This window comes from Pseudomonas sp. BIGb0381 (genome assembly GCF_024809815.1).
GTDB lineage: Bacteria > Pseudomonadota > Gammaproteobacteria > Pseudomonadales > Pseudomonadaceae > Aquipseudomonas.
Genome location: NZ_JANUEN010000001.1, coordinates 904,909 through 1,130,892 on the forward strand (window position 1 = coordinate 904,909; position 225,984 = coordinate 1,130,892).

At 59.5% G+C, this 225,984-nt stretch carries 208 protein-coding genes, 1 tRNA gene and 6 pseudogenes (2 of these 215 cut by a window edge); 122 read left to right on the top strand and 93 right to left on the bottom strand.

Features of this window, described 5'->3' with window-relative positions; genetic code table 11:
- A protein-coding gene (locus M2397_RS04255; RefSeq protein ID WP_131697117.1) for a response regulator crosses the window boundary here: on the top strand, positions 1 to 396 show its 3' portion. The gene continues 276 nt to the left of window position 1, outside the view; only the last 396 of its 672 coding nucleotides appear in the window; its start codon lies off the left edge, out of view; the stop codon is at positions 394 to 396.
- Positions 389 to 1,774 carry a sensor histidine kinase gene (locus M2397_RS04260; protein ID WP_131697116.1) on the top strand — a complete coding sequence of 462 codons (1,386 nt, stop codon included), beginning with the start codon at positions 389 to 391 and terminating at the stop codon, positions 1,772 to 1,774. Before M2397_RS04255 ends, M2397_RS04260 begins: the two co-directional genes overlap by 8 nt.
- Here the strand turns inward: M2397_RS04260 and M2397_RS04265 are convergent, their stop codons facing one another.
- Together M2397_RS04265 and M2397_RS04270 are read right to left on the bottom strand one after the other, a co-directional pair.
- Positions 1,775 to 2,596 (bottom strand): HDOD domain-containing protein, encoded by an 822-nt coding sequence (locus M2397_RS04265; protein WP_259242346.1) that lies wholly within the window; start codon positions 2,594 to 2,596, stop codon positions 1,775 to 1,777.
- A 36-nt stretch (positions 2,597 to 2,632) separates the two neighbouring features.
- Entirely contained in the window at positions 2,633 to 3,574 is a 942-nt protein-coding gene (locus M2397_RS04270; RefSeq protein ID WP_131697114.1) for a folate-binding protein YgfZ, read from the bottom strand.
- Between the two features lie 140 nt (positions 3,575 to 3,714).
- Between M2397_RS04270 and M2397_RS04275 the strand changes: the two genes are divergently transcribed.
- On the top strand, positions 3,715 to 3,969 hold the full coding sequence (locus tag M2397_RS04275; protein WP_027604321.1) for a succinate dehydrogenase assembly factor 2: 255 nt from the start codon (positions 3,715 to 3,717) through the stop codon (positions 3,967 to 3,969).
- Positions 3,953 to 4,399, top strand: coding sequence for a protein YgfX (locus M2397_RS04280; protein ID WP_131697113.1), 447 nt, complete (start codon positions 3,953 to 3,955; stop codon positions 4,397 to 4,399). Before M2397_RS04275 ends, M2397_RS04280 begins: the two co-directional genes overlap by 17 nt.
- Here the strand turns inward: M2397_RS04280 and nadB are convergent.
- The gene (gene nadB / locus M2397_RS04285; protein ID WP_259242347.1) at positions 4,368 to 5,984 is read right to left on the bottom strand and encodes an L-aspartate oxidase; all 1,617 of its coding nucleotides are present in this window, start codon (positions 5,982 to 5,984) and stop codon (positions 4,368 to 4,370) included. The genes M2397_RS04280 and nadB overlap by 32 nt on opposite strands.
- Positions 5,985 to 6,447: 463 nt before the next feature.
- On the opposite strand from nadB, the gene rpoE reads away from it, so the two are divergent.
- From rpoE to M2397_RS04305, 4 genes are all read left to right on the top strand, one after another.
- Positions 6,448 to 7,029: an RNA polymerase sigma factor RpoE gene (gene rpoE, locus M2397_RS04290; RefSeq protein ID WP_003172477.1), complete on the top strand. Its 582-nt coding sequence runs from the start codon at positions 6,448 to 6,450 to the stop codon at positions 7,027 to 7,029.
- Between the two features lie 32 nt (positions 7,030 to 7,061).
- Positions 7,062 to 7,649, top strand: coding sequence for a sigma-E factor negative regulatory protein (locus tag M2397_RS04295; protein ID WP_012722767.1), 588 nt, complete (start codon positions 7,062 to 7,064; stop codon positions 7,647 to 7,649).
- 16 nt (positions 7,650 to 7,665) lie between these two features.
- Entirely contained in the window at positions 7,666 to 8,628 is a 963-nt protein-coding gene (locus M2397_RS04300; protein ID WP_131697111.1) for a MucB/RseB C-terminal domain-containing protein, read from the top strand.
- 234 nt (positions 8,629 to 8,862) lie between these two features.
- Positions 8,863 to 10,302 (top strand): DegQ family serine endoprotease, encoded by a 1,440-nt coding sequence (locus M2397_RS04305; RefSeq protein WP_131697110.1) that lies wholly within the window; start codon positions 8,863 to 8,865, stop codon positions 10,300 to 10,302.
- A 67-nt stretch (positions 10,303 to 10,369) separates the two neighbouring features.
- On the opposite strand, the gene M2397_RS04310 is transcribed toward M2397_RS04305, so the two are convergent.
- A complete protein-coding gene (locus tag M2397_RS04310) occupies positions 10,370 to 11,803 on the bottom strand; it encodes a M48 family metalloprotease (RefSeq protein WP_131697109.1) in 1,434 nt (477 codons plus the stop codon).
- Positions 11,804 to 11,898: 95 nt separating this feature from the next.
- Here M2397_RS04310 and M2397_RS04315 point away from each other — a divergent pair, with 95 nt between their 5' ends.
- The gene (locus M2397_RS04315) at positions 11,899 to 12,138 is read left to right on the top strand and encodes a sulfurtransferase TusA family protein (protein WP_010212198.1); all 240 of its coding nucleotides are present in this window, start codon (positions 11,899 to 11,901) and stop codon (positions 12,136 to 12,138) included.
- A 31-nt stretch (positions 12,139 to 12,169) separates the two neighbouring features.
- Positions 12,170 to 13,240, top strand: a complete 1,071-nt coding sequence (locus tag M2397_RS04320; RefSeq protein WP_053136801.1) for an AI-2E family transporter — start codon at positions 12,170 to 12,172, stop codon at positions 13,238 to 13,240.
- Positions 13,241 to 13,300: 60 nt separating this feature from the next.
- On the opposite strand, the gene M2397_RS04325 is transcribed toward M2397_RS04320, so the two are convergent.
- Both M2397_RS04325 and M2397_RS04330 read right to left on the bottom strand, forming a co-directional pair.
- Positions 13,301 to 13,774: a peroxiredoxin gene (locus M2397_RS04325; protein WP_116628224.1), complete on the bottom strand. Its 474-nt coding sequence runs from the start codon at positions 13,772 to 13,774 to the stop codon at positions 13,301 to 13,303.
- Between the two features lie 10 nt (positions 13,775 to 13,784).
- A complete protein-coding gene (locus M2397_RS04330) occupies positions 13,785 to 14,345 on the bottom strand; it encodes a glycine cleavage system protein R (protein ID WP_003172487.1) in 561 nt (186 codons plus the stop codon).
- Between the two features lie 273 nt (positions 14,346 to 14,618).
- Between M2397_RS04330 and dapA the strand changes: the two genes are divergently transcribed.
- From dapA to M2397_RS30350, 7 genes and pseudogenes are all read left to right on the top strand, one after another.
- On the top strand, positions 14,619 to 15,497 hold the full coding sequence (dapA, locus tag M2397_RS04335; RefSeq protein WP_131697108.1) for a 4-hydroxy-tetrahydrodipicolinate synthase: 879 nt from the start codon (positions 14,619 to 14,621) through the stop codon (positions 15,495 to 15,497).
- Between the two features lie 17 nt (positions 15,498 to 15,514).
- The gene (bamC, locus tag M2397_RS04340; RefSeq protein ID WP_027604311.1) at positions 15,515 to 16,630 is read left to right on the top strand and encodes an outer membrane protein assembly factor BamC; all 1,116 of its coding nucleotides are present in this window, start codon (positions 15,515 to 15,517) and stop codon (positions 16,628 to 16,630) included.
- Positions 16,631 to 16,634: 4 nt separating this feature from the next.
- Positions 16,635 to 17,393: an MBL fold metallo-hydrolase gene (locus M2397_RS04345; RefSeq protein WP_027604310.1), complete on the top strand. Its 759-nt coding sequence runs from the start codon at positions 16,635 to 16,637 to the stop codon at positions 17,391 to 17,393.
- Positions 17,394 to 17,420: 27 nt separating this feature from the next.
- Positions 17,421 to 18,134, top strand: a complete 714-nt coding sequence (gene purC / locus M2397_RS04350) for a phosphoribosylaminoimidazolesuccinocarboxamide synthase (RefSeq protein ID WP_027604309.1) — start codon at positions 17,421 to 17,423, stop codon at positions 18,132 to 18,134.
- A gap of 83 nt (positions 18,135 to 18,217) precedes the next feature.
- Positions 18,218 to 18,307 (top strand) — tRNA-Ser (locus tag M2397_RS04355).
- A 266-nt stretch (positions 18,308 to 18,573) separates the two neighbouring features.
- Positions 18,574 to 19,341: pseudogene (locus tag M2397_RS30345) on the top strand (MCP four helix bundle domain-containing protein); the annotation flags it as partial.
- A 48-nt stretch (positions 19,342 to 19,389) separates the two neighbouring features.
- Positions 19,390 to 20,199: a methyl-accepting chemotaxis protein gene (locus M2397_RS30350; protein WP_405046405.1), complete on the top strand. Its 810-nt coding sequence runs from the start codon at positions 19,390 to 19,392 to the stop codon at positions 20,197 to 20,199.
- On the opposite strand, the gene M2397_RS04365 is transcribed toward M2397_RS30350, so the two are convergent.
- The 6 genes from M2397_RS04365 to M2397_RS04390 are packed head-to-tail and all read right to left on the bottom strand — an operon-like array spanning position 20,190 to position 25,594.
- Positions 20,190 to 22,133 carry a response regulator gene (locus M2397_RS04365; RefSeq protein WP_131697057.1) on the bottom strand — a complete coding sequence of 648 codons (1,944 nt, stop codon included), beginning with the start codon at positions 22,131 to 22,133 and terminating at the stop codon, positions 20,190 to 20,192. The genes M2397_RS30350 and M2397_RS04365 overlap by 10 nt on opposite strands.
- A complete protein-coding gene (locus tag M2397_RS04370; RefSeq protein ID WP_259242348.1) occupies positions 22,123 to 22,986 on the bottom strand; it encodes a sensor histidine kinase KdpD in 864 nt (287 codons plus the stop codon). The genes M2397_RS04365 and M2397_RS04370 overlap by 11 nt, the downstream gene beginning before the upstream one ends.
- Positions 22,979 to 23,986: an ATP-binding protein gene (locus tag M2397_RS04375; RefSeq protein ID WP_259242349.1), complete on the bottom strand. Its 1,008-nt coding sequence runs from the start codon at positions 23,984 to 23,986 to the stop codon at positions 22,979 to 22,981. The genes M2397_RS04370 and M2397_RS04375 overlap by 8 nt, the downstream gene beginning before the upstream one ends.
- The gene (locus M2397_RS04380) at positions 23,977 to 24,381 is read right to left on the bottom strand and encodes an ATP-binding protein (protein WP_065899382.1); all 405 of its coding nucleotides are present in this window, start codon (positions 24,379 to 24,381) and stop codon (positions 23,977 to 23,979) included. Before M2397_RS04380 ends, M2397_RS04375 begins: the two co-directional genes overlap by 10 nt.
- Positions 24,378 to 24,740, bottom strand: coding sequence for an STAS domain-containing protein (locus M2397_RS04385; RefSeq protein ID WP_027604299.1), 363 nt, complete (start codon positions 24,738 to 24,740; stop codon positions 24,378 to 24,380). The genes M2397_RS04380 and M2397_RS04385 overlap by 4 nt, the downstream gene beginning before the upstream one ends.
- Positions 24,741 to 24,742: 2 nt before the next feature.
- A complete protein-coding gene (locus M2397_RS04390; RefSeq protein ID WP_131697054.1) occupies positions 24,743 to 25,594 on the bottom strand; it encodes an STAS domain-containing protein in 852 nt (283 codons plus the stop codon).
- A gap of 162 nt (positions 25,595 to 25,756) precedes the next feature.
- Here M2397_RS04390 and M2397_RS04395 point away from each other — a divergent pair.
- Positions 25,757 to 25,858 (top strand): annotated as a pseudogene (locus M2397_RS04395) (LysR family transcriptional regulator); the annotation flags it as partial.
- 148 nt (positions 25,859 to 26,006) lie between these two features.
- Here the strand turns inward: M2397_RS04395 and M2397_RS04405 are convergent.
- Positions 26,007 to 26,765, bottom strand: coding sequence for a substrate-binding domain-containing protein (locus M2397_RS04405; RefSeq protein ID WP_131697053.1), 759 nt, complete (start codon positions 26,763 to 26,765; stop codon positions 26,007 to 26,009).
- Positions 26,765 to 28,069 carry an MFS transporter gene (locus tag M2397_RS04410; protein ID WP_259242350.1) on the bottom strand — a complete coding sequence of 435 codons (1,305 nt, stop codon included), beginning with the start codon at positions 28,067 to 28,069 and terminating at the stop codon, positions 26,765 to 26,767. Before M2397_RS04410 ends, M2397_RS04405 begins: the two co-directional genes overlap by 1 nt.
- A 195-nt stretch (positions 28,070 to 28,264) precedes the next feature.
- Here M2397_RS04410 and M2397_RS04415 point away from each other — a divergent pair, with 195 nt between their 5' ends.
- The 3 genes from M2397_RS04415 (at position 28,265) to M2397_RS04425 (ending at position 29,843) form a co-directional block, all read left to right on the top strand.
- Positions 28,265 to 28,411, top strand: a complete 147-nt coding sequence (locus M2397_RS04415) for a hypothetical protein (RefSeq protein ID WP_167656487.1) — start codon at positions 28,265 to 28,267, stop codon at positions 28,409 to 28,411.
- A 90-nt stretch (positions 28,412 to 28,501) separates the two neighbouring features.
- On the top strand, positions 28,502 to 29,425 hold the full coding sequence (locus M2397_RS04420) for a LysR substrate-binding domain-containing protein (protein ID WP_131698896.1): 924 nt from the start codon (positions 28,502 to 28,504) through the stop codon (positions 29,423 to 29,425).
- A gap of 55 nt (positions 29,426 to 29,480) precedes the next feature.
- Positions 29,481 to 29,843 (top strand): 5-carboxymethyl-2-hydroxymuconate Delta-isomerase, encoded by a 363-nt coding sequence (locus M2397_RS04425; RefSeq protein WP_131698897.1) that lies wholly within the window; start codon positions 29,481 to 29,483, stop codon positions 29,841 to 29,843.
- A gap of 46 nt (positions 29,844 to 29,889) precedes the next feature.
- Here M2397_RS04425 and M2397_RS04430 read toward each other — a convergent pair whose 3' ends face one another.
- The 4 genes from M2397_RS04430 to M2397_RS04445 all read right to left on the bottom strand — a co-directional run bounded on the left by M2397_RS04430 (position 29,890) and on the right by M2397_RS04445 (position 35,451).
- Positions 29,890 to 30,825, bottom strand: a complete 936-nt coding sequence (locus tag M2397_RS04430; RefSeq protein ID WP_259242351.1) for a LysR family transcriptional regulator — start codon at positions 30,823 to 30,825, stop codon at positions 29,890 to 29,892.
- Positions 30,826 to 30,962: 137 nt separating this feature from the next.
- Positions 30,963 to 32,150, bottom strand: coding sequence for a cyanate transporter (locus M2397_RS04435; RefSeq protein WP_259242352.1), 1,188 nt, complete (start codon positions 32,148 to 32,150; stop codon positions 30,963 to 30,965).
- 236 nt (positions 32,151 to 32,386) lie between these two features.
- Positions 32,387 to 33,829 (bottom strand): aldehyde dehydrogenase family protein, encoded by a 1,443-nt coding sequence (locus M2397_RS04440; RefSeq protein ID WP_259242353.1) that lies wholly within the window; start codon positions 33,827 to 33,829, stop codon positions 32,387 to 32,389.
- Entirely contained in the window at positions 33,826 to 35,451 is a 1,626-nt protein-coding gene (locus M2397_RS04445) for a 5-guanidino-2-oxopentanoate decarboxylase (RefSeq protein WP_259242354.1), read from the bottom strand. Before M2397_RS04445 ends, M2397_RS04440 begins: the two co-directional genes overlap by 4 nt.
- Positions 35,452 to 35,562: 111 nt before the next feature.
- On the opposite strand from M2397_RS04445, the gene M2397_RS04450 reads away from it, so the two are divergent.
- On the top strand, positions 35,563 to 36,435 hold the full coding sequence (locus M2397_RS04450) for a LysR substrate-binding domain-containing protein (RefSeq protein WP_131698902.1): 873 nt from the start codon (positions 35,563 to 35,565) through the stop codon (positions 36,433 to 36,435).
- 123 nt (positions 36,436 to 36,558) lie between these two features.
- Here the strand turns inward: M2397_RS04450 and M2397_RS04455 are convergent, their stop codons facing one another.
- Positions 36,559 to 37,173 (bottom strand): NAD(P)-dependent oxidoreductase, encoded by a 615-nt coding sequence (locus M2397_RS04455; RefSeq protein WP_145334884.1) that lies wholly within the window; start codon positions 37,171 to 37,173, stop codon positions 36,559 to 36,561.
- 34 nt (positions 37,174 to 37,207) lie between these two features.
- Positions 37,208 to 38,071, bottom strand: coding sequence for an MBL fold metallo-hydrolase (locus M2397_RS04460; RefSeq protein WP_259242355.1), 864 nt, complete (start codon positions 38,069 to 38,071; stop codon positions 37,208 to 37,210).
- A gap of 107 nt (positions 38,072 to 38,178) precedes the next feature.
- On the opposite strand from M2397_RS04460, the gene M2397_RS04465 reads away from it, so the two are divergent.
- Positions 38,179 to 39,084: a LysR family transcriptional regulator gene (locus M2397_RS04465; protein ID WP_167656096.1), complete on the top strand. Its 906-nt coding sequence runs from the start codon at positions 38,179 to 38,181 to the stop codon at positions 39,082 to 39,084.
- Between the two features lie 100 nt (positions 39,085 to 39,184).
- The gene (locus M2397_RS04470; protein WP_167656097.1) at positions 39,185 to 39,361 is read left to right on the top strand and encodes a hypothetical protein; all 177 of its coding nucleotides are present in this window, start codon (positions 39,185 to 39,187) and stop codon (positions 39,359 to 39,361) included.
- Here M2397_RS04470 and M2397_RS04475 read toward each other — a convergent pair.
- Complete coding sequence (locus M2397_RS04475; protein WP_131698906.1) at positions 39,354 to 40,232, bottom strand: helix-turn-helix domain-containing protein; 879 nt, start codon at positions 40,230 to 40,232, stop codon at positions 39,354 to 39,356. The two genes, M2397_RS04470 and M2397_RS04475, sit on opposite strands and share 8 nt — an antisense overlap.
- A 189-nt stretch (positions 40,233 to 40,421) precedes the next feature.
- Between M2397_RS04475 and pobA the strand changes: the two genes are divergently transcribed.
- Both pobA and M2397_RS04485 read left to right on the top strand, forming a co-directional pair.
- Complete coding sequence (pobA, locus tag M2397_RS04480; protein WP_178116724.1) at positions 40,422 to 41,606, top strand: 4-hydroxybenzoate 3-monooxygenase; 1,185 nt, start codon at positions 40,422 to 40,424, stop codon at positions 41,604 to 41,606.
- Between the two features lie 66 nt (positions 41,607 to 41,672).
- A pseudogene (locus M2397_RS04485) lies at positions 41,673 to 43,189 on the top strand (MDR family MFS transporter).
- Positions 43,190 to 43,259: 70 nt separating this feature from the next.
- On the opposite strand, the gene M2397_RS04490 reads toward M2397_RS04485, so the two are convergent.
- Positions 43,260 to 44,096, bottom strand: coding sequence for a cache domain-containing protein (locus M2397_RS04490; RefSeq protein WP_145334877.1), 837 nt, complete (start codon positions 44,094 to 44,096; stop codon positions 43,260 to 43,262).
- Between the two features lie 50 nt (positions 44,097 to 44,146).
- Complete coding sequence (locus tag M2397_RS04495; protein ID WP_145334875.1) at positions 44,147 to 44,920, bottom strand: transporter substrate-binding domain-containing protein; 774 nt, start codon at positions 44,918 to 44,920, stop codon at positions 44,147 to 44,149.
- 346 nt (positions 44,921 to 45,266) lie between these two features.
- Between M2397_RS04495 and M2397_RS04500 the strand changes: the two genes are divergently transcribed.
- The 5 genes from M2397_RS04500 (at position 45,267) to M2397_RS04520 (ending at position 49,924) form a co-directional block, all read left to right on the top strand.
- Positions 45,267 to 46,637: a glutamine synthetase family protein gene (locus M2397_RS04500; RefSeq protein ID WP_259242356.1), complete on the top strand. Its 1,371-nt coding sequence runs from the start codon at positions 45,267 to 45,269 to the stop codon at positions 46,635 to 46,637.
- A gap of 101 nt (positions 46,638 to 46,738) precedes the next feature.
- The gene (locus tag M2397_RS04505) at positions 46,739 to 47,338 is read left to right on the top strand and encodes a class I SAM-dependent methyltransferase (protein ID WP_131698912.1); all 600 of its coding nucleotides are present in this window, start codon (positions 46,739 to 46,741) and stop codon (positions 47,336 to 47,338) included.
- A 122-nt stretch (positions 47,339 to 47,460) separates the two neighbouring features.
- Entirely contained in the window at positions 47,461 to 48,594 is a 1,134-nt protein-coding gene (rnd, locus tag M2397_RS04510) for a ribonuclease D (RefSeq protein ID WP_131698913.1), read from the top strand.
- Entirely contained in the window at positions 48,591 to 48,884 is a 294-nt protein-coding gene (locus tag M2397_RS04515) for a YcgL domain-containing protein (RefSeq protein ID WP_065938924.1), read from the top strand. Before rnd ends, M2397_RS04515 begins: the two co-directional genes overlap by 4 nt.
- Before the next feature lie 107 nt (positions 48,885 to 48,991).
- The gene (locus M2397_RS04520) at positions 48,992 to 49,924 is read left to right on the top strand and encodes a D-2-hydroxyacid dehydrogenase (RefSeq protein WP_145334871.1); all 933 of its coding nucleotides are present in this window, start codon (positions 48,992 to 48,994) and stop codon (positions 49,922 to 49,924) included.
- A gap of 61 nt (positions 49,925 to 49,985) precedes the next feature.
- On the opposite strand, the gene M2397_RS04525 is transcribed toward M2397_RS04520, so the two are convergent.
- On the bottom strand, positions 49,986 to 50,570 hold the full coding sequence (locus M2397_RS04525; RefSeq protein WP_259242357.1) for a nitroreductase family protein: 585 nt from the start codon (positions 50,568 to 50,570) through the stop codon (positions 49,986 to 49,988).
- A 153-nt stretch (positions 50,571 to 50,723) separates the two neighbouring features.
- Here M2397_RS04525 and M2397_RS04530 point away from each other — a divergent pair, with 153 nt between their 5' ends.
- Positions 50,724 to 51,173, top strand: coding sequence for a YcgN family cysteine cluster protein (locus tag M2397_RS04530; RefSeq protein WP_003172524.1), 450 nt, complete (start codon positions 50,724 to 50,726; stop codon positions 51,171 to 51,173).
- Between the two features lie 13 nt (positions 51,174 to 51,186).
- Entirely contained in the window at positions 51,187 to 52,407 is a 1,221-nt protein-coding gene (locus M2397_RS04535) for a hypothetical protein (RefSeq protein WP_145334869.1), read from the top strand.
- 58 nt (positions 52,408 to 52,465) lie between these two features.
- Here M2397_RS04535 and M2397_RS04540 read toward each other — a convergent pair whose 3' ends face one another.
- The 3 genes from M2397_RS04540 to M2397_RS04550 all read right to left on the bottom strand — a co-directional run bounded on the left by M2397_RS04540 (position 52,466) and on the right by M2397_RS04550 (position 53,909).
- A complete protein-coding gene (locus M2397_RS04540; RefSeq protein ID WP_259242358.1) occupies positions 52,466 to 52,831 on the bottom strand; it encodes a DUF2892 domain-containing protein in 366 nt (121 codons plus the stop codon).
- Between the two features lie 67 nt (positions 52,832 to 52,898).
- Entirely contained in the window at positions 52,899 to 53,366 is a 468-nt protein-coding gene (locus tag M2397_RS04545; protein WP_010563721.1) for an RNA methyltransferase, read from the bottom strand.
- Between the two features lie 168 nt (positions 53,367 to 53,534).
- Positions 53,535 to 53,909 (bottom strand): YajD family HNH nuclease, encoded by a 375-nt coding sequence (locus M2397_RS04550; protein WP_003210675.1) that lies wholly within the window; start codon positions 53,907 to 53,909, stop codon positions 53,535 to 53,537.
- A gap of 106 nt (positions 53,910 to 54,015) precedes the next feature.
- Here M2397_RS04550 and M2397_RS04555 point away from each other — a divergent pair, with 106 nt between their 5' ends.
- Positions 54,016 to 54,936 carry a ParB/Srx family N-terminal domain-containing protein gene (locus M2397_RS04555; protein ID WP_259242359.1) on the top strand — a complete coding sequence of 307 codons (921 nt, stop codon included), beginning with the start codon at positions 54,016 to 54,018 and terminating at the stop codon, positions 54,934 to 54,936.
- Positions 54,937 to 54,976: 40 nt separating this feature from the next.
- Here the strand turns inward: M2397_RS04555 and M2397_RS04560 are convergent, their stop codons facing one another.
- Positions 54,977 to 55,663: a spermidine synthase gene (locus M2397_RS04560; RefSeq protein ID WP_058411058.1), complete on the bottom strand. Its 687-nt coding sequence runs from the start codon at positions 55,661 to 55,663 to the stop codon at positions 54,977 to 54,979.
- A gap of 78 nt (positions 55,664 to 55,741) precedes the next feature.
- Here M2397_RS04560 and M2397_RS04565 point away from each other — a divergent pair, with 78 nt between their 5' ends.
- Positions 55,742 to 56,020 (top strand): hypothetical protein, encoded by a 279-nt coding sequence (locus M2397_RS04565; RefSeq protein WP_090407826.1) that lies wholly within the window; start codon positions 55,742 to 55,744, stop codon positions 56,018 to 56,020.
- Here M2397_RS04565 and M2397_RS04570 read toward each other — a convergent pair.
- Together M2397_RS04570 and M2397_RS04575 are read right to left on the bottom strand one after the other, a co-directional pair.
- Positions 56,017 to 56,490 carry a cyclic nucleotide-binding domain-containing protein gene (locus tag M2397_RS04570; RefSeq protein ID WP_131698919.1) on the bottom strand — a complete coding sequence of 158 codons (474 nt, stop codon included), beginning with the start codon at positions 56,488 to 56,490 and terminating at the stop codon, positions 56,017 to 56,019. The genes M2397_RS04565 and M2397_RS04570 overlap by 4 nt on opposite strands.
- A gap of 68 nt (positions 56,491 to 56,558) precedes the next feature.
- Positions 56,559 to 58,601: a S9 family peptidase gene (locus tag M2397_RS04575; RefSeq protein WP_259242360.1), complete on the bottom strand. Its 2,043-nt coding sequence runs from the start codon at positions 58,599 to 58,601 to the stop codon at positions 56,559 to 56,561.
- A 24-nt stretch (positions 58,602 to 58,625) separates the two neighbouring features.
- Here M2397_RS04575 and M2397_RS04580 point away from each other — a divergent pair, with 24 nt between their 5' ends.
- From M2397_RS04580 to M2397_RS04590, 3 genes are read left to right on the top strand one after another with little or no spacing between them, the layout of a single operon-like run.
- Positions 58,626 to 59,159 (top strand): MFS transporter, encoded by a 534-nt coding sequence (locus M2397_RS04580; protein ID WP_131698921.1) that lies wholly within the window; start codon positions 58,626 to 58,628, stop codon positions 59,157 to 59,159.
- 30 nt (positions 59,160 to 59,189) lie between these two features.
- Complete coding sequence (locus M2397_RS04585; RefSeq protein WP_053136626.1) at positions 59,190 to 59,966, top strand: class II glutamine amidotransferase; 777 nt, start codon at positions 59,190 to 59,192, stop codon at positions 59,964 to 59,966.
- Between the two features lie 11 nt (positions 59,967 to 59,977).
- On the top strand, positions 59,978 to 60,520 hold the full coding sequence (locus tag M2397_RS04590) for a DUF2937 family protein (RefSeq protein ID WP_027604263.1): 543 nt from the start codon (positions 59,978 to 59,980) through the stop codon (positions 60,518 to 60,520).
- A 34-nt stretch (positions 60,521 to 60,554) separates the two neighbouring features.
- On the opposite strand, the gene M2397_RS04595 is transcribed toward M2397_RS04590, so the two are convergent.
- Complete coding sequence (locus M2397_RS04595) at positions 60,555 to 61,469, bottom strand: LysR family transcriptional regulator (protein ID WP_259242361.1); 915 nt, start codon at positions 61,467 to 61,469, stop codon at positions 60,555 to 60,557.
- 175 nt (positions 61,470 to 61,644) lie between these two features.
- Between M2397_RS04595 and M2397_RS04600 the strand changes: the two genes are divergently transcribed.
- From M2397_RS04600 to M2397_RS04610, 3 genes are read left to right on the top strand one after another with little or no spacing between them, the layout of a single operon-like run.
- Positions 61,645 to 62,385 (top strand): 5-oxoprolinase subunit PxpA, encoded by a 741-nt coding sequence (locus M2397_RS04600; protein WP_131698924.1) that lies wholly within the window; start codon positions 61,645 to 61,647, stop codon positions 62,383 to 62,385.
- Positions 62,382 to 63,086, top strand: a complete 705-nt coding sequence (locus tag M2397_RS04605) for an allophanate hydrolase subunit 1 (protein ID WP_259242362.1) — start codon at positions 62,382 to 62,384, stop codon at positions 63,084 to 63,086. Before M2397_RS04600 ends, M2397_RS04605 begins: the two co-directional genes overlap by 4 nt.
- Positions 63,083 to 63,991, top strand: coding sequence for a biotin-dependent carboxyltransferase family protein (locus M2397_RS04610; protein WP_131698926.1), 909 nt, complete (start codon positions 63,083 to 63,085; stop codon positions 63,989 to 63,991). The genes M2397_RS04605 and M2397_RS04610 overlap by 4 nt, the downstream gene beginning before the upstream one ends.
- A gap of 46 nt (positions 63,992 to 64,037) precedes the next feature.
- On the opposite strand, the gene M2397_RS04615 is transcribed toward M2397_RS04610, so the two are convergent.
- The 3 genes from M2397_RS04615 to M2397_RS04625 form a co-directional block, all read right to left on the bottom strand.
- A complete protein-coding gene (locus M2397_RS04615; RefSeq protein WP_259242363.1) occupies positions 64,038 to 65,216 on the bottom strand; it encodes a VWA domain-containing protein in 1,179 nt (392 codons plus the stop codon).
- Entirely contained in the window at positions 65,216 to 66,061 is an 846-nt protein-coding gene (locus tag M2397_RS04620) for a MoxR family ATPase (protein ID WP_003210690.1), read from the bottom strand. Before M2397_RS04620 ends, M2397_RS04615 begins: the two co-directional genes overlap by 1 nt.
- A 99-nt stretch (positions 66,062 to 66,160) precedes the next feature.
- Positions 66,161 to 67,237: a DUF748 domain-containing protein gene (locus M2397_RS04625; protein WP_145334857.1), complete on the bottom strand. Its 1,077-nt coding sequence runs from the start codon at positions 67,235 to 67,237 to the stop codon at positions 66,161 to 66,163.
- Between the two features lie 128 nt (positions 67,238 to 67,365).
- Here M2397_RS04625 and cysK point away from each other — a divergent pair, with 128 nt between their 5' ends.
- The gene (cysK, locus tag M2397_RS04630) at positions 67,366 to 68,340 is read left to right on the top strand and encodes a cysteine synthase A (protein WP_108574007.1); all 975 of its coding nucleotides are present in this window, start codon (positions 67,366 to 67,368) and stop codon (positions 68,338 to 68,340) included.
- Positions 68,341 to 68,467: 127 nt separating this feature from the next.
- Positions 68,468 to 69,406: an aspartyl/asparaginyl beta-hydroxylase domain-containing protein gene (locus M2397_RS04635; RefSeq protein ID WP_131698929.1), complete on the top strand. Its 939-nt coding sequence runs from the start codon at positions 68,468 to 68,470 to the stop codon at positions 69,404 to 69,406.
- A gap of 131 nt (positions 69,407 to 69,537) precedes the next feature.
- Here M2397_RS04635 and acnA read toward each other — a convergent pair whose 3' ends face one another.
- Positions 69,538 to 72,279: an aconitate hydratase AcnA gene (gene acnA / locus M2397_RS04640; protein WP_131698930.1), complete on the bottom strand. Its 2,742-nt coding sequence runs from the start codon at positions 72,277 to 72,279 to the stop codon at positions 69,538 to 69,540.
- Between the two features lie 196 nt (positions 72,280 to 72,475).
- On the opposite strand from acnA, the gene rlmM reads away from it, so the two are divergent.
- Both rlmM and tusA read left to right on the top strand, forming a co-directional pair.
- On the top strand, positions 72,476 to 73,552 hold the full coding sequence (rlmM, locus tag M2397_RS04645) for a 23S rRNA (cytidine(2498)-2'-O)-methyltransferase RlmM (protein WP_046490414.1): 1,077 nt from the start codon (positions 72,476 to 72,478) through the stop codon (positions 73,550 to 73,552).
- Positions 73,553 to 73,579: 27 nt separating this feature from the next.
- On the top strand, positions 73,580 to 73,831 hold the full coding sequence (tusA, locus tag M2397_RS04650) for a sulfurtransferase TusA (protein WP_131698931.1): 252 nt from the start codon (positions 73,580 to 73,582) through the stop codon (positions 73,829 to 73,831).
- Here the strand turns inward: tusA and M2397_RS04655 are convergent.
- Positions 73,828 to 75,222: an MATE family efflux transporter gene (locus M2397_RS04655; RefSeq protein WP_090407797.1), complete on the bottom strand. Its 1,395-nt coding sequence runs from the start codon at positions 75,220 to 75,222 to the stop codon at positions 73,828 to 73,830. The two genes, tusA and M2397_RS04655, sit on opposite strands and share 4 nt — an antisense overlap.
- Positions 75,223 to 75,390: 168 nt before the next feature.
- On the opposite strand from M2397_RS04655, the gene pdxB reads away from it, so the two are divergent.
- The gene (gene pdxB, locus M2397_RS04660) at positions 75,391 to 76,536 is read left to right on the top strand and encodes a 4-phosphoerythronate dehydrogenase PdxB (RefSeq protein WP_259242365.1); all 1,146 of its coding nucleotides are present in this window, start codon (positions 75,391 to 75,393) and stop codon (positions 76,534 to 76,536) included.
- Positions 76,537 to 76,590: 54 nt separating this feature from the next.
- Here pdxB and M2397_RS04665 read toward each other — a convergent pair whose 3' ends face one another.
- The gene (locus M2397_RS04665) at positions 76,591 to 76,764 is read right to left on the bottom strand and encodes a PA1571 family protein (protein ID WP_053136589.1); all 174 of its coding nucleotides are present in this window, start codon (positions 76,762 to 76,764) and stop codon (positions 76,591 to 76,593) included.
- Positions 76,765 to 77,010: 246 nt separating this feature from the next.
- Between M2397_RS04665 and M2397_RS04670 the strand changes: the two genes are divergently transcribed.
- The gene (locus M2397_RS04670; protein WP_184744247.1) at positions 77,011 to 78,795 is read left to right on the top strand and encodes an ABC transporter transmembrane domain-containing protein; all 1,785 of its coding nucleotides are present in this window, start codon (positions 77,011 to 77,013) and stop codon (positions 78,793 to 78,795) included.
- A 65-nt stretch (positions 78,796 to 78,860) separates the two neighbouring features.
- Here the strand turns inward: M2397_RS04670 and M2397_RS04675 are convergent, their stop codons facing one another.
- The gene (locus M2397_RS04675) at positions 78,861 to 80,789 is read right to left on the bottom strand and encodes a transglycosylase SLT domain-containing protein (RefSeq protein ID WP_131698934.1); all 1,929 of its coding nucleotides are present in this window, start codon (positions 80,787 to 80,789) and stop codon (positions 78,861 to 78,863) included.
- A gap of 213 nt (positions 80,790 to 81,002) precedes the next feature.
- Here M2397_RS04675 and M2397_RS04680 point away from each other — a divergent pair, with 213 nt between their 5' ends.
- Positions 81,003 to 82,922 carry an ATP-binding cassette domain-containing protein gene (locus M2397_RS04680; RefSeq protein WP_131698935.1) on the top strand — a complete coding sequence of 640 codons (1,920 nt, stop codon included), beginning with the start codon at positions 81,003 to 81,005 and terminating at the stop codon, positions 82,920 to 82,922.
- 135 nt (positions 82,923 to 83,057) lie between these two features.
- On the opposite strand, the gene M2397_RS04685 is transcribed toward M2397_RS04680, so the two are convergent.
- Positions 83,058 to 83,498, bottom strand: a complete 441-nt coding sequence (locus M2397_RS04685) for a universal stress protein (protein ID WP_131698936.1) — start codon at positions 83,496 to 83,498, stop codon at positions 83,058 to 83,060.
- 105 nt (positions 83,499 to 83,603) lie between these two features.
- On the opposite strand from M2397_RS04685, the gene M2397_RS04690 reads away from it, so the two are divergent.
- The 7 genes from M2397_RS04690 (at position 83,604) to M2397_RS04720 (ending at position 92,080) form a co-directional block, all read left to right on the top strand.
- Entirely contained in the window at positions 83,604 to 84,041 is a 438-nt protein-coding gene (locus M2397_RS04690) for a hypothetical protein (protein ID WP_131698937.1), read from the top strand.
- Between the two features lie 496 nt (positions 84,042 to 84,537).
- Positions 84,538 to 86,685 carry a fatty acid oxidation complex subunit alpha FadB gene (gene fadB / locus M2397_RS04695; protein WP_131698938.1) on the top strand — a complete coding sequence of 716 codons (2,148 nt, stop codon included), beginning with the start codon at positions 84,538 to 84,540 and terminating at the stop codon, positions 86,683 to 86,685.
- A 29-nt stretch (positions 86,686 to 86,714) separates the two neighbouring features.
- Positions 86,715 to 87,890 (top strand): acetyl-CoA C-acyltransferase FadA, encoded by a 1,176-nt coding sequence (gene fadA / locus M2397_RS04700; RefSeq protein ID WP_026136849.1) that lies wholly within the window; start codon positions 86,715 to 86,717, stop codon positions 87,888 to 87,890.
- A gap of 97 nt (positions 87,891 to 87,987) precedes the next feature.
- Positions 87,988 to 88,224, top strand: a complete 237-nt coding sequence (locus tag M2397_RS04705) for a DUF1653 domain-containing protein (RefSeq protein ID WP_184744245.1) — start codon at positions 87,988 to 87,990, stop codon at positions 88,222 to 88,224.
- 114 nt (positions 88,225 to 88,338) lie between these two features.
- Positions 88,339 to 90,960: a type I DNA topoisomerase gene (gene topA / locus M2397_RS04710; RefSeq protein WP_027604240.1), complete on the top strand. Its 2,622-nt coding sequence runs from the start codon at positions 88,339 to 88,341 to the stop codon at positions 90,958 to 90,960.
- 248 nt (positions 90,961 to 91,208) lie between these two features.
- Positions 91,209 to 91,730 (top strand): DUF6586 family protein, encoded by a 522-nt coding sequence (locus M2397_RS04715; protein WP_131698940.1) that lies wholly within the window; start codon positions 91,209 to 91,211, stop codon positions 91,728 to 91,730.
- Between the two features lie 116 nt (positions 91,731 to 91,846).
- The gene (locus M2397_RS04720; protein WP_010212068.1) at positions 91,847 to 92,080 is read left to right on the top strand and encodes a hypothetical protein; all 234 of its coding nucleotides are present in this window, start codon (positions 91,847 to 91,849) and stop codon (positions 92,078 to 92,080) included.
- An 83-nt stretch (positions 92,081 to 92,163) separates the two neighbouring features.
- On the opposite strand, the gene sulA is transcribed toward M2397_RS04720, so the two are convergent.
- Complete coding sequence (gene sulA, locus M2397_RS04725; protein ID WP_131698941.1) at positions 92,164 to 92,637, bottom strand: SOS-induced cell division inhibitor SulA; 474 nt, start codon at positions 92,635 to 92,637, stop codon at positions 92,164 to 92,166.
- Between the two features lie 10 nt (positions 92,638 to 92,647).
- Positions 92,648 to 93,256, bottom strand: coding sequence for a transcriptional repressor LexA (gene lexA / locus M2397_RS04730; RefSeq protein ID WP_003172575.1), 609 nt, complete (start codon positions 93,254 to 93,256; stop codon positions 92,648 to 92,650).
- Between the two features lie 263 nt (positions 93,257 to 93,519).
- Here lexA and M2397_RS04735 point away from each other — a divergent pair, with 263 nt between their 5' ends.
- Both M2397_RS04735 and nagZ read left to right on the top strand, forming a co-directional pair.
- Complete coding sequence (locus tag M2397_RS04735) at positions 93,520 to 94,227, top strand: TetR/AcrR family transcriptional regulator (RefSeq protein WP_131698942.1); 708 nt, start codon at positions 93,520 to 93,522, stop codon at positions 94,225 to 94,227.
- A gap of 136 nt (positions 94,228 to 94,363) precedes the next feature.
- A complete protein-coding gene (nagZ, locus tag M2397_RS04740) occupies positions 94,364 to 95,374 on the top strand; it encodes a beta-N-acetylhexosaminidase (protein WP_259242367.1) in 1,011 nt (336 codons plus the stop codon).
- A gap of 62 nt (positions 95,375 to 95,436) precedes the next feature.
- Here the strand turns inward: nagZ and M2397_RS04745 are convergent, their stop codons facing one another.
- From M2397_RS04745 to mfd, 3 genes are read right to left on the bottom strand one after another with little or no spacing between them, the layout of a single operon-like run.
- A complete protein-coding gene (locus tag M2397_RS04745) occupies positions 95,437 to 98,130 on the bottom strand; it encodes a DEAD/DEAH box helicase (protein ID WP_259242368.1) in 2,694 nt (897 codons plus the stop codon).
- Between the two features lie 9 nt (positions 98,131 to 98,139).
- Positions 98,140 to 98,706, bottom strand: coding sequence for a CsiV family protein (locus tag M2397_RS04750; protein ID WP_145334843.1), 567 nt, complete (start codon positions 98,704 to 98,706; stop codon positions 98,140 to 98,142).
- A gap of 11 nt (positions 98,707 to 98,717) precedes the next feature.
- Positions 98,718 to 102,167: a transcription-repair coupling factor gene (gene mfd, locus M2397_RS04755; RefSeq protein WP_145334841.1), complete on the bottom strand. Its 3,450-nt coding sequence runs from the start codon at positions 102,165 to 102,167 to the stop codon at positions 98,718 to 98,720.
- 340 nt (positions 102,168 to 102,507) lie between these two features.
- Between mfd and M2397_RS04760 the strand changes: the two genes are divergently transcribed.
- Complete coding sequence (locus M2397_RS04760) at positions 102,508 to 103,971, top strand: glyceraldehyde-3-phosphate dehydrogenase (RefSeq protein WP_131698946.1); 1,464 nt, start codon at positions 102,508 to 102,510, stop codon at positions 103,969 to 103,971.
- A 194-nt stretch (positions 103,972 to 104,165) separates the two neighbouring features.
- Here the strand turns inward: M2397_RS04760 and M2397_RS04765 are convergent, their stop codons facing one another.
- Positions 104,166 to 104,699, bottom strand: coding sequence for a chalcone isomerase family protein (locus tag M2397_RS04765; protein ID WP_259242369.1), 534 nt, complete (start codon positions 104,697 to 104,699; stop codon positions 104,166 to 104,168).
- Positions 104,700 to 104,913: 214 nt separating this feature from the next.
- On the opposite strand from M2397_RS04765, the gene sthA reads away from it, so the two are divergent.
- Entirely contained in the window at positions 104,914 to 106,308 is a 1,395-nt protein-coding gene (gene sthA, locus M2397_RS04770) for a Si-specific NAD(P)(+) transhydrogenase (protein ID WP_090407744.1), read from the top strand.
- 42 nt (positions 106,309 to 106,350) lie between these two features.
- Here sthA and M2397_RS04775 read toward each other — a convergent pair whose 3' ends face one another.
- On the bottom strand, positions 106,351 to 107,073 hold the full coding sequence (locus M2397_RS04775; protein ID WP_131698948.1) for a glycerophosphodiester phosphodiesterase: 723 nt from the start codon (positions 107,071 to 107,073) through the stop codon (positions 106,351 to 106,353).
- Between the two features lie 44 nt (positions 107,074 to 107,117).
- Positions 107,118 to 107,702: a PilZ domain-containing protein gene (locus M2397_RS04780; protein ID WP_131698949.1), complete on the bottom strand. Its 585-nt coding sequence runs from the start codon at positions 107,700 to 107,702 to the stop codon at positions 107,118 to 107,120.
- A gap of 94 nt (positions 107,703 to 107,796) precedes the next feature.
- Between M2397_RS04780 and M2397_RS04785 the strand changes: the two genes are divergently transcribed.
- The 3 genes from M2397_RS04785 to M2397_RS04795 are packed head-to-tail and all read left to right on the top strand — an operon-like array spanning position 107,797 to position 111,041.
- Positions 107,797 to 109,047 (top strand): lipoprotein-releasing ABC transporter permease subunit, encoded by a 1,251-nt coding sequence (locus M2397_RS04785; RefSeq protein WP_027604228.1) that lies wholly within the window; start codon positions 107,797 to 107,799, stop codon positions 109,045 to 109,047.
- Positions 109,048 to 109,054: 7 nt separating this feature from the next.
- Entirely contained in the window at positions 109,055 to 109,738 is a 684-nt protein-coding gene (lolD, locus tag M2397_RS04790) for a lipoprotein-releasing ABC transporter ATP-binding protein LolD (protein ID WP_024074097.1), read from the top strand.
- A 58-nt stretch (positions 109,739 to 109,796) separates the two neighbouring features.
- On the top strand, positions 109,797 to 111,041 hold the full coding sequence (locus tag M2397_RS04795; RefSeq protein ID WP_259242370.1) for a lipoprotein-releasing ABC transporter permease subunit: 1,245 nt from the start codon (positions 109,797 to 109,799) through the stop codon (positions 111,039 to 111,041).
- Positions 111,042 to 111,145: 104 nt separating this feature from the next.
- Here M2397_RS04795 and M2397_RS04800 read toward each other — a convergent pair whose 3' ends face one another.
- Together M2397_RS04800 and M2397_RS04805 are read right to left on the bottom strand one after the other, a co-directional pair.
- Positions 111,146 to 112,501 carry a heavy metal sensor histidine kinase gene (locus M2397_RS04800; RefSeq protein ID WP_259242371.1) on the bottom strand — a complete coding sequence of 452 codons (1,356 nt, stop codon included), beginning with the start codon at positions 112,499 to 112,501 and terminating at the stop codon, positions 111,146 to 111,148.
- Complete coding sequence (locus M2397_RS04805) at positions 112,498 to 113,178, bottom strand: heavy metal response regulator transcription factor (RefSeq protein WP_131698952.1); 681 nt, start codon at positions 113,176 to 113,178, stop codon at positions 112,498 to 112,500. Before M2397_RS04805 ends, M2397_RS04800 begins: the two co-directional genes overlap by 4 nt.
- Before the next feature lie 157 nt (positions 113,179 to 113,335).
- On the opposite strand from M2397_RS04805, the gene M2397_RS04810 reads away from it, so the two are divergent.
- Together M2397_RS04810 and queF are read left to right on the top strand one after the other, a co-directional pair.
- Complete coding sequence (locus M2397_RS04810) at positions 113,336 to 113,857, top strand: plastocyanin/azurin family copper-binding protein (protein ID WP_131698953.1); 522 nt, start codon at positions 113,336 to 113,338, stop codon at positions 113,855 to 113,857.
- Between the two features lie 66 nt (positions 113,858 to 113,923).
- Positions 113,924 to 114,754 (top strand): NADPH-dependent 7-cyano-7-deazaguanine reductase QueF, encoded by an 831-nt coding sequence (gene queF / locus M2397_RS04815; RefSeq protein WP_131698954.1) that lies wholly within the window; start codon positions 113,924 to 113,926, stop codon positions 114,752 to 114,754.
- A gap of 63 nt (positions 114,755 to 114,817) precedes the next feature.
- Here the strand turns inward: queF and M2397_RS04820 are convergent, their stop codons facing one another.
- Complete coding sequence (locus tag M2397_RS04820) at positions 114,818 to 115,084, bottom strand: DUF4404 family protein (protein ID WP_065928147.1); 267 nt, start codon at positions 115,082 to 115,084, stop codon at positions 114,818 to 114,820.
- Between the two features lie 110 nt (positions 115,085 to 115,194).
- Positions 115,195 to 115,803, bottom strand: a complete 609-nt coding sequence (locus M2397_RS04825) for an HAD family phosphatase (protein ID WP_131698955.1) — start codon at positions 115,801 to 115,803, stop codon at positions 115,195 to 115,197.
- Between the two features lie 195 nt (positions 115,804 to 115,998).
- On the opposite strand from M2397_RS04825, the gene M2397_RS04830 reads away from it, so the two are divergent.
- A complete protein-coding gene (locus M2397_RS04830) occupies positions 115,999 to 116,688 on the top strand; it encodes a VacJ family lipoprotein (protein ID WP_259242372.1) in 690 nt (229 codons plus the stop codon).
- A gap of 61 nt (positions 116,689 to 116,749) precedes the next feature.
- Here the strand turns inward: M2397_RS04830 and M2397_RS04835 are convergent, their stop codons facing one another.
- Complete coding sequence (locus tag M2397_RS04835; protein WP_259242373.1) at positions 116,750 to 117,046, bottom strand: PilZ domain-containing protein; 297 nt, start codon at positions 117,044 to 117,046, stop codon at positions 116,750 to 116,752.
- Between the two features lie 276 nt (positions 117,047 to 117,322).
- On the opposite strand from M2397_RS04835, the gene rssB reads away from it, so the two are divergent.
- Both rssB and rssC read left to right on the top strand, forming a co-directional pair.
- Positions 117,323 to 118,504, top strand: coding sequence for a two-component system response regulator RssB (gene rssB, locus M2397_RS04840; protein WP_131698958.1), 1,182 nt, complete (start codon positions 117,323 to 117,325; stop codon positions 118,502 to 118,504).
- Entirely contained in the window at positions 118,504 to 118,986 is a 483-nt protein-coding gene (gene rssC / locus M2397_RS04845; RefSeq protein WP_003172602.1) for an anti-sigma factor antagonist RssC, read from the top strand. Before rssB ends, rssC begins: the two co-directional genes overlap by 1 nt.
- Positions 118,987 to 119,174: 188 nt before the next feature.
- Here the strand turns inward: rssC and tal are convergent, their stop codons facing one another.
- Together tal and dusA are read right to left on the bottom strand one after the other, a co-directional pair.
- Entirely contained in the window at positions 119,175 to 120,101 is a 927-nt protein-coding gene (gene tal / locus M2397_RS04850) for a transaldolase (RefSeq protein WP_053136503.1), read from the bottom strand.
- 308 nt (positions 120,102 to 120,409) lie between these two features.
- A complete protein-coding gene (gene dusA / locus M2397_RS04855) occupies positions 120,410 to 121,396 on the bottom strand; it encodes a tRNA dihydrouridine(20/20a) synthase DusA (protein WP_145334833.1) in 987 nt (328 codons plus the stop codon).
- 270 nt (positions 121,397 to 121,666) lie between these two features.
- On the opposite strand from dusA, the pseudogene M2397_RS30355 reads away from it, so the two are divergent.
- A pseudogene (locus tag M2397_RS30355) lies at positions 121,667 to 121,777 on the top strand (DUF6124 family protein); the annotation flags it as partial.
- 55 nt (positions 121,778 to 121,832) lie between these two features.
- On the opposite strand, the gene M2397_RS04860 reads toward M2397_RS30355, so the two are convergent.
- Positions 121,833 to 121,973 (bottom strand): DUF2256 domain-containing protein, encoded by a 141-nt coding sequence (locus M2397_RS04860; RefSeq protein WP_131698960.1) that lies wholly within the window; start codon positions 121,971 to 121,973, stop codon positions 121,833 to 121,835.
- 305 nt (positions 121,974 to 122,278) lie between these two features.
- Here M2397_RS04860 and M2397_RS30360 point away from each other — a divergent pair.
- The 3 genes and pseudogenes from M2397_RS30360 to M2397_RS04870 all read left to right on the top strand — a co-directional run.
- Positions 122,279 to 122,788: pseudogene (locus M2397_RS30360) on the top strand (MCP four helix bundle domain-containing protein); the annotation flags it as partial.
- 609 nt (positions 122,789 to 123,397) lie between these two features.
- A pseudogene (locus M2397_RS30365) lies at positions 123,398 to 123,919 on the top strand (methyl-accepting chemotaxis protein); the annotation flags it as partial.
- A 336-nt stretch (positions 123,920 to 124,255) separates the two neighbouring features.
- Entirely contained in the window at positions 124,256 to 124,504 is a 249-nt protein-coding gene (locus M2397_RS04870) for a CsbD family protein (RefSeq protein WP_167656119.1), read from the top strand.
- Positions 124,505 to 124,752: 248 nt separating this feature from the next.
- Here the strand turns inward: M2397_RS04870 and M2397_RS04875 are convergent, their stop codons facing one another.
- Positions 124,753 to 125,505: a metallophosphoesterase gene (locus M2397_RS04875; protein ID WP_167656120.1), complete on the bottom strand. Its 753-nt coding sequence runs from the start codon at positions 125,503 to 125,505 to the stop codon at positions 124,753 to 124,755.
- 196 nt (positions 125,506 to 125,701) lie between these two features.
- Between M2397_RS04875 and M2397_RS04880 the strand changes: the two genes are divergently transcribed.
- Positions 125,702 to 125,923 carry a hypothetical protein gene (locus tag M2397_RS04880; protein ID WP_167656121.1) on the top strand — a complete coding sequence of 74 codons (222 nt, stop codon included), beginning with the start codon at positions 125,702 to 125,704 and terminating at the stop codon, positions 125,921 to 125,923.
- Between the two features lie 56 nt (positions 125,924 to 125,979).
- Here M2397_RS04880 and M2397_RS04885 read toward each other — a convergent pair whose 3' ends face one another.
- Positions 125,980 to 126,819: a lipopolysaccharide kinase InaA family protein gene (locus tag M2397_RS04885; protein ID WP_131698964.1), complete on the bottom strand. Its 840-nt coding sequence runs from the start codon at positions 126,817 to 126,819 to the stop codon at positions 125,980 to 125,982.
- 159 nt (positions 126,820 to 126,978) lie between these two features.
- Complete coding sequence (locus M2397_RS04890) at positions 126,979 to 128,166, bottom strand: MFS transporter (protein ID WP_167656122.1); 1,188 nt, start codon at positions 128,164 to 128,166, stop codon at positions 126,979 to 126,981.
- Between the two features lie 493 nt (positions 128,167 to 128,659).
- Here M2397_RS04890 and mqo point away from each other — a divergent pair, with 493 nt between their 5' ends.
- Positions 128,660 to 130,306 carry a malate dehydrogenase (quinone) gene (gene mqo / locus M2397_RS04895; RefSeq protein ID WP_259242374.1) on the top strand — a complete coding sequence of 549 codons (1,647 nt, stop codon included), beginning with the start codon at positions 128,660 to 128,662 and terminating at the stop codon, positions 130,304 to 130,306.
- 85 nt (positions 130,307 to 130,391) lie between these two features.
- Here the strand turns inward: mqo and M2397_RS04900 are convergent, their stop codons facing one another.
- On the bottom strand, positions 130,392 to 131,105 hold the full coding sequence (locus M2397_RS04900) for an NADPH-dependent F420 reductase (RefSeq protein WP_259242375.1): 714 nt from the start codon (positions 131,103 to 131,105) through the stop codon (positions 130,392 to 130,394).
- Between the two features lie 50 nt (positions 131,106 to 131,155).
- On the opposite strand from M2397_RS04900, the gene M2397_RS04905 reads away from it, so the two are divergent.
- Positions 131,156 to 132,052, top strand: a complete 897-nt coding sequence (locus M2397_RS04905) for a LysR family transcriptional regulator (RefSeq protein ID WP_184744229.1) — start codon at positions 131,156 to 131,158, stop codon at positions 132,050 to 132,052.
- 131 nt (positions 132,053 to 132,183) lie between these two features.
- A complete protein-coding gene (locus tag M2397_RS04910; protein WP_131698969.1) occupies positions 132,184 to 132,513 on the top strand; it encodes a YXWGXW repeat-containing protein in 330 nt (109 codons plus the stop codon).
- Between the two features lie 7 nt (positions 132,514 to 132,520).
- Here M2397_RS04910 and M2397_RS04915 read toward each other — a convergent pair whose 3' ends face one another.
- The 5 genes from M2397_RS04915 to M2397_RS04935 all read right to left on the bottom strand — a co-directional run bounded on the left by M2397_RS04915 (position 132,521) and on the right by M2397_RS04935 (position 136,172).
- Positions 132,521 to 132,892, bottom strand: a complete 372-nt coding sequence (locus tag M2397_RS04915) for a hypothetical protein (RefSeq protein ID WP_131698970.1) — start codon at positions 132,890 to 132,892, stop codon at positions 132,521 to 132,523.
- Between the two features lie 71 nt (positions 132,893 to 132,963).
- The gene (locus M2397_RS04920) at positions 132,964 to 133,359 is read right to left on the bottom strand and encodes a PIN domain-containing protein (RefSeq protein ID WP_131698971.1); all 396 of its coding nucleotides are present in this window, start codon (positions 133,357 to 133,359) and stop codon (positions 132,964 to 132,966) included.
- Positions 133,356 to 133,613 carry an AbrB/MazE/SpoVT family DNA-binding domain-containing protein gene (locus tag M2397_RS04925; protein WP_131699039.1) on the bottom strand — a complete coding sequence of 86 codons (258 nt, stop codon included), beginning with the start codon at positions 133,611 to 133,613 and terminating at the stop codon, positions 133,356 to 133,358. Before M2397_RS04925 ends, M2397_RS04920 begins: the two co-directional genes overlap by 4 nt.
- Before the next feature lie 213 nt (positions 133,614 to 133,826).
- Positions 133,827 to 135,200 (bottom strand): nucleotide 5'-monophosphate nucleosidase PpnN, encoded by a 1,374-nt coding sequence (gene ppnN, locus M2397_RS04930; protein ID WP_131698972.1) that lies wholly within the window; start codon positions 135,198 to 135,200, stop codon positions 133,827 to 133,829.
- A gap of 147 nt (positions 135,201 to 135,347) precedes the next feature.
- Positions 135,348 to 136,172, bottom strand: a complete 825-nt coding sequence (locus M2397_RS04935) for an aspartyl/asparaginyl beta-hydroxylase domain-containing protein (RefSeq protein WP_145334823.1) — start codon at positions 136,170 to 136,172, stop codon at positions 135,348 to 135,350.
- A gap of 309 nt (positions 136,173 to 136,481) precedes the next feature.
- Here M2397_RS04935 and fabV point away from each other — a divergent pair, with 309 nt between their 5' ends.
- Positions 136,482 to 137,678 (top strand): enoyl-ACP reductase FabV, encoded by a 1,197-nt coding sequence (fabV, locus tag M2397_RS04940; RefSeq protein WP_167656127.1) that lies wholly within the window; start codon positions 136,482 to 136,484, stop codon positions 137,676 to 137,678.
- 61 nt (positions 137,679 to 137,739) lie between these two features.
- Here the strand turns inward: fabV and M2397_RS04945 are convergent, their stop codons facing one another.
- A complete protein-coding gene (locus tag M2397_RS04945) occupies positions 137,740 to 138,909 on the bottom strand; it encodes a CyaA/EF/ExoY family adenylyl cyclase toxin (protein ID WP_259242376.1) in 1,170 nt (389 codons plus the stop codon).
- A gap of 304 nt (positions 138,910 to 139,213) precedes the next feature.
- Between M2397_RS04945 and M2397_RS04950 the strand changes: the two genes are divergently transcribed.
- Positions 139,214 to 139,837: an HAD family phosphatase gene (locus tag M2397_RS04950; protein ID WP_259242377.1), complete on the top strand. Its 624-nt coding sequence runs from the start codon at positions 139,214 to 139,216 to the stop codon at positions 139,835 to 139,837.
- On the opposite strand, the gene M2397_RS04955 is transcribed toward M2397_RS04950, so the two are convergent.
- Complete coding sequence (locus M2397_RS04955) at positions 139,834 to 140,739, bottom strand: LysR family transcriptional regulator (protein WP_259242378.1); 906 nt, start codon at positions 140,737 to 140,739, stop codon at positions 139,834 to 139,836. The two genes, M2397_RS04950 and M2397_RS04955, sit on opposite strands and share 4 nt — an antisense overlap.
- A gap of 104 nt (positions 140,740 to 140,843) precedes the next feature.
- On the opposite strand from M2397_RS04955, the gene M2397_RS04960 reads away from it, so the two are divergent.
- Positions 140,844 to 142,013 (top strand): aspartate aminotransferase family protein, encoded by a 1,170-nt coding sequence (locus M2397_RS04960; RefSeq protein ID WP_259242379.1) that lies wholly within the window; start codon positions 140,844 to 140,846, stop codon positions 142,011 to 142,013.
- Here M2397_RS04960 and punR read toward each other — a convergent pair.
- A complete protein-coding gene (gene punR / locus M2397_RS04965; RefSeq protein WP_131698979.1) occupies positions 142,002 to 142,922 on the bottom strand; it encodes a DNA-binding transcriptional activator PunR in 921 nt (306 codons plus the stop codon). The genes M2397_RS04960 and punR overlap by 12 nt on opposite strands.
- A gap of 122 nt (positions 142,923 to 143,044) precedes the next feature.
- Between punR and punC the strand changes: the two genes are divergently transcribed.
- On the top strand, positions 143,045 to 144,229 hold the full coding sequence (gene punC / locus M2397_RS04970; RefSeq protein ID WP_131698980.1) for a purine nucleoside transporter PunC: 1,185 nt from the start codon (positions 143,045 to 143,047) through the stop codon (positions 144,227 to 144,229).
- On the opposite strand, the gene M2397_RS04975 is transcribed toward punC, so the two are convergent.
- Positions 144,226 to 145,059, bottom strand: a complete 834-nt coding sequence (locus tag M2397_RS04975; RefSeq protein ID WP_259242380.1) for a nucleoside-binding protein — start codon at positions 145,057 to 145,059, stop codon at positions 144,226 to 144,228. The two genes, punC and M2397_RS04975, sit on opposite strands and share 4 nt — an antisense overlap.
- A gap of 159 nt (positions 145,060 to 145,218) precedes the next feature.
- Here M2397_RS04975 and M2397_RS04980 point away from each other — a divergent pair, with 159 nt between their 5' ends.
- Complete coding sequence (locus tag M2397_RS04980; protein ID WP_131698982.1) at positions 145,219 to 146,721, top strand: nucleobase:cation symporter-2 family protein; 1,503 nt, start codon at positions 145,219 to 145,221, stop codon at positions 146,719 to 146,721.
- Between the two features lie 38 nt (positions 146,722 to 146,759).
- On the opposite strand, the gene M2397_RS04985 is transcribed toward M2397_RS04980, so the two are convergent.
- Entirely contained in the window at positions 146,760 to 147,692 is a 933-nt protein-coding gene (locus M2397_RS04985) for a proline iminopeptidase-family hydrolase (RefSeq protein WP_131698983.1), read from the bottom strand.
- Positions 147,693 to 147,786: 94 nt separating this feature from the next.
- Entirely contained in the window at positions 147,787 to 148,551 is a 765-nt protein-coding gene (locus M2397_RS04990; protein WP_131698984.1) for a LuxR family transcriptional regulator, read from the bottom strand.
- 183 nt (positions 148,552 to 148,734) lie between these two features.
- Here M2397_RS04990 and M2397_RS04995 point away from each other — a divergent pair, with 183 nt between their 5' ends.
- From M2397_RS04995 to M2397_RS05020, 6 genes are read left to right on the top strand one after another with little or no spacing between them, the layout of a single operon-like run.
- Entirely contained in the window at positions 148,735 to 149,622 is an 888-nt protein-coding gene (locus tag M2397_RS04995; protein WP_131698985.1) for a proline iminopeptidase-family hydrolase, read from the top strand.
- A gap of 3 nt (positions 149,623 to 149,625) precedes the next feature.
- The gene (locus M2397_RS05000; RefSeq protein WP_131698986.1) at positions 149,626 to 150,573 is read left to right on the top strand and encodes an ABC transporter permease; all 948 of its coding nucleotides are present in this window, start codon (positions 149,626 to 149,628) and stop codon (positions 150,571 to 150,573) included.
- Positions 150,570 to 151,427 (top strand): ABC transporter permease, encoded by an 858-nt coding sequence (locus M2397_RS05005; RefSeq protein WP_131698987.1) that lies wholly within the window; start codon positions 150,570 to 150,572, stop codon positions 151,425 to 151,427. The genes M2397_RS05000 and M2397_RS05005 overlap by 4 nt, the downstream gene beginning before the upstream one ends.
- A complete protein-coding gene (locus M2397_RS05010; RefSeq protein ID WP_259242381.1) occupies positions 151,424 to 152,380 on the top strand; it encodes an ABC transporter ATP-binding protein in 957 nt (318 codons plus the stop codon). Before M2397_RS05005 ends, M2397_RS05010 begins: the two co-directional genes overlap by 4 nt.
- The gene (locus M2397_RS05015) at positions 152,377 to 153,396 is read left to right on the top strand and encodes an ABC transporter ATP-binding protein (RefSeq protein WP_167656134.1); all 1,020 of its coding nucleotides are present in this window, start codon (positions 152,377 to 152,379) and stop codon (positions 153,394 to 153,396) included. Before M2397_RS05010 ends, M2397_RS05015 begins: the two co-directional genes overlap by 4 nt.
- On the top strand, positions 153,378 to 154,892 hold the full coding sequence (locus M2397_RS05020; protein ID WP_259242382.1) for an ABC transporter substrate-binding protein: 1,515 nt from the start codon (positions 153,378 to 153,380) through the stop codon (positions 154,890 to 154,892). The genes M2397_RS05015 and M2397_RS05020 overlap by 19 nt, the downstream gene beginning before the upstream one ends.
- Positions 154,893 to 154,983: 91 nt before the next feature.
- Here the strand turns inward: M2397_RS05020 and M2397_RS05025 are convergent, their stop codons facing one another.
- From M2397_RS05025 to M2397_RS05040, 4 genes are all read right to left on the bottom strand, one after another.
- The gene (locus M2397_RS05025) at positions 154,984 to 155,724 is read right to left on the bottom strand and encodes a YciK family oxidoreductase (RefSeq protein ID WP_131698991.1); all 741 of its coding nucleotides are present in this window, start codon (positions 155,722 to 155,724) and stop codon (positions 154,984 to 154,986) included.
- Positions 155,725 to 155,849: 125 nt separating this feature from the next.
- Complete coding sequence (mupP, locus tag M2397_RS05030) at positions 155,850 to 156,521, bottom strand: N-acetylmuramic acid 6-phosphate phosphatase MupP (RefSeq protein ID WP_131698992.1); 672 nt, start codon at positions 156,519 to 156,521, stop codon at positions 155,850 to 155,852.
- Between the two features lie 4 nt (positions 156,522 to 156,525).
- Positions 156,526 to 157,224, bottom strand: coding sequence for a bifunctional 2-polyprenyl-6-hydroxyphenol methylase/3-demethylubiquinol 3-O-methyltransferase UbiG (gene ubiG / locus M2397_RS05035; RefSeq protein WP_003172645.1), 699 nt, complete (start codon positions 157,222 to 157,224; stop codon positions 156,526 to 156,528).
- Positions 157,225 to 157,288: 64 nt separating this feature from the next.
- Positions 157,289 to 158,620 carry a TRZ/ATZ family hydrolase gene (locus M2397_RS05040; RefSeq protein ID WP_259242383.1) on the bottom strand — a complete coding sequence of 444 codons (1,332 nt, stop codon included), beginning with the start codon at positions 158,618 to 158,620 and terminating at the stop codon, positions 157,289 to 157,291.
- A 109-nt stretch (positions 158,621 to 158,729) separates the two neighbouring features.
- On the opposite strand from M2397_RS05040, the gene mtnA reads away from it, so the two are divergent.
- The 22 genes from mtnA to M2397_RS05150 all read left to right on the top strand — a co-directional run bounded on the left by mtnA (position 158,730) and on the right by M2397_RS05150 (position 188,251).
- Entirely contained in the window at positions 158,730 to 159,800 is a 1,071-nt protein-coding gene (mtnA, locus tag M2397_RS05045) for an S-methyl-5-thioribose-1-phosphate isomerase (RefSeq protein WP_259242384.1), read from the top strand.
- Positions 159,801 to 160,225: 425 nt separating this feature from the next.
- Entirely contained in the window at positions 160,226 to 162,880 is a 2,655-nt protein-coding gene (gene gyrA, locus M2397_RS05050) for a DNA gyrase subunit A (protein ID WP_090407433.1), read from the top strand.
- 212 nt (positions 162,881 to 163,092) lie between these two features.
- A complete protein-coding gene (serC, locus tag M2397_RS05055) occupies positions 163,093 to 164,178 on the top strand; it encodes a 3-phosphoserine/phosphohydroxythreonine transaminase (protein WP_053132455.1) in 1,086 nt (361 codons plus the stop codon).
- Positions 164,178 to 165,272 carry a prephenate dehydratase gene (pheA, locus tag M2397_RS05060; RefSeq protein WP_003172650.1) on the top strand — a complete coding sequence of 365 codons (1,095 nt, stop codon included), beginning with the start codon at positions 164,178 to 164,180 and terminating at the stop codon, positions 165,270 to 165,272. Before serC ends, pheA begins: the two co-directional genes overlap by 1 nt.
- A gap of 9 nt (positions 165,273 to 165,281) precedes the next feature.
- Positions 165,282 to 166,394: a histidinol-phosphate transaminase gene (gene hisC / locus M2397_RS05065; protein ID WP_259242386.1), complete on the top strand. Its 1,113-nt coding sequence runs from the start codon at positions 165,282 to 165,284 to the stop codon at positions 166,392 to 166,394.
- Between the two features lie 28 nt (positions 166,395 to 166,422).
- Entirely contained in the window at positions 166,423 to 168,633 is a 2,211-nt protein-coding gene (locus M2397_RS05070) for a bifunctional prephenate dehydrogenase/3-phosphoshikimate 1-carboxyvinyltransferase (RefSeq protein ID WP_259242453.1), read from the top strand.
- Positions 168,630 to 169,319, top strand: coding sequence for a (d)CMP kinase (gene cmk / locus M2397_RS05075; protein ID WP_003172653.1), 690 nt, complete (start codon positions 168,630 to 168,632; stop codon positions 169,317 to 169,319). Before M2397_RS05070 ends, cmk begins: the two co-directional genes overlap by 4 nt.
- A 120-nt stretch (positions 169,320 to 169,439) precedes the next feature.
- Positions 169,440 to 171,125 carry a 30S ribosomal protein S1 gene (gene rpsA / locus M2397_RS05080; RefSeq protein WP_027604177.1) on the top strand — a complete coding sequence of 562 codons (1,686 nt, stop codon included), beginning with the start codon at positions 169,440 to 169,442 and terminating at the stop codon, positions 171,123 to 171,125.
- A 150-nt stretch (positions 171,126 to 171,275) separates the two neighbouring features.
- Positions 171,276 to 171,560 carry a hypothetical protein gene (locus tag M2397_RS05085; RefSeq protein WP_145334801.1) on the top strand — a complete coding sequence of 95 codons (285 nt, stop codon included), beginning with the start codon at positions 171,276 to 171,278 and terminating at the stop codon, positions 171,558 to 171,560.
- Positions 171,561 to 171,692: 132 nt separating this feature from the next.
- A complete protein-coding gene (ihfB, locus tag M2397_RS05090; RefSeq protein ID WP_003189779.1) occupies positions 171,693 to 171,989 on the top strand; it encodes an integration host factor subunit beta in 297 nt (98 codons plus the stop codon).
- 24 nt (positions 171,990 to 172,013) lie between these two features.
- Positions 172,014 to 172,256 (top strand): lipopolysaccharide assembly protein LapA domain-containing protein, encoded by a 243-nt coding sequence (locus M2397_RS05095; protein WP_145334798.1) that lies wholly within the window; start codon positions 172,014 to 172,016, stop codon positions 172,254 to 172,256.
- A 415-nt stretch (positions 172,257 to 172,671) separates the two neighbouring features.
- The gene (locus M2397_RS05100; protein WP_145334796.1) at positions 172,672 to 174,030 is read left to right on the top strand and encodes a Wzz/FepE/Etk N-terminal domain-containing protein; all 1,359 of its coding nucleotides are present in this window, start codon (positions 172,672 to 172,674) and stop codon (positions 174,028 to 174,030) included.
- A 909-nt stretch (positions 174,031 to 174,939) separates the two neighbouring features.
- Complete coding sequence (gene tviB, locus M2397_RS05105; RefSeq protein ID WP_145334794.1) at positions 174,940 to 176,217, top strand: Vi polysaccharide biosynthesis UDP-N-acetylglucosamine C-6 dehydrogenase TviB; 1,278 nt, start codon at positions 174,940 to 174,942, stop codon at positions 176,215 to 176,217.
- A gap of 44 nt (positions 176,218 to 176,261) precedes the next feature.
- Positions 176,262 to 177,287, top strand: a complete 1,026-nt coding sequence (locus tag M2397_RS05110) for an NAD-dependent epimerase/dehydratase family protein (protein WP_145334792.1) — start codon at positions 176,262 to 176,264, stop codon at positions 177,285 to 177,287.
- Between the two features lie 286 nt (positions 177,288 to 177,573).
- The gene (gene asnB, locus M2397_RS05115) at positions 177,574 to 179,460 is read left to right on the top strand and encodes an asparagine synthase (glutamine-hydrolyzing) (protein WP_145334790.1); all 1,887 of its coding nucleotides are present in this window, start codon (positions 177,574 to 177,576) and stop codon (positions 179,458 to 179,460) included.
- A complete protein-coding gene (locus tag M2397_RS05120; protein ID WP_145334788.1) occupies positions 179,457 to 180,596 on the top strand; it encodes a glycosyltransferase in 1,140 nt (379 codons plus the stop codon). The genes asnB (M2397_RS05115) and M2397_RS05120 overlap by 4 nt, the downstream gene beginning before the upstream one ends.
- A gap of 2 nt (positions 180,597 to 180,598) precedes the next feature.
- Positions 180,599 to 182,554: an asparagine synthase (glutamine-hydrolyzing) gene (asnB, locus tag M2397_RS05125; RefSeq protein ID WP_145334786.1), complete on the top strand. Its 1,956-nt coding sequence runs from the start codon at positions 180,599 to 180,601 to the stop codon at positions 182,552 to 182,554.
- On the top strand, positions 182,554 to 183,684 hold the full coding sequence (locus tag M2397_RS05130) for a glycosyltransferase family 4 protein (RefSeq protein WP_259242388.1): 1,131 nt from the start codon (positions 182,554 to 182,556) through the stop codon (positions 183,682 to 183,684). The genes asnB (M2397_RS05125) and M2397_RS05130 overlap by 1 nt, the downstream gene beginning before the upstream one ends.
- Positions 183,681 to 184,643 carry an SDR family oxidoreductase gene (locus tag M2397_RS05135; RefSeq protein WP_145334781.1) on the top strand — a complete coding sequence of 321 codons (963 nt, stop codon included), beginning with the start codon at positions 183,681 to 183,683 and terminating at the stop codon, positions 184,641 to 184,643. Before M2397_RS05130 ends, M2397_RS05135 begins: the two co-directional genes overlap by 4 nt.
- A gap of 45 nt (positions 184,644 to 184,688) precedes the next feature.
- Complete coding sequence (locus M2397_RS05140) at positions 184,689 to 185,723, top strand: glycosyltransferase family 4 protein (RefSeq protein ID WP_145334778.1); 1,035 nt, start codon at positions 184,689 to 184,691, stop codon at positions 185,721 to 185,723.
- A gap of 86 nt (positions 185,724 to 185,809) precedes the next feature.
- Entirely contained in the window at positions 185,810 to 187,804 is a 1,995-nt protein-coding gene (locus M2397_RS05145) for a nucleoside-diphosphate sugar epimerase/dehydratase (RefSeq protein WP_145334775.1), read from the top strand.
- Between the two features lie 108 nt (positions 187,805 to 187,912).
- A complete protein-coding gene (locus M2397_RS05150; RefSeq protein WP_145334772.1) occupies positions 187,913 to 188,251 on the top strand; it encodes a ComEA family DNA-binding protein in 339 nt (112 codons plus the stop codon).
- Positions 188,252 to 188,291: 40 nt separating this feature from the next.
- Here the strand turns inward: M2397_RS05150 and M2397_RS05155 are convergent, their stop codons facing one another.
- The 8 genes from M2397_RS05155 to M2397_RS05190 are packed head-to-tail and all read right to left on the bottom strand — an operon-like array spanning position 188,292 to position 195,673.
- Positions 188,292 to 189,479 carry a hypothetical protein gene (locus M2397_RS05155; RefSeq protein WP_145334769.1) on the bottom strand — a complete coding sequence of 396 codons (1,188 nt, stop codon included), beginning with the start codon at positions 189,477 to 189,479 and terminating at the stop codon, positions 188,292 to 188,294.
- On the bottom strand, positions 189,476 to 190,402 hold the full coding sequence (locus M2397_RS05160; RefSeq protein WP_145334766.1) for a glycosyltransferase: 927 nt from the start codon (positions 190,400 to 190,402) through the stop codon (positions 189,476 to 189,478). The genes M2397_RS05155 and M2397_RS05160 overlap by 4 nt, the downstream gene beginning before the upstream one ends.
- The gene (locus M2397_RS05165; RefSeq protein WP_145334763.1) at positions 190,399 to 191,643 is read right to left on the bottom strand and encodes an O-antigen translocase; all 1,245 of its coding nucleotides are present in this window, start codon (positions 191,641 to 191,643) and stop codon (positions 190,399 to 190,401) included. The genes M2397_RS05160 and M2397_RS05165 overlap by 4 nt, the downstream gene beginning before the upstream one ends.
- Positions 191,640 to 192,746 carry a DegT/DnrJ/EryC1/StrS aminotransferase family protein gene (locus M2397_RS05170; RefSeq protein WP_145334760.1) on the bottom strand — a complete coding sequence of 369 codons (1,107 nt, stop codon included), beginning with the start codon at positions 192,744 to 192,746 and terminating at the stop codon, positions 191,640 to 191,642. The genes M2397_RS05165 and M2397_RS05170 overlap by 4 nt, the downstream gene beginning before the upstream one ends.
- Positions 192,739 to 193,680, bottom strand: a complete 942-nt coding sequence (locus tag M2397_RS05175; protein WP_145334757.1) for a GNAT family N-acetyltransferase — start codon at positions 193,678 to 193,680, stop codon at positions 192,739 to 192,741. The genes M2397_RS05170 and M2397_RS05175 overlap by 8 nt, the downstream gene beginning before the upstream one ends.
- A complete protein-coding gene (locus tag M2397_RS05180; RefSeq protein ID WP_145334754.1) occupies positions 193,674 to 194,594 on the bottom strand; it encodes a hypothetical protein in 921 nt (306 codons plus the stop codon). Before M2397_RS05180 ends, M2397_RS05175 begins: the two co-directional genes overlap by 7 nt.
- 9 nt (positions 194,595 to 194,603) lie before the next feature.
- Positions 194,604 to 195,272: an acetyltransferase gene (locus M2397_RS05185; protein ID WP_145334751.1), complete on the bottom strand. Its 669-nt coding sequence runs from the start codon at positions 195,270 to 195,272 to the stop codon at positions 194,604 to 194,606.
- Positions 195,257 to 195,673, bottom strand: a complete 417-nt coding sequence (locus M2397_RS05190) for an FdtA/QdtA family cupin domain-containing protein (protein WP_145334748.1) — start codon at positions 195,671 to 195,673, stop codon at positions 195,257 to 195,259. The genes M2397_RS05185 and M2397_RS05190 overlap by 16 nt, the downstream gene beginning before the upstream one ends.
- A 438-nt stretch (positions 195,674 to 196,111) precedes the next feature.
- Between M2397_RS05190 and M2397_RS05195 the strand changes: the two genes are divergently transcribed.
- Positions 196,112 to 196,960, top strand: a complete 849-nt coding sequence (locus M2397_RS05195) for a DUF1989 domain-containing protein (protein ID WP_259242390.1) — start codon at positions 196,112 to 196,114, stop codon at positions 196,958 to 196,960.
- Positions 196,961 to 196,966: 6 nt separating this feature from the next.
- Here the strand turns inward: M2397_RS05195 and M2397_RS05200 are convergent, their stop codons facing one another.
- Entirely contained in the window at positions 196,967 to 197,134 is a 168-nt protein-coding gene (locus M2397_RS05200; protein WP_003172675.1) for a DUF2897 family protein, read from the bottom strand.
- Between the two features lie 110 nt (positions 197,135 to 197,244).
- Complete coding sequence (eat, locus tag M2397_RS05205; protein ID WP_131699030.1) at positions 197,245 to 198,609, bottom strand: ethanolamine permease; 1,365 nt, start codon at positions 198,607 to 198,609, stop codon at positions 197,245 to 197,247.
- 413 nt (positions 198,610 to 199,022) lie between these two features.
- Here eat and kdpF point away from each other — a divergent pair, with 413 nt between their 5' ends.
- From kdpF to M2397_RS05235, 6 genes are all read left to right on the top strand, one after another.
- Positions 199,023 to 199,112 carry a K(+)-transporting ATPase subunit F gene (gene kdpF / locus M2397_RS05210; RefSeq protein ID WP_003218754.1) on the top strand — a complete coding sequence of 30 codons (90 nt, stop codon included), beginning with the start codon at positions 199,023 to 199,025 and terminating at the stop codon, positions 199,110 to 199,112.
- 9 nt (positions 199,113 to 199,121) lie between these two features.
- Positions 199,122 to 200,816: a potassium-transporting ATPase subunit KdpA gene (kdpA, locus tag M2397_RS05215; RefSeq protein ID WP_259242391.1), complete on the top strand. Its 1,695-nt coding sequence runs from the start codon at positions 199,122 to 199,124 to the stop codon at positions 200,814 to 200,816.
- 15 nt (positions 200,817 to 200,831) lie between these two features.
- Positions 200,832 to 202,889, top strand: coding sequence for a potassium-transporting ATPase subunit KdpB (gene kdpB / locus M2397_RS05220; protein ID WP_178116788.1), 2,058 nt, complete (start codon positions 200,832 to 200,834; stop codon positions 202,887 to 202,889).
- A 63-nt stretch (positions 202,890 to 202,952) separates the two neighbouring features.
- The gene (gene kdpC, locus M2397_RS05225; RefSeq protein WP_259242392.1) at positions 202,953 to 203,498 is read left to right on the top strand and encodes a potassium-transporting ATPase subunit KdpC; all 546 of its coding nucleotides are present in this window, start codon (positions 202,953 to 202,955) and stop codon (positions 203,496 to 203,498) included.
- A gap of 135 nt (positions 203,499 to 203,633) precedes the next feature.
- Complete coding sequence (locus tag M2397_RS05230) at positions 203,634 to 206,285, top strand: sensor histidine kinase KdpD (RefSeq protein ID WP_259242393.1); 2,652 nt, start codon at positions 203,634 to 203,636, stop codon at positions 206,283 to 206,285.
- A gap of 37 nt (positions 206,286 to 206,322) precedes the next feature.
- Positions 206,323 to 207,012 carry a response regulator gene (locus M2397_RS05235; RefSeq protein WP_145338873.1) on the top strand — a complete coding sequence of 230 codons (690 nt, stop codon included), beginning with the start codon at positions 206,323 to 206,325 and terminating at the stop codon, positions 207,010 to 207,012.
- A 6-nt stretch (positions 207,013 to 207,018) separates the two neighbouring features.
- On the opposite strand, the gene M2397_RS05240 is transcribed toward M2397_RS05235, so the two are convergent.
- On the bottom strand, positions 207,019 to 208,056 hold the full coding sequence (locus tag M2397_RS05240; protein WP_003172684.1) for a patatin-like phospholipase family protein: 1,038 nt from the start codon (positions 208,054 to 208,056) through the stop codon (positions 207,019 to 207,021).
- 216 nt (positions 208,057 to 208,272) lie between these two features.
- Between M2397_RS05240 and M2397_RS05245 the strand changes: the two genes are divergently transcribed.
- From M2397_RS05245 to M2397_RS05255, 3 genes are all read left to right on the top strand, one after another.
- On the top strand, positions 208,273 to 208,551 hold the full coding sequence (locus M2397_RS05245; RefSeq protein WP_003172685.1) for a hypothetical protein: 279 nt from the start codon (positions 208,273 to 208,275) through the stop codon (positions 208,549 to 208,551).
- 44 nt (positions 208,552 to 208,595) lie between these two features.
- The gene (locus tag M2397_RS05250; RefSeq protein WP_131699036.1) at positions 208,596 to 209,357 is read left to right on the top strand and encodes a CHAD domain-containing protein; all 762 of its coding nucleotides are present in this window, start codon (positions 208,596 to 208,598) and stop codon (positions 209,355 to 209,357) included.
- Between the two features lie 90 nt (positions 209,358 to 209,447).
- Entirely contained in the window at positions 209,448 to 210,245 is a 798-nt protein-coding gene (locus M2397_RS05255) for an acyl-CoA thioesterase II (RefSeq protein WP_131699037.1), read from the top strand.
- Between the two features lie 3 nt (positions 210,246 to 210,248).
- On the opposite strand, the gene M2397_RS05260 is transcribed toward M2397_RS05255, so the two are convergent.
- The 5 genes from M2397_RS05260 to M2397_RS05280 form a co-directional block, all read right to left on the bottom strand.
- On the bottom strand, positions 210,249 to 210,605 hold the full coding sequence (locus M2397_RS05260; protein ID WP_131699038.1) for an Mpo1-like protein: 357 nt from the start codon (positions 210,603 to 210,605) through the stop codon (positions 210,249 to 210,251).
- A 197-nt stretch (positions 210,606 to 210,802) separates the two neighbouring features.
- Positions 210,803 to 211,435, bottom strand: a complete 633-nt coding sequence (locus M2397_RS05265; protein ID WP_259242394.1) for a hypothetical protein — start codon at positions 211,433 to 211,435, stop codon at positions 210,803 to 210,805.
- Positions 211,436 to 211,438: 3 nt separating this feature from the next.
- A complete protein-coding gene (locus tag M2397_RS05270) occupies positions 211,439 to 216,109 on the bottom strand; it encodes an RHS repeat-associated core domain-containing protein (RefSeq protein WP_259242395.1) in 4,671 nt (1,556 codons plus the stop codon).
- Between the two features lie 198 nt (positions 216,110 to 216,307).
- Entirely contained in the window at positions 216,308 to 217,789 is a 1,482-nt protein-coding gene (locus tag M2397_RS05275) for a methyl-accepting chemotaxis protein (protein WP_259242396.1), read from the bottom strand.
- A 96-nt stretch (positions 217,790 to 217,885) separates the two neighbouring features.
- A complete protein-coding gene (locus tag M2397_RS05280) occupies positions 217,886 to 218,692 on the bottom strand; it encodes a TatD family hydrolase (protein WP_131699541.1) in 807 nt (268 codons plus the stop codon).
- Positions 218,693 to 218,928: 236 nt separating this feature from the next.
- Between M2397_RS05280 and M2397_RS05285 the strand changes: the two genes are divergently transcribed.
- The 3 genes from M2397_RS05285 to M2397_RS05295 all read left to right on the top strand — a co-directional run bounded on the left by M2397_RS05285 (position 218,929) and on the right by M2397_RS05295 (position 221,458).
- Positions 218,929 to 220,350 (top strand): transglycosylase SLT domain-containing protein, encoded by a 1,422-nt coding sequence (locus M2397_RS05285; protein ID WP_167656218.1) that lies wholly within the window; start codon positions 218,929 to 218,931, stop codon positions 220,348 to 220,350.
- 103 nt (positions 220,351 to 220,453) lie between these two features.
- The gene (locus tag M2397_RS05290) at positions 220,454 to 220,888 is read left to right on the top strand and encodes a DoxX family protein (protein ID WP_131699539.1); all 435 of its coding nucleotides are present in this window, start codon (positions 220,454 to 220,456) and stop codon (positions 220,886 to 220,888) included.
- A 261-nt stretch (positions 220,889 to 221,149) separates the two neighbouring features.
- Entirely contained in the window at positions 221,150 to 221,458 is a 309-nt protein-coding gene (locus tag M2397_RS05295; RefSeq protein ID WP_090407344.1) for a hypothetical protein, read from the top strand.
- A 4-nt stretch (positions 221,459 to 221,462) separates the two neighbouring features.
- Here the strand turns inward: M2397_RS05295 and M2397_RS05300 are convergent, their stop codons facing one another.
- From M2397_RS05300 to M2397_RS05310, 3 genes are read right to left on the bottom strand one after another with little or no spacing between them, the layout of a single operon-like run.
- Positions 221,463 to 223,208, bottom strand: coding sequence for a Gldg family protein (locus M2397_RS05300; RefSeq protein WP_259242397.1), 1,746 nt, complete (start codon positions 223,206 to 223,208; stop codon positions 221,463 to 221,465).
- Between the two features lie 15 nt (positions 223,209 to 223,223).
- Complete coding sequence (locus M2397_RS05305) at positions 223,224 to 223,949, bottom strand: ABC transporter permease (RefSeq protein WP_259242398.1); 726 nt, start codon at positions 223,947 to 223,949, stop codon at positions 223,224 to 223,226.
- A complete protein-coding gene (locus tag M2397_RS05310; RefSeq protein ID WP_167656216.1) occupies positions 223,946 to 224,872 on the bottom strand; it encodes an ABC transporter ATP-binding protein in 927 nt (308 codons plus the stop codon). Before M2397_RS05310 ends, M2397_RS05305 begins: the two co-directional genes overlap by 4 nt.
- 212 nt (positions 224,873 to 225,084) lie before the next feature.
- Between M2397_RS05310 and M2397_RS05315 the strand changes: the two genes are divergently transcribed.
- A protein-coding gene (locus tag M2397_RS05315; protein ID WP_131699535.1) for a hypothetical protein crosses the window boundary here: on the top strand, positions 225,085 to 225,984 show its 5' portion. It continues 72 nt past the right edge of the window; 900 of the gene's 972 nt are visible here — the first part of the coding sequence; the start codon lies at positions 225,085 to 225,087; the stop codon falls past the right edge of the window.

A 225,984-nucleotide genomic window follows, 5' to 3' on the forward strand; every position in this document is an offset into this window, starting at 1 on the left:
CTCGGCGCTGATGACTACCTGGCCAAACCGTTCGAACTGACCGAACTGGAAGCGCGGGTCAAGGCGCTGCTGCGCCGCAGTGTGTTGGGCGGCGAGCGCCAGCAGGCCTGCGGTGTGCTGGTCTATGACCTCGACACCCGCCGTTTCACCGTGGGCGGCGAGCTGATGACGTTGACCTCCCGCGAGCAAGCCGTGCTCGAAGCGCTGATCGCCCGACCAGGCCGGGTGATGAGCAAGGAGCAACTGGCTTCCCAGGTGTTCGGCCTGGACGAAGAGGCCAGCCCCGACGCCATCGAAATCTACGTGCACCGTCTGCGCAAGAAGCTCGATGGCCACCCCATCGCCATCGTGACGTTCCGCGGTCTCGGCTACCTGCTGGAAGCCCGCGATGCATAAGCCCAGCAGCCTGCGCTGGCGCCTGTTGTGGAACCTGGCGCTGCTGCTGGTGCTGTTGATGCTCGCCAGTGGCATGAGTGCCTACTGGAACGGCCGCGAGGCGGCCGACACCGCCTATGACCGCACGTTGCTGGCCTCGGCGCGTACCATCGCCGCCGGCCTGACCCAAGTGGACGGGACTCTCAGCGCCAACGTGCCCTATGTCGCCCTGGACACCTTTGCCTACGACAGCGCCGGGCGCATTTATTACCAGGTCAATGACATTGATCAGAAGCTGATTTCCGGCTACGAAAACCTCCCCGGCCCGCCCCCAGGCACGCCGCGCACCGACGATTACCCGGCGCTGGCGCGTTTCTACAACGCCAAGTACCAAGGCCAGGAAGTGCGGGTGGTCAGCCTGCTCAAGGCGGTCTCCGAACCGAACATGAACGGCATGGCGGAAATCCGCGTGGCCGAAACCGATGAAGCACGCGTGAGCATGGCCCGCAGCCTGATGGCCGACACCTTGCTGCGCCTGGGCATGCTCGCCATCGGCGCCTTGTTGCTGGTGTGGTTCGCCGTCAGCGCCGCCTTGCGCCCGCTGGAGCGCCTGCGCACGGCGGTGGAAGAGCGCCAGCCCGACGACTTGCGGCCGTTGCCGCTGGTGGAGGTGCAGCATGAGTTCGGCCCGCTGGTGCGTTCCCTCAACCACTTTACCGAACGCCTGCGCGGCCAGTTCGAGCGTCAGGCGCAGTTTATTGCCGATGCATCCCATGAACTGCGTACCCCGTTGGCGGCGCTCAAGGCGCGCCTGGAACTGGGCCTGCGCGCCGAAGACCCCGCGACCTGGCGCAGTACCCTGGAAACCGCGGCCCAAGGCACCGATCGGTTGACCCACCTGGCCAATCAGTTGCTATCCCTGGCGCGCATCGAAAACGGTGCCCGGGCGATTGCCGAAGGTGGCGCGCAGTTGCTCGACCTCAGCCAATTGGCCCGTGAACTGGGCATGGCCATGGCGCCGTTGGCCCATGCGCGCGGCGTGGCACTGGCGCTGGAGGCGGATGAACCGGTGTGGTTGCGCGGCGAGCCGACGCTGCTCAACGAGCTGTTGAGCAACCTGGTGGACAACGCCCTGGCGCACACGCCGCCGGGTGGCAACGTGATCCTGCGGGTGACGGCGCCGGCGGTACTGGAAGTCGAGGATGACGGCCCCGGTATTCCGCTGGATGAGCGCGACCGGGTGTTCGAGCGCTTCTACCGCCGCAGCCAGCAAGGCATGGGCTCAGGCCTGGGGCTGGCGATCGTCGGCGAAATCTGTCGCGCGCATCTGGCGCAAATCAGCCTGCATGACGGCGAGCAGGCGGGGTTGAAGGTACGGGTGAGTTTTATCGCGGGTTGATCAATCGAACATCGCGCGCGCTTCATCCAGCTCTGCGCGCAGCTTCTCGCTGTAAGGGTCAACGCGCAGTTTCTTCATGGCGGGCACGCTGGACACGTCCACCTTTGCCAGGGGGTGGTCGGTGCCTTGATGGCAATACAGCACGGCAATCTGCACCACGTCGATGTAGTCGAGGCTGGCTGAGTCGCGTTCCAGGTTCAGGTACTGGCCCGGCAGTTTCGCCAGCATTTCCGGGAAGTCCCAGCCACTCAGCAACTTGTCGCCCAGCACCGGGTGGATGCTGTCGATCACGTGGTTGAGGCTGACCGGGTCTGACAGCAGCTCATAGTGGTCTTCGGCGTAGGTCAGGATCGGCAGCACGCCGATCTGATGCACCAGGCCGCCCAGCGCTGCCTGGTCCGGCTTGAGCTGGCTGTGGTTGCGGCACAGGGCGTAGCTGACGCCCGCCACTTCCAGGCTGCGGCGCCACACATCGCGCATTTTCTGTTCGACCACCTCGGAACGGGCGTGGAAGATCTGCTCCATCACCAGGCCGATGGCCAGGTTGCTGCTGTAGTTGGTGCCCAGCCGGGTGATGGCGGTGTGCAGGTCGGTGACTTCCTGGGTGGCGCGCAACAGCGGGCTGTTGACCACTTTGATCAGGCGCGCCGACAACGCAGTGTCGCGGCCGATCACTTTACTCAAGTGGCTGATGCTGATTTCCGGGTCTTCAGCGGCCTGACGGATGTTTAGGGCCACTTCCGGCAATGTCGGCAGAACCAGGTCATCGTTGTCGATGGCCTTAACCAACGCCTGTTGGATTTTTTCCGCCAGTTTGCTCATTCATGCTCTCTAGGGTGTTGCAGAAAAATACGGCGACTAACGCTGGATCTCACGATCGCGGTCAAGCGTGTAAGGCAGGTCAAGCAACTGCAAACCGGGGCCTTCCAGCGTGCCTAAGTGCACATCGCCACTATCGGCAGCTTCGGCTTGCAATACCGCCAGAAGTTCAATCGCCTGGTCAGCTTTTGCTGCAATCACCACTTCGCCGATCGCACTGTTGTGGCTGGGGGAAAACAGCGGGGTGCCTGGCTCGGGCATTTCAGCCGCGTTCAGGCTCAAGCGGTACAGGCGACGCTTGAGTTTGCCCAGGTACTGCATGCGCGCGACGATTTCCTGGCCGGTGTAGCAGCCTTTCTTGAAGCTGACGCCGCCCACGGCCTGCAGGTTGAGCATCTGCGGGATGAACAGTTCGCGGGTCTGGGGCATGACCTGGCCGATACCGGCGCGGATCTGGCCCAGCAGCCAGTTATTCAAATCGGTTTGTGTCAGCTGTGCGGCCAATTGGCTGCGTACGCTGTCGGCTTGCCCGGCAGGTACCCAGAGTTCGGCGCGGGCGGGGGAGACGCGGATGGCGATCAGGTGTTCGGTACGGGCGACGCTGTCCGTCTCGGCAGGCAGCTCAAGGCCAAGGCCGGTCAGCGCCTGATCGCCATCGATCACACCGAAACGCACCCAGGCGGCGCTTTCGTCGGTGAGCTTGGACTTGGAGAACACCGCGTATTTCTTCAGGTCCGCCAGTTGCGGTTCGAGCAGCTCGGTGGCCATGGCCAGGAGTACGCCGTCGCCCTGCAACAGGATACGGAAGCTCGACTGCATGCGGCCTTTTTGTGTGCAGCGCGCACCGAGGCTGGCCTGGGTGTCGCTCAGGTAATTGAGGTTGCAGGTGAGTTGTCCCTGCAGGAACTTGGCAGCGTCGGAGCCGCGGACGGCGAGAACGCCTTCGTGGGATAGGGGGCAGAAGAAAGCAGAGTCAGCCATGGGTCATCGCAGGTCAAAAAGTCATGGGTGCATCATAGAGGGGCGCTCGGCAAATGGATAGTTTACGTATGGGGCGACCAAAGCCGACTGTTCCGGTGCCGTCGGGCCTGTATACTTGCGCTCTATTTGAGGAGCGCTCCATGGTCGAAGATGTAGAAATCAATCGCCTCTACTGGCACAGCCGTCGTGGCATGCTTGAGCTTGATGTGTTGCTGGTGCCTTTTACCAAAGAGGTATACGCGACGCTCAATAAGGAAGATCGCGATCTCTACGTCAGGCTGCTGACTTGCGAAGATCAGGACATGTTCGGTTGGTTCATGGAGCGCGCAGAGTCCGAAGACCCTGAGCTGCAGCGCATGGTCCGGATGATCCTGGATCGTGTCCAGCCCAAGTAATCGTTTCGAATGCCGCTGGCAGGCCTCACGGCTGTTGCTGGCGGCGTATCTCCTTGCCCAGCTGTTCGCGCTGGGTGCGCTGTTGTTTCTCGATCTGCACTATTCAAGCCTCGGCATGCTGTTGTGCCTGGCTCACGCCGGGTGGGTGTTGCCGCGTCATATCCTGCTGACTCACCGTTCATCGATTCGTGGCCTGCGTCGCGATGAAGATGGCTGGCAGTTATTCAGCAGGGAGCGCGGTTGGCATAGCGTGCAACTGCGCCCCGACAGCGTGGCGTTGCCGCTGATTGTCGTGTTGCGCTATCGCGTGCAGGGCGAGTGGTGGGTGCGTTCGGTCTGCGTGCCGACGGATTCGCAGGCCGCCGATGTACACCGGCGCCTGCGGGTTCGCTTGAAGTTCAGCCGCCGTAGGTGGTTGGCACCAGAATAGTGTCGCGGGCCTCGGGCAGCATCTGCGGGTAGTCGAGGGTGTAATGCAGGCCCCGGCTCTCTTTGCGTTCCATGGCCGAGCGGATCATCAACTCCGCGACTTGGGCCAGGTTGCGCAGTTCGATCAGGTCACGGCTGACCTTGTAGTTGCTGTAGAACTCATCAATCTCATCCAGCAGCAATCGCACCCGGTGTTGCGCCCGTTGCAGGCGCTTGTTGGTGCGCACGATCCCCACGTAGTCCCACATGAAGCGCCGCAGCTCGTCCCAGTTGTGGGCGATGATCACGTCTTCGTCCGAATCGGTAACCTGGCTGGCATCCCAGCGGGGCAGGGCGGCCGGTACGGGAATGCGTGGCAGTTGTTCGAGAATGTCCGCCGCCGCCGAGCGGGCGTACACGAAGCATTCGAGCAGCGAGTTGCTGGCCATGCGGTTGGCGCCGTGCAGCCCGGTGAAGCTGGTTTCGCCAATCGCGTACAGGCCGGGTACATCGGTACGGCCATGCTGGTCGACCATCACGCCGCCGCAGGTGTAGTGCGCAGCCGGCACCACCGGGATCGGGCCTTTGGTGATGTCGATGTTGAACGCCAGGCAGCGCTCGTAGACGGTCGGGAAGTGGGTCTTGATGAACGCTTCGGGCTTGTGGCTGATGTCCAGGTAGACGCAGTCGATACCCAGGCGCTTCATCTCATGGTCGATGGCGCGGGCGACGATATCTCGCGGTGCCAGCTCGGCGCGCGGGTCGAAGCGCTGCATGAAGCGCTCACCGTTCGGCAGCTTGAGGTGTGCACCTTCGCCGCGCAGGGCTTCGGTGATCAGGAAACTCTTGGCCTGCGGGTGATACAGGCAGGTGGGGTGGAACTGGTTGAATTCCAGGTTGGCCACCCGGCAGCCCGAGCGCCAGGCCATGGCAATGCCGTCGCCGCATGCGCCGTCGGGGTTGCTGGTGTAGAGGTAGACCTTGGCGGCGCCACCCGAGGCAAGAATGGTGAACCGCGCGCCGTAGGTGTCGACTTCGCCGCTGGTGCGGTTGAGCACGTAGGCGCCGAGGCAGCGCTCGCCATCCAGGCCCAGGCGTTTTTCGGTGATCAGGTCGACGGCGACGCGTTGCTCCAGCAGTTCGATGTTGGGGCGTTGGCGGGCCTGGTCGAGCAAGGTCTTGAAGATCGCGGCGCCGGTAGCGTCGGCGGCGTGGATGATACGGCGATGGCTGTGGCCGCCTTCGCGTGTCAGGTGGAATTCGAAGCCGCTGTCGTCGCTGCCGGCGTGGTCGTCGCGGGTGAAGGGCACGCCCTGGTCGATCAGCCATTGGATCGCCTCGCGGCTATGCTCGACGGTGAAGCGCACCGCGTCCTCGTTGCAGAGGCCGCCGCCGGCGTTGAGGGTGTCTTCAACATGGGATTGCACCGTGTCGGTGTCGTCCAGCACGGCGGCGACGCCGCCCTGGGCCCAGAATGTCGAACCGTTGGCCAGGTCGCCTTTGCTCAGGACGGCAATGCGCAAGTGGCTGGGAAGGGTCAGCGCAAGGCTCAAGCCGGCCGCGCCGCTACCGATCACCAGGACATCGTGTTGAAACTGTTGGCTCATTTGAAGGATTCCGCAAAAAGCGATCCACAGGGCTGGCGCAAACAGGACGCCTGGATCGGCGAATCAAAGGGTCACACGGGCCACTAGTATATAGAGGGGGGGACCGGCACAATAGCCGGGCATTCGTGGCAATGTGAGATTACGGTGCGCGGCGCGGGTAAAATCACCCGGTTATTGAGGCGGGAACTTTTTGCATAGGCCTCTACTCAATAGCAGGTTGCCCGAAAGCTGGGAAAACGTTGAGTTTATTGGCCCGTCGGGAGCATTGGACGCGTCAGAAAACCGACGACAAGATTATTCGCGCAGCCGGCGTTACCCGCGCTGCGTTTTTCGTGTGTGCCAAATCAGTGCATGCCGGAAACTTGCTTGGAGGGGGAGAACTTTTGCGAAAAGTCCGAGTCTATGTTTGCAAGCCTGATCGTTTAGTTATGCAAGCCTCCTTCAAGTACAACGAGGAGTGTTCATGCTAACCCAGGAAGAGGATCAGCAGCTGGTCGAGCGCGTTCAACGCGGCGACAAGCGAGCATTTGATCTGCTAGTGCTGAAATACCAGCACAAAATTCTCGGGTTGATCGTGCGGTTTGTGCACGACACCCATGAAGCGCAGGACGTTGCACAGGAAGCCTTTATCAAGGCATACCGTGCACTGGGCAATTTTCGCGGTGATAGTGCGTTTTACACGTGGCTTTACCGCATCGCCATCAACACGGCGAAGAACTATCTGGTGTCTCGCGGACGCCGCCCACCGGATAGCGATGTAAGTTCAGAAGATGCAGAATTTTACGATGGTGATCACGGCCTCAAAGATCTCGAGTCGCCGGAGCGTGCATTGCTGCGCGACGAGATTGAAGGCACCGTTCATCGCACAATTCAGCAACTGCCAGAAGATTTACGTACGGCGTTAACTTTACGTGAATTCGATGGTCTGAGTTACGAAGACATTGCGAGCGTCATGCAGTGTCCGGTGGGGACTGTAAGGTCACGGATTTTCCGGGCCCGGGAAGCCATCGATAAAGCCTTGCAACCGTTGTTGCAGGAAAACTAAAGACAGCGGCGACAGCCAAGAGAGGAACCGCCATGAGTCGTGATGCCCTGCAGGAATCGCTGTCCGCAGTGATGGATAACGAAGCGGATGAACTGGAACTTCGTCGGGTGCTTAATGCATTTGATGATGCCGAAACCCGTGATACCTGGTCTCGTTACCAAGTCGCTCGGGCGGTGATGCACAAGGATCTTCTAATCCCTCGTCTGGATATTGCTGCGGCCGTTTCTGCCGCGCTGGCTGATGAAGCCGTTCCGGCAAAAGCTACTCGTGGCCCTTGGCGCAGCCTGGGTCGCCTGGCAGTTGCTGCCTCGGTAACTGTTGCAGTGCTGGCCGGTGTTCGCCTGTATAACCAGGACGAAATCGCCGGTGCCGAACTGGCCCAGCAGACTCAGCAACCGGTCATGGCCGGTCCGCAAGTCAAAGGCCCAGCGGTTCTGGCCGGTTACAAGGAAAGCTCTGATACCACCGGCCCTATGGCTAACGGTGTGTTGCAAGGGCAATCCGGCTGGCAGGACCAGCGTCTTCCAGGCTACTTGCGCCAACACGCACAGGAATCCGCTTTGAAAGGCACTGAAAGCGCTCTGCCATACGCTCGCGCTGCAAGCCTGGAAAACCGCTGATACGTTAAGGAGCCCTATGCGCGCCATACCGCTCCTTACGCTATTGCTCAGTGGTTGGTTTGCACTCCCCGCCCATGCCGATGAAGCCCAAGACTGGCTAACTCGACTTGGGCGTGCAGAGCAGCAGCAAAGTTTTCAAGGTACGTTTGTCTACGAACGTAATGGCAGTTTTTCTACCCATGACATCTGGCATCGCGTCCAGAATGGCCAGGTCCGTGAGCGGCTCTTGCAGCTTGATGGTTCTGCCCAGGAAGTCGTCCGTGTAGATGGTCGTACTCAATGCGTCAGCGGCACTCTTGTCGTCGGCCTTGGCAATTCGCGTGATGCACCTTCGCGCGCACTTGATCCCGAAAAACTCAATCAATTCTACGAACTGGCCGTTATCGGAAAATCCCGCGTGGCCGGTCGTAATGCGGTAATTGTGTCGATCACTCCGCGTGATCAATACCGCTACGGCTTTGAGCTGCACCTTGATCGTGAAACCGCACTGCCGCTTAAATCCTTGTTGCTGAACGATCAAGGACAGTTGCTGGAGCGCTTTCAGTTCACTCGATTAGACACCTCCACCACGCCCAATGATCGTGACTTGCAGCCCAGCAGCGAATGCACGTCTATAGCCGTCGGCGACACCAAGGCAGCGGCCGTAGAAGCCGTCGAGGCTTGGCACTTGGAGTGGTTGCCGCCAGGCTTTCAGCTGACCAATAGCAGCGCCCGCAAGGACCCCCATACCAAAACCAGGGTCGACAGCCTGATGTATGAAGATGGACTGGCGCGCTTCTCAGTGTTTCTTGAACCCATCAGCGATGTGAGCGTGACCGAGACTCGCACCCAATTAGGCCCTACGGTCGCTGTATCTCGTCGCTTGAACACGGTGGATGGCGAAATGATGGTGACGGTCGTGGGCGAAATACCTATTGGGACCGCCGAACGCATCGCACTGTCGGTGCGCGGTGAAAAAAAGGTCACCCCCAAGCCGTGAGTCGTTAATCCTATGTTCATCCAGATATTTCACAGTACGTCCATGCCAGGTTGGCTGCCGAGAGCATGAAATGTCTGGATCAGCATTTTCACTTGCAAAAATCTCCCATGTTTTTTATAGGTCAGGGCTTGTCGGCTCTGGCCTTGTTTTGTTCGCGGAACAAAAATGTCGGTCGCAGTTTTCGGCGTTTATTGAACCCTGTCGCTCAACCCTGCTCGTCGTAACGGGAGCTGTATGTCGATACCACGTTTGAAGTCCTACCTATCCATAGTCGCCACGGTATTGGTGCTGGGTCAGGCCGTATCCGCGCAAGCGGTCGAGTTGCCTGACTTCACCCAATTGGTTGAGCAAGCCTCGCCTGCCGTGGTGAACATCAGTACCACCCAGAAGCTGCCGGATCGCAAAGTCTCCAACCAGCAAATGCCTGACCTGGAAGGCCTGCCGCCTATGCTGCGCGAGTTCTTCGAGCGTGGCATGCCACAACCGCGTACGCCTCGTGGCGGCGGTGGTGGCCAGCGTGAAGCGCAGTCCCTGGGGTCTGGCTTCATTATTTCGCCAGATGGCTACATCCTCACCAATAACCATGTGATTGCCGACGCCGACGAGATCCTCGTGCGCCTGGCCGATCGCAGTGAACTGAAAGCCAAATTGGTAGGCACAGACCCGCGTTCCGACGTGGCCTTGCTGAAGATCGAAGGCAAAGACCTGCCGGTGCTGAAACTGGGCAAGTCCCAGGACCTGAAGGCTGGGCAGTGGGTGGTAGCTATCGGCTCGCCGTTTGGTTTTGACCATACCGTCACCCAGGGCATCGTCAGTGCCATTGGTCGCAGCCTGCCGAACGAGAACTATGTGCCGTTCATCCAGACCGACGTGCCGATCAACCCGGGTAACTCCGGTGGCCCGTTGTTCAACCTGGCGGGCGAAGTGGTGGGGATCAACTCGCAGATCTACACCCGTTCCGGTGGCTTCATGGGGGTATCGTTCGCCATTCCTATCGACGTGGCCATGGATGTTTCCAATCAGCTGAAAAGCGGTGGCAAGGTCAGTCGCGGCTGGTTGGGCGTGGTCATCCAGGAAGTAAACAAGGACCTGGCTGAATCCTTCGGCCTCGACAAACCGGCTGGCGCCCTGGTCGCGCAAATCCAGGACGATGGCCCGGCTGCCAAAGGCGGCCTGCAAGTCGGCGACGTGATCCTGAGCATGAACGGTCAACCGATCGTTATGTCGGCCGACCTGCCCCACCTGGTTGGCGCACTCAAGGCCGGCAGCAAGGCCAAGCTGGAAGTGATTCGTGACGGCAAGCGCCAGAATGTTGAGCTGACCGTGGGTGCGATCCCTGAAGAGGGCGCGACCCTGGATGCTCTGGGTAATACCAAACCGGGCGCCGAGCGCAGCAGCAACCGCCTGGGTATTGCCGTGGCTGAGCTGACCGATGAGCAGAAGAAAAGCTTCGACCTCAAAAGCGGTGTGGTAATCAAGGAAGTGCAGGACGGCCCTGCAGCCTTGATCGGTCTGCAGCCTGGCGACGTGATCACTCACCTGAACAATCAGGCGATTGACAATACCAAGCAGTTCACCGACATCGCCAAGGCGTTGCCGAAGAACCGCTCGGTATCGATGCGCGTGCTTCGTCAGGGGCGCGCCAGCTTCATTACCTTCAAGCTGGCCGAGTAACCCACCCGGCCAATAAAAAGCCCCGCTTTCGTTTTACGAGGGCGGGGCTTTTTTGTGGGCGATGGGTTTAGCTCATCATGCCTTTAACCAGGCGTTCCTGTTCGATCAGCTCACGCTGGCGTGCATCGATACGTGACGACAGCGGGAAATTGTTGCCGGCGCGACGTTTGGCAAAGTCCAACTGCTGAATCGCCTGCTGAAAGTCACCCACCAATGCAAAGTATTCGGCACGCGCCTGATGCAGGCCGATGATGTTGCCGGACAAACCGCGTGTCTCGGCGACCTGATACCACACATCCGGATCGTCCGGGCGAGACTTGAGCAAGCCATCCAGGGCTTTTTCCGCATCGGCAGTGCGGTTCTGCTTAAGCAACAGATCTACCCGAATCTGATTCAGTGGGTAGTTGCCCGGGTATTGGGACAGCATTCGATCCGTGCGCTGCTGGGCATCGGGCAAGCGGTTGTTGTCGATGTCCAGCTGGATCTGCGCCAGGTTGTAGGTGATGTCATTGGGCGCCTTGGTCAGCAAGGGTTGCAGGCTTTCCCGTGCCTGCTTGAACTGGGAGGCTTTGATCTGGGCGATGGCCAGGCCATAGCGTGCCACATCGTTTTTCGGATTTTCGTCCAGTTGCGCTTGAAAGCGCTTGGCGGCGAGTCCTGAGGTGTCTTCGTATTGCAGCTGTACCCGTGCGCGAATCAGCTGGTAGCGCAGGCTGTCTTCCTTGCCGCCGGCCTTGGCTTGTTCCGCGCGGTTGCGGGTGTCGGCGATACGCGACTCGGTCACCGGGTGAGTCAGCAGGAATTCCGGCGGCTTCGCGTCAAAGCGGTACTGGCGCATCAGGCGTTCGAACATGGTCGGCATGGAACGCGGGTCGTAGCCGGCTTTCTCCAGGTTGACGATGCCGATACGGTCCGCCTCCTGTTCATTCTGGCGAGAGAATCGTCGTTGTTCCTGGATGGCCGCCGCCTGGGTGCCGGCAATCGCTGCAATCCCTGCATCCCCGGCACCGGCGGCGGCGGCAATGATGCCGCCGAGCAGGGCGGCCATCATCGGGATCTGCATGCGCTGCTGCGCCTCGACACCACGGGCGAAGTGGCGCTGGGACAAGTGAGCCAGTTCGTGGGCCAGTACCGACGCATATTCCCCTTCGGTCTGGGCATTGAGAAACAGGCCACCGTTCACGCCGACGATACCGCCGGGTGCGGCAAAGGCGTTCAACTGCGGGCTGTTAATCAGGATGAATTCCAGGCGCCGGTCATTCACCTGGCTGGTTTCTACCAGCTTGTACACGCTGGTTTCCACGTAGTCCTTGAGCTGAGGGTCGTTCAGCTGGGAGACCTGGCCCCGCAGATAAGCCAGCCAGGCACGGCCCAACTGATATTCCTGTTGCGGCGAGACAATGGCAGAACTGGCGTCGCCAAGTGACGGCAGGTCGTCAGCGAAGCCTGGGGAGGCCAGCAGGCAAGCCAGCGTCAGCAGGGTAGGGCGCAAAAAAGTCATGCACAGAGCCTTTCGACAAAGAGCTTACTGTAGCCGGACACTGAGCTTCGGACCAGATATTCTAAGCACCCCGAATGCTTGTCCGGAGTAAAACCATGACCGACGCTGTAGCCTTTGATGCCGAACTCGATGCCAGCGGCCTCAATTGCCCGCTGCCTCTGCTCAAGGCCAAGCTGGAGCTCAATCGATTGGCCAGTGGTGCAGTGCTCAAGGTGATCGCCACCGACGCAGGTTCCCAGCGTGATTTCCGCACCTTCGCGAAGCTGGCCGGCCATACCCTGTTGCATGAAGAAGACGCCGCCGGTGTTTACCGTTACTGGTTGCGCAAGGCCTGAACCGTTTGCCCCTACCGCCCGAGGTTGATTGATGTTCAAAGTGTTACGAGACTGGATCCAGCGCTACTTCTCCGATGAAGAAGCCGTGGTGCTGGCGGTCCTGCTGTTTCTGGCCTTTACGGCCGTACTCACCTTGGGGGGCATGCTGGCGCCAGTGCTGGCGGGGATGGTGCTGGCTTACCTGATGCAGGGGCTGGTCACCACCCTGGAGCGTTTACGCTTGCCGGGCGGCGCGGCAGTGGGCCTGGTATTTGCCCTGTTCATGGGTTTGCTGGTGGTGTTTATCGTGGTGGTGCTGCCGCTGCTGTGGCACCAACTGATCACGTTGTTCAACGAGTTGCCGGGCATGCTCGCCAAGTGGCAGTCGCTATTGCTGCTGTTGCCGGAGCGCTACCCGCATCTGGTCTCGGACGAGCAGGTGTTGCAGGCCATAGAAGTGGCGCGCGGCGAAATCGGCAAGTTCGGACAATGGGCGCTGACCTTTTCCCTGTCCAGTCTGCCACTGCTGGTCAACATCATGATCTACCTGGTGCTCGTACCGATCCTGGTGTTCTTCTTCCTCAAGGACCGCGCCATGATCGGGCGCTGGGTGCGCGGCTACCTGCCACGCGAACGAGCGCTGATCACCCGGGTAGCCGAGGAGATGAACCGGCAGATCGCCAATTATATCCGTGGCAAAGTCATCGAGATCATTATCTGTGGAGGGGTCACCTACATCGCGTTTATCGCGCTGGATCTCAACTACGCCGCCTTGCTGGCACTGCTGGTCGGTATTTCGGTGGTGGTGCCGTATGTCGGCGCCGTGGTGGTGACGGTGCCGGTGACCTTGATCGCCTTGTTCCAGTGGGGCTGGAGCGACCAGTTCATCTACCTGATGGCGGTATACGGCATCATCCAGACCCTGGATGGCAACGTACTGGTGCCGCTGCTGTTCTCGGAGGCGGTCAACCTGCACCCGGTGGCGATCATCTGCGCGGTGTTGTTGTTTGGTGGGCTGTGGGGATTCTGGGGGGTGTTCTTTGCGATTCCCCTGGCGACGCTGTTCAAGGCCGTGCTGGATGCGTGGCCGCGGCAGGAGCCGGTGGTGGCGCCGTTGTTGTAGCGGCAGGAGAGAATTGTGGTGAGGGAGTGTGTCCCTCACCACAGTGGTTCGCGCTACAGATCAGGCCTTGCTCAATGCCTGGGCTGCGGCCAGAACGGCATCTACATGGCCTGGTACTTTCACGCCGCGCCATTCCTGGCGCAGCACACCGTCCTTGTCGATCAGGAAGGTGCTGCGATCCACGCCCAGGTATTCCTTGCCGTACAGCTTCTTCAGCTTGATGACATCGAACAACTGGCAGACCGCTTCATCCTTGTCGCTGATCAGCTCAAACGGGAATTCCTGCTTGCCCTTGAAGTTCTCATGGGACTTCACGCTGTCGCGCGACACGCCAAACACTTCGGTGTTGGCGGCCTTGAATGCTGCGTACTGGTCACGGAAACCCTGGCCTTCGGTGGTACAGCCCGGGGTGCTGTCCTTCGGGTAGAAGTAGATCACCACTTGCTTGCCCTTGAGGGCGGCAAGGCTGAAGGTCTGGCCACTGGTGGCCTGTGCTTCGAAATCGGCGACCGGTTTATCGATGACTACCGCCATGGTTACTTCCTTACATTGGGTTCTGTGGGCGCCACGGTTCGATCAACGCGTCGAGGTTCAGGGCATCGGCGAAATCCAGGAACTGGTCGCGCAGCCAACTGATCTGCACGCCTGCCGGCAAGGTCACGGTGAAGGTGGCGTTGAGCATGGTGCCGCCGGTTTGCGGTGCCTGGTAGGTGTCGCAGGTCAGGTTCTCCAGCTCGACGTTATGGTCGATGAAGAACTGGCACAGCTCATTGACGATGTCCGAACGGTAGGCCGAGCTGACATACGCCACATAAGGAAGCGCCTGCGGGCGATTTTCCAGCGCGGCGCTGCGCACCACGTTAACGGTGAAGTCGTGCTTCTTGGCCAGGCCCGGCAGGCCGGTCTCCAGGCGCGCCAGGGCATCCCAGGTACCGGAAATCTGCAGGACCAGCGCACTGCACTCGCCATGGCGGGTCAGGCGGGAGGTCACCACGGCACAGCGGTTTTCATGGCTGGCGCGGCACAGGACGTTGGTCAGCTCCATGGGGTTGGCGCCGAGGGCACTGATAACAAGGAATTGTTCGCGAACTGTGGGGGTGGACATGCAGCCTTCCTAAAACGATGAGCGGTCGATACTGTGAGGGCTGTATCGATCAAAGCATGAAGGGTAGCGAAAAGCGTCGCCAAGGGATAGGAGGTGGCGTTTTCATTGCGTGATCCGCCTGATTTTGCCCCGCCTCAACCCGTGCTTTGGCTCAATGATGGCATTGCCCGTCGTTTAGTTGCGCCAGAACGCATCCTCAGGCGGTACTTCGCTTGTACAAGCATCTTGGCGCCAGTACCATTACGGCTCTCTTTTTCCGGCAGGAGCGGTTGCATGATTGCGGGCAGTATGGTGGCACTGGTCACACCCATGGATGCACAAGGTCATCTCGACTGGGACAGCCTGGGCAAACTGGTGGACTTCCACCTGCAAGAAGGCACCAACGCCATCGTGGCGGTCGGCACCACAGGTGAATCGGCCACCCTTGATGTGGAAGAACACATCAAGGTGATCGAATTCGTGGTCAAGCGTGTCGCGGGGCGTATTGCCGTGATCGCCGGCACGGGCGCCAACTCGACGCGCGAAGCCATCGAGCTGACCAAAAACGCCAAGAAAGCTGGCGCTGACGCGTGCCTGCTGGTGACCCCGTACTACAACAAGCCGACCCAGGAAGGCCTGTACCAGCACTTTCGCACCATTGCCGAAGCCGTCGACATCCCGCAGATCCTCTATAACGTGCCGGGTCGTACCGCGTGCGACATGAAGGCCGAGACCGTGATCCGCCTGTCCACCGTACCGAACATCATCGGTATCAAGGAAGCCACCGGCGACCTGCAGCGCGCCAAGGACATCCTGGCTGGTGTGAGCAGCGACTTCCTGCTGTATTCCGGTGACGACGCCACGGCTGTCGAGCTGATCCTGCTGGGCGGCAAGGGCAATATCTCCGTGACCGCCAATGTTGCCCCGCGCGCCATGAGCGACATGTGTGCCGCCGCCATTGCCGGCGACGCCGTGACCGCCCGTGCGATCCACGAGAAGCTGATGCCGCTCAACAAGACACTGTTTATCGAATCCAACCCTATTCCCGTGAAGTGGGCGCTGTTCGAGATGGGCCTGATGCCGGACGGTATCCGTCTGCCGCTCACCCGCCTCAGCGAAGCCTGTCACGAACCGCTGCGACAGGCCCTGCGCCAGTCCGGCGTCCTGGTTTAATTGAGGAAGCACTACGCATGAAGCGATTGGCCGGACTTTCCGCACTTGCCTTGATTATCTCCAGCACCAGTGGCTGCGGTTGGATCTGGGGCCCGGAAGGCTACTTCCGTGACCGCGGCAGCGATTACCTGGAAGCACAAGCAACCAAACCGATGCAACTGCCGCCGGACGTCAACGTCGCCAAGCGTCTTGACCCGTTGTTGCCGATTCCACGCAACGTTGCCGACGACACCACCAAGGGTGAATACGTCGTGCCGCGTCCACAGCCGATCTCGGCCGTGGCGGATGCCAGCGACTACAGCCTGCAGAAGAGCGGTGATTCGCGTTGGATCGTGGCGCAGCGCCCACCTGCCGAGGTCTGGCCGGTAGCGGTGCAGTTCTTCCAGGACAACGGTTTCCGCATCGACGAGCAGCGCCCGCAGACCGGTGAATTCACCACGGCATGGCAGCAGGGCAGCGAACTGTCCGCCACTATGGCCAAGCGCCTGCAGGCCGGTGGTGTCGCCGCCGACAGCGAAGCCCGTGTGCGTGTGCGCATCGAGCCAGGCGTGCAGCGCAACACCAGTGAAGTCTATGTGGTCAGCGCCGAGCGTCCTGCCGGCAGCACCGCCAACGTCGACTTCACCAACCGCTCGGTCAACACTGGTGTCGACTCGGCATTGGTCGACGAGATGCTGGCCAGCATGAGCCGTATCTCCGAGAAGGGCGGTTCCGTATCCCTGCTCGCCGCCCGTGATTACGACACCCCGAGCCGCGTCAGTCTCACCGAAGACGGCAGCGGCAACGTGGTGCTGAACCTGGGTGAAGACCTGGATCGTGCCTGGGCCAGCGTCGGTCGCGCGTTGGAGCAAGGCCCTTGGCGTGTTGAAGACATCAACCGCAGCCTGGGCCTGTACTACATCAACGTGGCCGAAAAGGCCGAGCGCAAAGACGAAGAGCCTGGTTTCTTCGGCAAACTGTTCGGCAGCAAGCCGACCAAGGAAGAAATTGAGACCCGCGCCGAGCGTTATCAGGTGCGTTTGAGCAAGGTTGGCGAGACTGTGCAAGTCACCGTCGAGAAGAACATCAACACCGTGGCGCCGGCTGAAACAGCGCGCAAAGTGTTGGGCGTGATTCAGGACAACCTGGGCTGATCCGATGCGTTTTGCCGTTCTCGGCAGCGGTAGCCAAGGGAACGGCACGCTGGTCGCCCATGACGACACGTACGTGCTGGTGGATTGTGGTTTCTCGTTAAAGGAAACCGAGCGGCGCCTGCTGCGCCTGGGGGTTCACCCCTCGCAGCTGAGCGCGATTCTGGTGACCCACGAACATGCCGACCACGTGCATGGCGTGGGTTTGCTGTCTCGGCGCTACAATCTTCCGGTGTACCTCAGTCGCGGCACATTGCGCGGGATGCGCAAACCCATAGAACCCGCAGGTTTCCTGGCTGGTGGCGAGCAGCTGCAAATCGGTGCCCTGAGCATCGATGTGATTGCCGTGGCGCACGATGCCCAGGAACCGACGCAGTATGTATTCAGTGACGGAGAGCGGCGTTTCGGCGTGCTCACCGACCTGGGCTCCTACTGCGCCAAGGTGCTGGACGGCTACCGGAACCTCGATGCCTTGATGATCGAGTCCAACCACTGCCGAGACCTGCTGGCTCGCGGTCACTATCCGTACTTTCTCAAGCAACGGGTCGGCGGCGAATTGGGACATTTGAACAACCATCAGGCGGCGTACCTGGTGTATGAGTTGGGTTGGCAAGACCTGCAACACCTGGTCCTGGCCCACTTGAGCAGCAAGAACAACCTGCCGACGCTTGCCCGGCAATGTTTTGTCGACACCCTCGGGTGCGACCCGGACTGGCTGCAACTGGCCGATCAAGATTCAGGGCTCGACTGGCGACATATCGCCTAGCCCACCTCACTCAAAGCGGAGCCCATCATGGAAAAACGTGAAGAACTCTACCGCGGCAAAGCCAAGTCGGTTTACAAGACCGACGACGCCAACCGCCTGATCCTGCTGTTTCGCAACGACACCTCGGCGTTCGACGGCAAGCGCATCGAACAACTTGATCGCAAGGGCATGGTGAACAACAAGTTCAACGCCTTCATCATGCAGAAACTCGAAGCGGCCGGCATTCCGACCCAATTCGACAAACTGCTGGGCGACAACGAGTGCCTGGTGAAGAAGCTGGACATGATCCCGGTGGAATGCGTCGTGCGTAACTACGCAGCCGGCAGCCTGGTCAAGCGCCTGGGCGTCGAAGAGGGCCTCAAGCTCAACCCTTACACGTTCGAGCTGTTCCTGAAGGACGACGCCAAGGGCGACCCGTTCATCAACGAATCCCACGTCGTGGCATTCGGCTGGGGCACCGCTGAGCAACTGGCACGCATGAAGGAGTTGTCCCTCAAGGTCAACGACGTGCTGAGCAAGCTGTTCGACGACGCAGGCCTGCTGCTGGTGGACTTCAAGTTGGAATTCGGCGTGTTCCACGACGGCTCCATCGTCCTGGGCGACGAATTCAGCCCGGACGGCTGCCGCCTGTGGGACAAGGACACCAAGAAGAAGATGGACAAGGACCGCTTCCGCCAAGGCCTCGGTGATGTGATCGAAGCCTACGAAGAAGTCGCCAAGCGTCTCGGCGTACCGCTTTAATCGACGCAAGCATCTGATAGCACGGAAAAAAATCGCTTCTGCGCTTTGCTTCCACGAAACAGGCTGTTATGATGCGCGCCGTTGGAGAGATGCCAGAGTGGCCGAATGGGACGGATTCGAAATCCGTTGTACCTTCACCGGTACCTAGGGTTCGAATCCCTATCTCTCCGCCATTACATAGAAAAAGCCCCGTAGTTGAATAAGCTACGGGGCTTTTTCGTTTCTGAGATTTTTATTTGGAGCAGAGCTACTCGTTCCGAGCTGCCGACAGGGCCGTCGTGGTTCTTCCAGCCAGCACAACCAACCGCCTTCCGTCTTCAAGCATGCTTTACTGGCCTGATAACTTCTCATTTCCCGCAGGCTACGTCCCTCAAGTCTTTATCCATGCGGCCGAAACGCTCTCATACGACATCGTATCCCTAACGAGAGATCCCGCTAAATGTCCCTTCGCAGCCTGTCCATCGCCCGCCGTGCGGGTTTAGGTTTTGCCTTGATTGCTTTGCTCGTGGCCCTGCTGGGTTTTTTTGCGCTGTCGAATATGGCAAACATCCGCGCCAGCGCGGTGCAGGTGGAAAGCGGGCTGGTGCCTAAGATGCGGCTGGTGGCGGACGTTCGCGAAATCATGCTGCGCATTCGTACGATCTCTTTGCGCATGGCGCTGGACCCGAACCCGGCGAGCATCCCGCAATACCGTAGCCAGATGGACACCCGCAGCCAGGACCTGACCAAGCGGCTGGCTGAACTCGACGCGGTGATCGACACTCCCGAATTACGCACGCTTTACGACCAGTTCCAGGTCTCGCTGCGCCAATACCAGCAAGGGCTGGCGCAGTCCTTCGCCCTTGCCGACAAGCAGCAGGGCGCCGAGCTGAACAAGCTGTTGCTGGTGGATATGAAAACCGTGGTCGATGGCTCCGGAGCCCAGCTCAATGCCCTGGCCGACTACTACAACGCCCAGATCAACCAGCAAGGCCAGACGGCCGAGTCACAGTACAGCCGTTCGCGCACCATGGTGTTCGGCTTTGTGATTGTTGCGGGTTTGAGCACCGTGCTGCTGGCGTGGTTGCTCACGCGCAGCATCGTCGGCCCGCTCAGCCATGCAGTACGGGCTGCCGAGAACGTTGCCCAGGGTGACCTGACCCAAACGGTGGACGTGACCGGCGACGACGAAGTGACGCGCCTGCTCGTGGCTCTCAAGACCATGCAGGCCAACCTGCGCGGCACCCTGCAGCTGATTCGCCAGTCGGCGGGGCAGATGGCGTCATCGGCCACCGACCTCAACGGCATCACCGATCAGAGTAGCCGCAGCCTGCAAAAGCAGACCGCTGAAATCGAGCAGGCCGCCACCGCCGTGAACGAGATGACCTCGGCGGCGGATGAGGTGGCGCGCAATGCAGTGTCCACCTCCGAGTCCACGCGCCTGTCCAATGAAACCGCGCGCGAAGGCCAGCACCGTGTGGGCGAAACGGTCAACGCCATTCAAGCCCTGAGCACCAATATCGGCGAAACTTCGACCCTGGTGCAGAACCTCGCCGAGCAATCGCGGGATATTGGCAAGGTGCTCGACGTGATTCGCTCCATCGCCGAGCAGACCAACCTGCTGGCGCTCAACGCCGCGATCGAGGCGGCGCGGGCCGGTGAGTCCGGGCGCGGTTTTGCGGTGGTGGCTGACGAAGTGCGCGCCCTGGCCCATCGCACCCAGCAATCGACCCTGGAAATCGACCAGATGGTGACCGCGATGCGCACCGGCTCCAACGACGCGTTGAGCTCAATGCAGTCGAGCACCCAGCGTGCCACCGACACCCTGGCCTTGGCTGAGGGGGCGGGCGGCGCATTAAGTCAGATCACCGACTCCATCGACCAGATTCACCAGCGCAACCTGGTGATTGCCAGTGCTGCCGAAGAGCAGGCCCAAGTGGCCAAGGAAGTCGATCGCAATATCGTCAATATTCGCGATCTGTCGGCACAGTCCTCTTCCGGAGCCGGGCAGATCAATGGATCGAGCCGGGAACTGGCGCAGTTGGCGGTTTCCCTGAACGAGGCGGTCGCAAAGTTTCAGCTGTAGTGAAGTGTGCCGGCCGTGCCATCCAGCCCGCGACGGATCTTCTCCAGCAATTCATCGATGTGAAATGGCTTGGAAATCAGATCCATGCCTTCGCCGAGGAAACTCTGGCGATTCGCCGCGTTTTCCGCGTAGCCGGTCATGAACAGGATTGGCAGTGCAGGATGCATTTCGCGTGCGACGTCGGCCAGTTCGCGCCCGGTCATGTAGGGCAGACCGACATCGGTCAGCAGCAGGTTGATGCTCGGGTCGTCGCGCAGGCTGGCGATGGCTTCGTCGCCATCGGCGGCGAGGCTGCAGCGGTAGCCGGCCTCGATCAGCACCTCGGCCACGAAGCTGCGCACGGTGGGCATGTCTTCGACAATCAGCACGTGCTCGCCATTGCTTTGGCCCGGCGACGCCAGTGGCTTGACCACGGTGCTGGCGGGGCCGCTTGCGGCGGGGAGCATGATGGTCACCTCGGTGCCCTGGCGGGTTACGCTGCGGATCTGTGCGTCGCCGCCGGACTGTCGGGCAAACCCGTAGATGGTCGACAGGCCCAGCCCGGTACCCTGGCCCAGCGGCTTAGTGGTGAAGAACGGGTCGAACACCTTGTCGATGACGCTGTGCTCGATGCCCACACCGTTATCGCGTACCGACAGGGCGATGTAGGGGCCATTTTCCAGTTTGAGGTTGCCGTTGGAGTAGGCCGGGTAGGTCGTCACCCAGATATTGCCGCCCTTGGGCAGCGCGTCGCGGGCGTTGATCACCAGGTTCAGCACGGCGCTTTCCAGCTGGATCGGATCGACCATCGCCACGGCCGGGTTGTTGGTCAGCTCCAGTTTCAAGGCGATATGTTCGCCGATGGTGCGTACCAGCAATTCTTCCAGGGAGCGAATATGCGCGTTGATGTCGATCGGCCGTGTGTCCAGCGGTTGCTGGCGGGCGAAGGCCAGCAGGCGGTTGGTCAGGCCGGCGGCGCTCAGGGCCGAACTCAACGCCGCATCGGCATAGCCTATGACCTTGTCGGTACGCTGGGTCTCAATGCGTTTCTTGATCAGCTCCAGGCTGGTGATGATCCCGGTCAGCAGGTTGTTGAAGTCATGGGCGATGCCGCCGGTGAGTTTGCCCAGGGCATCCATCTTCTGTGCCTGTAGCAGCTGCGCCTCGGTGCGTGCCAACTGGGTGGTGGCGTTGGCCAGTTCGGCCTGCTGGTGCCGCTCGCGGTGGCGGTGTTCGGTGACGTCCTCGACAAATACCAGGCTCAATTCGGCGCGGCGGTAGGGCGAAACCTGCCATTCGGTCTCGCGCAACTGGCCGTCGACCTTCATCTGCAAGGTGCCCTTCCAGCGCTCGCCGGCAGCCAGGCGCAGGCACAGCTCCTGAAGCACCGTGAGTTGATCGGTGGCGAAGCATTCGAGCAGGGCGTCTGGGTTGAGGTTGTCGTGAATCAGCTGGGCAAAGGCATGGTTACATTCGTGCACCTTGAGCTGTGCATCCATTACCGCAATCGGCGCGCTGATATTGAAGAAGATTTCGCGAAACCGTGCCTCGCTCTCGCGCAGCGCGTATTCAGTGTCGCGCACTCGCAACAGGGTACGCAGAGTGGCCAGCAGCACATCCGGATCGACCGGGTGGATCAGGTAGGCATCGGCGCCGGCATCCAGGCCGGTGATGATGTCGCCGGTCTCGATGGAAGCTGCCGATACATGCACCACCGGCAGCAAGGCGGTGACCGGATCGGCGCGCAGCACGCGCACGATGTCGAAGCCGCTCATGTCCGGCAGGTTGACATCGAGGATCAGCCCGTCGATTTTTTCGCTGGCGATCAGGTCCAGCCCTTCCTGGCCGGTGCCGGCCTCAAGCACATGGTAGTGATGGCTTTCCAGGCGTCGGCGCAGGGCGTAGCGGGTAGCGGCGTTGTCGTCGACGATCAGCAGTTGGATGTCACGATTCATCGACAAGTCCGCCAGCAATAGAGAGAGGAATGATCACGAAGAACATCGAGCCGACGCCAGGCGTACTCTCTACGCCGACCCGGCCGCCGAGCAGTTCGGCAAAGCGCTTGCACAGCGACAGGCCCAAGCCGGTGCCGCGCAGGCGTTTTTGCAGCGGCGAGTCGATCTGGGAAAAGTCTTCGAACAGGTTGCTGTGCAGTTTGGCAGGAATGCCCAGGCCGGTGTCGTGCACGGCAAAGCGGATTTCCTGCTCGCCGACCCGTTGCGCCGATACGCGTACCTCGCCGTGCGCTGTGAACTTCAGGGCGTTGGAGATGAAGTTGCGCAGGATCTGTGCCAGCTTCTTGTCGTCGGTGTAGAGCTTGGGCAGGCCGATAGGTTCTTCGAAGATCAGGTCTATCGACGAGGCATCGACAATCGGGCGGAACATCCCGCGTAACGCCGAGAACAAATCGAACATGTCGAACCAGGCCGGCGAGATAGTGATGCGCCCGGCCTCGATCTTGGCCAGGTCCAGCAGGTCGTCGACCATTTCGCGCAGCTCGCGCGCGGAACTGCGGATAAACCCGACCTGCGTGTGCTGCTCGGCGCTCAGCGGGCCGTCGAGTTCGTCGGCCAACAAGCTGGTGATGCTCAGGATCGAGCCCAGGGGCGTGCGGAATTCATGGCTCATGTACGAGAGGAATCGGCTTTTCAAGTCCGATGCCTGGCGCAGTTGGTCGGCCTGGGTATCCAGCTCGGCATACAGTGCCAACACGCCCTGGTTGGTCTCGTCCAGCTCCGAACGCAACGCATCGGCCTCCTGGCGCAGGCGTTGCAGTTCATCGGTGAGGGAAGCGGTGGTCTCAGCCATCAATGGCCTCCAGGGCAATCACGAAGACGGTAACGTCATCCCGTCCGCGGCAGAAATCACGGTGCAGGATGGCGGCGATCAAGGCCGGGTGGCGGTGTGAAAGCCCGGGGTAGTCGGCAAGGTTCCAGCGTGATTGCAGCCCATCGCTGTAGAGGACCAGCAGTTGGCCGGTGACCTGAGCGTAGTCGAAGGGCTGCGCCTTACGAAATTGCACGCCGACGATACCGGGGTGGGAGGCCAGCCCGCGCGACTTGCCGGGGCCGATCAGGCTCGCGCCGATATTGCCCACCCCGGTGAAGCGCAAGCTGTCGGCCATGGCGTCGTACTGGGCGACGGCCATGGCGCCGCCGCGTGTGCCGCTCATACCGATATGCAGGTCGTTGAACAATACGGTCGGGTCCAGGAACGGGTCCTGGGCAAACACCACTTCACCGGCGTGTGCTGCCCGTTCGGCTTCGCTGCCATGGCCGAGGCCGTCGGCCACCATCACGCTGAAACGGCCTGGCTCGATTGCCAGGTGCCAGGCATCGCCACAGGCCGGGTCATGGTGCAGGGAGTGCTGGCTGACACCGTAGCGAATGTCCTTGGCACCTGATGCCCGCGGGTACAGGCGAGCCAGCATCGCCGTGCCGCGATGGTCGGCGTACGCATCAAACACCTGTGCCACGCGGGAGATGGCGCCCATGCCGATACCCTGGGTGCCGCCGGTGGAAAAACCGTCCACCAGGCAACTGTCCAGGTCAAACCCCTGGCCACGGTCCACGGCGATCATCTCCACGCCCTGATTGCCCGTGGCGCGCAACTGCAACTCGCCGTGGGCGGCATGCTTGAGAATATTGCTGGCCAGCTCTGTGGCCACCAGGGCTACGCGGCCGGCGTCGGTTTCGTCAAAGCCCAGTTGCTCGGCGAGCTGTTGCGCAGTGCGCCGGGCATAGCCGACTTGGCTGACATCTTCGATCAACAGCACCTCGGTCAAGGCGCTGGGAATGTTCACGTCCATCGGGTGATCGTCACGCGGGTGCCCTTGCCGGGAGCGGTGTCCAGTTCAAACTCGTCCACCAGGCGTTTGGCGCCGGTCAAGCCCAGGCCCAGGCCACTGCCCGAGGTCCAGCCGTCGGTCATCGCCAACTTGAGGTCGGGGATGCCCGGGCCTTCATCGCGGAAGGTCAGGCGCAGGCCGGGGCGGTGGTCTTTCTCGACCACGGCCCAGTCCATATGGCCGCCGCCGCCGTAGACCACGGTGTTACGCGCCAGCTCGCTGACGGCGGTGACCAGTTTGGTCAGGTCGATCAGGCGCATGCCGCATTCCTGCGCCAACTTGCGCACCAATTGTCGGGCCAGCACCACGTCCTGTTCGATGAGCACCGGGTGGGTGCCGCTGCTGGCCTGGGTCATGAGTGGTCTACCCGGTCACGCAGCAATTTCATGCCGCGCTCGACATTCAACGCGGTCGCTACGCCTGGCAGGGTCATGCCCAGTTCCACCAGGGTGATCGCCACCGCCGGCTGCATGCCCACCAGTACGGTCTGGGCATCCATGATGCGCGACAGGCCGGAAATGGTGCCGATCATGCGGCCGATGAACGAGTCGACCATGTCCAGCGCGGAGATGTCGATCAATACGCCCCGTGCCGACGTGCGGCTGATGCGCTCGGACAGGTCGTCCTGCAACGTCAGCGCAAGCTGGTCATGCATGTCGACCTGAATCGTCACGAGCAGGAATTCGCCCATCTGCAAAATCGGGATACGTTCCATGCTTAAACAGCCTTGCTGATGGTGACACCCAGGCGTTTCAGGGCCAGTGCCAAGGCATCCGCCAGGTTAGCCTTGGTCACCACGCCTTGCAGGTCGAGGCCCAGGTGCACGATGGTCTGGGCGATTTGCGGGCGCACGCCGCTGATGATGCAGTCGGCGCCCATCAGGCGGATGGCGGTGACGGTTTTCAACAGGTGCTGCGCTACCAGGGTGTCCACGGTCGGCACGCCGGTAATGTCGATGATGGCGATCTCCGAGCCGGTGTCGACGATGCGCTGCAACAGCGACTCCATGACCACCTGGGTGCGTTGCGAATCCAGGGTGCCGATCATCGGCAGGGCCAGCACGCCGTCCCACAGCTTGACCACCGGGGTGGACAGTTCCAGCAATTCTTCCTGCTGGCGCTTGATCACCGACTCACGGGATTTCTGGAAAGTACGGATAGTGTGCATCCCGAGCGCGTCAAGCAGCTCGGAGATTTCCCACAGCTGTTCGGCCAGTTGCGTCGGTTGTTCGGCGTATTCCCGTTGCAGCAGGGCGAACAGCGGACCTTTGAGGGCAAAGATAAAGCTGGCGGTCTGTTGCGAGTCCTGGCCGATCAGGGCGCGGCTGTGGGAGAGTTTTTCCAGGAAGACCCGGGTTTCTGCCCAGTTTTCATGGCCGACCTGTTGCGAACCGCCTTGCTGCAGTGCTGCGATCAACAGGTTGAGGAAGTCGTTGGCCTGCTGCCGGGTGTCTTCGGCCTTGACGTTACGCGTGGCTCCCGAAGCCTCAAGGCTGGCAACCCATTCGGTCAGCAGGGTAGGGCGATGGGTGTGCAGTGCCTGAATGGTATGAGCTTGCAGAGTTGCCACAGGAAACCTCCGTGAATGCCTTGGTTGAGTGGCATGCAATTTATACTAAATTGAAGTGCTTTGAATTGTTTCGAAGCTTTTCGTTCATTCGGTTCAAGCCTTGTGGATCGGGCGCTTTAGGCGGATAGGCATTTCGCCGGCAGTGATCAATCAGCGTGCACCCGGCGCGCCGCCGCGGCCATCCGCATCTCGCAATCGGCCCTCAGCCGGCGCATCGAAAAGTTCGAGTCGGCGCTCGACGTGAAGCCGTTCGAACGCGCCACGTGACCACCTTGATGGTCTGTTGGAGGCGGGCTAGGGCGTGGTGGAACCGCAGGTGATGCGCAATGTGGGCTTGATCAAGCGCCGCGGGCGGACGTTGCCGCCGGCGGCGCTGGAGTTGTAGCGATGGATGCAGCAGATGCCGTGTCGGTCAGCGTGACACCGAGTCCAGGCCGGTGGATTGCACCACCGGTTGTGCCTCGGGCGACGCCAGAAACTGCAACAGCGCCTTGGCTTGTGTCGGGTGTTCGGCATTGACCGGAATGCCCGCGGCAAAACGCGTCACCGATTGCACATCCTCCGGGATCTTGCCGACGTACGTCACACCCGGCACCGGCAACAGCTCCGCCACCTGTTGTAAGCCCACTTCGTAATCGCCCTTGGCGACCTGTTCGGCCACCGGCAGGCGCTCGATCATGGTGCCTTTGGCGGGCATGCCGAGCTTCTTGAACAGCTCTTTCTCGACATACACACCGCTGGCGCTGTCCGAATACGCCACGGACTTGGCCTTGCTCAATACAGCCTTGAGTTCGGCATCAGTGCCGATCGCAGGTTTGGCCGCACCTTCCTTCACCACCAGGCCGATGCGTGAGTCGGCCAGTTCCACGCGGGAAGCCGGGTCAACCTTGCCTTGTTTGATCAGCTCATCCAGGGCATAGCCGACCATGATCACCACGTCGGCATGTTCGCCACGGGCCAGGCGGTTGGGAATCGCTTCCGGTGCCTTGCCCATGGACGGGCCGAGTATCGTGTCGAGGGTGTCGCCGCTGTGCTGGGCGTATTGCGGGCCCAGCAGTTTATAGGCGGCGGTGAAGCCACCGGAGGTCATCACCTTGAGTTCCTCGGCCTGGGCCGTCAGCGCCAGGGCGCCGAGGGCCAGCGCCGTCAGGGTCTTGAACACAGACCTCATCACACCGCCCCCTGCATCACCTGCCCGCGTGCGTTGGCGCGACGATACAGCGCCAGGGTCGAGCACAGCGCGCAAACCGCCGCGAACATCATCCAGTAGGCCGGCGATGCCTTGTCCTCGGTGATGTGAATGAACCAGGTGGAGATCGCCGGGGTAAACCCACCGAAGATCGCGGTCGCCAGGCTGTAGGCCAGGGAGAAGCCGGCCACGCGCACTTCCACCGGCATGATCTCGGTGAGGGCGGGGATCATCGCGCCGTTGTACATGCCGTACAGGAACGAGAACCACAGCAGGGTTTCCAGCATGTGGGCGAAGCTCGGTGCATTCACCACGTAGGACAGCGCCGGATATGCCGTGAGCACCGTCAGTGCGGTCATGGCGATCAGCACCGGCTTGCGGCCGAAGCGGTCGCTCAGGGTGCCGCCGATCGGCAGCCATACAAAGTTCGACACCGCCACCAGTAAGGTCACCAGCAGGGCGTCCGAGGTGCTCAGTTGCAGCACGGTCTTGCCGAAGGTCGGTGCGTATACGGTGATCAGGTAGAACGCGGTGGTGGTCATGGCCACCATCAGCATGCCGCCGATGACCACGGTCCAGTTCTTCACCAGGGTCGCCAGCACTTCGCGCATGGTCGGGCGATGCTTGCGGTTGGCGAACTCTTCGGTTTCCTGCAGGTTACGGCGCAGCACAAAGATGAACGGGATGATCACGCAACCGATGGCGAACGGAATGCGCCAGCCCCAATCGGCAACCACCGCCGGTTCCATCCACACGTTCAAGCCATAGCCCAGCGCGGCAGCCACCACGATGGAGATCTGTTGGCTGCCCGATTGCCAGCTGGTGTAGAAACCCTTGCGGCCCGGGGTGGCCATTTCAGACAGGTATACCGACACACCGCCCAGTTCCGCACCGGCCGAGAAACCTTGCAACAGGCGGCCCAGCAGCACCAGCAGCGGCGCCCACAGGCCAATGGTGTGATAACCCGGCACCAGCACGATCAACAGTGTGCCGCTGGCCATGATCGACAGGGTTACGATCAACCCTTTGCGGCGGCCGACGTCATCGATATAAGCGCCGAGGATGATTGCGCCCAGTGGCCGCATCAGGAAGCCAGCACCGAACACGGCGAAGGTCATCATTAATGACGCAAATTCATTAGCGGCGGGGAAGAATGCGGCAGCGATGTAGGTGGCGTAGAAACCAAACAGAAAGAAGTCGAACTGTTCGAGGAAGTTGCCCGAGGTAACGCGGAATACCGCACCTACTTTCGAACGGGCAGAATCGGGCCGGGAAGGGCTAGTCATGGTTTTGTGTCTCCAGCGTTCTTTTAAGTGCTTGTTTCGCGTAAGACCGAGGATAGTGGCTGACACATTTAGAAATGATAAGTGAAAAATTTGGATTGATTAATCTTAATTGGCTATCAATCGCCGTATCCGTCAAAAATCCTGCTCTGTTCTATGCTGGTAGATGTGACTAATTCTTACGGAGGGGAGGTGGCTATGGGCAACGAACAGAAGCGCCAGGATGAGCCGGAGCGTGAACAACCCCAGCAACGGCGTGAAGAAGAAAAACCCCAGACCTGGAAACATCCGGATGACGGAACGGAGCTGTCCGAGCGGGATCAGGAGTTTCCGCTCAAGCCCTGAGCAAGGGGCCGGTATCAGCAGATTGGCGCATAGACGCCGTGCGTCGCGCTTTCTACACTGCGACCTGTCTTGGGGAAAGGGCAGGCGCCGATGAATCGCAATGAATTACGCAAGGCCGACATCAACCTGATGGTGGTCTTCGAAGCACTGATGCTTGAGCGCAATGTGACGCGGGTGGCCGAGAAGCTGTTTCTCGGCCAGCCGACCATCAGTTCGGCCCTCAACCGTCTGCGCACCTTGTTCAATGACCCGCTGTTCATTCGCGTCGGCCATCGCATGGAGCCCACTGCGCGCGCCGAGGAAATCATCCAGCACCTGTCGCCCGCCCTGGACTCACTGTCGTCGGCCTTGAGCCTGACCCACGATTTCGACCCATCCATCAGCACCATGACCTTTCGCATCGGCCTGTCCGATGACGTCGAGTTCGGCCTGTTGCCGCCGCTGCTGCGCGCCTTGCGCCAGGAGGCGCCGCAAGTGGTGTTCGTGGTCCAGCATGTGGACTACTGGCGCATCCCCGACCTGCTGGCCTCCGGCGATATTACCGTCGGCATCACCCAGACCCGTGGCCTGCCGGCGAATGCCAAGCGCAAGCTGCTGCGTCATATCCGCCCGCGACTGCTGCGCGCCGACGCCTCGGACACTCCGCTGACCCTCGATGAATATTGCTCGCGCCCCCATGTGCTGGTGTCCCACACCGCCAACGTGTCCGGGTTTGCCGATGAGTGGCTGGCGGAAATCGGCCGCAAGCGCCATGTGGTGTTGTCGGTGCCGCAATACAGCGCATTGCCCGCGCTGCTGGCCGGGACGGACCTGATCGCCAGCCTGCCGGACTACACCGCCGAGGCCATGGCGGTGTCGGGCAACCTGTTCTGTGAGCCGTTTCCGTTCGAGACGCCGACCCTGGATTTGTCCATGGTCTGGCTCAGTCATGTGGACACCGATCCGGCCGAACGCTGGGTGCGTTCGCGGCTGGAAGCGTTCATGAGTGATCGGGGCCTGGCGAACAAGGCTTGACGCGTTTATCCGTGGTATATCTACGAATCTTCCTACGAATGACTCGGAGTCATCCATGCCACACCTGCACTTGGAATACACCGCCAACCTGACAAACCTGGCCGTCGAGAAAACCCTGTTACGTCTCAACAATGTGCTGATGGCGTCCGGGCAGTTCGGTTCCGAGTTCGATATCAAAAGCCGTGCCGTGAAGGTCGAGAGTTTTCAGGTGGGCACCTCCCTCAACCCACGCGGTTTCATCGCGGTGAAGCTGTCGCTGCTCAGCGGGCGGTCGCCGCAGGTCAAGCAGCAATTGTCGCAAAGCCTGCTGGCAGCATTGCAGGATCTGGGGGACTGGCCGGCGGATATACAGGTTCAGCTCAGCGTCCTGCTGGTCGACATGGATCGCGATTCCTACAGCAAAGTCGCCATCGGCTAACCCGCAATCCATCGTGGCGAGGGCGCTTGCTCCCTTGCCACAGACGTTAGAGTAATCCCTGATCCGCACACACCTTCACCACCTGCTCACGAAACCAGGTATTGGCACTGTCCTGTTCACTGCTTTCATTCCACTGCATATCCAGGGTGAACCCCGGTAACCCGTTGGGGGCCTCGCAGTGGCCGAACACCGCCGCGGGCGCCAGCAGTTTGTGCACGCGGCGCGGCAGGGTGACGATGAAGTCGGTGCCGGTGATCATCTTCAGCGCTGCGCTGTAGCTGTTGGCCCGGGCGATCACCTGGCGCTTGTGGGCCTGGCGCGCCAGCCAGCCGTCGATCATGTTGGTGTCGGAGGTCCAGGGCGTGGGGAACACGTGACGCCGCTCGACGAACGATTGCAGGCTGAACGCCGCCTCGCGCGGTGCCGCGCGTTTATCGAAGACGCACACCAGGTCGTCTTCCAGCAGCATCTGGGTCTTGAAGTCTTTATGGGCGCGGTGAAAGTGCGGGCCGAAGCAGATCACCAGGTCCAGGCGGCCCTCGCGCAGGTCGTCGGCGGGGATGTCGGCTTCCAGTTTCTGCACATTGACGATCACCGGCAGGTCGGCGCGGTCGAAATGCTTCAACAGGCGCGGCAGGATCAGTTGTTCGAAGTACTCCGGCGCGCAGACATTGAAGGTCACGGCCTTCTGGGTCGGGTCGAAGGCCTGGCCACCGGCGTGGCACAGGTTGATGCTTTCGAGGATCTTCTGCACATGGGCGTACATGGTGGTGGCCTTGTATGTAGGCCGCATGCCCGCCCGCGTGTTGATAAACAGTTCGTCTTCAAAACTGGTCCGCAGTTTCTTCAGGCTGTAGCTCACGGTGGACTGGCTGACGAACAGTGTTTCTGACACCTCGGTAACGCTGCTCTGGTCATAGACGGCGATAAACACCATCAAGTCCTGCATATCGAGTTTTCTGAGCAAGTTACTGTTTAACATCGGTTTCGTCCGTAAACCCCATGTACCGAAGTCAGTACAAGACAGCGCGAAAGCTTAACGGAACGGCCGTGCCAATAGAAAGCTCTGTAGGGTGTTTCTATGTTTGGTGTGGGACAAATACTGTTTGCAACACGACGTCAGCGAATATGTTCTGCGTAATGCTTTGGGTTGAAGCGTGTGACGATCAACAGCATCACCACGATCACCGCCGTCAGCGACCACCAGGCCCATTCGAAGCTGCCCAGTTGGTCGCGGATCATCCCGGCGATCAGCGGCGACAGGCCAGCAATCAGGTAGCCGATGCCCTGCACGAATGCGGTAAGGCCCCCCGCGCGACGCGGGTTGTCGAGGTGGTCGAGGGACAGGATCAGGCTCATCGGGAACAGCCCGCCGATACCCAGGCCGAGCAGGCATGGCCATAGCAAGCTGAGGTGCTGCGGGCTGAGGATCAAGCCGCAGAACCCGAGGATGATCAGCACCAGCAACACCGCCACCACCCCGCGTTTATCCCGGCGACGGTTGGCGATGGCCGGCGTGACCAGGCCGGACACCACCTCCATCGCGGTCAGAAAACCCAGCAACAACCCGGCATTCTGTTCGCTCCAGCCTTGCTCCACGTAGTACGGCGCCAGCCACGCCAGTACGCAGGTGTAGGACGCTGTACCGAGGCCGAAAAAGATCGCCAGCAACCAGGCGCGGCCGTTGCCGAAAAACGCTTCCTGAGGGCCGGCGGCGGGGTGGGGCAGCGGTGGCAATACCGAGCGCTGGGCGTACCAGAACACCAGGGCCAGCAGCGCCAGAAACGCCCAGATCGCCAGCCCGATGCGCCAGCTGCCGGTCTGCACCTGCACGAAGGGGGAGAACGCTGCCGCCAGCGCCGCGCCGCCCATGATGGCGGTGACGTAGAGGCCCATGAACAACGACACGTTGTCGCTGAACCGCGACTTGATCAGGGCCGGCATCAGCGCCTGGATCATGGCGATACCCACACCGGCCGCAATCGCGCTGACGATCAATTCCATGGCCGAATCCAGGAACAATCGCGACAACGTCGCCGCGCCAATCACCAGCAGTGACAGCACAATGCTGCGGTGCTCGCCAAAACGCTTGGCCAGGCCCATGCCAAAGAACATCGCCAGGCCCATGGCCATGACCGGCAACATGGTCAGCAACGCCGCGCTGCTGAAACTCAGCGGCACCTCGCCGCGAATCGACGACAACAACGGCCCCACGGCGGCCATCGACGGCCGCAGGTTAAGGGCGACCAGCACGACGCTGATCATCAGCCACACGGCGGTGGTGGGTTTTGCCTGAACGTTTTCCATGGGCCTGCCTTGAATGAACAAGGGCGAATCAGGCCACGCCTGGGGGAGGGGGGCAAATGAGAAAGTCGCAGGTGCTATCTAAAAATTGCAGTTAACTGAAACACCGCAAATCAAAATGTGAGAGGGGGCTTGCTCCCGATAGCGGTGTGTCAGTCAAAGATGCTCCAACTGAATCAGCGCTATCGGGAGCAAGCCCCCTCCCACATTGGTCCACATTCCACAGGGAGGCTGCACCGTCAGATAGACCGGATCACATGCTTGATCTCCTGAAACGCCGCCAGCCCCCACGGGCCCAGCTCACGGCCGATACTGCTCTGCTTGTAACCACCCCATGCGGTCTGCGGGAAGATCACCTGCGGTGCGTTGATCCACACCAACCCGGCCTGCAAGGCATTCGCCACGCGCTCGGTGGTCTCGACGCTGCGGCTGATCACGCTGGCCACCAGGCCGAACTCGCTGTCGTTGGCCAGGGCAATGGCCTCTTGCTCAGTGGCAAAAGGTCGTACACACAGCACCGGGCCGAAGATTTCTTCGTTCCACAATGCACTGTCCAATGGCACGTCGGTAAACACCGTCGGGCGAATGAAGTAGCCCTTCGCCAGGTTCGCCGGGCGTTCACCGCCACACAACAATCGCGCCCCAGCCTCGACGCCCCGTTGGATATGCCCCAGCACTCGCTGATACTGCACGCGGTTGATCAGCGCGCCCATCTCCACGTCGTCGGCAAACGGGTCGGCGACGCGAATCCCTTCAACCCGTGCCTGCAAGCGCTGCAGGAATTCATCCGCCAGGTTGTCGGCCACCAGCACGCGGCTGGTGGCGGAACACATTTGCCCGGCGTTGAAAAAACCACCGCCACACGCCAGCTCCACCGCCAGGTCGAGGTCGGCATCGGCGAGTACCAGCAGCGAAGATTTACCGCCCAACTCCAGACTCACGCCCTTGATGGTTTCCGCTGCGCGTTGCATCACCTGTACGCCCACGGCGTTGCTGCCGGTGAAGGAAATCTTCGCCACGCGACGGTCTGCCGCCAGCGGTGCGCCAACGGCCAAGCCGGTGCCGCACACCAAGTTGAACACCCCCGCCGGGCAGCCCGCGTCAGCGATGATTTGCGCCAACTGTAACTCCGCCAGCGGCGTGACTTCCGACGGTTTGAGCACCACGCAGCAACCGGCAGCGAGGGCCGGGGCGAGTTTCCACGCGGTGGTGACCATCGGGAAATTCCACGGCACGATCAGCCCCACCACGCCGCACGGCTCACGGCGCAGGCGCGCGCTGAAGTCATCGCTGGGCAGCGCCACCGGGAGGTCCTGGCCGGCGTCCATGGCGTCGGCGATGCCGGCGTAGTATTCGAACGTGGCGATCACGTCGTCCACATCGATGCCGGCTTCAAACAGTGGCTTGCCGTTGTTGCTCGACTGCACGTGCATCAGCTGTTCGCGCTGCGCGCTGACGCCTTGGGCAATTTTGCGCAGCAGGCTGGCGCGATCACGGCCGGTACTTTTAGACCAATCGACAAAGGCCACGCTGGCCGCATCGACGGCTTGGGTCACGGCCTGCGCATCGCCGACGCTGATGCGCGCCAGCGTCGCCTCGGTGGCCGGGTTGATCACCTCCAGCACTTCATGGCCTGCGCGCCATGTGCCGTCGATATACACACCGTTCAATACTGCGCTCATACCGCTACCTCCTGCATCCATAGGTTCTGGTCGATCTCAATCAGCGTCGGCCCCTGGCGATCAGCGGCGGCGTGCAAGGCGCTGCGTAGCTGTGCAACGCTGTGAGCGCTGTCGGCAGCACTGCCGAGGGCCTTGGCCACGCCGATAAAGTCCGGGGTGTAGATGTCCACGCCGACCGGTTCGATGGCGCGGTTGAGCATGTATTTCTTGATCTCTTCATACCCCTGGTTATTCCACAGCAGCACGATGATCGGCGTGCGCGCTTCCACCGCGCTGGCCAGTTCCGGCAGGGTGAATTGCAGCCCGCCGTCGCCGATCAAACACACCACCGGCTGCCCATCGCCACGGCCCAACCAAGCGCCGATGGCGGCGGGCAGGGCGTAGCCCAAGGTGCCGTAGCCGGTGGAGGAATTGAACCAGCGGCGCGGATGGTCGAGGTTCAGGGTCAGGTTGCCGCTGTACACCGGTTGGGTCGAATCGCCCACCAGCACGGCGCCCGGCAGAGCCTCCAGCACCGTATTGAGGAACAGGGTTTGCGCGCGGGTGGCGGCGTCCCAGGTGGGGGCCAGTTCGGCCCACAACCGGGCGACGCGCTGAGCGCCCCAGTCGGTGCGGCGAGGGCCAAGCGGCGTGCGGTTCAATTCCGTCAGCAAGGCATCTGCGGCGATCTGCGCATCGGCCACCAGTGCGAGGTGCGGCGGGTAGTTGCGCACGGTCTGGTCGGGGTCGATATCGATGCGCAGCAGCGCGCCGGGTATCTCGAAGCCACCGGCGAAGGTCACGTCGTAGTCGGTCTCGGCTAGCTCGGTGCCGATGGCCAGCACCACATCGGCCTCGGCCACCAGCGCGTGGGTAGCGACCAGGGACTGGGTCGAGCCGATCAGCAGCGGATGATTGGACGGCAGCATGCCCTTGGCGTTGATAGTCAGGGCCACCGGCGCGCCGAGGGTTTCGGCCAGACGGGTCACTTCGGCGGCCGCCTCAATCGCGCCGCCACCGGCCAGGATCAGCGGGCGTTTGGCGGCGGCGAGCAACTGGCTCATCTGCTTGACCGCCGACGGTGCCGCACCGGCACGGGCGACGCTGACCGGTTGACTGCCGAGCAGTGCATCGGCGTTTTCCACCAGCACATCCAACGGAATCTCGATATGCACCGGGCGCGGTCTGCCGGCCTGGAACAACGCAAACGCCCGCGCCAGCACGGCAGGCAACTCCGCTGCCGACATCAATGTATGGGAGAACGCCGCCACGCCGGCGATCATCGCGCCCTGGTTCGGCAACTCATGCAGCTTGCCGCGCCCACCGCCCAACTGGCTGCGCGATTGCACGCTGGAAATCACCAGCATCGGGATCGAGTCGGCATAGGCCTGGCCCATGGCCGTGGTGATATTGGTCATGCCCGGGCCGGTGATGATGAAACACACGCCCGGCTTGCCACTCGTGCGCGCGTAGCCGTCGGCCATAAAACCGGCGCCCTGTTCGTGGCGCGGGGTGACGTGGCGGATGCTCGAGCGGGCCAGGCCGCGATACAGCTCTACGGTGTGCACGCCGGGGATACCAAACACCTGGTCCACGCCGTAGCTTTCCAGGAGGTTGACCAATACTTCGCCGCAGGTCGCCATAGGTGTCGCTCTTGTTATGGATTCGTGGCGGTATTGGAACGGCTGGCCCGTAGCGGCAACAATCGATAAAAAGTCATACTAGCCATGTCCTCACGTCATGGCTGCGCCCTTATGAAACGCCTCCCGCCACTGCCCGCGTTGCATACCTTCTGGGTCACGGCCCAGTGCTGCAACTTCACCCGCGCCGCCGAGCAACTGCACATCACCCAAGGCGCGGTGAGCCGGCAGATCGCCGGGCTGGAGAGCCATTTGGGCTACGCGTTGTTCCAGCGCCAGGCACGGGGGTTGAGCCTGACCGAAGAAGGTCGCGAGTGGTCGCAACGGGTGCAGCAGGTGTTCGGCCTGCTCGGTGACGCGGTGGAGCAGATCGGCAATCGTCGCCATACCCTGCAAATCAAGGCGTCCACCTGTGTGATGCGCTGGTTGTTGCCGCGCTTGATGCAGTGGCAAAAGGAACGCCCGGATGTGCCGGTGGAACTCACCACCACCGTGGCCTACAGCGTGGATTTTCGTCGCGAGCAATTCGATGCGGCGGTGATCTACGCGCCCATCGCCGAGCAGTCGGCCGAGGCGCGGCACTTGTTCGACGAACAACTCACCCCGGTCTGCGCACCGGCGCTGCTTGCCGGTTTGCACACCCCGGCGGACCTGCAGCAACAGGTGCTGCTGCACCCCACGCGGGACGAGCGCGATTGGGCGCGGTGGCTCAAGGCGGCGGATACGCGGTTGAGCAACTTGAGCCAGGGGCATCATTTCGAGACGTTGGATTTGGCGATGAACGTGGCCTCCCAGGGCTCCGGGGTGGCGATGGGCGACAGTGCGTTGATGGGCGAGGACCTGAAGGCGGGGCGGTTGGTGATGCCGTTTGAACTGCGGGTGCCGACGGGGAAGGGGTATTACCTGGTGTATCCGCCGGGGACGGTGCCGTCGGCAGGGCTTGAAGCGCTGATGGATTGGCTAGTGAGCCAGGCACAACAGTCGTAGGCGCTGAAGATCCAAATGTGGGAGGGGGCTTGCTCCCGATAGCGGTGTGTCAGCCAAAGAGGCTCCAACTGAACCACCGCTATCGGGAGCAAGCCCCCTCCCACATTTCTTGACCGCGTTGGGTCAGTAGCCGACGGTAAAGCGCTGGCGCGAGTGCTTCGGTGCTTCCACTTCGTCGATCATGGCGATGGCGTAGTCGGCAAAGCTGATCGAGCTGGTACCGTCACTGCTCACCAGCAAGTCATCCTGGCCCAGGCGGAATTTACCGGTGCGCTCGGTGCCATCGAACAAGGCCGATGGCGACAGGAACGTCCAATCCAAGTCCTTTTCCTGGCGCAGCACATCGAGAAACGCGGCCCCTGCACTGGCTTCGGTTTTGTATTCAGCCGGGAAGCCCTCGCTGTCGATCACACGTCCGCCACCCGGCAGCAGCAACGAACCGGCGCCGCCCACCACCAGCAGGCGTTTCACCCCGGCTTTTTTCACCGGGCCGATCACGGCGCTGGCGGGCAGGGTGGCGAAATGTGCCGCACTGATCACCACATCGCTGCCGCTGATGGCTTGTTCCAGGGCATTGGCATCCAGTGCATCAACCTGCTTGACGGTGACGCCGGGGCGTACAGCCAGCTTGTCGGTGTTACGCGCGATAGCCACCACGCTATGCCCACGACGCAGTGCTTCTTCCAGCAATTGGCTGCCGGCACGGCCGGTGGCCCCAATGATTGCGATCTTGCTCATGACGTTCTCCAGTACGGTTAGGGTTTAAAGCCATTCACCACTTCATTTCGCCCTTGGCGACTTTGGCGCTCAGTTCCAGCGAGCTTTCGTCGGCGAGGGAGGGGTAACGTTTTTTCATGGCCGCGATCAGGGCGGCGGCGTCCTTGGCCTTGGCGGTTTCTACGTCGAAGGCCTTGATGTAATCGGCAGTAAAGGCCACGGATTTCGGCGATGGCGTGCCCAGGTAGTGGCCCGGAATCACTGTGCGTGGCTGCAGCTGTTCGATGCGTTGCAGGGTCGCAAGCCAGTCTTTATGGGATTGCGCGCTTTGGGTGTCGGCCATCCACAGGTGAATGTTTTGCGCGACCACCACGCCCCCGACCACGGCCTTGATCGACGGGATCCACACGAAGCTGCGGTCCGGTTGCGGGCCGTCCAGGCCGATCACCTCCAATTGCTGCCCTTCAAGGGCCAGGCTGTGGCCTTGCAGCGCTTGGGGCACGAGGGTTTTGCCCGGTTTGTCGGCACCCATTTTCGGGCCCCAGAACTCAAGTTTGCCGGCCACGGTGGCATTGATATGGTCGACCACCGGTTGCGGCGCCAGCACCTTGGCGTCGGGGAACGCGGCTGTCAGGGTGTCGAGGCCGAAGTAGTAATCCGGGTCGCCGTGGCTGATGTAGATGGTGGTCAGGTGTTTGCCGCTGGCGCGAATCTTCTGCACCAGTTGCTCGGCCTGGCCCTTGCCGAATTGCGCATCCACCAGGATCGCGTCTTTGGCGCCGCTGACCAGCACCGAGCTGACCGGGAAGATTGCCGCCTCGCCTGGGTTGTAGACATCAAGGGTCAGGTCGGCCGCCGCTGCATGGCCGGCAAACGCCACGGCAGCGGTGAAGGTCAAGCGCTTGAGGGTTGAGAACATCGGGCAGCTCCAGCAGTCGATTCAAAGGATGCACAGAGCTTAGTTGCACTAAACCGAACTAAAAATGCGATGCTGGGACATAGTTTGTTTCTGAAATCGGGCAAATCATGGATCGTCTTCAAGCAATGCGCGTATTTGTCACGGTGGTGGACCTGGGCAGCCAGTCCGCTGCTGCCGACCATTTGGACCTGTCGCGCCCGGTGGTGTCGCGTTACCTGGCCGAGTTGGAAGACTGGGTCGGCGCGCGCCTGTTGCACCGCACCACACGCAAGCTCAGCCTTACGGCGGCCGGTGGCGAAACCTTGCCACGGTGTCGGCAACTTCTGGAATTGTGCGGTGATATGCAGGCCGCCGTCAGTGAGCCCGATAATGCGCCCCGTGGCCTGTTGCGCCTGAGTGTCAGCACCTCGTTCGGCCAGGCGCAATTGGCCGAGGCCATCGCCGAGTACGTCAAGCGCTACCCCTTGGTGACCATTGACCTGCAAATGCTCGACCGCACGGTGAACCTGGTGGATGAGCGCATCGACCTGGCCATCCGTACCAGTAACGACCTGGACCCGAACCTGATCGCCCGGCGCCTGACGGTCTGTCGCTCGGTGGTGTGCGCAACCCCGGCGTACCTGTTGGAGCACCCGGCGCCGCAGAAAGTCGAAGACCTGGCCCGGCACAACTGCCTGACCCACTCGTACTTCGGCAAAAGCCTGTGGCATTTCGAAGAGCACGGCGAGCACGTGTCGGTGCCGGTGCACGGCAATATCACCGCTAACGAAGCCAGTACGTTGTTACGCGTGGCGCTGGCTGGGGGCGGGGTGGCGATGTTGCCCAGCTACCAGGCCGGCGAGCACATCCGCCGTGGTGAACTGGTACGTCTGCTGCCCGAGGCCGAACCCCGGCAGATGAACATCTACGCGGTCTATGCATCGCGCAAGCACATGCCTTCGGCGCTGCGCAGCCTGCTGGATTTCCTGGTGGTGAGGTTCCCCGAGGAGCCGTTGTGGGATATTGGTCTCTAAGGCGACATAACCCTGTTGAATGTCGTCCAATAATGGCAACTCGCCCTGCTTGGCCTATGCTTTAAACAGCACCCTGTAGATCCGTTCAGAGGTCTGTGCCATGAGCATCAAAACCAGAAAATACCTGATGATTTTCACCCTCTGCGCCCTGGCCAGCGCACTGTACGGAACTGCCGCCTACCGCGTGGAACAGACCCGTATGCAGCCGACCTTTGCGATCAGCTGTCATCAGGATCATTGCGTTCCCCATACCGGTAGTTTCAGTGCACTCAGGTAAGCGGCTGTTCGGCTTTGAGTTGCTCGCGAAACGCCTTGGGTGAGAACCCGACACGTCGGCGGAACAGCCGAGAGAAGTTGGTCGGGTCGGAAAAACCCAGTACTTCCGACATTTCGTTGATGGTCATGCTGGTGTAGGTCAGCAGGCGCTTGGCTTCGAGTAATTGGCGGTCATGCATGATCTGCAAGGCGGGCTGCCCGCCCAGTTCCCGACACGTCCCATTCAGGTGTGAGACCGAGATACCCAGCTTGTGGGCCAGATCCTCAATCTTCGGGTGTTCCCGATAGTGCTGTTCAACCAATTGCGTAAAGCGCCGGAAGTACTCGCGGCCCCTTGGCGCGCGCGGGTGGCGGCGCTGGATGGCCTGGCGGCTGATCCACACCAGCAGCACACTGACCAGCGCGTGCATCAACATGTCCCGGGCCGGTTGGTCGTCGGCGTATTCGTCCTGCAGGCGGGCGAACTGGCTGTTGAGGTAGTCACTGTCCTGGCCCGCCGGGTAGCTGCCCAGGGTCTGCAAACCGCCTGCCGTTGCGCCCAGTTGGGCTTGCAAGTGGCTGACCAGCGGAGCCGCGAGGGTGACCACATAGCCTTCGACATCTTCGGCAAAGCGAAACCCATGCACGCACAACGGCGGCAAGACCTGCAGTGTGGCTTCGTTGAGCGTGGTGCGCTGACCTTCGATTTCTAACTCGGCCTGGCCTTTGTGCACATACAGCAGCTGGCACAGATCCGCGTGCCGGTGGGGCTGGATTTCCCACTGGTATTCCCGACTGCGGCGGGAAATGGTTTCGCAGTGCAACAAATCGGGGGTCGGCCATTGCTGGCTTTCTCCGTAAAGCTTGAAGACCGGAATCGCGGTGTTGGTCATGGTTTCAATCCGATACTCAGGACAGTGGTGCGGTAATCGCCCGAATTGGCAAAAAGCGCAGGTTTTATCGCAGTTTTCACCTTCTTATACTGCGCACTCAAGTGAAAACTGTCAGCTACCAGATCAATGACAACTCTTTCACTCGATCCGTTCGTGTGGAATTTGCGGGCGATAAAAATAATGAAAACGCTGAAAACCCAAGTCGCCATCATCGGCGCCGGTCCCTCCGGGCTGTTGCTTGGCCAACTGTTGCACAACGCCGGTATCCAGACCCTCATCCTGGAGCGCCAGAGTGCCGACTACGTGCAAGGCCGCATCCGCGCCGGGGTGCTGGAACAGGGCATGGTCAACCTGCTGCGCGAGGCGGGCGTCAGCGAGCGGATGGATGCCGAAGGCCTGGTGCATGATGGCTTCGAGCTGGCGCTGGACGGTCAACTGACCCACATCGATTTGAAGGCGCTGACGGGCGGCCAGTCCGTGATGGTCTACGGCCAGACCGAAGTCACCCGCGACCTGATGGCCGCCCGCGCCGCCGCTGGCGCCACCACCCTGTATGAAGCGCGCGACGTGCAGCCCCATGATCTTAAAAGTGATCGACCCTGGCTGACGTTCGAGCATCAGGGCGAAGCGTTTCGCCTGGAGTGCGACTACATCGCCGGCTGTGATGGGTTCCACGGTGTGGCGCGCCAGTCGATCCCGGCTGAATCGCTGAAGGTGTTCGAGCGGGTCTACCCCTTCGGCTGGCTGGGCATCCTCGCCGACACCCCGCCGGTGCACGCGGAACTGGTGTACGCCAAGCACGACCGAGGCTTTGCGCTGTGCAGCATGCGTTCACCGACGCGCAGCCGCTATTACCTGCAAGTACCGGCCGAGGAGCCGGTGGGCGAATGGTCGGACGAACGCTTCTGGGCGGAACTGAAAACCCGCCTGCCCAACGCCTTGGCTGAACAGCTGGTCACCGGCCCATCCATCGAAAAAAGCATCGCGCCACTGCGCAGTTTTGTGGTGGAACCGATGCAGTACGGGCGCCTGTTCCTGCTCGGCGATGCGGCCCATATCGTGCCACCCACCGGGGCCAAGGGCTTGAACCTGGCGGCCAGCGACGTGAGCACGTTGTTCCGGATTTTGCTCAAGGTGTATGGCGAGGGACGGGTGGACTTGCTGGAACGTTATTCCGCCATCTGCCTGCGTCGGGTGTGGAAGGCCGAGCGGTTTTCGTGGTGGATGACCTCGATGTTGCATCAATTCCCTGAGTCCGACGGATTCAGCCAGCGTATCGCCCAGAGCGAGCTGGAGTACTTCATTCACTCCGAAGCCGGACGCAAGACCATTGCGGAAAATTACGTCGGACTTCCTTACGAGCCTATCGAATAGCCTGCTATCGTATCGAGCATTCCCGCGGGCCGCCTTTTCCCGCGGGCCCTGCTCGAAGGTTCTGCCGTGACTCAGCTCAATCAGCCCGCGCCACCGCTTCCCGCGGTGCGCAGTATTCTCGCCTCGTTGATGATGGCGATCTTCCTCGGTGCCCTGGACCAAACCATCGTCGCCGTGTCCATGCCCGCCATCTCCGCGCAATTCCACGACGTCAACCTGCTGGCCTGGGTGATCTCCGGCTATATGGTGGCGATGACGGTGGCGGTGCCGATCTACGGCAAGCTCGGCGACCTCTACGGGCGGCGGCCGATGATGCTGATCGGCATGGGCCTGTTCACCGTGGCATCGTTGTTCTGCGGCATGGCCCAGAGCATGGAACAACTGGTGCTGGCGCGGGTGCTGCAGGGCATTGGCGCGGGGGGATGATCTCGGTGAGCCAGGCGATCATCGGCGACATCATTCCGCCCCGTGAGCGCGGGCGCTATCAGGGCTATTTCAGCAGCATGTACGCAGTGGCCAGCGTGGCCGGGCCGGTGTTGGGCGGCTACATGACCGAGTACTTATCCTGGCGTTGGGTGTTCCTGATCAACCTGCCGTTGGGGGCGGGTGCCTGGTACGTGGCCCATCGCACCCTGGTGGGGCTGCCGGCGCCGCAACGCAAGCCGGTCATCGATTACCTCGGCACCGTGCTGATGATCATCGGCCTCACGGCCTTGCTATTGGGCATCACCGAAATCGGCCAGGGCCATCATTGGCGTGACCGCCAGGTGCTGGGGTTGTTGGCCTGTGCGCTGGTGGCATTGACCCTGTTTGTCTGGCACGAGCGCCGCGCCCGCGAGCCCTTGCTGCCGATGCACCTGTTTGCCAACCGCAGTGCGGTGCTGTGCTGGTGCACGATTTTCTTCACCAGCTTCCAGGCGATTTCCCTGACGGTGCTGATGCCCCTGCGCTTTCAAACAGTGACCGGAGGTGGTGCCGACAGCGCGGCCTTGCATTTGCTGCCCCTGGCGATCGGCCTGCCCATCGGCGCCTATTGCGCCGGGCGCATGACCTCGGTGACCGGGCGCTACAAACCGATGATCCTCAGCGGCGCGCTGTTGAGCCCGCTGGCGATCCTGGGCATGGCCTACAGTGCGCCCCAGGACGTGCTGCTGACCGGCGTGTTCATGTTGCTGTGCGGCATCGCCGCGGGCATGCAGTTCCCCACCTCCCTGGTGGGGTCGCAAAACTCTGTAGATCAACGGGACATCGGCGTCGCCACCAGCACCACCAACCTGTTCCGCTCCCTTGGCGGCGCGGTGGGGGTGGCGTGCATGTCGGCGTTGCTGCTGGCGCTGTTGCAGGACTCCAGCTTCGCCCACCTGGCCAGCGGTGCGCTGGTGGCGGAGGGCAGTTCCGGCAACGTGCTGCTCGATGGCCTGAACGCCGCGCCAGGCCCGACGCAGGATGCCCTACGCGGGGAATTGGGGGGGACGTTCCGGCATTTGCTGCTGGTGAGTGCGGGGGTGTCGCTGTTGGGGTTGGCGGCGGCGATCGCGATGCCCAATCGCATGCTGCGCGGGCGTGAAGACAAAATCCGCTGACTGACACAATAGAGACCTAGTGTGGGAGGGGGCTTGCCCCCTCCCACAGTTGAATGCATTCCAGTTCAGATCAAGGGCTGTAGTAACCCACCGCAACCATGAAATGCCCGACCTTGCGCACATAAGCGTGTTTGTTCTCGACCTTGCCCGTCACCGGGTTTTTCCAGCGGTACTTGTATTCCCCCTGGTCCTGCTCGGCCATCAGCTTGAGGATCGGCTCGCCCACCGGCTTGCCGTCCGGGTCCTTGATCTTGCTGAAGTCGGTGTTGATCAGCCGCAGGTTGGTGCCGTGGGCCACGTAGCGTCGGGTGTTCAGGTCCACCACAAACACATAGAGGTCATCCTGCAGGAAGCCGCCCTGCAATGAGTTGATGGCCTTGAGCGTGCCGGCTTCATCCTTCACCAGCGCGTTCACCGCATTGTTGCGCAGGGCGCGGGCCTGTTCGGGTGTGGCGCGCGGCAGGTAGTAACCCACGGCCAGGATGCGCTCGCCGACGCGCTGGTAAAACACATGCTTGTGCTCGACCTTGCCGTCGTTCCAGTTCTGCCAACGGTAGTCGGCCTGCTGGATACCCTGGCTTTCCGGCACCTTAAGCGCGTCCTTGAATGACTGGCGCAAGTCCGGTCCCAGCACTTCGGACACATCGCGACCGATCAAGGCGGAGGAGGGGCCGCCACTGGCCAGCAGCACGCCCTGGGTGTCGACCACGAACACATAGCGGTCGTGATCGATGAACTCGCCCTGGCGGCTGAACGCCGCGAAGGCCTTGTCACCGTTGGTCTGGTAGTAGGCCAGGGCTTTTCCCAGCAAGGCCTTGGCGGCCTGGGCGTCCTCACCCGGCGTGTCGGCGTGCACCTGGCTGAAACACAACAGCAGCAGCCAGGTGGCGCGGAGCAGTCCCTTCATGTCCCGTCCCTCGTTCTTATTGATGTGACCACAGCGTAGACGGCTCTGGCTCAGGGCGCCGCCAACCATTGGTTGACGATGCCGTCGTAGACGCCGGTGGCTACGCTCAGGTGCAACCACTGGTCGACATAGCTCTTCCACGCCACATCATCGCGGGGCAGCAAAAAGGCTTTTTCGCTGTACTGCATCTGCCGCTCCGGGTTGACCGCACACAGCCCCGGCTTGAGTTTCTGCTGGTACCGCGCCTCGCTGGCGTCGGTGATCATCACGTCAGCCTTGCCGGCCAGCAGTTCGTCGAAGATGGTCACGTTGTCGTGCAGGCGGATCTGCGCCTGGCCCAGGTGGGCGCGGGCAAAGATTTCGTTGGTGCCGCCCGCCGGTTCGATCACGCGCACCTGGGGCTGGTTGATCTGCTCCACGGTCTGGTAGCGCTTGACGTCGGCGCAACGCACCAGCGGGATCTTGCCGTCGACCCCGAGGGACTGGCTGAAGAAGGCTTTTTTCTGGCGCTCCAGGGACACCGAAATACCGCCCACGGCGATGTCGCAGCGCTGGGCGAGGAAGTCCGGCATCAGGGTTTTCCAGGTGGTGGGCACCCACTGGATTCTGGCATTAAGGCTCTTGGCCAGGGACTCGGCCATGGCAATGTCGATGCCTTCATAGCTGCCATCGGCGCGCAACGAGGTGTAGGGCTTGTAGTCGCCGGTGGTGCAGACGCTGAGGGTGCCGCGCTCAAGCACCTGGTCGAGGCGCGAGGGCGCGGTGTCGGCCAGGGCGGATGTGGCCAGGCTTGCCAGTACGCACAGGGTTATCGTTGTTTTCATGCGATCGAGTCCTTGGGGCATGCTCGGGGGCGGTCATTATTTCCAGCAAGGGCCAAGGTAGCAAGGTGTGGCGAATGTTTAGCCAACTTGCAACCAAACTCCGCCAACCCTGAATTTAAACACCTATGCGGGCGTGTGACGCTGGGCGCATCTCTATTGTTGTGATCCACCTATGGACGGCTCCCCCGACACTCACCCTGCGACATTGCCGTCCGAACTCGCCTTCTGGGCCCTGTTCCACTGCCGCCACGCGCGCCCGCCAGATTCCTTTCTCCTACGCTGATTTACCCCATGGATGACGCACGCTTGTGCGCGCCTGCCTGAAACAAACGTAAGAGAACCCCCCATGAGTGTTTTTGCCGGCCTGCACGAAGCCCACGCCTTCCTTGAACAGCATTCGGACATCGAGATTTTCGAGTTGTTTATCCTCGATAACAACGGCGTGCCGCGCGGCAAGTTGCTGCACCGCGACGAATTGCTGGCGGTATATGAAAGCGGGCGGCCGCTGCCGAGCACTATCCTGGGCCTGACCATCAATGGCGACGATGTGGAAAATTCCGGGCTGGTGTGGGAGGTGGGTGATATCGACTGCCGCGCCTACCCGATCAGCGGCAGTTTGCAGCGCATGCCGTGGCGGCTGATCCCGACCGCTGCGGTGCAGGTCAGCATGCACCCCACTGAGGGCCTGCCCGCCACCGTGGCCGACCCCCGGCATTTGCTGGCCAAGGTAATCGAAGGCCTGAACGCCGACGGTTATTACCCGGTAATGGCGGCGGAGCTGGAGTTCTACCTGCTCGACCAGAAGCCCGACAGCAATGGCCGCCCGCAACCAGCACGGGATGTGGACGGCGGTCGCCCGCGCGCGACCCAGGTCTACGGCCTGCGTGAGCTGGAGCAGATCGAGCCGTTCCTCGCCGACCTTTACAGTGCCTGCAAACTGCAAGGCATTCCGGCGCGCACGGCGATCTCCGAATACGCCCCGGGCCAGGTGGAGATCACCCTGGAACACCGCGCCGACGCCCTGCAAGCCATGGACGAAGCGGTGCGCTACAAGCGCCTGGTCAAGGGCGTGGCGCACAAACACGGCATGGCCGCGTGCTTCATGGCCAAGCCATTCGACGACCTGGCGGGCACCGGCATGCATATGCACGTCAGCCTGGCCGACGCCGAGGGCAACAACCTGTTCGCCAGTGAGGCCGCCGACGGCACGCCACTGCTGCGCCACGCAGTGGGAGGCATGCTCAGTACTTTGCTCGATTCACTGCTGATGTTCTGCCCCAACGCCAACTCCTATCGCCGTTTCCAAACCAACAGCTATGCGCCGCTGGCCGCCACCTGGGGCGTGGACAACCGCACCGTCAGCCTGCGGGTGCCGGGCGGTCCGGCCCACACCCGGCATATCGAGCACCGCATCTGCGGCGCCGACGCCAACCCTTACCTGGCAGCTGCCGCGATCCTTGCGGGCATCCATCGTGGCATTCGCGACCAACGCGATCCCGGCGCCCCGGTGGAAGGCAACGGCTACGCCCAGGCCAAGGAATTGCTGCCCAACGATTGGCTCACCACCCTGCGCGCGCTGGAAGCTTCCAGCTGGGCGCGGGAGGCGTTCGGCAGTGAATTCCTGGGCGTGTACCTGGCGGTGAAACGGGCTGAATACCGCCAGTTCATGGGCGAGGTGGGCGAGCAGGATTGGCGTTGGTATCTGCACCAGGCGTGATGGCTGTTACGGTTGTGAGGGCTTCGACCTTTTTTTCACGTTGCAGTGGTTAAGCTGCGAATCAAGGTCGTTCACTACCGTTTCAGTCACATGAGCCTGCGATGTCGCCACAACCTCCATCCTCCATCGAGATCGAATACGCCGAGCGCTGCGACCGCGAGCACGCCAGGGTCTGCGGTGACACGCGCCCGCCCGGCGTGCGCCAACGCCTGGCCTCATGGCGTGATGCACGGCTGGTGCGCCATGCGCTGAAGGTCGCCGGCGAGCCGGGGCTGATCCTGGACCTGGCCTGCGGCTCGGGACGCTTCTGGCCGGTGTTGGCCGAACACATCAACCGGGTGATCCTGGCGTCGGACAACTCCCAGGACATGCTCGACCACGCCCGCACCCACCATCCGGCGTCCTTGCTCAAGCGCGTCAAGACCTTTCAGGGCTCGGCGTTTTCCATCGGCTTGTCGGCGAATGCGGTGGACTGCATCTTCTGCCTGGAATTGTTTCGTCATGTGCCCGGCACCGAAGGGCGCATGGCCTTGCTGCGCGAATTTCATCGGGTCAGCCGCGATACGGTGATTGTCTCGGTGCAGTCGCGTATCACCGTGGAAGAAGAATTTCGCCAGGCCGGATTCAAGGTCTTGAATCAACAGGAATTCATGCCGGGGTCCAGCCTGTGGCGGGTCTACGTTCTGCGTAAGAAAGGATAACTCCCGCTTGTCGGACTATTCTTCATGTCCTGTCTGAGTTTTCATGGTTGCCTGTGCACTGCGGATGCTCGCTAGCCCCTTTCGCGATATATACTGCGCGCCATTCTTCAAGGGAGAGCCGTGTGGCCATCGATATTCACTGGATCTGCGACAACGATAGCCTCGGCCAGCATTGCGCCGAATGGCAGCAGTTGCCATTCGTCGCCCTCGACACCGAATTCATGCGGGTCGACACCTTTTATCCCATTGCCGGGCTGATCCAGATTGGTGATGGCGTACGCGCTTACCTGATCGATCCCCTGACCATCGACAACTGGCAACCCTTGGCCGCTTTGCTGGAGAACCCAGCGGTGATCAAGGTGGTGCACGCCTGCAGCGAAGACCTTGAGGTGTTGCTGCGCCTGACCGGCAGCCTGCCGGTGCCGCTGTTCGACACCCAATTGGCCGCCGCTTACCTGAACCTTGGCTTCTCCATGGGCTACTCGCGCCTGGTGCAAGCCGTGCTCGATATTGAGCTGCCCAAGGGCGAGACCCGCTCGGACTGGCTGCAGCGGCCATTGTCCGAGACCCAGGTGAGCTACGCCGCCGAAGACGCCGTGCACCTGGCCGAGGTCTACATTCGCCTGCGCCCGCGGTTGTCGGACGATAAATACGCCTGGGTCCTGGAAGATGGCGCCGAACTGGTTGCCAACCTGCGCCGCGAAGTCGACCCGTACGAGGTGTACCGTGACGCCAAGCTGGCGTGGAAACTGTCCCGTGCCCAGCTCGCCGTCTTGCGTGAACTCTGCGCCTGGCGCGAGCAGCAGGCCCGCGCCCGCGACCTGCCGCGCAACCGCATCATTCGCGAACACTCGCTGTGGCCCCTGGCCAAATCCCAGCCGGACAACCTCGCCGCCCTGGGCAAGATCGAAGACATGCACCCGCGTACCGTGCGCCAGGATGGCCAGTTCCTGCTGGACCTGATCAAGCGTGCTGGCAGCGTGCCTATGGACCAGTGGCCGCCTGCCGTGGCTGAACCGCTGCCGGTGGACGCTGCCACGCTGATAAAGCAACTGCGTGCCCTGGGCCAGACGTTCGCCGAGCGCCTGGAGATGGCGCCGGAACTGATGCTGCGCAAGAAAACCCTCGAAGCCCTGGTTAAAAGTGGCTACCCCGATGGGCCTTATAAATTGCCAGACTCGCTGCGTGGCTGGCGCCGCGAGTTGATGGGCCAGGCGCTGCTCGACAGCCTGGCCACTGCCGGAGAACAGCCTTGAAACGTATTTGCTCCATCTATCGCAGCTTGAAAAAAGACGGCATGTACCTCTACGTGCTCAAAAGCGACGCGCTGGAGCGCGTGCCGGAGCCGTTGATGGCGGCCTTCGGTAAACCGCACCACGCGTTCGACATGGTACTGACACCCGAGCGCAAGTTGTCCCGCGAAGACATCGTCGTGGTGCTGGAAAACCTCGACAAGCAGGGCTACCACCTGCAAATGCCGCCGGCCGAGGACGAGTACATCGAGCACTTGCCCGAAGAGCTGCTGCGTCGCAACGACCCGATGTGATCGGGCAGTGCCCCGCCCGGGGCACAGGTTTCAATGGAATCGTATTAGTGGGCGGTGGCCGTAGGGAAGCGGGCGGCCGTCTGCACTGTTTTTGAAAGGTTTGAACCATGCGTGTTCTGATTGCTGAACAGGATCACCCGCTCTACGCCCAATTGCTCAATGACGCCGCGCCGGACCTTGAGGTGCTCACCAGCGGCGACTCGGCCGAACTCTCGCGCCTGGCCGCCGATTGCCCGATATGGCTGGGCCAGCCGGACCTGTTGGCGACGCTGCTGCGCCAGGGCCACCAGCCGCAGTGGCTGCAATCGACCTGGGCCGGCATCACGCCGCTGCTGGCCGAAGGCTTGCCCCGCGACTATCGCCTGACCCGCGCCGTCGGTATTTTTGGCCAGGTCATGGCCGAGTTTGTCCTCACCTACATGCTGGGTCACGAGCGCGAAGTACTCGCGCGGCTGGTCAGCCAGGTCGAGCGCAAGTGGGACAGCCGCACCGGCCAGAGCCTGGCAGGGCGCAAGGCGTTGATCGTGGGCACCGGCGATATTGGCCGCAGCGTGGCAGAGTTCCTCGTACCGTTTGGCGTCAAGCTGTACGGCATTGCCAGTACCGCGCGGGAACAAGCGCCGTTTATCGAAGTGGCCGGCCTCGACCAACTGGGCCGGTTGGTGGGGGAGGTGGACTACGTGATCAACCTGCTGCCCAACACACCGAATACCCATGATCTGTACGACGCCGCGCTGTTCAAGCAATTCAAGCCGACCGGCCTGTTCATCAACGTTGGGCGCGGTGTGGCGGTGGTGGATGCCGACCTGGTCGAAGCCCTGAAAGAAGGACACCTGGCCGGCGCGGTGATCGACGTGTGCCGCCAGGAACCGTTGCCGCAACGCCACCCGTTCTGGACCGCCTGGGGCCTGTTGTTGACCGGACACAGCTCCGCGCCGACCTCGCCGTCGATGATGGTGGAGTTGTTCCTGGAAAACCTACGTGCGTACAAGGCCAAGCAAGCCCTGCGTGGGGAAGTGGATTTCGAGCGCGGTTACTGAGCCGACGCGGGAAGAAAATGTGGGAGGGGGCTTGCTCCCACATTTTAATAGTGCGTCAGTTTCAGAGGCTGAAGTCACCTTCCGACACCAACTCGCTCAGCGGCTTGCGCGGGCTTGGCACTTCACGGCCTTGCAGGTACTCCGGCAAGGTCGATTTGTCGCCCAGCTTGCCCACCGCAACGGCGGCATGCAGCGCATAACCCTCTGGAATCTTCAGCTCCTTGCGCGTCAGCTCCTGATCGAAGCCGGCCATGCCGTGGGTGTGCCAGCCGCTGAGGCTGGCTTGCAGCGCCAGGTGGCCCCAGGCCGAGCCGGTGTCGAAGGTGTGCCACAGGGCCGGGGTTTCTTCCGTGGCGCCGGGGGCGATGAAGTCGGTTTTCGAGGCGATGATCACCAGCGCCGACGCATGCTGCGCCCAGCTACGGTTGAATTCATTCAGCAGGTCCAGGAAGCGCTCCCAATCCGGCGTGTCACGGCGCGCATAGAGAAAACGCCAAGGCTGCGAGTTGTAGGCCGACGGTGCCCAGCGTGCGGCTTCGAAAAAGCTCAGCAGGGTTTCCTGCGGGATGCTCTCGCCGGTAAAGGCGCGCGGCGACCAGCGTTCGGTGAACTGGGTATGGATCGGGTAATCGGCAACGCGTGTCATGGACAGCTCCTGATCGTCAATTCGGCGCTCAAAGCTACTGCGCCCCCACTAGACTGACAAGTCTTGGAACGCCGTCAGTCGTAAGCGCTTGGCCCCAGGGGTCTTGGGCACTAGACTGGCGGCCTTTTCACCTACCGATACCGATGTAGAGCCATGGCCGCCAAAGTCGAACCTTTCTGGATACGCAAAACCCTTGAACACCTCGACCAGGAGGAGTGGGAGTCGTTGTGCGACGGCTGTGGCCTGTGCTGCCTGCAAAAGCTTGAGGATGAAGACGACAACAGCGTCTATTACACGCGCATAGCCTGCAAACTGCTGGACCTGAAAACCTGCCAGTGCACTGACTACCCCAACCGCCGCGCCTCGGTGCCCGACTGCATCCAGCTGACCCCAGGCCAGGCCGACCAGTTCAAATGGCTGCCGCCCACCTGTGGTTACCGCCTGGTCAGCGAGCGCAAGGACCTGCCGTTGTGGCACCACCTGGTTTGCGGTGACCGCGACGCCGTGCACCACGAACGCATTTCCCAGTCCGGGCGCATGCTCAGCGAAGGCAGCGTGCCCGAAGACGACTGGGAGGATTACCTGATCTTCCGCGCGGGCTGAACAAGGAGTGTGTATGAGGGCGGGAACCAAGCTGGCGGCAAGCCTGGTGTTGCTGGCGTTGAGCATGCCTGCGTGGTGCGCGAAGAAGGTCGATGTGGATTATCACGTCAAGCTGCTGCCCCAGAGCGATCAGGCCGAGGTGCGGGTGAGCCTCTCCCAGGGCTCGGCGGTGCGTAGCCTGAACTTTGACCTGGGGCGCGCTGGCGACTACAGCGACTTCAAGGCCGATGGCCAGTGGAGCGTCACTGATCATCGTGGCCTGTGGCAACCCAGCGCCGGCAAGGCCAGCCTGACCTACCGTGTACGCCTGAGCCACGCGCGCAAACCGGGTATTTATGAGGCGCGGATGACGCCGAGCTGGGCGCTGTTTCGCGGCGAAGACCTGGTGCCCCCCGCACGCCTCGACCAGCAGGACGGTGTGGAGCTGGTCTCGCGCCTGATGTTCGAACTGCCGGCCGGCTGGAAAAGCATCGAAACCGCCTGGCCGCGCATCGGCAAGAACAAATTCCGCATCGACAACGTCTCGCGGCTGTTCGACCGGCCCACCGGCTGGATGCTCGCCGGCACCCTCGGCAGCCGCCGCGTGCGCCTGGGCGAGACCGAAGTGACCATCGCCTCGCCCAAGGGCCAAGCCATGCGGCGTATGGATGTGTTGACACTGCTGACCTTTGTCTGGCCGCAGGTCGAAGCGGCGTTCCCACGTCATCCGGCCAAGCTGTTGGTGGTGGGCGCCAGCGACCCGATGCGCCGTGGTGCGTTCTCGGCGCGCGACTCGATCTACCTCAACAGCCGCACGCCGCTGGTCAGCGAGAACGGCAGCAGCCCGTTGATTCGCGAAGTGGTGCAGGCGATTGGCCGCTTCAACGACCACGACAGCAGCGACTGGATCAGCGAGGGGCTGGGCGAGTACTACGCCATCGAATTGGTGCGCCGCGCAGGCGGGGTTACCGATGAGCGCTATCAGGCGATACAGGCGCGGTTGGCCAAGGAGGGCAAGGACGTGACCAGCCTGCGCGGCGACCACGTCAGCGGCGCGACGGTGTCACGGGCGGTGCTGGTGTTGCAGGAGCTGGACCGCGAGATCCGCGTGAAAACCCACAACAAGCGCTCCCTCGATGACCTCGCGCAAGCGGTGATGCGCGCCAACAGCATCACCACTGCGGAGTTCGTGCAGTTGGCGGAGAGCATCATCGGCGAATCGTCGGTGGTGCTCGACAGCAAGTTGTTACGCTGAGTCTTCGCCATACACAAAACAAAATGTGGGAGGGGTAAGCCTCCTCCCACATTTGAATCTAACCAGTGGTTTTAATGGCCTTCTCAGCCGCCACTTCCGCCTTGGTCTTAAGGCTTTTCAGCTCTGCACCCGCACGCTCGATCTTCGTGCGCACTCTGTTCATTTCCTGGCGGCCCTGTTCCAGCTTGTCTTTAAGCGTACTGTGCCCGGTAAAGCCACGAGCCAGCGCCACACCGCCGATCGCCACCTGAATCAACCCAAAAATCCCGCCACGGCGCAGACCTTTGCCCACCATCATCACGCCACCGGCCACTGAGCCGATGCGTTCCCAGCCATGCACGTTCTGGGTGGGCTGATTTTGGGGAGACGGGTTCTGGAAGGGGGTGTGTTCGATGATAGGTCGCAAGGTTTTGCTGTCGCTCATGATCTGTCTCCAACAAGGGCAAGTGTATGCAGCTGACTGCGTGCAAGCGCCGGATGTTCCCAAAAAATCAGTACTTGGGGCCCGAACGGGTGTTGTTGCCCTTGGCCATGCGGTCGTAGAGCACCACGTTGACGGTGGCAGCGAGGTTCATGCAGCCAGTGGTCGGGATGTACACGACGTCTTCGCACCAGTCGCGGATGTCTTTATCCAGCGACCCGTCTTCAGGGCCGAAGATATACAGCGCGCGGTCGGGGTGGGTGTATTCGGGCAGCGGGCGGGCGCCTTCCACCAGCTCCACGGCGACCGGGATGCAGCCCAGCGGCAGGATCTTCTTCAGGTCATCGATGCCGATCAGCGGAATATCGTGGTGGACCTTCTTGGTGTCGGTGATGAAGTCCCGCGCGCGCTCGTAACGCACGCCGGTGTAGAACACCGAGGCCACGCCGTAGCAGCCGGCGGCACGCATGACCGAACCAACGTTTTCGGGGGATTTGGGGTTGTACAGACCGATGCAGCTGTAGCGTTTATTGCCCACGGGGAAGGGTGCCTTGGAGAAAAACGGCGATTATACGGCTTGAAGGTGATGTATTGCTTGGGCTAACGCTATCGGGAGCAAGCCCCCTCCCACATTTGAAAGTGTTCACAACTCAAAATGTGGGAGGGGGCTTGCTCCCGATGAGGCCAGAACAGGCGACGACACTCTTCAGTCGTCTTTCTTCATCAACCCCGCCAACGCCGCAAACGGGTTGTGCGTAGCCTTGGCGATCGTCGGGCTGCTGGTGGAGCCTTCGCCGAAGTACTGCTGGTCGGTGTAGCGCGAGTGTTCGTTGTCGTGGCAGTACAGGCACAGCAACTCCCAGTTCGAGCCATCCTGGGGATTGTCATCATGATTGTGGTTACGGTGGTGTACGGTCAGTTCACTCAAGCGCTTGCCGGCGAACTCACGGGCGCAGCGGCCGCACACGTGCGGGTACATCTTCAGGGCTTTGTCGCGGTAGCCCATTTCCCGGTCGCGCTGGGCATCGGCAAGGATGCGGTCCAGCTTGGCGGTGTGGGAGGGCGGGTTGGTCGAGCTCATCATGGCTCCTGGCTATTTGGTGGTCACGGATAGGGTTGATTCTAGCCGCTTGCGCCGCAAATGACCGCTAGGATCGATTTACTTTACTCATAAGGATCTGAAAAACATGCGTCTGCTTTCATGGACTGTTGCACTGCTACTGAGTGTCGCTACCCTTCAGGCCCAGGCGTTCTCGACGCCCAAACCCGGGCAGGTGGTCGAAGTTGCCCTTGAACAATTGCATCCGACCCAAGCAGTGGTGGGCTTCGACCAGATCTATTACAGCCTGGGCTTGTTCGCCGACAAACCCGCCAAGGTCTTCGATGAATACTGCGAAACCAACGGCCAGGGCGAGGCCGACAAGGTGCCCAACAAGGCTGACCTGCACCAGCCCGACAGCTTCACCTGCAAGGACCCGCTGGGCACCCATCCCGAAGACATGAAAACCGTGGTGGTCGGCCCCGCCGGCCAGCTGTACCTGACCGACGGTCACCACAGTTTCACCACCTTGTGGGAAGTGCCCGGCGGCGGCCCGCGCTTGAAGATGTGGGTCAAGGTCACCGACGACTTCAGCAACAGCCCGAACATGGCGAGCTTCTGGCAGCGCATGGAAGCGGCCCGCAAGGTCTGGCTCAAGGACAACCAAGGCCAGACCTTGCCGCCGGAACAACTGCCGGCGCACCTGGGGTTCAAGAACCTGCAGGACGACACCTTCCGCAGCCTGGTGTATTTCACTCGCAAGGCCGCCTATGGCAAGCCGGATGGCGGCGAGATCGCACCGGAGTTCCTGGAGTTCTATTGGGGCAACTGGCTGCGCACGCAGATTGATCTGGGCCAGTACAACCTGAACAAGAAAGGCGGCTACAAGGACGCTATCGAAGCGGTCGCCAAGCGCATGGTCGGCCTGGCGCCGGGCTCACAGGTGGGTGACAGCGGTTTCACCGCCCATCAACTGGGCGGCATGACCCAGTTGGACCGCGATGAGCTGCAGAAGACCTTCGACAAAAAAGTGCCGTACGTGATCGACTACCGCAAATCCCACGACTGACGGGGATAGAAATGGGGGAGGGGTGTCTTGAGAATCGTGCTCAGCCCTTGAGCTTCTCCGCTATCCAGATGGTGTGCCGGGTGCCCTTGTTGCCGTGGGCAAACACCTGCACTTCCTCGGCCTTGAAACCGGCCTTGCGCAGTTTGTCGCTGAACAGCTTGTCGGCGCTGGCGGACCATACCGCCAGTACGCCCTTGGGCCGCAAGGCCTTGGCGCAGGCGGCCAGGCCACCGGCTGAGTAGAGCCAGCTGTTGGCCTTCTGCGTGAGGCCTTCGGGGCCGTTGTCGACGTCGAGCATGATCGCGTCAAAGCCCTGGGGCTCGGCCTGCAACACCTTGGCCACGTCTTCCATGCGGATCACCGTGCGCGGGTCCAGCAGTGGGCGGCCGGACTTTTCCCCCAGCGGCCCACGGTTCCATTCCACAACACCGGGCACCAGTTCCGCCACCACCACTTCGGCGGTCTTGCCCAGGTGCTTGAGCGCCGAGGCCAAGGTGAAGCCCATGCCCAACCCGCCGATCAACACCCGTGAGCCCGGGCGCCCCGCGACCTTGCGGCAAGGGATTTCCGCCAGCGCGTCTTCGGAGCCGTGCATGCGCGTGTTCATCAACTGGCCGCCGTCACCGCCCTGGATCTTGATGACAAAGTCTTCACCGTATTCGAACAGGCACAAGGCACCGCCGTTGTCGGGGATCGGGGTGGTGTCCAGCAGAACGAAACGTTTCATGGAAATCTCATTGGGAAGGGCATTCTTGCGCGGTTGGGAGTAGCCTTACGACATTCCGGTCAGGCCATGGAGCCATCGATGAAGTGCAGCATTCTAACGGTCATTGTGTTGAGCGCGCTCGCATTGGGTGCGGCGCAGGCTCAGGAGTTGCAAACCGTACCGGTGGCACCGGCACCTACCCCAGGCGCACCGGGCACGCCGACGCCGACGCTGTATCCGCAGATCACCCCGCCGGCCGTGCCGAAGACGAACGGCTCACCGCCGTTGGTGCCCATCGTATTGCCGACACCGCCGAAGGACCAGACGGTGCCTGGCCTGCAGCAGAACGACAGCAAACCGAAGACGCCCGGCGGTTAAAACGGTTGGGAGAGTAATTGCCCATCGGCCATGCGCAGGCGCTTGGACAACGCGATGGCGATTGCGCGGATGATCTTCGCCGCCACACGCGGCGTTTCATTGAGCATCTTTTCCAGGGCGTCCTTGCCCAGGTTCAACAGCACGCAGTCACTGGCGGCCACGCAGCTGGCCGAGCGCCGCTCACCGTCAAGCACCGCCATCTCACCAAAGGCCCGGCCGCTGCGCAGGGTGGCGATGGTCAGGCGCTGGCCGGTGTGGTTGGTTTTCTGCACCGCCACCTGGCCGCTGTGGATGATGCACATGAAGGTGCCGGCATCGCCCTCGAGGAAAATCACCTCGCCCTCGGCAATGCTGCTGATATTGAAGTAGCCGGCGGCGACGTAAAAGTCTTCCGGCAGCAAAGGGTCGAACAGGCCGCAATCCATGAGCATGTCGCGGATTTCGGTATTCATTAGCGTCGGTAGTGCCATGGCTGCAATCTTGGTCCATCAATCAGGAGGCGGTCCTGTGTTCAGACAGGGCCGCCCCGCTAAGTTCCTTAAATCAGCCCCAGCGCCTTGAACACAAATGCATATTCGAGTGCTACGTCACGTAATCCCTGGTAACGACCGCTCATCCCGCCGTGGCCGGCACCCAGTTCGGTCTTGAGCAACAGCAGGTTGTCGTCCGTCTTGGTGTCGCGCAACTTGGCCACCCACTTGGCCGCCTCCCAGTACTGCACGCGACTGTCGTTGTAGCCGGCGATCACCAGCGTGGCCGGATAGGCCTGGGCGCTGACGTTTTCGTACGGCGCGTAGGCCTTGATGCGTTCATACACTTCGGGCTCTTCGGGGTTGCCCCACTCGTCGTACTCGGTGATGGTCAGCGGCAATTCCGGGTCGAGCATGGTGTTGAGTACGTCGACAAACGGCACTTCGGCAATCGCCGCCTGGAACAGCGCCGGACGCTGGTTGAGCACCGCGCCGATCAACAGGCCGCCGGCACTGCCGCCGCTGATGACCAGTTGCTTGGAGGTGGTCAGGCCCTCGGCGATCAGGTGCTCGGCACACGCGATAAAGTCGCTGAAGGTGTTCTGTTTGTGTTCCTGCTTGCCATTGCGATACCAGGCTTCACCCAGTTCGCCACCGCCGCGCACATGCGCAATGGCGAACGCCACGCCACGGTCCAGCAGGCTCAGGCGTGCATGGGAGAACCACGGGTCGAGGCTTGAGCCATAGGCGCCGTAGCCATACAGGTACAACGGTGTCGGCTTGCCGAGCTGGTCGCGCTTGACCACCAGGCTGATCGGCACCTGGGTGCCATCGGCGGAAGTGGCCCACAGACGCTGGCTGACGTAGTCATCGGCATTGAACACGCCGAGCACCGGGGTTTCCTTGAGCACCTGCTGCGCGCCGCTGGCCAGTTCCAGCTGGCGTACCTGGGCCGGGCGGTTCAGGGCTTCATAGCGCAGGCGGATCTTGTCGCTGACGAATTCCAGGCTGTTCTGTACGTAGAGGCTGTAGGCGGCGTCGGGCAATTCCACGCGATAGGCTGGCACGCCTTGGGGGTGCACTTCGATCACCGGCAGGCCGCCGATGCGCAGGCTCAGGGTCATGGCGTTGACGTTCAGGCTGACGCCGTCGAGCATCACATCGTCGCTGTGGGGGATCAGGTTCTGCCACTCATCCTCAGTCGGCACGTCGCCAATGTCGGTAGCCACAAACAGGGCGTAGTTGATGCCATCACGGTTGCTGCGGATAAACCAGGTCCACGCGCCATTCAGTTGGCCGTGGTCGACATCGTATTCATGGTCCTCGACCCGTGGCGCCAGGCAGGTGAAGTCCAGGTGCGGCTGGTTGGCGTCCAGCGCCCAGATTTCGCTGGTGGTCTTGCTGCCCAATGACAGCAGCAACTGGCGCTCGGAACTGGAACGGTAGCAATGCAGGAAGAAACGCCCGTCGGGCTCATGGAATACTTCCTGCGCCGCCGTGCCATCCAGGCGGTAGCGATACAGCTTGTGCGGGCGGTGGGTGTCGTCCAGCTCGCCGAAGAACAGGGTCAGGCTGTCATTGGCCCAGGTCATGCTGCCGTCGCAATCCTGAAACTCCAGTTCGCTGACTTTGCCCGTGGCCAATTCCTTCACGAACAGGGTGTAGATCTCTTCGCCACTGGTATCGAGGCTGTAGGCCAGGCGCTGGTGGTCGGGGCTGATGCTGAATGCGCCGAGGGAAAAGAAGCCGCCGTTGGCCAGCACGTTCGGGTCCAGCAACAGCTCTTCGCTGCTGTCGTCCACCTGGTTGCTGTCGTCGGCCGGGCGGCGGCAGCGGTAGTGGCGGGCGTATTCGTCACCGGCGGTGGTGCGCGTGTAATACAGGTACGGGCCCCAGGGGGAGGGCAGAGACAGGTCGGTTTCGAGAATGCGGCCCTTGATCTCCTCGAACAGGGTTTCGCGCAGGGCCTGCTGGTCGGCGAGCTGGGCTTCCTGGAAGGCATTTTCGGCCTTCAGGTAATCAAGGACTTCAACGCTGTCGCGCTCTTGCAGCCAGGCGTATGGGTCCTGGCCTGGGGCTTTACGGGCAATCGGGGCGGTCGATGAAGGCATGGAGCACTCTCTGTCTGGCGGAAGGTGGCAGGCATTGCAGCCGCGACACGCAAAAGCCGTTATCATAGCCGCCTGTTTGCCTACCTTGCCATGGACACCATGACCGAGAACGACTATCTGACCGCTTGGGGCCTTTACGCCTTCGCCGCTTTGGGCTGCCTGTTGGTGTGGTGGCGCATGACCCGCTGGATCTGGCGCTGGCTGCGCGAGCCGCTGCAGTTGCTCATGGCGGTGCTGCTGTTGAGCCCGACCATCGTCGACCCGGTCAAGACTCAGTTCGCGCCGGCCGTGGCCATCACGGCGCTGGACCTGGTGCTCAAGGTCGGCAATAACGCCTGGCGGGCCATTTCCGATTTGTTCATGTACACCATGATCGCCTTTGGTGTGTACATCGTGTTTGTGCTGATCCGCTGGCCCATCGAGCGCGCCGCCAACGCCCGCCGTGAGCGCAAGGCTGCCACCGATGCCGCCTTGGCCGCCGAGCCTGTGGACGAAGACGACGAGCCGTTCCGCCGTCCTGCACCGGTGAGCGGTATGCGGGTCGAACCGCGCCTTTAACGTTGTCCGCCCTGCAGTGAGAGCCCTGGCATGTGTGAATTATTGGGCATGAGTGCCAACGTCCCCACCGATATCGTGTTCAGCTTTACCGGGCTGATGCAGCGTGGTGGGCGCACCGGCCCCCACCGCGACGGTTGGGGCATCGCTTTCTACGAAGGCCGTGGCCTGCGCCTGTTCCAGGACCCGGCCGCGAGCAGTGAGTCGGAAGTCGCTCTGCTGGTGCAGCGTTACCCCATCAAGAGTGAAGTGGTGATCGGGCATATCCGCCAGGCCAACGTCGGCAAGGTGAGCCTGGCCAACACCCACCCGTTCGTGCGCGAACTGTGGGGCCGCAACTGGTGTTTCGCCCACAACGGCCAACTGGCGGACTTCACCCCCCGCGCCACCTTCTACCGCCCGGTAGGCGATACCGACAGCGAAGCGGCCTTTTGCGACCTGCTCAACCGCGTGCGCGAAGCCTTCCCCGAGCCGGTGGACATCGAACAGATGCTGCCGGACCTGATCGCCGCCTGTGCCGAATACCGCAGCAAAGGCGTGTTCAACTGCCTGCTCAGTGATGGCGACTGGCTGTTTTGCTATTGCTCGACCAAATTGGCGCAGATCACCCGGCGTGCACCGTTTGGCCCGGCGCGCCTCAAAGATGTCGACGTGATCGTCGATTTTCAGGCCGAAACCACCCCCAACGATGTGGTGACGGTGATTGCTACCGAACCGTTGACCGACAACGAAAACTGGACCCGTTACGAACCGGGCCAATGGAGCCTGTGGCGACGCGGTGAATGCGTCAGCCAGGGCGTTACCGAGTAAGGATATCGACCATGTTGCTCAGTTATCTGCGGTTGGTGCTGTTTGCCATTGGCCTGTTGGTCGGCGTGCAAGTGCCGGGGTTTATCAACGACTACGCCAAGCGCGTCGAAGCCCACCTGATCGAGGCGCAGACCGGCCTGAGCGGGTTTGAAACCACCGCGCGGCAGTTCTTCAACGGTGACTTGAAGGCCTTGGTGGCGCATTACCGTGCCAGCGATGACCCGGTGTTCCAGAGCGATGCCAACAGCCTGGGCGCGATGCTTGACCGCCAGGTGGCGTTGGACAAGCAATTCCAGGCCATGCAAGGCCCGTGGTACATCCGCGCCCTGCAAGTGGCGGTGGCCGCCGACCCGGATATCCGCCTGGAAACCTGGAACGGCTACAGCTACCAGATCCTGCTGACCCCCGAAGCCATGGGCTGGGGCCTGGGCGGGGCGATGCTGCTGTCGTTCGGCCTGGAGTGCCTGTTCCGCCTGATCGACTGGGTGGTGCTGGGCGGCAAGCGCTTGCGCCAGAGCCGGCCAATCGAAGAGCGGGACCTGAAAGGTCTCTAAAGACCGCCCCTCCCACAGTTTTAATCGAGTTTCGTCAGGGGGTCAGCAGCATCCGCTCTTCGCCGACTTCCTCGGCATAGCGGGCAACGACCTTCTGGCACAGCCCCACAATTTCCTCCACCAACTCCACGCCCACACGCCACGACACCACCACCTGCAGGTTCGGCAGTTTCTGCGCCATCGGCAACATCACCAATTCACCCCGCGCCAACTCTTCCCTGACCAGCACCGGCGGCAGTGCGCCAATCCCGAAGCCATCGCGCAACAACCGGGTAATCGCCGACACCGAGTTCACGCAGTTCATCCGTGGCGCGGCCACGCCGTTGGCTTGCATCAGGCTGAGGACGTCCTGGTGCGGATGGGAGTTTTTCGAATAGGTGATGATGCGCTCCTGGGCCAGTTCGGCGAGGGACGCGTAGTCGCGGTTGTAGATCGACTGGCTGGCGACGATCCAGGCCATGGGGTGGCTGCCCAGTTCCAGGCTGCGCACGGTTTCCAGGCGCAGCAGGTCGGTTTGCAGGATCAGATCGAGAAAACCTTTTTGCAGCTGATCGCTGAGGTTAAGTGCGGTATCGGCGACCAATTCGATTTCCACCAAAGGGAAGTGGTCCATCAGCTCCGCCACCAACGGGCTGAGCCAGGTATGGATCACCGTGTCCATTGCGCCGATCCGGATGCGTCCGACCTTGCTGCTGGTGGTTTCCAGGGACTGTTTCAGGCCCTGCATGGTCACCATCATCTGCTCGGCATAATCGAGCACCTTCAAGCCTTCCGGGGTCAGGCTCACACCCCGTGAATCACGCAGAAACAGCTTCACCCCCAGCTCGCTCTCCAGCACGGCGATGCGGCTGGAAATCGAGGCTTGGGTGGTGAACAGCTTCTCGGCGGTCAGGCGGAAGCTCTTGAGCTTGGCCACCCAGACGAAGGTTTCGAGGAACTTCAAATTCATGGGATCAACTTTTTCTTATGCATGGATCGGTTTTTATTAGTTGGACGCAGCACCGGGCAAGCGCCAAAAATCGAGCCATTCCACGATAAGCGCCGTTGGGGTATCAGGACAAGTTGCGAGTTCTGCGTAAAAAATCCCACACTACAAAAAAACAAAGCCTACAGGAGCAACCACCGTGAGCCGTCTGCTATTGAATTGCGACATCGGCGAGAGCTTTGGCAACTGGACCATGGGTCTGGACGCCGAGGTCATGCCATTCATCGATTGCGCCAACGTGGCTTGCGGCTTTCATGCCGGCGACCCGAGCATCATGCGCAAGACCGTCAGCCTGGCGCTCAAGCACGGCGTACAGGTAGGCGCGCACCCGGCGTATCAGGACCTGCAAGGCTTTGGCCGCCGCTCCATGGCCTACACGCCCGAGGAAATCCAGGACCTGCTGCATTACCAGATCGGCGCACTGGATGGCATCTGTCGTGCCCAGGGCGGGCGGGTCAGCTACGTCAAACCTCACGGCGCGATGTACAACGACATGATGGCTAACCCGGCGCAACTGCGGGCGGTGATCCAGGCGGTGGCTGCTTATGGCGACCTGCCGTTGATGCTGCTGGCCACCCGCGACAACAGTGCGGCTCAGGCATTGGGTGATGAGTATGGGGTAATCCTGTGGTTCGAAGCCTTTGCCGACCGTGCATACGACAGTAACGGCCACCTCGTTTCGCGCCAGTTGCCGGGCGCTGTGCACCATGATCCCGAGGTCATCGTCCACCAATCATTGACGCTCTCTCGTGGCGAACCCCTGACCGCCAGCGATGGCAGCTCGTTGTTATTGCGCGCCAATACCCTGTGCGTACATGGCGACAACGCCAGCTCGGTCGCTGCCGTAAAGCGCATCCGTGAGGCGTTGAAGCCGGTATGAAGCTACGGATTGAAGTGGTGGCCATCGACTGCCTGATGGTGCGGCTGTTCGACGTGATCGCCGAGGCCAATATGCCGTGGATGCTTGCCGCCACCCAGCGCCTGCGAGCCGGTTTCGGCACGGCACTGGTAGACCTGGTGCCGTCCTACACCACCTTGATGCTGCATTACGACCTCACCGCGTTGAACCCGGCCCAGGCGCGGGCATTGATCGACCAGGCCCTCGCCGACCTGCAACCCCAGGCCCAGGGCAGCGGCCAGTGCCATGTGCTGCCGGTTTGGTATGACCTGAGTGTCGGCCCTGAACTGACGTTGCTCGCCCAGCGCAGTGGCCTGGCCGTCGACGAGGTGATCCGCCGCCACAGCGCCCACGAATACCAGGTGTTCGCCCTCGGCTTCGCCCCCGGTTTTGCCTTTATGGGGCTGGTGGATGAGATCCTCGCCACACCGCGCCTGAGCACGCCACGCAAACGCGTGGCGGCCGGCAGTGTGGGCATCGCCGAGCGGCAAACCGCCGCCTACCCGGTGGTGTCCCCCGGTGGCTGGAACCTGATTGGCCGCACCCCGGCCAATCTGTTTGACCGCGAGCGCGACGGCTACAGCCTGATGCAGCCCGGTGACACGGTGCGTTTTGAATCCGTCAGCCACGCCGAATTTATCAATCTGGGTGGCGATGACACGCCGTTGGAGGCGCAGGCATGAGCCGCTTGATCATCGAGGCCAGCACGCCGCTGTGCCTGTTGCAGGACGCCGGTCGTTTTGGCGTGCGCCACCTGGGCGTAACCCAGGGCGGCGCGCTGGATTGGGTGTCAATGTCGTGGGCCAACTGGCTGTTGGGCAATGCGCTGAATGCGCCGGTAGTGGAAATCACCTTGGGTGGTTTTACCGTACAGGCCGAGGACTACTGTCTGCTGGCGTTGGCCGGGGCGGATTTGGGCGCGTATATCGACGAACGTGCGATCAGTCCCGGGCGCAGTTTTATCCTGCAGAAGGGTCAGCGCCTGCGCTTTACCCAGCCGTTCAGCGGCGCGCGGGCTTACCTGGCCGCGCCGGGCGGGTTTGATGCGCCGGATGTGCTGGGCAGTTGTGCCACGGTGGTCCGTGAGGAACTGGGCGGGCCGGACGGTTTCGGCAAGGCCCTGGCCGAAGGCGGGCGCTTGGCCTATTCCGGTACCGGCGGAGCGATGAAAGTGCTGAGCGCACAGGCGTTACCCGCCAAGGCGCCGCTGGATGTGATCGTCGGCGCCCAAATTGGCCAGTTCAGCGGCCAGAGCCTGTTCGATGCCTTCAACACCGACTGGGCCCTGGACAGTCGCGCCGACCGCATGGGCATGCGCTTGCTCGGTACGCCGTTGCAGTACCAAGGGCCGTCGCTGATTTCCGAAGGGATCCCGTTGGGCGGCATCCAGGTGCCGCCGGATGGGCAGCCGATTGTGTTGCTCAATGATCGGCAGACCATTGGCGGGTATCCGCGTCTGGGCGCGTTGACGCCATTGGCGCTGGCGCGGCTGGCGCAGTGTTTGCCGGGGGAGAAGGTGAGGTTGGCGCCGGTGGTGCAGGAAACGGCGCATCGGCAGCATGTCGAGTATTTGCGCCGATTTACATAACACCGCCCCTCCCACATGAGATCTCCTGCATTATGGGGGTCGGCGTTTATTTGGAGAGGAAGCGCATCCCTTCCTCAAGCCCGCGCAGCGTCAGCGGGTACATCTGATCCTCCACCAACTCCCGCACAATCCCCGTCGAGGCCGTATAGCCCCACGTATCCTTGGGATACGGGTTTATCCAGATCAGCTTCTTGTACTTGGCCATGAAGCGCTGCATCCACACATACCCCGGTTCTTCATTCCAATGCTCGACGCTGCCGCCGGCCTGGGTGATTTCATACGGCGCCATCGACGCATCGCCGATAAAGATCACTTTGTAATCGGCACCGTACTTGTGCAGCAGGTCCTGGGTGGAGGTGCGCTCCGAGGTGCGGCGCTGGTTGTTCTTCCACACCGACTCGTACACGAAGTTGTGGAAGTAAAAGTACTCCAGGTGCTTGAACTCGGTCTTGCACGCCGAGAACAGCTCTTCGCAGATCTTCACGTGGGCGTCCATCGAGCCGCCGATATCGAACAGCAACAGCAGTTTGATGGTGTTGCGCCGTTCCGGGCGCATCTGGATATTCAGCAGCCCGGCATCGCGGGCGGTGTGGTCGATGGTGCCGTCGATGTCCAGCTCTTCGGCCGCACCCTGGCGGGCGAACTTGCGCAGGCGGCGCAGGGCGATCTTGATATTGCGCGTGCCCAGTTCCACCTGCTCATCGAGGTTCTTGTACTCGCGCTGGTCCCAGACTTTTACCGCCTTGCCCTGGCGCTTGCCGGCGTCGCCGACGCGAATGCCTTCCGGGTTGTAGCCGCCGGAGCCGAACGGGCTGGTACCGCCGGTGCCGATCCATTTGTTGCCGCCGGCGTGGCGTTCTTTCTGTTCTTCCAGGCGCTTTTTGAATTCCTCGATCAGCTTGTCGAGGCCACCCAGGGATTGGATCTGCGCGCGTTCTTCATCGCTCAGCGAGCGCTCGAATTCCTTGCGCAGCCACTCTTCGGGGATCAGCGCCTGCAGGTGGTCGTCGAGCTTTTCCAGGCCGTTGAAATAGGCGCTGAAGGCACGGTCGAACTTGTCGAAATGCCGCTCGTCCTTGACCAGGATCGCCCGGGCCAAGTAGTAAAACTCGTCCATGTCGGCGAAGGTCACGCGCTGTTTCAGCGCGTTGATCAGGTCGAGCAGCTCGCGCACCGACACCGGGACCTTGGCGGCCCGCATTTCATTGAACAGGTTGAGCAACATTAGCGATTACCGCGACGGCTCATGAATGCCAGACGTTCCAGCAACTGCACGTCTTGCTCGTTCTTGACCAAGGCACCCGCCAGGGGCGGGATGGCCTTGGTGGGGTCGCGCTCGCGCAGCACCGCTTCGCCGATATTGTCGGCCATCAGCAGCTTGAGCCAGTCGACCAGTTCGGAGGTGGACGGTTTTTTCTTCAGGCCCGGCACTTTGCGTACGTCGAAGAACACGTCCAGCGCTTCGCTGACCAGGTCTTTCTTGATGTCGGGGTAGTGCACGTCGACGATTTTTTGCAGGGTGGTGCGGTCGGGGAAGGCGATGTAGTGGAAGAAGCAGCGGCGCAGGAACGCGTCCGGCAGCTCTTTTTCGTTGTTGGAGGTAATGATGATGATCGGGCGCTTCTTGGCCTTGATGGTCTCGTCGATTTCGTAGACGTAGAACTCCATCTTGTCGAGTTCTTGCAGCAGGTCGTTGGGGAACTCGATGTCAGCCTTGTCGATTTCATCGATCAGCAGGATCACCCGCTCCTCGGACTCGAACGCTTCCCAGAGCTTGCCTTTCTTGAGGTAGTTGCGCACGTCGTGCACCTTGTCCACGCCCAGCTGCGAGTCGCGCAGGCGGCTGACCGCGTCGTACTCGTACAGGCCCTGGTGGGCCTTGGTGGTGGACTTGATGTGCCAGGTGATCAGCTTGGCGCCGAAGGACTCGGCCAGTTGTTCGGCGAGCATGGTCTTGCCGGTGCCGGGCTCGCCCTTGACCAGCAGCGGGCGCTCCAGGGTGATGGCAGCGTTGACGGCCAGTTTCAGGTCGTCGGTGGCAACGTAGGCCTGGGTGCCTTCGAACTTCATCGGTCATTCCTCGAATTCATCAATGCCCGACTATACCGCGAGGCCCCGGCGACTGTGAACGCAGACGGGTTATTCAGTCTCTGAATGACCGGTCACGGCTCAATCCGCCGAGGGCTTGGGCTGTTCATAGCGCGCATTGAACGCCTGGATAAAACCATTGCGTAAAATCGCCAAAAATGCGGAGAACGCGCTGACATTTTGCTGGTGTACGCTGCCACTCAGCTCCACGCGGGTGGCGAACTGGTTCTTCGCCTGGTTCTTCAGCACGGTCTCGCTGGTGCCCACCACCGCCTCCCAGATCGAACGAAAGATGTTCTTGTCCTTGTTCTCCACGTCCTGTTGCCAGTCGAAGACCTCCACATCGCGCAGCAGCGGCTTGATGTAGCCGGTCAACTGGCCTTTTTCCGCCTGGGCTTCAATCACCACGTCCCCGGTGCCGGCCTTGAAGTCGAACTTGCCGTAGGCCGAGGCGAAGTCGTTCATGCGCTTGAGCTGCAAGTCCCTGGCGCGGAAGCGAAACTCGAAATTCTCGAAATTGCTCAGCGGGTCGAAAGTGGCGGTGGCTTCCAACGGGGCCTGGCCTTGCAGCAGGGCTTTGCCGTCGAAGCGCGCGTCGCGCCGGCCTTTGACGTCCACCACATTGGTCAGGTTGTAGAAGCTGGCGTTGACGTCGGTCGCGTCGATCTTCACCACAGGTTTGGAACTGAAGTTGTGGAAGGCGATCTTGCCGTCTTCGATGCGTACTTCGTCGAGGGTGATGGGAGCCAACTTACTCAACTGCTCGCGCCAGTCGGTACCCTTACCGGTCTGGGAGGCTTGCTTGTTGGCGCCGCCGTCGACGAAGTTCACTTCGGGCTCGATAAACAGCACTTTGGCCACTACCGCGTGGTCGTACCAGAGAGCGTGCCAGCTCACCGCCAGGTCGATCAGCGGCGCCTTGACGAACGGGACGGGCACCTTGCCGTCGACCTTGATGATTTCAAGGCCGTTGATCCGGTACGCGCCACGCCACAGCGCGAGGTCCACGTCGGTCACCTGGCCGCGGTAATCGCCCATGTTCGCGAGCTTGTCATTCAGGTAGTTACGCACCAGATAGGGCAGCGCGATGCTCATGGCGACCAGGACCACCAGCAATCCGGCAATGGTCCATAGTGGCCAGCTGTAGCGACGTTTCATGGGGAGAGTCCTCTGTCCATATAGTGGGGTGGACCTCTGCGACAGGCGCAACGTTCCTTCGACTGGACGCTTTGCAACACGAGGCATACCCTTGGAGCCTTTCTGAAAACCGCCTAATAGGACCCGCCATGAGCCGCATCTTTGCAGACAACGCGCACTCCATCGGTAACACGCCCCTGGTTCAGATCAACCGTATCGCACCGCGTGGCGTGACCATCCTGGCCAAGATCGAAGGACGTAATCCGGGCTACTCGGTGAAGTGCCGCATTGGCGCAAACATGATCTGGGACGCCGAAGGCACCGGCAAACTCAAGCCGGGCATGACCATCGTGGAACCGACTTCCGGCAATACCGGTATCGGCCTGGCCTTTGTCGCCGCTGCCCGTGGTTACAAGTTGCTGCTGACTATGCCGGCGTCCATGAGTATCGAACGCCGCAAGGTGCTCAAGGCCCTCGGCGCCGAGTTGGTACTGACCGAGCCGGCCAAAGGCATGAAGGGCGCCATCGACAAAGCGGGCGAGATCGTTGCCAGCGACCCGGCCACCTACTTTATGCCGGCCCAGTTCGAAAACCCGGCCAACCCGGCCATCCACGAAAAAACCACCGGCCCGGAAATCTGGAACGACACCGATGGCGCCGTGGACGTGCTGGTGGCGGGCGTCGGCACGGGTGGGACCATCACTGGTGTGTCGCGCTACATCAAGAACACGGCGGGCAAGCCGATCCTGTCGGTGGCTGTCGAGCCGATGGTGTCGCCGGTGATCACCCAGGCCCTGGCCGGTGCAGAGATCAAGCCCAGCCCCCACAAGATCCAGGGCATTGGCGCCGGGTTCGTGCCGAAAAACCTCGACCTGTCGATGGTCGACCGCGTGGAGCTGGTGACCGACGACGAGTCCAAGGCCATGGCCCTGCGCCTGATGCAGGAGGAGGGCATCCTGTGCGGTATCTCCTGCGGTGCCGCCATGGCCGTGGCCGTGCGCCTGGCCGAGAAACCGGAAATGCAGGGCAAGACCATCGTGGTGATCCTGCCGGACTCCGGTGAGCGCTACCTGTCGAGCATGCTGTTCAGCGATTTGTTTACCGAGCAAGAAAACCAGGCTTGATTTATGTCAGCCGGTCAGCCTGGGCCTTCTGCATAATGGCCCAACTGTTTATCATGGCCGGCTGTTACGTCTGGTCTCCCATCGCCGGGAGGCTGTTGGCCAGGCGCTTATTTCCAGGAGTTGCTGCATGACCTTTTCTTTGGCCGCCAAACTGTCGGTGCTGTTGCTGTTTATCGGCAGCACGCTGTATGTGCACTTGCGCGGCAAGGCCCGTTTGCCGATGTTGCGTCAGTTCGTCAACCATTCGGCGCTGTTCGCCCCCTATAACGCCTTGATGTACCTGTTTTCGGCGGTGCCATCCAAGCCGTACCTGGACCGCAGCAAGTTTCCGGAACTGGACGTGCTCAAGGACAACTGGGAAGTGATCCGCGAAGAGGCCATGCACCTGTTCGACGAGGGTTATATCCGCGCCGCCGAAAAGAACAACGACGCCGGTTTTGGTTCGTTCTTCAAGAAGGGCTGGAAGCGTTTCTACCTCAAGTGGTACGACAAACCCCTGCCATCGGCCGAGGCGCTGTGCCCGAAAACCGTGGCGTTGGTGAGCAGCATCCCCAACGTCAAGGGCGCGATGTTCGCGCTGTTGCCGGGCGGCAGCCACCTCAACCCGCACCGTGACCCGTTTGCCGGTTCCCTGCGTTATCACCTGGGCTTGTCCACGCCGAATTCCGACGACTGCCGCATCTTTGTCGACGGCCAGGTGTATGCCTGGCGCGACGGTGACGACGTGATGTTCGACGAAACCTACGTGCACTGGGTGAAGAACGAAACCGAGCAGACCCGCGTGATCCTGTTCTGCGACATCGAACGCCCGCTGAGCAATCGCCTGATGACCCGCGTCAACCGCTGGGTCAGCAAGCAACTGGGCCGCGCCACCGCGCCGCAGAACCTCGACGACGAGCGCGTCGGCGGCATTAACCAGGCGTATGCCTGGAGCAAGACCTTCAGCGACAAGTTCAGCGGCGTGGTCAAGCAGTGGAAGCGCAAGCATCCGAAGGCTTACCGCATTGCGCGGCCGGTGCTGGCGGTAGTGGTGCTGGTGCTGTTGTGGAAGTGGTTGTTCGGCTGATCTGAAACGTTAAACGCGGTTAAAGTGTGGGAGGGGGCTTGCTCCCGATGGCGGTGGATCAGTCATAGATGTTTTGACTGACATACCGCTATCGGGAGCAAGCCCCCTCCCACATTTGATCTCCTGTGTTCTTAAGAGGCGATCAACTGCCGCAGCACATAGTGCAAAATCCCCCCCGACTTGAAGTATTCCACTTCATTCAAGGTGTCGATCCGGCACAGCACGTCGACCTTCTCGCGGCTGCCATCCTCCCGGGTAATCACCAGCGTCAGGTTCATCCGCGGCACGATCTCTACCTCGGTCAGGCCGAGAATATCGATCTTCTCCTTACCCGTAAGCTTCAGCGCCTTGCGGTTCTGATCCAGCTTGAACTGCAGCGGCAGCACGCCCATGCCCACCAGGTTGGAACGGTGAATCCGCTCGAAGCTCTCGGCGATCACCGCCTTGACCCCCAGCAGGTTGGTGCCCTTGGCTGCCCAGTCGCGGCTGGAGCCGGTGCCGTACTCCTGACCGGCGATCACCACCAGCGGTGTGCCGCAGGCCTGGTACTTCATGGCTGCATCGTAGATCGGCATTTTCTCGCCGGTGGGGATGTAGAGCGTATTGCCGCCTTCCTCGCCGCCGAGCATTTCATTGCGGATGCGGATGTTGGCAAAGGTGCCGCGCATCATCACTTCATGGTTGCCGCGGCGTGAGCCGTAGGAGTTGAAGTCACGCGGCTCTACGCCTTGCTCGCGCAGGTAGCGGCCGGCAGGGCTGTCGGCCTTGATATTGCCGGCGGGGGAGATGTGGTCGGTGGTCACCGAGTCGCCCAGCAGCGCCAGTACGTTGGCGCCCTTGACGTCTTTGATCACCGGCAGGGGTCCGGCAATGTCATCGAAGAACGGCGGGTGCTGGATGTAGGTGGAGTCTTTCTGCCACACATAGGTCGCGGCCTGTGGCACTTCAATGGCTTGCCACTGTTCGTCGCCGGCGAACACTTCGGCGTATTCCTTGTGGAACATGCCGGTGCTGACTTGCGCTACTGCGTCGGCAATCTCCTGGCTGCTCGGCCAGATGTCCTTCAAATACACCGGATTACCCTGTTGATCGTTACCCAGCGGTTCGCTGCTGATATCGATGCGTACGGTCCCCGCCAAGGCGTAGGCCACTACCAGGGGCGGCGAGGCCAGCCAGTTGGTTTTCACCAGTGGGTGCACGCGGCCTTCGAAGTTGCGGTTGCCGGACAGCACCGAGGCCACGGCGAGGTCGGCCTTCTGGATGGCTTTTTCAATCGGCTCAGGCAACGGCCCGGAGTTGCCGATGCAGGTGGTGCAGCCATAACCCACCAAGTCGAAGCCAAGTTTGTCCAGATATTGGGTGAGGCCCGCGGCCTTGTAGTAGTCGGTGACCACTTTGGAGCCGGGCGCCAGGGAGGTTTTTACCCAGGGTTTGCGCGTGAGGCCTTTCTCCACGGCTTTTTTCGCCACCAGCCCGGCGGCCATCATCACGCTGGGGTTGGACGTGTTGGTGCAGGAAGTGATGGCGGCGATCACCACGGCGCCGTTTTTCAGGCGATAGGTCTGGCCTTCGTATTCATAGTCGGTTTCGCCCACCAGGTCGGCGTTGCCCACGGCCACACCGCCGCCGCCTTCACTTTCCAGGCGGCCTTCCTCTTTGTTGGTGGGCTTGAATTGCAGGTCGAGGAAGTCGCTGAACGCCTGGCCGACGTTGGGCAGGGACACACGGTCCTGTGGACGTTTTGGCCCAGCGAGGCTGGCTTCGACGCTGCCCATGTCGAGGGCCAGGCTGTCGGTAAACACCGGCTCCTGGCCTGCATTGCGCCACAGGCCCTGGGCCTTGGTGTAGGCCTCGACGAGCTTCACGGTGGCAGCCGGGCGACCGGAGAGGCGCAGGTAGTCCAGGGTCACCTCATCCACCGGGAAAAAGCCGCAGGTGGCGCCGTATTCCGGGGCCATGTTGGCGATGGTCGCGCGGTCCGCCAGGGGCAGGTCCGCCAGGCCGTCGCCGTAGAACTCGACGAACTTACCCACCACGCCTTTCTTGCGCAGCATCTGGGTGACGGTCAGCACCAGGTCGGTGGCGGTAATGCCTTCCTTGAGCTTGCCGGTGAGCTTGAAGCCGATCACTTCCGGGATCAGCATCGACACCGGTTGGCCGAGCATCGCCGCTTCCGCTTCGATCCCGCCCACGCCCCAGCCGAGCACGCCGAGGCCGTTGATCATGGTGGTGTGGGAGTCGGTGCCCACCAGGGTGTCGGGGAAGGCGTAGGTGCGGCCGTCCTCGTCCTTGGTCCACACGGTGCGGCCCAGGTATTCGAGGTTGACCTGGTGGCAGATGCCGGTGCCCGGCGGTACCACGCTGAAGTTGTCGAAGGCACTCTGGCCCCAGCGCAGGAAGGCGTAGCGTTCGCCGTTGCGCTGCATTTCGATGTCGACGTTCTGCTCGAAGGCGTCGGCGTTGCCGAACTTGTCGACCATCACCGAGTGGTCGATCACCAGGTCCACGGGCGAGAGTGGGTTGATGCGCTGCGGGTCGCCCCCGGCCTTGGCCACGGCGGCGCGCATGGCGGCCAGGTCGACCACGGCGGGTACGCCGGTAAAGTCCTGCATCAGGACGCGGGCGGGGCGGTACTGGATCTCGCGGTCGGACTGGCGCTCTTTGAGCCAGGCGGCAATGGCCTTGAGGTCGGCGCCGGTGACGGTCTTGTTGTCTTCCCAGCGCAGCAGGTTCTCCAGCAGCACCTTGAGGGACATCGGCAGCTTGTCCAGGTCACCCAGGCTCTTGGCGGCCTCGGGCAGGCTGAAATAGTGGTAGGTCTTGTCGTCGATTTCTAAAGTTTTAAGGGTTCTCAGGCTATCAAGGGATGACATTACATGACTCCTTATGGTCCGCACGGCTACGGACCTGACGGGACGAACAGAGCTTTCAAACTAGCGCTGTTTTCAGTAGCTGGCTAATTACTGGACTCTATGGACAGAACCAAGGTTCCGAACTCGGCTATCATGCGCGCGTTTTCATGACAGGCATTGCGATAGCGCGACGTCAGTTGAGTCACCAGGAGAGTCGATGAACACCCTTTTTATGCACTGCCGCCCGGGTTTTGAGGGCGAAGTCTGTTCCGAGATCGCGGAACACGCCGCGCGCCTGAACGTTTCCGGCTACGCCAAGGCCAAGACCGGCAGCGCCTGCGCCGAATTTGTCTGCACCGAAGAAGACGGCGCCCAGCGCCTGATGCACGGCCAGCGCTTTGCCGAGCTGATCTTCCCGCGGCAGTGGGCGCGCGGGGTGTTTATCGACCTGCCGGAAACCGACCGTATCAGCGTGATCCTCGCTCACCTGCGTGAATTCCCGGTGTGCGGCAGCCTGTGGCTGGAGATGGTCGACACCAATGACGGCAAGGAACTCTCGAACTTCTGCAAGAAATTCGAAGTGCACCTGCGCAAAGCCTTGTTGAACGCCGGCAAGCTGGTGGACGACCCGAGCAAGCCGCGCCTGCTGCTGACCTTCAAAAGCGGCCGCGAAGTGTTCATGGGCCTGGCCGAGTCGAATAACTCGGCGATGTGGCCGATGGGCATCCCGCGGTTGAAATTCCCCCGGGACGCGCCCAGCCGCTCGACCCTGAAGCTGGAAGAGGCCTGGCACCACTTTATCCCCCGCGACCAATGGGACGAGCGCCTGCATGGCGACATGACCGGCGTCGATCTGGGTGCGGCCCCTGGTGGCTGGACCTGGCAACTGGTCAACCGTGGCATGCTGGTGACCGCCATCGACAACGGCCCCATGGCCGAAAGCTTGATGGACACCGGCCTGGTGCAGCACCTGATGGCCGACGGCTTTACCTTCGTGCCCAAGCAGCCGGTGGACTGGATGGTGTGCGACATCGTCGAAAAGCCGGCGCGCAATGCGGCGCTGCTTGAGACCTGGATCGGCGAAGGGTATTGCCGCGAGGCGGTGGTGAACCTGAAGTTGCCGATGAAACAGCGTTACGCCGAGGTCAAGCGCCTGCTGGAACGTATCGAGGACGGTTTCAAGGCGCGCGGCATTCGGGTGGAGATCGGCTGCAAACAGCTGTATCACGACCGTGAAGAAGTGACCTGCCACCTGCGTCGGCTGGTGGATGTGAAGAAAACCAAGGCCCGCTAAACTGAGCGCCGGTTTCAGGAGTAGACAATGAGCGATATTTTCCACACCGCCGTTGATGGCACCCTCGACGCAACGGGCCTCAACTGCCCTGAGCCGGTGATGATGCTGCACCAGCACATCCGCGACCTGCCGCCCGGAGGCTTGCTCAAGGTGATCGCGACCGACCCGTCAACGCGCCGCGATATTCCCAAGTTCTGCGTGTTCCTTGACCATGAACTGGTGGATCAGCAGGAGCAGGCCGGTACGTACTTGTACTGGATCCGCAAAAAGGCCGATTAACCCCGCGCCTTCTCCAGGCGAATGCGCCGGCGTGCACTGCGCGCCAGGCGCACCAGCAGCATCCCCGCCGCACAGCTCAACCCCACGATCAGCCCTTGCCACAAACCGCTCGGCCCGCTGGGTTCGCCCAGCCAGTGAGTCAGCCCCAGGGCGTAACCCACCGGCAGCCCCACGCCCCAGTAGGCAAACAAGGTCAGCACCATGGTGACGCGGGTGTCCTGGTAGCCACGTAGGGCGCCGGCAGCGGTGACCTGAATCGAGTCACTGAACTGGAACAGCGCTGAAAACACGATCAGCGTCGATGCCAGATGAATGACGATGGGGTCCGGGGTGTAGATCGCCGCAATCTGCTCGCGAAACACCAGCATCAGGCTGCAGGACAGGCAGGCGTACGCCAGCGCCGTGCCCATGCCGACCCCGGCGGCAAAACGTGCTTCCCGCGCCTCGCCTCGCCCCAGGGCCTGGCCGACGCGCACAGTGACGGCCATGCTCAGGGAGTAGGGGATCATGAACACCAATGAGCTGACGTTCAGCGCGATCTGGTGCCCCGACACAACCGTGGCGCCCAGGCTGCCGAGCAGCAGGGCGATGACGGCAAAGATGCTCGATTCGGCAAAGATCGCGATGCCAATCGGCAGGCCAATTCCCAATACGCGCTTGATTACCGACCACTGCGGCCAGTCGAAGCGCTTGAACAGTTCACTGCTCTGGTAGGCCGCCCCCCAGCGGGTCCAGGCGGCCATGCCGAGCATCATCACCCACATTGCAATCGCCGTGGCCCAGCCGCAGCCCACGCCGCCCATGGCCGGTAAGCCCAGGTGACCGTAGATGAAGATGTAGTTGAGCGGGACATTCAGCGCCAACCCGCACAGGCCCATGGCCATGCTGGGCAGGGTGCGGCCCAGGCCGTCGCTGAAACAGCGCAGCACGTAATACAGGGCAACGGCCGGCATCCCTGCGGCGATGCCATGCAGGTAGCCCATGGTGGGGGCGATAAGCTCGGGTTCAACCTTCATGGCATGCAGGATCGGCTCGGCGCAGAGCAGCAGCAGCGAGCCGATGATGCCGACCACCACGGCCAGCCACAATGACTGACGCACCAACGGCCCGATTTCACCATAGTGGCCCGCACCGTAGCGTTGGGCGACTTTCGGCGTGGTGGCCAACAGCGTACCGGTCATCAGCAGGTACACCGGAATCCAGATCGAGTTGCCCAGGCCCACCGCCGCCAGGTCCTGGGGGCTGACGCGGCCGGCCATCACCGCGTCGACAAAGCTCATGAAGGTGGTTGCCAGTTGGCCGATCATGATCGGCAGTGCGAGGGTCATCAGGCCACCCACTTCCCGGCTGATGCGGGCGGGGCGGGTAAGGGGGGCAGTGGCAGTGTTCACGTACGGGTGTCCAATAGAGAAGGCGCAAGGCCGGCGGATTCTACGCCTTGACGTAATGGTCAGGAAAAAACCTGTGTTAGCGATTTGTAAGCAAGCGGTCGTGCCACCGCCCCTCCCACATTGAAGATCGCATCCCTGTACACTGCTGATCCGCCAAAGGAGCCTGCCATGCTGATTGTTGCCGACGAAAATATTCCGCTGCTCGATGAGTTCTTCCAAGGATTTGGCGAGATTCGCCGAGTGTCCGGCCGTTCCATCGACCGTGCCACCGTCGAACAGGCCGATGTACTGCTGGTGCGCTCGGTGACCAACGTCAACCGCGCCCTGCTGGACGGCACGAAGGTGCGTTTTGTCGGCACCTGCACCATCGGCACCGACCACCTCGACCTCGATTACTTCAAGCAGGCCGGTATCCAGTGGTCCAGCGCCCCCGGCTGCAATGCCCGTGGCGTGGTGGACTATGTGCTGGGCAGCCTGCAAACCCTGGCCGAGATCGAAGGCGCCGACCTCAATCAGCGTACCTATGGCGTCGTCGGCGCCGGTGAAGTGGGCGGGCGACTGATCGAAGTGCTCAAGGGCCTGGGCTGGAACGTGCTGGTCTGCGACCCGCCGCGACAGATCGCCGAAGACGGCGACTACGTCAGCCTTGAGCAGATCATCGAGCAATGCGATGTGATCAGCCTGCACACGCCGTTGACCAAGTCCGGCAATGGTTCCACCTGGCACCTGTTTGATCGCGAGCGGCTCAGCCGCCTCAAGCCCGGCACCTGGCTGATCAATGCCAGCCGTGGCCCGGTGGTCGACAACGCCGCCCTGCGCGACGTGCTGCTTGCGCGTGAAGACCTGCAAGCGGTGCTGGACGTGTGGGAAGGCGAGCCCGAGGTGGACGTCGACCTCGCCGACCTGTGTGTGTTGGCCACCCCGCACATTGCCGGTTATAGCCTTGACGGCAAGCAGCGCGGTACGGCGCAGATCTATCAGGCGTTCTGCGCGTACCTGGGCCAGGAGCAGAGCATTCAGTTGAGCGACTTGTTGCCGCAACCGTGGCTGGCCGAAGTGCATTTGAACGCATCGACCGACCCGGCCTGGGCACTCGCGACGTTGTGCCGCAGCGTGTACGACCCGCGCCGTGATGATGCGGATTTCCGCCGTAGCCTGGTGGGTGCCATCGAAGAACAACGCAAGGCGTTCGACTTGCTGCGCAAGCATTATCCGGAGCGTCGTGAAATCGATGGCTTGAAGGTGCGCATTGTGAATGGGGATTCGGCGGTGTTGGCGAGCATCGTGTCCGCATTGGGCGCGGCAACCGTTTAAACACCGAATAAAAAACCCGGCCACCTGGGCCGGGTTTGAAAGAGCGTGGGCGCTTCAGCCTTGCTGGGCAGGCTTGACCAGTCGCTGTTCCAGCTCGCGGCACGCTTGCTGGATCATCTCTTCGGTAATCTGCACTTCGCGGCCCTGGGCGTCGATCACGGAGCAAGGCAACTGCTGTGGCTGGCGGATTACTTCAATTTTGGCATCGCTGCTATTTTGCAAGGTCATGGCCTGTCTCCTCATCAGGTTGTGTACCTACTGTATAACCCCCGAGTGACCGCGCTGTTACAACTCCTTACGAGATCACCAGTTCGAACATCCAGTCCACCAGAAACCGCTAAGGATTTCCAGCCGGGCGTTAGACCGATAGCCTCTAGGGGTCAGCATCGGTGGGCATAATTAACCTGACTCATTGTTATTCGCCCAAGTTCCCCCCATGTAAGCAGGCAGGTACCAACCCTTTCCGATCAGGTGATGCCCCTCATGTTCTCAGTCCGTCAACGCCGCGCGATTCGTCTGGCCAGTCGCTTTATCGCGCCCTATCGCTGGCAGGCACTGGGTGCCCTGATGGCGCTTATCGTCACCGCCGGCATCACCTTATCCATGGGCCAGGGCATTCGCCTGCTGGTGGACCAGGGCTTCATGACACAGTCGCCGCACCTGCTCAACCAATCCATCGGCCTGTTCATGGTGTTGGTGCTGGGCTTGGCCGTGGGCACGTTTGCGCGGTTTTACCTGGTGTCGTGGATCGGTGAGCGGGTGGTGGCGGACATTCGCCGGCAGGTCTTCAACCACCTGATCTACCTGCACCCGGGTTTCTACGAAAACAACCGCAGCTCGGAAATCCAATCACGGCTGACCACCGACACCACCTTGCTGCAATCGGTGATCGGCTCGTCGCTGTCGCTGTTCCTGCGTAATGCCTTGATGGTGATCGGCGGCATCGTGCTGTTGTTCATCACTAACCCCAAGCTCACCAGCATCGTGGTGGTGGCGCTGCCGTTGGTACTGGCGCCGATCCTGATCTTCGGTCGTCGTGTACGCAGCTTGTCGCGCCTGAGCCAGGACCGTATTGCCGATGTGGGCAGCTACGTGTCCGAGACCCTCGGCCAGATCAAGACCGTGCAGGCCTATAACCATCAGGTGCAGGACGAGCAGCGCTTTGCCGTGACCGTGGAAGAGGCGTTCTCCACCGCACGCAAACGCATCGCGCAGCGCGCCTGGTTGATCACCCTGGTGATCATGCTGGTGCTGGGTGCGGTGGGCGTGATGCTCTGGGTCGGCGGCATGGACGTGATCAGCGGGCGCATTTCCGGCGGTGAGCTGGCCGCATTTGTGTTCTACAGCCTGATCGTCGGCAGCGCCGTCGGTACCCTCAGCGAAGTCCTCGGTGAATTGCAACGTGCCGCCGGTGCGGCGGAGCGCATTGGTGAGCTGTTGCAGTCGAGCAACGAGATCCAGGCGCCGGCCACGGGCAAAGTGCAGTTGCCGGAGCGTGTCAGCGGTCGCATGGAGCTGCAGGACCTGCGCTTTTCCTACCCTTCACGGCCGGACAGCTATGCCATCGACGGCTTGAGCCTGACCATCAACCCTGGCGAAACCCTGGCGCTGGTGGGCCCGTCCGGTGCGGGCAAGTCGACGATTTTTGACCTGTTGCTGCGCTTCTACGATCCGCAGCAAGGCCGCATCCTGCTGGAAGGCCAGGCGTTGACCGATCTCGATCCCCTGGACCTGCGCCGCCACTTCGCCCTGGTGTCTCAGAGCCCGGCGCTGTTTTTCGGCAGCGTTGAGGAGAACATCCGCTACGGCAACCCGACGGCCACTCGCGAGCAAGTCGAAGCCGCCGCCCGTATTGCCCACGCCCACGATTTCATCCTGCAAATGCCCGATGGCTATCAGACCCACCTCGGCGACGGCGGCATGGGCCTCTCCGGCGGCCAACGCCAACGCCTGGCGATTGCCCGCGCGTTGTTGGTAGACGCGCCGATCCTGCTGCTGGACGAAGCCACCAGCGCCCTGGATGCCCAGAGTGAACACCTGATCCAGCAAGCGTTGCCGCAGTTGATGCAAGGGCGCACCACGCTGGTCATCGCCCACCGTTTGGCGACCGTGAAGCATGCGGACCGGATTGCAGTAATGGACCAGGGCAAGCTGGTGGCGGTGGGGACGCACCAGCAGCTGATTGCGAGCAACCCACTGTATGCGCGGTTGGCGGCGTTGCAGTTCAGTGATGGGGTTGAGGAAAGTCTCGAACACTGAATATTGGTGCCCATAAAAAATGCCCGCATCTCTCAATGCGGGCATTTTCATTTCTGCTTCAAACCTTACTGATCATCAAAGTACCGCTCATGCCAATCCACCAACGGCTGTGGCGAGTTGAGCTTCTGCCCGTAGATCACTGAATAAGACAGCACGTTCTGCACATACTGGCGGGTTTCGTCGAACGGGATGCTTTCCACCCATACGTCGAAACTCAGGTGGTCGGCGCCGCGCAGCCATTGGCGCACGCGGCCGGGGCCGGCGTTGTAGGCGGCAGAGGCGAGGACGCGGTTGCCGTTGAACTGGCTGTGCACCTGGCTCAGGTAAGCGGCGCCGAGCTGGATGTTTTTGTCCGGGTCCAGCACCTGGGCGGGGGAGGCCAGGGGGATGCTGAACTTGCGCGCGGTGTCCTTGGCGGTGCCGGGCATCAGTTGCATCAGGCCGCTGGCGCCGACGCCGGAGCGCGCGTCGTCCATGAAGGCACTTTCCTGGCGGGTGATGGCGAATACCCAGCTGGAATGCAGGCCACGGACCTTGGCTTCGCGCACCAGGGTGTCGCGGTGGGCCATCGGGAAGCGGATGTCCAGGTCATCCCAGTACTGCGCCTGGCTGATGGTGCGGATCGCCGGGAAGTACCACTTCATGTCGTAGGCCAGCTTGGCCTGGGCAACCATTTCGTCACGGTTGAAGTGGCGGCTGACGTAGTACCACTCGCGGCGGCCATCCACTATCTGACCACGGGCATAGAACTCAAGGGCACGGCGCACGCCGGGGGTGTTACGCACCTTGTTGATCAGTGCCTGGCTCATCACCAACGGCTTGTTGTTCAGCTGGTACGGCGCTTTGGAGCGGTCTGCTGCGAGGAAGCCGTAGAAGTCACGCTCCCGTGACAGGTTCTTGTACAGCACCAGGGCCTGCGGGTTTTTCGGCTCGGCCAGTTCCAAGCTGCGGGCCTGCCAGTAGCGCCAGCGGTTGGTGGTGGCCAAATCCTGCGGGAGTTTGCGCGTCAGTTGGTAGGCATCTTCCCAGCGGGCCAGGCGCAACAGCAGGCGCAGGCGCCATTCGGACACGGTGTTGTCGCGCAACTCGGGGTCGTACTTGGTCATCACCTCAAGCGCGCGCGGGTCGAAGCGCTTGGCCAGGGTCAGGCCGATTTCACGGGCAATTGCCACTTTTTCGTCACGGGAGAAGTGCATGCTGCTCGCGTAACCGTCGAGCAGGGCCATGGCCTTGTCCGGGTCCTGGCGTGCCAGGCGGCGCAGGCCCAGGCCAACGGCGTCAGACATCGCCTCCGTGGCCGGCAGGAAGCGCGACGGGTCGCTGAGCATGCCGGGCTTTTGCGCCACGTCCACCATCAGGCGGCCCTGGGTACCCAGGGTCGGCAGGGTTTTTACCAGGCTGTTGGCCAGCGCGTAGTTGCGTGCTTCAGCGGCGAGTTTGGCGCGGTCCCAGATTTTTTGTTCGGTGAGTTGGCCGTCGGCGGCCCACTGGCCGAAGGTGGCATCACAGGCGGCCGGCTGGGATTTGCCGGTCATCCAGAGTTTTTCGGTGGTTTTGTAGCCTTCAGCCTTCAAGTTGTGGGTCAGCTGGAACTGGCCATGCAGGCAGTCCAGCTCAACGAAGTTGAGCTTGGGGTCGTAGTACTTTTCAAAGGTCTGCCAGTCGCCACGGTCGGCCAACCAGCGCAACCAACGCAGTTTCATCCAGTTGGCCTGGGGCAGGTCGCCGTTTTTGGCGAGGAATTGTTCGATTTCCTCGTTGCTGGCGGTCTTCAACCGGGCGGTCAGTTCGTCGTAGGCCAGGTAGGGCGTCAGCGGGTAGTCGGCCAGGGCCTGGCTGTATTGCATGTAGGGGCCCGTATCGCCCTTGGCCAGGGCGCGTTTGGCTTCATCGTAATATTGACGTTGGGTGGTGAGGTCCACGGCCTGGGCGGATTGAACGGCGGTGGCGGAAAGAAGCAGACAAGATAAAAAGTTGAAAAGGCGACTGCGCATGAGACGTCCGTGCAGAGAAATCACGACTAGCACCGGCACCGCCGACACTGATTGCCCCTAGCTTAGCCTTTTGCCAGCGGCCGGCGAAAGCTTTGCCAGTGGGTTCGTTCAAGTTCGCCGGAAATGTCCTACAGAACGTGTCGGTAGAGAAAATGCTGGCCGCATCCCCCCCTCAAGTCAGGTAGAATGCGCGCCCAGTTTTTGGAGAAGCGTATGACCCTGCTCAAATTCAGCGATGTGTCCCTTGCTTTCGGCGCTATGCCGTTGTTGGACAAGGTGTCCTGGCAGATCGCCCGTGGTGAGCGGGTGTGCATCATCGGCCGCAATGGCACCGGCAAGTCCAGCATGATGAAGCTGGTAAAAGGCGACCAGAAGCCCGATGACGGCTCCGTATGGCGCGCCCCGGGCCTCAAGATTGGCGAATTGCCGCAGGAATTGCCGGTGGCCGACGGACGGACCGTGTTCGACGTGGTTGCCGAAGGCCTGGACGGTGTCGGTGAGTTGCTTGCGCAATACCATCACCTGGCGCAGAACTGCGTCACCGAAGCGGACCTGGACAAGCTGATGCATGTCCAGCAGGACCTCGAAGCCCGTGACGGCTGGCGCCTGCAGCAACTGGTCGACAGCACCCTGAGCCGCCTGCAATTGCCGGCCGACAAGACCCTCGCCGAGTTGTCCGGCGGCTGGCGTCGTCGTGTGCTGCTGGCCCAGGCCCTGGTGTCCGAGCCGGATCTGCTGCTGCTCGACGAGCCGACCAACCACCTGGACATCGGCGCCATCGCCTGGCTGGAAGAAGCCCTCAAGGATTTCCAGGGCGCCGTGCTGTTCATCACGCACGACCGTTCCTTCCTGCAAAACCTCGCCACGCGCATCCTCGAACTGGACCGTGGTGGCCTGATCGACTGGAACGGCGACTACGCCAGCTTCCTGGTGCACAAGGAAGCTGCGCTGTCCGCCGAAGAAACCGCCAACGCCCTGTTCGACAAGAAACTGGCCCAGGAAGAAGTCTGGATCCGCCAGGGCATCAAGGCGCGCCGCACCCGTAACGAAGGCCGCGTGCGTGCCCTCAAGGCCCTGCGCGTTGAGCGCAGCGAACGTCGCGAGCGCACCGGCAAGGCCAATATCCAGCTGGATACCGCCGATAAGTCGGGCAAGCAGGTCATGGTGCTCGAGAACGTCAGCTTCCATCACCCGGATGGCCCGTTCCTGATCAAGGACTTCTCGATGGTCTTGCAGCGCGGCGACCGTATCGGCCTGTTGGGCGCCAACGGTACCGGCAAGACCACCTTGCTCAAACTGATGCTCAATGGCCTGAAACCGACCAGCGGCACCGTGGAAGAAGGCACGCGCATCGACGTGGCCTACTTCGACCAGTTGCGCCATCAGTTGGACCTGGAAAAAACCGTGATCGATAACGTCGCCGAAGGCCGCGACTTTATCGACATCGACGGCCAGAGCCGCCACGTACTCAGCTACCTGGGCGACTTCCTGTTCAGCCCGCAGCGTGCGCGTACGCCAGTGAAAGCCTTGTCCGGTGGCGAGCGTGCGCGCCTGCTGCTGGCCAAGCTGTTCAGCAAGCCGGCCAACCTGCTGGTGCTCGACGAACCGACCAACGACCTCGACGTGGAAACCCTCGAGCTGCTGGAAGAGGTTCTGCTTACCTTCAACGGCACCGTGCTGATGGTCAGCCACGACCGGGCATTCCTCGACAACGTAGTCACCAGCACCCTGGTCTTCGAAGGTGAAGGCAAGGTGCGTGAATACGTCGGTGGTTACCAGGACTGGCTGCGCCAGGGCGGCTCACCGCGCCTGTTGGGCGTGACAGAGAGCAAGTCCGGCAAGGCCGACCTGACCTCCGCTGTGGTGGCTCCGGTGGAAGCTGCTGCACCGGCCCAGGAAGCTGCACCGGCCGCCAAAAAGAAACTCAGCTACAAGCTGCAGCGTGAGCTGGAAGCCTTGCCGGGTGATATCGACGCCAAGGAACAGCAGATCGCAACGGTAGAAGCGGAAATGGCTGACGCGGGTTTCTACCTGCGTCCCGCGGCGGAAACCGCCAAGGTCATCGCCTCCCTGGAGACGTTGAACCAGGAGCTGGAAGTGCTGGTTGAGCGTTGGGCTGAGTTGGATGCCTGAGTGACTTTTGCGCAATAAAAAAGCCCGGCGCTCTTGTATGAGCGCCGGGCTTTTTCATATGAAATGCGCTTCAAATGTGGGAGGGGGCAAGCCGAATCGTCGCACCGCCCCTCCCACATTTGGTCTTCAGCGTCTTTAAGTATTTTTAACCAGTTTCACCGCCAACACATCGCACGGCGCACCGTGCAGCACATCATTGGCAGTAGAGCCCAGCAGCAACGCCAAACCGTGACGGCCATGGCTGCCGACCACAATCAGGTCGCAATGCTGTTCCTTAGCCAGGTGATGGATTTCCTGGCGGGGCTGGCCGTAGGTGAGGTGGGAATTTTCCTTGGTCACTTCGGGGTATTTGACGATCAAGCGGTCAAGGCGCTCCTTGGCCTGGTCGAACTGTTGTTGCTGCAATTGGGAAAGGTCCATGGGCACGTCGCCGCCAAAGGCCATGGCCATGGGTTCCACGATATGCACCAGGGACAGTTTCGCGCCACTGGCGACCGCGAAGGCGCGGGCGCGCTTGATCACTGGATCGCACTCTTCGGTCAGGTCTACGGCGACCAGAATATGTTCGTAGGACATGGGGCGTTCCTCCAGGGGACTGCAATAGATTCAGTATGGCTGCTTTCAAGCGGATAGGGTTGTGTCAGGTCAAATCCGCTCATCAGAAAAATCGGGAGTACACATATGACGGTCTGGATAGTGGTGTCAATCCTTGTCGTGGTTCTGAGCCCTCTGGCATGGCTGCGTCCATCGCGCCATCAGAGCGGGCGCATGGCCCTGCGCATGGAGGCACGCCGCATCGGCCTGGCCATGCAACTGGCGCCCCAGGAGTGGCCGCACTGGCTCAAGCAAGAGCCGCCGAGCCCGTGTGCGCAGTACTGTCGGCCTCGACGCGGCAGCACGCCGGCCGTTTGGAGTTACTGGCAACTGGAGCCGGGCGTGTGGGTCAATCAGTGGCGAGAAGTGTGTGTCGATGAGAAGTTGTTGCCGCATTTTGCAACGCTGCCGGCGAATGTCTACAAGGTCGAGGCTGACAAGCAAATGATCGCCCTTTACTGGGGCGAGAAGGGCGAGGCGAGCGACCTGCTGGCCATTGATAAATTGCTCAAGGCCCTGGCCTGATGCTTCGGTGTTAAACGCCAGGCAATAAAAAGCCCGAAAGCATCATCGGGCTGGAGTTGGCCAGGCAGGCCGGTAAATCTGTGTTTCCCGCGTCGGATGTTCATCCAGACGCGTTATGGTTGTCGCTAGCCTAGCGGCATATCCCGATCTGTACAGCGGTTTCCCCTATCTTTTTCATTATTGATTTCGTGAATAGTTGAATATTGACGAATCGCGGGCCTGGCCGTGGGGTTCTGAAATGACTGGAAAGTCGCGTTTTTCCTAGCGCTTTCGAGCGATTGACAATTGCTCGGAATTGGATGAAGGTGGCGTACCCAAATCAAACGGGCGTATGAATTGAGCGTTTGTCTGTCAGACCGCTCATACAGAACCCCGACTATCGCATTGGCGGGTGTGCCTGGCGGATTGGCCTGAGCATTGACGAAATTATCAATGTCCAAGCATAGGCCAGCGTCCAATGTGTACTGTTCAGCTTCCATATCGTGGAGATCAGTTGATGATTTACGAAGGTAAAGCCATCACGGTTAAGGCTCTTGAAAGTGGCATCGTCGAACTGAAGTTCGACCTCAAGGGTGAGTCCGTCAACAAGTTCAACCGTCTAACCCTGAACGAACTGCGTCAGGCCGTAGACACCATCAAGGCTGATGCATCGATCAAAGGCGTGATCGTCTCCAGCGGCAAGGACGTGTTCATCGTCGGCGCTGACATCACCGAATTCGTCGACAACTTCAAGCTGCCCGATGCCGAGCTGGTGGCTGGCAACCTCGAAGCCAACAAGATTTTCAGCGATTTCGAAGACCTCAACGTACCGACCGTTGCCGCGATCAATGGCATCGCGCTGGGCGGCGGCCTGGAAATGTGCCTGGCGGCGGACTTCCGCGTCATGGCGGCCACTGCCAAAATCGGTCTGCCTGAAGTCAAACTGGGCATCTACCCAGGCTTCGGCGGCACCGTTCGCTTGCCGCGCATCATTGGTGCCGACAACGCCATCGAGTGGATTGCCGCCGGTAAGGAAAACCGTGCTGATGACGCACTGAAAGTCGGTGCCGTCGACGCCGTGGTGGCTCCGGACAAACTGGCCGAAGCCGCGCTGAACCTGATCAAGGGCGCCATCAGCGGCGAATTTGACTACAAGGCCAAGCGTCAGCCGAAGCTGGAAAAACTCAAGCTCAACGCCATCGAACAAATGATGTCGTTCGAAACCGCCAAGGGTTTCGTGGCTGGCCAGGCCGGCCCGAACTACCCGGCGCCGGTTGAAGCGATCAAGACCATCCAGAAGGCCGCGAACTTCGGTCGCGACAAAGCCTTGGAAGTGGAAGCTGCGGGCTTCGTCAAACTGGCCAAGACCTCGGCGGCCCAGAGCCTGATCGGCCTGTTCCTGAACGACCAGGAACTGAAGAAAAAGGCCAAGGCCTACGACGAAATCGCCAAGGACGTGAAGCAGGCTGCCGTCCTCGGCGCCGGTATCATGGGCGGCGGTATCGCCTATCAGTCGGCGTCTAAAGGCACGCCGATCCTGATGAAGGACATCAACGAGCACGGGATCGAACAGGGCCTGGCCGAAGCCGCCAAGCTGCTGGTTGGCCGCGTTGATAAAGGTCGCATGACGGCTGCGAAGATGGCTGAAGTGCTTAACGGCATCCGTCCTACGCTGTCCTACGGCGATTTCGGCCATGTCGACCTGGTGGTCGAAGCGGTTGTCGAGAATCCGAAGGTCAAGCAGGCGGTACTGGCTGAAGTTGAAGGCCACGTTAAAGACGACACCATCCTGGCGTCTAACACCTCGACCATTTCCATTTCGCTGCTGGCCAAGGCCCTCAAGCGTCCGGAAAACTTCGTCGGCATGCACTTCTTCAACCCGGTGCACATGATGCCGCTGGTGGAAGTGATCCGTGGCGAGAAGTCCAGCGAGCTGGCGATTGCCACCACCGTTGCCTACGCCAAGAAAATGGGCAAGAACCCGATCGTGGTCAACGACTGCCCAGGCTTCCTGGTCAACCGCGTGCTGTTCCCGTACTTCGGCGGTTTCGCCAAGCTGGTGAGTGCCGGTGTGGACTTCGTGCGCATCGACAAGGTCATGGAAAAATTCGGCTGGCCAATGGGCCCGGCGTACCTGATGGACGTGGTCGGCATCGACACCGGCCACCACGGTCGTGACGTGATGGCTGAAGGCTTCCCGGACCGCATGAAAGACGACCGCCGCTCCGCGATCGACGCGCTCTACGAGGCCAAGCGCCTGGGCCAGAAGAACGGCAAAGGCTTCTACGCCTACGAGGCGGACAAGAAGGGCAAGCAGAAGAAAGTGGCCGACCCTTCGGTGCACGAAGTACTCGCGCCGGTCATCTACGAGCAGCGTGAGGTGTCCGACGAGGACATCATCAACTGGATGATGATCGCCCTGTGCCTGGAAACCGTGCGTTGCCTGGAAGACGGCATCGTTGAAACCGCCGCCGAAGCCGATATGGGCCTGGTGTACGGTATTGGTTTCCCTCCGTTCCGTGGTGGTGCACTGCGTTACATCGACTCGATCGGTGTGGCCGAGTTCGTTGCCCTGGCTGATCAATACGCTGATCTGGGCCCGCTGTACCACCCGACCGCGAAGCTGCGTGAAATGGCCAAAAACGGCCAGAGCTTCTTCGGTTAAGCGCCCAGACGACTAGAGCGAGAATATTTATGAGCTTGAATCCAAGAGACGTGGTGATTGTCGACTTCGGTCGCACACCGATGGGCCGCTCCAAGGGCGGCATGCACCGCAACACCCGTGCCGAAGACATGTCGGCGCACCTGATCAGCAAGCTGCTGGAACGCAACGTCAAGGTCGACCCGAACGAAGTCGAAGACGTGATCTGGGGCTGCGTCAACCAGACCCTGGAGCAGGGCTGGAACATCGCGCGCATGGCGTCGCTGATGACGCAGATCCCGCACACGGCTGCCGGCCAGACCGTCAGCCGCCTGTGTGGCTCGTCCATGAGCGCGCTGCACACCGCCGCCCAGGCGATCATGACCGGTAACGGTGACGTGTTCGTGGTCGGTGGCGTGGAGCACATGGGCCACGTCAGCATGATGCACGGTGTCGATCCGAACCCGCATATGTCGCTGTACGCGGCAAAAGCCTCGGGCATGATGGGCCTGACCGCGGAAATGCTCGGCAAGATGCATGGCATTACCCGTGAAGCCCAGGACGCGTTCGGCGTGCGTTCCCACCAGCTCGCCCACAAGGCGACCGTGGAAGGCAAGTTCAAGGATGAAATCATCCCGATGAACGGCTACGACGAGAACGGTTTCCTCAAGCTGTTCGACTACGACGAAACCATTCGTCCGGATACCACTCTGGAAAGCCTGGCGGCCCTCAAGCCTGCCTTCAATCCGAAGGGCGGCACCGTGACCGCCGGCACTTCGTCGCAAATCACCGATGGCGCTTCGTGCATGATCGTGATGTCGGCTCAGCGTGCCCAGGACCTGGGTATCCAGCCGCTGGCGGTGATTCGCTCGATGGCCGTGGCGGGTGTGGACCCGGCAATCATGGGCTATGGTCCAGTACCGGCGACACAAAAAGCCTTGAAGCGCGCAGGCCTGACTATCTCCGATATCGACTTCTTCGAGCTCAACGAAGCTTTCGCCGCACAGGCCCTGCCGGTGTTGAAAGATCTGAAAGTGCTCGACAAGATGAATGAGAAGGTTAACCTGCACGGCGGTGCGATTGCCCTGGGCCACCCATTTGGTTGCTCCGGTGCACGTATTTCCGGCACTTTGCTGAACGTGATGAAGCAAAATGGCGGTAACCTTGGGGTTGCAACCATGTGCATTGGTCTCGGCCAAGGCATTTCCACCGTCTTCGAACGCGTCTAAGCGTTGAGTTGACGGAAGCCGGGGCCCAGTGCCCCGGTTTTTGTTTTTTGGAATTTTTAATATTTTTTTTTAACAAATTTTGTAAGGGGGCCAGAGCATGAAAGTCGAACCAGGGCTCTACCAGCATTATAAAGGTCCGCAGTACCGCGTTTTCAGCGTGGCACGGCATTCCGAGACCGAAGAGGAAGTGGTGTTCTACCAAGCACTGTATGGCGATTACGGCTTTTGGGTGCGCCCCGTGAGCATGTTCCTGGAGACCGTCGAAGTTGACGGTGAGCAGGTGCCGCGCTTTGCTTTGGTCCAGGCCGAACCCAGCCTTTTTTCAGGGCAATAACGGCAGGTCGCGCAGAATGCTGCGCTTGACCTCACCTTGTTGCCACTATATATAGCGTTGCCGCGTCAGGCGCCAACTGCCTTTCACTTCTCGAATTCAGGAATTTTCCGATCCATGGGCAAATCGCTGGTCATTGTGGAATCCCCGGCTAAGGCCAAGACCATCAACAAGTACTTGGGCAACGAGTACGTGGTGAAGTCGAGTATCGGCCATATCCGAGACCTGCCCACCAGCGGTTCGGCTAGCGCCAGCAAGGAGCCTGCCGCCAAGCGCGGCAAGGCGGCTGCGGGCGAAGGTCCGGTGCTCACGCCTAAAGAGAAAGCGCGCAAGCAGCTGGTCTCGCGGATGGGTGTGGACCCGGATCATGGCTGGAAGGCCAAGTACGAAATCCTTCCGGGCAAGGAAAAGGTCATCGAAGAGCTGCGCCGGCTCGCCAAAGATGCCGACACCATCTATCTCGCAACGGACTTGGACCGCGAAGGGGAAGCCATTGCCTGGCACCTGCGGGAAGCCATCGGCGGTGATGACAGCCGCTACAAGCGTGTGGTGTTCAACGAAATCACCAAGAAAGCCATCCAGGAAGCCTTCTCCAAGCCGGGCGAGCTGGATATCGACCGTGTCAACGCCCAGCAGGCCCGCCGTTTCCTCGACCGCGTCGTGGGTTATATGGTCTCGCCGCTGCTGTGGGCCAAGATCGCCCGTGGCCTCTCCGCCGGCCGTGTGCAATCGGTAGCGGTCAAGCTGGTGGTGGAGCGTGAGCGTGAGATCCGTGCGTTCAACCCCGAGGAATATTGGGAAGTTCACGCCGACCTGGGCACTGCCAAGGGCGCCAACGTGCGCTTCGAAGTGGCCCGTGAGAAAGGCGAGGCGTTCAAGCCGCTTAACGAAGCCCAGGCCATGGCCGCGCTGGAGAAGCTCAAGGCCTCCAGCTATAGCATCGTCAAGCGCGAAGACAAACCGACCAGCAGCAAGCCGTCGGCACCGTTCATCACGTCCACCCTGCAACAGGCCGCGAGCAACCGCCTGGGCTTCGGTGTGAAGAAAACCATGATGATGGCCCAGCGTCTGTACGAAGCCGGCTACATCACTTACATGCGTACCGACTCCACCAACCTGTCGCAAGACGCGGTGGCAATGGCGCGTACCTATATTGAAAGCGAATTCGGCAAGAAGTACCTGCCGGAGAAGCCGAACGTCTACAGCAGCAAAGAAGGCGCCCAGGAGGCTCACGAAGCGATTCGTCCTTCCGATGCCAACACCGAGCCAAGCAAGCTGAGCGGCATGGAACGCGACGCTGAGCGCCTCTACGAGCTGATCTGGCGCCAGTTCCTGGCTTGCCAGATGCTACCGGCGCAATACCTGTCCACCACTGTCAGCGTCGGCGCTGGCGACTTCGAGCTGCGCGCCAAGGGCCGTATCCTCAAGTTCGATGGCTACACCCGCGTGATGCCGCAGATCGCCAAGCCCGGCGACGACGATGTGCTGCCGGACATGGCCCAGGGCGACACGTTGAAGCTGATCAAACTCGACCCGTCCCAGCACTTCACCAAGCCGCCGGCGCGTTATTCGGAAGCCAGCCTGGTGAAAGAGATGGAGAAACGCGGTATCGGTCGTCCTTCGACCTACGCGGCGATTATCTCCACCATTCAGGACCGTGGCTACGTCGCGCTGCACAACCGTCGTTTCTATTCGGAAAAGATGGGCGACATCGTCACCGAACGCTTGTCCGAGAGCTTCTCCAACCTGATGGACTACGGCTTTACCGCCGGTATGGAAGAGAACCTCGATGACGTGGCCCAGGGCGAGCGCGACTGGAAAAACGTGCTCGACGAGTTCTACGGCGACTTCAAGAAAAAACTCGAAGTGGCCGAAAGCCCTGAGAGCGGCATGCGTGCCAACCAGCCGGTGATGACCGACATCCCATGCTTGACCTGCGGTCGCCCGATGCAGATTCGTACTGCGTCCACTGGCGTGTTCCTCGGTTGCTCGGGCTACAGCCTGCCACCGAAAGAGCGCTGCAAGGCGACAGTCAACCTGGTGCCGGGCGATGAAATTGCGGCAGACGACGAGGGTGAGTCCGAGTCGCTGGTACTGCGTGGCAAGCACCGCTGCCCCATCTGCAGCACGGCGATGGACGCCTACCTGCTGGACGAGAAGCACAAGTTGCACATCTGCGGTAACAACCCGGATTGCGACGGCTACGAGATCGAAGAGGGCAGCTACCGCATCAAGGGCTACGAAGGCCCGAGCCTGGAATGCGACAAGTGCGGCAGCGAGATGCAGCTCAAGACCGGCCGCTTCGGCAAGTTCTTCGGTTGCACCAACCCGACCTGCAAGAACACGCGCAAACTGCTGAAAAGCGGTGACGCGGCCCCGCCCAAGATGGACCCGGTGAAGATGCCGGAACTCAAGTGCGAGAAGGTCAACGACACCTACATCCTGCGTGACGGTGCTTCGGGGTTGTTCCTGGCGGCCAGCCAGTTCCCGAAAAACCGCGAGACCCGAGCGCCGTTGGTGCTGGAGATCGTGCCGCACAAGGACGAGATCGATCCGAAGTACCACTTCCTGTGTGAAGCGCCAAAGAAGGACCCGGATGGTCGCCCAGCCGTGATCCGCTATAGCCGCAAGACCAAGGAGCAGTACGTGCAGACCGAAGTGGACGGCAAGCCTACCGGCTGGAAAGCGTTCTACGACGGTGGCAAGTGGAAGGTCGAGGACAAGCGCCAGGGGGCTTGATCCGTCGGATGCGCTGAAGGTCCAGTGTGGGAGGGGGGCTTGCCCCCGATAGCGGTATATCAGTCGACATGTGTATGACTGATGCTCCGCTATCGGGGGCAAGCCCCCTTCCACATTTGGATCTGTCTGGATCTGAAAGTCGAGTTTTGACCCGCATAAGCAGCGGTTTATTGCACTTGCAGTAGGCTCGGCTGATCCGTGACACTGTTCAGCCAGCATCACGCTTATTCGTTGTGGAGATTGCCGTTATGGCCAACGAACTCTATACCCGTACCAACCAGAAAATTTACTTCGCGGGTTTGTCCCTGGAAGCCCTTGGCCGTGCCGAGGAGGGGAAGGAGATGAACGCGATTGCGCTGGTTCAGGCCGGGCGTGAAGCGGCATTGTTCCACTTGTATGGTGCGTTACTGGGCTTGTGCCATGAGATCGCCGGGTTCTACCGCTTGCCTCAGGCCGGTTCGCCCCGTGCGGAAATGATCATGAGCCGTGAAGTGCTGGAAAGCATGGCGATCCCTGAGCTGGCTGAGCTGGTGGAAATGACCCAGAGCCCCGACAGCTGGGTCGCGCGTCTGCTCAAGGCCCATGCGGACATGTTCCAGCCGCCACGCATTCCCCATGTACCTAAGGGCGACGTCACTCAACCGTTGATCGTAGCGGTAGCGCTGGAAGAGGAAGAACCCAAGCCCCTGAGCCGGGAGGAGCTGGAAGGCTGGCGTCAGGAGCTGAAAAAGATGGCGTTGCGCTTTCGTGAAGGTTTGAACGAGTGCTGAACGTTGGTCGGATTCACGGCACCGTTCATCAAGCCGTAAAGAAACCTCTTCAGATCCTCAACGAAGCCGGGAGGATGACTGATATAATCCCGGCCTTTCGTGGAGAACAGACTTTTATGCCGACGTCCTTTCTGGAAATTGTTGAGTTGCCTGACGGCCGAATCGAGCTGCGCCGGGCTGAGGACGAAGGTTCTCTGGTTATTCTGGATTTTTCCGAGGACGCCAAGGTGTTCCTGCAGGGCCAGCACGTGGAAGTGGCAAAAGCCATGTTGAGCGTTGGTGTGCAGATGGCAGGTCGCCTGGCAGAAGGCGAACCGGAGAAAGAAGACGGCCCGCGCGTTCTTCACTGAGTTTGGCAAGTGGGTTCGCTGTTGTGGCAAGCCCGCTCACCACAACAGGCCCCCTCTAAAGGGATAGCCTGCGGCGCACCGAATTACCCCAATCGAATATTCAAGCTCTGCGCATCGCCTGTACGTGCAGCGCTGATCAGCTGTGCCTTGGCAGTGGCATTCAGCGGGTTGAGCCAGCTGACCACGGTGTGGCTACGGCCCAGGCGCAACGCTTCACAGGTCAGTTGCTGAGCGCTTTGCGTGCCACGTGGCTGCAGCAACAGGATGCGCTCGCGGTTAAGGCCTGCGTCCCGCAGCCAAGCCTGGGTCAGGCTGGCGGGCGGGGCGATCAGCGTCAACCAGCGTGCATCCTGTTCTTCGCTCAGGTCGCGAAGGATCGGCGCCAGCAGACTCAGGCAGCTCCCGGCCGCACCGCGCAACGACAGTTCACTGAACGCCTCAGGTTCGGCGCTCCAGGGCGCCTCGACCGTTTCCTTGAGGATGGGCGCAAGGGGTTGGGCCATAAAGGCCTCGAACAGCGACAGTTGTGTGTGTTGGGGTGTGTGCACGAGCTGCATGATGCCTCCTTTAGCGGCGAATGACGCCGACGCTCAGGCCTTCGATCACCAGGTCCTGATCTTTCAGGTTCACTTCAATCGGGGCGAACTCAGGGTTCTCGGCCAGGAGCCAGACCTTGCTGCCTTCGCGCTTGAAGCGTTTGACGGTGACTTCATCGCCGATACGGGCGACGACGATCTGGCCATTACGGGCTTCGCGGGTAGTATGGACGGCCAGCAGGTCGCCATCGAAAATGCCCACGTCCTTCATGCTCATGCCATGTACCCGCAACAGGTAGTCGGCACGCGGATGGAAGAAGGTCGGGTTGATGTTGCAGGATTCCTCGACGTGCTGCTGCGCCAGGATCGGCGCACCGGCGGCTACGCGACCGATGATTGGCAGTGTCGATTCGTCGGCCTTGGCTTCAAAGCCAGGGATACGGATGCCCCGCGAAGCACCCGGGGTCATCTCGATCGCGCCTTTGCGAGCGAGGGCCTTGAGGTGTTCTTCGGCGGCGTTGGGGGACTTGAATCCCAGTTCCAGCGCTATTTCCGCTCGCGTCGGCGGATAGCCGTTGTCATCGAGGCAGCGCTTGATAAAAGCCAGAATCTCAGCTTGGCGTGGCGTCAGTTTTAGCATGTTGATCGCTCTGTCTTTTTATACAGTGACTGGGATTATATACAGTGAACTGCGCTTGGCAATCATCCTTTTCTACGACGCCGCCGGACGGTCATTCGTTAGCTGTCCTACAAGGCAGAGATGGCACTGCCTACAGACCTGGGAGTCTGTGATTAAATAGCGATGAAATAGATGACTGCCCGGCCGGAAAGCGAACTTGCAGGCTTGACAAGACACACCCTGAAACGTATGTTTCAAACAAGTGTTTGTCAGGCGGAGTATCCATGGCCCAGTCGGAAACCGTTGAACGCATTCTCGATGCTGCTGAGCAATTGTTCGCGGAAAAAGGATTTGCTGAAACTTCATTGCGGCTGATCACCAGCAAAGCCGGGGTCAATCTCGCCGCAGTGAACTACCATTTCGGCTCGAAAAAGGCCCTGATCCAGGCGGTGTTCTCGCGCTTCCTGGGGCCGTTCTGTGCGAGCCTCGACCGTGAACTCGAGCGCCGCCAGGCCAAGGCCGACCACAAGCCCACCCTGGAAGACCTGCTGGAAATGCTCGTGGAGCAAGCGCTGGTGGTTCAACCGCGCAGCGGCAACGATCTGTCGATCTTCATGCGTCTGTTGGGCCTGGCATTCAGCCAGAGCCAGGGCCACTTGCGCCGTTACCTGGAAGACATGTACGGCAAGGTCTTCCGCCGATATATGTTGCTGGTGAACGAAGCTGCCCCGCGTATTCCGCCTATCGAATTGTTCTGGCGCGTGCACTTCATGCTCGGTGCGGCCGCATTCAGCATGTCCGGGATCAAGGCGTTGCGTGCGATTGCCGAGACCGATTTCGGCGTGAATACCTCCATTGAGCAGGTCATGCGCCTGATGGTGCCGTTCCTTGCCGCCGGAATGCGTGCTGAAACCGGCGTGACCGACTCGGCCATGGCGGCCGCCCAATTGCGCCCACGCAGCAAATCCGCGCCAGCTCCCGCCAAGGTTTGACCGCTCCGGGTGTGCGCGACCGCTTGCATCCGCTAAGCTAGCCGCCCATGCCGAATTCAGCTATTTACTCGCAACCTGTTGTTCTCACTGCGCCTGGTGAGGGCAGCGGGTTGTGTGCGTTATTTAAGGAAGGTTTATGACTGCTGCCCTGCAAGGTTCTTTGATGGTCGACGTGGCTGGCACTTGGCTGACGGCCGAGGATCGTCACCTGTTGCGCCAGCCTGAAGTCGGTGGCCTGATCATTTTTGCACGCAATATCGAGCATCCACGCCAGGTGCGGGAATTGAGCGCGGCGATTCGTGCGGTGCGCCCGGACCTGCTGCTGGCGGTCGACCAGGAAGGCGGTCGTGTCCAGCGCCTGCGCCAGGGCTTTGTGCGCCTGCCGGCCATGCGCGCGTTGGCGGACAACCCCAACGCCGAGTACCTGGCCGAGCAATGCGGCTGGATTATGGCCACTGAAGTACTGGCGGTCGGCCTGGACCTGAGTTTCGCCCCGGTGCTGGACCTGGACTACCAGCGCAGCGCCGTGGTCGGCACCCGTTCCTTCGAAGGCGATCCCGAGCGCGCCGCCGTGCTGGCCGGTGCCTTTATCCGTGGCATGAACAGCGCCGGCATGGCTGCCACCGGTAAACACTTCCCGGGCCATGGCTGGGCCGAGGCCGATTCCCACGTCGCGATTCCCAATGACGAACGCAGCCTGGAACAGATTCGGGCCAATGACCTGGTGCCTTTCGCACGCCTGAGCAAGCAGTTGGCGGCAGTGATGCCAGCGCATGTTATCTACCCGCAGGTGGATGTGCAGCCCGCCGGCTTCTCACGCCGCTGGTTGCAGGACATCCTGCGCGGCGAGTTGCAGTTCGATGGGGTGATTTTCAGCGATGACCTGTCGATGGCCGGTGCCCATGTGGTCGGCGACGCGGCCAGTCGGATCGAGGCGGCGCTGACTGCCGGTTGCGACGTGGGGCTGGTGTGCAACGACCGTGCGGCGGCTGAACTGGCACTCAGTGCGGCCCAGCGGATGAAGGTTACGCCGTCGGCAAGAATTGCACGTATGCGCGGCCAGGCGATTGCTTCGACGGACTACAAGCAAGATCCACGTTGGTTGACGGCCCTGGCTGCTCTGAGAGCCGCTCAACTCATCGACTGATGCTACGGATTTGCGCGGTGTTGGATAAGACGGTATCTATGGGGGCGCGTCAGGTATGTTTTTCAGCGCTTTTCCTGCTTATTAGGCAGCGGCGCAAACAACGCCTCGATATCGTCGTTGCCCAGTTGCCAATCCCCCGTCGTACGTCCATCCAGCACGCCCGCCGCCAGGTCGGATTTTTCCTTCTGCAAGTGCTGGATTTTCTCCTCCACCGTGCCCCGCGCGATCATCTTGTACACGAACACCGGCTTCTCCTGGCCGATGCGGTACGCACGGTCGGTGGCCTGGTTTTCGGTGGCCGGGTTCCACCAAGGGTCGTAGTGAATCACGGTGTCAGCTTCGGTCAGGTTCAGGCCCACACCGCCTGCCTTCAGGCTGATCAGAAAAATCTGCAACTTGCCGCTCTGGAAATCCTTCACGGGGGTGCGCCGATCGCGGGTCTGGCCCGTCAGCAGGGCGTAGGCGACACCGCGTTTTTTAAGCTCGGCTTCGATCAGGCTCAACATCGAGGTGAACTGGGAAAACAGCAGGATCCGACGACCTTCCTCAAACAGCTCTTCGAGCATTTCCATCAGGCTGTCGAGCTTGCCCGAGGTGCTGCCACGGGCGGGCAGGGTGGCGTCGTTGACCAGGCGCAGGTCGCAGCACACTTGGCGTAGCTTGAGCAGCGCTTCAAGAATGATGATCTGGCTGCGCGCTACGCCTTTGAGGGTGATTTCGTCACGGACCTTCTTATCCATGGCCAGGCGCATGGTCTCGTACACATCGCGCTGGGCTTCATTGAGGTCGACCCAGTGAATGATCTCGGTCTTGGGCGGCAATTCCGTGGCCACCTGTTCCTTGGTACGGCGCAGCAGGAAGGGTTTGATCCGACCATTGAGGTGCTGCAGTCGTACCTCGCTGGCGCGTTTTTCGATGGGAACGCGGTAGTCGCGGTTAAAGCTTTTGACGTCACCCAGCCAGCCCGGCAGCAGGAAGTGGAACAGCGACCATAACTCGCCCAGGTGGTTTTCCAGCGGTGTGCCGCTCAGGCACAGGCGCTGCCGGGCATTCAGCTCGCGCGCGGCTTGGGCAGCCTTGCTGGAAGGGTTCTTGATGTACTGGGCTTCATCGAGGATCAGCACATGCAAGGGCAGGGCGGCCAGGTGCTCAATGTCCTTGGGCAGCAACGCATAAGTGGTCAGCAGCAGATCGTAGTCCTGCAGGCTGGCGAAGTGTTTTTTGCGCGTGGCACCGTACAGCGCCAGTACCTTGAGTTGCGGGGTGAAGTGCGCCGCTTCGTCTAGCCAGTTGGGGATCAGGCTGGTGGGCATCACCACCATGCACGGCCGGTCCAGGCGCCCGGCGATCTTTTCACTGAGGATATGCGCCAAGGTCTGTAGGGTTTTGCCCAGGCCCATGTCATCCGCAAGAATCCCGCCCACCTCCAGTTGGCGCAGCGACTGCATCCAACTCAAGCCTTCCAGTTGATAAGGCCGCAAGGTCGCGTTCAGGCCTTCGGGCGCCACACAGGTGAAGTCCTTGATGTCCCGCAGGCGCTGGGCAAAGTTGCGGATTTTCTCGCCGCCCTCCCATTGCAGGGGCAGGTCTTCCAGCGGGTTGAGGCGAATCGCATCGGCCTTGGCCATGCGCAGCGTGGTGGTGCCGGGCTCCTGCAGGTAGAACTCACCGAGGGTGGCCAGTACCGGCTTCAAGCGGCCGTAGGGCAGAGCTACTTGCAGCGGGCCGTGACCGCCATTGGGTAGGCCGGGGATATTCACCAGGATCAGTTCGTCGTCGCGGCGCCGGGCAACTTTCTCCGGGTTGAGGATCTCGGTGTGGGAGCGCATCAGGTTGAGCAGGATCGGCAGCAGGCTCAGGCGCTCACCGTTGACGATAATCCCCAGCTCCAGGTCGAACCAGTCGCGCTCCGGGCCTTCATCGACGGTGGCGTACCAGTCGTCGACGGCGCTCAGGTCAAAACCGAAGTCTTCATCGATCTGCAGCTCCCAACCTTCTGCTCGCAGGGTCGGCGATGCATTGAGGGTGAAGTTCAGCCAGGCGCTGTCATTGACCATCTCGAACAGTTCGCCGGCGCTTTCCGGCAATGCCTTGCTCTGGCGCGTGGCGATCTTGAAACCGAGCACGCGCAGTTGCTCGCGATAGGGTTGCTCCAGCTCAGGGTGGCGCTTGATGCGCAGGCTCTGGGTTTCCTGGCGCACGATGATGTCGGCGTTCTTTTGCCCGCTGACATAGTTGCCCAAATAGTTGAACGACAGCGCCGCACGATGCTGGATATAGCGCTGCATCTTGCCGTTGCGCGGTTCAAACGCGCTGAACTCGACGCTGGCCAGCCACAGGCGCGGCACGGGCACGACGTCTTCCATCACCACCTGCGGCAACACTACGCGGTTATCCAGCACGGCCTGGAGCTTTTCCAGTAACTCGGCATCCTGGGCGGCTGCCGGGTAGGCCAGGGTTTCCTGGACCTTGAGCAGCACCGCCGCGATGTGTTTGCAGTTGGTGTGCACCGGGCAGGTACAGCGGCTGTCCACCAGGATCAGCGCGCCCTTGGCCGATTCGCGCAATGAGATGGTCTGCCGGTAAACGTTGCCCCCCGAGCCTTCGCAACTGGCGATGATGGTGCTGTCGCCGGACTCGACGATGCGCACACGGTTTTCCAGGGCGTAGCGTCGCCCGCGCTCCAGGCTTTGCTCTTTGAAGCGATTGGCCCACGAAGGGGCCAGGGGTTTGGTCAGCGACGACGTCAGGGGCATGGCGCTGGATCAGTCCTGAATGTCGGGCGGGGGGGCGCTGGGTGGCTTGGCGGTCAGCGACGTGATCTTGATCAACAGTGCCAGGTGGCCGCCGTCCAGGTAGTTGAGCTGGTTGTTCTTGGTGCGCACGTCTTTCTGGCTCAGGTGTTCGCTGGCCACCACGCTGCCGTTGCTGTCGAACGTGTTGAGCCAAAAGTCCGCATCGATATCCGTGAAACGCCCCAGTTGCAGGCTCAACACCCCCTCGATGGGGAACTGGCCGAACTGCTCCTGGCCGTCGGTGATCGCGATTTTGACCGGCTGCTCGCCGAGGTTCTGTTCCCAGGCCTTGTGCGCCAGCACGGTGAAGCTGTTATCGGCGTTGAGTTTGTCGACGATATTGTTCAAGCGCGGCGGGCTCAGTCTGTCGCCCAACCGCTGCGCGCCTTCATCCCAGTTTTCCGGCGCAGCGCGGCTGTTGAGCGCCGGCTCCGCGTTCTGGCGTATCAGGATCATTTCCACCTGGTACGGACTGTCGGCAAATGCCGAAGGCGCGAATACCACCAATAACAGGCTCAGAATGCGGAACAGGCGCATTGGGGCGTCCTTCAAACAGATTTCGGGATGAGGCGCTCGAACAGCGCCTCCAATGTATTAAAGCGTTCTTCGGCACGTTCCATCGGCACCATGAACTTGAACAGCGTAGCCCCTTCGAACTTGTAGCGGTTGGGCTGGCCCTGGATCAACTTGATCAGCACCAGTGGGTCCACCGGTGTCTGCGCTTCGAACTCGATACGCCCGCCCTGGGGCCCGGCGTCGACTTTCTTGATCCCAAGCTGCTCGGCCTGCAATTTGAGCAGGGTCAGGCGCACCAGGTTCTTGGTCGGTTCGGGCAGCAGGCCGAAGCGGTCGATCATCTCCACCTGCAGGTCCTTGAGGCCTTCTTCGTCGGTGGCCGAGGCGATGCGCTTGTACAGGATCAGCCGTGCATGCACATCCGGCAGGTAGTCTTCGGGGATCAACGCCGGCAAGCGCAGGTTGATTTCCGGACCGCCGCCCAGGGGTTGATCGAGGTTCGGCTGCTCGCCCTTGCGGATGGCTTTCACCGCGCGTTCAAGCATCTCCATATACAAGGTGAAGCCGACTGCCTGGATCTGCCCGCTCTGGCCATCGCCCAGCAGTTCGCCTGCGCCGCGGATTTCCAGGTCATTGGTGGCCAGGACAAAACCGGCGCCCAGGTCCTGGGTGTTGGCGATCGCTTCCAGGCGCTTTTCGGCGTCCCCGGTGATCTGTTGGCGGGGCGGCGTCAGCAGGTAGGCATACGCCTGGTGGTGACTGCGCCCAACCCGGCCGCGCAGCTGGTGCAGTTGGGCCAGGCCGAACTTGTCCGCCCGTTCGATGATGATGGTGTTGGCACTCGGCACGTCGATGCCGGTCTCGATGATGGTCGAGGCGATCAGCACGTTGAAGCGCTTGTGGTAGAAGTCGCTCATCACCTGTTCGAGATCGCGTTCGCGCATCTGCCCATGGCCGATGGCGATGCGTGCTTCCGGCACCAGTTCGGCAAGGTCGGCGGCGCATTTCTCGATGGTTTTTACGTCGTTGTGCAGGTAGTACACCTGGCCGCCGCGCAGCAGTTCCCGCAGCAGCGCTTCCTTGACCGTGCTTTTGTTCTGCTCCATGACGAAAGTGCGCACCGACAGGCGCCGTGCCGGTGGCGTGGCGATGATCGACAGGTCGCGCATGCCCGACACGGCCATGTTCAGCGTGCGCGGAATCGGCGTGGCGGTGAGGGTGAGGATGTCGACTTCACTGCGCAGGGCCTTGAGCTGTTCTTTTTGACGCACGCCGAAGCGGTGTTCTTCGTCGATGATCACCAGGCCCAGGTTCTTGATCTTTACATCGTCCGACAGCAGCTTGTGCGTACCGATCACGATGTCGATCTTGCCTTCGGCAAGGTCGGCGACGGCGGCATTCACTTCCTTGGCGGACTTGAAGCGGCTCATCACTTCCACGGTCACCGGCCAGTCGGCGAAGCGGTCGCGGAAGCTGTTGTAGTGTTGCTGGGCGAGCAGGGTGGTCGGCACCAGGATCGCCACTTGCTTGCCGCCGTGTACCGCAATGAAGGCGGCGCGCATGGCCACTTCGGTCTTGCCGAAGCCCACGTCGCCGCAGACCAGGCGGTCCATCGGCTTGGGCGCGAGCATGTCGGCGCGCACCGCTTCGATGGTGGTTTGCTGGTCCGGGGTTTCTTCGAAGGCGAAGCCGGCGCTGAAGGTGGCATAGTCGGCTTTTGGGTCGGCGAAAGCATACCCTTCGCGCGCCGCACGACGGGCATAGATGTCGAGCAGTTCGGCGGCGACATCGCGCACCTGTTCGGCGGCCTTGCGCTTGGCTTTCTGCCAGGTCTCGGAACCCAGGCGGTGCAGCGGCGCCAGGGCGTCGTCGCTGCCGGTGTAGCGGGCGATCAAGTGCAGGTTCGCCACTGGCACGTAGAGCTTGGCGCCCTCGGCGTATTCCATGGTGAGGAATTCGGCGGCCTGGTTGTCGATCTCCAGGGTCTGCAGGCCGAGGTAGCGGCCGACGCCGTGGTCGATATGCACCACCGGCGCGCCTTCGCGCAGTTCCGTGAGGTTTTTGATCACCGCGTCGTTGTTGGCGTCGGCGCGTTTTTCACGGCGACGACGTTGCATCACGCGCTGGCCGAACAGTGGGCTCTCGGCGATCAGGGCCAAGGCCGGGTCATCCAGCAGCAGGCCCTCGTCCAATGGTGCGATGGTGATCGCCAGGCGCTCTTTGCTGGCGACAAAATCCGGCCAGCTGTCGACGGTTTTCGGCCGCAGCTTCAGGCGTTCCAGCAGTTCCAGCAGCACTTCACGGCGCCCGGCGGACTCGGCGGTGAACAGCACGCGGCCGGGGAAGTCGCCGAGGAAGTTCGAGAGTGCTTCCAGTGGTTGCGTGGCTTTGGCCTGGATTGCCAGGTCCGGCAGCGTCGCCGCAGGGAAACGTTCGCGGCCGCTGCCGGCGTCCACATCCTGCTGGCTGGCGACCACGCGCGGCCAGTTTTTCAGGCGGGCGAAGCAGTCTTCCACCGGCAGGAACAGCTCGGCGGGCGGCAATAGAGGACGGGAGGGATCGACGCGGCGCTCTTCATAGCGGTTGCGCACGTCGTTCCAGAAGTTTTCTGCGGCTTGCTCGATGCCCGGCAGCGAGAACACTTGTGTGTCCTGGGGCAGGTAGTCGAACAGGGTCGAGGTTTCGTCGAAGAACAGCGGCAGGTAGTACTCGATGCCCGCCGGGGTAATCCCGCTGCTCAAGTCCTGGAAGATCGGGCAGCGGCGGAAGTCCACATCGAAGCGTTCCCGGAAGCGTGCCTTGAAGCGCGTGACTGCGTCCTTTTGCAGCGGGAATTCCCGTGCCGGCAGCAGCTTGATCGACTCGACCTTGTCGATGGACCGCTGGTTTTCCGGATCGAAGGTGCGCAGGGTCTCGATTTCGTCATCGAACAGGTCGATGCGGTACGGCAACTTGCTGCCCATCGGGAACAGGTCGATCAGCGCGCCGCGCACGGCGAATTCACCGTGCTCATACACCGTGTCGACGCAGCGGTAGCCGCTGGCTTCCAGGCGCGTGCGCATCTGCTCCACGTCGAGCTTCTGGCCGATATCCAGCACCAGGCTGCTGCCCAGCAGGAACTTGGTCGGCGCCAGGCGGTGCAGGGCGGTGGTGATCGGCACCACCAACACGCCGTGGGCCAGTTCCGGCAGGCGGTACAGGCTGGCGATACGCTGGGAGATGATGTCCTGGTGCGGCGAGAACAGGTCGTAGGGCAGGGTTTCCCAGTCTGGAAAATGCAGCACTGGCAAATCGGGGGCGAAGAAGCTCAGCTCCTGCTCCAACCGTTCGGCGCTTTGGCTGTCGGCGGTGAGCAGCAGGGTAAAGCGCTTGGCTGCGCTGGCAGCCTCGGCAATGGCCAGGCTCAGGGCTGCACCGGGCAGGTTGCCCCAGTGCTGTTTACCTGCCGCGGCAGGGAGAAGCGGTAGACGCAGAACGGGCACGGAAGGTTGAGCTCCAAGCGTTGCGACAAAGTCGGTAATTGTAACGGCCCGAGGTGCCGCCTGTCAGTTGCTGACTGAGCCTATTACGGTTTGTAGGAAATGTAGTGGCTAAGACAAACAAAGCGGCCTTTTGACTCATTATGTAGTGCCGTTTTGCACGGATGTTTCGGAGAGTTACGGACAAGTTGGCGGCGCTGCGCCATTGGTGGCCTTCTGAAACCCGCGTGTTTCCTGGCCTCTAGCGGGGTGGTATTTTTTTGCAAGGGCTTTTTGTTGGGGTTGGCGCATTGCTCAACGGGCGGTCGGACGACATAATGTAGCCCCTTTTTTCAGCCCCTACATGTGGAAGGTTCCCGTGACTCAGAAGCCCGACCAGTGTCTTGGTGAATGGATCGACCGTGAAGCACTCGCAGAAGCGATGATCCCGCTTATCGGTCAGCTGTACCGCAATAACAATGTGGTGAGCTCGATCTATGGCCGCAGCCTGATCAACCAATCAGTCATCGCGATTCTCAAGGCGCATCGCTTTGCTCGCCATCGTTCTGCCGACGACAGCGAACTCTCCGTCCACGAAACATTCCCCCTGCTCAAGGCCATGAGCGAGCTCAAGCTCGGCGCGGCTTCGGTAGACCTGGGCAAGCTGGCCTACAAATTCCGCAAGGAAGGCGCCGGCCGTACCGCCGAGCAGTTCGTGCGTGAAGAAATGGCCGATGTGGTTGGCCAGCAAAACGCCGCTGCCCGCAAAGGCACCGACGTTGTCCTGTACGGCTTCGGTCGTATCGGCCGCCTGCTGGCGCGCATCCTGATCGAAAAAACCGGTGGCGGCGACGGCCTGCGCCTGCGTGCCATCGTGGTGCGCAAAGGCGCCGAGAACGACCTGACCAAACGCGCCAGCCTGCTGCGCCGTGATTCGGTACACGGTTCGTTCAACGGCACCATCACCATCGACGAAGAAAACAACACCATCACCGCCAACGGTAACCTGATCCAGGTGATCTACGCGAAGAACCCGACCGAGGTGGATTACACCCAGTACGGCATCAAGGACGCCCTGCTGGTGGACAACACCGGTGTATGGCGTGATGCCGAAGGCCTGGGCCAGCACCTGACGTGCCCGGGTATCGATCGTGTCGTGCTGACCGCGCCTGGCAAAGGCAAGCTCAAGAACATCGTGCACGGTATCAACCACGGCGAAATTACCGCTGACGACAAGATCGTGTCCGCCGCTTCCTGCACCACCAACGCCATCGTGCCGGTGCTCAAGGCTGTGAATGACAAGTTCGGCATCGTTAACGGCCACGTTGAAACCGTTCACTCGTACACCAACGACCAGAACCTGATCGACAACTTCCACAAGGGTGATCGCCGTGGCCGCAGCGCCGCGCTGAACATGGTCATCACCGAGACCGGTGCTGCCACCGCCGCTGCCAAGGCCCTGCCTGAGCTGGCCGGCAAGCTGACCGGTAACGCGATCCGTGTGCCGACGCCGAACGTGTCGATGGCCATTCTCAACCTGAACCTTGAGAAAGCCGCTACCCGTGAAGAGATGAACGAGTACCTGCGCTATATGGCGCTGCACTCCGACCTGCATAAGCAAATCGACTTCGTCAATTCCCAGGAAGTGGTTTCCACCGACTTCGTTGGCTCGCGCCACGCCGGTGTGGTGGACGCGGAAGCGACCATTACCCAGGACAACCGCGTTGTACTGTACGTCTGGTACGACAACGAGTTCGGCTACAGCTGCCAGGTGGTTCGCGTGATGGAAGACATGGCTGGGGTTAACCCGCCAGCGTTTCCGCGCTAAGCATCTGCGTTGAATGAAAAAGCCCCGACTGGTTCGGGGCTTTTTTATGGCAGCAGGTTTTGTGTTGTCGATCAGGGCCTCATCGGGAGCAAGCTCCTTCCCACATTTGAATGTATTCACACGTCGAAAGGTGTGAGGGGCCTGCCCCCGATAGCGGTCGTTCAGTGGATGCATGCCTCACTGGTGGGCCATTTTCATTTCAGCAGTTTGCCGCGCAACTCATCAGACAAACCCTTGGGCGCCAGCCAGATGCCCAGGTAGGCGCTTGCCAGCGCGTCATTGCTGCTGCTGAACACCACCTGCCCATTGATCTCCAAATTCAGGCCACGACCTGGCCGAAAATCCAGGGCATAACGATCCCCGTTACGGATATTGTGAAAGCGCGCATGCAGCTGATCCAACTCGGGCTTCAATCGAGCACTGGTTTGCTGGCGCTCCAACGTCGCCGTGGCGGCCTTGATCACATCCTTGCGGTCGATGTTGCGAAAGTAATACAGCACCAGGCGCAGATCCTTTTGTTGTGCCCAGGCCTGTCTGGCGCTCACATCCGCAGAGGCATACAGTCCGGCGGCGTAAACATCCGCCCAGAGATAGTTGAACACCGCCTGGTTTTTCAGCGTCAGTCCCTCAACCTGCGCCGGGAAGCCCGCTTGCTTGAGTCGCTCCGCTTCATTGGCGTGCGCTGTGATCGACACCATCAGCATCAAACAAAAAAATAGTTGTCGCATAATGGCTCATCCTGAAATCGGCGCTGATTTGCGTCATGTAGTATGGCAAAACTGGCCTACGACGCGACCAAGGGTTAATGTGCGCGGCGTTGAGCCTTATATAGACTGTGCCCCGGCTCACACACTTGAGCCAAATTGTCCTTCATGACCGCTGGCCGCGGCATGATTTAGCCAGGCGCCCAACCGTGCGCCTGGCCTGTTCTGAGGAGTACGCATGGCTGTCTACAACTACGACGTGGTGGTACTGGGTTCCGGCCCGGCTGGAGAAGGTGCGGCGATGAACGCCGCGAAGGCAGGGCGCAAGGTGGCGATGGTCGATAGCCGTCGCCAGGTCGGCGGTAACTGCACCCACCTGGGTACCATCCCGTCCAAGGCTTTGCGTCACTCGGTGCGCCAGATCATGCAGTTCAACACCAACCCGATGTTCCGGGCGATTGGTGAGCCGCGCTGGTTCTCGTTCCCGGACGTGCTGAAAAGCGCCGAGAAGGTCATCTCCAAGCAAGTCGCTTCGCGTACCGGGTACTACGCCCGTAACCGTGTCGACCTGTTCTTCGGCACCGGCAGCTTCGCCGACGAGCAAACCGTCGAAGTGGTGTGCGCCAACGGCGTGGTCGAGACGCTGGTGGCCAAGCACATCATCATCGCCACCGGTTCGCGCCCATATCGCCCGGCGGATATCGATTTCCACCACCCGCGCATCTACGATAGCGACACCATCCTCAGCCTGGGCCATACCCCGCGCAAACTGATCATCTACGGCGCCGGTGTGATCGGCTGTGAATACGCCTCGATCTTCAGCGGCCTGGGTGTACTGGTGGAACTGGTGGACAACCGCGACCAGTTGCTGAGCTTCCTCGACTCGGAAATTTCCCAGGCGTTGAGTTACCACTTCAGCAACAACAACATCACCGTGCGTCACAACGAAGAATACGAGCGGGTCGAAGGCCTGGACAACGGCGTGATCCTGCACCTCAAGTCCGGCAAGAAGATCAAGGCCGACGCCTTGTTGTGGTGCAACGGCCGTACCGGCAACACCGACAAGCTGGGCATGGAAAACATCGGGGTCAAGGTCAACAACCGTGGCCAGATCGAAGTCGACGAGAACTACCGCACCTGCGTGACCAACATCTACGGTGCCGGTGACGTGATCGGCTGGCCAAGCCTGGCCAGTGCGGCGCATGACCAGGGCCGTTCGGCCGCTGGCAGCATCGTCGACAACGGCAGCTGGCGTTATGTGAACGACGTGCCCACCGGGATCTACACGATTCCCGAGATCAGCTCGATCGGCAAGAACGAGCACGAACTGACCAAGGCCAAGGTGCCTTACGAAGTGGGTAAGGCGTTCTTCAAGAGCATGGCGCGTGCGCAGATCGCCGGTGAGCCGCAAGGCATGCTGAAGATTCTGTTCCACCGCGAAACCCTGGAAGTCCTCGGCGTGCATTGCTTCGGCTACCAGGCCTCTGAGATCGTGCACATCGGCCAGGCGATCATGAACCAGCCGGGTGAGCAAAATACCCTCAAGTATTTTGTGAACACCACGTTCAACTACCCGACCATGGCCGAAGCCTATCGGGTAGCGGCCTACGACGGCCTCAACCGGCTTTTTTGAGCGGCTCCGGCCGGTGGCCTGAGCCGGCCGGGGAGACCGATTTCAGTAATTCTCGAGGGTGGCAGTGGCCAAACCGGGAAAGTCTGTAATCAGGCTATCTACGCCGAAGTCGGCGAGCCTGCGCATCAGCGCAGGTTCGTTGACCGTCCACACGGACACGTGCAGGCCCTGGCGCTGGGCTTTTTCCAGACGTTCGGGGGTGCACAACGTCCAGTTCAACGCCAGAATCTCACAACCATAGTTCTGCGCGACCTTCAACGGGTCGAGCCAGGCATATTCGGCGACCAGTCCGCGTGACAGGTCGGGGGTGAGTTCAACCGCTGCTTTCAACACTTCCCGCGAGCTTGAGGTCACGGTGACCTTGTCCATCAGGCCGAAACGCACGGCCATCTCACGGATGGCCAGCACGGTGGTCGCGGCGCGGGTGCGCGAGGCGCTTTTGACTTCCAGTTGCCAGTGATCGAAGTCGCACTGTTCGAACAGCTCTTCCAGGCGCGGAATCGGGCAAGGCTTGACCCAGCCCGGGCCGCCCTTGCGCGCGTCCATCTTGACCAGGTCTGCCGCCGAATACTCGACGACTTTGCCGCGTCGGTCGGCGGTGCGCTTGAGGGTCGGGTCGTGGATGACCATCAGCTCGCCGTCCATGGACAGGTGCAAATCCAGTTCGCAACGGCGTACACCGTGCTTGAGACACTCCTGGAAGCTGGTCAGGGTGTTTTCCGGTGCTTCGCCTTTGGCACCGCGGTGGCCGTAGATCAGGGTCACAGTTGCTCCTTTACGCCAGGTTGTCTGGCGGGGTAAATACGAATTCAGGTGTCCTGGGCGTCGCTCTGTTCCCGCGCCAGGCGCCGTTCCTGCGCCTGTTTCTGCAGGATGTAGCGTGCCAGCAGCTGGCGTTGGGCATCGGTCATGGCTGCGAATTCCGTGCCGATGTCAAAGCCCGTGCCCTTGGGATCGCAATGGGTGACCCGCGCGCGCAGCAGCAGGCCGAGCGCCTGGGGCATCAGCACCAGCTTGACCGCCAGGTTCGCACCCACCGTCAGGGGGGAGGGGTGTTGGAAATCGATGCCGCCCTCGGAAATGATCACCGGCTGCGGGGCGCCGACCTCATCCAGCAGGCCGCGGGCCATGATTTGGCTGAGCAAATCCAGGCGTTTGTTCTGCACGCGGAGAAAGGCGACGAGGGTGCGATCCTTCTCGCTGAGCTGGCGCAGCAGGTGCTGGGCTTCAAATTCGCTCAGGTGCAGTTCACTGAGCAGATTGAACAGCGGTGAATCATCCAGCAACACTTCCTTGCTCGCCGCTTCGGGGGCAGACAGGCTTTTGATTTGGAGTGCGATCATGTCGTCGATACGGTAGTATTCGCGGCGCTCTTCTTCATCTAATGTCGACATGGCGAACCCCAGGTAACGGTAATGGTCTGAGTGTAAAGCTGCTTACCAGACCCCGCCACCGGGACGTCTTCTTTTCCTCCGAACAAGCCCCGACATGTTCAGACCTCTCTTCGTATTTATTGGCACGCGTTATACCCGTGCAAAGCGTCGCAATCATTTTGTGTCGTTCATTTCCTTGACCTCGATGATCGGTCTCGCCCTTGGCGTGGTCGTGATGATTGTGGTGCTGTCGGTGATGAACGGCTTCGATCATGAGATGCGCACCCGCGTGCTGGGCATGGTGCCCCACGCGACCATCGAGGGCGATGCGCCCATCAGCGACTGGCAAAGCCTGGCCGCCAAGGTCAAGCAGAACCCCAAGGTAGTGGCCGTCGCGCCGTTTACCCAGATGCAGGGGCTGCTGACCAATGACGGCAAGGTGCAGAAGATCCTGCTCAATGCCATCGACCCGGCCCAGGAACGCAACGTCTCGATCATCGATAAGTTCATGTTGCAGGGCAAACTCGACGATCTGGCCCCCGGCAGTTTTGGCATTGTCATCGGTGACAAGGCAGCGGCCAAACTCGGCGTGGGCATCGGCGACAAGCTGACCTTCGTCGCCCCGGAAGTCACCGTGACGCCGGCCGGCATGTTCCCGCGCATGAAGCGCTTTACCGTGGTCGGTACCTTCCACGTCGGCGCCGGCGAGATCGACGGCTACCTCGGCCTGACCAACCTCACCGACCTGGCCCGCCTGCATCGCTGGCAGCCGGACCAGGTGCAGGGCCTGCGCTTGAAGTTCAACGACCTGTTCGATGCCCCGCGCGGCGCCTGGGAAATCGCCCAGCACCTGGGTGAAAGCCAGTACTACGCCCGCGACTGGACCCGCACCCACGGCAACCTGTACCAGGCCATCCGCATGGAAAAAGCCATGATCGGCCTGCTGTTGCTGCTGATCGTCGCCGTTGCCGCCTTCAACATCATCTCCACCCTGGTGATGGTGGTGAATGACAAGAAAGGCGACATCGCCATCCTGCGCACCCTGGGCGCCACGCCGGGGCAGATCATGGCGATCTTCATGGTGCAGGGCACCGTGATTGGCGTGGTCGGCACCTTGATCGGTACCGCGGTAGGCATTTTGGCCGCGCTGAACGTCAGTGCCGCCATCGCCTTGCTTGAAAAGGTGATCGGCCACAAGTTCCTCAACGCCGACGTCTACTTCATCGATTACCTGCCGTCCCAGGTGCAAGCCCAGGACGTGCTGATGGTGGGCGGCGCCGCGTTGGTCCTGAGTTTCCTTGCCACCCTGTATCCAGCCTGGCGCGCGGCACGTACCCAGCCAGCACAGGCCTTACGTTATGAGTGAATCGGGCATGAGTGAAAAAGCAATCCTGAGCTGCCGCAACCTGGGCAAATCCTACGAGGAAGGCCCGGAGTCGGTTGTGGTGCTGTCCAACCTGCAACTGGAACTTCATCCCGGCGAGCGCGTGGCGATCGTCGGCAGTTCCGGTTCCGGCAAAAGTACCTTGCTCAACCTGTTGGGCGGCCTTGATACGCCGTCCCAGGGCAGTGTATGGCTGGCCGGTGAAGAACTGTCGGCCTTGAATGAAAAGGCCCGTGGCCAGTTGCGCAACCGCTCGTTGGGCTTTGTGTACCAGTTCCACCACCTGTTGCCGGAATTCACCGCCCTGGAAAACGTGTGCATGCCGCTGTTGATCGGCAAGACCGCGATCCCGGAAGCGCGTCAGCGTGCCAAGGCGTTGCTCGAGCGCGTCGGCCTCGGCCATCGCCTGGAGCACAAACCGGCCGAACTGTCCGGCGGTGAGCGCCAGCGTGTGGCGATTGCCCGTGCCCTGGTGAACAACCCGGGGCTGGTGATGCTCGACGAGCCCACCGGCAACCTCGACTCTCACACCGCCCAGGGCATCAAGGACTTGATGCTGGAACTGAGCACCCAGATGCGCACCGCGTTCCTGGTGGTGACCCATGACATGAGCATGGCCCGCCAGATGGACCGCGTACTGCATCTGCAGGAAGGTCATCTGGTCGCCATCTGACCTGTTTCAAGCCCGGTGCCTGACGCCGGGTTTTCTATTTTTCCAACGGTGCCCGCGAATGTTCAGACCGTTATCGATTTTCATCGGCACGCGCTATACCCGCGCCAAGCGCCGCAACCGTTTTGTTTCGTTTATCTCGATGACCTCGATGATCGGCCTCGCCCTGGGCGTGCTGGCGATGATCGTGGTGCTGTCGGTGATGAACGGCTTCCAGCGCGAAATGAGCTCGCGCATCCTTGGCATGGTGCCCCACGCCACCATCGTCGGGGTGAACCCGATCGATGATTGGCAGCCGGTGGCCGCTGCGGCGATGAAGAATCCGCAAGTGACTGCCGCCGTACCGTTCACGCAGATGGACGGCATGTTCTCCTACAAGGGCGCGATGCAGCCGATCGAGATCAGCGGCGTCGACCCGGCCCAGGAAGGCAAGGTGTCGATCGTGGCCCAGCATATCGTGCAGGGCAAACTGGAAGACCTGAAGCCTGGCGAGTTCGGCGTGGTGGTCGGCGAAATCACTGCCCGGCGTTTTCGCCTGAATGTGGGTGACAAACTGACCCTGATCGTCCCGGAAATCAGCAGCGCGCCGGGGGGGATCACCCCGCGCATGCAGCGTCTGAACGTAGTGGGTATCTTCAAGGTCGGCGCCGAGCTGGATGGCTCCATGGCCCTGATCCACATGGCTGACGCCGCCGAGATACAGCACTGGCAACCGAACCAGGTGCAGAGCGTGCGCCTGGCGTTGAAAGACCTGTACGCAGCGCCCAAGGTCTCGGCGGACATCGCCGCCAGCCTGGGTGCAGGCTACAAGCCCGATGACTGGACCCACACCCAGGGCAGCCTGTTCAGCGCGATGAAGATGGAAAAGACCATGATCGGCCTGTTGTTGCTGATGATCGTCGCCGTCGCGGCGTTCAACATTATCGCCACGCTGATCATGGTGGTGAACGACAAGGGCGCGGACATCGCGATCCTGCGTACCATCGGCGCCACGCCACGGCAGATCATGGCGATCTTCATGGTCCAGGGCACGGTGATCGGCATTGTCGGCACCCTGATCGGCGGCGTGCTGGGCGTGATTGCCGCGCTGAACGTGAGTGAACTGGTGGGCTGGCTGGAGCGGGTGAGCGGGCAGCATATCTTCAGTTCGGACGTGTACTTCGTCAGCAACCTGCCTTCGGAATTGCAAGGTGGAGATGTGGTGCTGATTTGTACGGCCGGGTTTGTGTTGAGCTTCCTGGCGACGATTTACCCGGCGTATCGGGCGGCGAAGATTGAGCCGGCGCATGCCCTTAGGTATTCGTAGTCTTTAAGTCCGCTATCGGGGGCAAGCCCCTCCCACATTTGAATGTATTCACAGATCACAGTGTGGGAGGGGGCTTGCCCCCGATAGGGCCGGCCCGGCTTGCATCAATTTACCTTCGGCAACTCAATCACAAACCTTGTCCACCCCGCCCCGGATTCACAAAAAATCCTCCCACCATGGGCCCGCACAATCGACTGGGTAATCGCCAACCCCAGTCCTGCATGCTCGCTGCTGCCTTCATGGCGCGCCGGGTCCGCGCGGTAGAATCGGTCGAACAACCTCGGTAGCACGTCCGCTGGAATACCTTCCCCGCTGTTTTCTACCGTCACTGTCACGCCCCGTACGCCTTCAACCATCCGCACGCGCACTTGGCCGCCGGCCGGGGTAAACCTGAGGGCGTTATCCAGCAGGTTCGACAGGGCTCGGCGCAGCATGCCGCGATCGCCGGCTGTTTGCGCGCTGCCTTCGCGTACCAGCGAGACCTGTGCGTCTTCTGCCAGCAACGCGAAAAACTCCAGCAACGCCTCCACTTCATTCGCCAGCGCCAACGGCTCGCACTTGGGTATCAGCAAGCCGTGGTCCGCCTTGGCCAGGTACAGCATGTCATTCACCAACTGCGCCATCCATTGCAGCTCTTCCAGGTTGCTGTGCAGCGCTTCGCGGTAATCCTCCAAGGGGCGCGGTTGGGTCAGGATGACTTGGGTCTGGGTCAAGAGGTTCGACAGAGGCGTGCGCAGTTCATGGGCAATGTCGGCGGAGAAGGCCGACAGGCGTTGGAATGCATCGTCCAAACGCCCCAGCATGGCATTGAAGGCCTGGGCCAGTTCGGCCAATTCCGCCGGCATTTGCTGTTGAGGCAGACGCTGGGTCAAGGAGTGGGCCGAAACACCGGCAGCCACTTCGCCCATGCGCCGCAACGGGCGCAAGCCACTGCGTGCAGCCCAGGCACCGAGCACGGCGGTGGCGAGGGCGGAGAGACCGACGGTGAGCCAGATCAAATGCTGCATGCGTTGCAGGAAGTGCTGGTGGTGGGTGATGTCGAGCACCAGGCTGAGTTGCGGCGAGTCGGGTTGGCCCGCCATCAGCGGCACGTTGTAGACGCGGTAGTCGGTCCCGGCGTTTTGCAGGCTATGCAGTCCAGGGCCCTCGGGCAGTGTGACGCCGGGCGCATCATCAAGCCAACGCTGGCCGCCTGCGGTTATGCGCAGGGCGAGTTCGGGCTGGCGATTGAGCTCCACGCGCAACTGTTGCTCGCGCTGGGCAAACAACGCAGGCGAGTTGACCCCCTGCAAGGTACTGCGCAGCGCTACCAACTGGCTGTCGAGTTGCTGCTGGTCCAATTCAATGAAGTGCGCCTCGCTGGCGCGGTTAAAGAGTACGCCCGCAAGCAACGAGACCACCGCAGTGCACGCTGCAAACAGCAGGGCCAGGCGGCTGGCCAGGGACAGACGCTGGATCAATGGCTCCGCTCCTCCAGTACATAACCCATGCCGCGCACGGTATGGATCAGTTGGGTGGGGAAGGGATCGTCGACTTTCAGGCGCAGACGCCGGATCGCGACTTCGATGATGTTGGTGTCACTGTCGAAATTCATGTCCCACACCTGGGAGGCAATCAGCGACTTGGGCAGTACTTCGCCCTGGCGGCGCAGCAGCAGTTCCAGCAGGGAGAACTCTTTGGCGGTGAGGTCGATGCGCTGGCCGTCCCGTTCGACGCGGCGGCGGATCAGGTCCAGGCGCAGGTCGGCCAGTTGCAGGGCGGTTTCCTGCGGCGTGCTGCTGCCACGGCGCAACAGGCTGCGTATACGCGCCAGCAGTTCGGAGAAGGCGAAGGGCTTGACCAGGTAATCGTCGGCGCCCAGTTCCAGGCCATGCACGCGATCTTCCACGGCATCCCGGGCGGTCAGAAACAGCACCGGGATCTCCAGGCCGGCACTGCGCACCGCTTGCAGGATTTGCCAACCGTCGCGACCGGGCAGCATCACATCCAGGATCAACAGGTCATAATCGCCGGTCAGCGCCAGGTGCTGGCCGCTGGTGCCGTCGGCCACCAGTTCGGTGGTGAAACCAGCCTCGGCCAGCCCTTGGCGCAGATAGTGGCCGGTTTTCGGTTGGTCTTCGACGATCAGCAATTTCATGGGCGGCTCTTGGCAACAGTTAACGAGGGGCTTTATACCTTGGGTGCCAGGGGAAGGGCGCAACCTGACAAAGTTGTAATCTAGCAGTCAGTTGGCTGGCAGCGGCGCACTCTTAGAGTGCTGTCCAAGCAGATTGCACACTTTTTGGAGAATCGAGATGGCATTGCGTACACCCCTGTTGTTGGCGGGCTGCCTGTTGGCGTTGAGTTTCGATGCCATGGCGGATGCGGCCCATACCTACGCGTTCGGCCAGCCGGCACCGACTGAAAAGGCCACGCGTACTGTGGAAGTGACGCTGCAGGATATTTCCTTTTCGCCCAAGTCCCTGGACGTCAAGGCCGGTGAGACGGTGCGCTTTGTACTGATCAACAAAGGTCAGTTGTTGCATGAATTCAACCTCGGTGACGCGGCGATGCATGCCGAACACCAGAAGGAAATGTTGCAGATGCAGGCCAGCGGCATGCTCACCTCCACGGGGATGGGCAAGATGGATCACAGTGCCATGGGCCACGGTGAAATGGGCGGCATGAAGCACGACGATCCCAACAGCGTATTGGTGGAGCCCGGCAAGACCGCTGAGCTGACCTGGACGTTCACCAAGGCCACCGGCCTGGAGTTTGCCTGCAACCTCCCCGGTCATTACCAGGCGGGCATGGTCGGCAAGCTGACCGTTGAGTAAGGCGTTTCTTAAGGGCGGTGGCAAAGGCTGGTAGACTGGCGCGGTTTATTTAGCCAGGTTTCCGCCATGCATCCCGCAGCCGAACATTCGCCGCTGGGCAAGTCCAGTGAATACATCTCCACCTACACCCCTTCGTTGCTGTTCCCGATTCCACGCGCCGCCAAATGGACCGAGCTGGGCCTGAGCGCCGAGACCCTGCCGTACAAGGGCGTGGACTTCTGGAACTGCTTCGAGTTGTCCTGGTTGCTGCCGTCGGGCAAGCCGGTGGTGGCCATCGGTGAGTTCAGCATCCCGGCCGACTCGCCGAACATCATCGAGTCCAAGTCGTTCAAGCTGTATCTCAACTCGCTCAACCAGACCGCGTTTGCCGATGTGCAAAGCCTGGAAGCGACCCTGCGTACCGACCTCAGTGCCGCCGCCGGCAAGCCTGTTACCGTGCGTATCCGCAGCTTGGCCGACATTGAGGCCGAAGGCGTGATGGCGTTGCCGGGCGTGTGCATTGATGATCTGGATATCAGTGTCAGCAACTACGAACACCCACGCCCGGAGCTGCTGCGTTGCGATGACTCGCGCATTGTCGAGGAGAGCGTGCACAGCCACCTGCTCAAGTCCAACTGCCCGGTCACCAGCCAGCCCGACTGGGGCAGCGTTGTGGTGGAGTACCGCGGTGCGGCGTTGGATCACGGGAGTTTGCTGGAATACCTGGTGAGCTTTCGCCAGCACTCGGATTTCCATGAACAGTGCGTGGAGCGCATTTTCCTCGACCTGCAGCGTTTGCTGAAGCCGGAGAAGTTGACGGTGTATGCGCGCTATGTGCGGCGGGGTGGGTTGGATATCAATCCTTACCGCAGTACTGAGGATGTGGCGTTCCAGAACGTGCGCCTGGCCCGTCAGTAAACAAAGGTGGGAGGGGGCAGGCCCTCTCCTACCTTTTGGTTCTGCGCCTGGCTTGGGTTCGGGTCAGATCCCCATGTTGCCCAAGGTGATCATGATATTGCGCAGTGTCCCGGAAATCACCGGGTGCTCAGCGTCGAACTCTATGGCAGCTTGACTCACATCGTCGGAAATACTCGGCGTCTGAGTGGCCGGTTCAAGTTCAAGTTGCAATTCAAACTTGGCAATCAAGGCTTGCAGCGCTTCACGTTTTTCTTCCGACAGCGGGGGTTCCTGTTCCAGCTGCCCGCGCAGGATCTCGACCTGTTCTTCCAGTTTTTTGCGATCAGGCATGACGTTCTTCCTTTTATCGATAGGCACTGGCATAGACCACGGCACGCCGTGAAAGGTCTACGGGGTGACCTGTAGATTAATCCACGGGCGCCGACTGTGCATGATCTTGATCAGGGCTTCTCGCCTTTGAGCTGGCGCAGGCTGATGTCGGCCAGGCAGGTGCCGAGTTCCCCGAGGTGATCGATCACCGAGTGTACCCCCAGCCCATAGAGCTCAACGGTGGCTTTGCCGCGCTTGTGCTCGCGTTCCTTGTCGCTCAGCGCCTGCCACTGCTCAGGCGCCAGGCCGCACAGCGAACCACAGGACGCCAGGCCAATGGTCCACAAACCGGCATTCAACCCCGATTGCAGCAAGCGTGGTTCGCCGCTGACCAGTACGCAACCTTCCAGGCGTTCAATGTTGAGTTCCATCAAGGCTTGCCAGCACGCATGAGGGGCGGGCCAGCGGATCGATGAGGGGGATGCGGCCTTGAGCCAGCCGGGCAGTACGGCGGCCAGTGGTGTGGTCACCGAAGGCGGCAGTTCATCCAGCCAGGCACAGGGGATGCCTTGTTCCTTGAGGCTGCGCAGGATTTTCAGGGCGCCGGGTGTGGCTTGGGAGTGCAGGGAGGGTGAATCGGTGCGCGCCTGGGAACCAAAGTCCACCAGGCAACCACTCAGGCCAAACAGAACGGCAGTCAAGGCGGGCGCGTTGGCGATGGCTATCTCGGCGTGAGGCATGTCGACATCCCTGAAATAGCTGTGACGCTATCGGGGCAGGATGACAAGTAGATGACAGGCGGGTTAATTGTAGGAAAATTGTCCATTTGTGTTAGGACGATTCCTAGAAGCTGCCTAATTGGACACTTCCGTCATATACTGACGGCCTTATTCAGGGCATAGCGCCCATGACAGACCATTCAAGGAGCAAAAGCTATGCGCTGGAGCCACTACTTCGCTCAGCTGTCGGTGTGTGCCACTGTCCTGCTGGCGCCTTTCGCTGCACAGGCTGCATCGGAAGATGATCCATGGGAAAGCGTCAACCGCCCGATCTTCACCTTCAACGACACCGTTGATACCTACGCCCTCAAGCCATTGGCCCAAGGCTATCAGTGGATCACTCCGCAATTTGTCGAAGACGGTATCCACAACTTCTTGCGCAATATCGGCGATGTCGGCAACCTGGCCAACAACGTGCTGCAGCTCAAACCCCACAATGCCGGGGTCGACACTGCGCGCTTGCTGGTTAATACCACATTCGGCGTGCTGGGCTTTATCGACGTCGGCACCAAAATGGGGCTGCAACGCAGTGATGAAGACTTCGGCCAGACCCTGGGTTACTGGGGCGTGGGCAGCGGTCCCTACGTGATGATCCCGCTGCTGGGCCCGAGCACCTTGCGTGACGCGCCGTCCAAATACGTGGACAGCTACACCCAACCGTACCGCTATATGAACGATATCGGCTGGCGCAACAGCACCATGGGCCTGAACATCGTTGACACCCGTGCCAGCCTGCTCGACAGCGAGAAGCTGATCACCGGCGACAAGTACACCTTTATCCGCAATGCTTACCTGCAGAACCGCGAGTTCAAGGTCAAGGACGGCAAGGTCGTCGACGACTTTTAAGCTGTGATGTTTTGAAATGAAAAAAAGGCGACTTGGCGGTCGCCTTTTTTGTGCGCGGGTTTCAGCGCATTTTCAGGATCTTAAGTCCCAGTTGTTGCTCGTCGCTCGCCGTTTTGGTCCAGACCACTTCCGTGTCAGCCTCCAGGCCCTTGAGCGCCGCGTGCTCTGAATCAATGCGCACGGTGAGCAGGTCCCCCACGGTGAACTGGCGCGGTGCCTGCACCTGCATCCCGGAGCTGGAAAGGTCCACACAAACCCCGGCAAACTCCTGGCCTTCGTGGAGCAACGATACTTCGGCATCCACCCGCATGCGGATGAAATCGCGTTTTTCGGCGTAGTCGCGCTCGTGTTCGCTCATCGGTTCCATCCTTACTTTGTGTTGTGGTCTTGGCTGTTCTTATAACTCCGGGTGATTTGCGATGTAAAGACGCCCGGCGACCATCGGCATGAGCTTGAAACCCCTGGCGGATGGGAGTACCGTCTGCGCCTTAGAAGGGCACCTCTGCTTTACGGTTGTGCATGGGAAAAATCCCATTGCGTTGTAGGACAGAGAGGCTAGAAAGCGAATCCAGTACGTGAGTCCGGCCATTGCCGAGCCGCCTACGCCAACCTAATTCTGGCGCCGTTTGCCCACATGCAAAAAACCAGTGCCACGCTGCTGATAATCGATGACGACGAAGTAGTGCGCGCGAGCCTTGCGGCCTATTTGGAAGACAGTGGCTTCAGCGTCCTGCAGGCCAGTAATGGCCAACAGGGTCTCCAGGTATTCGAGCGCGACCAGCCCGACCTCGTGATCTGCGACCTGCGCATGCCCCAGATGGGCGGCCTGGAGCTGATTCGCCAGGTGACTGAGCTTGCCCCGCAGACGCCGGTGATTGTCGTGTCCGGTGCGGGCGTCATGAACGATGCCGTCGAGGCGTTGCGTCTGGGCGCTGCCGACTACCTGATCAAGCCCCTCGAAGACCTGGCGGTACTGGAGCACTCTGTGCGCCGCGCCTTGGATCGTGCGCGCCTGCTGGTAGAGAACCAGCGCTACCGCGAAAAGCTCGAAACCGCCAACCGCGAACTCGAAGCCAGCCTTAACCTGCTCCAGGAAGACCAGAACGCCGGTCGCCAGGTGCAGATGAACATGCTGCCGGTCAGCCCCTGGAGCATCGACGAATTCCAGTTTGCTCACCAGATCATCCCGTCGTTGTACCTGTCGGGCGATTTTGTCGATTATTTCCGCGTAGACGAGCGTCGTGTCGCGTTCTACCTGGCCGATGTCTCCGGCCATGGAGCTTCCTCTGCTTTTGTCACCGTGTTGTTGAAGTTCATGACCACACGGTTGTTATTCGAATCCAAGCGCAATGGCACCTTGCCGGAGTTCACCCCCTCCGAGGTGCTGGGCCACATCAACCGAGGCCTGATCAGCTGCAAGCTGGGCAAGCACGTGACGATGGTGGGCGGCGTGATTGATGAAGAAACCGGTCTTTTGACCTACAGCATCGGCGGTCACCTGCCGATGCCTGTTTTATACACTCCCGACAGTGTGCGTTACCTGGAAGGGCGTGGTCTGCCCGTAGGCTTGTTCAATGAAGCCACCTATGAAGACCACATCCTCGAGCTGCCGCCGACGTTCAGCCTGACGCTGATGTCCGATGGCATCCTGGACCTTCTTCCAGAGCCTACACTCAAAGAGAAAGAAGCTGCCTTGCCCCAAAAGGTCAAGTCGGCGGGCGGCAGCCTGGATGGCCTGCGGCAGGTTTTTGGATTGGCCACGCTAGGGGAGATGCCGGATGATATCGCCCTATTGGTGTTGAGCAGGAATCTTTGATGAGTACCGGAAGAATCCAATTCGCCGAGCAAGACGGGACCTTCGTCCTGAAGTTTGTCGGTGAAGTGCGCCTGACCTTGTGTTCGGCGCTGGATGCGACGATTGAGCGGATTTTCACGGCGTTGAATTTCTCGGCGATCGTGATCGATCTGACCGAAACCCGCAGCATCGATAGCACCACCCTTGGGCTGTTGGCCAAGTTGTCCATTCTGTCTCGGCAGAAGGTTGGCCTGCTGCCGACCGTCGTCACCACCCACGAAGACATCACCCGTCTGTTGCAGTCCATGGGCTTCGACCAAGTGTTCAACATCGTTGATCGCCCGATTCCGTGCCCGGAGTGCCTCACCGACCTGCCGTCTCAGGACCAGTCCGAGGAAGTCGTACGGGTCAAGGTGCTGGAAGCGCACAAGATCCTGATGGGCCTCAACGAGTCCAACCGCGAAGCTTTCCACGACCTCGTCAACGCCCTCGAGCGTCACTGATCCGTCTGTCGAACACATGCCAATTGTGGGAGGGGGCTTGCCCCCGATAGCGCCGTGTCAGTCAGCACATTCATAACGGACTCACCGCTATCGGGAGCAAGCCCCCTCCCACCGTTGAACTGAGATCGGCTTGAGACAAAAAAGGGCGGTACCCTCACAGGTACCGCCCTTTTTGCCGCCTCCGCCGTTTACAGCTTGGCGGACAACAGTGCCTCAAGCTTCTCCTGGTCCCGAGCAAACTGACGAATCCCCTCCGCCAGCTTCTCAGTCGCCATTGCATCCTCGTTGGACTCCCAACGGAACTGCGCTTCAGTCAGATGTACCCGCGCTTCCCCGGCATGCCCTGGCGACAACTTGCGCTCCAGCTTGCCTTCATCCGCCGCCAGCTTCTCCAGCAGGTCCGGGCTGATGGTCAGGCGATCACAGCCGGCCAGCTCTTCAATCTGGCTCAGGTTACGGAAACTCGCACCCATCACCACGGTCTTGTAGCCATTAGCCTTGTAGTAGTTGTAGATGCGCGTCACCGACTGCACGCCCGGATCATCAGCGCCGGTGTAGTCGTTGCCATTGGCTTTCTTGTACCAGTCGTAGATACGGCCTACGAACGGTGAAATCAGGAACACGCCGGCTTCTGCGCACGCCACAGCCTGGGCAAACGAGAACAGCAGGGTCAGGTTGGTCTGGATGCCTTCTTTTTCCAGCTTCTCCGCCGCGCGGATGCCTTCCCAGGTGGACGCGATCTTGATCAGCACGCGGTCACGGCTAACCCCAGCTTTGTCGTACAGGTCGATCAGACGGTGCGCACGCTTGAGTACGGCGTCAGTGTCGAACGACAGACGGGCGTCCACCTCGGTGGAGATGCGCCCTGGTACTACTTTAAGGATCTCTTGACCCACCGCCACCGCGAAACGGTCGCTGGCCAGGCCGACATCGCCGTTGCAGTCCTGCACACACTCATCCAGCAGCTTGGCATAGCCCGGAATCGACGCGGCCTTGAGCAGCAGGGAAGGGTTGGTAGTGGCGTCTTGGGGCTTGAGCTTGGCGAGGGTAGAAAAATCGCCGGTATCGGCTACGACAGTGGTGAATTGCTTGAGTTGTTCCAGCTTGGAAGTCATGGGCGTGCTCTGTCCTATGGGTCTGATGACATTACCCGAGCGCCGACAGGCGCTCAAGGGCGCAAATGCGTTCGATCGTTTGCGAGGGCAACAACCTGAAAACAGCCGTTTGAATGCCCGGCCGTACTGCTGAATAGGAGGCCAGAACGGCCGACAGGTTCAACCCAACTGCCCGATGTAGGATAACGCCTTCATGCCAACTGAGGCCTTCCCTGACACACACCGCACCAAATGTGGGAGGGAGCTTGCTCCCGATGGCAGTATGTCAGCTCATCCAATAACCAACTGACCCCCTGCAAGCTATCCAATCAACGCCCTTCCAACAAAGCTCCAGCCTGATCCAGCAATGCCAACGGATCCGCAGCCTTATGAATATCCACCGACAACAACTGCCTGAATCTGCGCGCCCCAGGGAAACCGGTGCCCAACCCCAACACATGCCGCGTAATGTGATGCATCGTCCCGCCAGTCGCCAAATGCTCAGCAATATAAGGCCGCAACTGCGCCAACGCCTCAGCTCGGCTGATCACCGGCGCTTCACTGCCAAACAACTGCTGATCCACCTCCGCCAGAAGATACGGATTGTGATAAGCCTCCCGGCCCAGCATCACCCCGTCAAACGTCTGCAAATGCTCATGGCACTGCTCCAGCGTCTTGATCCCGCCGTTGAGCACAATTTCCAGCTCGGGGAAGTCCCGCTTCAACTGTGCCGCCACGTCATAACGCAACGGCGGAATGTCGCGGTTTTCCTTCGGTGACAAGCCCTCAAGAATCGCAATCCGCGCATGCACGGTAAAACTGGTGCAGCCGGCGTCCTTCACCGTCCCGACGAAATCACACAGCTCGGCGTAACTATCCCGACCATTGATCCCGATACGGTGCTTCACCGTCACCGGAATCGACACTGCATCACGCATCGCCTTCACGCAATCGGCCACCAGGACCGGGTGAGCCATCAGGATCGCGCCGATCATGTTGTTCTGCACCCGGTCGCTCGGGCAGCCGACGTTCAGGTTCACCTCGTCGTAACCGGCGGCTTCGGCCATACGGGCACAGGCGGCCAGGTCCGCGGGGACACTGCCGCCGAGCTGGAGCGCCAGAGGGTGCTCGGCTTCGTTATGGCGCAGGAAGCGGTCGTGGTCACCGTGGAGAATCGCGCCAGTGGTGACCATCTCGGTGTAGAGCAGGGCGTGCTTGGAGAGCAGGCGCAGGAAGAACCGGCAGTGGCGGTCGGTCCAATCCATCATCGGTGCGACGGAAAAGCGGCGGGAGAGGGGAGCGGTTTGTGGGGGCATTGGGAATCTGAGTCAACGAGGCGAATGGTGGGCAGTTTATCAGGGATGCATCGTGGGTGTAGGGGAGGCGTGGTATGCGCCCGAAGTGTATGCGGGTAATTGTGGCATGTGAAATTCGTCTCTGAGGATCTGAAGGTGGTCATTGCGCGGTATATCGTAGTCGGTGTCGATTACGCGCTGCGCCCTTTTTCCAGGCGGAAGCGTAGGCGCTTCACCTCAATGATTCTGAAATGAGACGCGGCGCTTCTGTTCTCGTCTGCTTGGGCGGCATCCCAGCGCTCCATCGCTTTGGGCATTCAGCAACTGATCGAGTTGAGCTCTCTGCTTGTCGACCGAGCTCAAGAGCAAGTCGAAGCGACGTCCAGCACGGCCACAGCCTGACACCCGACCCTGCCGCCTTACCCCAAGAAGGCGGCAACCTGACCCCCCTTTTGGCTCAGCAGTTAGCAGGCTTACTGCGTCGGCAGCGCTCAGAGCAATAACGAACCTCCTCCCAGCAGCGCGTCCATTTCTTCCTCCAAGTGAAGGGAAGGCCGCAGGTAAGGCAGGTTTTTACTGGAAGCTCACTCTTTTTCAAAATTGTTCACCTTCAACTGCCTTGCGGGTACCCACGTGGCGATCTAATGACCGTTGGCTTTGCGACCTCCCTCATTAGCTCCTACTGCCATAGCCGCGCAAAAATGCTCTAAGTAAATCGCGAGGCCACTGCAGAACATACGCATCATGATGATAGCTATACGCTATCATGGCGGTGTGTATTGCTAACTGGATGACCTTTCTGCGTCGACGTATCGTCAAGGCATCAAGCGTAATGGGCTGGTAGTACCGTTCGCTTCTTCCAAATCAACAAAGGCCTGTACAGGTCATATTTTCGAGCTAGCCATGAAGAAAACGCTGTCGTTGGCCACACGCATAGGGCTTAGTTTCGCAGCCATCCTGGCGCTGCTCATGTTGATAACCGCCATCGGCATTCACCGCGTTGCGTTCATTGACTCCACCTTGGAAGACGTCAGCGAAAATGCCGCCAAGGTGCAGCGCTATGCAATCAATTTTCGAGGCAGTGTCCATAACCGAGCCATCGCTATTCGGGATGCTGTGCTGGTGACGACTGATACGGATTTGGCAAAACACTTATCGGAGGTCACAGCCTTGGAAAAGGCCTACTCCGACTCGGCGGCTCCAATGGATCAGTTGTTCAAGGGCGCAAGCGTAACAGGCGAGGAGGTTCGATTACTGAGCGCTATCAAGGACATCGAACAACAAACCCTTAACTCCACCAGGGCGGTAATCTCCCTGCGCCAAGCGGGTGACATACCTGGAGCTCAGGCGCTGCTGATGCGTCAAACGTCTTTGGATTACAGTGAGTGGCTGAAACGCGTCAATGCACTGATCGACTACGAGGAAGCATCAATCAAGGCAAAGCTGGGCGCAGTGCAGGCAACCGCCAGTCAGTTCAGTACGCTGATGCTTATAGCGACAGGTATTGCTTTGCTGCTGAGCATCACGTTGTCGGCTGTAATTATTCACTTCGTTAAATCCACGCTGGGTGCTGAGCCCACAGACGTTGCATTGGCCATCGAGCGACTGGCAGCTGGTGATCTGAATCAGACCATTTCCACAGATTATCCCGGCAGTGTGATGGGCGTCCTGAAAAACGCGCTAGGCCATCTCGGAGAGACTATTCAGCAAGTACGTAAGGCGGCCCAAGAGGTCAATCACTCCTCCACCCAGTTGTCTGCCGCATCATCGGCTAACAATGAGCAGACCAGCTTACAAACCCGCGAAGCCGAGCAGGTGGCCGCAGCCATAATGCAAATGGCGGCGACGGTTAATGAAGTATCTGGATATGCCGCGCAGGCAGCTGACGCCTCCCGGTTGGCTGATACTGAAGTGGGAAGTGGGAACAAGCTGGTTGCAAGTACCACGCTTGCCATTGAACAGTTGGCAGTAACGCTTGAGCAAACCACTGCTACCGTGAACCAGGTGTCCAAACACAGTGAAAATATCGCGTCAGTGATCGACGTCATCAACGCTATCGCCTCGCAAACCAATTTGCTCGCCTTGAACGCTGCCATTGAGGCGGCGAGAGCTGGGGAGCACGGGCGTGGGTTTGCGGTGGTAGCTGACGAAGTACGTTCTTTGGCCAATCGTACACAGCAGTCGACCGAGGAAATTCGGGAGATGATCAGTACGCTGCAATTGGGTACCGAAACGGCATCCCAAACTATGCGCGATAGTTGCGAGCTAGCGAGCCAAACGGTCACACAAACCCGCAGTGCGCAGCATGCATTGGCAAGGATCAGCGAGCAGGTTGCCGCAATCAGTCATATGAACGCCCAGATCGCGAGCGCCTCCGTGCAGCAGAGTAGTGTGACCGATGAGGTCGCTGAAAATATCAACCGCATTCATGGTTCGACTGTTGAGTCTGCCAACGGCGCGCGCCAAGTGGCGGCAGCTAGCATCGAGCTATCAGGTTTGGCGGATCGTCTTACCGCTAAAGTGGCGTTCTTCTCTGCGGCTTAGTGGATTCAGGACAGCTTTTCACTGCTGCACTGACGTCTATGCGCGACTGCTGGGCTACTCAGAAGTTTAACTGGCCACGCAGGATTCTCGGTCGAAGTAAGACAGAACATGCCAACTTATCTTAATGGGGCTGCTACATGGAGTCTTGCTGAGGGCGTCTGCATGCCGTCAGCGGGGGCTGTTTCCTTCAAGTTTTCGAGTTAATGATAGCTGGCCACCTGTGAGCCTCATCAACTTTGAACTAATCATTACCAGAGTCTCCCTAATGCCGTGAAGGTTGCCTCAAGCCCAGGTTTATTCTGGGTTACTCAATCACACACGAAGGTTTGGTGAATCATGAAGAGCGAACAGGTAGAAGGTGTTGTTGAAAAGGTTGCCGGCAAAGCGCAGAGCGCAGTTGGGAAACTGTTTGGTGATTCGAAGCTGGAAGCTGAAGGTGCTGGTCGGCAAGCAGCTGGACAGCTGACACAAGCCTATGGCGACGCACTGGACAGCGTATCTACATTCGTTAAAGAAAAACCAGTTGCGGCAATCGCGATTGGTGCAGTTGCCCTGTTGGTTCTAGACCGTCTTTTTCGTCGCTGAGTGAGGAAGAAGGGACGTTCCGACAGGGGCGTTCCCTTTTGCGTTTATTCACCCCCGCCCCCTAGATTTTTCCATCAGTGGGCTTCTGGGGCGCGGGCAGGTATGCACGACTCAATTCCATCCGCGCACCGCGTCTGAATTACTACGAGACTATTGGGCCACTTAGCTCGTGGAAATGGACACTGGAGGGGCTGTCCCCAGCATAGAGTCATAATCCCTTAGGGAAATATTTGCTCACGTTCAAGTGACTACTGCGAGCTGACCCCGAGAGAGTCATGCAATGAATGCATGCTCACATGCGCAACCTCTCCACTTTCCATCTCTATCAAACTCAACGCGCCGTCCGAAAAAGAACAACCCGTATCGATATAAACGACATTGCCCAATGCATGCACATGAGGGACTGTCGAGTGGCCCACATATAACCTATCCAAACCTATGATCGCTGCCTGGTTTTGCTGCTCTATTTTTTCCCTGGCATAGAGTGCGGTTTTCAACGCTAGTTGTTGCGTGGTTTCCCCTCGCACTCCACTGATAGCGTCTTTGGCGTCTTGCCAACTATGGGTTGCACATGAAAGAAACGCTTCAGCATGGACGATGCCGATTTTTCGACCATCCGATAAGCCGATCTCAATCATTACTGGGAGCGTTTGCAGTACGTTGTAAATCTCGGTCTGGACACTGGGCGACAGCGCGTAAAGCCACGCTCCGCCGTTTCGTGTGTGCCTGTTGATGTCGCCACGACCGCAGAGGCAATCAAGAAGCATCTGTTCGTGGTTACCGCGTACGCCGTAAAACCAGGGTTCGCTGAGCCACTTCAATACGTCTATAGAGTCAGGGCCTCTATCAATAAGGTCGCCCACACAAAACAAGCGATCCTGTAGTGTGTTGAAGTTTACTTTTTTCATGAGTGACGCGAGTAGCTTGAAATGCCCGTGAATATCACCCACCACGAAGTCGCGGCCCTTTGGGTTGGATTCAAATACTTCGATGGTGTACATGTTCAGGGCTTCGATGGGGTGGACATTGACGGACTATATCATTGCCAACGCCTCCGAAAACCTGGCATCCCCGCCAAGGCGGCAACCTGAACCCTCCCTGACAGCCAGCAAAGTTTCATAATTCCCTACACCGTTGAGGTCTACGATCTTGCTCAAGAGAGGCCCCCCGCGCCTCCAGCTCCTAGGGAACTGAAAAATGATCTCGAACCTCGTCAAAGTCGCGATGATTGCTGGCACGTTGCTGTTGGGTGCTTGCTCATCGGGTTCGTCCGGCGCGAGCAGTGACCCTTGCTTTTCAGGCGGATGCCAGGCGTTTGGGGACCACAGCCCCAGCAAGGCCGCGAAGATGAATTTTGGCGGCAGTGCGCTGGGGAGTCGTTATGGGGAGTATGGGTCGGGGCTGTTGCATGATGATTGATGGCGCATCGCATATAGCCCCGCGGGGCAAGCGCCCTTGTCGCTGGGGGAGGTGAGTCAGCCCGTTACCACAACCCCTTTATGGAAAATCTCGCGCCTGGCGCGGCGGCTGATGTTTTCATGTTTGCTTGACGTGTAGATTTCGTCAAAGCGAGCGCGATCAACGCCGTCGTAGTTGCCAAGTTCTTGCAGCACCCTCCGGTCGTAATCCTCTTCGATCATGAACCGGAAAATCTCCCGCCTATAATAGAACCCAAATTGAAACGCCAGCACCTCGGACAAGTAATCCGTTGGCGAGAGAAAGCAGTTTTCCAGGTCGATGGCCTTGGCGTGCGTCGGCTGCTCCAGGTTGATCATCACATTGTTTGCCCAGAAGTCCATGTGCACTACGCCTTTGCTATGCAGGCAGCGCAACAGTTTGAACGACGCGGTGATCAGGCTCTGAATGTCACGCTCCTGCTTGAGCCATTCCAGGCCATTAAGGTAACCCTCCAGCATCTCGGTAAAGATGAAGAATTCCTGGATCAGGCCAAGCGCTGACTTTCGGTAACCGAACCCATACAAGCCAGCAATCGGTGCACCGCGTTTCTGGGCGCCGAGGGTGTTGATGACCTCTTCGACCGGCCAGTCAAACGCACCGTCTCGCTTGGCGCGCCCGAAAGTCACTCGCAATTTGGGTCTGAGGCTGTCCAGCGGCTGGGATTTGGCGAACAGGGTGGCTTCCTTCCCTTTGAGCGGTGCGCTGATGCGGTCTGTCAGTTGGTGTCGCGTGTCGATCAGGTCCTGAATCGCCTGCTGCGTTCTGTGGTCGGTGGGAGCGATGGTGAAGATTGTCGCGTTGCGATGAGTGAGTGTCATCGGAAAACTCTGCAATACACCTGTGTCAGGAAAGCTCACAGCACGTCCTTGTCATTTGGAATAAACATGACGGACATGTTACAGCTTGTGCTTATTGGATCCAACCTGAACCTTGGCTGAACGGAAGTGAAACAGTCTCCATTACACCGATTATTCGCTGTTCCTGACGATTGAAGTGTGCTTTCAGGCCCGGGGCGCTTAATGCCCTCCCTGCATTCGCCGTGCTATCAAGTAGATGCCGAGCCCAGCCAGCGCCGTGGCTGCGCCTATGTAGCCGGTGCTGGTCCAGCCGTATCCGGCTGTAATCGCCATCCCGCCAAACCACGGCCCCAGTGCGTTCGCCAGATTGAACGCCGCGTGGTTCGATGCCGCTGCGAGGCTTGGCGCTTCGTGGGCGATGTCCATCAGACGGATCTGCAACGGCGCGGCCAACGACACCATGGTGCCCACCAGACCCATGCTCAGCAGCACGCCCCATAGCGAGGACGCCGCGAGGGGGAAGAACAGCAACACGGCCATCGACCACACCAGAATCCAACCCACCGCGCGAAACTGCATGCGATCAAACAGCTTGCCGCCGGCGATGTTGCCGATAATCCCGCCCACGCCAAACGCTGCCAGACCAAATGGAATCCACTGCGGCGACACTTTGGTCACTTCCAGCATGGTCGGCGCCAGGTAGCTGAACACGCAGAACATGCCGGCAAAACCGATGGCACCAATCGACAGGGCCATCCACACCTGGGGTTTGGTGAAGGCGCGCAGTTCCTTGCGTGGGTCGCTGCGTTGTTCGTCGTGGCGATGGGGCACGAATTGCCAGACCAGGGCGATGGTGCACAGGGCGATCACGCTCACCAGTGCAAACGCCGAGCGCCAGCCCAAGTGCTGGCCGAGGAAGGTGGCGATGGGGTTGCCGAGCAGCATTGCGAGGGTCAGGCCCATCATCACCCGCGCCACGGCGCCGGCGCGTTTGTCGTTGGGCACCATGCTCGAGGCGACCACCGCGGCAATGCCGAAGTAGGCGCCGTGGGGCAGGCCGCTGATAAAGCGGAACGCCATCAGTGAGCCGAAGGTCGGGGTGAAGGCGGTGGCGAGGTTGCCCAGGGCATACAGGCCCATCAGCAACAGCAGCATATGTTTGCGCAGCAGCTTGGCGCCGAGGATGGCCAGCAGTGGGGCGCCGACCATCACGCCCAATGCATAGGCGCTGATGGCGTGGCCGACTTGGGGTTCGCTTAAACTTAGGTTCTGGGCGATGTCGGGCATCAAACCCATGATGGCGAATTCGCCGGTACCGATAGCGAAAGCGCCCACGGCCATGGCAGCTTCCATTTTTGCGGCGCTGCGCGCGGGCAGCACATGCCCGGGAGTTTGGTGGATAGACATGGATCGCTCTGTGTTGAAGGGTGATACGGGGGAAAGCCGCCGATGCTACGCAAGCAGCGACGAAGGTGTCTAGAACAGCCTTTTTTGGCAGAGTTCAGTTTCATTAAACACCCTGTGACCCCACGTCACGCTTGCCACGCTTGACATCCGCGCGTTAAAACCCGCGATTTAGAACTGTCAATTGGCCAAACGACGCATAAACGCCGTTTAGCGTGATATTCTGCGCGCCGTCTTGGTCTAGTCTTTCCTCGGTACGTACATCCGTATACGTCCCGGCGGTTGGCTGTCGCCCAGGTAGCTGAAGCCAATAATGATAAGAAGTCAGCGCAGAAGGGACATAAAAGTGAGGTCGATACGTCGGCCTTGTGTGCCCACCCTGCGGTCCCCGAGTGACTGTGCAAACCCCGCGGTGCGTTGCCTGGCGCAGCGTGATTGAGGGTTGCCCATGATCAGGGGCGGTGGGGCGGATGGCGTTTTATCATAGGTGCTACTGATGTTTAAAAAAGTAAACACTGCCCTGCTGGGGCTGGCTTTGTCGATGGGGATCACGTCCGTTCACGCGGAAGAGGCAAAGAAAGTCGATGTGCTGCTGATCGGCGGCGGCATCATGAGTGCAACCCTGGGTGTCTGGCTTAACGAACTGGAGCCGGGCTGGTCGATGGAAATGGTCGAGCGCCTCGATGGCGTCGCCGAAGAAAGCTCCAACGGCTGGAACAACGCCGGTACCGGTCACTCGGCCCTGGCTGAGTTGAACTACACCCCGGAAGACAAGAACGGCAACGTTGAGATCCCGAAAGCGGTCGAGATCAACGAAGCGTTCCAGATCTCCCGTCAGTTCTGGTCCTGGCAGGTCCAGCAGGGTGTGCTGAAGAACCCGCGTTCGTTCATCAACGCCACACCGCACATGAGTTTTGTGTGGGGCGATGAAAACATCAAGTTCCTCAAGAAGCGCTACGAAGCCCTGCAAGCGAGCCCGCTGTTTGCCGGCATGCAGTACTCCGAAGACCCGGCGCAGATCGCCAAATGGGTTCCGCTGATGATGGAAGGGCGTGACCCGAACCAGAAAATCGCGGCTACCTGGAGCCCGCTGGGTACCGACATGAACTTCGGCGAGATTACCCGCCAGTTCGTCGCTCACCTGCAAACCACGCCTAAGTTCGACCTGAAACTGTCGAGCGAAGTGCAGGACATCACCAAGAACGCCGACGGCTCGTGGCGTGTCAGCTACAAAAACCTGAAAGACGGCACCAAGACTGAAACCGACGCCAAGTTCGTGTTCATCGGCGCCGGCGGCGGTGCACTGCACCTGCTGCAAAAGTCGGGCATTCCTGAGGCCAAGGAATACGCAGGCTTCCCGGTCGGCGGCTCGTTCCTGGTGACCGATAACCCAACCGTCGCCGAGCAGCACCTGGCCAAGGCCTACGGCAAGGCTTCGGTTGGCGCGCCACCGATGTCGGTTCCGCACCTGGACACCCGCGTGCTGGATGGCAAGCGCGTGATTCTGTTTGGCCCATTCGCCACCTTCTCGACCAAGTTCCTGAAAGAAGGCTCGTACCTGGACCTGCTGACCAGCACCACCACCCACAACATCTGGCCAATGACCAAAGTCGGTATTCGTGAATACCCACTGGTCGAGTACCTCGCCGGCCAACTGATGCTGTCGGATGACGACCGCTTCAAGGCGCTGCAAGAGTACTTCCCGAACGCCAAGCAATCCGATTGGCGCCTGTGGCAAGCCGGTCAGCGCGTGCAGATCATCAAGCGTGACGAAGAACAGGGCGGCGTCCTGAAACTCGGTACCGAAGTGGTCAGCTCCGCCGACAACACCATTGCAGGCCTGTTGGGTGCATCGCCAGGCGCGTCCACCGCGGCTCCGATCATGCTGACCGTGCTGCAGAAAGTGTTCAAGGACAAGGTCGCGACCCCTGAGTGGCAGGCAAAACTGCACCAGATCGTACCGAGCTACGGCACCAAGCTGAACGACAGTCCTGAGGCTGTTGCCAAGGAATGGGCCTACACCGCCAATATCCTGCAACTGCCTGCACCGCCCGCGATTCCGCAACAGGCTGCTCCTAAGGCCACCGAGGCCGCCAAGCCTGCGGCTGAGCCGAGCAAGCCGGCGTCTGACCTGGCGCTGTAAGCTGCTGGCGAGGTCCTGAGTCAGGACCTTACCGCTAACAAAAAGCCCGCTGAACCGGTAACGGTCAGCGGGCTTTTTTATGGGGTCAAGTGCGAGAGCGCTCGACAGGCGGCAGTTCAACCGTACGCTCGGCGGCGGCCAGCGCTGCCTTCAAGCCAGCCTGGTCCAGCGCGACGCAATAGGCAGGCTTGCCGCGTTCCAACCGCCAGCTCTCATCCAGGCTACCGGCATCCACGGCGTCGAAACCCAATTCGTCGAGTAGCGTGATGACGCGTGCCTTCGCTGCGGCGTCATCCGCTGCCACCGGCAACGCTCGGCGGTCGGGTGCACCGTGGGGGCGGGCGTCCTGCGTCAGGTCGGGAGCGAAGATCGCGTTGAACACTTTCACCACATGTGAATGGGGCAAATGCTCGGCGAGCAACCGGCTGGTAGTGGTTTCAAAGCGATCCAGTACCGGGATATGGCCGTCGCGGTTCGGGTAATAATTATTGGCGTCCATCACGGTCTTGCCCTCCAGCCATTGCGCCGGGACGCTGCGGTAATGCTCCAGGGGGATCGCCACGAGCACCACATCGCCGAATTTGGCGGCGTCGTCGGCACTGCCCACCTGCACGCCGAGTATGCCGCTCACTACGCTGCTCATGGTGTGGGGGCCACGGGAGTTGCTCAACATCACTTCGTGCCCGGCCGCCAGCGCCAGTTGGGCCACGGCGCGCCCGATAAAGCCTGCTCCAATAACACCAATCTTCATGGTCTTGCTCCAATGAATGGGGGAGCGGTTATGATGATTGGCAACCAATCGGCGATAAATCGTCGTTTTGGTGTGGATGTTGTTACTGGGAGTAGGGAATGATGGATCGCCTGTCGAGCATGAATGCCTTTGTGATGGCTGCAGAGTTGGGCTCGTACGCGCGGGCTGCCGAGCGCTTAAGCATATCGCCGCAGATGGTGGCCAAGCATGTCACCGCGCTGGAGCAGCGCCTGGGCGCTCGCTTACTTAACCGCACCACACGAAGGCAAAGCCTGACGGAACTGGGGAGCGCGTACTACGAGCGTTGCAAACATATCCTGGTAGAAGCCGAGGCTGCCGATTCACTGGCGCAGATCATGAACGACACGCCGCGCGGCAAGCTGAAAATCACCGCTCCCGTCACCTTCGGTTCCTACAGCCTGATGCCGTTGATTACCGGGTTCCTGCGCGACAACCCGGATGTGGAAATTGACTTGCACCTGACCGACCGTTTCGTGGACCTGGTGGAGGAGGGCTATGAAGCCGCTTTTCGTATCGGCCCCCTGGCGACCACGGGTCTGACAGCCAGGCCACTGGCACCTTACCGTCTGGTGGTCTGTGCTTCGCCGGAATACCTGGCGGCACGCGGTACCCCGAAGGCCCCGGCGGATCTTGAGCATCACGAATGCCTCGGCTACGCCTTCTGGTCGCGGCCGGTAGACCGCGAGTGGGTACTTTACGACGGGGCGACCCCACACAAGGTTCAGGTTGCCAGCCGTTTGCAGATCAACGAAAGCCGCGCCTTGATGTCGGCTGCGTTGGATGGTTTTGGCATCGTGCTCGGTTCGGAAGACTTCTTGCGCGAGGCGTTGGCCAGAGGCGAATTGGTGAGAGTGCTGCCGGACTTTGAAGCGCCGAGCCGGCCGATGCACCTTGTCTACACGGCGAACCGCCAGCGTACGGCCAAGCTGAGACGTTTTGTCGAAGCGGTGTTGAGAAGCTTCGGTCACCCTTGATGCGTGCTGCTTCAGCAATCCGACAGACACAACCTGTTAAAAAAGTACCCAGGCCTGAGCAGGAGCACGGCTGAAACACGGGGGCATTTTTACCGGTGCAGGTGTTGGGCGATAACGCCCGAGGGGGTTGTATGTTGTTACGTTACGCGGCATTAGCGGCAGTTGTGGTCGCGGCGTCCGGGTGTGTGCAGGAGCGCGTGGTGCATGAGCGACGGCCTGTACAGCGTGAATATGTCGAGGTGGTTGCGCCACAACCGCCGCCGGCCCAGATCATCGAAGTCGAGCCTGCCGTACGTGAAGGTTACATATGGTCACGTGGTTACTGGCGCTGGGAAGGCGGGCGCTACGTTGCTGTACACGGCCATTGGGAGCCGGTGCGCGAAGGCTATCGTTATGTGCATCCGCATTGGGTGCAGCGCAATGATGGTTACCACTGGCAGGTGGGTGGCTGGGTTCGTTGAACCCCGACTAGGAGGGCTTCTTTGTACCCAGGAGCCGTACTTCCCGCAGCAGCGCGGCACCGAGTTGATCGGTGCCCAGTTCCCTGTATCCCACGGCCTTGACCTCTCCGTTCTCTTCGGCCTGGATGATGATCACCGGTGTCTCTTTGCCGCTGGCTTCGTCGATGTGAAAAGCGTATTGGGGAATATCCACCTTGATCGGCGTACCCGCCGCTTTGCCTTTCACATTGATCAGGAACGCTGCGCAGCCGGTGTCGACATCCACACTGGTGGCAGAGCGCCCGCTGACGAAGCAGCTCTTCGGCAGGTCGGGCCAGATGATCTCGGCCAGGGCGAGGGACGGCGTCAGGGTCAGGGCAGCAAGAAGAAGCGTGCGCACGTGGGGCTTTCTCTCGATCAGGGATTAGCGCGACTTTTACCAAAGCCTGCCCGTCGCCGCAATGTTCCGGCTCAGCCCAGACGCTTCATGCCCGCTGCCTTGGCCGCACTGAGGTCAAAGGTGGCGGTGTATTCGCACCCGGCGGCGTGGGCGCAGCGCTCTATCAGGCAGTCGGCGAAATCGGCGTTGTTGGCCGTGAACCGTCGAAGCGCCTGCCAGATGACTTCGGCATGTTCGATGGTCAATTCACGGGTGCGCAGCAGGGTTTCCAGAACGACGACGATGTCATTTTTGGCGGATTGGTAGCAGCTCTGTAATACCCACACCAGCTCCACCACGGAGACCAGGCTGACAAACCCTGGCGAAAGTGTGGTGAGGGACTCGATCAACTCGGATGCCTTGGGGGATTGAACGGGATCATCCTGGGTGACGTAGCGCACCAGTACATTGGTATCCAGTCCGATCATCCAGCCTTCGCTCCCTGCGCTGCGATGGCGCGGTTCATGTCGTCAATGGACACAGCCCTGGCAGGCTTCTGGATCAACCCCTTGAGATCATGGACAGTCTTGCTCGCTGCAATGATGGAAAACTTGCCATCTTCCGTTTCGACGAACTCGACGCGGTCGCCTGTTTCCAGGCCAAGTGCGGTCCTGACTTGGACGGGGATGGTGATTTGCCCTTTTGAGGTAAGTGTGGCGGTCGCCATAGTAAAGATCTCCAACATGATGCTCCTTACCTTAGGGTAAGGAATGGTGGAGGACAATATCCGTTGGTCCATAGGTCGCTCTTCAGGTGGGATGAGTCGGCCTATAAAAACTAGTCCGAACTCAGTCCTGCCGCACGCTTACCCACGCCGCAAAGCAATACAAACTATGACCGACCGCCAGTTGAAGCCTGGCGGCTGTCATCAAGCGCGCGGCAGTGCCGAGCTAGCTCACTGCACCACGCGATAGCACGGTACATACGCCGCGCCGCCCGGCAACTTCATGCGGTGCTGGGCGACAAACGCCTGCAACAGCTCATCCAGTGGCTTCATGATGGCCGGGTCGCCGTTGATCTCGTACGGGCCGTGTTGTTCGATCAGGCGAATACCCTTGTCCTTGACGTTACCGGCCACGATCCCGGAAAACGCCCGGCGCAGGTTGGCCGCCAGCTCATGGGGCGGCAGTGCGTGGCTCAGTTGCAGGCTGGCCATGTTTTCGTGGGTCGGGTCGAACGGGCGCTGGAAGCCTTCGTCGATCTTCAGCAGCCAGTTGAAGTGGAACGCGTCGTTGCGCTCACGGCGGAACTGCTTCACCGCCTTGAGGCCGGCAGTCATCTGGCGGGCCACTTCGGCCGGGTCGTCGATGATGATCTGGTAGTGCGCCTGCGCGGCTTCGCCGAGGGTGGCGCCGACGAAGGCGTGCAGTTGTTGCAGGTACGGCGCGGCTTGTTTCGGCCCGGTGAGAATGACCGGGAAGGGCACGTCGCGATTGTCCGGGTGCATCAGGATGCCCAGCAGGTACAGAAACTCTTCAGCCGTGCCGGCGCCGCCGGGGAAGATAATGATGCCGTGGCCAACGCGCACGAAGGCTTCCAGGCGCTTTTCGATGTCCGGCAGGATCACCAGTTCGTTAACGATGGGGTTCGGCGCTTCGGCAGCAATGATGCCCGGCTCGGTCAGGCCCAGGTAACGCCCGCCGGTGATGCGTTGCTTGGCGTGGGAAATGGTCGCACCCTTCATCGGGCCTTTCATCACGCCAGGGCCGCAACCGGTGCACACGTCGAGGCTGCGCAGGCCGAGTTCGTGGCCGACTTTCTTGGTGTATTTGTATTCTTCGGTATTGATCGAGTGCCCGCCCCAGCACACCACGATCTTCGGCTCCACGCCCGGGCGTAGCGTGCGAGCGTTGCGCAGCAGGTGGAATACGTAGTCGGTGATGCCCTGGGAGTTGCTCAAGTCGATGCGCTGGCTGTCCAGTTCGTTCTCGGTGTAGACGATGTCGCGCAGGGCGCTGAACAGCATTTCGCGAGTGCTGGCGATCATTTCGCCATCGACGAAGGCGTCGGCGGGGGCGTTCAACAACTCCAGGCGCACGCCACGGTCCTGCTGGTGGATGCGCACTTCAAAGTCTTTGTAGGCGTCGAGGATGGTCTTGGCGTTATCGATATGCGCGCCGGTGTTGAGGATCGCCAGGGCGCACTGGCGAAACAGAGTGTAGATGCTGCCGGTACCGGCTTCGCTCAGTTGCTGGACTTCACGTTGGGACAGGGTTTCGAGGCTGCCCTTGGGGCTGACGGAGGCATTGATGACTTGGCGTTGGGGCATTCTGATTCCTTGAAAACGCAGCCACCGCACCTGTCGAGGTGCGATGACGTGAGAATGGTGGGCGCAGGTTAGAGCGCACGAGCCGGATATTTACCTCAGGCGCAGGGCCGAGCGCAAATACCGTCCAACACCATCATGCCGCAGAACTTACTCAATCAGCTTCCAGTTTTTGTAGAAAACTCGCCGCAGGGTAAAGACCATCCCGGCAAACCCCGCGATCACGGCGTTAAGCACCGACGGCAGTGGCGTAGGCCGTACGATGTCGATAAACAGGCAGTAACGCTTGGCGTCGTTCTTGTTGAAGGACGCATGCATCAGCGTGTCATCAAAAATAAACAGCGGGTCGTCATGCCAGTAGTGCTTGTGCTTTCCGACCTGGATGTACACGCCGTCGTGATGGGGTGCCGGTGCCATGTTGTAGAGCACGCGGAACATCATGCGCAGCGGGCCGAAGTGAAAAGACGTCGAGCGGTTTTCGTTGAACACCGACACGCCGATGGTTTTCACGAACGGCAGTTTTTTGCGCAGTTCAGGAATATCCAGGGTGGTTTCGATCGGCCGCCCGTACCACTGGAAAAACAACATGCCGCGTTTCTTCTCGGCCATGCGCTCGTCCAGGTAACCGATGATTTCATCCTTGTGGACCATGGCGTCATCGAGCACCTGTTGCAGGTCTGCACGCCAGGCGGGCGGCAGGTCGCGCATCGTATAAAGGTGACGGTTGCGCGAGCTCAGCAGGTCGAACAGGGTGTTGAACGGTGCCAGCAGCCAAGTATTGCGGCCACTGCCGATAAAGTATTTTTTGAAGGTGGGCTTGTCATACAGGCCGTTACGCAGGAAGTCGTAAACGCCGCACACCAGTACCAGGCAGAGGAACACCAGCGTGGTTTCGGGGAACACATCGATAATCAGCAACACGCCGAGTACCCAGGCGACCGATACCGCTTTCTTACGCAAAGCAGACTTGTTCATGCAACTCAGCTCCAGAAGGACGCCATTCGACAGGTCCGGATCCGTGGCTGCGAGTGGTGGGGTTTTGAAACATAATGAAACATCTTCGTCATGATAAGGCGTTCAGCAGCGGATTGGCGTTTTAAATAGTGCGAAATTGTGAAGGCTCGACACAGTCTTTAACCCTGGTGGGCTCGTGTGGATTGGATTTTGTAAACAGAAGATTTGCGACTATCGTGACGCTTCGGTTTTTCGGACGTCATAGACCGGTACGATTGAAGTTGAATGGCCACCATTGGCCTTCGGCACCTTGGAAGAGGCAGAAATTTTATGATCATCAAACCGCGGGTTCGTGGCTTTATCTGTGTGACCGCTCACCCTGTTGGCTGTGAGGCGAACGTCAAGGAACAGATCGACTACGTAACTGAGCACGGCGCCATCAACGATGGCCCGAAGAAGGTGCTGGTCCTCGGCGCTTCCACCGGCTACGGCCTGGCCGCGCGCATCAGTGCTGCGTTTGGCTGCGGCGCCGACACCCTGGGCGTGTTTTTTGAGAAAGAAGGCGAAGAAGGCAAGCTGAGTTCCGCCGGCTGGTACAACAGCGCTGCGTTCGAGAAGTTTGCCGTCGAAAAAGGCCTGTACGCCAAGAGCATCAATGGCGACGCGTTTTCCGACGAGATCAAGCGCCTGACCATCGAAACCATCAAGAAAGACCTGGGCAAGATCGACCTGGTCGTCTACAGCCTGGCCGCGCCACGCCGCACCGATCCCAAGACCGGTGAAGTCTACAACTCCACCCTCAAGCCAATCGGCAAGGCTGTGACCCTGCGCGGTATCAATACCGACAAAGGCGTCGTGGTCGACACCACCCTCGAGCCTGCGACCCAGGAAGAAATCGACGGCACCGTGAAAGTCATGGGCGGCGAAGACTGGCAGCTGTGGATCGACGCCCTGCGTGACGCCGACGTACTGGCCGAAGGCGCCAAGACTACCGCGTTCACCTACCTCGGTGAGAAGTTGACCCAGGACATCTACTGGAATGGCTCCATCGGCGAAGCCAAGAAAGACCTGGACAAGAAAGTCCTGACCCTGCGCGACAACCTCGCTGCACTGAAGGGCGACGCCCGCGTGTCGGTACTCAAGGCGGTGGTCACCCAGGCCAGTTCCGCAATTCCGATCATGCCGCTGTACTTGTCGTTGCTGTTCAAAGTAATGAAAGAGCAGGGCACCCACGAAGGCTGCATCGAGCAGGTCTACGGCCTGTTCAAGGACAGCCTGTACGGCAGCGAACCGAAGCTTGACGCCGATGGTCGCTTGCGTGCCGACCTGGCTGAACTGGAACCGAAGGTTCAGGACGCCGTGGCGGCACTGTGGAACCAGGTCACCGACGAGAACGTCAACGAGATCAGTGATTTTGCCGGCTACAAGGCTGAGTTCCTGCGCTTGTTCGGCTTTGAAGTCGAGGGTGTGGATTACGAGGCTGACGTCAATCCGACCGTGAAGATCAACGGCTTGATCCAAGCGTAAATGATGTGACTGATAGCGGCCTGATCATCGGGTTATCAGGCCGCTGTCTTCCCGTCATGATTCAGGCAAGGCTATTTTTTGCCTGGGTGAAGGCGGACCGCCTCACGTTGGTTACTTCTTTCTCCCACAGGGGATTCAGCGGTACGTGATAACCGCTGTCCTTGGCGGTCTTGATCAGTTCTGCCATTTCCCTGCTGTCGTGGATGATGCTGATTTCATCGAATCGACCCAGTTTTGCCGGTAGGAAAAACGTCGTCGGGTAATTGGCAGCCACTTCCGTGGCCGGGCTGCCCGAGTCCGCGTTGTGATGAACCACTCTCTCTCCCTCGCCGACCAATTTTTGATTGATCAGTCCTATCATCTGCTCTATCCGTGGTGTTGCGTTGCCAAGGTGGGGATCTTCTTTCCGGTAGAAATGGGCGGGGCTTTCGAAGTCTGCGCGTAGCGCCTCAGGAGCTTGCTGATAGCGTTCAACTCGCCCCTTGAAGACACTGTGGGCCACGTCCGGTATGAGGAGTTTGTCCTGGGGGCCGAAGTCGCTGATATGGGGCGCGATCAGGTGCAGGTCGTAATCGGCGGTCAACGGTTTACCTTCTGCATGCTTGGCCAGCACTTCAAGGAGCTTGCCTTGATGGGTGATGAAGTAGCTGTCGCTTGAAGGTGACGTGCGATGGGCTTCGAATGTATAGGTTTGCTGACTGGGCCCGCGGGCGCTTAATTGCAATGTGCCGTCAGCGCCCTGAACGGCCAGTTGGGTTATGTGGCCGAGCTTGACCAATACATCAAGGCGCTGGCTCGACAGCTGCAGGGGCGTTGCAACTGCATGGCCTTCTTGGATACACGCTTGGATTTGCTCATTGGCCTTGGCTACTTTGGCTGGTGTTTTTTCAGCAACTTGTTCAAGTTTGCTGAAGGCCTGGTCTGTACAGATCAGACCTGCCTGAGGGCCCCAGTTGGCGCTCTTGCCTTTGATATGGAAGTCCTTGGTGGGGTGCCCGGCTTCTATCAGGCCTGTTGCGACGGTTTCGACCGGGCGTATGCCTATGATGGAGTTGGTGGTCATTGCGATGTCTTGCAAGGGGGCAAGATGGCTTGGCACGATGCCTGTTTCGTCCTTGACCCGATCGATCAGCACTGCTGTAGGAGTATTTGCGCCTTGGGCAAGATAGTTTTGCAGCGCGGCAAGGCTGTATGCGGAAGGGGAGGTCACTGAAGAGGTTATGCTTGTCATTGAAGTTTCTCCGAGTCATATCTACAGCGAAGTTCGATGATTCCCTCCAGACGCTAGCTCCTTGAGTTGGACGCCCGAGATTAAAGTGAGGGCGCGTTCAAACGGGAAGAACAAGTGTGACTATCTATGTGAGATAGAACCCGCGCATTAAAGCTAAAGGCCTTTATTAACACGGGACGCTGCGGGTTCCCCGCGCACGCCTTGTTTGAATCTCAGAACAATCCTACTCGTGCTTACTTGCTGCTAGGGGCCGGGTACATGCCAAACTGTCCTGACTCTGGCGTTGTACAAAAGGGAGGAACCCATGACGATCCGCGCAGTAGTGTTTGACTTTGGCGGTGTACTGTTCGACTGGAACCCGCAGCACCTGTACCGCAAACTGATTGCCGACGATCAAGAGCGGCAGTGGTTCCTCGATAACATCTGTACCCAGGCCTGGAACACCGAGCAGGATGCGGGGCGGCCGCTGGTCGAAGCCACGCAAAGCCTGATCGATCAATACCCCCACCATGAACCCTTGATCGCGGCCTACTACGACCGATGGCACGAAATGCTGCGTGGCCCGTTGCCCGAAGGCGTGGCGATTCTCAACGCGCTGCATCAGGCCAACATGCCATTGTTCGGGCTCACAAACTGGTCGGCGGAGACCTTTCCCTATGCGCTTGCCAATTACCCCTTCCTTCGGAAATTCCGCAACATCGTGGTGTCCGGCGAGTTGAAGTTGATCAAGCCCGACGCGGCGATCTACCACGCCAGTCTCAGCCAGGTACGGGTGTACCTGCCGGATATCCAGCCGGGGGAAGTGGTGTTTATCGATGATGTCGCCGGCAATATCGAAGCGGCCGTCGCCCTCGGCTGGCAAGGCATTCACCATGTGTCTGCCGAGCAGACGGCGGCGCGATTGCGCGAGTTGGGCGTGGGCTTCTAGCGCGCCCACTTTTCCATGGCGAAATCCACAAAGGCGCGCAGCTTCGGCAAGCGATAACGATCCTGGCCGTACAGCAAATGCATGGGCCGGCTGGGCAGTTGATAGGTGGTCAGCAAGGCCACCAGCTTGCCGGTTTGCAGGTCGGGCTGCACCAGGGCATCCGGCAGCATGACGATCCCCATGCCTTGCACGGCTGCCTGGCGCAAGGCCTGGGAGCTATTGACGGTCAGCGAGCCGGACACCGGGATTTCCACTTCGCCTTCTGCGCCGGTCATGCGCCACAGCTTGTCGGCGTTGCGCCAGTCATCGGTGGAAGGGTAGGCGAACGCCAGGCAGTCGTGCTGTTGCAGGTCCTCGGGCGTCTGTGGTGTACCACGTCGGACCAGGTAGTCCGGTGAGGCGCACAGGGTGATGGTGTAGTCCTGCATCGGTCGGGCGATCAGGCTTGAGGCTTCCAGTTCGCCAAGGCGGATGGCCACGTCAAAGCCGCTGTCGACCATGTCCACGCGCTGGTTGCTGAGCACCACGTACAGCTTGATCAGCGGGTAGCGTTGGGAAAACTCGCTCAAGGCCGGCGCCAAGCGTTCGGTGCCGAAGGCGGGCGGGGCGGTGATGCGCAGAGTGCCTTTGGGAATGTCACTGTGGGCCTGTTCGGCCAGTTGCTCGGAGTCGGCCACCAGTCCCAGTACTTCCAGGCAACGCTGGTAATACTGGCCGCCGAACTCCGTCAGGCTCTGTTTGCGGGTGGTGCGCTTGAGCAGGCTGACGCCCAGGCGTTGTTCGAGGGCGCGCAAGTGGTTGCCGACCATCGTGGTCGACATCCCGCAGGCCTGGGCGGCGGCGGTCATGCTGCCGCTCTCCACCACTTTTACGTATACCGACATCGCCTGGAATAGATCCATTGTAAAGTCCTGGTTTAAAGTCATTGCAGGAAAGTGCAGTTTATCCAGCTCTGGTGGCTAACGATACTTCAACCCATCACAACGATGCACTGGAGCCTGCCACCATGACCGCCGCCTGCCTGATGACCACGTATCAACCCTTAGCCCTGAGTTTTACCCGTGGCCTCGGCACGCGCCTGTGGGACCAGCAGGGGCGTGAATACCTGGACGCGGTGGCGGGCGTTGCGGTGACCAACGTCGGGCATTCGCATCCGAAACTGGTGGCGGCCATCAGTGAGCAGGCCGGCCTGTTGTTGCACACCTCCAACCTCTACAGCATCGATTGGCAGCAACGCCTCGCCCAGCGCCTGACCCAGCTGTCCGGCCTGGACCGTGCCTTCTTCAACAATTCCGGCGCCGAAGCCAACGAGACGGCGCTGAAACTGGCGCGGTTGCATGGCTGGAAAAAAGGCATCGAAGAGCCGTTGGTGGTAGTGATGGAGAATGCTTTTCATGGCCGTACGCTGGGCACCATGGCTGCCAGTGATGGGCCGTCGGTGCGCCTGGGCTTTCAGCGTTTGCCGGGGGATTTTCTCAAGGTCGGTTTCGGTGATCTTGTGGCACTGGAGGCCATCACCAAGACGTTTGGCGCGTGTATCGCGGCGGTCCTGCTCGAGCCGATCCAAGGCGAAAGTGGCGTACAGCCGGCACCGGCCGGTTATCTGCAAGCCCTGCGCGATCACTGTACACGCCACGGCTGGCTGATGATGCTCGATGAAATCCAGACCGGCATCGGCCGCACCGGCGCCTGGTTTGCCTTCCAGCATGAAGGCATTGTCCCGGATGTGATGACCCTGGCCAAAGGCCTCGGCAATGGTGTACCCATCGGTGCCTGCCTGGCCAGGGCTGCGGTAGCCGAGCTGTTCACGCCCGGCAGTCACGGCAGCACCTTTGGCGGCAATCCGCTGGCGTGCCGGGTGGGCTGCACGGTGTTGGACATTATCGAAGAGCAAGGTTTGTTGCAGAACGCTGCGCAACAGGGCGAACGCTTGCTGGCGCGGTTACGCATGGAATTGGAAGACCACCCACAGGTGCTGGCGATTCGCGGACGGGGCCTGATGGTCGGTATTGAGTTGGCCAGCCCCTGTCGCGACCTGGCCCAGCGTGCCGCCCAGGAGCATGGGCTGCTGATCAACGTGACGCGGGGTAAGGTCATTCGCCTGCTGCCGCCGTTGACCCTGGAGGCCAAGGAGGTCGAGATGATCGTGCGGGCCATCACTCGGCTATTGAGCTAGGTCCCTGCCGTTGAGCCACTCCTGGTTCAGGGTGTCGGTATCCCCCAGGTACTCCAGCAACCATGCCATGGCCGGGGACAGTTTGCTCTGTGCCCAGGCCACGCACGATGGGCTGGCCGGGAAGGGGCGCGTCAGTTGCAGCGCCACCAATTCACCGCGTTCGATCCACGGCAATACCTGATGCGCCGGTGCCATGCCGACGCACAGGCCATCGCGCAGGCAATCGATGGCGGAGGCCCAGTTCGGCACCACCAGCCGCCGCTGGTTATCCAGGGTCCAAGTGTCGCGCTTGGGCAGGTTGCGCGAGGTGTCAGTCATGCACAGTGAGGCGAAGGGGCGCAGTTGGTCGTCATTGAGCAACCCTTCCACGGCCGCCAACGGGTGCCGGGCGCTGACCACGCACAGCCAATTCAATAAGCCCATATCGCGAAAGGTGAAGTGACTGGCCACCGGCACGGCGCTGGTGGCGCCGATGACAATATCGGTGCGCTCATCCGCCAAGGCATCCCACACGCCGTTGTACACCTCGTATTCCAGCAGCAACTCCACCTCGGGAAACTGCCGATAGAAATCCAGCACCAACTGCCGGCAGCGCTGGGGTTTGACGATGGAATCCACCGCCACCTTCAACTGGCCACTCCAGCCATTGGCCACCTGCTGGCACAGGCGCCGTGTGCCGAGCATTTTTTTCATCACGCCGCGGGCTTCGTCGATAAACAGGCGGCCGGCGGGTGTCAGCTCCACATCACGATGCCGGCGCACAAACAGCGGCACCGCGAGCCACTCTTCAAGTTGACGTACGGTATAACTGATGGCTGACGGCACGCGGTGCAATTCCTGGGCGGCGGCGCTGAAGCTGCCATGGCGCGCTACCGCATCGACGACATCCAGGGAGTATTCGGACCACATTAGGGTTGCCTTCAAAATTATTGATAAGAACCGCCAATTATTATCGCTTCACACAAAATCTCTCAGCTTCATAATGGGCGGCAGTCAGCAAATAGTTTGATGGCAAGACTAACAAGGCTTCAATGAAAAATTCTTTTGGTTTCACCTGGTATCTGGCGGGGCTGAGCATGCTCGGTTATCTCGCCATGGACATGTATTTGCCGGCGTTCGGCGCCATGGGCGAGCAGTTGCATATTGGTGCGGGTGCGGTGGGCGCCAGCTTGAGTATTTTCCTCGCGGGCTTTGCGGTGGGGCAGTTGCTGTGGGGGCCGTTGTCCGACCGCCTGGGGCGCAAGCCGATCTTGCTCGCAGGCTTGAGCCTGTTTGTCGTGGGTTGCGCGGGGATGTTTTGGGTCGAGACCGCGCCGCAGTTGCTGGCCTTGCGCTTTATGCAGGCGATTGGCGTGTGTTCTGCGGCTGTCAGCTGGCAGGCGCTGGTGATCGACCGCTACCCGGCCGACAAGGCCCACCGCGTGTTCGCCAGCATCATGCCGTTGATGTCGTTGTCGCCGGCGCTGGCGCCGCTGTTGGGCGCAATGGTGCTGAACCACTTCGGTTGGCAGGCCATCTTCGGCGTATTGCTGGGGGTGTCGTTGCTGTTGTTGCTGCCCACGTTGTTCCTGCGCTCCGTGCCGAAACCTCAGACACGGGAAGGCGAATCTTCGCGCCTTGGCTATTGGCAGTTGCTCACCTCCCGGGTGTTTACCGGCAATGTGATGATCTTCGCCGCCTGCTCGGCCAGCTTCTTCGCCTGGCTGACCGCTTCGCCTTTCATCCTGGGCGACATGGGCTATAGCCCGAATGACATCGGCCTGAGCTACGTGCTCCCAACCTTGGCGTTTCTGGTGGGTGGCTACAGTTGCCGCAGCGCCTTGCAGCGCTTTCAGGGCAAGACGTTGCTGCCGTGGTTGCTGCTCGCCTATTGCGTCAGCATGGTGGCGTTGTACCTGGTCGCCACCTTGACCGTGCCGACGCTCACCACCTTGCTGATTCCGTTCTGCCTGATGGCGCTGGTCAACGGCGCCAGCTACCCGATCGTGGTGGCGAATGCGCTGATGCCGTTTGCAGAAAATTCCGGTAAGGCTGCCGCTCTGCAGAATACCCTGCAACTGGGCCTGTGCTTTCTCAGCAGCCTGTTGGTGTCGTCGATGATTGAGCAGCCGTTGCTGATCACGGCGATCGTGATGCTGGCGACCGCGCCTTTGGCCGTGTTGGGCTATTGGCTGGCGCGGCGCAACGCAGACGATTCGGAACTGGCGGCCGCCTAGAACGTCACTTCCATGTTCACCGTCGGCGTTGACGTACGGCTGCCCCGGCCGCCGTCCACGCCGAACTTGTTATGCCAGTATTCGTAACCCACCCCGAGGTACAGGTTCGGCTTCACGCCCTTGCCCGGTCGTACTGCGACCATCAGCGCGCTGCGCATCAGGGCTTCCGGTGCCGTGTCGCGGCCATGGTAGTCCGCGCCTTTTTCCCCGACGTAATTGATAAACCCCTGGAATTTCGCCGCATGGTTGGCGATCTCGAAAGGGCGCATCCACGTCAGGTTGAGCATGTAGGTGTCGTCGAACGTGTGGTCTGACTCCTGCGCGCCGGGGATCCCGGTGTGGTTGCGCTCCTTGTAGTACAGGAGGCTCAGGTCCAGCACGCCCACGGTGTTGAACTTCAAGGTAGGACCGATCACCAGCGCACGTTTTTTCGCCGAAGCGACGTTGTTGTTGCGGTTGGCATCAAAGCCCAGGGTCAGCGCGTAATCCTTGATCAGCCCGGTGCCCAGCGGCACATCCAGCGCCCGTGACGCATACAACTGATGCCGGTACACCGCGTACACCTCACTGCCGCCGTGGTCGGTGCCCTTGCGCGGGTCGTGGCTGTCGGACAGGAACACATCCAGGTTCAGGAAGTTGCTGCCATACCGGTAGCCGCTGGCGTGGGTAAAGCTGTAGATGCGCTTGCTGAAATCGTCGGGGTTATTCGGATTGGTGAACTGCTGGCCGTAGCGAAAACCGACGCTGTTGTTCATCCATTCCACCGCGACAGCCTCCCCGCCGCCGAGGAGGGTGAGTGCAACGGTGGCGCCCTGTAATGCCTTTTTCATTGTTTTAGTGTCCTTTGGCGTTCTGGCTCATCACGGCCCAATGGTTTTTGTAACGCCGGTGGAGGGTATCTTGTTCGATTGATTGTATACAACTATATGGACATCTAGTCTTAAGATTGAATACAGTGTCCGCACAACAAAAACAGAGATCCCCTCACCATGACTATCCCGAAGGCGTCACCGCAGCGGCCGGAAGATGAGAATCTAGGCGTCGCCGCTAACATGGCTTACGGCCTGCAGCATGTGCTCACCATGTACGGCGGCATCGTCGCGGTACCCTTGATCGTCGGCCAGGCGGCCGGGCTGTCGCCGGCGGATATTGGTCTCTTGATCGCCGCATCGTTGTTTGCCGGTGGCCTCGCCACCTTGTTGCAAACCCTTGGCCTGCCGTTCTTTGGCTGTCAGTTGCCGTTGGTGCAGGGCGTGTCGTTTGCCGGTGTGGCGACCATGGTGGCGATTGTCGGCAGCGATGGCGCCGGCGGAGTGCCGGCGATTCTCGGCGCGGTGATGGCCGCGTCGTTTATCGGGCTGTTGATCACCCCGGTGTTCTCGCGGATCACCCAGTTTTTCCCGCCGTTGGTGACCGGTATCGTGATTACCACCATCGGCCTCACCCTGATGCCCGTGGCGGCGCGCTGGGCCATGGGCGGTAACAGCCGCGCGGCGGATTTCGGCAGCATGCCCAATATCGGCCTGGCGGCGTTGACCCTGGTGCTGGTGCTGCTATTGAGCAAGATCGGCAGCGCAACCATCTCGCGCCTGTCGATCCTGCTGGCGATGGTGATCGGTACGGTGATAGCGGTGTTCCTCGGCATGGCGGATTTTTCCGGCGTCACCCAGGGGCCAATGTTCGGTTTCCCTACGCCATTCCATTTCGGCATGCCGACCTTTCACATCGCGGCGATCATTTCCATGTGCATCGTGGTGATGGTGACCCTGGTGGAAACCTCGGCCGACATCCTGGCGGTGGGCGAAATCATCGACACCAAGGTCGACTCCAAACGCCTGGGCAACGGCCTGCGCGCCGATATGCTGTCGAGCATGTTCGCGCCGATCTTCGGTTCGTTCACCCAGAGTGCCTTCGCCCAGAACGTAGGCCTGGTGGCGGTGACCGGGGTGAAGAGTCGCTTTGTGGTCGCAACGGGTGGGCTATTCCTGGTGATCCTCGGCTTGCTGCCATTCATGGGGCGGGTAATCGCCGCGGTGCCGACCTCGGTACTGGGCGGTGCCGGGATTGTGCTGTTTGGCACCGTGGCGGCCAGTGGTATTCGCACTTTGTCCAAGGTGGACTACCGCAACAACATGAACCTGATCATCGTTGCCACCTCCATCGGTTTCGGCATGATCCCGATTGCTGCGCCGAGTTTCTACGACCAATTCCCCGGCTGGTTCGCGACCATTTTCCACTCGGGTATTAGTTCGTCGGCGATCATGGCGATCCTGTTGAACCTGGCGTTCAACCATTTCACTGCGGGTAATTCAGACCAGCAGTCGGTGTTTGTGGCGGGGACTGAGCGCAGTTTGTGCTTCCACGACGTATCGGCATTGCGCGAGGGGGATTACTTCAGTGGCGGCAAGTTGTTCGATGCCGAGGGCAAGGAGATTCCATTGGTGGCGGAGGTGCCAAGGAAAGCTGCACAAGCTGAAACCACAGAGGTCTAAAAATGTAGGAGGGGCACCGCCCCTCCCACATTTGGAACTCAACCAGCCTTGCGGACTGTGTGCGGAACAGAACACGCCTCATCCAGAAACTTCACCACGGTGCCCATGCACGCCTGGCGTTCTTCCACGTGGGGCATGTGGCTGGAGTCTTCGAACAGCGCCCAGCGCACATCCGCGATCTCATCCAGGAACGGCTTGACCACCAGTGGCGTGGCCTCATCATGCCGGCCGGAGATCACCAGGGTCGGCACCTTGATTGCCGACAGGCGGCCAATGGATTTCCAGTCCTTCAGGCTGCCGATTACGTGGAACTCGGTCGGGCCGCTCATGGCGTGGTACACCGTGGGGTCTGAGTCGACCTGGGCGAAGGTGCGCGCCACTTCTTCCGGCCACGGGTTAACGCGGCACACATGCTGGTCATAGAACACCCGTGAGGCGGCGAGGTATTCCGGGTCGTTATACGTGCCGGCGGCTTCATGCTTGAGCAGGGTTTCATGCACGCCTTGGGGCAGCAGTTTGCGCAGGCGGTTGGCCTCGCTGACCCAGGTGCGCATGCAGGTTGGCGAGTTGGCCGGGATAAACGCACGCAGGCCCTTGGGTTGCAGGATTGCGTGCTCGCTGCCGAGCATGCCGCCCCAGGACTGGCCGAGGATCGCGTAGTTATCGCTGATTTGCAGGTGGTCCAGCAGGTTATCCAGTTCTTTAAGAAACAGATCGACGGTCCAGAAGGACGGGTCTTTCTCAGGCAAGTGCGTGGAGCGGCCATTGCCGAGTTGGTCGTAGTGGATGACCGCATGACCGCTGGCTGCGACGTCCTTGAAGGCGTCGACATAATCATGGGTGCAGCCGGGGCCACCGTGGATGACCACCAACGGTGTACGGCCGCTGGCCAGATCACCCGTGACGCGGTACCAAGTCTGGTAGGCGCCAAACGTGGCATACCCTTCGCGGATTTTTTCGATGAATTCCATTTCGTACCCTGCTCTGAAAATAAAGGATCAGGGACACGATAAGCCTTGGGCAACATTCAGGTAACTAGCAAAACAGCTAGGTTTTGCCAAAAAGTCAGTCTTCGAGCAGGCGGTAATGGGTCGCGCGCACCACGGCCTGTACACGGTTCTTGGCCCCCAGTTTGTGCATCGCCGAGGCAAGGTGCAGGGTGATCACCGCCAGTGAACGGCTCAATTGCGTGGCGATTTCGGCGGCGGTCAGGCCTTCGGCGGCCCATTTGAGGCATTCGCGCTCGCGTTTGGTCAGGTGAATGTGCGGGTAGGTGCGCAGCTCCTTGCCGAACAGCGGGTAGGCCGCTTCCTGCAAAGCGTGGGAAATCAGGCTGAAGTCCGACAAGGTCTGCTGCGCGTCCTGCAGCACGGTTGGCGTGTTGCCGGTGCGCAAGCCGGTCAGTGAAGCGAAGCCGCCACGGGGCAGATGCATCGGAACGCTGACGCCGCAGGTCAGTTGCTGGTCGTGCAGGTAGGACGAAACGGGGGCGTGACAGGGGTCGATGATGGTTTGCAGGGCCGTGTCAGCCTTGGCTTCGTAGGACCACACGAACGGTGACACCGTGCGCAGGGCCAGGTGTTGCACCGGATCGATCTGGTAGAACCCTTTGCTGCACCACAACCCATGCCAATCGGTCGGCGTGTTGCGCAGCTCCAGCACCGATGGGGTGATCAATGCACCATCCTGGTCTATTGGCACCGGGGTGTAGTCGTACACCAGTGCATCGAAGCCCATCTGCTGGGCGAGGATGAACGTGTTGTCCATCTGCTCATCCAGGCTCCTGCCCGGCATCAGACGATTGTTGAAGGCAGTTAGCTTGGCCAGCATCCGTTCTGCTCCCGAATTCATTTGAATCTCGACTTCCTGCAAGTAGAATGCCACGCCCCGGCGAAGGACTGCCAGGCCAAACCTATAAGAAATACTAGGTTATGGACGCGCGGCATCCTCGGTAGTGTTGGCCTGATAAACGGCCGCTACCCGCCAGGCCGATACAACACAAGGAATGTATGCATGTGGCGTGAAATTGCCCCCGACCAGCAGTACAACGTGCAAGTCGATGGCCACAACCTCGTGGTCTACAGCTTCGGCGAAGGCGATGAGGTGCTCTTGTGTCTCAACGGCGGGCCGGGCCTGCCGTGTGACTACTTGCGCGACGCCCATGGCTGGCTCAAGGACCATAACCTGCGAGTGGTTGCATTCGACCAGCTTGGCACAGGCGCATCAGCCAGACCGACCGATGTTTCCCTGTGGGAAATCCGCCGTTATGTCGAAGAAGTCGAAACCGTGCGCCAAGCCCTGGATCTCGGCCGCGTGCACCTGCTCGGGCATTCCTGGGGCGGCTGGCTGGGCATCGAATACGCCATCCATTACCCCGACACGCTGAAAAGCCTGATCCTCGAAAACACCGTCGGCGACATTCCGCATCTTTCTCAAGAACTCGAACGCCTGCGCGGCGCGCTGGGCAGTGAGACCGTGGCGATGATGCAGCGCCACGAAGCCATGGGCACCCTGGATCACCCGCAATACCAGGCCGCGATAACGTTGCTCAACTATCGCCACGTCTGCCGCCTGGACGAATGGCCCGAACCGGTCAAGCGCTCCCTCGGCGACTGGAACATGGGCCCCTACGAAACCATGCAGGGCCCCAATGAATTCCTCTACGTCGGCAACCTCAAGGACTGGAACCGCATCCCCGAGATGGCCGCTTTCAGCATGCCGATCCTGATCACCACCGGCCAGCACGACGAACTCACCCCGGCCTGCGCCATGCGCATGAAGATGGCGGCCAGACACGCCGAACTGCATGTATTTCCCAACAGCAGCCATATGCCGTTCTATGAGGAGCCACACGCTTATTTTCCGGTACTGTTGGACTTTCTCGCTCGCCACCGAGGCTGACAGATGAACCTGGCGCGCTACCGTTTTGTACTGTCCCGGCCGCTGCAATTGCTGCCGGTACTGTTTGGCATCAGCCTGATCACGTTTGTGCTGGTGCGCTCGATCCCGGGCGACCCGGCACGCGCCTTGCTCGGCTCGCGCAGCACGCCGGACGCTTTGCTGAAAATCCGCGCCCAGTACGGCCTCGACCAGCCTTTGTGGCAGCAGTATTTCTACTTCCTGAAGAACCTGCTCAAGGGCGACCTCGGCCAATCACTGCTGTACAAAGTCGACGCCTTGAAGCTGATCGTCACCCGTATCGAACCCACCCTGGTGCTGGTGCTCGGCAGCGTGGTGCTGGCGCTGCTGATTGCGGTGCCGCTGGCGACGTTGGCCGCACGCAATAAAGGCGGGTGGGCGGATAACCTGATCCGTGTGTTCACCACCGTGGGCCTGGGCATGCCGGCGTTCTGGCTGGGCCTGATGCTGATCCTGCTGCTCAGTGTGCAATGGGGCCTGTTCCCGGTGTCCGGCTACGGCCGCACCTGGCTGGACAAGGCGCACCATATGGTCTTGCCGTGCCTGACCATCGCCCTGGCGCTGTCGGCGGTGCTGGTACGCAACCTGCGGGCGAGCATGTTGATGGAGCTGCAGGCCGACCACGTCACTGCCGCGCGGGCCCGCGGGTTGTCGGAAGCTGCGGTGTTCCGTCGCCATGTGCTGCCCAATTCCCTGGTGCCGGCGGTCAACCTGCTGGCGGTGAATATTGGCTGGCTGATCAGCGGCACCGTCGTGATCGAAAGCCTGTTCGCCATTCCCGGTATCGGCCAATTGCTGGTGCGCGGCATTTTTACCCGCGACTACATGGTGGTGCAGGGCGTGGCGATGGTGCTGGCCTGCGCGACGGTGGTGGTCAACTTCCTCGCCGATGTGGTCACGGTGGCCCTCGACCCACGGGTGAAGATGCAATGAGCAGTCGCCCGTTGATTGCCCCGTGGCGCCTGCGCCTGCGTTTTGGTTTTCGCAATGGCCGACTGACGGCCGCGTGGGGGCTGTTGATTCTGTCTGTGTGGCTGGCCCTGGCCGTGTTTGCGCCGTGGATCGCCCCCTATGACCCCATTGCGCAAAACACGGAAATGGCATTGCTCGGCCCTGGCCTGGCCCATCCATTTGGCACTGATAATTACGGTCGAGACATCCTTTCGAGGGTTATCTGGGGCGCGCGCGTCGACCTGCAGCTTGCCATCATCGGGGTGATATTCCCGTTCATGATCGGCACGTTTGTCGGTGCCGTTTCTGGCTATATCGGCGGGCGCTTCGACAGCTTCTGCATGCGTGTGATCGATGTGATCCTGGCGTTTCCGTTCCTGGTGTTGATGCTGGCGATCATGGCCATCCTCGGTCCGGGCCTGAAGAGCTTTTATATCGCCATGGCGCTGGTCGGCTGGGTCTCGTACGCGCGGCTGATCCGCTCACAGATCCTGGTGCTCAAGGAGAGCGACTTTGCCCTGGCGGCCAAGAGCCTGGGTTTTGGCCATGGGCGCATCCTGTTCCGGCATTTGCTGCCGAATGCGATGTTTGGCTCGATTGTGTTTTCCATGTCTGACGCGGTTCTGGTGCTGCTCAACGGTGCGGCCGTGAGCTACCTGGGCCTGGGCGTGCAACCGCCGACGGCGGAGTGGGGGACGATGATTGCCGAAGGGCAGGCGTTTATCACCACGGCCTGGTGGATCTGCACCTTTCCGGGGTTGGCCATCGTGACCCTGGCCATGGGCTTCAGCTTGCTGGCCGATGGCGTGGCGCAAGTGTTGGGGGATCGCTCATGAGTCTGCTTCAAGTGCGGGATCTTAGTGTGATCGCCAATAACAGCGGGCGCGATGTGACCCTGGTCGACCGCGTGTCCTTCGACCTGGCCGAAGGCGAGATCCTCGGCCTGGTGGGTGAAAGCGGCTCGGGCAAGACCATGGCCTGCCGTGGCTTGATGCGCTTGTTGCCGTCGCCCAACCTGCGCGTCCAGGGCGGTGCGGTACGCCTGGCGGGCCAGGACCTGCTGCAACTGGATGACACCGGCATGCGCGCGGTGCGTGGCGGGCAGTTGGGCATGATCTTCCAGAACCCCAGCAGCCACCTTGACCCGTTGATGCGCATCGGCGATCAGATCGCCGAAGGCATTCGCCTGCATCAGGGTGCGTCGAAAAAAGACGCGCGCCGACAAGCCATCGAGGTGCTGCGCCAGGTGGGCATTCCCGATCCCCAGGCACGGATCGACAACTATCCCCATGAGTTTTCCGGTGGCATGCGCCAACGCGCGATGATCGCCGTGGCCCTGGGCTGCAACCCGAGCGTATTGATTGCCGACGAACCGACCACGGCTTTGGACGTGACCGTGCAGGCACAGATCCTGCGCCTGTTGCTGGACCTGCGTGACCAGCGCGGCCTGTCGATCATCATGATCACCCACGACCTCGGCGTGGTCGCGCAAACCTGTGACTCCATCGCGGTGATGTACGCCGGGCGCCTGTGTGAACACGGCAGCAAGTACGACGTGCTCGCCCATCCGCAACACCCCTACACCGCCGGCCTGATTGATTGCCAGCCGGCCCACAGCAGTGGCCATGCGTTGCTGCGCACTATCCCCGGCCAGCCGCCCTTGCTCGATGCGTTACCCGACGGCTGCCGCTTCAACCCGCGTTGCCCGCAGGTCGGCGCGTTGTGCACCGAACTGTTGCCTGAAGGCGCGCGCGTGGCGTGTCACTACCCGTTGGGAGCGCGCCCATGAGCCTGTTGCAGATCAAGGACCTGGAGGTGCGGTTCGCCGCGTCCGGCACGGGTGTGTTCGGCCTGAACAAGCAGTGGGTGAGGGCGGTGAACGGTGTGTCGCTGAACCTGGCTGCCGGTGAAACCCTGGGGTTGGTGGGGGAGTCCGGCAGCGGCAAAAGCACCTTGGGCCGCGCGATCCTGCACCTCAACCCGATCAGTGCCGGGCAGGTGCTGTTCGATGGCATCGACATGGCCCATGGCAGCGCGGTCGACATCGCGCGCCTGCGCCATGAAACGGCGATGATCTTCCAGGATCCCTACGCCGCGTTGAACCCGCGCCACACCATCGGCGAAACCATCGCCGAGGTGCTGCGGGTGCAGCGCAAAGTCCCGGCAGCGCGCATCCCGGCTCGCGTAAACGAGTTGCTTGACCTAGTCGGCCTGCGCCCCGAACTGGCCAGTCGCAAACCCGGCTCCCTCAGTGGCGGCCAATGCCAGCGTGTCGGTATTGCCCGGGCGCTGGCGGTGGAGCCACGTTTGATCATTGCCGACGAATGCGTGGCGGCGCTGGATGTATCGATCCAGGGCCAGATCATCAACCTGCTGTTGGAACTGCAACAGCGCATGAACCTGGCGATCCTGTTTATCGCCCACGATTTGGCCATCGTGCGGCGCCTGTGCGACCGCGTGGCGGTGATGTACCTGGGCAAGATCGTCGAGGAAGGGCCGGTGGAAGCGGTCTTCACCTCGCCGCGCCATCCGTATACAGCCGCGTTGATCGAGGCGATTCCGGAGATCGATCCGCACCGGCCTTTGCCGACGCAGCCGTTGCCTGGCGAGCCGCCGAGCCCCCTGAATTTGCCTGCGGGTTGTGCCTTCCACCCGCGTTGCCGGTACGCCCGGACGATGTGTTCCGTGGTATTGCCGCCTACCCATTCCCTGCACGAGCATCGGTACAGTTGCGTGCTTGAAGAACCGTTGACCCTTCCTGCCCATCATGAACAAGGAGTTATGACATGCAATCCCGCCACTTGAAGTTGCTTGCCGCTGCCACGTTGACAGCTTGGTCGCTGACCGCCGGCCTGGCCCAGGCCGCCGGCGTCCTCACCATCGGCTGCCGTGAAGACAGCACCACGTTCGACCCGATCAAAAGCGCGCAAAACCGCGATACCTGGGTATTCGCCAACGTCTACGACACCCTGGTACGCGTGGATAACCTGGGCACCAAGATGGAGCCGGGCCTGGCTGAAAGCTGGGACATCTCCAAGGACGGCCTGACCTACACGTTCAAACTGCGAGATGTGAAGTTCTCCGATGGCTCGCCAATCACTGCCGAGGACGCGGCGTTCAGCCTGCTGCGTATCCGCGACAACAAGGCCTCGTTGTGGGCTGATCCGTTCAACCTGATCAACACGGCCAAGGCATCAGACCCGCACACCCTGGTCGTCACGCTGAAGACTCCGGCGGTAGCTTTCCTGTCGCAACTGGCCTCGCCGACGGTTTCGATCCTGTCGGAAAAAGCCATGACCAAAATGGGGGAAGACGCCTACTCCGAAAATCCGGTGACCTCCGGCGCGTTTACCGTGGACGAATGGCGCAAGGGCGACCGGGTCATCCTGAAGAAGAACCCGAATTTCTGGCAGGCCAAGAAGGTCAGCCTGGACGGCGTGGAGTGGGTCTCCGTGACCGACGACAACACGCGGATGCGCATGGTGCAGAACAACGAGTTGGACACGGCGATCTTCGTACCGTTTTCCCGGGTTGAAGAACTGAAGAAAGACAAGAACGTGGTGATCCACTCCGACCCGTCCACCCGTGAAGATCACCTGCTGATCAACCACGCCCACGGCCTGCTGGCCAAGCAGGAAGTACGCGAGGCGCTGGACATGGCGATCGACAAACAGTCGCTGGTGAAAACCGCCACTTACGGTCAAGGCACGGTGGCCTATTCCTACATCCCGAAAGGCTCGTTGTTCCACTACGCCAACAACCTGCAACGCCCGTATGACCCGACCGCCGCCAAGCAGCTGTTGGAAAAGGCTGGCGCGAAGGACTTGAAGCTCAACTATGTGGTCAACGCCGGCAACGAAGCCGACGAGCAGATCGCTGTGATCATCAAGGACCAGTTGGCCAAGGTCGGTGTGACCGCCAACCTGCAGAAAGTCGACCCGACCCAAAGCTGGCAGATGCTGGTGGACGGTGAGTACGATATTTCGGTGATGTACTGGACCAACGACATCCTCGACCCGGACCAGAAGACCACCTTCGTGCTTGGCCACGACACCAACCAGAATTACATGACCCGCTACAAGAATGACAAGGTCAAGGACTTGGTCGCAGCGGCGCGCATTGAGGCCGACCCGGTCAAGCGTGAGCAGATGTATGTGGAGTTGCAGAAACTGGCGAAACAGGATGTGAACTGGATCGACCTGTACTACAGCCCGTACATCAACATCTCACGCAAGAATGTGAGCAACTTCCTGCAAAACCCGCTGGGGCGCTTCACCCTTGAGGAAGTGGTGAAGAACTAAGAGCCAGAGAACACCGCAATACAAATGTGGGAGGGGGCAAGTCGAATCGTCGCACCGCCCCTCCCGCATTTAGTTCCGGTTGTGTCAGTTGTTACTGCGCGTCAAACGCCTGCCCATTGATGCCGGTACTGTCCGGCCCCATCAGGTACAGGTACACCGGCATGATCTCTTCCGGTGCCGGCCTTTCCATCGGGTTCTCCCCTGGATACGCCTGGGCCCGCATGCTGGTGCGCGTGCCGCCCGGGTTGATGCTGTTGGCCCTTACCGCAGCCACGTCTTCGAGCTCATCCGCCAGGGTTTGCATCAAGCCTTCAGTGGCAAATTTCGACACACCATAAGCCCCCCAATACGCCCGGCCCTTACGCCCGACGCTGCTGGAGGTGAACACCACCGACGCATCCTGGGACAGCTTGAGCAGCGGCAGCAACGTGCTGGTGAGCATGAACATCGCATTGACGTTGATGTGCATCACCCGCATGAAGTTCTCGCCGGACAACTGCTCGATCGGCGTACGTGGGCCAATGATCGAGGCGTTGTGCAGCAGGCCATCGAGGTGGCCGAATTCTTTTTCGATCATCGCTGCCAGCTCATCGTATTGATGGGGCAGGGCGGTCTCCAGGTTGAAGGGGATCACCACTGGCTGCGCGTGGCCGGCCGCTTCGATCTCGTCATACACCTGGGCCAGGTTGGCTTCGGTCTTGCCCAGCAACAGTACGGTGGCGCCATGGGCAGCGTAGGTTTTCGCCGCCGCCGCACCAATCCCGCGACCGGCGCCGGTCACCAGGATGACCCGGCCTTTGAGCAGTTCTGGACGTGCAGAGTAATCAAACATAAAAAGCCTCGACAGAATTCAGCAGGTTACAAACACCAATCTGGAAAACGCTGAAGATCCTCTGTGGGAGGGGGCAAGCCCCTCCCACATTTGGATCTTCATCAATCAGTAAGGCCGGTGAGCCATCAGCAACTGCACAATGCGTTATCCAGCACCTTGCGCAGTTCCAGCGGGTGATCCACCACCACATCCGCCCCCCAGTGCCGTGGGTTGTCATCCGGGTGGATATAGCCATAAGTCACCGCCGCCGTGCGGGTGCCGGCATCGCGGCCGGATTCGATATCACGCAGGTCATCGCCCACGAACAACACGCTGGCCGGGTCCAGGTCGAGCATCTTGCACGCCAGGATCATCGGCTCCGGGTCCGGCTTGCTGTTTTTCACGTGGTCCGGGCAGATCAGCAGGGCCGAACGCTCGGCGAGGCCCAACTGCTGCATGATCGGCTCGGCAAAGCGCAGTGGCTTGTTGGTGACGACGCCCCAGATCAGCTTGGCCTTCTCGATGTCTTCCAGAAGCTCGGCCATGCCGTCGAACAATTTGCTGTGGACGGCGCAACCTTTCAGGTAACGCTCGAGGAATTCCAGGCGCAGTTCTTCAAAGCCAGGCGTTTCCGGGTCCATCGAGAAGGTCACGGCGACCATCGCCCGCGCACCGCCGGAGATTTCATCGCGGATGTGCTGGTCGTTGATCGGTGGCAGGCCACGGTCGGCACGCATGGCCTGGCAGATGGCGATAAAGTCCGGCGCGGTGTCCAGGAGGGTACCGTCCATGTCGAAGAGAACCGCTCGCAACTTCACAGGCTTATTCCTCGCGCAGGGTCTGGATCATGTAGTTGACGTCAACGTCGCTGGCCAGCTTGTAGTGCTTGGTCAGCGGGTTGTAGGTCAGGCCGATGATGTCCTTGACGGTCAGTCCGGCCTGGCGGCTCCACGCACCCAGTTCGGAAGGGCGAATGAATTTCTTGAAATCGTGGGTGCCGCGCGGCAGCAGCTTCATGATGTATTCGGCGCCGATGATCGCGAACAGGTAGGCCTTGGGGTTGCGGTTGATGGTGGAGAAGAACACCTGGCCGCCCGGCTTGACCATGCGGAAGCAGGCGCGGATCACTGAGGAGGGGTCTGGCACGTGCTCCAGCATTTCCAGACAGGTGACCACGTCGAACTGCTCTGGCATTTCTTCGGCCAGGGCTTCGGCGGTGATCTGGCGATATTCCACGCTCACACCGGATTCCAACTGGTGCAACTGGGCCACGGCCAGCGGCGCTTCGCCCATGTCGATTCCCATCACGGTCGCGCCGCGCTGGGCCATGGCTTCGCTGAGGATGCCGCCGCCGCAACCGACGTCCAGCACCTTCTTGCCGGCCAGGTTGACGCGTTCGTCAATCCAGTTGACCCGCAGCGGGTTGATGTCGTGCAGGGGCTTGAACTCGCTTTCGCGGTCCCACCAGCGGTGGGCCAGGGCTTCAAACTTGGCGATTTCGGCGTGGTCGACGTTGCTCATGGTGAATCCTCTAAATCTGATAAATCGGTTTGTCGGTCCTGAACACGCAGGTTCAGAGCCGGCGTTATTCGGTGTGCCCGCTGATGCGTTTTCCCCAGGCAATGGCCGTGGCGGTCAACTGTTGTTCATCCATGCGGGTGAGTTGCCGGTCGTCGAGCAACTGCTTGCCGGCGACCCAAAGGTGTTTCACGCAATCGCGTCCGGTGGCATATATAAGCTGTGAGACCGGATCGTAGATCGGTTGTTGCGCCAGCCCCGTCAGATCGAACGCGACCATATCCGCCGCCTTGCCCACTTCCAGGGAGCCGATTTCGCTTTCCAGGCCCATGGCACGTGCACCGTTGAGCGTAGCCATGCGCAGCGCACGGTGGGCATCCAGGGCAGTGGCCGAACCCGCGACGGCCTTGGCCAGCATCGCGGCGGTACGGGTTTCACCCAGCAGGTCCAGGTCGTTGTTGCTGGCGGCGCCGTCGGTGCCGATGGCCACATTGACCCCAGCCTGCCACAGACGCTCCACCGGGCAAAAGCCGCTGGCCAGTTTCAGGTTCGATTCCGGGCAATGGATGACGCTGGTGTTGCTTTCTACCAGCAAAGCCAGGTCGTCCTCGCTGATTTGGGTCATATGAACGGCCTGGAAGCGTGGGCCCAGCAAACCGAGGCGTCCCAGGCGCGCCAATGGTCGTTCACCGGTCTGTTCGACGGCCTGTTGTACCTCGAAAGCGGTTTCATGCACATGCATATGGATCGCGGCGTCCAGCTCTTCGGCGATTACCCGGATCTTTTCCAGGTTGGCATCGCACACGGTGTAGGGCGCATGGGGACCGAAGGTGATCTTGATGCGCGGGTGGTGCTTGAGGTCGCCAAACAGCTCGATGCCCTGGCGGATCGCCTCATCGGCGGTGCTGGCGCCGGGAATCGGGAAATCGAGGATCGGAATCGCAATTTGCGCACGCATGCCGCTGTTGTGCACGCAATCGCTGGCGACCTTGGGGTAGAAGTACATGTCCGAGAAGCAGGTAATGCCGCTCTTGAGCTGCTCGGCAATGGCCAGGTCGGTGCCGTCACGCACGAAGGCCTCGTCGACCCACTTGGCTTCGGCGGGCCAGATGTGTTTTTCCAGCCAGGTCATCAAGGGCAGGTCATCGGCCATGCCGCGAAACAGGCTCATCGCCGCATGCCCGTGGGCGTTGATCAGGCCGGGACTGAGCAGCATGCCCGGCAGTTCGCGCACTTGCGTGGCCGAAAGCTTCAACGCCGCAGCCCGTGGACCGATAAAGGCGATACGCCCATCGCGGATGCCCACGCCATGTTCCTTGAGCACTACGCCGGCGGGTTCGACAGGTACCAGCCAGGTTGGCAGTAGCAATAAGTCGAGCGGGGCGGCAGTGGAGGTCATCGCAGGCTTCTTCCCGGGCAGCTATAAAAGAAGCGCGAAGTATACCCGAGCGTCCTGGCTGGCGGATCGCTATAATCGGCGGCTTTTGTTGATGAGTACGGGGTGACGGATGCGCGATCGACTGTTGGCAGCGGAGAAAGTGAAGGCCATCGATTGGCGTGATGGCACGCTGCACCTGCTCGATCAACGCGCCTTGCCGTCCCAGGAACGCTGGGTGGCCTGCTCCACGGTCGATGAAGTGGCTGCGGCCATTCGCGCCATGGTGGTGCGTGGTGCACCGGCGATCGGCATCAGCGCGGCCTATGGCCTGGTGCTTGCCGCTCGTGAGCGCATCGCCGAGGGCGGTGACTGGCAGGCCGCCTGGGAAGAGGACTACGCGCTACTGGCCGATACTCGTCCGACCGCCTCGAACCTGTTCTGGGCGCTCAAGCGCATGCGCGATCGCCTGGACCGCGTCAAGAAGCACGCCGATCCGCTGGCGGTGCTGGAAGCCGAAGCTATTGCTATCCATGAAAGCGACCGGGAAGCCAACCTCGTCATGGCCCAGTTGGGCGTTGAGCGGATTCGCAAGCATCAGGGCAACGCTCAGGCGATTTTGACCCATGGCAACGCCGGCGCCTTGGCGACGGGCGGTGTCGGCACGGCCCTCGGGGTGATTCGTGCCGCCTTCCTGGAAGGCTTGGTCGAGCACGTCTACGCCAATGAAACCCGCCCATGGCTGCAAGGCTCGCGGCTGACCGCCTGGGAGCTGGCGGGCGAGGGGATCCCGGTCACAGTGAATGCCGACTCGGCCGGCGCGCATATCCTCAAGACCAAGGGCATCACCTGGGTGATCGTCGGCGCCGATTGCATTGCCGCCAATGGCGATGTGATCGGCAAGATCGGCACTTATCAATTGGCGGTGTGCGCCATGCACCACGGCGTGCGTTTCATGGTGGTGGCGCCGAGTTCGACCCTGGACCTGATGATGGCCACTGGCGACGACGTCTCCTTGGAGGAGCGCGATCCCGGTGAGCTGCTGGAGGTGATGGGGCAGCGCTTGGAGGTTAATGCGTTTAATCCGGTATTTGATGTGACTCCGGCCGACTTGATTGATGTGATTGTGACTGAGAAGGGCGTGGTTGAGCGGCCGGATACGGCGAAATTGGCCAAGCTGATGTGCCGTAAGCGGTTGCATTGAGGGCGATGGTGTCTGTGAAATGGCTATCGGGGGTAACCCCCCCTCCCACTCTTGAATTGTGAACACAGTCAAAATGTGGGAGGGGGCTTGCCCCCGATTGGCCCTTAAAGTCAATAAAACCCTCAGATCCACCCTCAAAAAAAAGCACCACCCCATCTCTGAGCCCCTCTCGTCGCCCTCAAGCCTGTCATCCGTCAAATTACTAGTCTCCATGCGCATCAGGGGGATAGGTGCGTGGCGGCGATTGTGATAACATCCGGCGGTTTCCAGGGCCGCCCCCAGGGGTTGTCCATAACGTGCAGATCCGTGTCATAACTCGTTGATTTGTCGTAAGTCGTTGTCAGGCACTGTGCCGGCAGCGGCGAGCTTCGTTCGTCCCATATGGATGCGACGAGGTTTCACCCGAAAAAGGAATCAGGCTTCTCATGGGCGAACTGGCCAAAGAAATCCTCCCGGTCAATATCGAAGACGAGCTGAAACAGTCCTACCTCGACTACGCGATGAGCGTAATTGTCGGTCGGGCACTGCCTGATGCGCGCGATGGCTTGAAGCCCGTGCACCGGCGTGTGCTGTTCGCAATGAGCGAGCTGGGTAACGACTGGAACAAGCCGTACAAGAAATCTGCCCGTGTTGTCGGTGACGTGATCGGTAAGTATCACCCTCACGGCGACACTGCGGTGTACGACACCATCGTACGTATGGCCCAGCCGTTTTCCCTGCGCTACCTGCTGGTAGACGGCCAGGGCAACTTCGGTTCGGTCGACGGCGACAACGCCGCAGCCATGCGATACACCGAAGTGCGCATGACCAAGCTGGCGCACGAGCTGCTGGCTGACCTGCACAAAGAAACCGTGGACTGGGTGCCGAACTACGACGGCACTGAAATGATCCCGGCCGTCATGCCTACCCGGATCCCCAACCTGCTGGTCAACGGTTCCAGCGGTATCGCTGTGGGCATGGCCACCAACATCCCGCCGCACAACCTCGGTGAAGTCATCGACGGTTGCCTGGCCCTTATCGACAACCCTGAGCTGACCGTCGATGAGCTGATGCAATACATCCCGGGCCCGGACTTCCCGACCGCTGCGATCATCAACGGTCGCGCCGGCATCATCGAAGCCTACCGCACCGGTCGCGGCCGTATTTACATGCGCGCCCGCTCGATGATCGAAGACATCGACAAGGTCGGCGGCCGTCAGCAGATCGTCATCACCGAACTCCCGTACCAACTGAACAAGGCGCGTCTGATCGAGAAGATCGCCGAGCTGGTTAAAGAGAAGAAGCTCGAAGGCATCACCGAACTGCGCGACGAGTCCGACAAAGACGGTATGCGCGTGGTGATCGAGCTGCGTCGTGGCGAAGTGCCTGAGGTGATCCTCAACAACCTCTACGCCCAGACCCAGCTGCAAAGCGTGTTTGGTATCAACGTCGTGGCATTGATCGACGGCCGCCCACGCATCCTGAACCTTAAGGATCTGCTGGAAGCCTTCGTACGTCACCGTCGCGAAGTCGTCACCCGTCGTACCGTGTTCGAACTGCGTAAGGCCCGCGAGCGTGGCCATATCCTGGAAGGCCAGGCTGTAGCACTGTCGAACATCGACCCGGTCATCGCCCTGATCAAGGCTTCGCCGACGCCGTCGGAAGCCAAGGAAGCGCTGATCAAGATGCCATGGGAATCCAGCGCCGTCGTGGCGATGGTTGAACGTGCCGGTGCCGACTCGTGCCGCCCGGAGACACTGGACCCGCAATACGGTCTGCGTGACGGCAAGTACTTCCTGTCGCCGGAACAGGCCCAGGCCATCCTGGAACTGCGCCTGCACCGCCTGACCGGCCTGGAGCACGAGAAGCTGCTGGCCGAGTACCAGGAGATCCTCAACCAGATCGGCGAGCTGATCCGCATCCTCAACAGCGCCGTGCGCCTGATGGAAGTGATCCGCGAAGAGCTGGAAGTGATCCGCGCCGAATACGGCGACGTGCGCCGTACCGAAATCCTCGATGCTCGCCTCGACCTGACCCTGGGTGACATGATCCCGGAAGAAGAGCGCGTGGTGACCATCTCCCACGGTGGCTATGCCAAGACCCAGCCATTGGCTGCCTACCAGGCCCAGCGTCGTGGTGGTAAAGGTAAATCGGCTACCGGCGTGAAGGATGAGGACTACATCGCTCACCTGCTGGTCGCCAACAGCCACACCACGCTGTTGCTGTTCTCCAGCAAGGGCAAGGTGTACTGGCTCAAGACCTACGAAATCCCGGAAGCTTCCCGCGCTGCCCGTGGTCGTCCGTTGGTCAACCTGCTGCCGCTGGACAGTGATGAATACATCACCACCATGCTGCCGGTCGAGGAATACACCGAAGGTCACTTCATCTTCATGGCTACCGCCAAAGGCACCGTGAAGAAGACCCCGCTGGAGTCCTTCAGCCGCCAGCGCAGCGTGGGCCTGATCGCCCTGGAGCTGGACGAAGGCGACGTACTGATCAGCGCAGCCATCACCGATGGCGAGCGTGAAGTCATGCTGTTCTCCGACGGCGGCAAGGTCACTCGCTTCAAGGAATCCGACGTTCGCGCCATGGGCCGTACCGCCCGCGGTGTACGCGGCATGCGCCTGCCGGAAGGGCAGAAGCTGATTTCGATGCTGATCCCGGAAGAAGGCAGCCAGATCCTCACCGCTTCCGAGCGTGGTTATGGCAAACGCACCGCGATCAGCGAGTTCCCGGAGTACAAGCGTGGCGGCCAGGGCGTTATCGCTATGGTCAGCAACGACCGCAACGGCCGTCTGGTCGGCGCGGTGCAGGTGCTCGACGGCGAGGAAATCATGCTGATTTCCGACCAGGGCACCCTGGTGCGTACCCGTGTGGCTGAAGTGTCGAGCCTGGGCCGTAACACCCAGGGCGTCACCTTGATCAAGCTGGCCAAGGACGAAAAACTGGTTGGCCTGGAGCGTGTCCAGGAGCCGTCGGAAGTGGAAGGCGAAGAGCTGGAAGGTGAGGAGTTTGAAGGCGAGGTGATCGCAACAGGCGATGACAACGTCGACGAGCCAACCCTCGATGCTGCCGCAGACGAAGAAGAACCGCAGGAATAAGCGGACACACAGGGGGCGGATGAAGATTCGCCCCCTTGTTGTTTGTCCCCTTTGAAAGAACAACGCCGCCCCCTGTAGGAGCGAGCTTGCTCGCGAAAATCGTCAACGATAACGCGAGCTGCCTGATGCGCCCTTGCGCTCTCGGGTTTTTCGCGAGCAAGCTCGCTCCTGCAGTGTTTGATTTCAGTCCCACCAGATCAGAGAGATTGGATGTGAGCAAGAGAGCCTATAACTTCTGTGCCGGTCCCGCGGCGCTTCCTGAAGCAGTCCTGCAGCGTGCGCAGGGTGAACTCCTCGACTGGCATGGAAAAGGCCTCTCCGTGATGGAAATGAGCCATCGCAGCGATGAGTTCGTGTCCATTGCCACCAAGGCTGAGCAGGACCTGCGCGACTTGCTCGACATCCCATCCAATTACAAAGTGCTGTTCCTGCAAGGCGGCGCGAGCCAACAGTTCGCCCAGATCCCGCTGAACCTGCTGCCGGAAGACGGCACTGCCGACTACATCGACACCGGTATCTGGGGGCAGAAGGCTATTGAAGAGGCCTCGCGCTACGGTCACGTCAACGTGGCCGGCACCGCCAAGCCCTACGATTACTTCGCCATTCCCGGTCAGAACGAATGGAAGTTGTCCAAGGATGCGGCCTACGTGCACTACGTGGCGAACGAAACCATTGGCGGCCTGGAGTTCGACTGGGTGCCGGAAGTCGGCGACGTTCCGCTGGTGTGCGACATGTCCTCGGACATCCTCTCGCGGCCTATCGACGTGTCGCGCTACGGCATGATCTACGCCGGCGCGCAGAAGAACATCGGCCCGAGCGGCATCCTGGTCAACATCGTCCGTGAAGACCTGCTGGGTCGCGCCCGTTCATTGTGCCCGACCATGCTCAACTTCAAGGTCGCAGCCGACAACGGCTCGATGTACAACACCCCGCCGGCCTTCGCCTGGTACCTGTCGGGCCTGGTGTTCGAGTGGTTGAAGGAGCAAGGCGGTGTCGCCGCCATGGGCAAGCTCAACGAAGAGAAGAAGCGCACCCTGTACGACTTCATCGACGCCAGCGGCCTGTACAGCAACCCGATCAACCTGACCGACCGCTCGTGGATGAACGTGCCGTTCCGCCTGGCTGACGACCGCCTGGACAAGCCATTCCTGGCCGGTGCCGACGCGCGTGGCCTGCTGAACCTCAAGGGTCACCGCTCGGTAGGTGGCATGCGCGCCTCCATCTACAACGCTGTCGACATCCACGCGATCAACGCGCTGGTTGCCTACATGGCAGAGTTCGAAAAGGAACACGGCTAATGTCTGAACAAGAACTCAAGGCCCTGCGGGTACGCATTGACAGCCTGGACGAGAAAGTCCTGGAACTGATCAGTGAGCGTGCGCGCTGCGCCCAGGAAGTGGCACGGGTGAAGATGGCGTCCCTGGCAGAAGGCGAAGTGCCGGTGTTCTACCGGCCGGAGCGTGAAGCCCAGGTGCTCAAGCGCGTAATGGAGCGCAACAAGGGGCCGTTGGGCAACGAAGAGATGGCGCGGTTGTTCCGTGAAATCATGTCGTCGTGCCTGGCGCTGGAGCAGCCACTGAAAGTGGCTTACCTCGGCCCGGAAGGCACCTTCACCCAAGCGGCGGCCATGAAGCACTTCGGCCACGCGGTGATCAGCAAACCAATGGCGGCCATCGACGAGGTGTTCCGTGAAGTGGCGGCCGGCGCGGTGAACTTTGGCGTGGTGCCGGTGGAAAACTCCACCGAAGGTGCGGTTAACCACACGCTGGACAGCTTCCTTGAGCACGATATGGTGATCTGCGGCGAAGTCGAGTTGCGCATCCACCATCACCTGCTGGTGGGTGAGAACACCAAGACCGACAGCATCAGCCGCATCTATTCCCATGCCCAGTCCCTGGCCCAGTGCCGCAAGTGGCTGGACGCCCATTACCCGAATGTCGAGCGCGTGGCGGTGTCCAGCAACGCCGAAGCGGCCAAGCGGGTCAAGGGTGAGTGGAATTCGGCGGCGATCGCCGGTGATATGGCGGCTGGCCTGTATGGCCTGACGCGCCTGGCCGAGAAAATCGAGGATCGCCCGGACAACTCCACGCGCTTCCTGATGATCGGCAGCCAGGAAGTGCCGCCGACCGGCGACGACAAGACTTCGATCATCGTCTCCATGAGCAACAAGCCCGGCGCGCTGCATGAGCTGCTGGTGCCGTTCCACGACAACGGGATTGACCTGACGCGCATCGAGACGCGTCCTTCGCGCAGCGGTAAGTGGACCTACGTGTTCTTTATCGACTTCATCGGCCACCACCGCGATCCGCTGGTCAAGGGTGTGCTGGAGAAGATCAGTCAGGAAGCCGTGGCGCTCAAGGTGCTGGGCTCTTACCCGAAAGCGGTTTTGTGAGGCTTTAACATGAGTGGCAACTTCCTCGCCCTGGCTCAGCCGGGCGTGCAACAACTGTCGCCTTACGTTCCGGGCAAGCCTGTGGACGAGCTGGCGCGTGAGTTGAACCTGGATCCTTCCAAAATCGTCAAGCTGGCGAGTAACGAGAATCCACTGGGCCCAAGTCCCAAGGTATTGGCGGCGATTCGTGAAGAGTTGGCCGAGCTGACCCGTTACCCGGACGGCAATGGCTTCGCCCTCAAATCCCTGCTGGCAGAAACATGCCGGGTCGAGCTGAACCAGGTCACCCTGGGCAACGGTTCCAATGACATCCTCGAGCTGGTCGGGCGTGCCTACCTGGCGCCGGGCCTGAACGCCGTGTTCAGCGAGCACGCATTTGCGGTTTACCCGATCGTCACCCAGGCTGTCGGTGCCGACGCCCGTGTGATTCCCGCCAAGGACTGGGGCCACGACCTGCCGGCCATGCTGGCTGCCATCGATGCCCAGACCCGCGTCGTGTTTATCGCCAACCCGAACAACCCGACCGGCACCTGGTTCGATGCGCAAGCGCTCAACGACTTCCTGCAAGACGTGCCTGAGCATGTGCTGGTGGTGCTGGACGAGGCCTATATCGAGTACGCCGAAGGCAGCGACCTGCCGGACGGCCTGGATTTCCTGGCGGCCTACCCGAACCTGCTGGTGTCGCGCACTTTCTCCAAGGCCTATGGCCTGGCGTCGCTGCGGGTGGGCTATGGCCTGTCGACTGCGGTGGTTGCCGATGTACTGAACCGCGTGCGCCAGCCGTTCAACGTCAACAGTCTCGCCTTGGCGGCGGCCTGTGCGGCGGTGAAGGATGCCGAATACCTTGAAGAAGGTCGTCGCATCAACGCAAGCGGCATGCTGCAGTTGCAGGATGGGTTCCGTGAGCTGGGTCTGGGCTGGATTCCCTCCAAGGGCAACTTCATTTGTGTCGACCTTGGCCAAGTGGCAGCCCCGGTATTCCAGGGGCTGCTGCGCGAAGGTGTGATCGTGCGCCCGGTGGCCAACTACGGCATGCCGAACCACCTGCGGATCACCATCGGCTTGCCGGCTGAAAACAGCCGCTTCCTGGAGGCGTTGGCCAAGGTCCTGGCTCGTGTTTGATGTCACTGCATTGCAACCTGCTGTGCCTATGATCGGTCGCCTGGTGGTGGTAGGGCTGGGCTTGATCGGTGGCTCCTTCGCCAAAGGCCTGCGCGAAAGCGGGCTGTGCGGCGAAGTAGTCGGTGTGGACCTGGACCCGCAGTCGCGCAAGCTGGCGGTTGAGTTGGGCGTGGTGGATCGCTGTGAGGCGGACCTGGCGCTGGCGTGCCAGGGGGCTGACGTCATTCAGCTCGCTGTGCCGATCCTGGCGATGGAGAAACTGCTGGCGGTATTGGCCGGCATGGACCTCGGCCAGGCGATCCTGACGGACGTCGGCAGTGCCAAGGGCAATGTGGTGCGTGCGGCGCAACAGGCCTTTGGCGGCATGCCGTCGCGTTTTGTGCCGGGCCATCCGATTGCTGGTTCCGAGCAGAGCGGGGTGGAAGCGTCCAATGCGCAGCTGTTCCGCCGCCATAAAGTGATCCTGACGCCGCTGGAACAAACCGATCCGGCCGCGCTGGCCGTGGTGGATCGTCTCTGGCGGGAGCTGGGGGCGGACGTGGAGCATATGCAGGTCGAGCGCCACGACGAAGTGCTGGCGGCGACCAGCCATTTGCCACATCTATTGGCATTCGGCCTGGTGGACTCCCTGGCCAAGCGCAACGAAAACCTCGAAATTTTCCGTTACGCCGCCGGTGGCTTCCGCGATTTCACGCGAATTGCCGGCAGTGATCCGGTGATGTGGCATGACATCTTTCTCGCCAATCGCGAAGCGGTGTTGCGCACCCTGGACACCTTCCGCAGTGACCTCGACGCCTTGCGCGACGCGGTCGATGCCGGGGATGGCCATCAATTATTGGGCGTGTTCACCCGTGCGCGGGTGGCGCGTGAGCATTTCAGCAAGATCCTGGCTCGCCGGGCCTATATGGAAACCGCTGTGAACGCCGATGACCTGACCTTCCTCGCCAACCCCGGTGGCCGCTTGAGCGGGCGTATCCGGGTGCCGGGTGACAAGTCGATCTCCCATCGCTCGATCATGCTCGGCTCGTTGGCCGAGGGCGTGACGGAGGTGGAAGGGTTCCTTGAGGGTGAAGACGCCCTGGCGACCCTGCAGGCGTTTCGCGACATGGGCGTGGTGATTGAGGGGCCGCATCATGGGCGCGTGACCATTCATGGTGTGGGCTTGCACGGCTTGAAGCCGGCGCCGGGCCCGATCTACCTGGGCAATTCCGGTACGTCCATGCGCCTGCTGTCCGGTTTGTTGGCGGCGCAACGTTTTGACAGCGTGTTGACCGGCGATGCTTCCCTGTCCAAGCGCCCGATGAACCGCGTGGCCAAGCCATTGCGGGACATGGGCGCGGTGATCGAGACCGGGCCGGAAGGGCATCCGCCGCTGACCATTCGTGGCGGCCAGGCGCTGAAAGGCCTGACTTATGCGTTGCCGATGGCCAGCGCCCAGGTCAAATCCTGCCTGTTGCTGGCTGGGCTGTATGCCGAAGGTAAAACCGCAGTGACCGAGCCTGCGCCGACCCGTGACCATACCGAGCGTATGCTGCGCGGTTTTGGTTACCCGGTTGCTGTGGAGGGTGCTACTGCGTCGGTGGAATCGGGTCATGTACTGACCGCGACCCATATCGAAGTGCCGGGGGACATCTCCTCTTCGGCATTCTTCCTGGTGGCGGCTTCGATTGCCGAAGGCTCCGAGTTGTTGCTGGAGCATGTCGGCATCAACCCGACCCGCACTGGGGTGATCGATATCCTGCGTCTGATGGGGGCAGATATCACCCTGGAAAACCCGCGCGAAGTGGGTGGCGAGCCTGTCGCTGACCTGCGCGTGCGTGCTGCTGCGTTGAAAGGGATCGAGATCCCTGAGGCGCTGGTGCCGTTGGCGATCGACGAGTTCCCGGTGCTGTTCGTCGCGGCGGCCTGCGCTGAAGGGCGAACCGTGTTGCGGGGGGCGCAAGAGTTGCGTGTGAAGGAGTCCGACCGTATTCAGGTCATGGCCGACGGTCTGTTGGCGTTGGGGGTGAAGTGTGAACCGACCCCCGATGGGATTATCATTGACGGTGGCCTGATGGGTGGTGGTGAAGTCCATGCCCATGGCGATCACCGGATTGCCATGGCCTTCAGTGTGGCTTCCCTGCGGGCGGCTGCGCCGATTCGTATCCATGACTGCGCCAATGTTGCTACGTCTTTTCCGAACTTTCTTACACTGTGTGCCCAAGTCGGCATCCGTGTTGCCCAAGAGGCTCAATTGTGAATATCAAAGCACCGGTGATTACCATCGACGGGCCAAGCGGCTCGGGCAAAGGCACGATCGCCGGCATCCTGGCCAAGCGCCTGGGCTGGTGCCTGTTGGATTCCGGCGCGTTGTACCGCCTGCTGGCGTTCGCCGCACGTAACCATGGCGTCGACCTGACCAACGAAGAATCCCTGAAGCTGCTGGCCGCGCACCTTGATGTGCAGTTCGTCGGCGCGACGGAAGGTCATCCCCAGCGCATCATCCTGGAAGGGGACGATGTGACCGATGATTTGCGTAACGAGCAGGTCGGCTCCTGGGCCTCCCAGGTTGCCGCGCTGCCGGCTGTGCGTGATGCGCTGTTGCAGCGTCAGCGGGCTTTCCAGGAGCCGCCGGGCCTGGTGGCCGATGGCCGTGACATGGGCACGGTCGTGTTTCCCGAGGCGCCGCTGAAGATTTTCCTGACCGCCAGCGCCGAGGAGCGGGCTCGCCGCCGCTACTTGCAGTTGAAGGGCAAAGTCGATGGTGTTAGTCTGTCGAGTCTGCTAGATGAGATCCGTGCACGCGATGAGCGTGATACCCAGCGCGCAGTAGCCCCGCTAAAGCCGGCGGCTGATGCCATACAGCTGGATTCCACGGAGTTGTCCATCGAGCAGGTGCTGGAACGCATCTTGAGTGAAATCGCCATTCGCGATATCGCCGGGTGATCAAGAAGGCCGCAGGGGACCAGTCATAGTCCTGCGGTGGCTTCTTTTAACTGAAACTGACCCACACCGTCTGGGGTGTGGAGATGGGCGTATTCTTCGCCCTTATCAACAGGAATTAAAATGAGCGAAAGCTTTGCGGAACTCTTTGAAGAAAGCCTAAAAACCCTGAACCTTCAGGCAGGCTCCATCATCACCGGTGTTATCGTTGATATCGATTACCAAGCTCGCTGGGTAACCGTTCACGCTGGTCTGAAGTCTGAAGCTCTGATCCCGCTGGAACAGTTCTACAACGATGCTGGTGATCTGACAATCAATGTCGGTGACGAAGTTCACGTTGCTCTGGACTCGGTTGAAGACGGTTTCGGTGAAACCAAGCTGTCCCGTGAAAAAGCCAAGCGCGCTGAATGCTGGATTGTTCTCGAAGCAGCCTTCGCAGCTGAAGAAGTGGTCAAGGGCGTTATCAACGGTAAGGTTAAAGGCGGCTTCACTGTCGACGTTAACGGCATCCGTGCGTTCCTGCCAGGTTCTTTGGTCGACGTTCGTCCTGTGCGCGACACCACGCACCTGGAAGGCAAAGAACTCGAATTCAAGGTCATCAAGCTCGACCAGAAGCGCAACAACGTTGTCGTTTCCCGTCGCAGCGTCCTGGAAGCAGAGAACTCCGCCGAGCGTGAAGCTCTGCTGGAATCCCTGCAGGAAGGCCAACAAGTCAAAGGTATCGTCAAGAACCTCACCGATTACGGCGCATTCGTCGATCTGGGTGGCGTCGATGGCCTGCTGCACATTACCGATATGGCTTGGAAGCGTATCAAGCATCCTTCCGAAATCGTCAATGTTGGCGACGAGATCGATGTCAAGGTTCTGAAATACGATCGCGAGCGCAATCGTGTTTCCCTGGGCCTGAAGCAGCTGGGTGAAGATCCATGGGTTGCTATCAAAGCCCGTTACCCAGAAAGCACTCGCGTCACCGCGCGTGTTACCAACCTGACTGACTACGGCTGCTTCGCTGAGCTGGAAGAAGGCGTTGAAGGCCTGGTACACGTTTCCGAAATGGACTGGACCAACAAGAACATCCACCCTTCGAAAGTCGTACAAGTCGGCGACGAAGTGGAAGTTATGGTTCTGGACATCGACGAAGAGCGTCGTCGTATCTCCCTGGGCATCAAGCAGTGCAAATCTAACCCATGGGAAGATTTCTCTGGCCAGTTCAACAAGGGCGATAAAATCTCCGGCACCATCAAGTCGATCACCGATTTCGGTATCTTCATTGGTCTGGACGGCGGCATCGACGGCCTGGTTCACCTGTCCGACATCTCCTGGAACGAAGTTGGCGAAGAAGCTGTTCGTCGTTTCAAGAAGGGCGACGAGCTGGACACCGTTATCCTGTCGGTTGACCCAGAGCGCGAGCGCATCTCCCTGGGTATCAAGCAACTGGAAAGCGATCCGTTCTCCGAGTACGTTCAAGAGAACGACAAAGGCGCAATCGTTAAAGGCACTGTGAAAGAAGTTGACGCCAAAGGCGCCATCATCGTTCTGGCCGACGATATCGAAGCGACTCTGAAAGCCTCCGAAATCAGCCGTGACCGCGTTGAAGACGCGCGCAACGTTCTGAAAGAAGGCCAGGAAGTAGAAGCCAAGATCATCAGCGTTGATCGCAAGAGCCGCGTGATCCAACTCTCCATCAAGTCGAAAGACGAAGTGGAAGAGAAAGAAGCCATCCAGAGCCTGAAATCGGCTCCGGAAGCTGCAACAGGCGAGACCACCATGGCCTCCCTGCTGCGCGAAGCAATGGCTAAGCAGAACTAAGTTCTGTAAGGCTGTAAAAAGGGCGACTTCGGTCGCCCTTTTTTGTGCCTGAAATTCGTTGAATCAACAGGCAAGAACCAAGGTCTGCAGCTTGGTGTCAGAGCTGAATACAGTATTGATAAAGGCGCTCCCGAGTTGTTAAGGATTTCAATGAACAGGCTTATCGTGCTGCTCGCAGTGGTAGCGCTTGCAGGCTGTGCCGCCACCAGCGCCAAAACTCACGCGAGGCGCGGTGTCAGCGGCATTGAGGTCGATTGCTCGGGGTTGGGCAACAACTGGGATAAGTGCGAGAAACGCGCCGCCCGCGAATGCAGGATGCAGGGCTATAAGGTCATCACCAGGTCCAGCGATGCCAAGGACGAAGAGGGCGACTATCTGTTCGGCTGGAACCCTGCCGGCGCAGTCACCCGCACCATGCTGGTGATCTGCAATTGAGGGCAATGCATGTGCTCTGTGGGTGTTTATTTAACCCGCAGATAAGTTTATGTATGGGCTGTTCAAATTCATCAAGTCATGCTAAAACCTTCGAAGCGCTTTTCCTAGCTGCTTGAAAAAGAAGGGAAAAATATGACGAAGTCGGAGTTGATCGAACGAATTGTCACCCATCAAGGGTTGCTCTCATCCAAGGATGTGGAGCTGGCCATCAAGACCATGCTCGAGCAAATGTCCCAGTGCCTGGCCACCGGTGATCGGATTGAGATCCGTGGGTTTGGGAGTTTTTCGTTGCACTACCGTGCGCCACGCGTCGGCCGTAACCCAAAGACAGGCCAGTCCGTCAGCCTTGACGGAAAATTTGTTCCTCACTTCAAGCCGGGCAAGGAATTGCGCGATCGGGTGAACGAAGAGGAAGAAGAGGGCGTCTGAGTGTTTTTGGGGTAGGAGAAGTTTATGCATGGGGTTAAGCGCGTTGTTTTGGTGCTGGCTGTGCTGGCTGTCGCATTTGTGATTTTGGCATTTGTGCTGGGAAACCAGCAGGAAATATCGTTGTCGTTTTTGGGCTTTGCTACCGCCGAAATGCCAGTCTCCGTGTTCGTGGTATTGGCGCTTATTGTAGGAACTTTTATAGGGCCGCTGTTGGCCTTGCTGGGTCGTAAGCGGCGCCACAAGTCAGTTCCTACCGGACGTGTCTGAAGGCAGACACCTGTCCGTTAAACAGCTGCGATTGACCGTCTGTCGGTTAGTCTTCTCGATCGCGCGTCCCCATCTGGCGCTTCAGTTCGGCTGTGCCGGGTCCGCGGTCAATCACGAACTCTCCGTCTTTATTCAGTCTTTATCGCGTATTTAAGCGCTCTTAGGTGCCCGCCGTCTTTGGGGGGGGGCGGTAGGAGTGGGTGGCTTGCTGTCTGGGAGCTGCCCTATAGACATGTCAAGACTTGAAATATGTCTGAGAGATGGCAGAATGAAATCTGTTCTCGATAACGGGCATTTTGTGCGCTCAAAATTTGGCAGCGACGCTGGGTTTTGGCGATCATCTAATTAGAATAAAAACACACAATGTTGTCTGCATAACGAGCCCGCAGTTTCTCTTTGAAGGCAGGTTTTTGTTGTGAGTAGTAGCTTTCGTGTTCCACCGACTCGGTCTTCGGATGAAGTAGATCTCGTCGTATTTCTTAAATCTCTCTGGGATCAAAAAAAACTACTGCTTCTGATGATTTTGGCAGGTGGACTCATTGGCGCCTCCTATGCCTTTTTGGCGACGCCACAGTACGAGGTTAGCGCAGTGTTGCGCCCTGCAGCTATTAATGATTTGGATGCACTTAATCGATCCGGGATTTACCAGCTGTCACCCGCTGACGCTCTCCTTAAAGTTGGCGCTTCGCTGGAGTCTTACGATACTCGCTTAGCTTTTTTCAGAGCCAATCAAAATCTGTTCGAAAAATTTGTACGGCCGGGACAGACCCTTGAGCAGAGCTTTGAGGCGTTTAACCGCAACTCGATTCGTTTGACTGTACCTGGCGCAGACAAAAAAGGTTCGTTGAGTGCCTACGTCAAACTTCAGATGACCTATTCAAAGGATATTGACGGTGTTGCTATCGTCAACGGTATTGTTGACTACGCTATTGATGATGAGCGGAAGCAAATTGCGAATGACGTAAATGTTATTGTCAAAAATCGTCTCAATGAAATCAAAGGTAAGCTTAATTCTGCTCGTGCGAACTATTATGTAAATAAAGAAGCCAAAATTGCTACATTGCGCGAAATTGACTCGGTAAAGCGTGCGCAATTACAGGATGAATTGAAGGCTCTGCGAATTCAACTAAAGGCGTTGCGCAACGATCGTGTTAATCAGCTGAAGGAAGCGATCGGAATTGCAAAGTCGCTGGGGATACAAAAGCCGACTACACCCTCTGCGTTTGGTGAGTTGGTAAATGCCAGGAGCGGCAGTATGGTCCGCACCGAAATCAACAACCAACAAACTCCGCTATACTTTATGGGGGTAGATGCACTTAAGTCTGAGCTTAGTGCGTTGGAACTGCGTCAGTCAGATGACTTTACTGATCCGCGTGTCAGCCAGATTGCCAAGGAGCTTCAGTTACTCGCCTCCAATCGCGAAATTGAAATTTTGAACGCTCGGAAAAATGAGGATTTGTTTCTCGCGGATGTTCAGCCATTGCGCGCAGAGCTAGCTCGTTTGAGCAACTTGAACACTGATATGACGGGGCTGAAATTGGTAGCTGTCGACCAACAAGCTCTTGAGCCGTTAGCATCTGCTAGTCCAAATCGCCTACTCATAATAGTGCTTGGCTTATTTGCAGGGCTGGTACTGGGCATTTTCATTTTACTTAGTAGGTTTGTTTTTGTTGCTAATAGCTCCGATGCACGGCTGGTTGCTACAGATTCTTCTGTGCCTTTATTGCAGCCTCGGGCGCAGGGTGGTGCTGTGCTAATCGATAGTGCTCGGTAAGCGTCTGGCGAAGTCACCTGCATCAATGAATGCAGCGCTGGGCTGCGCAAGAGTCTTCTCCGTAAGCGAAGGTGTTGCTATCTATAAAGGCCAAGTCGTCGATGGATTTCGGAAGTCGACAGGTTTAGGGTATAGATAAACTTATCCGACTTTTGCATCGGGTCGCATTATGGCGAACGAGTTCCAGAAAAAATCGCGAGCACAGTATCCGGTATCACTTGGCAGCTTTGAATGCGTAGTTCATGGAGCGGTTGCATTGTTCCACGCAGTCGGCATAACTCGTTTCTTTCTCCGCGACTCGCTATGCTAGGGTGGGCCAGTCTGCAGCGAAGGAATCGAGTTTGAATTGTTGGCAGAACGCTTCGATGTTTGATCGCCTTGGTACGCACTCGACTGCTAATAGGCGCAACGCCGCAGTGGTTAGGTCATCACTTCCAGTCTGCTGTATTCGCCAAGGTAGCAAAAACCGAGCTGTAAATTGGCATGAGGGTACCACGCGTGCTGCTTCAGACGCTGATGGCAGATCTTGCTTTGGCTGGTTCACAAGTTGCGGTTTATCTGGTGCTGACGCTTATTTGCTGACGCATCTCGTAGTATGCTTACCGAGCGCTTCCATGCTGAGGGGGCTGGCCTGCCTGTTTTTTGTAGGTCGTTGACACTTGACCGGCTGAACGTGGCGAGCTTTCCGGCTTAGGGGGGGGAATGATATTGTTGGTGGCGACCAAAATGTTGCCGTTGATGCTCAGTTGACGAAGAAAGCGCGTGTGCAAGCAGCTGAAAATTTCTTGCGTAGGTGAGTTCAGCGTGTTGGGTATGCTGTCAGAGGATTTGACTCGCTAGAATATTGAAGTATTTAGCGCTGAAGCTGGTTCAGTGAAATTTTATTTTATCATTAGGCTTTTTTTAATTATGCAAAAACTGGAAGATATTAAGCTCGCCATCATAGGTCTTGGATATGTTGGCTTGCCCCTGGCGGTGGAGTTTGGCAAGCATCGGACAGTGGTTGGGTTTGACATCAACCAGCTGCGTATCCAAGCCTTGAGAGCCGGGCACGACTCCACTTTGGAAGTGAGCGATGAGGAGTTAAAGCAGGCCGGCAAGCTCAGCTTTAGTTTTAACCTGGACGAATTGTCCAGTTGCAATACGTTCGTCGTGACAGTGCCTACGCCGATTGATGAGTACAACCAGCCAGACCTTACTCCACTGATCAAAGCATCAGAAAGTATAGGTAAGGTGCTGAAGAAAGGCGACCTGGTTATTTATGAGTCGACGGTTTATCCCGGTGCAACTGAAGAAGACTGCGTGCCTGTCCTTGAGAAATTTTCCGGATTAAAATTCAACGTCGATTTTTTTGCCGGATATAGCCCTGAGCGTATTAATCCAGGAGACAAGGAACATCGTGTCACTACCATCAAGAAAGTGACGTCCGGATCCACGCCTGAGATCGCTGATCTGGTAGATGCTCTTTACAATCAGATCATTATTGCGGGCACGCACAAGGCAAGCAGTATTAAAGTTGCCGAAGCGGCGAAAGTTATTGAGAATACCCAGCGCGACTTAAACATCGCTCTGATCAATGAGCTGGCCATTATTTTTAATAAAATGGGTATTGATACGGAGTCAGTGCTCCAAGCTGCGGGCACGAAATGGAATTTCCTGCCATTTCGGCCGGGCTTGGTGGGCGGGCACTGCATCGGCGTCGACCCTTACTACCTGACTCACAAGGCTCAGTCGATCGGCTATCACCCCGAAATCATTCTCGCGGGTCGCCGTCTCAATGACGGAATGGGCGCATATGTGGTCTCCCAGTTGGTAAAAACAATGGTTAAGCGCCGTATTCATGTCGATGGCGCTCGTGTACTGATCATGGGTCTGGCGTTCAAGGAGAATTGCCCGGACCTGCGTAACACGCGAATCGTGGATATTGTCAATGAACTGAAAGAGTACAATATTGCAGTGGATATTTATGATCCATGGGTCAGTCCTGAAGAGGCCAATCATGAATATGGCATAATCCCTATTACTGATCCCGGTACTGATGTTTACGACGGTATTGTGCTCGCTGTTGCGCATAATGAATTCAAAGGTCTGGGCGCTGAAAAAATTCGGAAGTTTGGTAAGTCTGCGCATGTTCTTTACGATCTAAAATATCTGCTGAGTCGTGAAGAGTCTGATATTCGTTTGTGATTTGATTTATGCGTTCTATTTTTCAATAAACGAAGAGCCAATTTATGTCCCGCTATGAAACGCTCGTGGAAACACTCAAGACTTCACCTAAAACGTGGTTGATCACTGGAGTAGCCGGATTTATTGGCTCCAATCTATTGGAGACTCTGCTTGGTCTGAATCAAGTTGTCGTCGGCCTTGACAATTTTGCGACGGGTTATCAGCGCAACCTTGATGAGGTTAAGGGTACCGTCACTGCGCAGCAGTGGGCTCGTTTTAGCTTTATCGAAGGTGATATCAAGTTATTGGATGACTGTCAGCGCGCATGTGGAGGGGTTGATTACGTATTGCACCAAGCGGCGCTTGGATCGGTACCACGTTCTCTGAATGACCCAGTCGCTACGAATGCCACCAATATTGATGGTTTTCTCAATATACTAGTGGCGGCCAGGGACGCGCAAGTAAAAAGCTTTACTTACGCTGCCAGTAGTTCTACTTATGGAGATCACCCGGGTTTGCCGAAAGTGGAAGACGTTATTGGCAATCCACTCTCCCCGTACGCAGTTACCAAGTATGTCAACGAGCTCTACGCTGAAGTATTCGCTAGGTGTTATGGTTTTGAAAGCATCGGCCTGCGTTACTTCAATGTGTTTGGTAAGCGTCAGGATCCGGATGGTGCCTATGCTGCGGTGATCCCTAAATGGGCCGCTTCGATGATTAAGAACCAAGAGGTTTTTATTAATGGAGATGGTGAAACCAGCAGGGATTTCTGCTTTATCGAAAACACAGTTCAAGCCAATCTGCTGGCCGCTACCGTGACTGAGCCTGCCGCTCGAAATCAAGTTTACAACGTTGCTGTCAGCGGGCGTACCGACCTTAACATGCTATTTTCTGCCCTGCGCCAGTCGTTGTCGCAGCACGGGATCAGTTATGAAAAGTCGCCAGTGTATCGTGATTTTCGTGCTGGAGATGTTCGGCATTCTCAGGCAGATATCGGTAAGATAAAAGCGCTGTTGGGCTATGAGCCGAAATTTGATATTCAGCAGGGTATTGCGAAAGCAATGGGCTGGTATTCGACATTTCTGAAGTAATGGGTGTTTGTATTGTTCTGTGAATGTCTCAAGCGCTCAAATTATGGGCGCTAGGTGCTTTCGTTGTGTTGCGCAGTTCTGGAGGCTGCTCGCCGAAAATGCCGGGTCGATGAGTGTTGTACGGCTATTTATTTCCAATGAAGCTTCTAAGGTTTTTTGTTTTGTTAAAGATAGGTCAACCTCTGCTTTAGTTGTTCACGGTATATGATGCTGGTCACATCCCGAGGCTGCTTGGGATATCTCGTAAGCTAGGATCGCGATTAAATACGTTCAGGGGAATTGAGGCATGTGTGGGTTTTCTGGTTTCTTCGCAGCAGCCCCTCTGGGTGATGGCGCAAATGCCATCCTGGCAGCGATGGGCAACGCGATCTACAGCCGCGGCCCCGATGATGCTGGAACTTGGTCTGATGCATCACTTGGAATAGGCCTGTCGCACCGTCGGCTTGCAGTTGTTGATCGTTCAGCCGCCGGCCATCAGCCTATGCATTCTTCTAGTGGGCGCTACGCCATGGCGTTCAATGGCGAAATTTATAACCACCTCTCATTGCGCACCCTCCTGACCACCGAGCACGTCGAAACCTGGCGTGGTCACTCGGATACAGAGACCTTACTGGCCTGCTTCGAGCGATGGGGCGTGGAGAAGACCCTTCAGGCGACGGTAGGGATGTTTGCCATTGCGTTATGGGACACGCAGGAGCGCCAGTTGATACTGGCCCGTGATCGATTGGGAGAGAAACCGCTCTATTGGGGCTGGCATAACGATGTTCTGCTGTTCGGATCGGAACTCAAGGCGCTCAAGGTACACCCGGCCTTTTCCGCCAATATTGATCGCGACGCCTTGGCGCTGTACCTGCGGCACAATTATGTGCCGGCGCCTTACAGTATTTATCAGGGTATTGAAAAGCTCCCGCCTGGACATTACGTAGCAATCTCGCTTGGACAAAAGCGAGCATCCGTCGATTTGATTCCATTCTGGTCTTTCAATGCTGCCGTGGAAGCTGGTCTCGATAATCCACTGCAATCCGATAGCAAGACTGTCGTGGACACGCTCGAAACCCAGCTTGACCAGAGTATTGGTATGCAAATGCTCGCCGATGTTCCATTAGGCGCTTTCTTGAGCGGCGGCGTCGATAGCAGCTTAATTGTCGCACTCATGCAGAAGCAAAGTCCGCGCCCGGTGAAGACCTTCACGATTGGTTTCAGCGAAGATGGTTTTAACGAAGCGGAGCATGCGCTCGCAGTTTCTCGCCATCTGCATACCGAACACAGCGAGATTTATATCCAGGCGAAGGATGCGCTGAATATTATTCCTGACCTGCCGCGCATCTATTGCGAGCCGTTTGCCGACAGTTCGCAAATACCTACCTATCTGGTCAGCCAAATGGCGCGTGAGCATGTCACCGTTACGTTGAGCGGTGACGCTGGTGATGAGCTGTTTGGCGGGTATAACCCTTATCAGTTTGCGCCGCGCTTATGGCGCAAGGTCAGCAAGGTGCCAGGCGGGATGCGGCAAGTGGCAGCAAGTTCGTTGAAAAAGCTACAGCTTAAAGGGAGGGCTGAAAAGCTGATTGATATTCTTGGGTGTCGTAATCGCGAGGATTTCTATCGCCAGCTTGTCAGCCATTGGAAAACGCCCTCGAACGCGGTAATCAGTGGCAACGAAGGTCCGACATTGCTCGAAACGCCAGAAAAGTGGCCGGCTGGGACGCGATTCGAAGAGTGGATGATGGCAATGGATGCTCAGACCTACATGGTCGACGATATCCTTGTAAAAGTAGATCGAGCTGCCATGGCCAACAGTCTGGAGACGCGCGTCCCGCTGCTCGATCATCGCGTTGTCGAGTTGGCGTGGCGTATACCTCTGGATATGAAAATTCGTGGAGGGGTTGGTAAGTGGGCGTTGAAAGAGGTTCTATACCGCCATGTTCCACGCGAGTTGATAGAACGACCAAAAAAAGGTTTTTCCATTCCGATTGCGGCCTGGCTGCGCGGTCCTCTCAGAGAGTGGTCTGAAATACTGCTGAATGAAAAACGTCTACAGCAAGAGGGTTTTTTTCATCCAACGGTGATCCGAAAGGTGTGGGAGCAGCATCTGAGCGGTCGAGCCGACCATTCGAGCAAGCTGTGGGGTGTATTGATGTTTCAAGCTTGGCTGGAGGAACAGGGACCTTGAAAGTAGCCCATGTCATCGTTGGTCTGCATATTGGTGGCGCGGAGTTGATGCTGCTGCGCCTGTGTGAGTCATTCAAGGCGCGTGGTGAGGATGAGCATCGCGTGATCTCCCTGACCGATCTGGGTGAAGTGGGGGAGCGGCTTCGAGCCAGCGGTATCGCCGTCGAAACCCTGCATATGCGCGGAAAGTGGGACTTGCTGGGCGTTATTATCAAGTTGGTCAGCGATCTTCGTCGGCAAAAGCCCGATATCGTGCAGACTTGGATGTACCATTCCGATCTCGTTGGAGGCATAGCAGCGCGTTTGGTCGGGGTGAAGCGTGTCATATGGGGCATCAGGACGACGGATGTAAGCAGTGGCGGCAGCAAGGCCACGATTATCATTCGAAAGCTGTGTGCATGGCTTTCCGGATCCATCCCGGATGTGATTGTCTGCGCTGCGCAAGCATCGCGAAAAACCCATGTTGAAGTCGGTTATGCTCCTGAGCGCATGACGGTCATACCTAATGGCTTTGATCTTGCGCGATTGGTAGCCAAACCTTCGGAGCGTGATGCTATTCGTGAGGCTCATGGCATTGGGCGTGATGAGCTGGTGATCGGCAGTCTCGGTCGTTTTAACCCGGTCAAGGATCACGCCAATTTTATCAAAGCCGCAGGCATGGTCGCTGGCCGGTTTGCGAACGTCAGGTTTCTGATGGTAGGGCGCGATGTTGATAAGAATAATGCCGCGCTGATGGCTGACATTGCTTCCACCGGGCATGCTGATCGGTTTGTTCTGCTTGGTGAGCGCAAGGACGTTGCTGCCTGTTTCAAAGCAATGGATGTTTTTTGCCTGCATTCATTAACCGAAGGCTTCCCAAACGTTCTAGGCGAAGCCATGAGCATGGCATTGCCTTGTGTCACCACGGATGTGGGCGATGCAGCATTCCTGTTGGGCGGATTGGGCTTGGTAGTGCCGGCACAGGATACCCTGCGGCTATCCGAAGCATTCGTCTCGGTACTTTCCGCAACAGCGTCTGAGCGCGCTGCATTGGGGCAGAGCGTTTATAAACGCATCGCAGAAAATTTCACAATGAAATGTACCGAATATCAATACAAAGCTCTATATCATCGCTTTCTTTCGAATCAGGATGCATAGTGATGTGTGGTTTGAGCGGTATTTTCGCCTCGGGTAACACCGAACTCGAGGCTGTTGTTCGGTTGATGAACACGTCGCTCATTCATCGAGGCCCGGACGACTCCGGTGTGTGGGTTGACGAGAATGCGGGAATCGCTTTGGGACATCGGCGTCTAGCAATTATTGATCTATCTGAAGCTGGACATCAACCGATGCGTTCCAGCTGCGGACGATTTGTCATAGTCTTCAATGGCGAGATCTATAACCATGGCGAACTAAGGCAAGCGTTGCACGACGATGGTCTTATCTCGATGGGGCTGAAAGGCCATTCGGACACCGAAGTGCTTCTGGTCGGACTTGCGAGCTGGGGTGTTGAAAAGACCTTGAAAGCATCTGTGGGGATGTTCGCGTTTGCGCTGTGGGACCGGCAAGAGCGGGTCTTGACGCTGGGCCGTGATCGTATAGGCGAGAAGCCGCTTTATTATGGCTGGCAGGATGACATCTTGCTCTTCGGCTCGGAGCTCAAAGCCATCAAGGCATTTCCGGAGTTTCGCGCGGAAATTGATCGCAATGCGTTGACACTGTTGCTTCGCCACAATTGCATCCCTGCGCCGTACAGCATTTACAAGGGCATCGCCAAGCTTCAGAGCGGTCATTATATTGTCCTGCCTCTGACTGATCTCTCTGCTGCGAAAGCTGCTATACCCCGGCCATATTGGCGCCTTAATGATGCGGTGGCCAAAGGTCTTGCTGATCTGTTCACCGGCAGCCCCGAGGCGGCGACTGATCTGCTCGAGGCTCAATTGCGGTCGAGTATTGGTCAGCAAATGTTGGCCGATGTACCGGTGGGCGCTTTCCTCAGCGGGGGCGTGGACAGCAGCACGGTTGTGGCCCTGATGCAAACCCAGAGTACCCAGCCGGTTCGCACGTTCACCATCGGCTTCGATGAAGGAGGGTTCGACGAGGCGGTACACGCCAAGGCCGTGTCCAAACACCTGGGCACCCAGCACACTGAACTTTATGTGCGTCCCCAGGACGCTGCAGCGGTAATCCCGCGTCTGTCTTCCATGTATTGCGAACCTTTCAGCGATAGTTCGCAGATTCCGACCTTCCTTGTCAGTCAACTGGCCAGTCAACAATTGAAGGTCGTACTCAGTGGGGATGGCGGTGACGAATTGTTCAGTGGCTACAACCGGTACCTGAGCGCAAAAAATATATGGTCGAAGATGCAGCATGTGCCGTCGTTCGCGCGACAGGCCAGCGCGGGCCTTTTACGATCGGTATCTCCCACCACGTGGGACAGTCTTTTCAACCTAGCAAAGCCGCTGCTTCCCAGCAGGTTTCATGTGAGCGGGCCTGGGGACAAGGCACACAAACTGGCCAACGTGTTGACGCTGGCGGACGGACATGAATTCTACCTCCAACTGAACAGCCATTGGAGCGATCCGGCGAGCGTTGTCATCGGCGGTGAAGAACCCCCGACAATGTTTACCGACGCGTCGCGCTGGCCGAAGACCGATTCTTTCGAGCACTGGATGATGGCGATGGATGCTCAGACCTATTTGTCGGATGACATCATGGTCAAGCTGGATCGGGCCTCCATGGCGGCGAGTATTGAAGGGCGTGTTCCCATGCTCGATCACCGAGTAGTCGAGCTGGCGTGGCGTATGCCGCTTGATCTGAAACTCCGTAATGGCCAGGGTAAATGGCTGTTGCGTCAGGTGCTTTATCGCCACGTCCCGAAAGAGCTGATCGAGCGTCCCAAGCAAGGATTCAGTATCCCGCTCGGTGAATGGTTGCGCGGTTCGTTGCGCGAATGGGCCGAATCCCTCCTTGATGAAGCTCGTCTGATCCGGGATGGTTACTTTCTGCCAGAGCCCATTAGAAAAATGTGGAGCGAGCATCTCCAGGGACGAGGCAACTGGCAGCCTCATCTGTGGACCATTCTTATGTTCCAGGCATGGTTGGATGAGCAGTGATGAGTAAGACGTTGTTGTTTATAGTCAATGATCCGGGATTCTTTCTGTCCCATCGTCTGCCTGTTGCCAAAGGCGCACAGGCGGCTGGCTACAAAGTTCATGTCGCCTGCATGCCAGGGGCTGCGGTTGCTGCAATCACGGCGCAGGGTTTTGAGTTTCATCCTGTGCCACTGTCGCGCAGTGGCCGCAATCCGTTGGCTGAACTGGGGCTGATGTTCACCATCTGGAAGTTGTTATGGCGCCTGAAGCCTGACGTGCTTCACTTGGTTACCATCAAACCGGTCCTTTATGGCGGCGTTGCTGCGCGCTTCGCTCCGGTTAAAGGCGTCGTCACGGCCATCTCCGGGTTGGGCTTCGTATTTCTTTCCAAGGGTATCAAGGCCGTGCTGATTCGGCGTCTGGTCAGTGCCTTTTATCGCCTAGCGTTGGGTAAGGGTAACCTGCGCTCGATTTTTCAGAACCCTGACGACCGAGACCTGTTGCTGGCGATGGGCGGGCTTACCGAAGCCAAGGTTGTAATGATTCGTGGTTCGGGTGTTGATCTGGCGCTTTATGCGCCCGTTCCAGAGCCGCAGGGGTTACCTGTAGTCTGTCTCGCTGCGCGGCTTTTGCGCGACAAAGGCGTGGTGGAGTATGTTGAGGCCGCAAGGGTATTGACCAAGCGCGGTGTACAAGCCCGCTTTCAATTGATTGGCGGTGTCGACCCTGGTAACCCTGCCACAGTAACCAAGGCTGAACTGGATACGTGGCGCCAGGAAGGTATTGTCGAGTTGCTGGGATATCGCGACGATATTGCGCAACTGTTTTCAGACGCCAATATAGTAACCTTGCCCTCCTACCGTGAAGGGTTGCCGAAGGTGCTGGTCGAAGCCGCCGCCTGTGGCCGAGCTGTGGTTACCACCGATGTTCCCGGCTGCCGTGACGCAATTGACGCAGGCGTCACGGGGCTTTTGGTGCCGGTACGGGATGCAAACGCGTTGGCCGATCAATTGCAACTGCTCATTGAAGATTCGGCGCTGCGGCGTCAGATGGGCGTTGCAGGTCGAGAACTGGCGGTACAGTCGTTTGCGATCGAAAAAATTGTGGAACAACATCTTGAGGTCTATCGTCAGTTGGAGCGCACGGCTTGAATCATCAACCCACATACTTCGTCACTGGTGCCAGCGGTTTCGTAGGTTCTGCAGTGGTAGAGCGATTGGCCTCGATGGCAGGTTGCACGGTGATGGCTCTGGTTCGTCGCGATGGTGTCGCATTGTCGGCAACGGTCTACCCGGTGAAAGCCGGTATGAATTATTTGGCTGGCGAACCGCTTCCTCTTTCCGGCGTTGACATTCTGGTGCACTGCGCTGCACGCGTTCACGTAATGTCCGATGCTTCCAGCGACCCGTTGACCGAATATCGAAAGATCAACGTTGCGGGTACCTTGAAGCTGGCTGAGCAAGCCGCGCAAGCGGGTGTGAAACGCTTTGTGTTCATCAGCTCGATAAAGGTCAATGGCGAGCGCACGCGTCTAGGACAGCCTTACACCGCAGACGATGTTCCGTCTCCAGGCGATCCTTACGGTGTTTCCAAGATGGAAGCCGAGCAGCAACTTCGGTTGCTGGCGCAGAGCACGGGCATGGAAGTCGTCGTCATTCGTCCGGTCCTCGTTTATGGACCAGGTGTCAAGGCCAATTTTCGCAGCATGATGAGTTGGCTGAACAAAGGTGTCGTACTGCCTCTGGGTGCCATTGGCAACAAGCGCAGCCTCGTCGCACTGGATAACCTAGTGGACCTTATCGTGACCTGCATGACGCATCCTGCAGCGGCTGGCCAGACGTTTCTGGCCAGTGATGGAGAAGACCTCTCGACCACCGAGTTGCTCAGATGCATGGGAGCCGCGCTGGGTAAACCGGCACGACTGCTGCCGGTGCCAGCCATGCTGCTGGAATGGGGGGCCGCATTGATTGGGCGCAAGTCGATCGGCCAGCGACTTTGCGGGTCTTTACAAGTCGATATTACAAAGGCACGTGATCTGCTGGGATGGGTGCCGCCAACGTCGGTTTCCGAAGCACTGAAAAAGACGGCGGCAAGTTTCAAGGAAGTCTGATTTAGAAGGATGGTCCGTTCCCCGGACTGCCAATTGGAGCTGTGGATGATTCACTTATTGTGGCTTGCGCCCGCTGCGGGAGCCCTCGCACTTCTGCTTACTTGGATCCTGCGACGCTATGCGTTGGCAAACAGCATGATCGATATACCCAATGCTCGTAGCTCCCACTCCATTCCCACGCCTCGCGGGGGCGGTGTGGCGATCGTGTTGAGCTTTTTGATCGCGCTGCCGATCCTGTATATGGGAGACGAGATTTCACGCTCGGTTACATGGGCCTTGATGGGGGCGGGCGCGGCCATTGCGATCCTTGGTTTTCTTGATGATCACGGGCATATCGCAGCAAGATGGCGTTTGCTTGGCCATTTCGGCGCGTCTATCTGGGCACTTTTCTGGCTGGGCGGACTCCCTCCGATCAGCTTGCCTGGCATGGTGGTTGACCTTGGGTGGTTGGGCCACATACTCGCTGCGTTTTATCTGGTGTGGTTGCTCAACCTGTACAATTTCATGGATGGCATTGACGGGCTCGCCAGTATCGAGACGCTGTGCGTCTGCCTTGGTGCCTGCCTGATCTACGCGTCGACGGGTAATCAAGCGCTCATCTGGGCTCCATTATTGTTGAGCATGGCAGTCCTGGGCTTCCTTTACTGGAACTTTCCGCCGGCGCGTATTTTCATGGGCGACGCTGGCAGTGGCTTTCTCGGCATCATCCTGGGGATATTCGCGCTGCAGGCTGCCTGGCAGGATGTGGCTTTTTTATGGGTGTGGCTGATACTGCTTGGTGTATTCGTTGTAGACGCCACCTTCACGCTTATCAGGCGTCTGCTGCGCGGCGACAAGGTTTATGAAGCCCATCGCAGTCATGCCTATCAATTCGCTTCACGCCAAGCTGGGCGACATTTGCCTGTCACCCTGGCAGTGCTCGCGATTAATTTATTGTGGTTGATACCTATCGCGCTTTCTGTGGCTTTATTGGGTCTCAATGGTTTGGTGGCTCTGGCTGTCGCCTATATACCGCTGGTGCTGCTAGCTATCAAATTCCGTGCAGGCCAGTTGGAAAAAACCATCTCACCTCCGGTGTAATTCGCGTGCGGAGCAATAAGGCCATTCAAGTGTTCAATGCTGGTCATGCAGAGCAGGTCAGGAGCGTTAGAGGTGTATAAAGGGTTATGAGTAAAGTTCGATCTTACCTGCTGGCGCTTCCTCGCAGGCGCAAACGCATTCTGCAGGTCATCACAGATATCCTGCTGGTCTGGTTCGCCCTGTGGATGGCGTTTGTCGTGCGCCTCGGGGTGGACGACATGATAAACCCGGCGGCCCTGCACCAATGGTTGTTCCTCTGCGCTCCGGTTGTCGCTATTCCACTGTTCGTGCGTTTTGGCATGTATCGCGCCGTCATGCGGTACTTCGGCAACGACGCCCTGATTGCGATTATCAAGGCAGTCAGTCTCTCCTCTTTGATTCTGGGTGTGGTGGTCTACTGGTACAGCAACCATCAGAACGTAGTGCCACGTTCCATCATCTTCAATTATTGGTGGCTTAGCCTGATCATGGTCGGCGGACTGCGTCTGGCCATGCGGCAATACTTTCTGGGCGACTGGTTCGCTGCGGCTCAGCATGTGCCGTTCACCAGCCGTGACGACGGCTTGCCGCGGGTCGCGATCTACGGTGCAGGCGCTGCGGGCAACCAATTGGTGGCTGCGTTGCGCATGGGCCGAGTCATGCGTCCTGTCGCCTTTATCGACGACGATAACAGCATCTCTGATCGTGTCATCTCCGGGCTGCAAGTGTATAAACCCCAGCACATTCAACGCATGATCGACGCGACGGGGGCGCAGGAAATCCTGCTGGCAATTCCATCTTCCAACCGTGGCAGGCGCCGTGAAATTCTCGGCTTTCTTGAAGGTTTCCCACTGCATGTGCGCAGCGTCCCCGGCTTTATGGATCTTGCAAGCGGCCGTGTAAAGGTTGACGACATTCAGGAAGTGGATATCGCCGACCTGCTGGGGCGCGACGCCGTGCCGGCCCAGGAGGAGCTGCTGGAACACTGCATCAAGGGGCAGTCCGTACTGGTCACCGGGGCGGGCGGCTCGATCGGTTCCGAACTCTGCCGACAGATCTTGTCACTGCATCCCACCACCTTGTTATTGTTCGAGCACAGTGAGTTCAACCTTTACAGTATTTTGTCGGAACTCGAACAACGGATCGTCCGGGAGTCATTGCCGGTTCGTGTACTGCCTATACTCGGGTCGATACGCAATGAGGCGAAGTTGCTCGACATCATGAAAACCTGGCACGTGGACACGGTTTATCACGCAGCGGCCTATAAGCACGTACCGATGGTCGAGCATAATATTGCCGAAGGCGTACTTAACAATGTGATCGGTACCTTGAACACTGCCCAGGCTGCTCTGCAGGCCGGCGTATTGAACTTCGTACTGATTTCCACCGATAAGGCGGTTCGCCCGACTAACGTGATGGGCAGTACTAAACGCTTGGCCGAGATGACACTGCAGGCCCTCAGTCGTGAGCTGGCGCCGGTGTTGTTTGGTGACATTGCAAATGTATCGCGCGTCAATAAGACCCGGTTCACCATGGTTCGCTTTGGTAATGTTCTGGGATCGTCGGGATCGGTGATTCCGTTGTTTCACAAGCAGATCAAATCCGGCGGGCCACTGACGGTCACTCACCCGAAGATCACGCGCTATTTCATGACTATTCCCGAGGCAGCCCAACTGGTGATCCAGGCTGGCTCCATGGGGCTTGGCGGAGATGTTTTCGTACTCGACATGGGGGGGCCGGTAAAAATTACCGAACTGGCGGAAAAGATGATCCATCTCTCCGGTCTCAGTGTTCGCTCCGAAAAAAATCCCCTTGGTGACATCGCGATTGAGTACACCGGATTGCGTCCTGGTGAAAAGCTTTACGAGGAGTTACTGATCGGTGACAACGTCGTTGCCACCCAGCACCCGATGATCATGAGCGCCAACGAAGATCATCTTTCCTGGGATCTGCTCAAGGGCATGTTGAAGCAACTGCTTGCCGCCGTGGATCAGCATGATTACACGCGCGTACGCCAGCTCCTGAGGGACACCGTAAGCGGCTATTCTCCGGAAGGTGAGATTGTCGATTGGATCTATCAGCAACGCCGCCTTGAACTCTGAGAAATACCTCGTTACTCAGCCATTTTTGACGTTCTCCAAAGATCTTCTAGTTTGAAAAAGCAGCTTCGGAAAGCTGCTTTCTCTTCTAGATGCCATGGAGTGTTACCAATGCAAAACGCATACCTTTGCGCCCTCGTCTTTACCGTGCTTAGCAGTTTCTCACTCGCGGGCACGGCTGCTCCTGCACCCTCCCTCAATGTTGATTCACCAATCCAGTCCTCTGCTCAGATAGACATTGCTGCGCAAAATGCCAAGGTCAATCTCAACGCTGCCGATGCACAAACGTTGCGACAAAACCTATTCGGTATTGGTGCGGCTAAAGCCAAAGCGATTGTGGCTTATCGAGAAAGCAATGGGCCTTTTACGGCTGTAGATGAACTGCTCGAGGTGAAGGGAATAGGCAAGGCGCTGATGGAGAAAAATCGCGAAAGATTGGAAATCAAATAACCCAATCAAGCAGGCCGGTCATTGGCCGGCCTGTTCCTGACTATAGTGGGGACTTGTTAAGTGACATTTCCCTACAGCCCGCAGCCGCAATCAGAAGCAGGAAAGCGGGTGCGATAACCAGGGGGCGCTGAACAATAGACAATATCAATAGCAGCGAAAAAGCCATGCCATTCATGTTCGAGAGCACCCTATGCCTCAGCGCAAAGCCCAATAGCGTCAGTACGAAGAATGCTGTGCCCAGAATGCCCGAGTGAAAGATGATTTTTTTGAAGCTGGCGGAGCCACTGTCGTCTTCTTTCTCGCTGCCGAATATGAGTGAGCGTGTGTCGGACGATTGCCACTCAGCAAATAGCTTGTTGAAGCCATCGGTATTGCGATTGTCTCCTGCCAGCCCCTCCGACTTATAGGCGAAGCGGTCATACATCACGGTCTTCAAATAATCATTTTGTGCAGACAGCATGACGAGTGCCACCATGACGCTCAACAGCACTATGTTGCGTTTGTTACCACGCACGGCTTTGATGGCAAAGTAAGCCAGGCTTAATATGAAAAAGGCCATGGACAAACTTAGAATCCCGGAAATAAATATGATGAGGTTGCTGCGTGACTTCAGATTGAACCTGTCTGCCGCCAGCAGCAGGGCGGCGAAGGTACCCAGCGCTCCAGGCTCATCGAAAAAGCCAAAAAACCGATAAAATGGATTGTCCAGCATATAATCCAAAACCACGGTAGTAGGGTAAACAAAATAGCCTACGCCATTTTGAGCTTTTAGTTGATCGGGGATTTTGTACTCAGGCAGGGGACCCAGTAAGAATAATTTATTGTCACCGCTTAGGTGATGTAAAAACCAGATGCATATACCAGGAAGCAGGAGAATGGCAATCAGCCGTTTTGATTTACGGAAAATACTCAAAACTTCGTTCTGGGGTATGCAATAAAAAATCAAATAGCCGGCCATGAAATATAAACAGCCTAAAATGCTCGCACCATAAAAGTAGTAAAACAGAAAAACCATTAACGAGAAAAGCAAGCCAAAAAAGTATTCGCGTAGCGCAATATTTTTCTTGAGGGAAAAAAGTACCAGGCACACACCCGCGATCAACGCTTGAAACTGAGGTGTGTACCCCCAGATATAAAAGGGGTTTAGTGCAATGACGATCCAGGTTGCCATCGCCCAGAGATAGGTTTGCTTTTGCAGTGAGGGATGCGTTTCTGAAATTTCAATCATCGATCAATCCGACATATAATCAGCGCCAATGCCAGTAATTTTTTGAAGCTCAAGTCTCCCAGAAGCGAGCGGATAATATATTTCAGGGCGCCGCTATAATCCTTTTTCACCTTGTGCAGGTGCCGGGCGTATGAGTAGTACAGGTTGCTTTTGCCTTTTTTTATAGCACTGTACAGTCCGGGGAAATAAAACTCGCACAGTGCCAGTGAAACTAGGCTGTCATCCAGGTAGCCCATATTTGACGCATGGCTCTCATGCACGCGGTATTGCGTCAGCGGTGTTTTTAATATGTAAATATCGCCTTTGCTGGCGATATGGTAGTAGAACAGGCTGTCTGATGCTTTAGGCAAGCGATAGTCGTAACCAGAGGCAGGAATTCGATCAGCTCTCACCATAAAGCCCGGCACGGGCACCAGGGAGTTATTGGAGGCGATCAATTCGTCGAGTTTGTAAACAGGGTTGCGTTTATTGAATTTATCTTTCTGTATTTTTACCGCACGTCCCTGTCCGTCAATAATTTGGACATAGGATCCGCAGATAGAAAACTCGGGATGCTGCTCCAGGAACTCGACCTGTTGGGTGATTCGCCCGGGCAGCATCAAATCATCGCCCGCAAACATGGCGACGTATTTACCTTTTGCAAGACGCAGCCCCGCATTGCAATTACCTGTGATTCCGTGGTTAACAGGCGCTAGGTTGAGTATTATTTTTTCAGGGTTGGCTGCGTGCATCTCCTGGAGGAGTGCGTCGGTACCATCTTTGGAAGCGTCATCACTGATGATGATTTCAATATTCGTATAATCTTGCGATAAAATTGATTGAATGCACTCTTTGATATAGTTCGATTGGTTGTAAACGATGACCACGACGCTGACGAGTGGTTGTGCAGGTGAGGGCGACATTACGCTTGACTTAAGGCTCAATTAATTTTCCGCCACACGAAGAAATACAAAAATATCCAGTAGGCTATGTAGTTTACGCAGTAGCCCATTGACGCCCCGATCAAACCGTAGGCGTTGGAGAATGCCACGACCAGTAGGCATAGCGTTATGGAGAAAATGATTTCAGAGATGATGAACTCTTTGATCATCGCTCGGCTAACCATCAAGTAGGACAAAATCCAGCTGCCTATTTTCATGGTGTCGCCAACCAGTTGCCACGTAAACAACGGGCGCATGGGTGCGAATTCCTTGGTAAACAATATCCAGATAATAAGATCGCGAAAAACAAAAACGCCCAGCGATAGCAGCGCGGCAGCAGGCAGAATTATTTTATAGCCGGACATCACTTCGTGTTTGATCTGGCTGGCTGAAGTCAGTTCCGACAGCTTGGGCAGGTAATACACGCTCAGTGTCATGGTGACCACCATCATGTACGCGCCGCTTAGCCGAGTCATCGCCTCCCAATAGCCTGCAGATTCGGCGCTCAAGGATTCATTCAGGTAAGTCCTGATAAACAGGGAACTCAACGGAACGCATATGGCAGAGCACAGCGCCATAAATGTAAAACCGGTGAGCTTCCTCAGCGCACTGCGATCAAACTCGAAGGCAAATATACCGAGTCTGAACCAACTGGTTTTCAAGCAAACGCCCAATGTGAACAAACAGGCAATTGACTGATAAGACACCAAAGCGATCAGTGCTCCAAGAAAGTCGAAGCAATAAGCCAGGACCGCAGTAAAGAGCAATGAGAACAGGCTGCCCAGAATATTTGCGATCACATAGCCCTTGATTTCCTTCTTGCCGTTGAGTATGGCCAGGAGCAGGGTGTTAACCACCATCGGCATCAGCCCGATGGCGAACACAATGAAAAGTTTGCTGTAGGACCTGTCCCCAAGAAAGAATTCTGCGAGCTCTTTATCAAACACAATAATAAATATCGCGCTGATGATACTGCCCGATAGCGCAATGCTGAAAGCCGTGCGCCAGACCTTTTCTTGCTTTAAAGGATCCTGTCCATACTCCGCCGTGTATTTGGTGACGCCGGTGCTGACTGCGCCACTTGCGAATGTTGAGAAAATCTGTACCGCATTTTGAAGTTGGCCTATGAGAGCGTAGCCCGACGGACCGGTATAGATCGCGAGCACCTTATTTATGCCGAGCAGCGTAAATATTTTTACCAGCGACGCTATACCACTCAATAGACTTGTTTTTATCAGCTTCATGACGATACGTAGGCGTTGCACACTTCTATGACGTGCGAAACTTCATCATCACTGATTGTGGGATTCAACGGCAAACTCACCACTGTGTCGTGTATGCTCTCGGTGATCGGGAAGCTTTCAGTCGTCATCCCGCGCAGCGCTACTTGTTTGTGCGGAGCGGTGGGGTAGTGGATTTGTGCTTGCACACCGTTATCGGAAAGGTGGGACATGAACCCTGTGCGGTCGTCGCATCGGATAACGAACAGGTGCCAGGCCTGGCTTTTGTCATCAGCGAGATGCGGCAGCGTGATCAATCGATTATCGATGTTAGCAACGTAGTTCGCTGCAATCGCTCGCCGGCGAGCGTTTTCATTATCGAGGTGCTTGAGCTTGACAGAGAGCATCGCGGCCTGCAGCTCGTCCAGTCGGCTATTAATCCCCGCATAACGATGTTGATATTTCGCCTCACTACCGTAGTTGCCCAAGGATCGAACAATGTCGGCAAACTCAGCATCATTGGTAGTGATGCCGCCGCCGTCGCCCAGCGCACCCAGGTTTTTTCCAGGATAGAAGCTAAAACCTGCGGCATCTCCAAAGGCTCCGGCCTTCTTCCCTAAAGCCTCTGCGCCATGCGCCTGCGCAGCATCTTCGAGAACCAGCAGATTATGAGCCTTGGCGATATCATTGATTTTGTCCATCTCGGCCAATTTACCGTACAGGTGGACAGGCAACAAAACCTTGGTTTTTTCGCTGATCTTCTGTTGAATTTGTCGAGGATCGATATTGTAGGTTTCGAGGCGTGGCTCCACGAGAACGGGCGTCAATCCACTTTCAATGATGGCCAGAATGCTCGCAATGTAGGTATTGGCTGGGACGATGACTTCATCGCCGTCGTTAATCCGACCTTGCTCTTTCCATGCGCGCAGGGAAAGGGTGAGTGCGTCCAGACCATTGCCCACACCGATGCAGTACTGGGTGCCACAGTACGCGGCAAATGCCTGTTCAAACTGTTCGAGTTCTTCGCCCTTGATATACCAGCCGGACTTTATCACGCGCTCGGCAGCTGCCAGGATGTCTGCCTGGTATTGATCGTTGACTTGCTTCAGCTCCAAAAACTTAATCATTCAATTCCAGCCTGTAAAAGTCATGCACGATAGCCCGGGCGCTGAAGCTCTCTTTTTGTGCGATTAGCCCGGTGTTCAAGTAAAGTCCGCCACGCTCCGTCGATATGCCAAAGCTGAAATACGCCTTGTCCAAGCGCTTGGCTTCATCAATGCAGCTTGCCAGGGTCAGATCGAGTGCCCCGGATTCCTTACCGACTTTGTTCGCCGCGATGTATTGAGTATGCAAGACCTGCTCATAAGCAAATAGCAGCACACCACATATCAACTCTCCCTCCTTGCGCACTACCCTTAGACGGATGTTTTCAGGAAAGCGCTCGTGGAGCAGAGCCATTTCATCGATCGAATGAGTCGGTGTGGCGCTGTGCCTCGATAGCACGCTTGAAAGCAGTGCGTGATAGGCCGACCAGTCCGTGGATTCCTCTACACATAGGCCGTTCTTCTTCGCCCTTGCAATCAGCCATTTTCGGCCTTTTGAAAACTTGGGCTCTCGCTCCATATCGATGACGCTGGATATGTCTCTGCGGAACAAGGTGGCGCCAGCGATAGTCAGCGCATACAGGTCTTCTTGAGCCGGGTGGGTGGTGAATATGTAGGGAATCGACTTGTATTCAAGGCGGCTAACAGTCTTTTCTTTCAGGAAGATTTTGAGCGTCTGCAGTATCTCAATGACCTTTTCGGCTTTGACCTTGTGCGAAAGTATCAGCCCGCCGAACGTCAAACCGCCATGTGAGTACACAACGTTGTCCACGATGTTGGCGGGCAACACGGCAAGAAGTTGATCTTCCTGTTTAAACAGAAGTGAGAAGTCGTTAAAACGATCGGCGTGGTAATCCATGAACGGGCGTTCGAAGATAAACAGCGGTGTCTTGCTCGTTCTGACAAACTCATTCCATTGGCTTTCGGCGTCTTGTTGATAAAGCTCGCAGATCACCATTGAACCAGCTCCATTAGGCCAATACCTTCAACGCCCATATGGTTGCCATTGTAAAAAGCATATACTTTATCCGCCGTGACACACAGGCGCGGATAGCACAGGTGCTGGTCGTCAAAGCCCGCGTGTTCGGATAGTGACATGCCTAATTCGGCGTCCTTGCGCGTCCAGTTGATACCGTCTTCGGAGTAGGCAACGCCTGGAAAATAATCCGTACCGGTAATTCCGCCTTTTGTATAAAACATCATATAGCCGCCGTTTAACTTGTAAACGGAGGGTCTGCCGATTCTATATTCATCACCTTCATTGTCGATGCAAAGATGATGGGGGCCCTGAAAGGAAATGCCGTCAGGCGACTCTGTGTACCAGATGTTATAACGAGGATATTGAACACCGTTTATATCACACCAGCCATCTCCCAATGCGTACCAAACTTTCCAGCGCCCCTCGTCATGGATCGCAGTATGTATTGCGCGGATCGTACGGCCTCGGTGCACGCGATCAAGTACGGGGGCTTCAGAAACCCGATCGAACCTAAGTCCGTCCTGACTGGTTGCCAGCCCAGTGAAAGCAAGGAACTTGGCTTTTTGGACGATCTGGAACCCAACGTAGTACATTCTGATCGTATCGCCATCGCGCACAACGTCACCCATGATGACGCCGTTATCGTCGAAACATCCGGGGCCACCCTCAGTCAATACGGGCTCTTTGCTCACTCCCAGCACCTTGCGTGGGTTTTGTGATGACACATCTACATAACCTATGCGGCTGACGCCGACCTTGTCTCGAAATCCGGCATAAATTCTGATGACATCCGGGTTCAATAAAAAAGGTGTTGGTGTAAGTGCTGAGTTCTCTGCCCACTCAGGAAGCTGGGTTCGAGCATCGAATATCTGGCCTATTTTTTTCCAAAGCATCTCAATACCCTACAATTTTACTTTAAGACTGCTTTTCTTCGGCAGCATCTGTGCAGGTGAGCCGTAATAAATTCGCTCTGGCTCGGGCAGATTTTTATTGACCAGGGTTCCGGAGGCAATCACGCAGTCTTTGGGGATGCTGATACGATCATTCAGTGTTGAGTTGACACCGAGAAAGCAAGACTCGCCAATATCGCAATAGCCTGACACCACGACATGCGAAGAGAGGAAGCAGTTGTCATTGATACGTGAACGGTGTCCGATATGGTTGCCGCTCCAGAGAATCACATTGTTCCCAATCGATACGAATGGTTGAACTGTATTGTTCTCGAAAATAAAGCAGTTTTCGCCGATTTGAGCGTTGTGCCACACGAACGCACGGGAGCTAATGTAGCTGGCGCACGTATAGCCCTTGGACTTGATCAAGCCATACAGACGAGTTCTCAGTCGGTTGAGTTGCGAGGCCGGTATCGCGATGAAGACTTTATAGTCGGCGGGTGGAAATTTAGTTTCGATTGATTCCAGCTCTACAATGGGGAGATCGTACAGCGTGGTATTTTCGAGGTATTCCTTCTCGATGGAAAAAGCGCAGACCTCAAAATCAGAGTCATGCGTAAAGTACTCATAAGCAATCATGGCGAACTCACCCGCCCCAACGATTATCAGTTTTTTAGACATGCTTGCTCCTCAAGAAAAGTCTCATAAGATCTTATGTAGTCGGATTCTTCGTAATGTTCACTTGCCAGCACCAGCAATACGCAGTCATGGCTGAAGTCATGCATTTCCCGCCATACCATACTTTCGATAACCAGCCCGCGGGTAGCGCTGTTCATAATGGTTTCTTGGCGAACAGTTCCATTGTCCAAGACCATCTTGCAGGTGCCGGATACGCAGATCGCAATTTGTTTTAAATTTCGATGGGCATGAAACCCCCTGCTGATGCCGGGGGCTGTAGCGTAGATGTAATAAACACGCTTTATCTCAAAAGGGATAATCTTGTCGATGCCAACTTCGATGGCGATCAACTCCCCTCGGTTATCGCCCAGTCGCTCAAAATCCAGCCATCTGATCAATTCCATTTCATCCACCATGTCTCATATTTACTCTGTTTACCCGCACTGATGAGCTATGATAGTGAGGTAAGTAAATTAAATTCCATACCCATACATGTCACTTTCATTACAAGCGATGAGCCATTCACCATTGCGGCACGCTCACAGTAGGCCGCACGCCACCTGTGTAGTTACAAAGAGTCAGGTCCGTCCGGCTTCAGCGTCTCTCGTCGAAAGGGTGCTCTCTGGTTCATCGTGCATCTGCGTGAATTGACAAAAAGTGGCTTTGGATGGAAACCCAGACTATAGCTTGAAAAAGGTCGATTATGTCACGGGGTATGATAAATACCCATACAAAAGCGGTTTCCGATCCCACTTTAAAACCTTCGGTCCTGATACTCCTCAGCACTGGCATGAATGATGATCATCTATTATGTAGAAAATTCCCCAGTCGAGGCGTCCATCATGTACAAAAATTACCCGCCCGCTTACCAAGTCAGCAAAGGCGCCGCGCTGCAGGTCGACACCGCCTTCTATGAGCGCATTCGCGATCACAAGAATCCGCGTACGTTAATCGAACGATTCGAAATCCCAATCCGCACGGGCAGGGCGTGGAAGGTGCCGGCCGGGCATGTGTTTCGTGTCACCACGCCCGTGGGCCCGCAGGTGGGGGACTTCAATGTGTGGAACGCCAATGACCCCCGCGAACGTCTTTGGGCTGCACGTACCCGTCAGTTGCAGGGTGCGCATGTGAGCACTCATGACCGGCTATGGTCGAATCTGCCATTTCTAAGGCCCCTGGTGACCATCACCGATGACAGCCTGGCCAGTTACGGCATCGATGAGCATGGCGGGCGTCTGCATGACTTGCTGGGGACACGCTGCGATCCCTATGTGAACCGCATGCTCACGGGCGAGGATTTCCACCACCATTGCCACTCGAACCTGACCCGTGCGGTTTTGCCTCACGGTCTGACGGAATTCGATGTGCATGACGTGCTGAATATCTTCCAGTGCACGGGCCTCAATCACGACGATATGTACTTCATGAAAGCCTGCCCAGCGCAGAAGGGCGATTACCTGGAGTTTTTTGCCGAGATTGATTTGCTGTGCGCGCTGTCGACGTGCCCAGGCGGGGATTTGTCACTGCCGATGTGGGGGCCGGATGCGCAGGACCCGCTGACGGTGTGCCGTCCGCTGGGGGTTGAGATCTACAGGTTGAAGGACGAGTTGCTGGTCGGCTGGAGCCAGCCGGAGCGTGCTGCCTATAAAGGGCAGCACGGGTTGCAGATTGCCAAGGCGGATTGGGAGTAAACGGTCCTAGCGGTCCTGCGCGTCCTTGGCGTCCGCCTGGGCATTGCGCTCGGCCACGCGTTTGCGTTGTTCGTCGGTGAGTTCCACCTTGTTGGCGCTGTCACGCAGCATCATCAGCCCTCCGACGATCGACCCGATCGCAACTACCATAATCAACCACGCATACCACGGCATAAGGCTCTCCTTGAGGCAGATTACCGTGGGAGAATTTTCCCACGGCAATAACTACTTTGAGTTACGGGCTTTCTGAGTAGTTCAGTGTAGGCCCGTTCTGCCTCGAAACCTTAGAGCCCGGTCAACATTGCATCTGCCGGTGCATCGGCACGGTCCTGCGCGGTCATCTGGAAGTAGATGAAACCCACGGCCATAAAGCCGAGGAAGATCATCCCGATCAGCGCGTTGAACCACGCCATGGCCACCAGGCACACCACAGCCAGCACCAACGCGATGCCGGGCACGATCGGATAACCCGGCGCACGGAAGGTACGTTCCAGCAGCGGCTCGGTCTTACGCAGTTTGAACAGGCTGAGCATGCTCATGATGTACATCACGATGGCGCCGAATACCGCCATGGTGATCATCGCCGCAGTCAGGGTCATGCCGCCCAGGTTGATCAGGCCATCGCTATAGATCGCGGCGATGCCGACCACGCCACCGGCAATGATTGCCCGGTGTGGTGTTTGAAAGCGCGACAATTTGGCGAGGAAAGATGGCAGGTAACCGGCGCGGGCCAGGGCGAAGAATTGGCGCGAGTAGCCCAGGATAATGCCGTGGAAGCTCGCCACCAGGCCGAACAGGCCGATCCACACCAGCATGTGCAACCAGCCGGAGCTGTCGCCCACCACGGTTTTCATCGCCTGCGGCAGTGGATCGTTGATGTTCGACAGGGTGCGCCAGTCGCCCACGCCGCCGGCAAAGAACATCACGCCCATGGCCAGGATCACCAGGGTCAGGATGCCGCTGATGTAGGCCTTTGGAATGGTGCGCTTCGGATCTTTCGCTTCCTCGGCCGCCATGGCCGCGCCTTCGATGGCCAGGAAGAACCAGATGGCAAAAGGGATCGCCGCAAACATCCCGGCAATCGCCGGGGCGCCGAAGGTGTCGGAACCGGCCCAGCCATTCAGGGCAAAGTTGCTGAAGCTGAACGCGGGCGCGACCACGCCCATGAATACCAGCAGCTCAGCGACGGCGAGCACACACACCACCAACTCGAAGGTGGCGGCGAGTTTCACGCCGAGAATATTCAGCCCCATGAACACGATGTAGGCACCGACGGCCGCGTGTTTGGGGTCCAGGGCCGGGAACTGCACATTCAGATACGCGCCGATCGCCAAGGCGATGGCGGGCGGAGCGAAGACAAATTCGATCAGTGTGGCGAGGCCTGCGATCAAGCCGCCTTTCTCACCAAATGCGCGACGACTGTAGGCAAACGGTCCGCCTGCGTGAGGAATGGCGGTAGTCAGCTCGGTGAAACTGAAGATAAAGCAGGTATACATCGCTGCGACCATCAACGAGGTCACCAGGAAGCCCAAGGTCCCGGCCACTCCCCAGCCGTAGCTCCAGCCGAAATACTCCCCGGAAATCACCAGCCCCACGGCAATGCCCCATAAATGCAGGGTGCCCAAGGTGGGTTTGAGTTGTGTGTTCATCGTGTTGCGCTCCCTGAACGGTTTGGAATGATTCAAGGTGTTGCAGCGGCCATGCCAGCCTGGGAATCATTGTCGTAAAGCGGCGCAACTGTCGTGTGGGGGACGGTTTGGCGTTTGAAATTTTCCCGTGTTGCACCAGATGGGTGCGGTGGCGACTGTGTCGGCGCTATCGGGAGCAAGCCCCCTCCCACAGGTTGACCGTATTCCAGGGATGTATCCTGCCCAAATGTGGGAGGGGGCTTGCTCCCGATAGCGCCCGCCCAGACGCTGGAAACCCGCAGTGTAAACCCCGCATAAACCCACTCTTTACGCCATCTTTACGCCCCGCCCACCCCCTCGCTCTCGTTCCTTTACGCCACTCCTGCGGACAATTGCCCTACACGCGGCACTCGCCGCTAAACGGAGAGACTTCCATGAGCGTTCTGGACGGGGTGTCACTGCTATTGGCCGTGGCGCTGTTCATTTATCTGCTGGTTGCGCTGTTACGCGCGGATCGGAACTAGGAGCTGGCCATGCACAGTTATGACTATTGGCTGATCATTGCCTTCTTTGCCGTGGTACTGGTGCCGGCGCCGTTCCTGGGGCGGTTCTACTACAAGGTAATGGAAGGCCAGCGCACCTGGCTCAGCCCGGTGCTGGGCCCGGTCGAGCGCGTGTGTTATCGCGTCGCCGGCGTGGATCAGGAGCAGGAACAAAGCTGGCAGAAATACATGCTGGCCTTGCTCGCGTTCAACCTCGCGGGCTTTTTGCTGTTGTTCGCGATCCTGCTGTTCCAGGACTATCTCCCACTGAACCCGCAGAAATTGCCGGGCCAGGAATGGACCCTGGCCTTCAATACCGCGGTCAGTTTCATGACCAATACCAACTGGCAGTCCTACAGCGGTGAGGCGTCCCTGAGCTACCTCAGCCAGATGGCTGGCCTGACCGTGCAGAACTTCGTCAGCGCGGCCACCGGCCTGGCCGTCCTGGTCGCGCTGTGCCGTGGGATCGGGCGCAAATCCGCCAAGACCCTGGGTAACTTCTGGGTCGACATGACCCGCGCCACGCTCTACGGTCTGCTGCCGCTGTGTCTGGTGCTGGCGCTGTTCCTGGTATGGCAGGGCGTACCGCAAACCTTCGCGCACTACGTTGATGCCGTGACGATGCAAGGCGTGGATCAGGTGATCCCCCTGGGCCCGGCGGCCAGCCAGATTGCGATCAAGCAATTGGGCACCAACGGCGGTGGTTTTTTCGGCGTCAACTCGGCGCATCCCTTTGAAGACCCGACTGCCTGGGCCAACCTGTTTGAGGTGGCGTCCATCATCCTGATCCCGGTGGCGTTGGTATTCACTTTCGGTCATTACGTCAAAGACCTGCGCCAAAGCCGCGCCATTCTTGGCTGCATGCTGGCGCTGTTCCTGATCGGCGGCGCGACTTCACTGTGGTCCGAGTATCAGCCCAATCCGACCCTGAACAACCCGGCCGTAGAGCAAACCGCGCCGCTGGAAGGCAAGGAAGCGCGCTTCGGCACCACTGGCACGGTGCTGTGGTCAGTGACCACCACCGCGGCGTCCAACGGTTCGGTCAACGGCATGCAGGACAGCCTCAGCCCCCTCAGCGGGATGGTGGCGCTGGTCAACATGATGGTCGGTGAAGTGATCTTCGGCGGTGTCGGCGCCGGTATGTACGGCATGTTGCTCAACGTGTTGATCGCGGTGTTCCTGGCTGGCCTGATGATCGGCCGCACCCCGGAATACCTGGGCAAGAAGCTCCAGGCCAAGGAAGTGCAGTTGCTGGTCGTGACCCTGCTGGTGATGCCGGTGGGCGTATTGGTACTGGGTGCCATCGCCGCGAGCCTGCCGGGCCCTGCCGGCGCGATCAGTAACCCCGGCCCTCACGGTTTCAGCCAGTTGCTGTACGCCTACACCTCGGCCAGCGCCAACAACGGCTCGGCGTTCGGCGGTTTCAGTGCCAATACACCGTTCCATAACCTGATGCTGGGTCTGGGCATGTTGATCGGCCGCTTCGGCTACATCCTCCCGGTACTGGCCCTGGCCGGCAGCCTGGCGATGAAGAAGACCGCACCGATTGGCCAGAACAGCTTCCCGACCCATGGTCCGCTGTTCGTGACCCTGTTGACCGTGACCATTTTGCTGGTGGGCGGCCTGACTTTCCTGCCGACGCTGGCGTTAGGGCCCATCGCTGAACACTTGAGCATGGGCTTCTAAAAAGGGGATATGAAAATGAATATGCCTGCAAAAAACGCGGCTCCAGTCAAAACCCAGGAACCCGCTAAAACCGCCATCTCTTCCCTGTGGCGCCCGGCGCTGGTCCAGGCGTTCGTCAAGCTGGACCCGCGTCAGCTGCAACGCTCGCCAGTGATGCTGGTGGTCGAGCTGACCGCCATCCTCACCACCGTGTTGTGCTTCGTGCCCGACACCACTGTGCCGACCTATGTCGCCGTGCAGATCGCGGTGTGGCTGTGGTTCACCGTGCTGTTCGCCAACTTCGCCGAAGCCTTGGCCGAAGGACGCGGCAAGGCCCGTGCCGACAGCCTCAAGGCTGGCAGCGAAGGTCTGAGCGCGCGCCGTAAGGAAGCCGATGGCAGCTTCAAGGTCGTGCCGGCCACCAGCCTGCGCAAAGGTGATGTGGTGCGTGTCGCCGCCGGGGAAATGATCCCCGGCGACGGCGAGGTCATCGAAGGCATCGCAGCGGTCAACGAAGCGGCGATCACCGGTGAATCCGCACCGGTGATCCGCGAGTCCGGCGGCGACCGCTCGGCCGTCACCGGCAACACGCGGCTGGTGTCGGATTGGCTGCTGATCCGCATCACCGCCAACCCCGGCGAGTCCACCCTGGACCGCATGATCGCCCTGGTCGAAGGTGCCAAACGTCAGAAAACCCCCAACGAAGTCGCGCTGGATATTCTGCTGATCGGCCTGACCCTGATCTTCCTGCTGGTGGTCGTGACCTTGCAGCCGTTCGCCCACTTCGCCAATGGCAGCTTGCCGCTGGTGTTTTTGGTCGCACTGCTGGTGACGCTGATTCCTACCACCATCGGCGGCTTGTTGTCGGCCATCGGTATTGCCGGCATGGACCGCCTGGTGCGCCTCAACGTGATCGCCAAGTCCGGCCGTGCCGTGGAAGCGGCCGGTGACGTGCACGTGTTGCTGCTGGACAAGACCGGCACCATCACCTTCGGTAACCGTCGTTGTTCAGCGGTAGTGGCGGCACCGGGTGTCAGCGGCAAGGACCTGGCCGAAGGTGCGCTGCTGGCGTCCCTGGCGGACGACACGGCAGAAGGCAAATCCATCGTCGAATACCTGCGGGCTCTGCACCCGCAGGCCGAGCCATCCCTGGATGAACTGACCGCCGTACCGTTCAGCGCCGAGACCCGCTTGTCCGGTGTTGACTACCAGGGCCGCGTGTTCCGCAAAGGCGCAGTGGATTCGCTGCTGGCGTTTATTGGCCAGCAACGCGGCGACCTGCAACCGGCATTGTCACGGGAAATCGACAAGATCGCCCAGAGCGGCGGCACACCATTACTGGTGTGTGCCGACGGCAAATTGCTCGGTGCCATCCACCTCAAGGACGTGGTCAAGCCCGGTATTCGCGAACGTTTCGCCGAGCTGCGCAAGCTGGGCATTCGCACCGTGATGGTCACCGGTGACAACCCGCTGACAGCCGCTGCGATTGCTGCCGAAGCCGGTGTGGATGACGTGCTGGCCGAGGCGACCCCGGAGAAAAAACTCGCGCGCATCCGTCACGAGCAAAACGACGGCCGCTTGGTGGCGATGTGCGGCGACGGCGCCAACGACGCCCCGGCACTGGCCCAGGCGGACGTCGGCATGGCGATGAACGACGGCACCCAGGCGGCGCGTGAAGCCGCCAACATGGTCGACCTCGACAGCGACCCCACCAAGCTGCTGGACGTGGTGCAGATCGGTAAAGAGTTGCTGGTGACTCGCGGCGCGTTGACCACCTTTTCCATCGCCAACGACGTGGCCAAGTACTTCGCGATCCTGCCGGCGTTGTTCGCCTCGATCTACCCGCAGTTGGGCGTTCTCAACGTGATGCATTTGCAGAGCCCGCAGAGCGCGATTCTCTCGGCCATTGTGTTCAACGCGCTGATCATCGTCGTGCTGATCCCCTTGGCGCTGCGCGGTGTGCGTGTGCACGCCGCGAGTGCAGCGGCGTTGCTGCGGCGCAACCTGTTGATCTACGGCCTGGGCGGGCTGCTGGTGCCGTTTGTGGGCATCAAGGCGATCGACATGCTGCTGACTGCATTGCACCTGGTTTGACCCGATGCCGGTGGGCACCATCCCGTGCCCACAGGTTGCAAAGACCGAATTGAGGAATTTGAAATGTCCAACATAATCCGTCCAGCCCTGAGCCTGCTGGTGCTCATGACCCTGATCACCGGCGTCGCCTATCCACTGGTGGTCACCGGTGTCGCCCAAGTCGCCTTCCCGGACCAGGCCAACGGCAGCCTGGTGCGTGATGCCAGTGGCAAGGTGCGTGGCTCCAGCCTGATCGCCCAGGATTTTACCGGTGACAGCTGGTTCCATCCGCGTCCTTCGGCGGGTGCCTTTGCGACGGTTTCCAGCAGCGCCAGTAACCTTGGCCCAAGCAACCCGGCCTTGGCCACCCGCGTGTTCGATGACGCGAACAAGCAGTGGGTGCCTAGCCAGGGGCCGGTGCCTTTGGCGTCGTTGACTACCTCCGGCAGCGGTCTTGATCCACACTTGCCACCCCAGGCGATTGCCTATCAACTGGCACGGGTGGCTGCCGCGCGAAATGTGCCGGTATCCACCCTGCAACGGTTGATGGATGAACATATCGAAAGCCCGCTGGTGGGGCCGCCTGTGGTGAATGTGTTGGCGCTGAACATGGCCCTGGAAAAACTCTGAACCCTGTGGGAGGGGGCTTGCCCCCGATAGCAGAGTGTCAGTCAACACAGGTATCGACTGAACCACCGAAATCGGGGGCAAGCCCCTCCCACATTGGATTTTCTCTGGGTCTGAACAATTGAAGGAAACCCCAGCATGAGCGACTCCGGCCGCGCCGATGCCCTGTTAGCCGATCTGCCCCGGGACGGCCGTGGCCGGCTCAAAGTTTTCCTCGGCGCCGCGCCGGGTGTGGGCAAGACCTACGCCATGCTCCAGGCTGCCCACACCCAACTGCGCCAGGGCGTCAAACTGATCGCCGGCGTGGTTGAAACCCACGGCCGCGCCGAGACCGAAGCGTTGCTCAGCGGCCTGCCGCAACAACCGCTGTTGCGCAGCGAATACCGTGGCGTGATGCTCGAAGAAATGGACCTCGACGGCCTGCTCGCCGCCAAGCCCAAGCTGGTGCTGGTGGACGAACTGGCCCACAGCAACGCCCCCGGCAGCCGCCATGAAAAGCGCTGGCAAGACATCCAGGAACTGCTCGCCGCAGGCATCAATGTGTTTACCACGGTCAACGTCCAGCACCTGGAAAGTCTGAATGACCAGGTACGCGGCATCACCGGTGTACAGGTGCGCGAAACCCTGCCGGATTGGGTGCTGCAAGAAGCCGACGAACTGCTGCTGATCGACCTGCCGTCCCGCGAACTGCTCGAGCGCCTGCGCGACGGCAAGGTCTATGTGCCGGAACAGGCCCGCGCTGCCATCGATGCATTCTTTACCCAGACCAACCTGATGGCCCTGCGCGAGCTGGCGATGCAGACCGCTGCTGCTCATGTCGACGACGATTTGGCCCAGGGCTATCGCCAGCTCGGCCAGGCGGCGCCAGCGGTGCGCGGTCGTTTGTTGGTGGGTGTGGATGGCGACGTGCAAGCCGAACGCCTGGTGCGCCATGCCAGTCGCGTCGCCCAGCGTCGGCATTTGCCGTGGAGCCTGGTGCATATCGACAACGGCCGTGCGCGGGATGAACAGGCCCGCCTGCGCTTGCAAAACGCCCAGCAACTGGCCGAGCGTCTTGGCGGCGAAGTGGTGCTGCTGCGTGCGGGGGAGGTGGCCAAGACCTTGATCCAGCATGCTGCCGAACGCCGCGCCAGCCTGCTGTTGGTGGGGCAGTCGCGAATGGGTTGGCGGCGTCGCCTGTTCGGTGGCGGCTTGGCGGCGCGGTTGTTGCGTAATGCCCGGGGTTTGGAAATCAACGTCCTCGACAGCGACGATGTGCCCGCAGTCCCACGCTTGCCGGATGTGCGCGGTCTGGTGTGGTTCGATTACGCCTTGGCCGTGGTGGCGACCATCATCGCCGCCGGCGTGGCCTGGGCAGTGGCAAGCGTGTTGCCACTGCCGAATATCTCGCTGGTGTTTCTCGCCGCCGTGTTGCTGGTGGCGGTGCGCAGCAGCCTGGGGCCGTCCCTGGTGTGTGCGGCGTTGTCATTCCTGACGTATGACTTTCTGTTCATACCGCCGAGCTTTTCCTTTGCCATCCAGCGCGAAGAAGACGTGCTGACCCTGTTGTTCTTCCTGCTGATGGCGGCGCTGACCGGCAACCTTGCCGCGCGCCAGCGCCGCCAGTTGCAGGCGTTGCGCGACACCCAGGAAGAAACCAGCGAACTGCTCGACCTGTCGCGCAAACTCACCGCCGCCACCGACCGCCAGGCGGTGATCAGCGCCGCCGCCCACCATCTGGAAGGCTGGAGCGACCTGGATCTGTGCCTGGTCAATCGCGACGGCCAGGGTGGCTGGAAGGTCGAGACCGGCGGCCCGCTGACCTTCACCGAAGCCGAGCGTGCTGCGGCCGATTGGGCCTGGCAGCATGACCAGCCGGCAGGCATGGGCACCGGCACCTTGCCGTTCGGGCGCTGGTGGTGGTGGCCGTTGTCGGGTGAGGAGGGGCCGCTGGGGTTGCTCGGCGTCAGTGCCAAGCCGGGTCTGGAATTGAGTGGCCAGCGGCGTCGTTTGCTGACCGCCTTGAGCCAGCCTCTGGCCCAGGCCCTGGCGCGGGCGCAGTTGGCCCAGGAGTTGGAATCCGCACGTTTGCATGGCGAAACCGAGCAACTGCGCAGCGCCTTGCTTGCGTCGGTGTCCCACGATTTGCGCACACCGTTGACCTCCATGCGCGGCAGTATCGACAGCCTGCTGGCGCTCGGCGAAGCCATCCCCCTGGAGGATCGCCGCGAGTTGCTTGAAGGCACCCGCGATGAAGCCGAACGCCTGGACCGCTATATCCAGAACCTGCTGGACATGACCCGGCTGGGCCATGGGGCGCTGAAGCTGGCGCGGGACTGGGTGTCGCCCTGCGATATTGTCGGCAGTGCGCTCGGGCGTTTGCGCGCGGTGCTGGCGCCGCTGCTGGTGAGCACCGATGTGCCGGCGGAGTTGCCGTTGCTCTATGTACATGCCGCGTTGATCGAACAGGCACTGGTCAATGTATTGGAAAACGCCGCGCGTTTTTCACCGCCCCAAGGTCGATTGCAACTAAGTGCCGGTGTGGCGAATAACCAATTGTTTTTCGCTGTGGCGGATGAGGGGCCGGGTATTCCTGAGGATGAGCGGGCGAAGATTTTCGATATGTTCTACACCGCTGCACGCGGTGATCGAGGCGGGCAGGGCACCGGCCTGGGCCTGGCGATCTGCCAGGGCATGGTCGGAGCCCACGGTGGGCATATCAGCGTGGCCGAGGGCATTGATGGGCGCGGTACCTGTATCACTTTGTTCCTGCCATTGCCGACACAGCCTGGCCTGGAAGGCGAGGCGTGAGCTACCCTGTTTTCTCTACGGATGTTGATTGGACGCCATGAGCCAGACCGCGACGATTTTAGTCATTGATGACGAACCGCAAATCCGCAAATTCCTGCGCATCAGCCTGGCTTCCCAGGGCTACAAAGTGATCGAGGCCGGTACCGGCAACGAAGGCCTGGCCCAGGCGGCGCTGAGCAAGCCCGACTTGCTGGTGCTCGACCTGGGCCTGCCGGACATGGACGGCCAGCAGGTATTGCGCGAGTTTCGGGAGTGGTCGACGGTGCCGGTACTGGTGCTGTCGGTAAGGGCCAGCGAAGGGCAGAAGGTCGAAGCCCTCGACGGTGGCGCAAATGATTATGTCACCAAGCCCTTCGGCATCCAGGAGTTCCTGGCTCGCGTGCGGGCCTTATTGCGTCAGGCACCCGTGGGCGAGCCCCAGGAAGCGGCGTTGCAGTTTGGCCCGTTGATGGTGGACCTGGCCTATCGCCGCGTGCTGCTGGACGGCGCCGAGGTGGCACTGACCCGCAAGGAATACGCCGTGCTGGCACAACTGGCGCGGCATCCGGGACGGGTGATCACCCAGCAGCAACTGCTCAAGGACATCTGGGGGCCGACTCACACCGAAGACAGTCACTACCTGCGGATTGTGGTGGGGCATCTGCGCCAGAAGCTGGCGGATGATCCGACCCAGCCGAGGTTTATCGTGACCGAGGCGGGAGTGGGGTATCGGCTGTTGAGTGCCTGACAGCTGTCAGCGCTGCTCACTCTCATAGCGATCCAGTGTATCGCTGGCAATTTCCCGGCCCAGTGCGATCAACTCCGGGGCCTTGTAGAACTCGAAAAACCGGCACACCCGCTTCGGCACGTTGATCAGCACATCCGGCGGGTAGCCCGCGATCTTGTATTGCGCCAGCGAGGTCTGCATCACCTCGAAACTCTGGTTGATCAGGTCCAGCAGCGACGCCGGCCCGACGTTATCGATGATGAACGAACCGGTGGCCGACTTCGGCGCTCCAGGCTTTTCCGGTGCGGCGGCGGGCTGCTGGGATTCTGGCTCGGCCGACTCCAGCCACGGATTGATCTCGGCCGCCTGGGCCTGCAAGGCTTCCTGCTCAAGTTTCATCAACTGCTCGGCCTGCTTGCGGCGAAACGGCAGGTGCGAGCCGAGTGATTTCGCCAGGCTGTTGAAGCGGCTCTTGAACGCCGGCGGGCGTTGGATCACCGGCAAATGGTAGTGTTTCTGGTTGGTGGCGTTGAGGTTGACCGCGATGATCAAGTCACAATGGCTCGACACCACCGGCACGATGGGCAGCGGGTTGAGCAGGCCGCCGTCCACCAGCATGCGGTTGCCTTGCATCACCGGAGTGAACAGGCTGGGAATCGCCGCCGAGGCGCGCATGGCCTGGTGCAGGCAGCCTTCCTGGAACCAGATTTCCTGTTGATTGGTCAGGTCGGTAGCGACGGCCGTGTAGGGGATGCGCAGCTCTTCGATATTGATCTCACCGACGATCTTGCGGATTTGCCCGAAAACCTTTTCGCCACGAATCGCCCCAAGGCGGAAACTCACGTCCACCAGACGCAGCACGTCGAGGTAGTCGAGGCTTTCAATCCAGTTTCGATACTCGTCCAGTTTGCCCGCGGCGTAGATCCCACCCACCACGGCCCCCATGGAACAACCGGCAATACAGGCGATGTCGTAACCGCGCCGTTCGATTTCCTCGATTACTCCGATATGGGCATAGCCTCTGGCCCCGCCGGACCCCAGCACCAAGGCAACACGTTTCTTCATGGTCGATGTCCTTCATAAGCGGGTGCCCACAATGCACCTATTTTAGGGGCTGCTTCAATCTTCGTTGCGCCTGGCAATATTTTTCAAGAATAGCGCTCAGGCTCGGGTATGCTCTGGCAATAGGTACTACCGATTTCAGGCTAAGGACAAGGCACTTTTTCTTGTAGGCAACGTCTACACCGTACGACTGTTTTTCTTTATTTTGAGGTGTCATCGATGAAAGCCTGGATGTGTGTGCCTGTGATCATGTTGGCCCTGGCGGGTTGCGCCGGGAAAACCGCATACCGCGACAGCTGTGGCTCGCAATTGGATGCCGCCTGGAAAGAGCTCGACCTGGCCAAGGCCGAAGGTTTTGCCGGCACCGTCAGCTACTCCAAGGCTTTGTCTTTATTGACTGGTGCCAAGACCCAGCAGCAATTCGAAGCGTTTGAAGGCTGCTCAAACAAGGCCGAGAAAGCGCGGTTCTATATTCGTGAGTCGCGCGCCGGGCGTTAACTGGCGGCGCAGAGTGGGATTTTTCATCTGAGAGTGAGGGCAGGATGTCAGCTTTGGTCGATCAGTTAGTCGCTCAGGTCATTGGCCTGGAAGTAGGGTTACTGAGCTGCCAGGCTCGCCTCGCTGCCGTCACCGATGATGAAGCCCTGCATGATCTGCGCACCACCGTGCGCCGCCTGCGCAGCCTGTTGCGCCCTTTGCGCGGGCTGCCGGGTGTGGAACAGCTTGAATTGGCCGCCGGCACGGTCGGCCAGTTGACGACGCCACTGCGCGACCGAGAGGTGCTGGCGGCGTATTTGCATCAGCATGGTTATCACGAGGCCGCTGATCGACGCCTGCGCCTGCAACCCGACGCCTATCGCCAGGTGGCGCAAGGCCCGGAAGTTGCCCATCTGCTGCTGATCCTTGATGCATTCCCGCGCTTTATCCGCGCCTCGGAGCACCAGAAATTGCTCAAGGGTTTGCGACCGCGTATTGAGAAGCGCCTGGCCAAGCAATGGCAGAAACTCGATCAAGCACTGAAAGATCCAGACCATGATCGCCACCGTTTGCGCTTGTTGATCAAGCGTGTGCGCTATGCCGCCGAGGCTTACCCCCAGCTGGATAAGTTGCCCTCCAATGCCCTGCCACGCCTGAAGAAAGCCCAAGCGGCACTGGGTGATTGGCATGACTGCTGGCAATGGTTAGCCCAGGCCGAACATCAAGCTGATCTGCAGCCCTGTGTTGCAATATGGCATCGCACCATGGCCAAGGCCGAAGGGCAGGCGGATCGGGTGCTGGACAAACTCAGCGCGGATTGTTTCTAAATCGGTCCGGCTTTTGGCCGGAATAAGCGCTGTACCTTGCCGGCTCCATGGTTAAGATCGACCATCTGTTTCTTTTGATGTGAGGTCGCCATGCGCTTTAGTGATTTGCTCGACGCCGCCCGTAGCAACCCGCTGGAGATCACCATTCCTGCCGAATGGGCCCAGGGCCGAGCGTCCTTTGGTGGCCTGGTCGCGGCGTTGCAATACGAAGCCTTGCGCGCCCAGGTGCCGATGGACCGCCCACTGCGCTCGCTCGCGATCACCTTCGTTGGCCCGGTCGAGCCCGATGTACCCGCCAGCTATCAAGTCGAAGTGTTGCGTGAAGGCAAGGCGGTCAGCCAGTTGCTCGGTCGTGTGGTGCAGAAGGGTGACGTAGCGACACTGGTCCAGGCGAGTTTTGGTGCGTCCCGCGAGTCGGAAATCGAGGTGGCGAGCGAACCACCGCCAACGTTCAAGCACTGGGGTGAATGCCAGGAACTGCCCTATATCAAGGGCGTCACGCCTGAGTTCATGCGCCACCTGGCGATGCGCTGGAGCGTTGGCGGTTTGCCGTTTACCGGTAATAAATCCCGCGAGATGGGCGGGTGGGTTCGCTTGCGCGGGGATGTGAAGGAGGAACCGCTGACCGAAGCGCATATCCTCGCCCTGGTCGATGCCTGGCCACCGGCGCTGCTGCCGCACCTGAAAAAGCCTGCTCCGGGCAGCACCCTGACCTGGACCATCGAGTTCATCCAGCCGTTGCAGAATCTGACGACCCTGGACTGGTGCCAGTACCACGTCAGCATTGAACATGCGCGCGACGGCTACGGCCACGCCGCCGCCGCGCTGTGGAGCCCAACCGGCGCGTTGATCGCCCTCAGCCGCCAGACCGTGGTGGTCTTCGCCTGATGCTCAGTGGCGCTGCCGCCAGGCACGCCACCAGCCACCGCTCAACACAAAGCGCGGGAACGTCACGAACTGCTCGACCACCAGACGCTGCACCGCGTCTTTACGATCACTGAATGGCTCACTGGCCTGGGCTTCCAGGCTATGGCCATGACGCTGCAGCGCCAGGCCCGCGAGGATGCCGACTACGCCAATGGCGAAACTGGCCAGGCTCAGGCTGAACACACCGGACACAATCAACAGAAACCCGATGATAAACAGCGGCACGGCAATCAGGTGCAACGCCAGGTTGGTCGGGTGCTGATGGTTTTGCGGGTAGTTACGCCATTGCCAGGCGGGGAGATTGGGATGACGTTTGCCCATGATGGTGAACCCTCTGTCCGTTGAAATAATATGGGGAGAGTTTAGGTGGGGGTGGGCGGGTGGGCGAATTGGGGTTGGCTATGGGGTCTATAGACTTAGCAGGAAATAATAGGTATCGACTAGCGGTCCAGTATTCAGCTCTTCTGAGAGGGCACACACGTAAAGTAAATAAAATGAATGTCGAACTTCTAAACCCATTACCTATGAATATATTCGTAAACACCGTTTTGCTGGATCTCTTCCAAGCTCATTTTCTGAATGGCTTTGTTTAGTAAAGACAAGTGTTCTGAGTGGCAAATGAGCTGGGCGACCCCATGTGTTTCTGCATCATAGAACCTGAAGGAAATAGAATTTTCGTCAGAAAGGATTAATTTGAAGTCGTCAGTTTTTGAGATGTTCGTGAGAGTGCTTAGGTTGTGCCATAGGTGTTCAAGACTGCTTTCATTGTTTTGCATAAGTGTTACAGAAGTTCGATAGCATGCCATGCGGTCAGGATTAATTTGAAGTGGGTTGGAATCTAAGTTAATTATCTGAGAGTAGACGTTGGTGAATTCATTTTTCCTTAAGATATCTCCTGGATGTGATTTTTTATAAAAGTTCTTTTGTAAAGTATATTCTTCACTTTTGCTGTAGCAAGGCGATAGATGTGTATGCCATTGTACAATTTTTGGCCATTTTTCTTTAATTCGTGAGCTAAACTCACACCAGGTTTTCCACACACCTGCATAATCTTGGTTGAGCAGTGTTACCGTTATATAGTTCTCGTCGTGGCTAGGATACAGTTGATCCCACGGATGGATGCCTATTTGTCTGATGAATACTGTTTCCATTTTTTATCTCTTGAAGTATGAGTGATTGTCTGTGTCGTTTTTTAACGGTATTGATTGTCCGTTGATTCTGATCTCCGTGTTGAAGTGTGGACCAAGGTTACCTTTTTTATGACCTAGTGAGTGTTCCCTGATTTCTATTTGGCGTTCCTGTAATTTGAATGTGTACACTCTCCCCTCCGTGTATTGCTCCTGATCAGTGATCTTAACTCTGCGTATTAGTGTCGGGTGTTGAGTCTTTGGAATTTCGCCTATTGCTTTTGCTCTTTTAAAAGCACCATTTCTAGATAGTTTACTATCGGCCCCTTTAGGTAGTTCTGCATCTCCCTCGTGGACTTTTGCATGTTTCTCCGGGGCATCAGCGCCGTTTGTCGGTTTACATCCATTTTCACCAGGACAAGTGCTTAAGCCTAACGGATCTACCCAGCCGGTGGGATTGGGCACGTACTGGTACGCATTGATCCCACCCGCCAACTTCACCGGATCAGGCGTCAGGTAGCGACCGACATCCGGATTGTAGTAGCGATGACGGTTGTAGTGCAGTCCGCTTTCCTGATCAAAGTACTGGCCCTGAAAACGCAGCGGGTTGTCGATTTTGCCTTTGTCGAGACGGCTGATCTGGCCGTAGGCGCGGTAGTGCGCGGACCAGACGATTTCGCCGTCGGGGTCGGTCAGTTCCTGCGGCGTGCCGAGGTGGTCGAGTTGGTAGTGGTAGGGCTTGGTATCTTTTGGGCCAAAGCCTTCCAGCAGGGCGAGTGGCCTAAAACTATCGGGTTCGTAGAGATAGCTGCGATGGCGATCCGCATGGTGTTCGGCAATCAGCTTGTCGCCTTGCCAGAAAAACTCCGTCGTTAGGCCGTCAACGGTTTTGCTGATGCGCCGCCCAAACGGGTCGTAGCGATAGCTCGCGGTTTGGCCATTGGGTTGGGTGATTCCAATCAGTCGATGCTGGCAGTCGTAGCGGTATTCGGTGATCAGCGCGTGCCCACGGCCGCGCCGTTCGCGGATGAGGTTGCCGAAGGCGTCATAGTCGTAGTGGCGGTCGCCCTGGATCATCAGGCGGTTGCCGGCGACGATGTCGGGACCGGGGCGGTCTTGCATGAGCAGGTTGCCGGCCGGGGTGTGGCCGAAGCGTTCCTGCAGGTCTTGGGAGTGGTCGGCGCGGGTGAGGCGGCCTACGGGGTCATAGTGGTAGTGGTGTTCGCCTTTGCGGGTGTCGAGCAGGCGGGTGAGGTTGCCGGTTTTGTCGTAGTCGTATTGACGTTGGTAGAGATGGTCTTGTTGCTGGGTGATTGCGTGGGCATGCAGGCGGCGCTGGTCGTCGTAGTGGTAGTGGCTGAGGAGTTGGCCTTGTTGGCGTTGGTGTTCCTGGCCGGCCTTGAACAGGTGTGAGGTCAGCAGCGCGCCGTTTAATTCGACGGTGGCGAGGTGGCCGCCTTTCGCATGATTAAAGACCAGCCGGTTGTTATCGGGCAGGCGCAGGTGTTGAAGCTGGCCGCAGGTGTCGTAGCCATAGCGCAAGGTGCCCCAGCCCTGGTGTTCGGCGGTGAGGCGGTTTTGGCTGTCGTATTCGTAGGCCAGCGCCCAATGGCCGTCGTCGACGCTGAGGAGGTTGCCCTGGCGGTCGTAGGCATATTCAACAAGGCTGCCATCGGGCAGGGTTTTTCTGACGAGTCGACCGGCGTGATCGCGTTCGTAGCGAGTAACGAGCTGACTGCCATCGTCACCGTGTTCGGTCTTTTCCTGCAGGTTGCCGTTGAGGTCATAGACGTAGGCAGTGCGTTGGCCGTCAAAGCCGATTTCCTGCTGGATCAGGCCATTGAGGTGGTAATCAAGTCGGTAGGACTCACCGACCTCGTTCTCGATCTCGGTCAGCAGTAACCGCACGTTGTCGTAGCGGTAGTTGACCTGAGTGCCATCGGCGTTGAGGCGGCGGCTGATCAGGTGCAGGCCGTCGGCGTATTCGTAGCGGGTGACGTGGCCGAGTTCATCGCGTTCTGCGGTGATTTTTCCGTAGGGGTTGTAGCTGTATTCCCGACACGCTCCACCCGGCAGCACCACGCGAACCAACCGACCCACGCTGTCCCACTGATACTGGGTCAGCGCGCCATGCTCATCCTCGCGGGCAATCTGGCGGCCTAAATCATCGTAGCGATAGCGGCGGATGCCGCCATTCGGCAGTTGCTCTTCAAGCAACTGTCCGCGCTCATTCCACACCAGCCGCTGACAACTGTGATCCGGATACCAAACCCCAACCAGTTGCCCATATTTGTCGTAGCTGTAATCCGTAACATGACCATCGGGATCGGTCCTACGCGTCACGTCGCCCTGATCGTTACGCTCGTATTTCCAAACCGCCTCACCACGGCGCACCACCCGTACGAAGCCATTGTCATGCTCGTAGGTTGTCGGCTCATCATCCCCAGGAAACAACGCCACCAAGCGTCCGGCTTCGTCGTACTGATACGCCGTCACCGCCCCCAGCGGGTCCTGCTCAACCGTCAGGCGACCCTTGTCGTCGTAGGATTTGAAGTGCTGCGCACCGTCCGGATCAATCCGCTGCACCAGCCGCGCCCGGTCGTCATGGACGTACACTTCCTGACTGCCATCGGCGTTGTGCACCGTGACGCGGCCGTCATCCCCCCAGACATACCGCGTATCCATCTGCGAAAAACTGGCCCAATGCCGGACACAGCGCGCAGCCTTGCCAGCCCGTTCCCATTCCCAGAAGAAACTCGCCCCACCGGCCAGTCCGCGCTCAAGAATCACGTGCTGATCGTCGTAGCGATAAACCTCGCTTTCACCTACCGCATTGGTCGCCGAAACCAATCGGCCAGCGTCGTCGTATGCGTAGGAAACAAGGTTCTGCTCGGTCACCCACTCGAAGGGTTCATACCCGTTGGCGCGCTGAACCTGATAGTCCACCGCCACGATGTGGCTCGACGCATAGCGCAGGAACAGCGAACGTCCGACGCCGTGATCCAGCCGCTCAATCCGCCCCAAATAATCCCGAGAAATCCGCAGCCGGTTGTCGTACGCATCGCTGATGGAGACCAACACTCCGTCGCGAAAGTGATAAAACTGCGACGCCTGGGACAACACCAACTCATCCGGCGAAGCGCCCAAATAGATCGCGGCTTCGGCCAGGCTATTGGTGATCGCAGGTCGCGCAACTGTGGGCAAGGGTAGGGTGGTCGAGCGGTTTTCATGATCCGTCCACACCACTGAATCGCCGTCGACCACCAGCCGCTGCGCCAGCGAATGACTCCAGCCAAACCCCAACCCAACATCCACTTCCACCGCACTGGTGCGATACAACCGTGTCCACTCAAACGGCAAAATCCCGTCCAACGTGCCATCGGTCAGGGTCAGCAGTTCCTCCCCGGTAACCATCGACACAGGGCAGCCGTTGGTGACGGTCTTATCCGAAGAAGCCGCCGCATCGCCCTTCGGATTCGTCGATACAACAGGCACATCATCGACAGGCTCCTGCCTGACCAACACGGTCTTCTGTGTCTTGTTACGAACCGCCGGTACCGGGTTGGAAACCAACTGATCCCCAGCCTTCAACGGCGCAACCGGTACAGTCTTGATCGCTGTCGCCGGGCCACCGAGCAGCAAAGGCTTCACCGCTTCGACATGCGGCTCCAGCCCCGGCTCTACAAGCTGCTTGGCCAGCAACTCCAACAACTCCCGCGCGCGCTTGGATTTAATCGCGCTCAGTACCTGGGGGCCCAGCCGCGCCGCCACCCCCATCGCACCCAATACACGAATCAACAGCAGATTGATCAGGACCTCGCCAGTGATCTCACCCCACAGTTCAGTCATCTGCGGCGGCATCATGCGCATCCAACTGACCATGGCCGACACGTAGATAAACAGCAGCGGCTCATCGCTGAGCACAAGCAAACCGTTGGCAATGGTGTCTTTGCCGAGCTTCAACAGTTCATCGAGTTCGGCCTGGGAGATGTAGGCCAGCAGCTTTTCGCTGTTGGCCTTGAGGTCCGCCAGCAAGTCATACAGCTGCGTAACGTTGTCCCACAGGTTGTAGAGCGCCTTGGCCATCCCGCTTGAAAACGCCAAACCTTGCATCGCGCTACGTTCGAGCGGCGTGGCGTTGGCGAAGTCGTCCCATTCGGGCTGGAAGGTCTTGGTCCATTCGTCACGCAGGCGACCTTCCAACCCCGCGATCACCGACTGATAAGACGCATACAGCGCCTTGACGTGATCCGTGGAAACGTTGGGGTAGAAGGTGATTTGGTACGGCTGGTTGCGATCACACTCGGTGATTTCGAGGATGCCGCTGGGACCGATGGTTCGATGGAGTGGTGCGCCGAGCGGGCTGCCGTCCTGGGCAATGGCTTGCAGCATCACCGGCGTATTGCCGATCGGCACAAACCGAGTGCTTTCGAACATATGCACCAGAGTCAACGATCCCTGGGTATCGCACCTGGCGACCGTTTTACTTGGGGCGTTGGAAGAGACCGGTGCCACCAGCGCCACCTCTTCCCCAACTTTGAACACCTGCTCCACTTCCAGTGCCGAAACGCTCCAGAAGCTCCCGGCCCACTCATCAAAGGTATTCAGGCAAGCGCGAAAGTCACGAAAGACGCGCTCAACGTCCGGCGCCTTGGCATCCATGGGGGCCAGGACAAAACTGGCAATGACGGGGATCAAGGGGCAGCCCCGACAACCAGGGCATTAACGGATAGGTACATCGGCGGTCCCTCGCACTGAATGATCAGGCGAGAGACTTTGGCGAGGTTCGTCAGGGAAAGAAGTCGGCGCTATTCGCCAGGACGGCTAGGAGGGTTCGCCAAAACTTCGGGTAAACGGGGAGTCGATCGTAGGAGTCGGATTACAGGTGGAGAAGTCCTACAGCTTCAGTTGCCCAATCGCTTTGCTTAACTCCCCAGCTAACGTCGCCAGCTCATTGCTGGTGGTCGCCGAATCAACCGTCTGTTGCACGGTGTTCTCGGTCACATCACGAATGCTCACCACCGCGCGGTTCATCTCTTCGGCCACGTGGCTTTGCTGTTCGGCGGCGACGGCGATCTGGGTGTTGCTTTCACGCATCTGCGCCACTGCACCGGTGATTTCGGCCAGTGCTGCGCCGGCTTCCAGGGCTTGTTGTACGCAGTCGTCGGCCTTGAACGAGCTTTCCTGCATGAAGTCCACCGCGTCACGGGTACCGGCTTGCAGCGCTGAGACCATGCGGGTGATTTCGTCGGTGGAACTTTGCACGCGCTTGGCCAGGTTGCGCACTTCGTCGGCGACCACGGCAAACCCACGGCCCATTTCCCCGGCGCGGGCGGCTTCGATGGCAGCGTTGAGGGCGAGCAGGTTGGTCTGTTCGGCGATGCTGTGGATCACACTCACCACGCTGTTGATTTTCTGGCTGTCCTCGGCCAGTTTCTGGATCATTTCGGCAGTCTGTTGCACGCCGGAAGACAGGCCGGCGATTGAGTGTTGTACGCGGGTGACCACTTCCTGACCGCTGCCGGCGAGGGTGTCGGCGGTCTGGGACAAGTCGCGGGTGGCGCCGGCATGTTGGGCGATATGGTAAACGGTGGCGGTCATTTCGTTGATGGCGGTGGCGGCCTGGTCGGTCTCGCTTTGCTGGCCAAGCATGCCGTGTTGTACCTCGTTCATGCTGCTGGCCAATCGAGCGGCACCATCGTCCAGTAGCTTGGCGGTGCGCGCCACGGTGCTGACCACACGCTGATAGCCCGCCTGCATGGCATTGAAGGCGCTGGCCATCTGGCCGACTTCATCCTTGCACGCCAATGGCACGCGGGCCGACAGATCGCCGGTTTTCTCCACGTGCAGCATCACGTCCTTGAGGGTGTTGAGTTGGCTGAGCAGGAAGCGGATCAGCAGTTGCGACGCGCAGAGCATCGCCAGCATCAGGATCAGCACCGCCACGGCATAGTTGGCGAAGCGTTCACTGAATACCTGGCTCAGGCTGGGTGCGTGGGCGAGCACGGCAATGTATTGCCCATCAGGGCGGGCGATCACTTCAGCGCCCATCAGTATGTTTTCGCCAAACAGCGGCATGTGGTTGAGTTCGACCCAACCCGTGGTGCTGCTCAGGGCTGACAGATCCTGATCGGCAAGCTGTGGGACTTGGCCGCGGGCAAACGTCAGCCACTGCTCGCTCTTGGGCAGGGCCTTGTCGGCCGGCCATGCACCGAGCAATTGCGCCTGGGCCTGTGCCGAGGCCTGGGACGCATGGCTGCGCGATTGCTGTTCGAGATGCACGGCATACAGCACCAGGAGCAGGGTAGTGATAAAGGCGACCGCGTTGACGGCCCAGAATTTGTATTTCAGCGAGATATTGCTAAGCCAGGCACCCATGGAAGGTTTTCTCTGATAGCGGAAACAGCATTGGCAAGGTGCCATTATTGTGCCGCTACTCATAAAAACGGTTTTGACATGGGTCAATGCGCCGCATCAATCCACCGCAGGCAGCCCAAAAAACGCGCGCGCACAGGCGGTGCTGTGCTGAGCCAGGTCCTCCACCGTTTCGTTGCGGTGCAGGGCGACTTCGCGCAGCACTTCCGGCAGGTAGGCCGGTTCGTTACGGCCGTTTTTCGGCTTTGGACGCAGGGTACGCGGCAGCAGGTAGGGCGCATCGCTCTCTAGCATCAGACGGCCACGGGGAATTTCCCTGACCAACGGGTGCAGGTGCGTCCCACGGCGTTCATCACAGATCCAGCCGGTGATGCCGATGTGCAAATCGAGGTCGAGGTAGCTGAACAGCGCCTGTTGTTCGCCGGTGAAGCAATGCACCACGGCGGCGCTCAGGTGGTCGCGGTAGTCCTTGAGGATCTCCAGCAGGCGTTGGTTGGCGTCGCGCTCGTGGAGAAATACCGGCAGTTTCAGCTCAACCGCCAGAGCCAAGTGCTCTTCGAGGACTTTTTCCTGTTGCGGGCGCGGAGAGAAATCCCGATTGAAATCCAGGCCGCATTCGCCCACCGCACGTACGCGGCTTTCGTTGAGTAAACCGCGCAGACGCCTGGCGCTATCGCCGTTCCAATCGCTGGCGGAGTGGGGGTGGATGCCGGCAGTGCTGAACAGGCGTTGGCCGCTGTCATCGAGGTTGACGCACAGTTCCAAGGCCTGTTCGCTGCCGTCGACGCTGGTGCCGGTGAGCACCAATTGTTGGACCCCGGCGGCATAGGCGCGGTCGAGAACAGCCTGGTGTTTCTCGTCGAAACTGGGGTTGGTCAGGTTGACGCCGATATCAATGAGTTGCATGGTGCTATCTCCGCCTGCGGCCGGAAAGCATATCAGAGCTGTAGATTTATAAGAAAAACTAAGAACTACAACGAGTTATAGCTGTCTTTGAACGTCGCAAGTGACATCGTGGTTGGCTGAACGCCTCGCACTGTGCCACCGTTGCGCGTCTTGCCAGCGCTTAAAGCGCTCTGTTTCTGACCCCCAATACCTCGTTTTTCGCGAGGGTGTTGGCCAGTATTCTTTCCGGAGAGCGGATGATCCGACCCTCGGCGTTGCTTATGTTGTGCCTGACGCTGCTGCTGCCCATGGCGGCGGTCGCGCGTCTGGATGGGCCGCTGGAAGTGACCAAGCCCGGCAAAGTGCGCGACCTGGCGCAGATTCGCTCGAGTCGCACCCTGCGTGTATTGGTCAACCAGAGCCGTAACAGTTCCGGCGAGGTTCAGGGGCAGGCCATCGGTGTCGAATACCATCGCCTGCGTGCCTTCGAGCAATACCTCAATGGCCACGCCCGTGATGGCCAGGAAATCAACCTCAAGATCATTCCCAAGGCCAAGGATCAACTACTCGGCGCACTGGCCCGTGGCGAAGGTGACCTGGTGGCCCCCGGTGAATTGCTGGATGTGAAGGCCGCGCACAAGATCAGCACCAGCGATCCGATCGCCAGCGGTGTGCCGTTATGGCTGGTGGGGGTGAAGGGTGAGCGGCGGTTTACCAAGCTGGAGCAGCTGTCCGGGCGTACCCTGGCGCTGACCACCGGCAGTGCGGCGGCGGATGCCATCAGCCAGGTCAACCAGAAGCTGGCCTTGCACAAACAGCCGCCGGTAAAAGTGGAATGGGTGGACCCGACCCTGGCGGTGGAGGATGTGCTGGAGATGGTCCAGGCGGGTATTTTTCACCTGACTATCGTCGAGAAGCCGATTGCCGAACGCTGGTCGAAGATCCTGCCCAAGTTGCGCTTCGACAAGCAGGTGGCAATCAGTGGACCGGGCGACGAGTACTGGTTTGTGCGCCAGGATGCCTCGATGCTGCGTGCCAGTATTGACCGATTTCTCAAGACCTATCGCACGCCGTCCGACCAGGACGTGGCATTCCAGCGCATCTATCGGCGCCTCTACCAGGTGCGCAACCCGCTGGCCCGCGTCGACCGCCAGCGCCTGGAAAAACTGCGCCCGGTATTGCAAAAGCACGCCCGTGAGCAAGGCATGGACTGGCTGAACCTCGCGGCGCTGGCGTTCAAGGAGTCGGCTTTCGACCCGGGTGCGCGCAACAGCGGCGGCCCTACCGGCCTGATGCAGATCACCCCTTCGGCGGCGCAGCGGGTGGGCGTCAACAACATCGAAAGTCTCGACAGTAATGTGCAGGCGGGCGCGCGTTACCTGGCGCTGATCCGCCGAAAGTTCTTTGCCAGCCCCAAGCTCAACGAGCGCGAGCGCATGGCCTTCGTATTGGCCGCGTATAACATGGGACCGGAGCGGGTGCAGGGCATGCGCACCGAGGCCAGGCGCCGGGGACTGAACCCCAATCAATGGTTCTTCCAGGTGGAACGCATCGCCATGGAGCAGGTGGGGATGGGGGGCGTCAGCTATGTTAATAGCGTCAACAAGTACTACTTGGCGTTTGATCGGGAGCGAGAGTCTCTGGAACCGCCGGCGCCGAAAATCGCCTCACGGAAATAATCGATTTTTTCGATGTTAATCAGGCAGTTTTTCCGCTTTTATCATTGTTTAAACTGATTAATATAGCGGCCAACTAACCCCTATTTCGAAAAGGATTCACCCCATGAGCCCAATGATCAAAAGCGTACTGTCCACTCGTGCCGGCTACGGCCTGACCATCCTGCGCATCGTAGTCGGCATCATCTTCGCCGCCCATGGTTCGCAAAAACTCTTCGGTTGGTTTGGCGGCTATGGCCTGGCGGGCACCGCCCAGTGGATGGAAAGCATTGGCCTGGCACCGGGAACCCTGATGGCGCTGCTGTCGGGCGGAACCGAGTTCTTTGCCGGCCTGGCGCTGATTATCGGTTTGCTGGTACGCCCGGCGGCATTGGGCCTGACCATTTTGTCGCTGGTAGCGATCTTCTCGGTGCATATCCATAACGGCTTGTTCATGGCCAACAACGGTTATGAGTTCGCACTTGCCCTGTTGGGCGGCGCCCTGGCGGTGCTGCTGGAAGGTGCTGGCAAACTGTCTGCCGACCGCGCCATCGCCAACTGACACCTGCGCAAAACTCTGAAAAGGCCCACCACCGTGTGGGCCTTTTCGTTGCTCGGGATTCTTGACACCGCCCCACCGGCTTCTCTAGGATGCTGCCCATGCGCCGATTTAAACAGCTAATTGCGGGGCGCCACTGGGTCTCGATAGAACCCGACAGAAGCCTGTTTTCCCCTGAGGAGGCAACTTCGAAATACCGCTAAAGCGCTGGTTCGGTGTTGCCTCTCACCTGCCCGCAGACTTTTGAGGCAGAGACACGACACGATGAATGCACTACGCCCCCTGATACGCCTGGCCCCGATCACCGCGGACCTCACCCAACGCAATCCAAAAATCCTCTTGGGCGGCAAGCATCAGCCTACGCTCTTACGTTATCTGGACGGGTGGCCACGTCGCAGCGGGCGGCCATCGGCATTCTTGATTCAGTTTGTGGAAGATGGCGATTCTCTTGCTCGTTTTGCGAATAACAGCTTTGATCTAGCGGTTATCCAGGCCCCCAGCGCGAGCAACGCACAGGAAGTCATCCGACAATTGACCCGCATTGCCCGGCAGGGGCTGATTGCCAGGCGTTGAACGGTCAGTAGAGCGCGACTCCTGCTTGTAATCGACGCCGTCGATTGCAGAGAAAAACCACCCAGGCGACCAGGCATAGCATCAGTGGTATCGCCAAGGTCACGACCATTTTTATGACGAACTCCAGGCGATGTACCTGCGCGTATGCCTCGGCCCTCAAGGCATGTAATTCCATTGGTAAGCGCAGGCGTTCCTTGTTGAGTGCAACCAATTGGGTGGTGGTGTCTACGGTCTGGGAGCCGAGTGGGACCTCCGTTGGGCGCAGCATTTGCCATTCATGTTCTGTTCGTAGCAGGCGCTGTTCCAACTCAGTCGCCTTCTGCGCGTAGGCGTGCACGGCGCTGTCGCGCATCTGGTCCAGCCTGTTCGGCGATCTTTGCGCCAGCGCGCGCGGGCGAATATTGGTCAGTACATCGCCAGCGGACAAGTTATCCAGTGTATTCAAGATAAACAGTGCGTTGCTGTCGGGCGCTGAGTTGTTGATTTGATCCGTGAGCAAATCAGTGTCGGCGACTACCACCACATGGATCTGCGCCGCTTTTTGCACACCTGCCGGCTGTCCTTCAATGCCATCGGGAAATGCTGAATAGGCCGGCCCCTCTATACGGGCTGCAATCACGTGGCGTTGCGCTTGGCTGGACGCCTCATCGGCCGTTGAATCGAACTCGGTTGCTGAGGCGAGCCGGTTGGTTTCCCGCAACTCGGATTGCCCGGAGCTGTGCAGAAGAGGGGTCAGGGTCGTGCGAGCTTTCTGGCGGCGAAAGAGCGCGCCGCTGCTCGATACCGTCACGGTATTCAATTTCCAGGTGCTCGGATCGTCTGTGTTCATCGCCTGCCGGGGCAGGGTCAACCGGCCCGGATGCTGCACTGTGAGCTTCCCGTTCACAGGGGGCTGCGACGCTGCGTAGCGGAGGTCGAGCAGAAATTTGTCCGCTGGCATTTGTATCCCCCAAGCGGCAAGCAAATCAGCCAGTCGGGTGTTGGCGGATGTGATGGTCGAGCTTTGCTCGCTCAGGGGATCGATAAATGCCATTAATTTACCGCCCTTCAATACAAATTGTTCAATCTGATACAACGCTTGTTCAGGCAGCGCCTGTGGATGCACGACCATGAGCGTCTTGACCTGTTCCGGCACGCGCTCGGTGGTCGCTCCCAGATTGACCAGATTAAAATGTCGCTGCAGTTCCTTCAGCAATCGGCCAGAGGATTCTCCCACCGCCAACCCTGACAGCAGTCCAATAACGGGGCGCTCCGGATGCTGCAACTTGTAGATCAAATGACTGATTTCATATTCGAGCAATGACTCCCGGTCCAAGCTGAACGATTCGATGCGTTGCGCCCCGTGGCCGGCTCGTGTGCCGATCAGGCCCAGGAACCCCGCATTGTCGTCGAGACCGAACAGCCTGGCTTTGTAGGCATCTTCTGAAAACGGTACGGGATCAATAAGGTGCAGGTTGATCATGCCCTTCGCTGCGTTTTCGTACTCGATCAACCGGTCTTCGATGCGCTTGCCATAGCGTTTCAAGGCGTAGCTTCGTTTAGGGTCGTCATGGGTATTGAAATAATACAAATCCAGAGGGTTTTCCAATGACGCGAGTAACTGTCGTACTTGAGGAGATAGGGTATGGGTTTTTCCTTGTGAGAAGTCCCATCGGATATTCGGCAGCTTTCCTACCCAGACTAAGTTAAACGCCAGGAATAGTAACAGGATGACAGTGAGTGTCATGCCGGTGCGCAGAGTAGGTCGCATGGAGGGCTTTCCTTCTCAGCTGTGTTTATAGTTGAGCGTTACGGTCGTCGCTGCGAGAAACGCTAAGATCATGCTGATAAAGTAAAGCGTGTCACGAAGTGTGAACTTTCCATTGTCGATAGCGCTGTATCTCGAAAAAGGGCTGAGGGAGACCAAGCTGTCCACCGCCCAGATTGGGGCTTGATGTTCAAGTGCATCGAGTAAATAAGAGAGCGCACTGACGATAAGCATCAAGCCCACTGTCAGTAGGAAAAGGGCAGTGCGCTGACGCACCAGTGTGAAGATAAAACAACCGACCGCTAGATAACTGCCAGCCAGCAGCCAGCTTGATATAAATTGCGAAGCAATAACAGTGTTGTCCGCCACGCCCAGGTAGTTGGCGATGATCACGAGAGGGAAGGTCAACATGAGGGCTGTGCCCGCCATGACCCAGGCTGCTAAGAATTTGCCAATAACCCATTCAAACGTGGTGATGGGTAGTGTTTTCATCAGGTCGAGAAAACCGGCATTGGACTCGTCCGACCAGAGTTGTGCCGCCAGTACAGGAATCAATAACAAATAGAGCCAGGGGTGTAGCTGGAAGAAAACCTGCAAGTGACTGCTGTCCTGTTCTGGCCAGGAGCTCATGTGCAACCCCAATGCCACGGACAGTACTGAAAAAATGGCAATGCTCAGATAAGTGCCGGGTGTACCGGCAAAGTGGGCGAGCTGACGCTTGAAAATGACGGGCAGCAGTTTCAAAGGGGGGCCTCTCGGCTCAGAGCGTGAACTACGTCGCTGAGGCGACCAGGCTCCAGGCTCAGTGAGTTGATTTTCCAGCGACGATTGGCAATGAGCGTATTGATATGGGGGTAGATGGTGTGCCCCGGCATGGGCAGGACGGTCACGGTGCCGGGTGCATGCCGATGTTCTTCGATGCCCGCGACCCCTGGCAGTACGGCGAGAGCCAGCAGGTCCAAGGGGGCATCTGCGGTGAGGGTAACCGCCTGGAAATGGCGAGAGTCGCGTTGCAAATCCGGCATGGGAGCATCGGCCACCAGACGATCGCCTGCGATAACCAGTGCGCGCGTACAGAGTTCGGACAATTCATCGCAGTGTCGGGACGCGATGATCACTGTCATTTCTTGCATCAATGACTGGATGAGGCTCCTGAATGTGTGTTTCTGATCAGGTGCCAGCCCCTCGGTCGGTTCATCCAGTAATAGCAAGGCCGGGGTGTGCAGGATGGCCTGGGCAATGGCGACTTTGCGCCTTAAACCCATGGAGAGAGCCTCGAGGGGCGCATTGAGCACCGGCAACAACTCCAATCGTGTCGCGGCATATTCCACCTGCGCGCGTTTTTCGGTGCCGCGCAGTCCGCGAATGGCTGCGATGTAGTCAAGGAACTCTTTAACCGACATCGTAGGATGACTGACGCACCTATGAAGTTGGTAGCCGATGAGTTTTTTTGCTTTAAATGGATGGGTTTTAGTATTGAAACCGTGGATGTTTATATACCCGCTGGAAGGAGTGGTCGAGCCCGATATTACATCGAGAAGCGCCGTTTTAACTGTAGGATTTTCTCCGAATAATCCCAGGCATTCCTGTTTGTTTGCGCTGAATGAAAAATCGCTGATTATTTTTTTATTATTAAAATATTTTGTCAGGTTGATTATTTCGATCATTTAGCGTGGTGTGGTCGTAGAGGGGGAGAGTTTGAAAAGGGTACGGGCAATAGCTGTTTTTGGGAACGCCGCTCAGCATTAATCGGAAAAATCCTACGTGCGCGCCAGGCAGGTCGCTGAAACAATTGTTTTGTGTTTTTAACCTTTAATTATTGAGTGAATGTCTGAAGGTTATAGAGACTTTTCGAATTTTGTAATGAGGCCCGATTACCATGATGCTTCTACGTACCCTTGTTCTTGAACGCGACGGTCAGGATGCTCCGGTCAACGGTGCATTGCTCTGTGGGTTTGCTGTAGGTCAGATTGCCTCCAACTTCCTTGTTTATAGCTTGGATGAAGAGGTTGAGCCGGCGAGTTCCAGGGTTTATGTCGCAGCCTTGCGCAAAAAGCTTGATCGGTATTTTCTGAGCGGTGTTGAGTCCAAGGAAGACCTGCATGTGGCCATGCATGTCTTCAAGCAAATTCTCACATCGGTGGCGGCAGGCACCAAGGCGGGTGTCACCGAAACTCAGGTTCCTTATCATTTTATCGATTTGAAAGGCTGCAAGCTGCCGCCTGCGAGGCCCGAAGAACATCACTCGGTGATCATAAAGAAGGCATTGGTGATGAAAGTGATCACCCTGGGAATGTCTGCGCCGGTGATGCCGGCAATCGAAAGTGCTTCATTGATTGTGCCTTCCATTCGTTTCTCGTCGAAAATGAGTTCACCTGTCAGGGGGGCGAATCCACCCGAGCCTGTACATGAACCTGTTGTAGAAGAACCCCGACAGATGTCAGTCGACACGCCTGCGGCCATTGTTCGGGATGCACCTGTTGTCCTGAATGAGCCAAGCCCCCCGGCTCAGCCGCAGCTTCCGGCACCCGCGGACGACGGCACCTTGTCCGAAGTGGGCAGTACACTGACCAACCTCGCTCGTGTCGCTCAGGAGTTGACCCAACAGAAACTCGCTGCGGAGGAAAGGGCAACGGCGCTTGATCAATGGCAGGCCCGATTGCAGCAGGAGCAAACCCATTTGGATGAAAGGACCCGGGATTTGGAGCAACGCACCGCTCAACTGCATGACCAGTCTTTGGCGGTCAGTCAGCGAACCGAGGCCCTGAAGGTGATGACC

What these genes read in the sequence shown, in the direction of transcription:
- M2397_RS04715 (WP_131698940.1), top strand. Translation starts at nt 91,209, where the DNA reads ATGGCCAACGAACTCTATACCCGTACCAACCAGAAAATTTACTTCGCG.
- M2397_RS05020 (WP_259242382.1), top strand. Translation starts at nt 153,378, where the DNA reads ATGCAATCCCGCCACTTGAAGTTGCTTGCCGCTGCCACGTTGACAGCT.
- M2397_RS04935 (WP_145334823.1), bottom strand. Translation starts at nt 136,172, where the DNA reads ATGAACAAGTCTGCTTTGCGTAAGAAAGCGGTATCGGTCGCCTGGGTA.
- M2397_RS04875 (WP_167656120.1), bottom strand. Translation starts at nt 125,505, where the DNA reads ATGTACACCATCGAAGTATTTGAATCCAACCCAAAGGGCCGCGACTTC.
- M2397_RS04405 (WP_131697053.1), bottom strand. Translation starts at nt 26,765, where the DNA reads ATGAGGTCTGTGTTCAAGACCCTGACGGCGCTGGCCCTCGGCGCCCTG.
- M2397_RS04890 (WP_167656122.1), bottom strand. Translation starts at nt 128,166, where the DNA reads ATGTCTATCCACCAAACTCCCGGGCATGTGCTGCCCGCGCGCAGCGCC.
- M2397_RS04370 (WP_259242348.1), bottom strand. Translation starts at nt 22,986, where the DNA reads ATGGCTGAGACCACCGCTTCCCTCACCGATGAACTGCAACGCCTGCGC.
- M2397_RS04320 (WP_053136801.1), top strand. Translation starts at nt 12,170, where the DNA reads ATGTTCAAAGTGTTACGAGACTGGATCCAGCGCTACTTCTCCGATGAA.
- M2397_RS04760 (WP_131698946.1), top strand. Translation starts at nt 102,508, where the DNA reads ATGTGGAAGGTTCCCGTGACTCAGAAGCCCGACCAGTGTCTTGGTGAA.
- M2397_RS04825 (WP_131698955.1), bottom strand. Translation starts at nt 115,803, where the DNA reads ATGCCTCACGCCGAGATAGCCATCGCCAACGCGCCCGCCTTGACTGCC.
- M2397_RS05165 (WP_145334763.1), bottom strand. Translation starts at nt 191,643, where the DNA reads ATGAAGCTGATAAAAACAAGTCTATTGAGTGGTATAGCGTCGCTGGTA.
- M2397_RS04265 (WP_259242346.1), bottom strand. Translation starts at nt 2,596, where the DNA reads ATGAGCAAACTGGCGGAAAAAATCCAACAGGCGTTGGTTAAGGCCATC.
- M2397_RS04410 (WP_259242350.1), bottom strand. Translation starts at nt 28,069, where the DNA reads ATGACTAGCCCTTCCCGGCCCGATTCTGCCCGTTCGAAAGTAGGTGCG.
- M2397_RS04735 (WP_131698942.1), top strand. Translation starts at nt 93,520, where the DNA reads ATGGCCCAGTCGGAAACCGTTGAACGCATTCTCGATGCTGCTGAGCAA.
- M2397_RS04960 (WP_259242379.1), top strand. Translation starts at nt 140,844, where the DNA reads ATGACCGCCGCCTGCCTGATGACCACGTATCAACCCTTAGCCCTGAGT.
- M2397_RS04820 (WP_065928147.1), bottom strand. Translation starts at nt 115,084, where the DNA reads ATGCCTGATCGCAAAAAACTGGAAGAACAGGTCGAGATCCTGCGCGGG.
- M2397_RS04505 (WP_131698912.1), top strand. Translation starts at nt 46,739, where the DNA reads ATGTCGCCACAACCTCCATCCTCCATCGAGATCGAATACGCCGAGCGC.
- M2397_RS04675 (WP_131698934.1), bottom strand. Translation starts at nt 80,789, where the DNA reads ATGCGCAGTCGCCTTTTCAACTTTTTATCTTGTCTGCTTCTTTCCGCC.
- pheA (WP_003172650.1), top strand. Translation starts at nt 164,178, where the DNA reads ATGTCTGAACAAGAACTCAAGGCCCTGCGGGTACGCATTGACAGCCTG.
- M2397_RS04275 (WP_027604321.1), top strand. Translation starts at nt 3,715, where the DNA reads ATGGTCGAAGATGTAGAAATCAATCGCCTCTACTGGCACAGCCGTCGT.
- M2397_RS04565 (WP_090407826.1), top strand. Translation starts at nt 55,742, where the DNA reads ATGAAGTGCAGCATTCTAACGGTCATTGTGTTGAGCGCGCTCGCATTG.
- ubiG (WP_003172645.1), bottom strand. Translation starts at nt 157,224, where the DNA reads ATGAGCAACGTCGACCACGCCGAAATCGCCAAGTTTGAAGCCCTGGCC.
- M2397_RS05180 (WP_145334754.1), bottom strand. Translation starts at nt 194,594, where the DNA reads ATGCTTTGGAAAAAAATAGGCCAGATATTCGATGCTCGAACCCAGCTT.
- M2397_RS05240 (WP_003172684.1), bottom strand. Translation starts at nt 208,056, where the DNA reads ATGAAGAAACGTGTTGCCTTGGTGCTGGGGTCCGGCGGGGCCAGAGGC.
- M2397_RS04315 (WP_010212198.1), top strand. Translation starts at nt 11,899, where the DNA reads ATGACCGACGCTGTAGCCTTTGATGCCGAACTCGATGCCAGCGGCCTC.
- M2397_RS04435 (WP_259242352.1), bottom strand. Translation starts at nt 32,150, where the DNA reads ATGGAAAACGTTCAGGCAAAACCCACCACCGCCGTGTGGCTGATGATC.
- M2397_RS04590 (WP_027604263.1), top strand. Translation starts at nt 59,978, where the DNA reads ATGTTGCTCAGTTATCTGCGGTTGGTGCTGTTTGCCATTGGCCTGTTG.
- M2397_RS05265 (WP_259242394.1), bottom strand. Translation starts at nt 211,435, where the DNA reads ATGGAAACAGTATTCATCAGACAAATAGGCATCCATCCGTGGGATCAA.
- M2397_RS04625 (WP_145334857.1), bottom strand. Translation starts at nt 67,237, where the DNA reads ATGAAACGTCGCTACAGCTGGCCACTATGGACCATTGCCGGATTGCTG.
- M2397_RS04465 (WP_167656096.1), top strand. Translation starts at nt 38,179, where the DNA reads ATGGATCGTCTTCAAGCAATGCGCGTATTTGTCACGGTGGTGGACCTG.
- M2397_RS04305 (WP_131697110.1), top strand. Translation starts at nt 8,863, where the DNA reads ATGTCGATACCACGTTTGAAGTCCTACCTATCCATAGTCGCCACGGTA.
- M2397_RS04920 (WP_131698971.1), bottom strand. Translation starts at nt 133,359, where the DNA reads ATGATCGGACTGGATACCAATGTACTGGTGCGCTACGTCACCCAGGAT.
- M2397_RS04980 (WP_131698982.1), top strand. Translation starts at nt 145,219, where the DNA reads ATGACTATCCCGAAGGCGTCACCGCAGCGGCCGGAAGATGAGAATCTA.
- M2397_RS04295 (WP_012722767.1), top strand. Translation starts at nt 7,062, where the DNA reads ATGAGTCGTGATGCCCTGCAGGAATCGCTGTCCGCAGTGATGGATAAC.
- nadB (WP_259242347.1), bottom strand. Translation starts at nt 5,984, where the DNA reads ATGAGCCAACAGTTTCAACACGATGTCCTGGTGATCGGTAGCGGCGCG.
- mqo (WP_259242374.1), top strand. Translation starts at nt 128,660, where the DNA reads ATGTTTAAAAAAGTAAACACTGCCCTGCTGGGGCTGGCTTTGTCGATG.
- fadB (WP_131698938.1), top strand. Translation starts at nt 84,538, where the DNA reads ATGATTTACGAAGGTAAAGCCATCACGGTTAAGGCTCTTGAAAGTGGC.
- rlmM (WP_046490414.1), top strand. Translation starts at nt 72,476, where the DNA reads ATGAACACCCTTTTTATGCACTGCCGCCCGGGTTTTGAGGGCGAAGTC.
- M2397_RS30350 (WP_405046405.1), top strand. Translation starts at nt 19,390, where the DNA reads ATGGCGTCATCGGCCACCGACCTCAACGGCATCACCGATCAGAGTAGC.
- M2397_RS04520 (WP_145334871.1), top strand. Translation starts at nt 48,992, where the DNA reads ATGCGTGTTCTGATTGCTGAACAGGATCACCCGCTCTACGCCCAATTG.
- M2397_RS04975 (WP_259242380.1), bottom strand. Translation starts at nt 145,059, where the DNA reads ATGAAAAAGGCATTACAGGGCGCCACCGTTGCACTCACCCTCCTCGGC.
- M2397_RS05145 (WP_145334775.1), top strand. Translation starts at nt 185,810, where the DNA reads ATGAGTAAAGTTCGATCTTACCTGCTGGCGCTTCCTCGCAGGCGCAAA.
- M2397_RS04750 (WP_145334843.1), bottom strand. Translation starts at nt 98,706, where the DNA reads ATGCGCCTGTTCCGCATTCTGAGCCTGTTATTGGTGGTATTCGCGCCT.
- rssB (WP_131698958.1), top strand. Translation starts at nt 117,323, where the DNA reads ATGCAAAAAACCAGTGCCACGCTGCTGATAATCGATGACGACGAAGTA.
- M2397_RS05040 (WP_259242383.1), bottom strand. Translation starts at nt 158,620, where the DNA reads ATGACCTCCACTGCCGCCCCGCTCGACTTATTGCTACTGCCAACCTGG.
- M2397_RS04425 (WP_131698897.1), top strand. Translation starts at nt 29,481, where the DNA reads ATGCCACACCTGCACTTGGAATACACCGCCAACCTGACAAACCTGGCC.
- M2397_RS05110 (WP_145334792.1), top strand. Translation starts at nt 176,262, where the DNA reads ATGTCCCGCTATGAAACGCTCGTGGAAACACTCAAGACTTCACCTAAA.
- rpsA (WP_027604177.1), top strand. Translation starts at nt 169,440, where the DNA reads ATGAGCGAAAGCTTTGCGGAACTCTTTGAAGAAAGCCTAAAAACCCTG.
- M2397_RS04345 (WP_027604310.1), top strand. Translation starts at nt 16,635, where the DNA reads ATGCGTTTTGCCGTTCTCGGCAGCGGTAGCCAAGGGAACGGCACGCTG.
- kdpC (WP_259242392.1), top strand. Translation starts at nt 202,953, where the DNA reads ATGTCCAACATAATCCGTCCAGCCCTGAGCCTGCTGGTGCTCATGACC.
- M2397_RS04835 (WP_259242373.1), bottom strand. Translation starts at nt 117,046, where the DNA reads ATGAGCGAACACGAGCGCGACTACGCCGAAAAACGCGATTTCATCCGC.
- M2397_RS04670 (WP_184744247.1), top strand. Translation starts at nt 77,011, where the DNA reads ATGCCCCTCATGTTCTCAGTCCGTCAACGCCGCGCGATTCGTCTGGCC.
- sthA (WP_090407744.1), top strand. Translation starts at nt 104,914, where the DNA reads ATGGCTGTCTACAACTACGACGTGGTGGTACTGGGTTCCGGCCCGGCT.
- M2397_RS05295 (WP_090407344.1), top strand. Translation starts at nt 221,150, where the DNA reads ATGAATGCACTACGCCCCCTGATACGCCTGGCCCCGATCACCGCGGAC.
- M2397_RS04540 (WP_259242358.1), bottom strand. Translation starts at nt 52,831, where the DNA reads ATGAGCGACAGCAAAACCTTGCGACCTATCATCGAACACACCCCCTTC.
- M2397_RS04945 (WP_259242376.1), bottom strand. Translation starts at nt 138,909, where the DNA reads ATGACAAGCATAACCTCTTCAGTGACCTCCCCTTCCGCATACAGCCTT.
- ppnN (WP_131698972.1), bottom strand. Translation starts at nt 135,200, where the DNA reads ATGCCCCAACGCCAAGTCATCAATGCCTCCGTCAGCCCCAAGGGCAGC.
- M2397_RS04950 (WP_259242377.1), top strand. Translation starts at nt 139,214, where the DNA reads ATGACGATCCGCGCAGTAGTGTTTGACTTTGGCGGTGTACTGTTCGAC.
- eat (WP_131699030.1), bottom strand. Translation starts at nt 198,609, where the DNA reads ATGAACACACAACTCAAACCCACCTTGGGCACCCTGCATTTATGGGGC.
- M2397_RS05025 (WP_131698991.1), bottom strand. Translation starts at nt 155,724, where the DNA reads ATGTTTGATTACTCTGCACGTCCAGAACTGCTCAAAGGCCGGGTCATC.
- M2397_RS05190 (WP_145334748.1), bottom strand. Translation starts at nt 195,673, where the DNA reads ATGGAATTGATCAGATGGCTGGATTTTGAGCGACTGGGCGATAACCGA.
- M2397_RS04985 (WP_131698983.1), bottom strand. Translation starts at nt 147,692, where the DNA reads ATGGAATTCATCGAAAAAATCCGCGAAGGGTATGCCACGTTTGGCGCC.
- M2397_RS04870 (WP_167656119.1), top strand. Translation starts at nt 124,256, where the DNA reads ATGAAGAGCGAACAGGTAGAAGGTGTTGTTGAAAAGGTTGCCGGCAAA.
- M2397_RS04365 (WP_131697057.1), bottom strand. Translation starts at nt 22,133, where the DNA reads ATGAATCGTGACATCCAACTGCTGATCGTCGACGACAACGCCGCTACC.
- punR (WP_131698979.1), bottom strand. Translation starts at nt 142,922, where the DNA reads ATGTGGTCCGAATACTCCCTGGATGTCGTCGATGCGGTAGCGCGCCAT.
- M2397_RS05195 (WP_259242390.1), top strand. Translation starts at nt 196,112, where the DNA reads ATGTACAAAAATTACCCGCCCGCTTACCAAGTCAGCAAAGGCGCCGCG.
- M2397_RS04690 (WP_131698937.1), top strand. Translation starts at nt 83,604, where the DNA reads ATGACGGTCTGGATAGTGGTGTCAATCCTTGTCGTGGTTCTGAGCCCT.
- mtnA (WP_259242384.1), top strand. Translation starts at nt 158,730, where the DNA reads ATGCGCGATCGACTGTTGGCAGCGGAGAAAGTGAAGGCCATCGATTGG.
- lolD (WP_024074097.1), top strand. Translation starts at nt 109,055, where the DNA reads ATGAGTGAAAAAGCAATCCTGAGCTGCCGCAACCTGGGCAAATCCTAC.
- M2397_RS05130 (WP_259242388.1), top strand. Translation starts at nt 182,554, where the DNA reads ATGAGTAAGACGTTGTTGTTTATAGTCAATGATCCGGGATTCTTTCTG.
- M2397_RS04380 (WP_065899382.1), bottom strand. Translation starts at nt 24,381, where the DNA reads ATGACCCAGGCCAGCAGCGGCACCCACCCGGTGCTCATCGAACAGGAC.
- M2397_RS04765 (WP_259242369.1), bottom strand. Translation starts at nt 104,699, where the DNA reads ATGCGACAACTATTTTTTTGTTTGATGCTGATGGTGTCGATCACAGCG.
- M2397_RS04795 (WP_259242370.1), top strand. Translation starts at nt 109,797, where the DNA reads ATGTTCAGACCGTTATCGATTTTCATCGGCACGCGCTATACCCGCGCC.
- bamC (WP_027604311.1), top strand. Translation starts at nt 15,515, where the DNA reads ATGAAGCGATTGGCCGGACTTTCCGCACTTGCCTTGATTATCTCCAGC.
- M2397_RS04780 (WP_131698949.1), bottom strand. Translation starts at nt 107,702, where the DNA reads ATGTCGACATTAGATGAAGAAGAGCGCCGCGAATACTACCGTATCGAC.
- M2397_RS04620 (WP_003210690.1), bottom strand. Translation starts at nt 66,061, where the DNA reads ATGAAGTTCGAAGGCACCCAGGCCTACGTTGCCACCGACGACCTGAAA.
- M2397_RS04615 (WP_259242363.1), bottom strand. Translation starts at nt 65,216, where the DNA reads ATGTTGCTCAACCTGTTCAATGAAATGCGGGCCGCCAAGGTCCCGGTG.
- M2397_RS05085 (WP_145334801.1), top strand. Translation starts at nt 171,276, where the DNA reads ATGAACAGGCTTATCGTGCTGCTCGCAGTGGTAGCGCTTGCAGGCTGT.
- tusA (WP_131698931.1), top strand. Translation starts at nt 73,580, where the DNA reads ATGAGCGATATTTTCCACACCGCCGTTGATGGCACCCTCGACGCAACG.
- M2397_RS04420 (WP_131698896.1), top strand. Translation starts at nt 28,502, where the DNA reads ATGAATCGCAATGAATTACGCAAGGCCGACATCAACCTGATGGTGGTC.
- M2397_RS05235 (WP_145338873.1), top strand. Translation starts at nt 206,323, where the DNA reads ATGAGCCAGACCGCGACGATTTTAGTCATTGATGACGAACCGCAAATC.
- M2397_RS04635 (WP_131698929.1), top strand. Translation starts at nt 68,468, where the DNA reads ATGACCTTTTCTTTGGCCGCCAAACTGTCGGTGCTGTTGCTGTTTATC.
- M2397_RS04830 (WP_259242372.1), top strand. Translation starts at nt 115,999, where the DNA reads ATGCGCTGGAGCCACTACTTCGCTCAGCTGTCGGTGTGTGCCACTGTC.
- M2397_RS04585 (WP_053136626.1), top strand. Translation starts at nt 59,190, where the DNA reads ATGTGTGAATTATTGGGCATGAGTGCCAACGTCCCCACCGATATCGTG.
- M2397_RS04680 (WP_131698935.1), top strand. Translation starts at nt 81,003, where the DNA reads ATGACCCTGCTCAAATTCAGCGATGTGTCCCTTGCTTTCGGCGCTATG.
- M2397_RS05285 (WP_167656218.1), top strand. Translation starts at nt 218,929, where the DNA reads ATGATCCGACCCTCGGCGTTGCTTATGTTGTGCCTGACGCTGCTGCTG.
- M2397_RS05175 (WP_145334757.1), bottom strand. Translation starts at nt 193,680, where the DNA reads ATGGTGATCTGCGAGCTTTATCAACAAGACGCCGAAAGCCAATGGAAT.
- M2397_RS04495 (WP_145334875.1), bottom strand. Translation starts at nt 44,920, where the DNA reads ATGAAAACAACGATAACCCTGTGCGTACTGGCAAGCCTGGCCACATCC.
- M2397_RS04470 (WP_167656097.1), top strand. Translation starts at nt 39,185, where the DNA reads ATGAGCATCAAAACCAGAAAATACCTGATGATTTTCACCCTCTGCGCC.
- M2397_RS04805 (WP_131698952.1), bottom strand. Translation starts at nt 113,178, where the DNA reads ATGAAATTGCTGATCGTCGAAGACCAACCGAAAACCGGCCACTATCTG.
- M2397_RS05260 (WP_131699038.1), bottom strand. Translation starts at nt 210,605, where the DNA reads ATGGGCAAACGTCATCCCAATCTCCCCGCCTGGCAATGGCGTAACTAC.
- M2397_RS04785 (WP_027604228.1), top strand. Translation starts at nt 107,797, where the DNA reads ATGTTCAGACCTCTCTTCGTATTTATTGGCACGCGTTATACCCGTGCA.
- M2397_RS04440 (WP_259242353.1), bottom strand. Translation starts at nt 33,829, where the DNA reads ATGAGCGCAGTATTGAACGGTGTGTATATCGACGGCACATGGCGCGCA.
- M2397_RS05140 (WP_145334778.1), top strand. Translation starts at nt 184,689, where the DNA reads ATGATTCACTTATTGTGGCTTGCGCCCGCTGCGGGAGCCCTCGCACTT.
- M2397_RS05155 (WP_145334769.1), bottom strand. Translation starts at nt 189,479, where the DNA reads ATGATTGAAATTTCAGAAACGCATCCCTCACTGCAAAAGCAAACCTAT.
- M2397_RS04595 (WP_259242361.1), bottom strand. Translation starts at nt 61,469, where the DNA reads ATGAATTTGAAGTTCCTCGAAACCTTCGTCTGGGTGGCCAAGCTCAAG.
- M2397_RS04665 (WP_053136589.1), bottom strand. Translation starts at nt 76,764, where the DNA reads ATGACCTTGCAAAATAGCAGCGATGCCAAAATTGAAGTAATCCGCCAG.
- M2397_RS04445 (WP_259242354.1), bottom strand. Translation starts at nt 35,451, where the DNA reads ATGGCGACCTGCGGCGAAGTATTGGTCAACCTCCTGGAAAGCTACGGC.
- dusA (WP_145334833.1), bottom strand. Translation starts at nt 121,396, where the DNA reads ATGCCCCCACAAACCGCTCCCCTCTCCCGCCGCTTTTCCGTCGCACCG.
- ihfB (WP_003189779.1), top strand. Translation starts at nt 171,693, where the DNA reads ATGACGAAGTCGGAGTTGATCGAACGAATTGTCACCCATCAAGGGTTG.
- M2397_RS04415 (WP_167656487.1), top strand. Translation starts at nt 28,265, where the DNA reads ATGGGCAACGAACAGAAGCGCCAGGATGAGCCGGAGCGTGAACAACCC.
- M2397_RS05300 (WP_259242397.1), bottom strand. Translation starts at nt 223,208, where the DNA reads ATGCGACCTACTCTGCGCACCGGCATGACACTCACTGTCATCCTGTTA.
- tviB (WP_145334794.1), top strand. Translation starts at nt 174,940, where the DNA reads ATGCAAAAACTGGAAGATATTAAGCTCGCCATCATAGGTCTTGGATAT.
- pdxB (WP_259242365.1), top strand. Translation starts at nt 75,391, where the DNA reads ATGCTGATTGTTGCCGACGAAAATATTCCGCTGCTCGATGAGTTCTTC.
- M2397_RS04610 (WP_131698926.1), top strand. Translation starts at nt 63,083, where the DNA reads ATGAGCCGCTTGATCATCGAGGCCAGCACGCCGCTGTGCCTGTTGCAG.
- fabV (WP_167656127.1), top strand. Translation starts at nt 136,482, where the DNA reads ATGATCATCAAACCGCGGGTTCGTGGCTTTATCTGTGTGACCGCTCAC.
- dapA (WP_131697108.1), top strand. Translation starts at nt 14,619, where the DNA reads ATGATTGCGGGCAGTATGGTGGCACTGGTCACACCCATGGATGCACAA.
- topA (WP_027604240.1), top strand. Translation starts at nt 88,339, where the DNA reads ATGGGCAAATCGCTGGTCATTGTGGAATCCCCGGCTAAGGCCAAGACC.
- M2397_RS05095 (WP_145334798.1), top strand. Translation starts at nt 172,014, where the DNA reads ATGCATGGGGTTAAGCGCGTTGTTTTGGTGCTGGCTGTGCTGGCTGTC.
- M2397_RS04550 (WP_003210675.1), bottom strand. Translation starts at nt 53,909, where the DNA reads ATGAGCTCGACCAACCCGCCCTCCCACACCGCCAAGCTGGACCGCATC.
- M2397_RS05150 (WP_145334772.1), top strand. Translation starts at nt 187,913, where the DNA reads ATGCAAAACGCATACCTTTGCGCCCTCGTCTTTACCGTGCTTAGCAGT.
- M2397_RS05250 (WP_131699036.1), top strand. Translation starts at nt 208,596, where the DNA reads ATGTCAGCTTTGGTCGATCAGTTAGTCGCTCAGGTCATTGGCCTGGAA.
- M2397_RS04450 (WP_131698902.1), top strand. Translation starts at nt 35,563, where the DNA reads ATGAAACGCCTCCCGCCACTGCCCGCGTTGCATACCTTCTGGGTCACG.
- kdpA (WP_259242391.1), top strand. Translation starts at nt 199,122, where the DNA reads ATGCACAGTTATGACTATTGGCTGATCATTGCCTTCTTTGCCGTGGTA.
- M2397_RS04475 (WP_131698906.1), bottom strand. Translation starts at nt 40,232, where the DNA reads ATGACCAACACCGCGATTCCGGTCTTCAAGCTTTACGGAGAAAGCCAG.
- M2397_RS04955 (WP_259242378.1), bottom strand. Translation starts at nt 140,739, where the DNA reads ATGGATCTATTCCAGGCGATGTCGGTATACGTAAAAGTGGTGGAGAGC.
- rpoE (WP_003172477.1), top strand. Translation starts at nt 6,448, where the DNA reads ATGCTAACCCAGGAAGAGGATCAGCAGCTGGTCGAGCGCGTTCAACGC.
- lexA (WP_003172575.1), bottom strand. Translation starts at nt 93,256, where the DNA reads ATGCTAAAACTGACGCCACGCCAAGCTGAGATTCTGGCTTTTATCAAG.
- M2397_RS04810 (WP_131698953.1), top strand. Translation starts at nt 113,336, where the DNA reads ATGGCATTGCGTACACCCCTGTTGTTGGCGGGCTGCCTGTTGGCGTTG.
- M2397_RS04490 (WP_145334877.1), bottom strand. Translation starts at nt 44,096, where the DNA reads ATGAAGGGACTGCTCCGCGCCACCTGGCTGCTGCTGTTGTGTTTCAGC.
- M2397_RS05275 (WP_259242396.1), bottom strand. Translation starts at nt 217,789, where the DNA reads ATGGGTGCCTGGCTTAGCAATATCTCGCTGAAATACAAATTCTGGGCC.
- M2397_RS04375 (WP_259242349.1), bottom strand. Translation starts at nt 23,986, where the DNA reads ATGGACGTGAACATTCCCAGCGCCTTGACCGAGGTGCTGTTGATCGAA.
- M2397_RS04455 (WP_145334884.1), bottom strand. Translation starts at nt 37,173, where the DNA reads ATGAGCAAGATCGCAATCATTGGGGCCACCGGCCGTGCCGGCAGCCAA.
- nagZ (WP_259242367.1), top strand. Translation starts at nt 94,364, where the DNA reads ATGACTGCTGCCCTGCAAGGTTCTTTGATGGTCGACGTGGCTGGCACT.
- M2397_RS04430 (WP_259242351.1), bottom strand. Translation starts at nt 30,825, where the DNA reads ATGTTAAACAGTAACTTGCTCAGAAAACTCGATATGCAGGACTTGATG.
- M2397_RS04705 (WP_184744245.1), top strand. Translation starts at nt 87,988, where the DNA reads ATGAAAGTCGAACCAGGGCTCTACCAGCATTATAAAGGTCCGCAGTAC.
- M2397_RS04605 (WP_259242362.1), top strand. Translation starts at nt 62,382, where the DNA reads ATGAAGCTACGGATTGAAGTGGTGGCCATCGACTGCCTGATGGTGCGG.
- M2397_RS04995 (WP_131698985.1), top strand. Translation starts at nt 148,735, where the DNA reads ATGTGGCGTGAAATTGCCCCCGACCAGCAGTACAACGTGCAAGTCGAT.
- M2397_RS05230 (WP_259242393.1), top strand. Translation starts at nt 203,634, where the DNA reads ATGAGCGACTCCGGCCGCGCCGATGCCCTGTTAGCCGATCTGCCCCGG.
- asnB (WP_145334786.1), top strand. Translation starts at nt 180,599, where the DNA reads ATGTGTGGTTTGAGCGGTATTTTCGCCTCGGGTAACACCGAACTCGAG.
- rssC (WP_003172602.1), top strand. Translation starts at nt 118,504, where the DNA reads ATGAGTACCGGAAGAATCCAATTCGCCGAGCAAGACGGGACCTTCGTC.
- M2397_RS05280 (WP_131699541.1), bottom strand. Translation starts at nt 218,692, where the DNA reads ATGCAACTCATTGATATCGGCGTCAACCTGACCAACCCCAGTTTCGAC.
- M2397_RS04555 (WP_259242359.1), top strand. Translation starts at nt 54,016, where the DNA reads ATGCGTCTGCTTTCATGGACTGTTGCACTGCTACTGAGTGTCGCTACC.
- punC (WP_131698980.1), top strand. Translation starts at nt 143,045, where the DNA reads ATGAAAAATTCTTTTGGTTTCACCTGGTATCTGGCGGGGCTGAGCATG.
- M2397_RS04720 (WP_010212068.1), top strand. Translation starts at nt 91,847, where the DNA reads ATGCCGACGTCCTTTCTGGAAATTGTTGAGTTGCCTGACGGCCGAATC.
- M2397_RS04575 (WP_259242360.1), bottom strand. Translation starts at nt 58,601, where the DNA reads ATGCCTTCATCGACCGCCCCGATTGCCCGTAAAGCCCCAGGCCAGGAC.
- M2397_RS04385 (WP_027604299.1), bottom strand. Translation starts at nt 24,740, where the DNA reads ATGGAACGTATCCCGATTTTGCAGATGGGCGAATTCCTGCTCGTGACG.
- M2397_RS05255 (WP_131699037.1), top strand. Translation starts at nt 209,448, where the DNA reads ATGCGCTTTAGTGATTTGCTCGACGCCGCCCGTAGCAACCCGCTGGAG.
- M2397_RS05170 (WP_145334760.1), bottom strand. Translation starts at nt 192,746, where the DNA reads ATGATTAAGTTTTTGGAGCTGAAGCAAGTCAACGATCAATACCAGGCA.
- M2397_RS05310 (WP_167656216.1), bottom strand. Translation starts at nt 224,872, where the DNA reads ATGATCGAAATAATCAACCTGACAAAATATTTTAATAATAAAAAAATA.
- M2397_RS04500 (WP_259242356.1), top strand. Translation starts at nt 45,267, where the DNA reads ATGAGTGTTTTTGCCGGCCTGCACGAAGCCCACGCCTTCCTTGAACAG.
- M2397_RS05010 (WP_259242381.1), top strand. Translation starts at nt 151,424, where the DNA reads ATGAGTCTGCTTCAAGTGCGGGATCTTAGTGTGATCGCCAATAACAGC.
- asnB (WP_145334790.1), top strand. Translation starts at nt 177,574, where the DNA reads ATGTGTGGGTTTTCTGGTTTCTTCGCAGCAGCCCCTCTGGGTGATGGC.
- M2397_RS04910 (WP_131698969.1), top strand. Translation starts at nt 132,184, where the DNA reads ATGTTGTTACGTTACGCGGCATTAGCGGCAGTTGTGGTCGCGGCGTCC.
- gyrA (WP_090407433.1), top strand. Translation starts at nt 160,226, where the DNA reads ATGGGCGAACTGGCCAAAGAAATCCTCCCGGTCAATATCGAAGACGAG.
- queF (WP_131698954.1), top strand. Translation starts at nt 113,924, where the DNA reads ATGCATCCCGCAGCCGAACATTCGCCGCTGGGCAAGTCCAGTGAATAC.
- M2397_RS04880 (WP_167656121.1), top strand. Translation starts at nt 125,702, where the DNA reads ATGATCTCGAACCTCGTCAAAGTCGCGATGATTGCTGGCACGTTGCTG.
- M2397_RS04325 (WP_116628224.1), bottom strand. Translation starts at nt 13,774, where the DNA reads ATGGCGGTAGTCATCGATAAACCGGTCGCCGATTTCGAAGCACAGGCC.
- sulA (WP_131698941.1), bottom strand. Translation starts at nt 92,637, where the DNA reads ATGCAGCTCGTGCACACACCCCAACACACACAACTGTCGCTGTTCGAG.
- M2397_RS04525 (WP_259242357.1), bottom strand. Translation starts at nt 50,570, where the DNA reads ATGACACGCGTTGCCGATTACCCGATCCATACCCAGTTCACCGAACGC.
- M2397_RS04310 (WP_131697109.1), bottom strand. Translation starts at nt 11,803, where the DNA reads ATGACTTTTTTGCGCCCTACCCTGCTGACGCTGGCTTGCCTGCTGGCC.
- M2397_RS04535 (WP_145334869.1), top strand. Translation starts at nt 51,187, where the DNA reads ATGAGGGCGGGAACCAAGCTGGCGGCAAGCCTGGTGTTGCTGGCGTTG.
- M2397_RS04530 (WP_003172524.1), top strand. Translation starts at nt 50,724, where the DNA reads ATGGCCGCCAAAGTCGAACCTTTCTGGATACGCAAAACCCTTGAACAC.
- M2397_RS04560 (WP_058411058.1), bottom strand. Translation starts at nt 55,663, where the DNA reads ATGAAACGTTTCGTTCTGCTGGACACCACCCCGATCCCCGACAACGGC.
- M2397_RS05245 (WP_003172685.1), top strand. Translation starts at nt 208,273, where the DNA reads ATGAAAGCCTGGATGTGTGTGCCTGTGATCATGTTGGCCCTGGCGGGT.
- kdpF (WP_003218754.1), top strand. Translation starts at nt 199,023, where the DNA reads ATGAGCGTTCTGGACGGGGTGTCACTGCTATTGGCCGTGGCGCTGTTC.
- M2397_RS05290 (WP_131699539.1), top strand. Translation starts at nt 220,454, where the DNA reads ATGAGCCCAATGATCAAAAGCGTACTGTCCACTCGTGCCGGCTACGGC.
- M2397_RS05200 (WP_003172675.1), bottom strand. Translation starts at nt 197,134, where the DNA reads ATGCCGTGGTATGCGTGGTTGATTATGGTAGTTGCGATCGGGTCGATC.
- M2397_RS04460 (WP_259242355.1), bottom strand. Translation starts at nt 38,071, where the DNA reads ATGTTCTCAACCCTCAAGCGCTTGACCTTCACCGCTGCCGTGGCGTTT.
- M2397_RS05005 (WP_131698987.1), top strand. Translation starts at nt 150,570, where the DNA reads ATGAGCAGTCGCCCGTTGATTGCCCCGTGGCGCCTGCGCCTGCGTTTT.
- M2397_RS05070 (WP_259242453.1), top strand. Translation starts at nt 166,423, where the DNA reads ATGATCGGTCGCCTGGTGGTGGTAGGGCTGGGCTTGATCGGTGGCTCC.
- M2397_RS04300 (WP_131697111.1), top strand. Translation starts at nt 7,666, where the DNA reads ATGCGCGCCATACCGCTCCTTACGCTATTGCTCAGTGGTTGGTTTGCA.
- tal (WP_053136503.1), bottom strand. Translation starts at nt 120,101, where the DNA reads ATGACTTCCAAGCTGGAACAACTCAAGCAATTCACCACTGTCGTAGCC.
- M2397_RS04905 (WP_184744229.1), top strand. Translation starts at nt 131,156, where the DNA reads ATGATGGATCGCCTGTCGAGCATGAATGCCTTTGTGATGGCTGCAGAG.
- hisC (WP_259242386.1), top strand. Translation starts at nt 165,282, where the DNA reads ATGAGTGGCAACTTCCTCGCCCTGGCTCAGCCGGGCGTGCAACAACTG.
- M2397_RS05185 (WP_145334751.1), bottom strand. Translation starts at nt 195,272, where the DNA reads ATGTCTAAAAAACTGATAATCGTTGGGGCGGGTGAGTTCGCCATGATT.
- M2397_RS04570 (WP_131698919.1), bottom strand. Translation starts at nt 56,490, where the DNA reads ATGGCACTACCGACGCTAATGAATACCGAAATCCGCGACATGCTCATG.
- M2397_RS04270 (WP_131697114.1), bottom strand. Translation starts at nt 3,574, where the DNA reads ATGGCTGACTCTGCTTTCTTCTGCCCCCTATCCCACGAAGGCGTTCTC.
- M2397_RS05000 (WP_131698986.1), top strand. Translation starts at nt 149,626, where the DNA reads ATGAACCTGGCGCGCTACCGTTTTGTACTGTCCCGGCCGCTGCAATTG.
- M2397_RS04745 (WP_259242368.1), bottom strand. Translation starts at nt 98,130, where the DNA reads ATGCCCCTGACGTCGTCGCTGACCAAACCCCTGGCCCCTTCGTGGGCC.
- M2397_RS04260 (WP_131697116.1), top strand. Translation starts at nt 389, where the DNA reads ATGCATAAGCCCAGCAGCCTGCGCTGGCGCCTGTTGTGGAACCTGGCG.
- M2397_RS04990 (WP_131698984.1), bottom strand. Translation starts at nt 148,551, where the DNA reads ATGCTGGCCAAGCTAACTGCCTTCAACAATCGTCTGATGCCGGGCAGG.
- kdpB (WP_178116788.1), top strand. Translation starts at nt 200,832, where the DNA reads ATGAATATGCCTGCAAAAAACGCGGCTCCAGTCAAAACCCAGGAACCC.
- M2397_RS04685 (WP_131698936.1), bottom strand. Translation starts at nt 83,498, where the DNA reads ATGTCCTACGAACATATTCTGGTCGCCGTAGACCTGACCGAAGAGTGC.
- acnA (WP_131698930.1), bottom strand. Translation starts at nt 72,279, where the DNA reads ATGTCATCCCTTGATAGCCTGAGAACCCTTAAAACTTTAGAAATCGAC.
- M2397_RS04330 (WP_003172487.1), bottom strand. Translation starts at nt 14,345, where the DNA reads ATGTCCACCCCCACAGTTCGCGAACAATTCCTTGTTATCAGTGCCCTC.
- fadA (WP_026136849.1), top strand. Translation starts at nt 86,715, where the DNA reads ATGAGCTTGAATCCAAGAGACGTGGTGATTGTCGACTTCGGTCGCACA.
- M2397_RS05015 (WP_167656134.1), top strand. Translation starts at nt 152,377, where the DNA reads ATGAGCCTGTTGCAGATCAAGGACCTGGAGGTGCGGTTCGCCGCGTCC.
- cysK (WP_108574007.1), top strand. Translation starts at nt 67,366, where the DNA reads ATGAGCCGCATCTTTGCAGACAACGCGCACTCCATCGGTAACACGCCC.
- purC (WP_027604309.1), top strand. Translation starts at nt 17,421, where the DNA reads ATGGAAAAACGTGAAGAACTCTACCGCGGCAAAGCCAAGTCGGTTTAC.